We start from the raw sequence: 212,165 nt of genomic DNA, 5'->3' as shown, positions 1-212,165 counted from the left end.
GGTCTTGCGGTCGGCCAGCGCGGCGAGCTGGCCGACCGCGATGAACTGCCTGACCTGGAAGAACATCACCAGCACGGTGACCATGCCGGCGATCGCGATCCCGGCGCGCAAGCGGTCGTGATAGCTGGCAAGGGCCGCATCGCTGCTGATGCCTGCCAGCACCGCGAGATTGCGCCCGGGCAAGCGCTGGATAGCGTAGATACGGCGAACGCCATCCAACCCGCCAACGGCTGTGATGAGGCTGTCCTGCGCGCTGGCCAGCACCCCGCGCAACGCGGAGCCGGGCATCAGCACCTGACCCGGCTGGCTGCTTTCCTGGCTCCAGCGCGCGCGCACCACGAAGTCGTCCGTGCCCGCCAGCAGCACGGTGCCGGACTCCCCCAGGCCCGCCTTGGCGTAGACCCTCGACAGGTAGCCGGGGTCGAGCGACACCACCACCACGCCCGAGAAGCGGCCATCCTTGGCGCCCACGATGCCCCGGGACAATGGCATGGACCAGTGGCCGCTGACACGCCCGACAAGGGGCATGCCGACATACAGCGACGGCAGCGCGCGGCTCTCGTGCACGCGGAAATACTGGCGGTCGCTCAGGTCCGCCGACTCGAAGCCCGCGCTGGTGGATGCGCGCAGCCTGCCGGCGCGGTCGAGCACGGATACTTCGAGAAAGGGGGCGACGGCAAGGTAGCCGCCACGCTTCCATTGCGCCAGCGGCAGCGCGGGCCCGCGCTCCACCACGGCGCCACCAACGAGCGATGCGATCTGGTCGGCCTCGGCCAGCGTGCGCTCGGCGTGCTCGCCGAGCAGCCCGGCCACGCGGGCCAGGCCGGCATGCACGTGCCGCAATTCGGCCGCGCGGTCCCATAGCCCCAAGCCGGCGAGCGCGCACCAGATGCAGGCCACGATGACAATGCCTGACCAGAACGGGCGTCTCGCGGAGCGATGCGCACCTGCCAATACCTGTCGGTAGATTTCCAGCCTCATGGGAAAGCTACCAAAAAACGAATATATTGTTCATCACAGCCGTGAATCGCAGCCTTCGATACTAGTCAGCGCGTGCGTGCGCCCCGCGCACCCCCCGGGTGCCGCTGCCTGAAGGCAGCCTGCTTGCGGCAAAACTTCACAGTATGATCTATTCGGCTGCGCCAGTCCGCTCGCACTGGCCCATCGCCCCGGGATATCCGGCGTAGCCGGCCAGGTGCATCGCGAAGCGTTAACTTCAACGGTTCAGCGAGGCTTTATCATAATTGCGTGTTTTCCTGGCATTAAGTTGCGCTTAGGCAGCTTTCCGAAGAATAATGAAAACAATACGATACGTAACGCCGCAGCCTCGCCCGGCGCGCGTTGCGTCAGTTGAAGAGGCCATATGACCGATCTGCGCTTTTATTCCACCAGGACCGCTGCCGAGATGCTGGGCGTCTCCCTGCGCACGGTCCAGCTCTGGGTCGAAAATGGCCGGCTGCCCGCGTGGAAGACTGACGGCGGACATCGCAGGATCCCGGCCGATTCGGTCGACCGCATGGTGGCCGACCAGCGCAGCCAGACCGCCGCACCCACGACAGCGGCAGCCGCCCCGGCGGGAAGGGCGTTTCGCGTACTGCTGGTGGAAGACGACGAGCACCTGCTGCAGATTTACCGCATGGCGCTGGAAACCCTCAACCCGTCGGTCGAAATACTCGAGGCCACGAACGGATACGACGGCCTGCTGCTCATTGGCAGCAGCAAACCCGACCTTGTCCTCCTGGATCTGATCATGCCTGGCATCGATGGCTTCCGCCTGTGCAGGACCATCGACGCGCAGCAGGAGTTTGCCGCCACACGCATCGTCGTGGTGACCTCGCTGGACAAGCATGCCATTGCGGACCGCGGCGGTATTCCCGGGCATATCCGTGTCTTTTCCAAGCCAATCCCGATGTCCGTGCTGCAGTCGCTGGTGGTGACCTTGCAGGTCGGCCCTGGCACGCCAGCCTAGGATTTGGGCAGGCGCAATGGCGGGATTCAGCGTCGCCATTGTATATCATTTTTTTCAAATACCATGATGCACCGGGTTTCATATTTACGCGCATCGCGTGCGGTAAAGGGCGGTCTGCTTCTGCCCTAGCCACACTCCCCCTCCCGGAGATCCCCCATGTCTATGCATGAACAACACCTGCGGGAAGCTGTACGCCTGGCACACGCCAATCGCGCACGCGGCGGCCGCCCCTTTGGCGCGGTGCTCACGCTCGATGGCGAGCAGGTGGCGACCGGCGTCAACGACATCGTGCACAGCTTCGACCCCACCACGCACGCGGAGATGCAGGCCATCCGCGCCGCGTGCCGCAAGCTCGGCCGGCCGAGCCTCAAGGGTGCCGTGGTGTACGCCAGCGGCCATCCGTGCCCGATGTGCCTGGCCGCGTTGATCATGACCGGCGTGCAGGCGGTGTACTACGCCTTCGACAATGCCGACGCCGCGCCCTACGGGCTTTCGAGCGAGGCCGCCTACCAGGCGCTGCGCCTGCCGCTGGATCCGCCGCCGCTGCCGCTCACCCGCCTGCCGGCAGGGATGACAGCAGCGCAACTGTATGGGGCATAGGGCGAAAGCCATGCGCAAAAACGGGCCGCAAATGCAAAGCGTACCCGTTTCTGCGTGATCCACAGAACCCGCTCCGTACCCGTTTCTGCGTGATTTTCAGCAGGCCGGAACAGGGGGCGTACCCGTTTCTGCGTGGTGCAAAGCGCCTGGGTGCCAGCCCCGGTCAGTAGGTTTTGTAGGGCAGGAACTTGCCCGACATCTCGATCTTCACGCGATCGCCATTCGGATCGGCCTCGCGCTGCAGGTCCATGCGGAAATCGATCGCGCTCATGATGCCGTCTCCAAACTCTTCATGGATCAGCGCCTTGAAGGTCGTCCCGTAGATGCTGACCAGTTCATAGAAGCGGTAGATCAGCGGATCGCTCGGCACGGGAGTGGGCAGCGAGCCCTTGTATGGCACGGTGCGCAGCCACGGCTCGGCCTCCGGCGGCAAGCCGAAGATCTCCATCACGGCCTGCGCGCCGGGCGCGTCGAAGGCCATCTGGCCCAGGCACGCGGCGGTCGTCCACTCCTTGCTCTTGCCGACCTTCTCGGCCACATCGGACCACCTGATGCCTTTGGTGACCTTGGCTTCGATGATCAGGTCGGTGATATCGCTGCGATTCATTTGTGCTCCTCTGGTTTCTGGATTGGCTTTGGGGGGACTTTTGGGGGGACGGATGCCAAGACGGGGCGGCACTAGCGCCGGACGATGTCAGGGAAGCCCGTCCAGCCGCGTGCAAACCGCGGTGCGCGCGTTGTCGTATCGCACCAGCGCGGCAAAGGACGTAGCACCCGGCACGAGGGCCTGCAGCGCCAACACGACAAGAAGGATCGGCATCGCACCTCCGCAGGTTCACGCGCACTAGATGGTGACGCGTCCGGCACGCCTCAGGCACACATCAGGCAATGTCACCGCGTGCCAGTGTGGATCGGTGCGCGCATCACCAGAATGACCACGCGTGCGCCCTCCGTGACAAAGCGCTCCGCGCAAGGTTCATGCCACTGCGCGGGACACTGGACGCCTCGCCAGGTGGTGCCTGCAAGCGCAGGCGCTACGCACAGGCGCACCAAGGCCGCTGCGGCGCACGCACTGCCGCGGTGAATCACGCCGCGCGTGCGCACCTGGCATTGCACCCTCGCCCCCAAGCGGTGCAGCGCGGCGGGTGGAATCCTGCCGCACGCCGTGCATCGCGTCGCGCCGCACGTGGCACAGCCATTGCTTGCATACAAGATCGCATACAAGCAGGGCACAACGGCCGCAGCCTGAGACCCGCGAATTCCCGGAGAAACGCCATGACCCAATTTTGCGACGAGACGCTGGCGCACTACGCCCGCAGCGCGCTCAAGCTGCACGGGCTGGAGCTGCCCAAGGACGCCGAGACGCGCGTGATCGAACAATTCCTGCGCGTGGCCGCGATAGCAGCGCCCATGCTGGCGCACCCGCTGGATGCGCACGATGAGCCAGCTCCGGTGTACCGGCCATGAGCGCGCGCGATCCCGTGTTCGAATCCGCGCTGGCGATCCGCAGTGACATCGACACCGGCGCGCGCAGCGCGCTGGATGTGGCCACCGCCACGCTCGCGCGCATCGAGGCCTGCGACCCGCTGCTGCACGCCTTCACCGCCGTGACGCGCGAGCGCGCGCTGGGCGAGGCGCGCCGCGTCGATGCGCTGCGCGCCCAGGGCGCGCGGCTGCCGCCGCTGGCGGGCGTGCCCTATGCAGTGAAGAATCTGTTCGACGTGGCGGACCTCACCACGCTGGCGGGCTCTCGCGTGCTGGCCGGCACCGCACCGGCCCGGCGCGACGCGGTGCTGGTTTCGCGCATGCGCGAGGCGGGCGCGCTGCTGGTGGGCACGCTCAACATGGACGAGTTCGCCTACGGCTTCACCACCGAGAACGCGCATCGGGGCACCTGCCGCAATCCGCACGACCTGGCCCGCGTGGCGGGCGGCTCCTCCGGCGGCAGCGCGGCGGCGGTGGCCGCGGGCCTGGTGCCGTTGTCGCTCGGCTCGGACACCAATGGCTCGATCCGCGTGCCGGCCGCGCTCACCGGCATCTTCGGGCTCAAGCCCACCTATGGGCGGCTGTCCCGCCGCGGCAGCTATCCGTTCGTGCACAGCCTGGACCACGTCGGCCCCTTCGCGCGCTCGGTGGCGGACCTCGCGGCGGCCTACGATATGCTGCAGTTCGCCGACACCCGGGATCCGGCCTGTGCGCGCCGCCCGCTCGAAGCGGTCAGCGGCCAGGCGCCCAGGCGCGTGCGCGCGGCACGCCTGGGCGGCTACTTCGATGACATGGCCGGCCCCGATGCGCGCGCCGCCGCGCAGCGCGTGGCCGACGCGCTCGAAGCCACGGACGTGATCCATCTGCCGGGCGCGGCGGCCGCGCGCTCGGCCGCCTTCGTCATCACCGGCACCGAGGGCGGGCACCTGCACCGCGAGCATCTGCGGCACCAGTACGCGCAGATGGAGCCGCTCTCGCGCGACCGCCTGGCCGCCGGACTGGTGCTGCCGGCCGCGTGGTATGTGCGCGCACAGCAAGTGCGCGCGGCCTTTCGCCAGGAACTGCTCGACGCCTTCACGCGCACCGAGCTGCTGATCGCCCCGGCCACGCCGGTGGCTGCGCCGCTGGCCGGGCAGGAGAGCATCGACATCAACGGCCAGGTGCTGCCGGCGCGCGCCAGCCTGGGCCTGCTGACCCAGCCCATCTCGTGCATCGGCCTGCCAGTGCTCACTGTGCCGCTGGCAGGCCCCGCCGGCTTGCCGCTAGGCGTGCAACTGATCGCGCCGCCGTGGCGCGAGGACCTGGCCTTTGCGGCCGCCCAGGCGCTGGAGGCCGTAGGCGTGGCGGCATGCCCGCGGCCATCCGCATTGCTCGCGCGGGCCGCGGCATGAGCGGCGCCGAGGTCCGTGTGGTCTCGCGCGCCGAAGCGGTCTACGCGCAGCTGCGCGACGACATCTTCGAGTTCCGGATGCTTCCCGGCGACCGCTTCACCGAAGGCGAGATCGCCCAGCGCCTGGGCGTGTCGCGCACGCCGGTGCGCGAGGCGCTGCTGCGGCTGCAATCCGACGCGCTGGTGCAGGTGTATTTCCGCAGCGGCTGGGAGGTGGTGCCACTGGATTTCACACGCTTCGACGAGCTCTACGAACTGCGCAAGCTGATCGAGGTCAACGCCGTGCGCATGCTTTGCACGCACGCCACACCCACGGTGGATCACGGCGCGCTGGCCCAGCTTGCGCAGTTCTGGCAGGTGCCGCGGGACGCGCGCCTGGACGACGGCCGCCTGGTGGCGCAACACGATGAGGCCTTTCACGCGGCACTGGTAGCGGCGGCGGGCAATCGCGAAATCGCCAGCGTGCACCGTCAGGTGACCGAGCGCATCCGCATCATCCGCCGGCTCGATTTCACCTACGCCGCGCGCGTGACCGCCACCTACGACGAGCACGCCGCCATCCTGCGCGAGATCCAGCGCCAGCGCACGGAGCAGGCCGTTTTGCTGCTGTCCAGCCATATTGAAGAAAGCCGCGCCGAAGTGCGCAAGATCACGCTGCACCGCTTGCAGACGATACGCACCGACGGCGCGCGCGCACGCGCCTGACATGCACCGAGATAGCACCGCATAGGCGCGGCACTCCCCGGCGTCTCCCGATTTTGTCCCTCCACTCCTTTCGTCGCGAGATCAACATGACCGATTCACGCTTCAACCCACGCCGCCGCCTCGCCCTGCGCCAGAGCCTTGCCGCCGGCGCGATGCTGGCCGCGCCTGCCATCGTGCGCGCGCAGGCGCCGAAGATCCGCCTGGGCTTCTGGCCGATCGCCGGCGGCATCCCGCTGTACGCGGGCATCGAGACGGGGCTGTTCAAGCGGGCCGGCCTGGAGGTGGAGGCCGTGAAGTTCGCCAGCGCGCAGCAGGTGGTGGAAGCCATGATCGCCGGGCGCATCGAGGGCTCGGCCAACGGCACGGCTTCCGCGGCGCTAGGCCTGGGCGAGATCACCTCGCCCGGCCTGTGCAAGATCTTTGCCGCCAACCCGTCCAACGCTACGCTGCTGCTCGATGAAATCCTGGTGGCCAAGGACAGCCCCTTCAAGACCCTGGCCGAGCTCAAGGGCAAGCGCATCGGCTGCGGCCCCGGCATCCAGAACGTGACGCTGGCCAAGGTGATCTTCGAGAAGAACGGCTACGCCGACGTCAAACCCGTCGAGTTGCCGGTAGGCCAGCACGTGGCCGCACTCGCCGCGGGCCAGCTCGACGCGGTCTACACGCTGGAACCCACCGGCACCGTGGGCCGCCTCAACGGCACCTGCCGCGCGCTGGAGTACGGCGTGATCTCGCGCTACGTGCTGGGCAACGCCAGCCTGCCGTGGTTTGGCGGCTCGGCTTCGCTGACCTCGGCCTTCCTCTCGTCCAGCCCTGAGTTGTCGAAACGCTTTATCGCCGCCTACGGCCAGGCCATCGACATGGTGCGCAAGGACCCCGTCAAGGTGCGCCCCTTCCTGAAGGGCTACACCAGCATCGACGACCAGCTGGCCAGGGAAGTGCCGCTGCCCGGCTTCACGCTCTACAACGAGTTCAAGCCGGCCGATATCGAGGCCTTCCAGAAATTCTTCGACGTCTTCCACGACCGCAAGTTGTTTGCCCGCCGGGTGCCGGTGGCGGACATGCTCTACCGGGGCTGACATGCGTGCATCCAACCTGGCGCCGCGGCTGCTGCCGCTGATCGGCCCACTGGCGCTGCTGGCGCTGTGGCAAGCAGCGGTGTCGGCCAAATGGGTCAACCCGGTGCTGCTGCCATCGCCGGCGGCAACGCTCGGGGTACTGTTCACAAGCGTTGCCGACGGGTCCATCAACGCGGACCTGCTGGCCACCGTGTCGCGCACCTTCTACGCCTTTGCGATCGCCGCGGTGATCGGCGTGCCGCTGGGCGTGGCGCTGGGCAGCTCGGTCCCGGCCTATCGCAGCGTGGAATTCCTGATCGACTTCTTCCGCTCCACGCCGTCATCCGCGCTGATCCCGCTGTTCATGCTGCTGTTCGGCCTGTCGGATGCGAACAAGATCGCCATTGCCGCCTTCGCGGCGGTGCTGCTGATCCTGTTCAACAGTGCGTATGGCGTGATGAACGCCAGGAAGACGCGCGTGCTGGCGGTGCAGGCCATGGGCGTATCGAAGTGGCACGTGTTCAAGGACGTGCTGCTGATGGAGAGCCTGCCGCAGACCTTTGTCGGGCTGCGCACCGGCGTGTCGATGTCGCTGGTGATCGTGATCGTGGCGGAGATGTTCATCGGCTCGGACACAGGCCTTGGCCACCGCATCATCGATGCGCAGCAGGTCTTCAATATCCGCAGCATGTACGCCGCCATCCTGGTCACCGGCGCGCTTGGCTACGTGCTCAACCTGGCCTTCTTCATGCTGGAGAAGCGCTTTGTCCACTGGAGCGGCAAATGAGAGTCCTGCAATCGGGCGCCGGCGTGGCCGACGCGCCGCCGCCATCGGCGCTGGTGGCCGCTCCGGCCGGGCGCGAGGTCCATGTCACCATCCGCGGCCTGTCCAAGGCCTTCGGCGGCGTGCCGCTGTACCAGCATCTCGACCTGGACCTGCCGCGCGGCAAGATCGTCTCGATCTTCGGGCCCAATGGCTGCGGCAAGTCGACGCTGATCAACATGGTGGCCGGCCTGCTGCCGTTCGACCGGGGCGAGGTACTGTTCGATGGCAAGACGCTGCGCCAGACCGTGATCGGCTACGTCTTCCAGAACTACCGGGACGCCCTGCTGCCGTGGATCTCCGCGCGCGACAACGTGGCCTACCCGCTGCGCCGCAAAGGCATGCCGGAGGCACAGGCCAAGGCCCGCACCGAGGAGCTGCTGCGCACCTTCGACGTGCGCTTCGACGTCAACCGCTTTCCCTATGAGCTCTCGGGCGGGCAGCAGCAGCTGATCTGCATCATGCGCGCGCTGGCGCCGCGGCCCGAGGTGCTGTTCCTCGACGAACCCTTTTCTGCGTTGGATTTCGAGACCACCCTGTTCATTCGCGACAAGCTCCAGGAGGTGCAACTGGCGGAGGGCACCACCATGGTGATCGTCTCGCACGACCTGGAAGACGCAGTCTTCCTGGCCGACCGCATCCTGCTGCTGACGCGCCGGCCCACGCGCGTGGCCGAGGCGATCGACTTCGACATGCCGCGCCCGCGCGATGCGCAGGCGGTGGCCGATCCGCGCTTCATCGCCACCCGCGCGCATGCGCTGGCAGTGTTCCAGCGCGAGGTGCGGGCACGCTGAGACGCGTGCAAACGGGCCGCTGCACAGGCAAATCTTTGCGAGAGTTATTTCCGATGTAACGCCACATTACGGGACCGGCCACGGTCCCGTTTTCTTTTCGAGGCTGCGGCCGGCCCCGCGCCATCACCCGTGCGCCCAATGCCGGCAAGGCCTGGCGGGTGACGTGCAAGGGCCCGGAAAGCCTCGCCAAAGGTGAAGCCGAGGCCCTTGAAAGTGTGATTGCGCCTTACAAGTGCAAGCACACCGGCGCGGGCCCGATGGCTACAGTGAGGCCATGTTCAACGCGAAGCCAGTCACGGAGTCCCCAACATGAAACGCGCCATCGCCCTCGTTGTCCTGCTCTGCTCCGCAGCGTCCCTGCTGTCCGCCTGCATCGTGGTGCCCCCGCGTGGCGGCCCGCCGCCGTACCGTTACCACGACCGCTATTGAGCGGCTGCAGGTAACACGCACGCGCCGCCCCCGAAATCCAATGCATCGCTCGCACCCCTGGAGTTGAACCATGAAACGCCAACTGCTGCTCGCCCTCACTACCCTTGCCGCCGGCGCCGCGCTTGGCCTGATCTCGCCGGCCCAGGCCCAGGCCTATCCCCCGGGCTACCACGGCAGCCCGCACATGCGCCCCGCGCCGCCCCCGCCGCGCTATGAACCGCGCCCGCCGGGCCGCCCTGGCCAGGCATGGGTGCCGGGACACTGGAACGCCAACGGCGGCAGCTATGCCTGGCGCGGCGGCTACTGGCAGCGCGAACGCCCGGGTCACCGCTATGTGCCCGAGCGCTGGGTGCAAAGCCCGCACGGCGGCTGGGTGATGCGGCCCGGCTACTGGACCCGCTAAACCGGCCGAGCCGTCCCGGCAAGGTAGCCACGTACGCCGTCCCGCCTTGCGCGCGGACGGCGTTTTTTTTGTGCTTGCATAGCGCACCCGTCACGCCGCGCCAGCGCGCCATCGAGTGTGTGCTAGCCAACAGTCCCCCCTGTGGCCCGGCATTACAGTCACTTCACTACCCGTCACCCGGCTCGCCACGAACGCGAGCCAGGCTTCGTGCTGCGTGAAGGAGACATGCCATGGCAGACGACAAGCAGATCGTACCGGTCATCCTGTGTGGCGGAGCGGGCTCGCGGCTGTGGCCGTTGTCGCGCGACGGCTATCCCAAGCAGTTCCTGCGCCTGCTCGGACAAGACTCGCTGCTGCAGGACACCCTGTTGCGGGTGCGGGAGATTCCCGGTGCGCAAGCCCCAATCCTGGTCAGCAACGAAGCGCACCGTTTCGTGGTGGCCGAGCAAGCGCGGGAGGCTGGCTGCGCGTTGTCCGCCATCGTGCTCGAGCCGCATCCGCGCAATACCGCGCCCGCCGCGGCGGTGGCCGCGCTGCAAGCGCGCAGCGGCGGCGCGGACCCGGTGCTGCTGGTGCTGCCTTCCGATCACCTGATCCGCGACCGCGCCGCCTTCACGCAGACCGTGTGCCAGGCCAGCGCCGTGGCCGCAACGGGCGTGGTGGTGACGCTGGGCGTGGTGCCCACGTTTGCCGCCACCGGCTACGGCTATATCAAGGCAGTGCCCAGCAATACGGCCGACTTGCTGTCGGTCGCGCGCTTCGTCGAGAAGCCCTCGCTGGAAATGGCCACCGGCTACCTGCAGGAAGGCAACTGCTTCTGGAACAGCGGCATTTTCCTGTTCCGCGCCTCCGTCTATCTCGCCGCGCTGGAGCGGTTCGCCCCCGACATCCTGCTGGCCGCGCAGGAAGCGATGGTGCGCGGCCACCGCGACCTGGACTTCTTCCGGCTCGACACGGACGCCTTCGCCGCCTGCCGCTCCGACTCGATCGACTACGCCGTGATGGAGCACCTGCGTGACGCGCAAATGGCCCCGCTGTCCGCCGACTGGAGCGACGTGGGCTCCTGGGATGCGGTCTGGAAGGCCGCAGAGAAGACCGCCGATGGCAACGTGGCCATCGGCGACGTGGTCACGCACCACGCGCGGGGCTGCCTCGTCCACGCCTCGCACCGAATGGTGGCGGTCGCCGGCCTGGACGACGTGATGGTGGTGGAAACGCCAGACGTGGTGCTGGTGGTCCACAAGGATCACTGCCAGGACGTGAAGCAACTGGTGGAAACGGTACGCGCCCAGGGCCGCCCCGAGGCCACCCAGCATCGCAAGGTCTACCGGCCCTGGGGCGCCTACGACGCGGTGGACCACGGTACGCGCTACCAGGTCAAGCGCATCACGGTCAAACCCGGCGCCAAGCTCTCGCTGCAACTGCATCACCACCGTGCCGAGCACTGGGTGGTGGTTTCCGGCACGGCGCGCGTGCGCCGCGGAGACGTCGAGTACCTGCTGACCGAAGACCAATCCACCTATATCCCGATCGGCGAGGCGCACAGCCTTGAAAACCCCGGCCGGATCCCGCTCGAACTGATCGAGATCCAGTCCGGCTCTTACCTTGGCGAAGACGACATCATCCGGATGGCAGATATCTATGGGCGCACATGATCTCGAACCCTTCGGCCGGCTTGCGACCACCGAGCTGCAGCCCGAAGCCAGCGGCAACACCGGCAGCGGCGGGGCGCAACGCCCGCGCCGCGCGCTGATCACTGGCATCACCGGCCAGGACGGCGCCTACCTGTGTGAGCTGCTGATTGCCAAAGGCTACGAGGTGCACGGCATCAAGCGCCGCAGTTCGCTGTTCAACACCGAGCGCATCGACCACCTGTACCAGGATCCGCAAGCGTCCAGGCGCAGCCTGATCCTGCATCACGGCGACATGACCGACACCGCCAGCCTGGTGCGGGTGGTACAGCAATCACAACCTGACGAAATCTACAACCTGGCGGCGCAAAGCCACGTGCAGGTGTCGTTCGAGGAACCGGAATACACCGCCAACACGGATGCGCTGGGCACGCTGCGCCTGCTCGAAGCCGTGCGCATCCTTGGCCTGGAGAAGCAAACGCGCTTCTACCAGGCGTCCACATCCGAGCTGTACGGCCTGGTGCAGGCAACACCGCAGAAGGAGACCACGCCGTTCTACCCGCGCAGCCCCTATGCAGCCGCCAAGTTGTACGCCTACTGGATCACGGTGAACTATCGCGAGGCCTACGGCATGTATGCCTGCAACGGCATCCTGTTCAACCACGAGAGCCCGGTGCGCGGCGAGACCTTTGTCACGCGCAAGACCACGCGGGCGATGGCGCGCATCGTGCTGGGGCTGCAGGACACGCTCTATCTCGGCAACCTGTCGGCCCTGCGCGACTGGGGCCACGCGCGCGACTACGTGGAAATGCAGTGGCTGATGCTGCAGCAGGACAAAGCCGAGGACTATGTGATCGCCAGCGGCGAGCAGCACAGCGTGCGCGAGTTCGTGCAGCTGGCCGCCCTGGAGCTCGGCATCGCGGTGCGCTTCGAGGGCGAAGGCGCCGGCGAGGTGGGCGTGGTGGCGCACGTTGATGCCGCCACCTGCCCGGTGGCAGCGCGCTGCAAGCCAGGCGACACGATTGTGCGGGTGGACCCGCGCTACTTCCGACCGACCGAAGTCGAGACGTTGCTGGGCGACGCCAGCAAGGCGCGCGAACAGCTGGGCTGGTCGCCGCGCACGAGCTTCGGGGCGCTGGTGCGGGAAATGATGGAAGCGGACTTTGCCGCGGCGCGGCGCGATGCGTTCGTCAAGCTGGCTGGCTTCCGGGCCTATGACCATCATGAGTGACGCCGGCACCGCAGTGTCAAGCGACCCCACGCCGTCATCCGCATCCTTGCCAGCGCGGCAATCACGGGTGTTCGTGGCGGGCCACCGCGGCATGGTCGGCTCGGCCATCGTGCGTGCGCTGGACGCGCGTGGCCAGGCCGACATCATCACGCGCGGCCACACCGAGCTCGACCTCACCGACCAGCAGCAGGTGCGCGCGTTCTTCGCCACCCAGGGCATCGACACGGTCTACCTGGCAGCCGCGCGCGTAGGCGGCATCCACGCCAACCACACTTTTCCCGCCGAGTTCATCCAGCAGAACCTGATGATCGCGGCCATCGTCATCCACGAAGCCTGGCGCGCGGGCGTGAAGCGCCTGCTATTCCTCGGATCGAGCTGCATCTACCCGAAGTTCGCACCCCAGCCCATCAGCGAGGCCGCGCTGCTTACCGGGCCGCTGGAGCCCACCAACGCCCCCTACGCCCTGGCCAAGATCGCAGGCATTGCGCTGTGCGAGAGCTACAACCGCCAGTACGGCACCGACTACCGCAGCGTGATGCCGACCAACCTCTACGGCCCGGGCGACAACTATCACCCCGACAACAGCCACGTGATACCGGGCCTGCTGCGGCGCTTCCACGAAGCCGGCATGGCCCACGCCCAGCACGTGCCGGTGTGGGGCAGCGGCACGCCGCTGCGCGAGTTCCTCTACGCGGACGACCTGGCCGCGGCATGCCTGCATGTGATGGCGCTGGCCGAGGACGTGTACCGCCAGACCGCGCCGGCCGGATTCCTGAACGTGGGCAGCAGCGAGGAAGTCAGCGTGCGCGAACTGGCGGGGCTGGTGGCGCAGACCGTGGGCTTTCGCGGCGACATCGTCTTCGACAGCGGCAAGCCCGACGGCACACCGCGCAAGCGGCTCGACTGCACGGCCCTTGCCGCCACCGGCTGGCAACCGGCCGTGGCGCTGCGCGACGGCCTGCGCCTGGCCTACCTGGATGCACTGCAGAGCGGAAGGCTGGCACATGGCACAGCACCGGCACAACACGTGGAGACCTGACATGAAACCCCTGCTCCGCCATCCCGACAAGCGCGCGCGGCCTCAGGCCACTGCGTCCGCAACGTCGGCTACCTCGGCAACCTCGGCCGCCAGCGGCGCGGCAGCGAGTCCCGGTGCGCTCTGGCCCGGACAGGTCATCTTTCCCACGGGCAGCGCGGAAGCGGGCCTGTGGCGGCGCTGCCTGCAGCAGATGCGCGCCATCTCGCTCAGTCCCGGCGCGCTGGTGGTGCTGGCGGGCCAGAGCCGGCTGGAGAACTGGGCCATGCTGCTGGCCAGCATGGCGCTGGGGCGGCGACGCGCGGCCTTCTTCCACGGGGCCGCCTTTGCCAGCGTGCCTGGGCGAGTTGGCGCGCTGGCAGACGCGGTATTGCTGCGCCATTGCCAGGGCGTATTCGTCGGCAGCGAGCGCGGCTGCGCGCGCGCCATTGCCGCCGACGTTCCCCCGCGCAAGATCTTTGCCTGCCGCCCGCCAGCCGTGCTGCCGGACGGCTTCGATGCTGCCGCCGAACGGCGCGAGCGGGTCGAGCACGCTGCACCGCCGCATGCGCCGCATTTCCTGCATGTTGGCGCCCTCACGCACGATCCGGCCCTGGTGCTGCTGCTCTATGCCTTTGCCGGCGCGCGGCAGGCGTGGCCGGCGGCCACGCTATCGCTGGTGGGTACGGGCCGCGCTTATGGCCGGCTGCGCACCATGGCCGACGCGCTCGGGCTGGGGCCGTCGGTACGCTTCCTGGGCGCGATGGCGCCGGCCGACTTCGCCGTGGAGTACCGCAAGGCGAGCTGCCTGGTGCTGCCAGATGCCGCGCAGCGCTGGCATCCGCTGGTACGCGAGGCACTGAGCTACGGCTGCCCGGTGGTGGTGAGCGTGAATAACGACGACGCCGGCGAACTGATACGCGACGGCGTCACCGGCCTGTATTTCAAGGCGGGCGACGCCGGTGCGCTGGCCAGGTGCCTGGTGCAGGTGCCCACGCGTTTTGCGGATGCCGCCGCCACCGCCGAGCGCTGCCAGGCCGCCGCGCTGGAGGACTCTCCCGCCTCCGCGGGCAGGGCCATGGCGGCTGGCTGCGTGCGGATCATGGCCGCGGACTAGACGCACGCCGCAGCGGGCGCGACAGCTGCGTACCCCATACAGAGCATCGACGCCACTGACGCTACGGTTGCCATGAAGATACTCATGTACTGCCTGAACTATGCGCCCGAGCTGACCGGCATCGGCAAGTACACCTGCGAGCAGGCCGAGTGGCTGGCCGCGCGCGGCCATGAGGTGCGGGTAGTCACCGCGCCGCCGTACTATCCGGCGTGGCGCGTGGGCGAGGGCTATCGCGCGTGGCAATACAGCCGCGAGCGGCGGCGCTGGGTGGAGGTGTATCGCGCGCCGCTGTGGGTACCGCGCAAGCCGGGCGGCATCACGCGGCTGCTGCACCTGGCGAGCTTTGCCGTATCCAGCCTGCCCAGCCTGATGGCCCAGTTGCGCTGGCGCCCGGATGTGCTGTTCGTGGTGGAGCCTCCCCTGATGTGCGCGCCGGCCGCTTTGCTGTTCGCACACTGGAGCGGCTGCAAGACCTGGCTGCATGTGCAGGACTATGAGGTCGACGCGGCTTTTGCGCTGGGGCTGCTCCGCCGGCCCTGGCTGCGCCGCGTGGCGCGGCGCGTGGAGCATCAGTTGATGACGCGTTTTGACCGGGTCTCGTCGATCTCGCAGGCCATGGTCTCTCTGGCGCGTGGCAAGGGCACGGAGCCTGAGCGCGCGGCCTTGCTGCTCAACTGGGTCAACCTGTGGGAAATCGGCGCCGGCAGCGCCATGCTGGCGCGCCGCACGCTGGGCATTCCAGCTGATGCCGTGGTGGCGCTGTACTCAGGCAATATGGGCGCCAAGCAGGGGCTGGATGTCATGGCCGATGCCGCCCGCCTGCTCGATGGCCATGAACGCCTGCACTTCATCTTCTGCGGCGACGGCGCCGGGCGCCCCGCGCTGGAGGCCGCCTGCGCGGGGCTGCCACAGGTGCGCTTCCTGTCCCTGCAGCCCGCCGCCATGTTTGCCTCGCTGCTGGCCGCGGCCGACATTCACCTGCTGCCACAACGCGCCGGCGCCGCCGACCTGGTCATGCCCTCGAAGCTGACCGGCATGCTGGCCAGCGCTCGCCCGGTGGTCGCCACCGCGGAGCCGGACACGGAGCTTGGCCGCGTGGTTGCGCAATGCGGCGTGCTGGTGCCGCCTGGCGACGCGGCCGCGCTGGCCGCCGCCATCGACATGCTGGCTGCGCAGCCCGCCCTGCGCGCGCACCTGGGCGGCGCCGGCCGGCGCTGGGCCGAGCAGCACCTGGACCTCGACATGGTGCTGGGCGAATTGGAGAAGGCGCTGTTCGCGCTGATCAGGCACCAGCCCGCCGGCGCGCCCAGCACCGCCGGGGTCGGCAGCGAATAGCACACGCCACCGTTCAGGCATTCAGACGTTCAGACGTTCAGGCGTCCACCGACACGCGATCTTCCACCGAAGCCGCCGCCAGCACCGTGAGATAGATGCTCTCGTACTGGTCGATGGCTTTCTCGGCGGAGAAGTTCCCGGCCCACGCGATCGAGCGCGCGGCCACTTCGGCGCGCCGCGCTTGCGGCCATGCGAGCATCCCGGCCAGCACGTCCGCGCCGCGTTGCGCCCAGCCATCCATGTCACCGCTAGCCAACGGCTCGAGCAGCTGCACCTGGTCGCCGCCGATCTCGGTCATCGGCGCGCGGTTGGTGGTGAGCACCGGCGCGCCGCATGCCATGGCTTCGATGATGGGCCAGCCAAAACCTTCCTCCAGGCTCGGAAACAGCATCACGGCGGCTAGCGAATAGGCTGCCTGCACCGCCTCGGTGGGCAGCCCCGTCAGAAAGCGCACGCTGCCGCCAAGGGGGCTCGCCCGTTCGCCCTGCTCGCGCATTTCCGCGGTGGGATCGCCACCGATCATCCACAGCGCCCGCGGCACGCGGCACCGTTGGCAATAGGCCAGGTAGAGCGCCAGCACGCCTTCGCGGTTCTTGTACCACTGGTTGCCGCCGATATGCACCAGCATGCCTTGCGGATCGGCCGGCACGCCAGCGCGCTGCAGGCAGGCCAGCGCTTCGGTGGTGCCCATCCTGTGGAACGGATAGTTCATTCCGTTGTAGACCACCCACGCGGCCTCGGGCGCGCACGGATGCAGCCGCCGCAGGTCGCGCATGGTCTTGTTGGAGACGGCGATAAACGCCCTTCCCTGCAACAGGCCCCAACGGATCAGCGACTGGTAGGTGTGCCCGCTGGCCGAGAGCCCGTGCTCGGGGAACTCGCCGGCGAGCGTGCGCAGGGCAATGAAATCATGGCAATGCACCACGTGCGGACGATGGCGCAGCAGCGGCATCCAGATGCCCAGCGCATGATCGGCCAGCACCAGCAAGGTGTCCTTGTCGACCTTGCGCAGACGCCATAGCGCGAGCATCGGGAACAGGATGTACTGGTCGATGTAGCCCAGCCATTTACGCAGCCCGCCGCGCGCCGGCAGCCGGCACATCACGGCGGCGGGGGTCCATAGTTCAGCCTGGTGGCCGCGCGCGCGCATGCCGTCGATGATCATCGCGGCAAAGCGGTCCATGCTGTGGCTGCCAAAAAAGGCGGGGTGACCCAACAAGATGATTTTCATGGTGATTGAACGCCAGGGTGATACAAGCGTTGGCTCGCTTGCCGCGTGGCCGCCAGCGTTATGCCGGCAAACACGAAGCCAAGCGCGTTGGCTGTCAGCTGCCCGACTACCGGCCAGGAGGTCAGCCCGAAGATGGCAATGGTCCACATCAGGATGAGAAAAGAGTTGCCGGTGCGCCTGGCCACATGCAATGCGCGCCACATGCCGTTGATGAAGATCAGCGCCTTGAGCAAGATGCTCAGATAGCCGACCAGGCCCATCTCGCCGATGACGCGGCCAGTCTCGGTTTCGCTGATCACGAACAGCAGGCCGGTCTGCAGGAAGTAGTTGGCCAGGTTGCTGCCAAGCCCCAGCCCGCTGCCAAGCAGGCTCTGTTCGGCCGAGACATCGTTGACACCGAAGAACATCGACTCCACCCGGTCGGCGAAGCTCTCCGACTCCGCCGCGGAGCTGAAGCGCTCCAAGGTCGCGTCCACCGCCGAGCTGACAAACAGCACGATGACCACGCTCATGAGGATGGAAACAATGCCCCACGACAACGCCGCCCTGCGCCGCTTTCCCTTGCCGTAGCGCAAGCTTGCCAGCAGCGCGATGCCAAATACGATCGGCAAAAGCAGGATGGCCGAACGCGACCCGCTCACCAGCGAGGCGATGAACAGACTGCCGATGACCGCAAGCGAATGCAGCTTGCCCCGGAGCCCCGGCTTCTGCTCGCCCAGCACGGCCTCCAGCGCGAAGGGGCTGACGATCGCCAGGAACAGGGTGTAGCCCAGCGTGAACGAGAAGGTGCCCGTGGTGCGCACCACGTCGGCCGTCACGCGGAAGACCGTATCCGGATCGCCCTCGATCTGACGATTGAGGAAACTCTCCGGCGACTGAAAATGCTGCACCAGTGCCAGCGGAGCCATGAACAGCAGCATGGCAAGCGCGGCCTTGGAGATGGCTTCCAGGTCCTGCTCCTCGAGCAGCTCGGCCGCGGCGTAGGCAAACCAAAGGTACAGCAGCCAGAAGCGCACGCCGATCAGGAAAATGGGCAGCGAGTTGATGCCCGCAACAAGCTGCAGCAAGCCCCAGAAACAAACAATGGCCGACCACCACAGCAGCATGCGCACGGTGCGCCGCGCCGGGGTAAAGCCTGAATAGCGCACCGCGTGGTACAGCGCATACACCACCATCAGGTCGCGCAGCAGGATCAGCGGCATGGTGAGCGAATCCGAGACCCACTTGCGCGCGGCGCCCTCGAACACGGCAATCACGAAGACCGTGATGAAGATCCGCCCGAACACGGTGACGCGCGCCCGGTGGGCCGGCACGGCAGGTTTTGCATAGGGAAGGGAATGGCTCAGCATAGCGCGCCTACCGTTTCGGCTGCACTCAGGCGATACCTCGCCCAGGTGTACTTCTGCCCGGCGATACGGGCATGGGCACGCGCGCGCTCCAGCTGCGCGCGATCTGTCGCCAGGGCCAGCATGCGTTGGTACAGCGCGTCCGCGCAAAGCGGCACCACCCACCCGGCCTGCGGGAATTCATCGATGATTTCTTTCGCACCAACCCGATCCGAGAGCAGCACCGGCGTGCCGCATGCCAGGGCCTCAGCCACCACCATGCCGAAGGAATCGAAGCGCGACGGCAGCACGAAGCAATCGGCATCGGCAAATACCTGGAACAGCGCCGGCTGCGGCAACGCGCCAAGCTGAAGCACGCCCGGCATGGCAGCGATGCGCCCGCCCAGCTCCTGCTCCACGAGCGCGCCGGCAAGCGCCAGCTCCGCCTCCGGCACCCGCTCCCGCAGCCGCGCGAACGCGTCGAGCAGCAGGTCGATGCCTTTGCCCACGCGCACCGCCCCGGCGAACACAAAGCGCGGGCCGCCGGCGAGCCGCTGGCGGCGGACGTCGTCCGGCAGCGTTGCGCCAAGCAGGATCGTCTTTAGCTTGGCGGGGGGCACGCCGGCGTCGATATAGGTACGCGCGGCAAACTCCGAGCAGGTGATGATGATGTCCGCCAGCGCGATCTCCGCATCTTTTTGCGCATTGATCTGCGCAAGGTAGGTGCGGTCCTCGACCGGCACCATGGCTTCGGCCGCACGATGATGCACGGCGGGCGCCTCCAGCACGCAGCGCGCGCCGATGCGCCGCGCCGCCAGGAAGGTCCGCAGCGCAGAATTCTCGTAAGCGACCACGATATCCGGGCGCACCGCCTCCACCCGGGCGGCCACCCATTGGTCGAACAGATGGAAGATCCGGTGCGCGTAAGCTGCCCCGGAGCGGCCGACATAGCGATTGAGGCCAAGCTTGAGCACACCGGGGAAAAACACCGGGTGCCGCCGCAGCGCCTTGGGGATGGCGACCTCGCGCACCTTGGCGTGATATCCGGCCGGCAGCCACCATGGCGGCGCCTCGCCCGGGGCGCGCACCGGCACGCCGGACCAGTATTGCTTGAGCATGTCGTGCTCATAAAGCGCCTGTGCCATCTGGTGCGAATGCTGCAGGCCGGGATGCGTGACGAGGGCTTTCATGCTTCGCTCCCCCGTGGGGGGCCATCGAGCCTCGCTCCGGCGGACACGGCTTGCGCGGGCGGCCCGGCGCAGCGCGTGGGCCGCCCGGGCGGCTGCATGCGCAGCGTGCCCGCCAGGCGCACGCCCTGCACGAAGCCACCCCAGCCACCCAGCAATTGCCCGGGCAGGCTGCGTGGACGCTTGAGCAGGCTGTGCGCCAGGAAGTAAGCGCCCGGGCAACTGCGCGACCCCACCAGCAGCTGGAACAACACCAGCCGCAGGCGCATCGCGGGCGGTGCATATGCCATCGAGATCGCCGTCATGTTGCAGGTCTCTTCGAAGCAGCGCCTGTGCGCATAGCTCTGGCGCTCGTAGTTGTAGCGCGCGGCCGGATAGTGATCAACGATGGCGCCGGGATCGAGCACCAGGCGCCATCCTGCGTGCCGCAGCATCTGGCACATCCACGTCTCGTTGCCGGGCTGCGCGCCCTGCCCCTGCAGCCGCTCGTCAAAGCGCGCCGTGCCCAGCGCCGCCCGGCGCAGGATCCAGTTGCAGCCCTTGAGCGTTTCCACCGCGCGCGGCGCGCCGCACACCCGATGCGTCTCGCCGATGATCCTGCCCCAGCCGTCGCGATAGCCGGCCAGCGGCAGATCCGGCACGGCCAGTGGCGCGCCATCGGCGCTGCGCACGACATCCCGGCCACCGGCACCGCCCACCGTGGCATCGGCAAAGTGGGGCAGCAAGCAGGCCAGCCAGTCCGCGCGCGGCAGCGCGTCGTCGTCCAGGATCGCGAGCAGCTCGCCGGTTGCGTGCAGCAGGCCGGCATTCATGGCAGCCACCACGCCAGGCTCGGTCACCTTGACTACCTGCAACGCCGGATAGCGAACCTGCGCCGTATTTGCCAGCCACGCCGCCGTGTCGGGATCGTCCGCGCCGCGGCAGACCACGATCAGCTGAACCGGCGCCGGCACGAGCGCGGCGGCAGCCTGCAGGCAGCGCTGGAGCATGTCCGGGCGCCGGTAGGTCGGGACCATCAGCGTAACGCTGGGCACATCGCTCATTGCGTGCTTCCTCCATGGGGGGCAAGGCGCTCGTCGCTTGGCAGCAGGCGCCCGGCACGCACGGCCGCGGCGAGTTCGCAGACGATGGCCGCGGCCAGCCCCGACGACAGCCCGAGCTGGAACCACAGCACGCCATCAAGCGTGGTGAGATCGAGAAAGCGCGGCGCGGCCGCGCACCAGGCCAGCACCACCGGCACCTGCACGAAGGCAAAATGATTCAGGCCACGGTTGGCCAGCAACTGCCAGGCGATGCCGACCACGCTGGCAAAGCCCGCGCCAAGGCAGGCGATCACCAGTTCGGCGCCCAACGATGCGTAGTTCGGCCCCACCAGCCACAGCAGCAACCCCGGCCATGTCACGGCCAGAAGCACCAGCGCGGCGGCAGGCAGGCAAGCCAGCGCCACCCAGCCGGCAAAGCGCCGCAGCACGCCGTCGCGCGCTTGCGCGAAGCGCGGAATCACGTACGCGGCCACCACGGCGCCCACCGGCATCAGCAATTGCCCGATGCGTGACAGCGCGCCCAGCGAGGCCGTTTGCCCGACCGCGCCGTGATAGGCGACGATGGCGAACACCAGTTGCCCCTGGACGCAGTAGAACGCCTCCAGCGGCAATTGCCGCCGCATGATGCGGCCGATGTATTGGCTGTCTTCCGCCTTGCCCGCGCTGCCGGCATGCGCCGCCAGCGGTATCTCACGCGCGATCCAGCGCCGCACGAACGGCACGCGCAGTCCCGCGAACAGCACGTTGACGAGGGTCGCGCCCAACACGCCGAGCAGGCCCAGCGCATAGAGCGCGGACGACAGTACCAGGCGCCCCACGGACAAGCCGGTATCCAGCGCCTGCAGCGCGGGCGCGCGGTTGGCAAACAGCAGCACCTGGTCCACGACGCGCGATTGCATGTCGAAGTACCAGGTCGCCAGCAACAGCGCCAGCAGCAGCACGATCAGGATCACGCTGGCATGGTTGCGATACAGCAGCCACGCGGCGATCGCCAGCACCACCGGCAACAGCCAGGCGGAGAGCTTCCAGCGCTGGCCCATGGCCGCGCAGGCCAGTTCCGCGGCACGCTCCCGGTCCGGCCAGGTCTTGCCCAGCAGCGCGTTCAGGCCAAGCTGGATGCCACCCTTGGTGACGATGGCGATGGCGCCCATGATGAGGCCGACCACGGTGTAGATGGCGTAGTCGCCCACCTCAAGCCAACGGGCCAGCAGCAGGCCGGTGATCGCGCCGATCCCCTGCGAAAGCACCGCATAGACGAGGAATCTGAGCAGCTTCACGGCGCTCCCGCTCCCCGCTCAATGACGCTGTGGCATGACGGCGCGACCATGGCCTCTCCTCCTCTATCCCGCCGCCGCGTGGTGGACAGGCTGCGCAGCCTCGGTCGCGCCATGGATGATGTCCAGCAGCCGCTGTGCGGCCTGTCCGGCATGGAAGCGCCGGGCAAAGGACTGCCGCGCGGCAATGCGCATGCGTGCCTGCTCGGCGGGCTCGGCCTGCAGCCATTGCCGCAGGCAGGCAGCGGCGCCCTGCGCGGTGTCCGGGCCCACCAGCCCGGCGCCGTCGGCGACGATCTCGCGCCAGATGTTGACCTTGTCGGAGATCAGCACCGGCACGCCGCAGCCGAGCGCCTCGGCCACCGCCACGCCGAAATTCTCCTGGTGCGAAGGCAGGCAGAACACCTCGGCCGCGTGAAACGCGCCCCACTTGAGCTCGCCCTTGAGCATGCCGGTCCAGCTCACGCGCGCGGACAGCCCATGCGCGGCAATGCGTTGCTCCAGCATCGCGCGCAGCGCGGTGTCGTGCGGTCCGGCCAGCACCAGATGCAGCGCGGGATGCGCCGCGGCCACGCCGGCGAAGGCGTCGACCAGCAGGTCACAACCCTTCTTCTCGTGGATTCGGCCGAGGAACAGCGCGATGCGCTTGCCGCGCACCTCCGGGAAGGCGCCAAGAAAGGCCTCACGCAACGGCGCGCCGTCCTGCGGCGGCTGCGCCGTGCCGTAGCTTGCCACCACCTCCCGGCACCGGTATGGCCAGAACGCACCGCTGGAGCGCTGCTTCTCCTCGCTGCACGTGAACAGCACGCCGCGCGCATGGCGCAAGACCCAATAGTCCCCCACCAGCCAGTAGAGGCTCTTCTTCAGATGCTTGAGCGGATAGTGGTCGCGAAACCAGGGATCCAGCATGCCGTGCGTGAACACAAAATACGGCACCCGCTTGCCACGCAGCGCCAGCCACACGGCCAGCGCGTGGAACTGCCACAGGCCTTCGACAATGACCGCATCGTACGCTTCGCAATGCGCGCGCAGCCAGGCCACCATGCGCCGGTTGAAGCCGTACTTGAGCGATGACGGCCCCAGCGCGATGACGTCGAGCTCGCTATCGCGCACGCAGGGCGCATCGGGCGCGTCGCCGCAGCACACCTGCACCTGTACGCCGCGCTCACGCAAGGGTGCGCGCAGCTGGCGCACACCCTCGATCGGGCCGCCACCACCCGGATCGATCGACGAGATCACGTGCAGGATCTTCATGGCCGGGCTCCGGGGGCCGCCGGTGACGAGTCGCCGGCCGCGGCCTTGCGCGCAATGAAATGAAACCAGTACACGTCGCGCAGGTCCTGGCCTTCGCGCACCGGCTCGCCGTTCAGGTTGCCGAACACCACATCGGTGTGCAGCCCCAGCTCCGCGAGCGCGCGCTTCTGCGCGGCGAACTCGGTATAGACGATCACGATGCCGAACTTGTGGGCGGCGCAAACCCGGATGGCATAGCCATCGAACTCGCGGTTCAGCCGCGAGTGCCGCAGGTAGTTGAAGGTGGCAATCGGCAGGTTGCAGATCACCCGCGCGGTATCGATGCCAACCGCGATAGGGTTGGCCGACAGATGCGGAAGCCGCACGAAGCGCGAGAGAGTCTCGCGATAGCTCGGCCCACGCATGTTGTGCGTGGAGAACAGCATCAGGCCGCCGGGACGCAGCACGCGCGCGAACTCGCGCAGGATGGCGACGCGCCCCGCGTAGTCGACCGCATCGATGCCGTTGAAGCTGAACATCACCAGCGCGAAGCTGTTGTCCGCAAAGCGCGACATGTTGCGCGCATCCATCTGCATCACCCGCACGCCGGGATGATTGCGCTGGCAGATCTCGACCATCTCGGGCATGTAGTCGACTGCCGTATAGTCGTCGCTCAGCGTGCGCAGCAGCGCCACGGTGCGCCCGCCGCCCACGCCAACGTCGAGGATGGGCTGGCCCCGCACTTCGTCCGCCACCCAGGCAATCGCCGCAGCCTCGCCAGGGTCGGTCCAATCGCTGGCGGTGCCGAACCACCGGCGCGCGCCCCAGCTACGCCATGCGTGTTGGTTGATGCGATCCTGCGCCGTGCCTGAAGCCATGACATCCTCGTGAAGATGAGCAACGTTGGACCAAAGCGCAGCCATGCCGCTGGCATGCCTTGCCGGGCGGATGACCGGTCTGCCTGCAGTGAGGATGCCGGCGCGGGATTCAGGTTTCTGTACGTTGCCACACACGGGTCGGGACGCCGGGAACTGGCAGATCGGCGTGCGCTGCGAGGCATCTGCGGGGCCCGCTTCAGGCGCGGCGACGGGGTATCGCCAGCATCGCTTTCCAGCAGCGCAAGGGGGCATCCGGCACCGTGGGCATGCTCGCGTGCCGGCTGCCGCTCTCCCCTCATCCTGATGGCTGAGATAGCTCTCATCCGTTTGTCGCGCGGCGCTCGCCCAAGGCTCATGCCGAAGGCGCAAGTGGATCGCGGACTCCACCTCGGCGCGAGTTTCAAGATTGGTTCGCCACCCGGGCGCGCCACCCGGAAAAGCCATAAATGCGCTAGCAACACCCCTTTTCCGTTGCAGCGGTGAAACTTTATCGACCAATAACTGTTTCAGTCTTGAAACATAATCCCGTCGATTATCCATCACCCGTTCGGGTAACCCGCCATGCGGCCACCATCAAGGCTTTCCGGATGATGAGAACAAACCTCTCCAACCTAATTGGAGCGCCGCCAAAGCAACTTGATTTCGTGCAGATCAGACCATAATATGACCTTAATTCGTTTTAAGACGAATGGCATTTTGGGGTGGGTTCAGGGGGTCAGCCTTCCGGCTCGCGGTCAGTTCCCGGCAATAAGAACGGGCGGTCCGGCTTGGCGGTGGTACGGGGATAAATAGGGGCGGCGCGCGTGGAGCACCACGAGGGTCGCGCAGGTCATTATTCCGCTGCGTTCAACCTGTTTCCTACCGCAATCATACGGGGGGAATAACAACATGAACGCACTGCTCATCGAGGGTCACCCACTGCTGCGTCTCGGGTTGCTGCAAATGCTCGAGCGTATTCATGGCGTCGACCACGTCATCACCGTCGACCCGGCCGACGTCGCCCTGCTGGAAGGCAATCATTGCGACCTGCTCGTGTTCGGCATGCCGGCCGACACCGACGCCGGATGGCATCTGCTCAACAAGGTGCGCTCCGTGCTCTCGGCCGATCGCTTGCTGCTGCTCGCCGATATGATCCCGCTGCAGATTCCGGCGCTCGCCATGGCGCAAGGGATCTGCGGCTGCCTGCCGAAATCCGCTTCGCTGGCGGTGCTGGAAGCTGGCATCCGCCTGGCCATGGTTGGCGGGCAATACGTGCGCGGCCAGAACAACCGCCAAGCTGGCGCGTCAAGCAGCGGATCGCCGGGTCTGTCGGCCGGCAACTATCCAGTAGGTGGACGCATTCCCGTGCTGGCACCGCTGACCGACAGCGCACAGTGCAACCCCGCGGGCATGCGCGTCCACGCCGCGCCATCCTCGCGCGAGTCCCTGGCCGCCGTGTCTCGCCCGGGCGCTGTTCCGGCCGATGCCGGTGGCACCGGCGGGCACAGCGAGACCGCGTACGACGAAGCCGAGATGCTGCAGATCACCCCGAGGCAATATGAGGTCCTGGTGCTGCTGGCGCGCGGACATCCCATCAAGACCGTGAGCCGCATGCTCAATATCTCGGTGGCGACCGTCAAGAGCCATGCCTGCACCCTGTACCAGCGGCTCAAGGTGCGCAACAAGGGCGAGGCGGTCTACGCGGCGCTCCAGCGCGGCGCGTCGCTGGAATGGGTCAGCGGCGACGAGGCCGCGCCGCGCACGGCGGTGCGCAACGCGCCGTCTGCCGGCGCCAGGCCGGCACGCACGGTCGCGGAGTACGGCACGGGCGCTTCCGCCGCGATGCGCTGAGGCGCGCTTGCGGCGCAGCCAACCGGCGGCGGCAGGCGCAAGCCTGCCGCCGTTGTCTTTTATGCGGGGCCGCGGGGCACGCTTTCCCGCATACGTTGTGTGCCTTGCTTGTCCCAAAAGCAAGCCGCCCCCGTTCGCCCTGGCGCCTCGCGCACGCTGGTTCCGGCATCGCAGTGCAATGTGTGAAAGCGCACCGATTGGCCCCCGTCGGCCTCCTAGGATGGGAGCATCGGGGGACTGTCGCAGCGGTTGCGATGTCCCTGTCGCCCAATGCCGGAGGCTGCCGTGAACGAGATCACCGACCATGACGGGCAACACAGGAACGCGCAACGCCAAGGCCGGCCGCTGGCATGCCTTGCCATGCTATGCGCGACCCTGATGCTCGCCGCCTGCGCAAGCTCCCCAGGCATGCACTTCGACCCCAAGGCGCCCGTCGGCGCGGTCGGACCCGATGCCATGCCCAACATCACGCCGATCACGCTGGAGGTGGTGCGCAACCAGCGCACCATGGCGCAACGCGAGGTCGAGAAGCTGGACGAACTCTATGGCAAGCCGCAGCCCTATCTCATCGGCCCGGGCGACATCGTCTCGGTGGTGGTATGGGATCACCCGGAACTGGTCTTCCCCAACCAGACCTACAGCATCGGCGCCGCGTATGAAATCCCCGCGGTGGGCGGCGGCTCCAATGTGCCCGGCTATGTGGTGAGCGCGCAGGGCGATATCCAGTTTCCCTACGCTGGCGTGATGAAGGTCGCCGGCAGGACGGCGAACGACGTGCGCGACCAGATCGCGAAGGTGCTCTCGCGCGTGGTGCGCGATCCCCAGATGACGGTGCGCGTGCTCGCGTTCCGCAGCCAGCGCATCTATGTGGATGGCGAAGTGCGTACGCCTGGCATGCAACCGATCGACGACGCGCCGATGACGCTGATCGAGGCGCTTAACCGTGCGGGTGGCGTGCTCAACCTGACAGGCGACAACAGCCGCATCCGCATCACGCGCGGCGAGCGCAGCTGGCATGTCAACATCCCGGCACTGCTCGCGCGCGGCATCGATCCCTCGCGCATCATGCTCAAGAACGGCGACATCGTGCGCGTGGAACAGCGCGAGGACAGCAAGATCTTCGTCACCGGCGAGGTGGTGCGCCCCACCACCTTGCTGATGCGCAATGGCCGCATGACGCTGAATGAGGCCATTGGCGACGCTGGCGGCGTGAACCCGAACACCGCCAACGCGGAGCAGATCTTCGTGATCCGCAAGGCGGCGGACGGCGAGCCCAAGGTGTATCACCTGGACGGCACGTCGCCCGTGGCGCTGGCCATTGCCGAAGGCTTCGAACTCGAGGCAAAGGACGTGGTGTATGTCGACGCGCGCGAACTGGTGCGCTGGAGCCGCGTGGTCAACCTGCTGCTGCCATCGACGAGCGGTGCGTTCAGCGCCGCCAGCGTGGTCAAGTAAGCGAGGCCGCGATGATCCGCTCGATCCTGGTTGTGTGCATCGGCAATACCTGCCGCAGCCCCATGGCACAGGGCCTGCTGCGCCACGCGCTGCCCGGCTGCACGGTGAGTTCCGCCGGGCTGGCCCCGCTGGAGGGCGCCGCCGCCGATCCGCATACGGTGCGCCTGCTCGAGGAGGACGGCCTCGATCTCTCAGGGCACCGCGCGCGCACCGTGGACGGGGACATGATCAACGGCGCCGACCTGGTGCTGGTGATGGACACGGAACAAAGAGAGGCGCTTGAGCGCCAGTATCCGCAGGCACGCGGCAAGGTCTACCGCCTTTGCGAATTCATGCACGCTGACGTGCCCGACCCCTATGGCTGTTCGCAGAATATGTTCCGGATCGTGCTGGGGCTGATCAAGCAAGGGGTCGATTCATGGTCGGTGCGCATTCGCGCCATTGCACGGGATCAATGTCATGGGGAGGTCGCATGAACACGTTCAATCCAAACGAGGCATTGCCGGTGGGACGCGCTCAGCGGGAAAAATCGATCGACCTGACCGGCTATCTCGACATACTGATGCGCTACCGCTGGACCTTCATCCTGATCGCGGGCACGGTCTTCGCCCTGGGCGCGACCTACGCGTTCTTCACCAAGTCCGTCTACCGTACCGACATCGTGGTGCAAGTGGAGGACACGGGGAGCAGCACCAACAGCAAGCTCGCGGGCAGCGTGGCGCCGGTCTTCGACGTCAAGCCGGCCGCCGCCGCGGAAATCGAGCTGCTGCACTCGCGCATGGTGGTGGGCAAGGCGGTGGAAAGCCTGAAGCTGTTCATTGATGCCAGGCCGAGCTACTTTCCGGTGATCGGCCAGGCGCTGGCACGCTACAACCCTGGCCTGTCGGAACCCGGCCTCTTCGGCTGGGGCGGCTTCGTCTGGGGCGACGAGCGCATTACGGTAGGCCGCCTCGACATGCCAACGCGGCTGGAAGGCACCAGGATGACAGTGACAGCCCTTGACGGCAAACGGTACCGGCTGAAAGTCAAGGGCGAGCAGACCATGGCAACAGGCACCGTCGGCCAGCCGCTGGTCGTGCCAACCTCACGCGGCAACGTCGAGATCCTCGTTACGGAACTGGAAGGCAACCCTGGCGCCAGCTTCAATGTGACGCGGCTGCCTCGGGCCATTGCCATCGCGCAGCTGCAGCAATCGCTGCAGATTGCCGAGCGCGGCAAGTCGAGCGGGGTGATCGGCATCACCCTTGAAGGCCCGGACCCGGACCTGATCGCGGCAACGCTCAACGAGATCGGCAGCGAGTATGTCGACCAGAACGTGCGCCGCAGGGCGGAAGAGGCCGAGAAATCCCTGGCCTTCCTCGACCAGCAGCTTCCGCAGGTCAAGCAGCAGGTGGAAACCGCCGAGACGCGCTATAACGCGCTGCGCAACCAGCGCGGCACGATCGACCTGGGCGAGGAGTCAAAGCTGATCCTCTCGCAATCCGTGCAGATCCAGACACGCCTGCAGGAGCTACGCGCGAAACGCCAGGAACTGGTGACGCGCTTTACCGGCAACCATCCCAGCATCGGCATCATCGACGAGCAGATCGGCAGCCTGAATGCCGCGCTCGCCGGCGTGACCACGCGTATCCAGAAACTGCCCGAAGTGGAGCAAAACGTGCTGCGCCTGCTGCGCGATGTCAAGGTCAGCACCGAGCTTTACCAGTCGCTGCTCAACGACGCCCAGCAACTCAAGCTGACCAAGGCCAGCAAGGTGGGGACCGCGCGCATGGTCGACCCGGCCGAAGTGCCCTTGCAGCCCGTGCGGCCCAACCGGTCGCTGCTGGTGATATTCGCGGCCATGCTTGGCACCGTGGGCGCGCTGATCGTCGTGTGCCTGCGCCACATGCTGGACGGCGGCGTCGCCGAGGCCGACGATATCGAAAACCTGACGGGGTTCACGGTGTACTCCACCATCCCGTTCAGCCCGGAACAGTCGCGCCTGGCCACGCAGGGCAACCCGAAAGCCGCGCTGCTGGCCTGCCGGATGCCTGACGATCCCGCCATGGAGAGCTTGCGCAGCTTCCGCACCGCCTTGCAGTTCTCGCTACTTGGCAACCGCCATCCGGTGGTGCTGGTGACGGGCCCGGCGCCGGGTGTCGGAAAGTCCTTCATCTGCGCCAACTTCGCCGCGGTGCTCGCCGCCGGCGGCAAGCGCGTGGTGCTGATCGACGCCGACCTGCGGCGGGGCAACCTGAACCGGCGCTTCGACACCGACCGTGGCCCCGGCCTGACCGATCTGCTGCAGGGCGCGCCGGTAGAGCCCGCCGTTCGCAGGCAGGTTGTGCCCGGGCTGGATTTCATTCCCACCGGGACGTTGCCCGAGCATCCCGCGGACCTGCTGCTGAGTCCCGCGATGGACGCGCTGCTCAATGCCCTAAAGGCGAACTACGACATCGTGCTGATCGACACGCCGCCAGTGCTGGCCGCCTCGGATACCGGAATCCTCGCTACCAAGGCAGATGCGGTCTTCATGGTGGCCCGTGCGGACTCGACTACCGTGGATGAACTGGAAGCCGCGGGCAGGGCGATCAGGCAGGTGGGTGGGGAAGTAAAGGGCGTGCTGTTCAACGGGTTGAATGTGCAAGGGCGCTGGTATCGGGCGCATTACAACTTCGGCAAGTACCGGTATCTGAACTATCGGTACCAGGACGTGGATACGGTGCAGAGCCGGTAGGGCTGCCGCGCGTAGCGCGCAATCTGAGGCGCCGGGATTCCGGCGCCTCTTTTTTGTCGTGCGCGGCCGGCTTGCCGCCCACGCTCAGGCGCTCGCCGTGCCTGACACCGCATCCGCCAGCGCGCCGGCGCTGTCCTCGTTCGCCTCGCTCGCCTCGCTCACCTCGGCCGGCTCGCCGCGCGCCAGCTGCACCTCGATGTAGCGCACCAGATGCGCCGCCAGCGCGGCGCGGCTGTCAGCAAGAAACAGCGAATGATCGAACGTGGGCAGGGTGCGCACGCGGATGTTGCCCAGGCCCTGCAGCGCTTCGAGGTTGCCGCCAAAGCGGTCCTTGGCTTCTTCCAGCCCGATATCGCTCATCCCGTACAGGAAGTCCGTCTGCACGCCGCGCCGGTCGAGCTCCCGCATGGCGGCCCGCGCGAAGCCGGTCACGGTGGTGGTGTCGCCGCCGCCGCGCCAGCGCGCCATGGAGGCGGCGCCGCGTTGCATCGCGCGCCGCGCGCATCGGCGTGCGAAGCCGGACAGGATCGGCCAGACCTTGACCTGGCCGCGCCACAGCCGCTGCCAGTTCTGCGCGCGGCGCACGGCCGCCACGTAGCCCCGCATGGACTGCACCCGTTCGTTCACGGCGGCGGTGTCGGCATCGTCCCAGCGGAATTTCGCCAGGTTGGCCAGGACCAGGCCGTTGACTCCCGGATTGCGCAACGCCACGTGCAGGCTGATGAACGCGCCCGAGCAAACCCCGGACATGACGATGCGCTTGTACCCCTGCGCGCGCAGCCAGTCGACGGCGGCACTGGCATCGTCGCAGGCGCTCTGCGCGTATACCGCGGGAATGCTCATCTGGCGTGCCGGGGCCGGACTATCGCCCAGCGTAGAGAGATCGAGGCGTAATGCGGTTACGCCGTGCCGAGCCAATTCGCGCGACAAGCTCACAAAGACCCGCCCGTCGCCCACATGGTGGTTGCCGCCGGTATTGGGAAAGAGCACCGCGACATCGCTCGCGCCGCGCCGCGCGGGCTGGCAAAGGATGCCGAACTGGCGCCCGCGATCCAGCCATACCCGTTGCTCGCGCACGCCGTCCACCTCGCATTCCAGCGCAGGACTCTCATTGCCTGGCGCAGGCAGGCCGGGCGCGGCGCCGCGGCGCCTTGCGACGACGGCCGGGCGCACCCAGGCCAGCACCTCTTGCCAGGCGCTCTCAGGCACCTGCGCACACTCGGCGGCTTGCATCATGCCGGGGTACTCGCCAAAGGTGCCCAGCGTGACTTCGGCCCCCGAGCCGCGATAAAGCGTACCCATTTCTGCGACGGGGGAGGTGGCCCCCGGCCAAGCGTCGAGCAGCAGCACGCGCGGCGCGGGGCAGCCCTTGCGGCGGGCCAGGCGCAGGCCTTCGAGCGTCGTCACGGTGTCGGGCTGGAAACGATAGGCCAGCACGTCGAGCGACCCGTTGGTGGGCGGCGTGAGCTCGATGTCGGGGATGACGTTGTTGACCCAACTGGTGTGCAACGCGCGCAGCTCGCGCAGATAGGCGCGCCCGCTCACCACCGGCGCCAGCAGGACCAGGCCGGCCACGGTACCGGGCTCGCGCGCGGCCATTGCCTCGGCGGCGAGCACGGCCAGCGTGGCCCCCAGGCGCAGGCCGCACAGCACGACCCGGCTCACCCCAGCCTGCTCGCGCAGCGTGGTTACCGCGGCCAGGATGCCATGCACACACCAGGCAATATGCTCGCCATCGGCATCGGTGCCGGCGGAGTCACCGGTGCCGGGATAATCGAAGCGCAGCACCGGCAAACCCGCGGCGGCGAGATCTGCGGCCAGGTGGCGAAACGCCCTGTGCGACCACATCGCCTCGTGGCCGTGCGGGTTGCACAGCACCACGCCCGTGGTGCCTGCGGCCTCGTGCAGCCAGCCGGCACAGCCCTCGAACAAGACCGGTTTCATGACCTCTCCCAGCGAGAAATGGGGCGTTGGCCCCAGGCATTGGCGCACGCAGAAACGGGTACGCTTTGCCTTCTGATGTTGTTGGTTCGTGTTCGTGCGCCATGCCCGCCGGCGGCTCCCGGCCTGGCATAACCCATCGAAATCCGTGTCGCGGCCCGCCCAACGGCCCTGATTGGCCACCGCAGGCCGCGATTTTCATGACAACGCGCAACGTGCAGGTTGCGAGGAGGCGTTTCACAAGGCCCGGGCGCACGCAGAAACGGGTACGCTCATGGAGATTTCCCTGGCGTCCCCGGCTATCAGGCGGCTGGCATGGAGCCATGGCCTGCCTGCTGCTCTGCCGAGCCGGCCGGCGCGGGGCGCGACTCCAGCGCCAGCGTTTCAGGCCGCGCGGCCGGCAGCGGCAGCCCCAGGTACGGGCTCATCGCGGCGAAGTCCGCGCGGTTGCTGCGCCGGGGCGTGACGCCGTTAAGCATGCCACCGGCAAGCCGCGCCCCGGCGCGAGCCAGGCGCTTTAGCGCCTCGTCCACTTGCGCGGCGGGCGTGACATCTGCGCGCACCACCAGCAGCGTCGAGCCGGCCAGGTTGGCGACCAGGGTGGCATCGGCCACGGCCAACACCGGCGGCGTGTCGATGATGATCAGGTCGAAGCGCGCCTTGCAGGCCTGCAGCGTCTCGGCCAGCGCCGGCATCATCAGCAGCTCGGAGGGATTGGGGGGCATCGATCCGGCGGTGATCACCGAAAGCCCCGACACCACGGTGGGCCGCATCACCGCCGCGAGCTCTGCATGGCCCGCGAGCAATTCGGCCAGCCCCGGCTCGGCGGCCTGGTCGAACCAGTTGGCGATCTTGCCGCGGCGCAGGTCGGCGTCGATCAGCAGCACGCGCTGGCCAGCCTCGGCGAACAGCACGGCCAGGTTAACGGAGGCAAAGGTCTTGCCGGTGCCCGGCGCCGGGCTGGTCACGGCCAGCACCGCATCGGGCGCGTTGCGCACGGCGAAATGCAAAGCCGCGCGCACGCTGCGCAGGCCCTCCACCGCGAGCGCGTGCGGCGAGCGCCGCGCCAGCAAGAAGCGGTCATGCAGCCCGCACCGCAGCAGCCGCTCGGCCTCGCCGGTGGAGAACCCGCCGGGTTCGGCCAAGGCGCTGCCAGGCGCGGGCGCATACAGGCGCGGGGTGGGCTGGGCGGCGAAGCCCATCATCATGCCCAGGCGGCGATGCACCTCGGACTGGTGTTCGAGCTCGGTCTGCTCGCTGCTGAACGCGATCTCGCCGAGCATGGGCATGCCCAGCCGCGCCTCGGCATCGGCGGCGTCGGCCACCGAAGGCCTGTAGCGCTGGCGCGCGGCCACGCCGGCAAGCCCGAGGCACAGCCCAAGCAGCGCGCCGCCGCCGCTCAGCGGCCACGGGCCAACCCCGTCGGGCCGGGCGGGCGCAAGCGCCGCATCGACGATGCGCATGTTGTTGGAGCGATCCGACTGCACCAGCGAGAGCTGCTGCACCCGGTTGCGCAACGTCATGTACATGTCCTCGGCCACCTTCACGTCGCGCGTGAGCGCCACGGACTCGCGCTCCGTCTCCGACAGGTTCTGCATGCGCGAATCCATGTCGCGGCGCACCTTGCTGAGCTCCTGGATCTGGGTGTCGACCGTGCGCACTTCATTGCTGTCGGTGGTAAAGCGTTGCAGCAGGCGGGTACGCTCCAGCCGCAGCGCGGCGATCTGGCGCTGGTAGTCCATGCTGCCGTTCAGGTACGACTGCGCGTCCTGGGTCGGCGCCATGGTGCCGCTACGGGTACGGTAGCGCGTGAGCGCGGCCTCGGCGCGCTCCAGCTCGCCCTGCACGCGCGGCAGCTCGCCGGTGACAAAGGCAAGGCTGCCGGCCGCATCATCGCGGCGCTGGGTGGTCTGGCTGTCGATATACGCTTGCGCCACGCCATTGACCAGCGCGGCGGCCAGCTTGCGATCGGGGTAGCGCCAGGCGATGCGCACAGTGCCGGCGTCGCGCGTGTGTTCGTCCACCACCAGCTCGCGCGAGATGGCATCCACGGTGGAAAGCGGATCATGGCGGATCAGTTCGAAGCGCGTGCCCGGCCGCGCATCGAGGTTGGCCACCTGCAGTTCCACATCGTTGCCCGCAGCCGGCTCGCCCGCCACGCCCTCGAACAGCAGCGCATTGCCGGCATACAGGCGATAGTGGCCCTGCGGCTGGACCTCCAGCATCAGCGGCACGTTAAGCAGGCGCTCGGGCACCGCCAGGCTGTCGATCTGGATGCGCTCGCCGCCCCAGGCGTAGCCCAGGCTTTCCGGCCAAGGGGCCATGGCTTGCCCGGGCTCGGCAAAGCGCGCCACCAGCGCACCCACCAGCGGCGCGCGCAACGGCACCGCCGAGACGTCCAAGTGCAGCCGCTCCACCACGGGCCCGACCACCGCGCGGCTGGTGAGCATGCCGGCATCGAACGGGGCGGCGGGGCCGGCCTGCGCCGCGCCGCGCGCGCCGGCATTCTGGCCTGCGTCGCGTGGCTCCACCTGCACCAGCGCCTCGACGCGATAGTGCTGCGGCATGGACAACGCAACCAGCGCACCGATGGCGCCACCGGCGAGCGTCAGCGCAACGATCCAGCCAAGGTGATCGACTAGTGCGCGCGAGCCCTGCGCTCGCGGCTGCGCCGGCTCATTTGCAGCCGGCGACGCACCGGCAAAGGTCAACCTTTTCACGGCAATCTCCCTGACCCAACCCCGCTCCCGCCTCAAGCACTGGCAAGCGCCGGCAGCAAACGATCGAACTCGCGCTTGACGAGTTTGTAGCACTCACAGGAATGTGCCTCCAGCCCATGCCGGTCGAGCACCGTGATGTGCCCGCGGCTATGCTGGATCAGGCCCAGGTCCTCCAGCTTGCCGGCGGCCTCCGTCACCCCTTCGCGGCGCACGCCCAGCATGTTGGCGATGACCTGCTGGGTGATCACCAGCTCGTTGGACGCCATGCGATCGAGGGCCAGCAGCAGCCAGCGGCAAAGCTGCTTGTTGAGCGAGTGGTGACGATTGCACACGGCGGTCTGCGCGATCTGGGTGAGCACGGCCTGCACATAGAGCAGGGTGACGCGCTGGATGGCCGGGGAGTGCGTGAATTCCTGCTTGAGCGTGGCGGCGGAAAGGCGGTAGGCAAAGCCCGGCGTGCGTACCTCGACGCGGCAGGGCATGGTGTCGCCGCCGGTCAGCACCGGGATGCCGACGAGGCCTTCATTGCCGATGGCGGCGATCTCGACGGTGGCGCCGTCCTCCAGCAGCGACAGCATCGAGACGATGGCCGTCGTGGGGAAATAGACATGATGGATGCGCTGGCCGGAATCGGTCAGCAACTGCCCGGCGCGCATGCGTACCAGCTCAAGATGCGACGACAGTAATTCCCAATCCTTGCGCGGCAAGGCGCCAAGCACATGATTGACGTGCAGATCCGAACGCTGACTGATCATTACTCTCTCCCCGTGACCAGCCGTACGAATACCTCGACCGAAGCCGGCCCACCTAGCTCCGGAGGACCCGCGCCGACCACCTTTTCTTTGACCCTGGTTCGCACGGCATTTGTGCTTGTATTAAGTGCCATATGTGGCCCTGCCAACAGTAGCCGCACGGCTGAAACCTGATCATCCTTCGGTAGGTGTGAGAGCGCGGCCGGGCCGCATCGCCGGTGCGCGGCAATGACGGCCAGGCGGCGCTTCGCGCCGTCATCGTCTGGCGCTTTTCCGCCTCTTCAGGCGCCTGGCGCGCTGTAGGCAATCGCGCGGCGCGCATTGAGTGCATGGACCTCCCCCATCGGGATGGGATCTGCCTGCGCAAGGCCTACACCCTGCGCGCCTTCGCGGCCTCCACCTTGCTGGCCGTTATCGGGCAAGAGTTTCACGCGCAGCTGGCTGCCGGGCGCAAGATGGAACCAGTCGTGTTCCGCGCGAAAGGCGATATCGTCGATGTGCACCCAGCGCGCAAAGCGCCGGGTCGACACCGTGAGCCACCAATCGCCGTCCTCGCGCGCCACGCCGACCGTCAGCTCCGGCGGCTCGAGCGCGGCCGCGCTGCGCTCGGGCAGGTAGCAGGCCTGGCTCAGCAGGGCGCCGTCGCAGGGATCGAGCAACGCGGCGCGCACCACATCGTGCAGGCGCGGCCCGAAACGATAGGCGTATGTGAAATCAAAAAAGGCACCCGCCAGCGCGGCGCCGCTGATGCGCCGCGTGGAGCGCGGGGCCAGGCACACATCGTGCGCGACATCGAGCAACGCGGTCTCGCCGTCGCGCCAGCATTGCAGTTGCAGGCGCACATTGCGCGGCGTGGCGCGCTCATTGATCAGGTGCAGGTGAATGCCATTGAGGCCTTCGTCAGTGATCAGCACCTGCAGCGGCTGCCACACCTGGCGCAAGGCATGCCAGGCCGACTTGGGCCGGGCCAGCGCATCGACAATGCCCCAGCCCGCGCCGGGCAGCAGGTCCTGCAACTGCCACACCAGGCCGCCCGAGCAGGTAGAGCCCGCTCGCCGCCATTCGCTGAAAACGTCGGTCATCAACTCCGCCACCACGGCGCGGGACAACATCAGGTAGCGCGCTGTGTCCTCGTAGCGCAGGCGCGGCGGGTCCACCTTGAACAATTCGCGCAAATAGAAGTCGCGCACATCTTCGAAGTCCCAACCGCTGCCGGCATCGCGCGGCACACGGGCCTTCCAGCGTGGATCATGCACGGGCGGCACCGCGAGCGCGTCCGACACGGTACGCGCGCAAGGCACGTTGGAAAACGCCAGGCACTCCGAGGTAAACCGCACATTGGCGCGGCGCGCGTCGTCAAGCGAGCGCTGGTAGGCGCCCACGCCGTAGTAGTGCGTCACGCCGCTGTCGGCCTGGAAGGGCCACGCACCGCCGCACGGCGAGTTGCGCACATACACCGCGTCGGGATGCCAGGCTGCAATGCACGCTGGAATGATCTCGTCGAACAAGGGCTGGCGCCAGGTGGCCGCGGGCGTGCCCATCATCGCGGCCTGCTGCTCGACTTCGCTGCCGCCGCACAGCACCGCCACGCTGGGATGATGGCGATGCGCCGCCAGCCACTCGCTGACCTCGCGCGTGGCCTGCGCCATCAGCGGGCGCACGGCCTCGGCGCTGGCCGAGTAATCGAAGTTCGCGAACATGAAATCCTGCCAGACCAGCAGGCCAAGCGCGTCGCACGCGTCGAAGAAGGCCTCCCCCTGGTAGCAGGTAACACCGCTCACGCGCACCATGTTCATGCCCGCGCCGTGCGCCAGCGCGAGCCACTTGCGCACTTCGTCGGGCGCATCGGCGTGGCCGGCAAGGTCGTGGCTGGTCCAGCAGGCCCCGCGGCAAAAGATGCGCTCGCCGTTGATGCGCAGCGCAAACCCCTGGGCGTCCTCTTCGTGGTCCGCCAGGCCGTCGGTGCTGCCATGGATGGTTCGGTCGAGCTCGATGCGGCGAAAGCCGACCTGCCCACACGCGATGCGCTCTTCGCCCAGCCGCAGATGCACCGCATAGCGCTCGGGCGCGCCATGCGTGTGCGGCCACCACAAGCGCGGCTCGGGCACGGCCAGCTCGCCCTCGTAGGCGATGCCGCCGGTGCCGGCGGCGTCCACTGCCTTCATGGGTGCCTCGCGGCCATCGACGCACAGCATGATCGTCATCGCTGGCGGCAGCGGTGCCACGTCGCGCAGGCGCAGCCGGATGACGCCACCCTGCGCCGCATCGGCGGCCAGGCTTGCCTGCAGGTCCAGGCGCGCCGTCAGCAGCGGGCTCGCGTCGGTGGCAAGCGCCAGCAGGTCGATGCCGCGCCAGGGCCCGATCGTATGCACGCTTGGGCACCAGCCGGGCATGTGGCCCAGCAGCGTGGTGCGGACCAGGCGCAATGTGGGCGGCGTGATCATGCGCGGCTTCCAGCGCACCGGGCCGCGCTGCGTGCGCAGCCAGCGGTGCAGCGAGCGAAAGCACAGGCAGAGCACATGCTCGCCATCGAGATGGAGCTCGGCCTCGAACGCCGTAAACATGTTCTGCGCGTCGAGCACGCGCACCTCATCGAGCCAGACCTCGGCCACGGTAGCCAGGCCGTGCAGGCGCAGCCGGTACGCGCCCGTGCCGGACACCGTAACGCGGTACCAGTAGTCGTGATCGTGCAGCGGCCGCGGTGCCGCCGCCTGCCATTGCCCCGCAGCCTGGAGCGCCTGCGCCACCGTCCCGGGCACCTGGGCCGCCATCCACGGGCCGCGCCCGGCCAGCGCCGCGGGCGATGCCACGGCGCCGGCGGGCGTCTCGAGCAAGGCCCAGTCGCCGGCGAGCGGGTGCCGGTGCACGGGTCGCCCAGGGACGGGTGTCAAGCCAGGCGGCGCATGCATGGGAGGCGGCCCTCAGTACTCGGCTTCGCCCACGTAGCCCGCCAGCGCCGGCACCGCCAGCTCGTAGGAGGCCTCGAGCTGGTCCAGGCAATCCTGGCAGCGATCCACGCGGCGGCTGATGATGGAGCGCACCAGGCGGAACTGCATCACCATGGCCTCGGACGCGAGCTTCTGGCACGCGCCCGCAATGCTCTCAGGCATCGGCTGGCCATGCTGCGCCAGCCAGCGCAGGTACTGCCCGAGCAGCTCGAAGTTGGCGCCGAGCTGGCGCAGCACGCTAAAGGCGTAGGGATGGAAGGTTTGCTCGCCACCGGCCATCAGTGCTTCCTGATGCGCGGGAAACGCCGTGCGGAATGCCGTGATGGGATTCTGACGCGGACGGCGCGCCAGGTGCTTGCGCAGGAGCGCCAGCGACGCGCGCACCAGCATCGCCCCTTCCAGCGCGGGGAACCGGCGGCGCGCCACCTCGGCGTAGGGGAACAGCAGGTTCACGTCGTCCGCCAGCGCGGGCAGACGACGGAACAGCCCGGCGTAGTCCTCGCCGGTGGCCACGTGATAGCCCTCGTTATGGTAGTAACCCACGGACTGCGCCTCGGGCATCATCACATCGATGCCGATGGTGGTCTTGGTATGCTCGCGCCGGTACGACGTAGCCCGGTTGTCCGGCAGGTAAAAGCCATCCACCTCGAGCAGTACCACGTGGCCGCGGCAGGTCTGCCCGGCGACGCGGTCTTCCATCGACTCATATAGCGACAGCTCCTGCACCACCACGCCGTAGAGACGTTCGAGATCGTCCGGCGGGTATTTGAAGAAGGTGAACTGATCGCCCTCGAAATCCTGCGACACGGTGAACCCGAGCGCCGCAACCGGGTCCAGCTCCCAGCCGTGCAGCAGTTCGATCCACAAGTCCACATAGCAGTTGGTCTGCGGCCAGACGGGATTGCCATTGTGCAAGGCGTGCGACACGTGCATGCCGCGCTCCAGGGTTCGCGGGTCAACGAGCATTACAGCCCTCCCAGGGTGGCGCGTACGTCCTTGGGCCACAGCGACAGGTCGAAGCCGTGGTGGCGCAGCAGCGCCAGCGTCAGGCGCTCGATGCCAAATCCCACGCAGCCGGTGTGCGCCGGCTCGCCGTCGGCGGTGCGCAGCGCCCACACCTGGCCGAAGTGGTCCATGTGGTAATTGAAACTCATGCACGCCGTGGGCGGGGCGCCCTCGTTGATCGGGATGAGCAACTCGAACTTGAGCTTCAGTTCGCGCTGGCTGTCCGCCACGATCTTGCCGCCGCGCCCGAAGAACGGGTCATTGGCCACGTCCACCTCGTGCGGAAGCTCGAGCATGGTGGCCAGCTGCTGGCCGCGCTCCATCCACAACTGGCGAAAGGCGATGATCTGCCCGGCATCGCCCAGGCGCACATACTCACGCTGGCGGAACATCTGCATGCGCGCCGGATCGATCGAAGGCTCGTGGCGGAAGCAATACGACATCACATCCACCACCAGCCCCTGCGGCGGCATCGGGCCGCGCCGCGCCACCGCCGGATAGATCGGGTAGCACGCGGCCGGCGTTAGCACCACGCGGGTCGGCCGCTGCTCGTCAGCCCATTCCTCGCCCGCCTCCATCCGCGCAAGCAGGCGATGATGGTCGCGATCGCTGCCGCAAAAGCTGTGCACGGTGCCGGCTAGCTGTGGAAAGCTCTTCAGGTAGTCGCTAGCCTCGAAATCCTCGCGCGACATGGCGGGCGGAAAGCGCATCACTTCCGCGCGCTGGTCGGCGCCGAGCGCGGTGACGGCCACGTTCAGGCCGTCCGCGATGGCCTCGAACACCGCGCTGCGGCCATAAACGCCGTCGACCCCGCTCGGGATCAGCAGGCCCGCCTCAATCAATGCCTGCTGGTAGCGCCGCTGGCCTGCCTGCGGATCGCCGTACGAAGGCGTAGCGGCCGAAGCGGCGGCTGCGTCCGCGGGCGCGGAATTGGCGCGATCTTCCACGCTGACGTTGGCATCCATGTCGTGCTCCTTAGCTGGAACGCTCGGCCAGCAGCAAGCTAGCGGTATTGGTCAGGATCCGGTCATTGTTGATCATCAGCGGCGCGGACCAGAGATCGCGCAGGTGACGCCCGAGGCTGTAAGGCGTGCCTTGCTTGTAGCCGGCCATGCCGCAGATCATCATCGCCTGCTGCACCACCTCGATCGCCATCGTGCTCACACTGGTCTTCAGGCCGTTCATCTCCGCGGCGAGCGAGAACAGTGCCGACACCGAGAGGCCCGTGTGACGCTGGCGCTGGTGCTCCAATGCGAGCTCAAGCCGCCCCTCCATCATCTGCACCATCGCCACCGCGTCGGCCACCCGCGTGGCCGAAGGCGGCAGCGAGCCCGGGCGCGCACGCGCCTGCCCCTGGAAGAAGGCCTTGGCGCGCTGCACGGCATCACCGGCGATGCCGGTCCACAAGGCGGCCCACAGGATGTGCGAAACCGGCGTCATGGTGCCGTCCGCGATCTCGCCGAACGCCACCGGAAGGATCTGCTCGCAGGCGCCGCGCGCTTCCAGGCGAAAGCCGTTGCTGCAGGTGCCACGCATGCCAAGGGTGTCCCACGCGCTGAGGCTCTGCAGCGTGAAATCGTCTTTGAGCAGGCACACCATGACCTGGTCCGAGGGCGAGGCATCGGCATGGCGGCGCGCGGTGGCCAGGATGGCGTCGGACTGCGCGCCGTAGGAAATCGTGGGCGCCATCTTGAGCAGATGGAATCGGTCGTTCTCGACATTGACGGCACAGCCGCTGTTGCGCAGGGCACCGCCGATCGCTTCCTCGGAGGTGGCCGAGGCAAGCAGCAATTGCTCTGAGGCAATGCGTTGAAGCAACTGCTCATGCCAGGGGTTGCCCGTTCCGTGCTCGACGATACAGGCCACCTGGATCTGGTGCATGGCGTAGACCATGCCCACCGAGGAGCAGGCCGCGCCCAGCACGCGGCAGATGGCCGCGACCGTGTCGAGCGACGCGCCTGCGCCGCCGTGCGCCGCGGGCACCATGGCGCTAAGCAGCCGGTGCTGCCGGATTGCAGCAAACGCGTCGTGCGGGAACGCCGCATCGCGGTCAACCTGATCGGCGTGCTTGGCCGCTTCGAGCGCCGCAAGCTGCGCCGCCGCCATCAGCTCGGTGGCGGTGGTGTGCTCAGTCATCGGGCGTGCCAGGTCCACGCTGGTTAAGGGGGGGCTCATGCTGCCTCCTGTTGCTGTCTTAGCTGTTCGGCCGCCGCTGCCAGCGAGTTGACGCTGCGAAAGAGCTGCCGGGTCAGCATGGCATCCGGGATCTCGATATTGAATGCGTTTTCGATTGCCAGCATCACATGAACGGTGGCAAGCGATGACAATCCGGCTTCGTAAAGATCGGCCTGGTCATCGAGCGCGTCTACCGACACGTCGAGCCGCGCCACCTCGGCAAGAATCTGTCGAATGGTTGCCTTCATCTCTGGTTCTCCTCTGTGAGGATGCTCGGGTTTCATCATTGGGCCGCAGCTACTGGCCGGCTTCGGTGCGCTGGCCCACCAACTTTGCAAGTCGGCTGGCGGCCCGGGTGTCCTGGGGGGTGAAGAACTCAGAACACCTCGCGTCCCGTCCAGCCATGCAGCGCCGTGCGCAAGATAATGTGCAGGTCCAGGCGGAAGGACCAGTTGCGGATGTAGAAGATGTCAAACTCGATGCGCTGGCGCATCTTCTCTACCGTGTCGGTCTGGCCGCGAAAGCCGTTGATCTGCGCCCAGCCGGTGATGCCGGGCTTGACCCGGTGGCGCAGCATGTAGCGATCGATGACTTCCTTGTAGATCTCGTTGTGCTCGATGGCGTGCGGGCGCGGGCCCACCACCGACATCTCGCCACGCAGCACGTTGACGAACTGCGGCAGCTCGTCCAGGCTGGTGCGGCGCAGGAAGGCACCGATGCGCGTGACGCGTGCATCGCCGCGCACGGCCTGGGTCACGCTGCCCGCGTCCTGGTGCTGCACCATGGTGCGGAACTTGTAGACGTGGAATGGCCGGCCATCCATGCCCAGCCGAGCCTGGCGGAACAGGACAGGGCCGGGAGACGAGTGCTTGACCAGCACCGCGATCAGCAGCAGCAGCGGCGACAGCCCGACCAGCGCCGCCAGCGCGAAAACGCGGTCGAAGCTGCCCTTGAGCAATCCTGTGATGCCCGACTGCGGTGGGCTGTTCAGGTCGATGACCGGCAGGCCGAGGAAGTCGCTGAAGCGATGGCCGAGCAGTTCGACCGCCATGATGTCAGGCACCCAGCGGATGTCGATCAGGTCGTTGCGGAAGTGGGAGACCACGTCATAGAGATCGCGGCACGCAGCCATCGGCAGCGTCAGCCAGATTTCGCGCACGCCATTGTTGCGCACGAACGTGCAAACCTGCTGCAGCGAATCCAGCCGCGTTACGCCCGCGGGCACCGGCTGCTCCGTGCCTTCGTCGTAGATGCCGGCGACATCGTATCCCGCGCCGCGATTGTTCCGTACGCGCTGGTACATCTCGTGGCCAAGCGAGCCGTAGCCCAGGATCACCACACGCTTGGCATTGATGCCGTGCTCGCGCACGCTGCCCAGCATGCCGTAGAGCACCACCCGGGAGGCCAGCAGCATGACGGCCACGCTCAGGACCCAGCCCATCGACCAAAGCCGGGACAGCGCGGCCGACTGGTGCATCAGGTACGCCGTGACCAAGCCCAGCATGCACACCGCGCCCCAGGCCGCGAGCGTGCGCACCGCCAACGCGGCGCGGCTGCGGCCGCGCCAGGAGTTGTACAGGCCACAGGCGGGGAACACCAGCAAGGTGCTGACCGAGCACAACACGGTGATGAAGCCATGGACCGGAGCGGCGCCACGCAGGCCCTGGGGAAACAGCAGTTCGCCAACCACCGCGCCGCAGGCGGCAACGATGGCCGCATCGGCGAAGCGATACAGGATTTGGAGGGCGGCCTGCCTCTCGGCAACGAATGCGCGAACCGTCGACATGATCTGCCTCCATCCGGCGAGCCGGACTTGTTATGCAGATCATGGTTACGCCGCGGCAGCGCTACCGTCTGTTTGCTTGCGCACAGACGGGCTCTGGACGCGTGCTGGCGGGCCGGGCCTCCCGCCTCAGCGCGGCGTGGCGGGGGACAGGCAAGCCAGCACCGCGGATCCCTCGCGCTGGCCAGCCCATTCGCGCCATTGCCCGCGCTGGAACGGCTTGTCACGCCCGGCCAGCCGGGCGGCAAGGATTTCGAGCCAGTGATGCGTGGGCGCGGCGACACCAACCGCCGGCACGCCCAGCATCAGGACGACCACCAGCACGCCTGCCAGGGCCGGTGCCGAGCGGGCCGGCCGCCGGCCCCAGAAGATGAAGCTCAGGCTGACGGCAAATCCGAGCGCAAGCCCGCTCAGCACTTCCGAGCCTGAATGCGCCTGCAGCTTCAGCCGCGAGACGCCCACCAGCAACGCCAGCAACAGGCCGATCCCGCCGGCGCCAACTGCAAGACGAGGATGCCGCGCCGACACGATCAGGTAGAACAGCACCGGCAATACCGACGCCGACATCATGCTATGCCCGGAAAACCCCGTGAAGTTGAGCGCCGCGCAGCCAATGCCCCAGCCCATGAAGGCCAGCTTGGAGGCCAGCACCACTGCTGCGGTCACACCGAAGCTCAGCACCCAGCGGCGTGCGCTGGCAACGGCGCCGGCATGGAACAGCCATGCGGCGATCAACACGGCGCAGGGCAGCAGCAGGGAGGTTTCGCCGAAGCGGGAGATGAGGTGCCAGGGAATCATGATGGCTGTTGGAGGGTCGAGCACGCGAGCAAAGTAACACAGTTGCGCAACAGCTTCTCCGCAGGCTTGCCCGCTGCGCGGGCTTTCGGGCTGGCCTCAACCCAACCAGAAGCATGAGGCGGCCACGGTGCCACCCGCGGGCCATGCGGCAATGCGAAGCACGCACTGGGCTGGCGGGTTTCCCTGGGAACTGGGGGGCCTGCCCTTCAGCCATGTGGCAGATGCATCTTCTGGTCGATACAGCTACCGCGGGTGTTTGGCTATCGTCGGAGAGTGGCCCGCCGAGCGGAATCGAGCTGGCCACTTTAGAGTCCGCATGGTCCCCCGGTCGGCGGACTCTTTTTTTTTGTGCGGCGCCTTTGGATTTCGGCAATTTTGCGGGCAGCCATCTCAGGCAGGAAAAGAAACAGGCCACGGTTTGCCGCCTCTGCCAGCCGGCTCGACCGTGGCCATCAAGATCCGGCGCAGCATGTGCTGCGACCGAAACACGCGTGCGCGCATCCCTGCCGGCATGCGCACCGGAAAATCTCCGGTCCCCCGAACACGCGCTCGTCGTCGCCCCCTCTTGCCTTACTCTCGTTGTCTTGCCGCGGATGAGCAGCCGGTGGCATCCCGCACTGCTGCCGGGATGCCCTGGCTTAGCGGCCGCGGCCTAGCCGGCCGCCGGCTCATGCACGCGCTCCAGCGCCGGTTCGCTCGCCACCACCACGCAGTACTCGTGGCGAGCGAGCAGTCCGGCGCGCACGGATGCCACCTGCCTGCGTGCTTCCTGCTCACCGGCAAAGGTAGCTGCCGCGATCGCAGCAGCCTCGCAGGCGTAGCGCCTGCCATGCAACTCTCCGCGGTACAGCAGCGGCTCGTCGCGCCCGGTAGTCAGCCTGATTTCGTAGCAGCACGCCCACTTGCCCCGGCCCTCCGGCACGGCAAAGCCGCGCACGACCAGGATATCCAGCCCGTTTTCCATATGACCCCCTGTGCAGCGCGCGGCGGCCGGCTTGACATTGAGCGTCCCGGCTTCGTTATCCGCGCACTATCAGCATAGGTAGCCGCATTGGCGCGCGCATCATCCCCTTGCCGTAGACCCACCTGAACCGATGGGGGAGGGCGGTGGCATGGCAAAGGCCCTGCGCGGAAAACACTGGCCCCCGGCACGCACCAGCGCCACCGCGGCCCGCGTTTGCTCGGGCGAGGCTGGCACCGGCAGGCAGCCGCCAGCGCCGAGGCCAGCGGCGTAGCGCGCGAACTCGGGGTCGGGGGTCTCGCTCATGACCAGCCAGCGCCGGGGCGCCAGACGGGAGTGCAGTGCATCGAGCAGACGGAACGGATCGGTATCGGTGCCGCTGCAGTCAAGCAGCGCGAACTCGATGGGACCCGGAGGTAATTCGGCTGGGGTCGCCTCCAGCAGCCATTCGGGGGTCTGCGATAGCACGGGGGCGAGCGCGGCAAGCTCGCGGAGGTGCCGCAGCACACCTCGTCGCAGCATCATGTTGTGGGCAAGCAGGAGCGTTGTCATCGGCTGTGGGCGACAGCGGGTTGCGTTGGTTGCGCGGGGTGCGCTAAGCCAGCGAGTGCCAGGACCGGCTTCCCGCGAGAGCCACTTGTTTGTTGATCAGGGTAGCAAGTAGAGCACTACGCCGCCTCGTGCATTCGGATGAGGCGGCGTGTTGCAGAGGCTGGAGTCACTGGTGCTTTGGGCCGCCGGGCGCCACTGCGCGCGCTCGGAGGGACTAACGATCAGGCCGCCTGGCAGACACCGACCAGCTCGACCGGCGACAGCCCCGCGCCGCGAATCGGCACGGCAGCGGTTGCCGGGCCCGGCCAACTCAGCTTCGCGCCACGCTGCAGCGCTACGTAGACCGCCTCGCCCTTGTTGCGCACGTGCAGGCGCTGGTAAAGGGTGCATGCATGCGTCTTGGCGGTAGCCACCGAGATGTTCAGCAAGCGGCTGACGGTCTTGATCGGATAGCCGCGCGCCAGCAGCGCCAGCACCTCGTACTGGCGCTCGGTGATATTAAGCAGGTGCGATCCGGCCGAAGGCGTTTCCGGCTCTGGGGCATCGGCGCCCGGCAGGTGCTGTGCCGGGTGGGCGGCTGCCTCACGTTCGCCATCGACCTGGGTCGGTCCGGCGTGCATATGCAGCGTGGCCAGCGACGGCCTGGCCGGGACCGAGGGCCACGGCACAGGGCTCGCATCGGCGTGCGCCGCCTGGGCCCGGGCGGGAAAGCACTCGCCGTCGGCAAGGACAAGGCGGATCGCCGCATCCAGCATGTCGGCGCTGCAGGCCTTGGACAACAGGCCGCGCACGCTGTCGGGCATGGGGGTACCGTTCTGCGGCGACAAAATCTGCTCGGACAGCACCAGGACCCGCTTCGGCATCAGTGTCTGGCAAGACTGATCCAGTTCTTGCCAGCTCAACACCGGGTCCGCCGACAATCCGTAGATCATCAGGTCGGCATGGCAGAGCCACTCGGCTGGATATGGCAGGGCACCGGGATCGATATCGACGAGGTCGCCGTGGAGGCCGGCCTGGGTCAACAGATGGCGCAGACCCAGGCGCAGGAGGGGATGAGGCTCGATCAAGAGGATTGTGGCCATGGCCGCTCTCTTTTTTTGTTACGGCATGGCGAGCCCCGCGACAACCCGCACATGCTAACGGAAATGCCCCACTATGCTGCGGTTGCATTTCCATACGATCCGTTTCGCCTCCAGGCCGTGGCTGCGTACCCGCCAAGGTCCCGCTGCCCGACTGACCATCCCGTGGAGTCGCTATCGAATCGCCCCGTTTGCGCTTTTTTTACGCTGTAGATGTTTCTTAACTCAGAGTTAAAGAAATCTAACTCTGGGTCTCAGGATATGCACTGGCGGGGGTGAATGCAAGTCAGGGTTACACCCGGCGAAGCCTGTAGTGCATGACCAACGGCGTTGGACTGCGCAGCCGGATCGGCCCGCCACAGGCGGCTGACCGGCGAAAGCAGGGGGCTTTGCCGGTATAATTATCGGCATTGAATTCCACTATGCATTTACACCCGGATGCATTTAGCGATTGATTAAGTGCCTTATGAATCAAGATCTTAGCGACCAAATCGAACGTTGTCATGCAACCCGGTAAAGCCCCTAGCCTGAGTCTTACCCGCAGCGAATTTGCCGCTGTGCGGGCCTACGTGCAAGGCATGCCGGCCGCCATGGTAGCCGGGCGCTACCTCGTTGACGACAACGACGACGATGACGCCGGTGGCGAATCCGCCTTGCGGCTGTTGCTCGGGCTGCGCGACCGCATGGTGCAGTTGGCGCACCTGCATAGCCGGCAGGATCTGGCTGAACTGCTGGAAGGTGGCCCCGGGCGCTCCAACCGGGGCATGGACCGCCGGGTCGAAGCGCTGGCCGAGCTGGAACGGCTTGGTACTGCCCAGCCCCGCGCTGATCATGGCATCGAGCTCTGGTTTTCCCCCGCCCTTGCAAGGCGCTTGCGGGCACAGAAGATATCCAATCTGCATATTTTGGTGGATCTTGCCAACCGCCATGGCAATGCGTGGTGGCGTTCGGTGCCCCGCATCGGCGCCCTTGCCGGAGCGGCAATCAACCGGTGGCTGGCCGATCATCGTGATGTCGTCCGGGATGAGCGGGGCGAACCTTTGCTGCGGGACCACGTTTTCGCGCGGGGCCGCCTGGCCGAAACCACGCTTGGCCCGCGCTTGCGCCAATTGGTGCCACTTGAGCTGATGCGCGAAGAAGAATCGGGTACGGCGACAGCGATTTCGCCTGATAGTGATCTAAGGATCTCTTATAAAAGCGATCTCGTCGCCGTTCGGGCTTGGCTCGCAGCGAATCAGGCGCAGCAAAGTACCTGGCTGGCCTACCGCAAGGAGGCCGAACGACTTTTGCTCTGGACGGCGATGGAGCGATGCAAGCCGCTGGCCATGCTGGATCGGCAGGATCGCCAGGACTATTTGGCGTTCCTTCGCCATCCTGCTCCCGTGCGATTGTGGGTCGGGCCGCGTGCGCCAAGGGAGTCGGCGGCATGGCGCCCGTTCACCGGCCCGCTGTCGGAGAGCAGCGTGCTCCATGCTTCGCGCATCCTGGGCGCGCTGTTTGAATGGCTGCAAGACCAGGGACATGTGGCGGAGCACGTCTGGCAGCCCGAGAGCCAATCGAAGAGGATGGCGCTGCGCATGGCTGTGCCCGTGGCCGCCGGGACCACCCTCGAGCCCGAATCGCTGGCCAGATTCCTTGCCTGGCTAGCGGCCCAGGGCCGGGATCCCGAAGGCATTCGCTATCGCGCCGCCGAAGCAGCAGTTCGCTTGTTGCAGGAGCAGCCCATCGGATTTGCTAGCCTGGCGACGTTCACGCGCGACAAGCTTGGCGAGCACGAAGAAGTTGGTACGCATGAAGAAGTTGGTACGGCCCCTGCCGGGGATGGGCCCCGCGAGGGGGAGGGTCTTAGCCAAGCTGCTCGCAGCTCACTGGAGCGTCACTGGCACGACCGCGGGCTGGATTGGAGCAGACAGGCTGGCCAGCCGATCGTGCTCGTCGGCCCTCCCCGGCTTCCGCCCACCGGCCGTGCCAGGCGCAAGGCGGAGAGGTCGCCGGGTGCAGGCTACTCAGTCAGGGGATTGCATGCCTTGCTGAGCCAGGTGATCGAACGGTATCGACAGGCCGAGGATGCCGAGTTTGCGGCCCGCTCGCCGCGCGACCTTGCGGGGCGAAGAACCCGGGTGAAACGTATTGAGGCGGGCGGGGCGGGAGTCATGGCCCCTGAGGCTTCCGGGGCCAGCACCGTGGATCATGTTCATGTCGTTCCGGCCCTGGAGTGACCGGGTGGGGTGGGTGATCGCTGCCCTCCCCTCTCAACTATGGCTATGCAAGCTGTCAGCTAGCGGTCTTTTCCAGGCCGAAGCGCGCCTTGAGGGTCTCGACCAGCGCTTCGCGTGCGCCTCGGTCGCTCACTTGCACGTCCAGCACCACGCGCCCGGAATCCCACTCCTTGATCGTGCCCAGCAACTGCCCGGCGTCGCTGCGGATCTTGTACTGGCGGCTGATCTCCTTGATCTTGCGTGCCTTGCCTTCTTGCGCGTGCTTGCGAATCGCCTCGACCTCACGGCTGGACAAGCCCTCTGCCATGATGCGCGTGGCCAGGTCCCGTGTGCGGTCCTCTCCAACGATCTTGCAATAGAGCGTCAGCTCATAGCCGGTTGCAATCCCGATTGCGCTGGGACGCTCACGCATGACGCCCAGGACCGATTCGGGCAGCCTCAGCAGCGCCAGTGTCTTGTTAACCGTGCCAGCTGACATGCCTGTCAGTTCGCAGATGTCTTCCTCTTTCTGGACCTTGCCTTCGTCCAGCAGTTGCCGCCAGGCAATCGCGTTGTCCAGCGCCGACTGGTCGGACCGTTGCTCATTGAGCAGGAACGACAGCCGGTAGAAATCCAGGTCATTCAGGTTGCTCTCGATGAAGCATTCCATCTCGAGCTTGCCCGCGGAGGCCAACGCCCGCTTGCGGTAGTGGCCATCGATCAGGATGTAGTGCCCCGGCCGGGCCGGATCTGGCGTAGCCAGGCCCGGTGTTTTCTGGCCGTGGGTGGCAATCGAAGCCGCGCGTTCCTGCACCACTACAGGGTCGTAGATGCGGCGGGCATTGAACGGATTGTCGTGGAGCTGCGCCAGCGGCACCTTCAACAGGATTCGGCCGCCTTCCTCCTCGGACTCACTTTCAGCGCTGAAAATGGGGCTCGGCTCTCGGGCGCGCACCTGGAGCAATCCGTTGGGGTGCTGTGAAATTGCCGCTTCGGCGCGGGCAAAGCGATCGATCGCGTCCCCTCGTGTTTTTTCTGCCGCCATTCCCGCCAACATGCCTGCCTTGAGGCTTTTCAATTTTGTTGCCATACCTAGTGCTCAATCAAAGACAATACTTCGTCGACCATCATGTCGACTTCCTGCACGGACTCGCGCGCACCGGCCACGCCGTGCACGGTGCATCCAATCGCCTGGCATTCGCGAAACGGCGAGCGCGAACCGATCATCGATTGCATCAGGGGGATCTCCAGATCGTCCCCCAGAATCTCAATCGCCTGGCGCGCAATGGAAACGCGCCGCTGCACCATGTTTGCCATGACGCGGATACGCAGCGTTTCGTTCTGGACCTGAGCGTGTTGGGCCAGGGTCTTCGCGGCCACCGCCGCCCAAAGGTCGGGGGGTGATGGGACGACCGGGATGATTGCCAGATCGGAAATCAGCAGGGCGCTCGATGGTGCAGCCGAATGTACTGCTGGAGGGCAATCGACCACGATGTAATCGTAGTCCTGGATGAATTTCCTGACTTCGCGGTGCATTGCGCCACCGGACGGCGCCAGGCCGATCACGGACGCAGGAAAAGGCCGCTCGTCGCTTGCTTGCGCGGCCCAGCGCGTTGCCGTGCCCTGCTCGTCCATATCGACAAGCATCGACCGCGCGCCGCGCAATCCGAGCGTACCTGCGAGATGCATGCTGACCGTGGTCTTTCCGCACCCGCCCTTTTGGTTGAAGACCGTGATGATTTTAGCTGGCACTACGACCTCTCTTTCAGCGCTGAAAGCGCGATTATCGCTAGCCGCAACTTTAGTCAAAGTGACGTGCTGGCTCAACTGTTTTTTGAATTTATATTTTAAATATAATATTAGAGAGAATATTTCGCGTTATGGAAACGAAAGATTTCCACTTGAAATGCGACACGGAATACGCCTAAAGTAGCGATAGTGCGTCTTTCGGCGCACATGACACAACTAGACAAACTGGTTATGATGCCCGCAACAGTCGAGTCAAGTCGTGTCACCTCGTCGGCGTCCGTTCGGTAACTACGAGAACTTAGCGTGCTTGAACGGTTGTTAGCGTTGTTTGCGTTGTGTACAAGAACTTGCTTCGAAAGGAAATTCACATGACAACCGGTACGGTCAAATGGTTCAATGAGACCAAAGGCTTTGGCTTCATTACCCCGGACGACGGCGGTGCGGATCTGTTCGCGCACTTCTCCGAAATCCAGGGTTCGGGCTTCAAGACGCTCAAGGATGGTCAGCGCGTCACGTTTGAAGTAAAGCAGGGCCCGAAGGGCTTGCAGGCTTCCGCCATCAAGCCGGCCTGATCTCACGAATCACGCCGAAATCGCAGACTACGTCGGGCTCTAGGGCCTGACGTGGTAGGTAAAGCAAAAGGCAAGCGTTTCACGCTTGCCTTTTGTGTCTTTTGCGATGCGACAACGTCTGCTCTGCATCCAGGCCCCTTCGCGCCATTTCCAGGAGGCCCAACGAAAAACCCGCCAGCTCATTCAGCAGGCGGGTTCGGCAATGCATGCGCCCAGGCTCAGGCGAGCTTGCGAACGCTCGTACGGGAAGGTTGCAGGATCAGGGCCTTGGACGAATCCGCATCCACCTTGGCGCCAGGATAGACAACCAGCACATCCTTGAGCGCTTTGCGGAACAGCGCACGGAATTTCCGCTCACTTTCGGTTTCGGTGCCGAACTGCATCTGCAAGGCCTCCCACGGAATCTCGGTACGCCGCTGGATCGTGAAGAAACGGTAGGTCAGCCAAGAGTATACGTCCAGCGCGAACGGCGACTGCTTGAGTGCCTTCAGCGCGCGCATGTCGACCGGAACCGGCCGGTTAACCAGCTCATTGAAAAATGGCTCGGACAGCACCACAAAGCTCTCGAACATCGAGCCCTGCCCCGGCTGCATGGGATCCCACCAGGTCGACAGCTGGTCTGCCAGCAGATAGCCGACGCGATCGATCGAAAGCGGCTCATGGCTCTGGTTCTGATTCTGGCTCGGCGTGGACTTGTTCTGAACGATGGCAATGGTCGCGGAGAACAGGCGGATCATCTGCTGCCGCACCAGCGTCATGGTGCCGCGCTTGCCACCTGTGGCCATTGGAATGCCCAGGTTGTACATGAACTCGGACAGCGAATTGCCCAATGAAATGCGGCGGTCCTCGACCGTCCCGGTAAACTCGCCGCGCTTTTTCTTTGCCATGATCTCCTTGCCGATCCAGGCAAGCATCAGGCGCGGATAGGAGCCATAGGGATAGCCGAGCGAAACCGTTTCGGACACCAGTTTCTGGCGACCGTTGCTGGCCTTTTCTGAACGCTGCTGGGTGAAATACCCGGGCTGGATCATCAACGAAATATTTCCGCTGGTCCGCGTCCATACGGGTGGTGCACCCTTTGGCGCCCGGTAAGGCAAGGTGACCTGCACACTGGCCCGGCTCAAAAAGCCGACTTCGCCACTTTGCCAGGCATCTTCCCGCTCCATGGCCTGGGCTTCGTCGAACAGGCGCTGGAATTTCTCGGACGGAACCAGACTGTTCTCGTCGCCGGGAACGATGATGCGGGAGGGCTCACTGTCCATATCGGCTGGACCGCGGGACCCAAGGATGGTCTGGTTGCGTTTGATGGGCATATTGGCGTGCTTCGGAATACACGACTTTTTACGCGAAGCAATCCGCCTTGTCACGCAGAAACGGGTTCGGTAGACGAATTTCCTGCAATGCCGCGTGTTTTGGGTGTGCTGGGTCTCATGGCTGATTGCATGGTGGGCTACGGTGGGCAATCCCGAAGGGTTGTCCACGGGAGGCCAGCCATCAGCTACCGGTAAACGTTAAGAGTATGGGTTAACTACTTGTAAACCGTATACGGGAGACCCAGGCCCTTGATTCGTATGAGGAAAATCACCCTCTGCGAACCCGATTCTGCGTGAAACCGTACTCGATTCTGCGAAGTGCTGTACCAGATTCTGCGGTATACCGAACCCGTTTCAGCGCAAAGCCCGAACCGGTTTCTGCGTGGATAACTCCCTGTTCCCACAGGCTTTTCCACAGCTGGGGACACCAAAAGCGTACCCGTTTCTGCGCGCGCCGAGCGCCTTTCATCACGTATACCGCGTAAACCGGCATTCCGGAGTAGTTATCCCCGCAGAAATTGGTACGCCCCCAGGTTTACCAAAGCCCTTCCTGCTGCCTTGCGTACCCAATTCTGCGTGGCGAAGGCCCCTTCCGTTCCATTTGCGTACCCAATTCTGCGCTGCGGCATTTGAAAACCGGCTTTCGGGGGTTCGCCGACCCGCAGCGTACCCGTTTCTGCGGCGTACCCAATTCTGCGAACCCGCATTCAGATCCGCGCGGAGCCAAAAACGTACCCGTTTCTGCGTGCTCGTTGCGACCTCGTTTTCCGCCTCGCGTACCCGTTTCTGCGGCCTTAGAACTAGTTATCTGGTGCAGAAAATTCTCTTCTTTCTATTATACACAAGACTTATATCGAAAGCGAGTGCTTGCACTCAAAAAGAGCAAATAAATAAAAGGACTTTTGCAGACGTACCCGTTTCTGCGTAAGCCTCTGATCGGGCTGGCGCCGGCGCGAGCATCTGCGGCGAGCACCGGTCAGGTGTGCGTACCCGTTTCTGCGGCCGTGGCAGGGGCGAAAATGGCGCTATGCGTACCCATTTCTGCGGGAAAAGGGCAAAGTCCTTGCGGGGCGAGGACTTTAGGAGGGGAGGAGACGTGGAATGCGGTCGAGGGGCCGCGTGAAGGGGCCGGCTGAATACCGGAAAACGCGATTCCGGCCATCGCGCGTACCCGTTTCTGCGCGATTTCAGGTGTTTGAGCTACTGGGGCGATGAGAAGAAAAAAAACTTGGCGTACCCGATTCTGCGTTGTGATATTGCGTCACTCAGCCCCTTGCGAGAGGCCCGCGGAGGTGCTCACAGCGCCCGAATGCCGACGCGCGGTGGAATTTCACGCCATGCGTACCCGTTTCTGCGTGCCTGGCTGCTGCCTGACGTCAGGAGAGGCGACTACGGGTTAAAGAAATCACGGTTCCTGGAGGGTGCGTACCCATTTCTGCGCGGGGATTCGGAGGCTTTCTGGAATCGAAATGGTCACAGAGAGCGGGGCGTACCCGTTTCTGCGTGCTTTTTGGGGGGGGAGACGACGTTGCCAGGTGGGATCAGCGGCGCCGTCCCTGCGGCGATTCCGCTGCGATGCAGGATCCGCGCGAGGCCAGGAGGATTGCCGGACAAAAAAAACCCCGCCTCGAGAGGCGGGGTTTTCCTGACTGGGCGCACCCCTAGTGGGGTGCCAGTCTACTGCTTACAGCGGCGTGATGTTCGCAGCTTGCAGGCCCTTCGGGCCGTTCTTGACTTCGAACGACACGCGTTGGTTTTCCTGCAGCGACTTGAAACCGTCGGAGCGGATTTCAGAGAAGTGCGCGAAGAGATCGTCACCGCCAGCGTCCGGCTTGATGAAACCGAAGCCCTTGGCGTCGTTGAACCATTTAACGATACCGGTTTGCATGGTATTGCTTTTCCTGGGAAAAATTTAAAAGAAACGGATAGCTCACGCATATCCGAGCAAAGCAACTCAAGGAAAGGACACCATGGACAACGGAAGTACCATGACGGTGGCTAACGAATGTGCTGTTGCCTCGTCGCTTGAATCTAGCGGGGTTTATACGGCGGATTAGCGTCAGCGTCAAGGTAGGGTCATTCTGGATGTCTGCCTGGATCCACTGCGAGCCATCGTCGGGTCATCACGTTTTTCAGATGATTCCTATTCGCCGCTAGTGCTGCATCGAGGCGGAAATTGCCCGACAGTACGCTCGGCAGGGCCTGTGTGCACGGCACGCAACCCCAGCCGCATGTGCATGCCAGAAACACGGCCGCGACCACGATAACAGGAAACCTCATGCCGACACAGGAACCCATCAGCCAACCCACGCCACCCGCCGCCGCCGGCACTTCGCTGGCGGAACGCTGGTTCAAGCTCAGCGAGCACCAGACCGACGTGCGTACCGAGCTCCTGGCGGGGCTGACCACGTTCCTGACCATGGCGTACATCATCTTCGTCAACCCCAGCATCCTGGGCGATGCCGGCATGCCGAAGGACGCCGTATTCGTCGCTACTTGCGTGGCGGCCGCGATCGGCACGTTCATCATGGGCCTGTATGCCAACTACCCGATCGCGATGGCGCCGGGCATGGGACTGAACGCCTACTTTGCCTACACGGTCGTCAAGGGCATGGGATTTCCCTGGGAGGCCGCGCTGGGCGCCGTCTTTATCTCCGGCTGCCTGTTCCTGCTCGTCACCTTGTTCCGCGTGCGCGAGATGATCGTCAATGGCATCCCGCACTCGATCCGGGTGGCGATTACCGCGGGCATCGGGCTCTTCCTTGCCATCGTCGCGCTCAAGAACGCCGGCATCGTCACCGCAAGCCCCGCTACCCTTGTCACCATTGGCGACCTGCACCGGACCCCTGCCATCCTGGCGATCGTCGGCTTCTTCGTGATCGTCGCGCTCGACCACCTCAAGGTCAAAGGCGCCATCCTGATCGGCATCCTGGTGACCACCCTCCTTAGCTTCGCAGTGGGCGATAACGCCTTCCATGGCGTGTTTTCCGCCCCGCCCTCGATAGCGCCGACCCTGTTCAAGCTGGATATCTCAGCCGCACTGTCGATCGGCATCATCAACGTTGTGCTGGTGTTCTTTCTGGTCGAGCTGTTCGATGCCACCGGCACTCTCATGGGCGTGGCCAACCGCGCCGGGCTGCTCAAGGCGGGCAAGATGGACCGGCTGAACAAAGCGCTGATGGCCGACAGCACGGCGATCATGGCGGGCTCGTTCCTGGGCACTTCCTCCACCACCGCTTACATCGAGAGCGCCTCCGGCGTGCAGGCAGGCGGGCGTACCGGGTTGACCGCCGTCACCGTGGGCGTGCTTTTTCTCGCATGCCTGTTCATTTCGCCGCTCGCGGGGACCGTCCCGGGCTATGCCACGGCGCCGGCCCTGCTTTACGTGTCCTGCTTGATGCTGCGCGAACTGGTGGAACTGGACTGGAGCGATGCGACCGAGGTGGTGCCGGCCGTGCTGACGGCGCTTGGCATGCCTTTCACCTATTCGGTGGCCAACGGCGTGGCCTTCGGCTTCATCACTTATGCAGGGCTCAAGCTCCTGACCGGACGTGCCAGGAGCGTCCCGCTCATGGTCTGGATCATCGCGGCGGTCTTCATCTTCAAGTTCTATTACCTGCCGGGGCATTGAGCCTGGCGCCCGCTTGAGGGACCGCATTGGCGAGCGTCTGCCGGGTGACGAGAAAAGCGTACCCGTTTCTGCGCGTCCAGGCGTGGCCCTCCTGTCCTTCCCTCCGGACGGCGGCGTACCTGTTTCTGCGTAGCCGGCGCACACCGCGGGATAAGACTCGCGTACCCATTTCTGCGCGGAATGTAAGTGACCAATTACCTCGTGTGGCAGAATGTGTGTACCAAGATGCTCATACTAAAGGATGATATTCGGCTGAGTACCCATACTGAGGGCTGGACAAACTGGCCTAAATGCACTGAACTAGAGGCGTGGCAGATTGCGGGGCGCTTCAGGGCGCCCCTTCTTGACTCCGGCACTCCGGGGCCGCGCCAGCTGGCTCAGCGCCTTCAGGCCTGCAATAGCGACAACAACAAGTCCACCTCAAGTAAGAGGGCAGGGACTGAATGAGCAGACCATCGCCAAGATGGCTTCGCCACCACGAAAGGAGCGCGCGGAGACACGCCCGCCCGACAAGAGCAAACAATAAGACTAAACAAAAGTGGTAATCGCGAACGTGTAGTGCCGGGGGTGTTGTTCAACGGGGATCAATCATGACTGCAGGAGAAATCCGGCGACCCGCCATGGGGCCCATCAGCGAGTCCGCCAGTCTTTCCATTCACCGTGCCTGGGCGGCTTTGGGAGAAGCCGCAGCCGAGCCACCGCGCCGAAGCCGCGTCAGCGAGCGCGGCGACCCTGCCGCCACTACCGTCGAAGCGTTCCTGAGCCAGGACCAGGCGTTGCCGGCCTACGTGCGTGCCGCGATCGAACAGTTGCTGCAGCGGCAGCGATCGATGGATGGCGAGCTGTCCCGCCAGCGCGCGCTGCTGCAGGAATGGATTCTCAGCCAGTTGACCTACAAGGCGCTCTATTACCGGTATTCGGGGCAATCGCCCGAAGCGCCACGCACTGAGTTGATGCGCGAAAAAGACCAGGTGCGCCGGCGTATTCGCGACCAGCTCCATGCCGGCAGCGACCACACCGCCATTCTTGGCGAGCAGTCCCGCAGTCTGTCCAAGCCGTAATGCCGACGTTGCGCGTGGGGGAATCCCCCCAACCGACTCAGCTTGACCGCACACAGCGCCCGCACGAGAGCGGGACCGCGGTGCAAGCCGGAATAGTCAAGATGCTCAATGTCAGGGAGAACGTTATGGACCGACTGTGCAAGGCGGCGACACGCACCGCACAGGTGTTGGTCGTATCTCGCCACGAACCCTATGGATTTGATCCGGCCCAGTTCGGCTCCGGCTGGGAGATTCGCCACATCCAGCAGATCCGGGACCTTAGCCGGGTGGTGCGGGGCAGCGCGCCAATGGCTGGCGTGCTCGATCTCGAGACCGAATACAGCGATGCCGAGCTGATGCAGCTCGAGCAGAGCTTGCAGTACCTGCACGTGATGTGGGTGGCGATCACGTCGTCGCGCATGCTGGAGGACGAGCGCGTGAGGCGGCTGATACGCGACTACTGCGTGGACTATGTGCGCACGCCGTTTTCGTTCAGCGAACTGCTCTACACGCTTAAACATGCCCACGGCATGGCCTGCCTGCATGGCGCGCGCAGCCACGAACTGGTCGGCCACGGCCCCATGATCGGCGAGTGCGCGGTGATGCGTAGCATGTTCCGCTCGCTCGCCAAGGTCGCGCACAACGAGGCGCCCGTCTTTATCTCCGGCGAGTCCGGCACCGGCAAGGAGCTGGCGGCGCAAGCCATCCATGAAGCCTCGAGCCGGCGCAAAGGCCCGTTCGTGGCGATCAACTGCGGCGCCATTCCCCCGCACCTGGTGCAATCCGAGCTGTTCGGCTATGAAAAGGGGGCGTTCACCGGGGCCAACCAGCGCAAGATCGGCTGGATCGAGCAGGCGCAGGGTGGTACGTTGTTTCTCGATGAAATCGGCGACCTGCCGCTGGAAAGCCAGGTCGCCCTGTTGCGCTTCTTGCAGCAAGGCACCATCACCCGGCTCGGCGGGCACCAGTCGATTCCGCTGGATCTGCGCATCATCTCGGCGACGCACGTGGACCTGGTGGCGGCGCAATCCGACGGACGCTTCCGTGCCGACCTGTTCCACCGGCTATGCGTTCTGACCCTGTCGATCCCGCCGTTGCGCGAGCGCGGCGAGGACATCCTGCTGCTGGCCAACTCGGTGCTTGCCGAGCATGGCCACGAGGCCCATCGGCGCATTCGCGGATTCTCGCCATGTTCCACGCAGGCCATGATGCAATACGAGTGGCCGGGCAATGTACGTGAGCTGATCAACCGGGTACGGCGCGCGATCGTGATGACCGATAACCGCAAGATCACCGCGGAGGACCTGCAATTGCACGGCGGCAGCGACTCGCCACGCAAGACCCTGGACGCGATCCGCGAGGAGGCGGAACGCGAGGCGATCCGTACCGTGATGGCGAGCCACGGCTTTCACGTGGTACCCGCCGCGCGCGAGCTCAACGTCTCGCGTGTCACCTTGTACCGGCTGATGCACAAGCACAATATCCGGATTGAAGCGCATCCCGGCGCCGGCGAATAGCCGGCCAGCGAAGGACAGGCGGGCTGCGGCCCGCTTTTCTTGTCCGGCCTTGGGGCGCTCAGAACGTATAGGGAAAACGCAGCGTCACCGTGTAGTTCGGCGCATCCGGGGTGAGTCCGAGGCCGATCGCGGTGCTCACAGACAAGCCTTTGGTGATCACGTGATTGAAGCCGAATGTCATGGTGGCTACGTTGGCCCGGCTGCCGATCACAGTCTGCGTGACACCCGCGGTGGTGACTTGCGTGCTCGATGAGATGGCAGCATTGAAGGCCATCGACATCGACGTGCGGTCGTTGAGCGCGAGCGCGAGGCCGCCGCCGAACCCAATGGTGTCGCCCAGTTTCACATCGGCCGGCGTGACTTGTCCCTGCACCGAGGAGATATCGCTCACCGAGCGCTTGATGTTGTAGGTGTAGCTGGCATTGACGAACAACACCACTGGGTCATAGGTCTTGAGCAGCGACAACCCGGCCGTCACGGCCCATACGCCATTGCCCGTGGGCAACTGGTCGGCGATATTCAGGTTGTTGTTATTGGCATTCGCCGACACCAGCTTGATGCCGAACGGCGAGCGCCCGGTGGGCGCGCGCACGCGGATGCTGCCGACCACATCGGGCGCGGCGCCGCTTTCGCGCAGGAACTGGTAGTACAGGCCCATGCTGATATCGCCCGGCGCCGTCGTGCTCAGCGTGGCATCGGACAGGCTCGAAGCGGAGCCGCCCGCACCGCCGGAGATGAAGTTGGTGTTGCGGTACATCACCGGCAGATCGAAGTCCATCGACAGGCGGTCGGACAGGCCGTAGCGTGCGATGGTGTCGTACGTGAGCGTGTGCGACTTGGTCTGGTTGAGGTTGATGGTGCCGAGGAAGATGGCGTCCAGCGCCAGGAAGCCGGACAGCGACAGCGCGCGCCGGTCGTAGTAGCTGTAGATGAAGCCGCTGTCGATGGTCAGGCGCCGCTCGAACAGTGGCGCATGCTCGCTCTGGTAGACCAGGTCTTTGCTCTGCACGCGCGCCTGTTGTTGTGTCTCGCGCGCGTCCGAGCCCACCACCGGCGTGTCGCCGGCGGGCGCTGCGGTGGCCGTGCCGCCCGCGGCAGGGCTTGCGCTTTGTGCCAAGGAGGGAACGCCGGCGGCGGTCATTCCGCCACCGGCGTTCCCGTTGGCACTGCTCCCCGTTCCTGCTACTACCCCCCGCCCGCGCGCCCCGACCATTTCCAGGTCGTTCAGGCGCTGTTCGAGAGCCTTGATGGTCTTGTCTTGTTGCTCGACCAGTTTTGTCAGCCGTTCGATCCGCTCGTCGGCGCTGGGCTGGACGCTGACCTGCGCCCACGCGCCGGCCGAGATCAGCGTACCCGCCAGGGTACCCATCAGAGCGAGTTCGGTCTTCATCTTTCCCCCCGGAAATCTGAATGGGCGCGAAGCGGGTGCGCCAGCCCTGCGTATGCTGGATTATCGTCGCATCGTGGCGATCGCCGCTAGTGCGTCCCGCATGCTGGATTGCGTCAGTTGCCGGATCGTCAGTTGCTGCACCTGCAGCGTAATGTTGGTGAGGTTGAGCACTTGCTGCGCATCGCCCGTGATGCGTGCCGCCTGCATCAGGCTGCCGCCTTGCGCATTCTGCGTGGCGCTGCCCGCGGCCGACTGGATGGCCAGCGACACGCCGCCGCCTGGCGCGACCGTGGCGCTGGCGGTGATGCCGTTGCCGTGAGCCACTTGTGCTGCCGGGTTGCTGCTTGCCACGCTTGCCGTGGGCGCCGCCGCGATGGGTGTGGTCTGGGTCGTGATGGTGCTGACGTTGCTGGCCGAATTGCCATCGCCGGCGATCTGCGCGACCTGGCCCACGCCCGCCACCTGCACCGCGGAGCTGGCAGTGCCGCCATTGCCTTGCACATTGCCCGGGGCAAGGCTCTGGACGCGAGCCGACAGGCTCGCCGTGGCCTGCGCCACCGCACTGTTGGCGGCGAGGTTGGCGGCGGCGACGCGGGCGGTTGCGGTGGCGATCGCCGTATCGTTCTGCCAGCGTGAAACCATCTCCACCACAAAGCCGCTGACCAGGCTCGCGCCCAGGTACTTGCCGCGCACGCCGGCCATCTCCGCGTCGGAGACGAGCTCCGCCATTGCTGGCGAGGCCATCACGTCGCTGGCATCGTCAGCCGCGGTGGATGCTAGCGCAAGCGTTGGCGTGACCAGCGCCATGCTGGCGGTGCAGCTCAGGCAGAGGAGGCGCTGTGCGGTGTCCATGTCAGAAGTAGTCCATCCGTATCAGGCCAAAGTCAAGCGCCGCGGGCACCATGCCCCCGGCCAGCGCGGCGTTGGTCCGGTCGCGCAAGGCGGGCGCGGCGATATCGAGCAGGGGCGAGTTCGGATCGAACGGCCGGCCGACGATGGCGAACACCAGCCCGTTCCAGTTCGCCGCGAAATCCTCCTCCTTGATGATGCGGTTGCCCAGCGCCGGATCGGCTACGAACACGCGCCCGTCGATGGCCTTGCGCACCACCACGAAATGCAGGTAGCCGTTGACGTCGAGCAAGGTGATGACCGGGATCTTGAGTTGCCGCAGGGCGCTGTAGTCCACGCGGAACCCTCGCCCGCGCAAGCCCAGCGTTTCGACGTAATTGCGCATGTCGAGCATGGAGAAGCCGTTCTTGACCACGGTGTCGGCGTCGGAGATGCGCAACATGTCCTCGACGATCCTGGGCTCCGCCAGGTCATAGCCGTAGCCGTAGCGCAACAGCGTGCCGACCGCGGCCGCGCCGCAACTGAAGTCAAGCTGCTGGCGCATCATGTTCTGGTAGCGCATCTCGAGCATGCTCTTGACGGGCTTCCTGAGCATCGGCTGTCCGTCGATGTCGATCGTCATCGTGCTCTGACCATTGGCACTGAATGCCGCTGCCAGCAGCATGCATGCCCCGGTCACGCGGAATAGCGCGCGCATGACACTCCCCCTTGGGCGGGTTGAGCCGGCGACCCCCGGGTCCCGGCTCTCCTGCCGCGTTCGTGCTGTTGCCGCAATGCTCAGTGGGTCGCCGTGGAAATGGCGAGCCCGTTGCTCTGTGCGTTGCCGGCCCCGACGGCGATGTTCACGCCGATGTTGCCGACCGCATTGGCCAGGGCGCCCCCGTTGAGCGTGGCGGCATTGTTCGGCCTGCAGCCGCACATCGACAGGTCATTGCCGTAGGTGGTCTGGTCATTGGAAGCGGTTGCCTTGGCCAGCGCGCCGACGGGCTGCCTGCCGTCGCGGCCGCTGCCCATGTTGACCGAGGCCGCCAGCGCGTTGCTCTGCAGGTTGCCGGCGCCTGCCGCGATGTTCACGCCGACGTTGCCCTTGGCACCGGCCAGCATGTTATCGCCCATGCTGGCGCTGTTTGCGGCGCCGACCATGTGCATGCCGTTATCCCCGGTCTTCTGGCTGGAGAACACCTGCGCCGAGGCGAAGACATCCGACGCATCGATGCTGGCCAGCGCGGCCTGGTTGGACTGGCCGTTGCCCGCGCCCGCGGATATGTTCACGCCGATATTGCCTTGCGCATTGACCAGCGCGTTGCCGCCGCCGAATGCACTGTTGGTGGACGGGCCGATACGCACGCTATTGTCACGCGCGCTTTGCTGGCTGTTGACCACCGCGCCCGATTCGGACCGGAAGTGGATATCTCCCCAGGCAAAGCCGAAGCCACGGACATAGATGTCGTTGCTGATCGCTGTCTGGCTGTAGATATCGGCGTCGTCCGGCCGGTCGAAGTAACTGAAGCCGCCCGCGAATGCGCTGGTTGAAAGCGCAATGCCCGCTGCGATGGCGAGGATTTTCGTTCTCATGATTTTCTCCTTCCCTGCTTAGAAAAAAGTGCCCGCCGGGGGACGGAGCACAAAAACGTTGGACGAGACATTCCCCGATCCTGCCGTCTGGTTCAGCTGCACCAGGCCCGTTGCGTTGCGGTAGGCATCTGGCTGGATGACTGCCTCGCGCGGACCCGTTGCGTGGCCCGCTGAACCCGGGCGACTTCCTCCGGCCGATTCCGCGGCTAGCAAGCCGTCGGAGATGGCTTCGATCTTTACGCTGGCGGCCGGCGCCAGCACTGCCGCATTGATTTGCACGTTGCCGTTGCCGCTGGCCACGTTTGCCGAAAGCAGCCCGCTGCCATTGGCGAAGGCACCGCCGCCGATCTGGCTGACGGCGCCTGTCGCGGGCGCGGTGGCGCCGGCACGCTGCAGCGATTGCACGTCCGCGCTGCCACTCGCGATGGCGGCCTGGTTGCTTTGCGCGTTGCCGCTGCCAGCGGCCAGGTTCACGGCGGCGCGACCGGCAACGCCGGTGAGCGCGCCGGCATCGATGCGGGTGCTGTCGGTGGCCGCACCCTGGACCTGCGCGTGGAGCGGCAGGCAGGCAAGCATCAGGCCGGCAAGCCAGGCAGCGTGATTGCCGCGTGTGGTGTGGACGCATGTCATGGCCGGCCTCCCACCGCGAGCGGCGCCAGTCCGTGCATCAAGGCGCCAGTCATGTTGCCGGTAGCCTGCGCGACCTGGCCGGCGATGCCGCCCGAAACGCTCCCAGCGCCACTGCCACTAGCCAGGCCCTCGATCTGGCTGGGCGCCAGGGCCAGCCGCCCGGTGGCGGACTGGCTGGCACCGGACACGGCGGCGCCGGCCGCGCTGCGGCCTACCGCGGCAGCGAGATCGCTGTCGGTCAGGTCGCTGGCGATGGCGGCGGTGGACTGCTGGAAACGTGCGGACGGAAACGGCTCGACAGCGGCGGCTATCGGCATGTCCCCCTGCGGTATGCCGCGATAGGCAATACGCGGCTCGACGCTGCGCAGAACGACGATATCGCCTGGGTCTGCAATCGCGGGGAAGGAAGCAAGGGCGGCGACAAAAGCTGCAAGACCGATGGCGCAGGCCGCGCCAGTCGATACGAACGCCTCCGTGCCGTCATTCGCGCTGGCGGCTGACGCATGGCTGAACTCACTCCCGCGTTGTAGGACTCGTCGCGTCATTTTTTTATGTCTCCCTGTGGCGAACAGAGCGACAAGCGTGCCAATACCCTGCAATTGAGCGCTGTCAACGGTTTGCGGGTGGTGCGCAAGAGCGCGCGGAAGTTCCCTGATAGAGGAAGAACATTTTGGTTGCAGCGCTGTAACGCGGCATTGCCGATGGCGCTGGATGAAAGCGATCGCCGATTGGGCGCGCGGCCATGCTCAGTCAGGCACGATGACGCGCCATGAGCGCTCGCAAGGGCAGGCCGGTGCTGGTTGCATCGCTGAAACAGGGCAGGGGCCGGCAAGTGTGCCGCCCCGTCTTTGGTATCGGCGGCAAGGCGGGCGGCCCAGGCCGTTTGCGTCTCGTCTGCGCCGCTTTACGCGCGTCGCCCGGCGCGCGGCTCTGTACGCAGAAACGGGTACGCTCCGGGCTTGCAGGAGCGTGATGCCTGGGTCGGCGGCATTGGCCTGGGCGCGCCGTTGCGAAGCTGTTGGCGCTCAGGCCGGCAGCACGGGCAAGGCTGATGGAGCGAGGGGTGCCTGCGCGGTGCCGGAGGCTTGCTCGGCCAGTGCACCGGAGATGGGCTTGGGTCCCGGCTGGCTGCGTTCGCAGCCGGCGGCGGCGAGCAGGCCGAGCGCCAGGAAGACGGCGGTGCCAAGGCGGCGGAGGGATTTCCGGTTCATGGTGCCTCCTTCTGGTTGTCGAAAGGTTGTGTGCGGGAGGACGGTACCTGGACGGCTGGTGCTTGCGGCCAACCGCCCCGGTGGCGCCGGTCACCCGCAGCGAGACGGCGCGTAGCCGTCTTCAGTCTAGCCGGTCACCGCCCGGACAGGGCCGGAACCCGGGGCGCGAGCCGCGCCCGGGCGGCTTGGGAAAAGCGCGGGATGGGCTGTATCATGAACCTTGGAACGGATAACAAAACGGGAGAAGGCTTCATTGGAGTCCCATCATGTTGCGCTACGCCGTGGTTTTCTTCGTCATCGCCTTGATCGCGGCCGTGTTTGGCTTCGGCGGCATCTCCGCCGCGGCGGCGGAGTTCGCCAAGATCCTCTTCATCATCTTCCTCGTGCTGTGCGCGGTGTCGTTGATTTGGGGCCTGAGCAAAGACCGGGGCTAGGGCAGGTCGCCGGACCCTTTAGTCGCCCAGCCAACAACGGGATCCACGCTTGAATCCAGCCGATTCCCCCGACCAGTCCCTGGACCGCACGCCGCCCAAGCAACGCGCTCGCGGCATCGGCCATTGGCTGCCCGATCGCCATACCGCTACGCGCACGGCCAGGGTGGTGCTGGCCGCGGTCAGCGCATGGCTGGCGCACCGAGCCGCCAGCAAGGGCGCGGCGCTGTCCTTCTATATGCTCTTCTCGCTGGCGCCAGTGCTGGTGCTGGTGATCTCGATTGCCGGCATCTTTTTTGGCGCGGAAGCGGCACGGGGCGAGATCTTCGCTCAGATCGACGGCCTCGTCGGTGCCCAGGGCGCGGCTGCCATCCAGGAAATCCTTGCCGCCACGCACCGCTCGGGTGGTGGCGGGCTGGCCGCGGCCATCGCCACCGGTATCTTGTTTGTCGGCGCTACCAGCGCCTTCGCGGAACTCAAAGGCAGCCTCGACGAGATCTGGGAGACACCGGCGCCACAGGGCGCCGGCTGGCAGCAATTGCTGCGCGCCCGCTTGCTCTCGTTCAGCCTGGTGCTGGTGCTGGCCTTCATGTTGCTGGTGTCGCTGATCGTCAATGCCGCGTTGGCGGTAGTCGACCGGTTTTGGGGTCAGATGTGGACGCAATCGTGGTTTGCGCCGGTGGCGGACGTGCTTTCAACAGCATTTTCATTTGGCGTGGTGACCCTGCTGTTCGCCGTGATCTTCAAGATGCTGCCCAATGCCCGCATCGCCTGGCGTGACGTGGTCATGGGCGCCATCATCACCGCCCTGCTGTTTTCGGTGGGCAAGCGGCTGATCGGCCTTTACCTGGGCAATAGCGCTGTGGCTTCGTCCTATGGGGCTGCGGGTTCTGTGGTCGCACTGATGTTATGGGTGTACTATTCGGCACAAATTTTCTTCTTCGGTGCCGAGCTGACCCGCCAATACGCGCTGCAATTCGGCAGCTTGCAAGGGCAAAGCATCAGCCCGCCGCCCGATCCGCGCGCGGCCGGTCCCGCGAACCGGTAAAATACGGCCCGATTCCCTTCGTGCATGCCCGCAGTGCCCGGCCCCCGACCGCAAGCTGATGGTCGCGCCGGCCCCTGGCGCCGGTCCGCTGCGCCCCGGGCCCCTTTTCCATCTTCTGTTTGCCGAATCCACTGCCGTGAGCTCGCTCGTATCCGAAATTGCGCGTCGTCGCACCTTTGCCATCATTTCGCACCCTGACGCGGGTAAGACGACCCTGACCGAAAAACTGCTGTGGTTCGGTGGCGCCATCCAGGTCGCGGGCGAAGTGCGCGCGCGCAAGGCCGACCGCCACGCCACCTCCGACTGGATGGAGCTGGAAAAGCAGCGCGGCATCTCGGTGACCTCGTCGGTGATGCAGTTCCCGTACCGAGAGAACATCATCAACCTGCTCGACACCCCGGGCCACGAGGACTTCTCCGAAGACACCTACCGCACGCTGACCGCGGTGGACTCCGCGGTGATGGTGATCGACTCGGTCAACGGCGTGGAAGCGCAGACCATCAAGCTGCTCAACGTCTGCCGCCTGCGCGATACGCCCATCATCACCTTTATCAACAAGCTCGACCGCGAAGGCCGCTCGCCCATCGAGCTGCTCGACGAAATCGAGGACGTGCTGAAGATGCAGTGCGCGCCGATGACCTGGCCGATCGGCATGGGCAAGGCCTTCCGCGGTGTGTACCACCTGATCGACGACCGCGTGCAGCTGTTCGACCCGCACGGCGAGAAGGGCACCTCGGCCATGGTCCAGGGCCTGGACAACCCGGAGCTGGACCGCGTGCTGGGCACCCAGGCGGAAGAGCTGCGCATCGAGATCGAACTCGTGCGCGGCGCATCGCATGCCTTCGACAAGGACGCGTTCCTCAGCGGCAAGCAGACGCCTGTGTACTTCGGCTCGGCCGTCAACAACTTTGGCGTGCAATCTCTGCTCGACGCCTTGTGCGAGCTGGCGCCGCCGCCGCAGGGCCGCAATGCCGAGTCGCGCGCGGTGGAGCCGCAGGAGCCCAGGTTCACTGGCTTCGTGTTCAAGATCCAGGCCAACATGGACCCGCGCCACCGCGACCGCATCGCGTTCGTGCGCGTCTGCTCGGGCCGCTTCGAGCGCGGCATGAAGGTGCAGCATGTGTCCACCGGCAAGACCATGGCCATCAATAACGCCATCACCTTCATGTCGCAGGACCGCAATACGACCGAAGAGGCTTACGCCGGCGACATCATTGGCGTGCCCAACCACGGCACCATCCGGCTGGGCGATGCGTTCAGCGAGGGCGAGGCGCTCAAGTTCACCGGTATCCCGTCGTTTGCGCCCGAGTTCTTCCGCCGCGCGCGGCTGAACAACCCGCTCAAGGTCAAGCAGTTGCAAAAGGGCCTGCAGCAGCTGGCGGAAGAGGGCGCAACGCAGATGTTCCGCCCGATCGCCTCCAACGACCTGGTGCTGGGCGCCGTCGGCATCCTGCAGTTCGACGTGGTGGCGCACCGCCTGGAGCACGAGTACGGTGTCGACGCGATCTTCGAGTCGCACGACTGCGCCACCGCGCGCTGGCTCAAGGGCGACCCCGCGGAGATCGAGAAGCTGATCGAGAAGGCGGGCCACAATGTGGCGCTCGACGGCGCCGGCGACCACGTCTACCTGGCGCCCAGCATGGTCAACCTGCGCCTGACGCAGGAGCGCTTCCCCAAGCTGCAGTTCATGGAGACGCGCGAAATCGTTTGATTTTCGCGCTGCCGGAGCGATCTGGCGCAAGCGCCGCCCATTAGGGCGGCGCGTTTAATCCAGGCGCAGCAAGTAGTGCAGGACCAGCGCGCCGCCGGAGCACAGCACCACCGCATTGACCATGCGCAGGAACTGCTCGCGCGACAAGCGCAGCGTGATCCTGCGCCCGGCCCACAGGCCCAGCGCCATCGCTGGCGCCAGCAGCAGCGCCAGCTTGATGATGGCCGCACCCGCATAGACTCCCGCCAGGGCAAATAGCACCAGCCGCGTCAGCGTACTCACGCCGATCAGCGTGGACTGCGTCATGCGCATGGCGTCCTTGCCCAGCCGGCCCGACAGGTAGATCGCATAGAGAAAGCCGCCGCTGCCGAACATGGCCGAGCACACGCCGCCGCCCAGGCCAAAGGGCAGCGCCGCGCGTGGCGTAAAGCCGGTGGGTCGCTTGCCGCCAAGCGCCCAGATCGCATACCCCATGGCGAACACCCCAAGCAGCAGCGGCAGCAGGTCCGACTGCAGCTTGAGCAGCAGTGCGGCACCTACCAGGCTGCCGGCCAGCATGCAGGGCAGCAACCGCCCAAGCTCTGCGCGGTCGGCGGCGCGGCCATCGCGCAGCAGGGCAAAGGCTGCGGCTGTGCAGTCCATCAGCGCCAGCAGCGGCACGATCTGGCTCACTGGCATCAGGTAAGCCAGAAGCGGCCCCGCTACCAGCGCGGTGCCGAAGCCCGCCATGCCGAAGATCACATAGGCGCCGGCGATCGCCACGCACATGGCGAGGTAGGCAGGCAGGGAAACATCGGGCAGCAGGGCGGTCAGGTCCACGGGCATTGGCATCAGGGTTGCGTGCCCCACAGCATAGGCACGCGCGCGTGCGCGGACCAATATCAAAGCGCCCCGCGATCCATCGCAAAGCGGCATGGCAGCGCGCTGGGCGCGGCGCGCGCGCCATGGCACACTTGCGCGCACGATCCAGGCCGATGTCAGCCCGTGCGTCCCATGAGCCCGCCCATTCAATGAGTCCGTCCCTCAAGCAGTTGCGCTACTTCGTTGAAATTGTCGATGCCGGCAGCTTCAGCCTGGCCGCGGAGCGGCTCTTTATCGCGCAGTCGGCGCTGAGCCGGCAGATCAAGGAGATGGAGGGCATGCTGCAGGTGGTGCTGCTGGTGCGCAAGCCGCGCCATGTAGAGACCACGCCGGCCGGCCGCGCTTTCCTGGAGGCGGCACGCCGCATCCTGGCCGAGCTGACCGAGGCCTCGGCGCAGGCGCGTCAGGTCGAGCGCGGCGAGCAAGGCACGGTGCGCCTGCTGCATTCCAGCTCGGTGCCGCTGACGCCGGCCTGCACGGCGGTGCTACGCGAGTACCAGGCAGAGCACCCCGGGATCCATTTCGAGATCTCGCAGGCATCCAGCGAACAGCAGGCGATGGAGATCGAGGAGGGCCGCGCCGACCTGGGCCTGGCGCGCGAGCCGCTGCTGCGCCGGCTTCCCGGCGTCGAGGTGGACTCGCTCTATGAAGAGCGCCTGGTGCTGGCGGTATGTAGCGCGCATCCGCTCGCGCACGAGGAAAGCGTGGCGTTGGAGAGGTTGCGGGAAGAGCCCTTCGTGTCGCTGCCGCATCCGGACCGGGGCGGCCTGAGCCATCGCGTGGCGCAGTGCTGCCTGGAGCGCGGTTTCTATCCGCGCGCGGCGGCGGCGATCTCGCGCAAGCTGTCGCAGCTGGCGCTGGTGGAGGCAGGGTTTGGCGTGGCCTTGGTGCCGGCTTCGCTCAGTCGCCTGGCACCGCCGGGCGTGCGGTGCGTACCGCTGGCCGATGCCGGCGGTGATACGCGTTGTGATACGCGCGTGCTGCTGCTATCGCGCCGCGACGCCGCGCCAGCCTCCGCGGCGCTGGCGCAGAGCCTGCGCGCGGCGCTGTCGCCTCGGTAGTCGCCTTGGTCGCCTTAGTGGCCTTAGCAGCCTTAGTGCCCTAGTAGGCCAGCGAGGCCTGGACGTAGAACGTGCGCGGCATGCCCACGTACTTGCCCGCGTTGTTGTCGGTGGAGCGGGTGAAGTAGCGGCGGTCGAACAGGTTCTTCACGCCCACCGCGATCTTCAGGTTTTGCGCCGCCTTGCCGAAGTCGTAGCCCAGGCGCAGGTTCATCAGTGCATAGCCGGGGATATCGCCCAGCGCGCCGTTGGCGCTTTCCGCGGTCTGGTATTGCGCATTGGCGACTGCCGGGTCGCCCGGCGAGCGCTGCTTCGATTGCGCGAAGGCATCCACGTTCAGCATCCAGCGGTTGCGCAGGTAGCGCATGCCTAGCGTGGCGACGTGGCGCGAATAGAACGGCAGGTCGCGCCCGGCGAAGTTGCCCTGGTTATAGGTGGCGTCGGTGAAGGTGTAGGTAGCGTAAGCCGAGAGTCCGGCGAGCGTCGGCGTCAGCTTGGCGAAGTCGTAGCGCAACGAGGATTCGACCCCGCGGTGCGTGGTCGCGCCAAGGTTGGTCCAGGCGTCCGGGCTGCCGCTGGTGCCGCCGCGCAGTTGCAGTTCGTCATCGAAGTCGATGTTGAACAGGGTCAGTTCGCCGCCCCAGCCATTGACGTTGTCGAAGTGCGTGCCGATCTCATAGGTCTTGGCCTTTTCCGGGGTCAGCCCGTTGGTGGTCTGCGCGATCTGGAAATACTGCAGCGGGCCAAAGGACACGCCAGCGTTGGCGAACAGCTTCCACTGGTCGGTCACGTGGTACATCACCGCCAGCGAGGGCAGCGGCTCCTCGGACTTCACGTCGTTGCGCAGCCTGGTGAGGTTGTCCGTGACGTAGGAGCGGATCATTTCGTAGCGCAGGCCCGGGGTGATGGTCCAGTTGCCCACGTTGATCGTGTCGTCGATGTACACCGCATTGGCGGTGGTGCCGCCGGTGCGTGACTGGTACAGCGTGGACGGCGCGTTGGGTGCGTCAAAGCCGGTGCCTGGCCGATAGAAGGCCGTGCGCGAGGCTTGCTCGTCGCTGGCCTCGCGCAGGAAGCGATAGCCCACGCCCACTTCGTGGCTCACGTTCTCGCCCCGGAACAGCTGCGAGTAGCGCGGCTCGACGGCGAAGGTGTGGTAGTTGCGCGGGTACGAGACCAGGCGACGCTGGTTGCCGGATTCGCTTTCGATATTGCTGCCGCGGAAGCTCTCGGTGTAGTAGGTCAGCACCTCGAACTTGCGGTTGTTGTCGTTGTGCGCGTACTTGAGCGTGATGTCCTTGCGGCGTCCGCTGAAGTTGTCGAAGGGGCGCACCGACTGGAATGGGTCGGCCGCGTACTGCGCCGAGGTCAGGCCGCCGGGCATGCCGGCGGTGGCATCGTAGTAGTGCAGGCTGCCGGTGAGCTCGTCCGCCGGCGTGATGCGGTAGGCGCCCTTGAGTATCAGGTCGTCGATGTTGACGTGGTCGTTGCTGGCCCGGTAGCCGTTGCCGTGCACGCCCGAGTACAGCAGCGCGCCGCCCAGCCCCTGCTCGTTGGTGCCGCCGATGAAAGCACTCGGAATGGTCTTCACGCCGCCGCCATGGCTGTAGATGTCGGACTCCACCGAGGCGCTTGCCGCGAAGGTCTTGGGGATCGGCCGCGTGACGAAGTTGATGATCCCACCCACGTTCTGCGGGCCATAGCGCACCGAGCCCGCGCCGCGCACCACGTCCACCGCTTCCAGGTTGCCCAGTGACACCGGGGCCATCGACAACTGCGGCTGGCCATAGGGCGCAACGGCCAGCGGCACGCCATCGAGCAGGATGGTGGAGCGCGGCGACAGGCGCGAGGCCAGCCCGCGCACGCCCACGTTCAGCGAAATGTCGCTGCCACCGGTGCCGTTGCTGTCCTGGACCTGCACGCCAGGTACCCGGCGCAGCACATCGCGCACATTGCTCGCGCCACTTTCCACCATGGTCTCGCGGTCGACGATGGTCCGCGCGCCGGGGTGCTCCAGCACCTTGGCCTCGTTCGGGCTCTCCAGCCAGTTGCCGACCACCGTGACGGCGTTAAGGGTGCTTTCGGCGCTGAAAGCACCTGGGGTTGGCGCGTCAGGGGCGGTTGCCGGCGCGGCCGCGGGCTGCGGGCCGGCCGCATGCACGCACAGGGTCAGGCAAAGCAGGGCAGCGCCGATGGCGGCGCTGGAGAGCTTGAAGGTGGGCTGCAAAATGGAATTCCTGGGAAGCGCTGGCGGGGATCCGTGCGTCCGCCGCATCGAGGGCTCGCATTATAAATGCGAATCATTATCGATTCCACTGTGTATGTCTTGCCTGTTGCGACAATGCATCATTGTTGATACATGGAACGGGGTGGAACGTGATGCATGCGCCTGCATGCACGCCGCGGCTCGGATAGAATTCGTGCCAGCTTTGCCCCGCCGCCCGTCCTGTCATCACCGCCATCCATGTCGACCCCTGCTTCCGTTCCGGCCCCCGAGCCGGACTCAGTCTTTCGCGACCCTTCATTTCGGCTGTTCTGGTTTGCTCGCCTATGCACCACCATCGGCTACCAGATCTTTACTGTGGCGGTAGGCTGGCAGATCTACGATCTCACCCGCGACCCGTTCATGCTTGGCATGGTGGGGCTGGTGCAGTTCCTGCCTTCGGTGATGCTGCTACTGATGTCCGGCCATGTGGCCGACCGCTTCGACCGGCGCCTGATCGTGCGCACCTGCCAGACGCTGGAAGCGCTGATCGCGGTGTCGATGGCGGTGGCGAGCTTGTCGGGCTGGATCACGCGCGATCACATCTTCGTGTTCGTGGCCCTGATCGGCGCCACCCGCGCCTTCGAGACGCCGACGTTGCAGGCGCTGCTGCCCAGCGTGGTCACGCCACGCATGTTTCCGCGCGCGGTGGCGCTGTCCAGCTCCGCCACGCAGACCGCCATCATCATCGGCCCCGCCCTGGGCGGTTTCGCCTACGTGGCCGGCCCGGGCGTCGTCTACGCCATCAGCGCCACGCTGTTCGCCGTGGCCGCTTGCCTGGTCACCGCGCTCAAGCTGCGCCAGGCCGCGCAGCGGCTGACCACGCCGGTCAGCATCGCTACGCTGTTTGCGGGGTTTTCGTATATCCGCGGCCGGCCTGTGCTGCTTGGCGCGATTTCGCTGGATCTCTTTGCCGTGCTGCTGGGCGGCGCCACCGCGTTGCTGCCCATCTACGCGCGCGACATCCTGCATACCGGCCCCTGGGGCCTGGGCCTGCTGCGCTCGTCGCCCGCCATCGGCGCGCTGGCGACCGCGCTGTGGCTCGCCCACCATCCGATGAATCGCCGCGTGGGCCGCGTGATGTTCGGCGCAGTGGCCGTTTTCGGTGTGGCGACGATGGTGTTCGGCATCTCGCACTGGCTGCCGCTGTCGATGGCGGCGCTGGTCATGCTTGGCGCCTCCGACATGATCAGCGTGGTGGTGCGCTCCACGCTGGTCCAGCTCGATACACCCGACGATATGCGCGGGCGCGTGGGCGCGGTCAATTCGGTCTTCATCGGCGCGTCCAACCAGCTTGGCGAGTTCGAGTCCGGCGTGACGGCCGCGCTGTTCGGGCCGGTTGGCGCGGTGCTGCTTGGCGGCATCGGCACGCTGGTGGTGGTGGCGGTATGGATGCGCCTGTTCCCCTCGCTAGCCGCGCGCGACCGCTTGCATGATCACCCCGTCACGGCCTGAAATAAGGTCCAAACCGGCCGGTCCGAGCACCGGCCGGGTGCGGCACCCGTTCTTCCTGCGCACCAAAGCGTACCCAATTCTGCGTGCTCCCACGCAGGGGTGCCGCACGATTCTCCCCTCATAGAAAGTACTCCCAAGCCTACTCGGGCGAAATTTTTTCATTCGGGGCCAGCCCTTGCCCACGCAGGGCTGGCGCCGATTCGCCCAGCTGTTCCCGCGCACCCGGGGGAAACCAATTCCCCTGTCATTTGTCCTGAAAGTATCGTCAATTTCAATCAAATGCCGGCAATCGTGTGACATCAAGTCAGGCCATCGCCGGCTCTGGCAGGCCGGACACCGCCAGTGACAGGAGAGTGACACAAACATGTGCGGCATTGCTGGAGAACTACGCTTTGATCGGGTCATGGCCGACCTGCACGCCGTTGCCGATATGAACCGCGATCAGGCCAGGCGTGGCCCCGACGCAGAGGGCCTGTTCGGCTTGGGCGCGCGCGTGTTCGGCCATCGCCGCACCGTGGCGGAGGTGCCGATGAGCGTGCTGTTGTCGGGCGGCACGGACTCCAGCCTGATCACCGGATTGCTCGCAGAAACGGGTACGCCCGACCTGCGCACCTACGCCTTCGGCTTCGAAACCGTGGGCGGCCACCACTGGTACTCGCCGCTGGCCGCGAACACGGATGCTGGCGGCGCCGTCATCACTCACCGGCGCGGCTTCTTCGACCGCAGCCGACTGCCGAGCGCTTTGTTGACCTGCTGTTCCCGTTCACGGCCTGATGCCACGTGATGCCACGCTCGTGCGTACCAACCTCTTCGCGACCAATAGCGTACCAACCTCTTCCTGAAATTCTTCGAACCGAACCATGAATCCGCCCGCATGCAGACACTGAAGATCGACCCGCTTTACCTCAAGACCACGCCGCAGGCGCCGCGCAAAATCGGCATACAGGTGGGCGATTTCGTCGCCTTCGATGCCAACCCCGAGATCGTCGACAACGGCCTTATCGTCTCGCGCCATCTCGACAACAAGGCGGAGTTGCCGCTGTGCTTGCCGCGCCTGTGCGACAAGCACGGCATTCCCAGCCATCGGGACGTGTTCCGCTTCTATCATTCCGACGCAGGCGCGGCGGTGAGTGCCGAGCACGATGTGCGTACCGCGTTGCTCTGTTTTGGCGCCGACGCCTCGCATGGCTACGAGCGCACACGCATGTCCGTGCCGGCGCCCCTTGCGGAATGGCTCACCGTCTATATTCAGAGCGGGCCGACCTTCCCGGAGGACCGCCAGCGCCGCATCGGCTCGGTGGCCGGCTTCTCGCACCAGCTCGATCCGGGCCAGCTTGCGTGCAGCGAAACGCCGCTGCCGGACGCCGGAGGACCGGCGCACCGCCGCCGCAACGACGATGCATCCTGAGCCGCGCATGTCCAGCTTTTCCACACTGATCGCCGGAGTCGAATCCATGAACCTGAACTTCATCGAGCCCCACAAGCTGGAAGCAGCCTGGGCGTACCTGCTGCAACTGGTGGTGCAGCAAGGCCTGAACTGCATCGCCGCCATGCTGATCCTGATCCTGGGCTGGTGGCTCTCCGGGCGCGCCCGCGCCGCGGTGCTGCGCGCGTTTGACCGCCCGCGCGTGGACGCCACCTTGCGCCCGATGCTGGCCAGCGTCACGCAGTGGATCGTGCGCGTGATCACGGTGGTGCTGGTGCTGTCGCAATTTGGCGTGCAGACCGCCAGCATCATCGCCATGCTCGGCGCCGCCGGCCTGGCCATCGGACTGGCGTTGCAGGGCACGCTGCAGAACATTGCCGCGGGCATCATGCTGGTCCTGCTGCGGCCGTTTCGCGTGGGCCAGTACATCGATGCGCAGGGCGTGGCCGGCACGGTGCGCGAGACGGGTTTGTTCATGACCGAGCTGACCACCTTCGACGGGGTTTGCCTGCGCGTGCCCAACGGCAAGATCTGGGGCAGCGCCATCACCAACTACAGCGAGAATCCCACCCGCCGGCTCGATATCGAAGTCACCATCACCTTTGGCGCCGACATCCAGGCCGCACTCGATGCGCTGCGCGCCATGCTTGCGGCTGAGGCGCGCATCCTGGCGGACCCGGCCTCCGAGGCCATGGTGATCAACTACGCTGCGCAGGGCGTGACGCTCAACGTGCGTTGCTGGGTTGCCGCCGGGGATTACTGGAACGTGCGCTTCGCTTTCTACCACCGCATCAAGCTGGTCCTCGAAGCTGCCGGTTGCGCCATCGCCGTGCCGGTGCAGGAGTGGCGCGTGTCCGAGGACGCGCAAGCGGCCGCGCCCGTCGCGCCAAGTCCCTCGCATCGCCTGAGCTGACGAACCAACCTCTTCAGCTCCCGCCGCCGCAGTGCGCAAGCACCCCGGCGGCGATCCTGTCTGGTGGCGAGCGCTTGCGCCGCCATTGGCCAATCCATTTCTCTCGTCCCTTTGGGTTCTTCACCGGCATCCGCGTTTCGTTGCGCCACGCGGCGGAACACGGCATGCCTTCAATCTCTGGAATTGGATTTGCTGTCTGCACACAAGCTCGAACTGAACCCCATCGCCCGGAAGCCATTCAGCTTGCGCAAAGTCTCTCCCGCAAACAAAGGCGTCTCGCTCTGTGCGCCGCGCGCAAGCCTCGCGCGGTGCCTGCCTGCGCTGGCCTGCGCCGCCGTGCTTGCTCCCGCCGCGCCGGCGGCGCATGCGCAGGGCGGCCTCACGCTGTATGGGTTTGCCGACGTCGGCATCTTCCGCCCCGCGCCCGGCCAGCCCATTCAGCTCGGCACCATGCAGCGCAGCTTCATCGGCCTGCGCGGCAGCGAGACCCTGGCCCCCGGCTGGGCCGCCACCCTGAACCTGCAAACGCGCTTCGACATGGGCAATGGCCGGCTCGAAGCCAGCGGCGCCACGCCGTATTTCCAGGGCGAATCCACTATTGGCATCCAGTCGCCCTACGGCGATCTGCGCGTTGGCCGTGCGCTGACGCCGATGTGGCAATACGACTGGCAGTACGACAGCTGGGACAATTTCAATCGCGTGAGTTCCGTGGCGTGGTACGTGTACCACCCGTCCTATCGCACCGATCCGTATCACAATGGCCCCGCGGGCGAATACTCGCGCCTGAACAACGGCGTGTTCTACGACTCGCCGAAATGGGGCGGGATGCACGTGCACGTATCCGCCGGCGTGGAGAAGAACGAAACGCCGGACGCCGCCGGCAACCGGGACCGCACGCGGCCGCTGGCGGCCTCGCTCAACTACGATGCCGGGCCCTGGTCGGCCATGCTGACGGCGGAGCGCAATTCGGCTGATGACAACACGTGGTTCGCGGGGCTGGCCTACGCGTTCACCAAGGTGCGGCTGATGGCCTCGTACAGCCAGACCCGTCTAAGCGCCGCGAGCCAAGCCTTCCTCGGCGACGCCAGCGCCAGGCGCAGCGCCGCCACGCTTGGCGTGAACTGGCGCGTGGGCGCCTATACGCTGAAGCTCTCGGGCGCGCGCGATTTCCAGGGCTATGGCACGGCGGGCGGGACCGACTACGTCACCAGCGGCGTGGACTATGCGCTATCGAAGCGCACCACGCTGTATGGCGCGGTGTCGTATCGCCACAGTCGCTACGCAGCTGGCGGCACCGGGTTCGGTGCCGGCATCAGCCATGGCTTCTAAGCCGCGCACAAGCTACCTCCCGTCAGCCTTCCTCGGCAAACAGCGAGCAGGCCCCCGCCTCCGCCGTGCTCACATGACGCCGGAAATTGGCGAACAGGTCGCGTCCCACGCCGTGCCGGTTGGCTGAGAGGTCGGGCGGCGTCACCGAGCGCGCGGCCCATTGCGCTTCGGGCACCAGCACCGTGAGCACGCCCGCATGCGCGTCCACGCGCATGGGGTCGCCATCGCGCACACGGGCGATGCCGCCACCACTCAATGCCTCGGGGCACACATGGATGGCGGCAGGCACCTTGCCCGACGCGCCGGACATGCGTCCGTCCGTCACCAGCGCCACGTGGAAGCCGCGGTCTTGCAGCACGGTCAGCGTGGGTGTGAGCTTGTGCAGTTCCGGCATGCCGCAGGCGGCTGGCCCTTGCCATGGCAGCACCGCGATAAAGTCACGCTCCAGCTCGCCGCGCTTGAACGCTTCGATCAGCGCGTCTTGCGTGTGGAACACCATTGCCGGGGCTTGCACGATGTGGTGCTCGGGCTTGACCGCCGAGATCTTCAGCACGGCGCGGCCGATATTGCCGTCGAGCAGCTTGATGCCGCCTTCCGGCGCGAATGGCTGGCCGGCGGCGCGCACGATGGTGTCGTCCAGCGGCGCTTCGGGCCCGTCGATCCAGGTGAGCTGGCCATCGCGCAGCACCGGCTCGCGCGTGTAGTCGGCCAGGCCCTTGCCGACCACGGTGGTCACGTTGTCGTGCAGCAGGCCAAGCTGCAGCAAGCCGCGAATCACCAGCCCGAGTCCGCCGGCGGCCTGGAACTGGTTCACATCCGCGCTGCCGTTCGGATACACGCGCGCCAGCAGCGGTACCACTTCCGATAGCTCGGCAAAATCGTCCCAGCCCAGCACGATGCCCGCAGTGCGCGCCATTGCCACCAGGTGCAACGTATGGTTGGTGGAGCCGCCAGTGGCCAGCAGGCCGACGATGCCATTGACGAAGGCGCGCTCGTCGAGCACGTCCGCCACCGGCGTATAGCGATCGCCGCCATGCACAAGGCGTAGCGCCTGACGCGCGGATTCGCGCGTGAGGGCTTCACGCAGCGGCGTGTTGGGATTGACGAAGGCAGTGCCGGGCAGGTGCAGGCCCATGATCTCCATCAGCATCTGGTTGGAGTTGGCGGTGCCGTAGAAGGTGCAGGTGCCCGGGCCGTGATACGACTGGCTCTCTGCCTCCAGCAACTCCGCGCGGCTGAGCTTGCCCTCGGCATAGCGCTGGCGCACGCGCGCCTTTTCCTCGTTGCCGATGCCGGTGGTCATGGGGCCGCCTGGCACGAAGATGGCGGGCAGGTGGCCGAACGACAGCGCGCCCATCACCAGCCCCGGCACGATCTTGTCGCACACGCCGAGGTACAGCGCGCCGTCGAACATCTGGTGCGACAGCGCCACCGCGGTGGATAGCGCGATCACGTCACGCGAGAACAGCGAGAGATCCATGCCGTCCTGGCCCTGCGTCACGCCATCGCACATGGCGGGCGTGCCGCCGGCGAATTGCGCGGTGCCGCCCGCCTCCAGCGCGGCTTCCTTGAGCCATTGTGGATACTCCGCCAGGGGCTGGTGCGCCGACAGCATGTCGTTGTAGGAGGAGACGATGGCGAGGTTGGGGCGCTCCTGCGCTTTCAGGCGGATCTTGGCCTGCTCAGGCATGGCCGCCACGGCGTGCGCCAGGTTGGTACACGAGAGCTGCGCGCGCTCCACCTTCTGTCCCGCCATGGCGCGGGTGCGATCCATGTAGGTCTGGCGGGTGGCGGCGCTGCGCGCGACGATGCGGGCGGTGACCCGTTCCAGGACTGGGTGACTTGGCATGGGGATCTCCTGCGTGGGTGCCTTTTTTAGCCTAGTGCACTTTGGGGAGGGGCGCACGGTTGGTGCGCGGTTGGTGCGTGCTTGGCGCCAGTATGAGCCGCTGCACGTTTTCTCCACAAGTGCTAGACTCCGCCGCATTCTCTGGAGTTCAAACGACATGAAGCAAGCAGCGCAACGCCCCGCCATCGCAGCGTTTGCCGCGGCACCTCACGGTGAACGCGTGCTGCTGGCTATTCACGTCTAGTCTTCCGAGCGTCCCGCCCGGAAGGCTGCAAGGCCAGTTCCGGGAACGACGAAACCGATCATCGCCAACCCCGGACGGCCCGCAGGCCCGCCGGGGTTTTGTTTTTTTGTTTCGCCACCATCTGACACGCCATGCGTACCTACGACAAGTTGATTGCCACGATTCAAACCGGCCAAGGGAACGGGGGCTTGCGCTCGTCCCTTGGTGCGGTAACGGCGTCGTCTGGCGTAGTCACCGAGACCATTGCGTGCCGCATGCGGCATGCTGGCGCCGCCTCGCAAGCGATCCCATAGCCTCCTGGCTGCACATGCAGTCCGGGAGGCCTCGTAGATCGCCTCCCAGGGACCACAAGCACCCTGGCAGGCACGCACCCGCCAGGGTGTTTGCATTCAGGCAGCCCATCATGGAAAGCAGAAACGAAAGCAGGAAGGAAAGCAGGAATCTCAGGAACATCGGCATCATTGCCCACGTGGACGCGGGCAAGACCACCACGTCGGAACGCATCCTGTTCTACACCGGTGCCAGCCACCGGCTGGGCGAGGTGCATGACGGCGCCGCCACCATGGATTTCGATCCACAGGAGCAGGCGCGCGGCATCACCATCAACAGCGCGGCCACCACCGTGTTCTGGCGCGGACACCAGATCAACCTGATCGATACCCCGGGCCACATCGATTTCAACATCGAGGTGAACCGCTCGCTGCGCGTGCTCGACGGCGCCGTGGTGGTGTTCGACGGCGTGGCCGGCGTGGAGCCGCAGACGGAGACCAACTGGCGCCTGGCGGACCACTACCGCGTGCCGCGCCTGGCCTTCATCAACAAGCTGGATCGCACCGGTGCGGATTTCCTGCGCGTGGTCGCCATGATCGAGGAACGCCTCGGCGTGGTGCCGCTCGTGCTGCAGTTGCCGATCGGCCGCGAAGGCGATTTCCACGGCGTGGTCGATCTCGTCACCATGCAGGCCCTGCTATGGCAAGGCGGCACGGGCTACGTGACCGATGCCGTGCCGCAGGCGCTGGCGGAGCAGGCCGCGGCTTGGCGCCAGCGTTTGCTGGAAACGCTGGCCGAGCAGGACGATACCTTGCTGGAAGACTACCTGGCGGGCCGCGAGCCAGCCAGTGACGCCTTGCGCGCAGCCATCCGGCGCGCGACCATCAGCGGCGCCGTGGTGCCCGTGCTGGCGGGTTCCGCCTTCAAGAACAAGGGCGTGGAGCCTTTGCTCGATGCCGTGACAGCGTACCTGCCTGCACCTGGCGAAGCGGGCCGTCATGCAGTGAGCGCGCACGCGGACCAGCCGCTGGTGGCGCTCGCCTTCAAGGTCGTGCACGACGCGCACGGCACGCTGACGTTCGTGCGCGTGTATCGCGGACGGCTCGCTGCCGGCGACATCGTGCTCAACGCGGGCAATGGCAAGCGCGAGCGGGTGGCAAGGCTGTACGAGATGCACGCGGACCGCAAGCAGGAACTGCGGGTCGCCGTGGCCGGCGATATTGTGGCGATAGCGGGCCTCAAGGCCACCATCACCGGCGACACGCTGACGGATCCCGCGCACCCCATGGTGCTGGAGACGATCGACGCGCCCGAGCCGGTGATCGACGTGGCCATCGAGCCGAAGAGCCAGTCCGACCAGGCCGGCTTGTCGCGCGGCCTGCAAGTGCTGCTGCAGGAAGATCCGAGCCTGCGCCTGCGCCAGGATCCGGAGAGCGGGCAGACGTTGCTGTCCGGCATGGGCGAGCTGCAGCTGGAGGTCACGCTGGAGAAGCTGCGCACGCGCTTTCATGTGGAGGTCACGGTAGGCCGCCCGCAGGTGGCGTATCGCGAAACGCTGACCCGCGCCGCCGACGCGCGCTACCTGCATCGCAAGCAAAGCGGTGGCCCGGGACAGTACGCGGAAGTGGTGCTGCGCTTCGAGCCGCTGGCGCGTGGCGAGGGCGTCCGGTTCGAGAGCCGCATCAGCGGTGGCGCGGTGCCGCGCGAGTTCGTGCCGGCGGTGGAGGCCGGCATCCGGCGCGCGGCCGCGCAGGGCGTGCTCGCGGGCTACCCGGTGGTGGATGTCCAGGCCATCTTGCTGGACGGCAGTTATCACGAGCGCGACTCCTCGGCCCTGGCCTTCGAGACCGCGGCCGCGTCCGCTTTCCGCGAAGCCGCGCGGCAGGCTGCGCCCGTAGTGCTGGAGCCGGTGATGTGCATGGAAGTGGTGACGCCCGCCGATCATGTGGGCGACGTCATCGGCGATATCCACCGGCGCCGGGGCATGGTGCGCGGGCAATCGCAACGCGGTGGCGGCAACACCACGGTGGTGGAGGCGCATGTGCCGCTGGCCAGCCTGTTCGGCTACATCGGCAGCCTGCGCGCGCTGACCTCGGGCCGCGCCAGCTTTGCCATGCAGCTCGATCACTATGCCGCGGCACCAGCCGCGGCGGTGGTGGAGATGGCTGGCTGAGTCTGACGGCAGCTGCAATCGGGCGGGCGCCGCGTGGGTGCCCGCCCCTTGGCCACCGGCGCGGCATCATCCGCCGGGGCGCACAGGCTCGCTCAGATGTCGACGATCACCAGCGTGCCGTGGCTGCCGGGCAGCACGGCATGGGGGATGCCGGCAAGGGCGAGGTACATTTGCCCGGGCTCGACGACAACCGTGCCGGCTTCGCCTTGCACTTGCAACATGAGCCGTCCGCTCACCACGAGCAGGCCTTCGTTGTAGTCGTGCGTCTCCGCTTCATACGCTTGTTCATCCATGCGCAGAACCTTGATGCGGGCGGGGCCGACCTGGCCCAAGACTGTGGACTTCCATGCGCTGGGCAGCGCGGCGGCAAGGTCGTCAAGCTGAATCAGCGGCACTGGTGTGGCTCCGGGTTGGTTTAGACGCGCTTCGGGATATCCAGGCCCTTTGCCACCGCGGGACGCACCAGGAAGGCTTCGAGCGCGCGCGTGACGTGGGGGAAGTCCTGGATGCCGACCAACTCGCCGGCCTCGTAGAACCCGATCAGGTTGCGCACCCAGGGGAAGGTCGCGATGTCGGCAATGGTGTAGGTGTCGCCCATGATCCAGGCGCGGTCCGCGAGGCGTCCGTTGAGCACGGCCAGCAGGCGCTTGGCTTCCGCGACATAGCGGTCGCGCGGGCGCTTGTCCTCGTATTCCTTGCCGGCGAACTTGTTGAAGAATCCCAGTTGCCCGAACATCGGCCCGATGCCCCCCATCTGGAACATCAGCCACTGGATGGTCTCGTAGCGGCCGGCGGGATCTTGCGGGATGAACTTGCCGCTCTTGTCGGCGAGATAGAGCAGGATCGCGCCGGATTCGAACAGGGCCAGCGGCTGGTCGCCGGGGCCGTTCGGGTCGAGGATGGCGGGAATCTTGTTGTTGGGGCTGATCGAGAGGAATTCCGGCGTGTACTGGTCATTGGTGTCGAAGCGCACCAGGTGCGGTTCGTACGGCAGGCCGGTTTCCTCGAGCATGATCGAGACCTTGACGCCATTGGGCGTGGGCAGCGAATAGAGCTGGATTCGCTCCGGGCGCAAGGCGGGCCACTTATTGGTAACGAGGAAGGCGGAAAGATTGGTCATGGAAATCCGTAGGAATGGATGGGCTGGGGCAATGGTTGGCCTTGGCGGCCGAAGAGGATGGCCGTGCCGGGGTTCGCCGCGGGGCCTGCCCGGTCAAGCGCCGGGTCACTTCGGCTTGTCGTCGCCGTCGGGAGGGCTGACGCCGGCGGCGACCAGGCAATCGCGCAGGTGCTTGATCTCCTGCTTGGCGCAGACATTGCCATGGTGCGGGTGATGAAGGTAGAACTCATACTCGTTGAGCACCACCCTGAAGCGGGCGCCCTGGATCGGCTCGACCTTCGCGCCGAGTTGTTGCAGCAGCGACTCCACCTCGCGCCAGTGGATGTTGTTGCTGAGCGGGTGACTGAAGATCGACTGCAGGAGGCTGCGGGATTTGTGGCTCATGGCGCGGTCAGGCTTCTTCGGCGGCAATAGCCGTAGCATACAAGAGCGGGTGGGTTGGCGCTTGCTGCACCCGCGAGAGGCCTTCCGTGCCTGTCGTACCTTAGTCCTTGCCCAGTGCCAGGTAGGCACGCGGCGTGGTGCCGGTGTAACGGCGGAACAGGGCAATGAAGCTGCTGACGCTGGCGTAGCCCAGGCCGAGCGCGACCGTAGTGACGCTTTCGCCTGCCACCAGCCGCTCCATGGCCGCCAGCATGCGCAACTGCTGGCGCCATTGCGCCAGACTCCAGCCGGTGTCGGCCTGAAAGTGGCGGGTGAGCGTGCGGCGGGCCATGCCGATGCGCGCCGCCCAACCATCCAGGCCGGTGTTGTCGTCCGGGCTGGCCAGCAAGGCGGTGGCCATGCGCAGCAGGCGCGGCTCCTGGGGCATGGGCAGGAACAGTGTTTGCGCCGGCTGGCGGATGAAGTCATCGGCAAAGACCGCCAGGTAGTGCTCGCGCACCGGCCCGGACGGCGGCTCGGCTTGCGCCAGCGTGTCGAGCAGCGCGGCCAGCAGCGGCGACAGGCGTACCACTTTGAGGGTTTCCGGCATGGCGGCGCGGCTCCATGCCTCGTTGAAATACAGGCTCATTCCGGTCATCGCGCCATGGATGCGCGCACCGTGCGATGTATACGGCGGCACCCAGCCGATGCAGCCGGTTGGCATCAGCCAGCGCCCGCCACCGGCCTCGATGCTGACCACGCCGGACTTCACGGTGAACAGCTGGCCCTCGGCATGCGCATGCGGCACCTGTTCCCGGGCGGCTTCATGCGCGATCGGCCGGATTTCTCGTAGCGACATCGGTTTGGCCCGTCTCGAATATAAGTTGGCATTCTATCGTTAGATGGCAACGCGGCAACTGCCTAGACTGGCTGCTCCAACCCAGCCAGGAGCGATGCATCGTGAATGCCAACGTCAACACCAACATCAACACTCAGCCCCTTTCCGAACGTCTCGGCCAGCCCGTGGTGGCTGTGCTCGATAGCCTGAGCACCTTGCTTGCCCAGCAAGGCCGGCGGCTGCGCACGCAGCAGCCACGCAGCGCCCCCGCTGACTTCCAGGCCCTGCGGGCGGCGTTCGACCAGCACAGCGGCGCCGTCGGCTCGGCGCTGAAAAGGGCCTTGCTGGAGCGCTGGCCGCAGATCCCGTTCTCCGACCAGGAACTGGAGAGCGGCGAGCAGCAGGCACCGGAGCATGCCGACGCTTACTGGGTTTGCGACCCCATCGATGGTGTCCTGCACTACTTGAGCGGCATGCCGGGCTGGACCATTGCGCTGTGCCTGGTGGTAGAGGGGGTGCCTGCACTGGCGCTGGTGCATGACCCGGCCACCGGGCGGACGTATCGGGCGGTGGCCGGCCAGGGCGCTGATTGCGACGGGGCGCCATTGCGGGCCAATGCGCGTGGAGATCCGGCCTCGGCGCTGATCTCCACGGCGCATCCCAACTGGCCAGGGCAGGTGCGTAGCGATACCGCGGCCTTTCTGGATCGCTTTGGCCGTTTGTTGCCGCAGGTGTTTGGGCAGCGCGTATACGGTCCCACATCGTTGTTGCTGGCGCTGGTTGCCGGTGGCGCGTTAGATGGCTACTGGGAGTGCGGGCAGGACTACTACGACTGGTTGCCAGGCGCGTTGCTGGTAACCGAGGCGGGTGGTGTGGTGACCGCGCTGGATGGCAAGCCGTTTACCTGGGGGTGCCAGGGGATCGTGGCTGCCGGGCCGGCCATGCATGGTGGGCTGCGTTCGGCGCTGGCGGCACAGGGCTGATTCCATGGCCATTGCGTCCCGGTTCAGCTACGCAGAAACGGGTACGCTTTGTCGAGCCGGGGCGTGTTTGGCCCGTTCCCGTCCCCGTCCCCGTTCCCGATGCCTGCCTAGCCGGAGAAATTGCCGTGGCGGCCGGCACCCCCGACAAAGCGGGCGGCGCCCGGGATGCCCTCCTCGAACACGATCGGCGTGCCGTTGGCGCCTTCGGCCCGCAGTGCGTCGGCTAGCGGCAGGTCCCATTGCCCGTAGGCGGAGGCCCGGTCCGCCAGCATGCAGCGCTGCGGGAAGGCGGCGAGCGCATGCGCCAGCGCCTCGGCCGCGGCGCGGGCCTGGCCTGGCTCGACCACGCGGTTGGCCAGCCCCATGGCGAGCGCTTCCTCGGCGGGCACCGGGCGGCCGGTCAGGATCATGTCGAGCGCGCGGCCCATGCCGACGATGCGCGGCAAGCGCACCGTGCCGCCGTCGATCAGCGGTACGCCCCAGCGCCGGCAGAACACGCCGAAGACCGCATCGCGCTCCGCCACGCGCAGGTCCGCCAGCAGCGCCAGCTCGAGCCCGCCCGCTACCGCATAGCCGCTGACCGCGGCCACCAGCGGCTTGGACAGCGCCATCCGGCTCGGGCCCATCGGGCCCGAGCCACCGCCTTGCGGATCCAGTTCGTGACGGCGCGCCGGGTCGCTCACCGCCGACAGGTCGGCGCCGCCGCAGAAATGGCCGCCCGCGCCCCACAGCACGGCCACGCGCAGCGCCGGGTCGGATTCGAACCGGGTGAATGCCTCGCGCAGCGCCAGCGCCATCGGGCCGTCCACGGCGTTGCGCTTGTCGGCGCGGTCCAGAATGATGGTGAGGACCGGGCCGGACGTTTCGGTCCTGACATACTGGTTGGGCTGACTGGGCTTACTATCCATGCTCGTATCCTCGGTGCCTGCGCCTGGCAAGGGTGAATTGTACGAATCGGGTACTTTCTAGGTGTTTTTCCACATGCATAAATATTTCGCCGAATGATATATTTATGCCAAGAAAAGAAATATTTCTGGTTTACCCTTCGCGGCATCCTTTACCGCCCACGTTGCTCCCGCTTTCGACCCATGCATGAAATAGAAATCCGCGAGCCCTCGGCGACCGACCTGGTCCTGGACCTGCTCTACGGCCATCCGGAGCGTACCCTGCCGGTGCAGGCGCTGGCGCGCGGCGCTGAGGTGATGGGCATCGGCACGCCTAGCGTGCGGGTGGCGCTGACGCGCCTGCAGCGCCAGGGCCGCATCGTCAAGACGGAGCGCGGCTGCTACGCGGTGTTGCCGGAAGGCAACCCGGTCTACGATGAGGTCGAGCACTGGTTTGAAAAAGAGAGCCGGCTGGGGCACTGGGCCGGCGACTGGCTGGTGGTGCAGGACGCCGCCGTGGCGCGCAGCGAGAAGACCGCCTGGCGCCACCATGCGCGCGCGCTGTCGTTGTCCGGCTTTCGGGTGCTGGCCGCCGGCATCAACGTGCGCCCGGACAATCTCGCGGGCGGTGCCCCGGCCATGCGCGCCGCGCTGTCCCGCCTCGGGATGGCCAGCGCCGGCCTGCTATTCGTGGGCCGCGAGTTCGATGCCGATGCCGCCGCGCGCATGCCCCAGTTGTGGGACGTGCCGGCACTGCAATCCGCCTATCGCCGCGCGCTGGCGCAACTTGAGCGCAGCCGGGCCAAGCTGGCGCGCATGGCGCCGGATGCCGGCGCGCGCGAAGCCATGCTGGTAGGCCGTGCCATCATCCGCGCCATCGTGCGCGATCCGCTATTGCCCGAGGCCATCATGGACCCGGCGCCCCGCCGCGCCCTGATCGAGGCCACGCGCGCCTACCAGCTCCAGGCTCGCGGCCTGTGGGTGGATCTGCTGGCCGGCTAGTGCGCGCAGGCGGCAAATCTCGGGTTCCGCGCCGGATGGCGCAAGCGTTCCACGCCTCGCCAAGCGGCAGCGACTCAACTAAACTGGCCGGAACTTATGCGGCGCACCGCGGCACTCAGTAAAGTGACGCGCGCTGGTGTTCCTGGAACCCCGCAGGCCCCGCCGGGCTCTTGCGCCGCACCCACGTTGGCCAAGACAAGGAGTACAGGGTGAGCATGCCCGATTTCGACATGGTGCTGTTCGGCGGCACCGGGGACCTGGCGCGGCGCAAGCTGCTGCCGGCGCTGTTCGATGCACACCGCGCGGGTTTGCTTCATCCCAACGCCCGCATTCTTGCCACCGGCAGCCATCCCCTTTCCACCGAAGACTACGTCGGCTCGCTGGAGCAGAGCGTGCGGCCGGGTCTTGAGCATGCACCGCCCGAAGCCTGGGCCACCTTCCTTGCGCGCATCAGCTATGTGCAGGCCGACGCCCGCGTGCCCGAGCACTTCGACGCGCTGGCGGCCAAGGTGCTGCAGCGCTCGCCAGAGGTGGTGGTGTGCTATCTCGCCACCGGGCCGCATATCTTTGTCCCCATCTGCGAGCAGCTCGCGCGCACCGGGCTCAATCATCCCAATGTCCGCATCGTCCTGGAGAAGCCGCTCGGGCACGACCTGCATTCGTCCGATGCGATCAACTCGGCCGTGGCGCAGTACTTCGCCGAAGACCAGATCTACCGGATCGACCACTACCTGGGCAAGGAGTCGGTGCAGAACCTGATGGCGATCCGTTTCGGCAACGCGCTGTTCGAGCCGCTGTGGCGCCGCGAATGGGTGCAGGACGTGCAGATCACCATCGCCGAGGAGCTTGGCGTGGAAACGCGCGGCGAGTTCTACGACAACACCGGCGCGCTGCGCGACATGGTGCAGAACCACCTGCTGCAACTGCTGTGCATGGTGGCGATGGAGCCGCCCTCCAGCCTGTCCGAGGATGCGATCCGCGACGAAAAGATCAAGATCCTCAAGGCGCTCAAGCCCATCACGCCGCAGGACGTGGCCGAGAAAACCGTGCGCGGGCAGTACCGGGCCGGCGCCGTGGGCGGCAAGCCGGTGGTGGGCTACCTCGACGAGAAGGGCATCGCGCCCGACAGCCATACCGAGACCTTTGTCGCCATCAAGGCCGAGATCGCCAACTGGCGCTGGTCCGGCGTGCCGTTCTACCTGCGCACCGGCAAGCGCATGCAGTCGCGCGTGGCGGAGATCGTCATCCACTTCCGCGATGTGCCACATGCCATCTTCCCGCGCCCGCTGACCTTGTCGCCGCAAAACCGGCTGGTGATCCGGCTGCAACCGGAGGAAAGCATCCGCCTGTATTTCCTGGTCAAGCAGCCCGGCGATACGGTGGCGCTCACGGGCACCTCGCTCGACCTGGACTTCGCCAACTCCTTCAAGGTGCGCCGCGCGGGCGCCTACGAGCGCTTGCTGCTCGATGTCATTCGCGGCCGCCTCGGATTGTTCGTGCGGCGCGACGAACAGGCGCAGGCCTGGCGCTGGGTCGAGCCCATCATCGATACGTGGGCAGGCAGCACCGTGCCGCCCAAGGCGTATACCGCCGGCACGTGGGGCCCGGCTTCCTCGTCCGCACTGATGTCGCGCGACGGCTCGCTCTGGCACGAAGAGGTGTGAGCCGCGCCCGCTGATCATTGATAGACCCTCATTCGAACAGGAGACACTGCCCATGCGACGCTACGAACATACCTCCGAGGCGGACCTGGCCGAAGCAATGGCGATCTCGGTAGCCCACGCGCTGGAGATCGCCATCGGCGTGAACGGCTGGGCGGTGCTGGCGGTGTCCGGCGGCCGCTCGCCGGTGGCGATGTTCGAGCGCCTGCGCCATCGCACCATCCGCTGGGACGCGGTCACCATCACGCTGGTCGACGAGCGCGTGGTGCCGCCCGACCATGACGACAGCAATGGCGCGCTGGTGCGCCGCCACCTGCTGCGCGAGGCGGCTGGCAAGGCGGCCTTCGTGCCGCTGGTGGCCGACGCCGCCGAAGCGGCCGACCCGGCCAGCGCGGTGGCCCGGCTGAACGCGGCCTGGCGCCAGCCCGACGTGATCGTGCTGGGCATGGGTGAGGATGGCCACACCGCCTCGCTGTTTCCCGAGGCGCCCGAGTTGCAGCAGGCTCTTGCCGAGCCGCAGCCGGGCTATATGGTGACGCATCCGCGCGAGGCGCCGCACGCGCGCATCACGCTGAACCTGGCGGCGCTACTGGCCGCCGAGCGCGTCTTCCTGTCGTTCGCGGGACCCGTCAAGACAGCCGTGTTCGCACGCGCCTGCAAGGGACCCATCCCGGCGCTGCCCATCAGCCTGGTGCTGAGCCGGCACCGGCATGGCACCGATGTCTTCTCGGCTTGATGCCATGCAGAACTTTCCACGCCTGCTGGGCGATGTCGGCGGCACCAATGTGCGCTTTGCGCTGGAAACCGCGCCGCAGCGCATCGGCCCGGTGACCGCGCTCAAAGTGGCCGATTTCCCCTCGCTCGAGGCTGCCATGCAGCATTACCTCGGCGGCTTGCCGACCGGTAGCGCCAGGCCGCGCCACGCGGCCGTTGGCCTCGCCAACCCGGTGACCGGCGATCGCGTCAAGCTGACCAATCACGCCTGGGCGTTTTCCATCTCGCAGATGCAGCGCTCGCTGGGCCTGGACCTGCTGCTGGCCATCAACGATTTCACCGCGTTGGCACTGGGTTTGCCACACCTTGGCGCGCAGGACCTGACGCTGATGCGCCAGGGCGTGGCCGTGGCCGGTGCGCCGCTCGCGCTGGTGGGCCCGGGCACCGGGCTGGGCGTGTCCGGGCTGGTGCCCGCGCGCTCCGGGCCGGCCGTGGCGCTGGCCGGCGAGGGCGGCCATATCGAGCTGATGCCGGAGACCGAAGACGAATGGACCGCGTGGCGCGCGGCCCGCCAGGCCTTCGGCCGTGTCTCCGCCGAGCGTCTTTTGTCGGGCATGGGGCTGTCGCTGATACATGCCGCGTTGCACGCAGAAACGGGTACGCCCCTGGCGCGCCAGCTCGAGCCGGCAGAGGTAACCGAAGGCGCGATCCACCGGCACGACCCGCTCTGCGAGCGCGCGCTTGCCGTGTTTTGCGGCTTGCTGGGTTCCGTGGCGGCTGATATTGCGCTGGTACTGGGTGCGCGTGGCGGTGTTTACCTGGGTGGCGGCATCGTGCCGCGCTTCGTGCCCGCGCTGCGCAACTCCGCGTTCAACGCGCGCTTTACCGCCAAGGGGCGGCTGAGCGCGTACCTGGAAAGCCTGCCGGTTTACGTCATCAACGCGCAATACCCGGCGCTGCCCGGACTGGCGCAGGCGCTGGACGAAGCGATCACGCATGGCGTCGACGGCGATGGCGATGGTGCCAGCCAAGCCAACCCGGCCAACCAACCTAACCCTGCCTGATCCGGACCTGACCATGCGAGTGTTGCTGGTGGAAGACGACGCCATGATCGGCGATAGCGTGAAGCTGGCACTGCGCCAGGAAGGCTTCGCGGTGGACTGGGTGCAGGACGGCGAGGCCGGCCTGGCCGCGGCCACCCAGTCGGGCGGCCCCGAGGGCGAGGCCTGCTATGCGCTGATCCTGCTCGACCTGGGCCTGCCGCGCCGCTCCGGGCTGGAGGTGCTCGCCGCGCTGCGCGCGCGTGGCGTGAATACGCCGGTGCTGATCCTGACCGCGCGCGACGCCGTGGCCGATCGCGTGGCGGGGCTGAACGCCGGCGCCGACGACTACCTCGTCAAGCCCTTCGACCTGCAGGAACTGGCCGCGCGCATGCACGCGCTGGTGCGCCGCGCCGAAGGCCGGGCGGAGCCGCTGCTGCGCTACGGCGGCATCGTGATCAATCCCGTGACCCGCGAGGCCACCCTTGACGGTGAGGCGGTGCGTTTGTCGGCGCGCGAGTTCGGCTTGCTCTCGGCGCTGCTGGCGCGGCCCGGCAAGGTGTGGTCGGTGGCGCAGCTGGAGGAGCGCTTGTACGGCTGGGGCGATGAAGTGGGCAGCAACACGGTGGAAGTCTACATCCACGCGCTGCGCAAGAAATTCGGCGCGGGGCTGATCCGCAATATCCGTGGCGTGGGCTATGTGGTGCCCAAGCTCGAAGCCGGGGGCGCGGGCTGATGCGTTCCATCCAGAGAACCCTGCTGTGGTGGCTTGCCCTGGGCCTGCTGGCCGGCATCGCCATTGCCACTGCGCTGATCTACGGGCAGGCCCGGCAGGAAGCCAACGCACTGTTCGACTACCAGATGAAGCAGGTGGCCGCCGCGCTGCCCAGCCAGTTTGCCGATCCGGTGATGCCGCCGTTCGTTGCGCAGCAGTCGCCCGGCGCGCCGGGCTCGCCTAGCGACAGCCTGTTCCATGCCGATGAAGACGTCGTGATCCATATCTGGGATGGCTCCGGCCGCAGCCTGTATCTGTCGCACGCGCATCCCGCGTTGCCGCCGCGCGCCGAGCTGGGATTTTCCAACGTCAAGACCGCGCAGGGCGAATGGCGGATCTACAGCGTGCAGCTCGGGCTCGGCGTGGTGCAGATTGCCCAGCCGATGTCGGCGCGCAGCGAGGTAGCCGCGCGCATGGCGCTGCGCACCGTGGCGCCCCTGCTATTGCTGCTGCCGCTGATCGGCTGGCTGGTGTGGGTGGCCGTGGGACGTGGCCTGCGGCCCTTGCGCGAGATCGCCGCCGGGGTGCGCCAGCGTGACGCCAACGCCCTGGCCCCGCTGGCGGTCAGCAGCATGCCGGACGAGATCGCGCCGTTGACCGAGGCGCTCAACCAGCTACTGGCGCGGTTGTCCCACGCCATCGATACCCAGCGCGCCTTCGTGGCTGACGCCGCGCACGCGCTGCGCACGCCGCTGGCCGCGCTGCAGTTGCAGGCCCAGCTGGTGGAGCGCGCCGATACGGCCGAGGAGCGGCAGGAGGCCGTGGGCAAGCTGCGCCAGGGGCTGGAGCGGCTCACGCACATGGTGGCCCAGTTGCTCACGCTGGCGCGCCAGGAGCCCGGCGCGGCAGCGCCCCCGCATGAGCCGGTGGACCTGCGCGCGCTGGCGCAAAGCGTGGTGGCGGAGATGACCCAGGCCGCGCTCGACCGCCACATCGACCTGGGGCTCGACGCCGCGGCCGGGCCGGCCATGGTGCGCGGCGACGTCGATGCGCTGCGCATCCTGTTGACCAACCTGGTCGACAATGCGCTGCGCTATGTGCCGGCAGGCGGCAGGGTCGATGTGCTGGTTGGCCGGGGACGGGCCATGACGGGCGGAGGAGAATCGGATACGCAGAGCGCGGAACTGATCGTGCAGGACGACGGGCCGGGAATTCCCGCCGCCGAGCGCGCGCGCGTGTTCGACCGCTTCTACCGGGTGCCGGAAGCGCCCACCGGGGGCAGCGGGCTGGGCCTGGCCATCGTGGCGGAGATCGCGCAATCGCACGGCGCGCGGGTCTCGCTGGAAGACGCTGCGCCCGGGCTGCGCGTGCGGGTGGCGTTTCCCGTCGCCTGAGCGCGCGGCGGGGCCTCTCGTCAGCCGACCGGTGTAAGCACAGGCTCGCCGGCAAAATGCAGCCGGCTGTTCTCCTGGAACTGCCGCACTGAAGCGTCGATGGCTTCCGGCGACCTGCCTGCCACGTGCGGGGTCAGGACCACATTGGGGCAGTCGAACAGCTCGGCGGGTGGCTCGGGCTCGGTCTCGTACACGTCAAGTCCGGCGCCGCCGAGCTTGCCGGCGCGCAGGGCATCCGCCAGCGCCGCGGTGTCAAGCACGCTGCCGCGCGCGATATTGACCACGAAGCCGCCCGGGCCCAGCTGGGCCAGCACCTTGGCGTCGACCAGGTGGCGGGTGCCCGCGCCGCCGGGCGTGGCGATGATCAGGTAGTCGGCCCATTCGGCCAGCGCGCCAAGGCTGTCGAAATAGCGATACGGCGCGTCGTCGCGCGGGGCTCGGTTGTGATACCCCACCTCCAGGTCGAAGCCCAGGCCGCGCTGCGCAATGCGCTGGCCGATGGTGCCGAGGCCGAGAATCCCCATGCGCTTGCCCGACACATTGGGCTGCAGCGGCAGCGCGGTGCGCCACTTGCCGGCGCGCGTGGCCTGGTCCAGCGCCGGGATGGCGCGCACGGTGGCTAGCAGCAGCGCCATGGCGTGGTCCGCCACGCAGCTGTCGTTGGTGCCGGCACCGTTGGCCACGACGATGCCGCGCGCGCGGGCGTGGGCCACGGCAATGTTCTCGTACCCCGCGCCCAGCGCGCACACCAGCTCCAGCGCGGGCATGGCGTCGATCTCCGCGGCGGTGAGGCCGACCGTGCCGATCGTCAGCACCGCGCGCACGCGGGCGCCGGCCTCCCGGACCTGCGTGGCACGGGCCGCGCTGTCGGGCGCGTAGAGCACCTCGTATTGTTCGGCAATCGAGGACAGATGCTGTGCGCTGACGTGGCTGAGGACGAGCAGGAGCGGCTTCATGATGGGCAGGAGATTGTTTCGGGGCCGTTGGCGACGGCTGGGAGGAGGGTGAGCGGCCCCGGGACGAGGCCTAAGCTGCACCGCAGCATTGTAGCGGCGGCGCGCCGGGCTTGCTGGCGTGCTCCGGCGCGCCATCGATTATCAAATGCTTGCCAAGAGTGCTTCCAATCCTGGGTGGATGATCCGCCGGCGCGCCGTGACCATAATGGCTGGCAAGCATGCGGCCTTCCTTCCTGCCGCATGGATTGGCCATTGAAGGAAATTCAAGGAGTCTTGCCATGTTTCCCGATTTCAAGAACGCCAGGGTGCTGGTGGTTGGCGGCAGTTCCGGCATCGGCCTGGCCACCGCGGCTGCCTTTGCCGAGCGCGGCGCCAGCGTCACGATCGCCTCGCGCTCGCAGGAAAAAGTCGATGCCGCTGTACGCACGCTGGCCAGCGCCGGCACGGTCAGCGGCGCCACGGTCGATATCACCGACGACGCCAGCGTGGCGCAGTTCATGGACGGCGCCACCCCGTGGGACCACGTTGTGATCTCCGCCGCGCAGACGCCCACCGGCCCGGTGCGCCAGTTGCCGTTGGCCGATGCTTACGCCGCGATGAACAGCAAGTTCTGGGGCGCCTATCGCGTGGCGCGCCTGGTGCCGATCAGCGCGCATGGCTCGCTGACGCTGGTTTCGGGCTTCCTGGGCGTGCGGCCGAGCAAGGCATCCGTGCTGCAGGGCGCCATCAATGCCGCGCTGGACGCGCTCAGCCGCGGGCTGGCGCTGGAACTGTCGCCGGTGCGCGTCAACACCGTCTCTCCGGGCCTGATCGCCACGCCGCTGTGGGACAAGCTGGACGGCGCCGCGCGCAAGGCCATGTTCGAAAACGTGGCCGCGCGGCTCCCGGCGCAGCGCATCGGCCAGCCAGAAGACGTGGCGCAGGCCATCCTTTACCTGGCCGGGACGGACTTTGCCACGGGTTCGACGGTGCTGCTCGATGGCGGCGGCGCGATCGGCTGACGCTCCGGATTGCTACGCAGAAACGGGTACGCTTTGCCGCGCCGGCAGTTGGTTCCGCCCGCGCGGCGGGCGCTCTGGTCGCTTGTCAAGCCTTGAACCGGAGCGGGAATACCGCTCTAATGCAGCGGATGCGACTTATCGACTCCGTGAAAATGAAGCCTGCCTTCCTGTCCGTCCTGCTGCTAGCCACTGCGCTGGCGGCCCCCATGGCCCCCGCCGCCGCCGCGCCACCGCCCGCCGCCACGCAGGCCGAGGTCACCCATCTCTTTGGCTACCTGGCGGGCTCGAATTGCCAGTTCAACCGCAATGGCAGCTGGTATTCGGCGCCAGATGCGGCCGCCCACCTCAAGAAGAAGTACGACTACCTGGCCGACAAGGGCGTCATCAGCACCAGCGAGAGCTTTATCGAACTGGGCGCGAGCAAGAGCAGCGTCAGCGGCAAGCCTTACCTGGTCAAGTGCGGCCAGGCCCAGCCGGTGCAGAGCGCACCGTGGCTAGGCGCCGAACTGGCGCGCTATCGGCAGAAGGCTGTGGGCAAGTAGGCGCGAGCCCCTTCCTGGCCGTTGCAGGTGGGTTTGACGGCACGCAGAAACGGGTACGCTTTTGCCTTTCGGCAACAAAAGCCGGCCCGGACACCTTGTCAGACGGCCACCGATAGGCAACCGGCTTTCGCCGAACCATACTCAGTCCGGGCGGCACTCTGGCGGCACTCACGCTGATTGTCGAATGCGGCCCAATGCGTCCTCATAGCTCCGTGCGCGCCTCGCCGCGCTGGGCTCTTCTTAGGCGCATACGATGCGGGCCCCGGCGTTTTCTGCCAAGGCCGCAAGGCTTGGCTAAGGAGAATCCGGATGCAGACTGTCATATCCGATAACGAAAGCGCTCCCGCTCCTGCTGCCTCCTGGCGCCGGTTGACGCACCGTGCCTGTGCAACCCTGGCGGTCTGCAGTGCCATCGCGGCGCTGGGATGGATCGCCTGGATCTGCTGGCGGCTGGTCAGCGTGATTGCGCCGGGCAGCATGAGCTTTGTCGACGCCTTGATGGTGCTGGTGATGCTGGTCTTCACCTGTGGTGCGGCCGTTACCGTCTGCGCCGTGTGCGAGATGGGCCAGCGCTAAGCGGCGCCTCATATTTCCTTGGTCATTCCCTTCAGGTCGATCCATGCATCGAACTGGGCCGCCGTGACATGTCCGGAGGCAAGCGCCGCCTCGCGCAGCGGCAGGCCTCGCGTGACCGCCAGCTTGGCGATTTCGGCGGCGCGGTCGTAGCCGATGTACGGGTTGAGCGCCGTCACGGGCATCAGCGAGCGCCCGAGCATCTCGGCGATGCGCTCGCGATCCGCCTGTACCCCTTGCACCATGCGTTCGGCAAAGCTCGCGGCGGCATCGGCAAGCAGCGTGACCGATTGCAGCAGGCTGTAGATGATCACGGGCTTGTACGCGTTGAGCTCGAGCGTGCCGAGACCATTGGCCAGCGTGACGGTGGTGTGGTTGCCGATCACCCGGCAGCACACCATGGCCAGCGCCTCGGCCTGGGTGGGATTGACCTTGCCCGGCATGATCGAAGAGCCAGGTTCGTTGGCCGGCAGGATCAGTTCGGCAAGGCCCGCGCGCGGGCCGGAGCCGAGCAGCATGAAATCGCGCGCTATTTTCAGGAAGGACGATGCCGTGGTATTGAGCGCGCCCGACAGGTCGGCCAGCGCATCGTGCGAGGCTTGCAGCGCATAGCGGTTCGGCGCGGGCTCGAACGGCAGGCCCGTGTAGTCCGACAGCGCGCGCGCGAAGGCCGCGGCAAAACCATGCGGCGCATTCAGCCCGGTGCCCACCGCGGTGCCGCCCTGCGGCACCGGCATGGCGCGCAGCATGGCCTGGCGCAGGCGCGACTGGGCATCTCCCACCTGGGCTTCGTAGCCGGAGAACTCCTGGCCGAGCGTCAGCGGCACGGCGTCCTGCAAGTGCGTGCGGCCCACCTTGACGATGTCGCTGAACGCGTCCACCTTGCGCCCGAGCGCCTGCTGAAAGCGCTCCAGCGCGGGCAGCAGTTGCAGCTGGATCGCCCGGGTGGCGGCGATATGCATCGCCGTGGGAAAGCTGTCGTTTGAAGACTGGCTGGCGTTGACGTGATCGTTGGGATGCACCGGCTGCTTCGCGCCCGGCTCGCCGCCCAGCAGTTGGATCGCGCGGTTGGCAATTACCTCGTTCAGGTTCATATTGGTCTGCGTGCCCGAGCCGGTCTGCCAGACCGAGAGCGGGAACTCCCCGGGCCACTTGCCGGCGATGATCTCCTGCGCCGCCGCCTCGATGGCGTGGGCCAGTTCCGGCGTGAGCACGCGCAACTCTCGGTTGGCACGCGCGGCACAGAGCTTGAGGATGGCGAATGCTTCGATCAGCGCGGGCGGCATCGTCTCGCTGCCGATGCGGAAGTTCTGGCGCGAGCGCTCGGTCTGCGCGCCCCACAGGTGCCGGGCTGATACTGGTATGTCGCCCAGGCTGTCGGTCTCGATCCGGGTGGCGTCCTGCTTGCGCTCGGGCATGGCATTCTCCTGTTCGGTCGAAAGCGGCGTGGCAACAGATCCCCGCGCCTTAGAATACGCCCCCGGCCGCAACGGCGTCATCCCTGGCGCCGGGCGCGGCCACCGAGGCCCAGCGCCCGATTCACCTGCGCTATCACCACGCGTCTCCAGCATGCTCATTGCCCAGCTCAAGTCCTTCTTCATGGTCGCCCGCATCGGCAGCGTGACCCAGGCTGCCAAGCGGCTCGGCCTGTCGCAGCCGACCATCACCGCCCAGATCCGTGCGCTGGAGGAGGCCTACGGCGTCGGGCGGGCGTGGTGCCTGCCACGCCGATGGAAATCGGCAGCCGGGAATCGATCCGGGAGGCGGTCATTCGCGGACTCGGCGTATCCGTCATTGCCCGCCACGAGGTGCCAAGCCATCCACACTTGAAAATGCTGGATTTTGAGGATAGTAGCGAGGAAATGAGTGAGTATCTTTATTTTTTGCGCGAACGGCGCGGCGCGCGCCTGATCGATGCATTCGTCGCCGCGGCCCGCCCTGGCGCGCAGGTCATGCCGGACTAGTCCGCAGCCGCCTGCTTTACTGCCTCGGGCCCTGTCCTATCGTTTCTCGCCCTAAGCCGCGCGATATCCCCGCTGGGAGAACATGCACTGGTCTGCAATTTATCGAGCCAGAATGGCACTGCGAGCGGTCATCGCTGCCCGGCAACAGCGCCTTACCGGATAATGTAGAGACATTTGGCTGGCAATGTGAAGTGTTCCCCGCTTCAGAAGGGGGTGGGTTCCCTCATGACGTGGAAACTGTCAGGCTTGGGCTGCCCGCGAAAGGCCGTGGCGCCTACCCGCGCGGGAAATCCTCCGGATCGGGGCATGGGGGCTGCCGTTGTGGATGTTGCGAGGATGGGACATAGCCATTGTCGCTCGCAAAGCATTTGCCCAGATCGCCGGGTTGGTAAGAAAATGGCGCTCCAACAATAAGAAGAGTATTGACTGTAAGCAATTAAAACAGGATCTCGGGGTGAATCAAGCAATTCTGCAATATCTTACTGAGCGGCATTGCTCGTCGCAATGGCGTGATGTACTGTCGGCGCTCGCCGAAGAACTATCCGAGTCCATGGACGTGGCCGGCCTGCGCGCCGTGATGTGGCGCGTTGGCGCGCGTTTTGCCAAGCGTTTCGATCCTGGCGCCTGCGCGACGCTTGCCGAGCTGGAGCGCGCCGTCGCCCAGATCTGGCTGGATGTGGACTGGGGCTGGACCAGCATCGAGGATGTGGGGGGGGCCCTGGTGGTCCGGCATTTCTGCGCGCCGCTGAACGCGGCGCTTGGAGACGGAGCCGACACCTGGTCGCCGGCATTTCTGGAGGGGGCGTACCAGCACTGGTTCCGTATGCTCGGCTCGTCCGAGACCCTGCGGGTCAGCCAAAGTACACCGATCGATGCTACCGGATGCGTGGAGTTCCGGTTCGGGCGTTGAAGTGCCGTCCGCCGTTTGCGGCAGTTTTCGCGCCGGCGTACTGCCTTGCGTGAGTGAGATCCCATGAGTCAATCCGACGATTTGTCCAAGCTGTTCCAGCGTTTCGGCGGCAAGGCGGAGTCATATAAAGAGATCGTGCGCGAAGACGCGGCGACGCAGGCGCGCGAGCGCTGGCCGCTGCTGACGTCCGTGCGGGTCGACCGCGCTGCCGTGGTGCCACCTGTGCAGCCCGCCGCGCCGCCTGCGCATGACGTTGCCGGCGCGGCAGCGGCGCCGGCCGCGCCGCCTGCGCCATTGTGGCGCGCGGCCCTGCCGGCAGGCGAGCTTCCACCTGCCGCGGAGCCGGCTCGCGCCGCCGAGGCTCCTGCCGCTCAGGTTGCTCCCCCGGCCGCACCGGCGGCAACGGGCGCGGCCGCCTCGGCGATGATGCCGCGTTTCCGCACGCCGGAAGGCATGGCGCCGGTGGCGTCGGCCTCGATGCCGCGATCAACGCCGGAAGTTGCCGCAGCGTCGCCCCAACCCGCAGCCGTAGCGAACCCGGTCGCTGCCCCCGAGCCCGAGCCGGCCCGCATTTGGTCCCCGGCAGCGCCCGCGGTGTCGGCGGCTGAGCCAGCCCGCGCCGCCGACACCGAATTATCCAAGGTGTTCGCCCGCCTCGAAGGCCGCCAGGAGCCGGCCACCACCAGCGAGCGCGCACCCGCGCGCCGCTCCTTTCTAGATCGGCTGAATCGCTCGTGAAGATCATTGCTGTTGTCTCGGCCAAAGGCGGCGTGGGCAAGACCACGCTGTCGGCCAACCTGGCTGAAGCGCTGGCGGTTGCCGGCGAGAACGTACTCGCCGTGGACCTGGATCCGCAGAATGCGCTGCGCCTGCATTTCGGCATGCCGCCGCAGGAAGTTGCCGGGCATGCGCGCGCCACGCTGGCCGGAGAAGCATGGCAGCAGAGCATGTACAAGGGCCGCTCCCGTGTGCTGGTCATGCCGTTCGGCTCGCTCAACGAGACGGACCGCTCTGCGTTTGAAGCGCACCTCTCTACCCATCCGGGATGGCTGCGCGCCCAGCTTGCCGGACTTGGCCTGGGCCGCGACGATGTCGTTGTGATTGATACGCCGCCGGGCCCGTCGCCATACATGCGCCAGGCACTGTCATGCGCGCTGCTGTGCCTGATGGTGTCGCTGCCGGACGCCGCGTCCTACGCCACCATGCCCCTGATGGAAGACCTGATCCGCACCTATTGCGAGGGCCGGCCCGATTACCTGGGCCATATGCTGGTGATCAACCAGGTCGACGTGAGCCGTCAGCTCGGCAAGGACGTGGTGCAGGTGCTGCGCGCCCAGCTGGGCGAGCGCGTGCTGGGCGTGATCCACCAGGACCAGGCGGTGGCAGAGGCGCTGGCCTACGACCGCAGCGTGCTCGAGTACAACCCTCACAGCCAGGCCACGCACGACCTGCAGCGCTGCGCTGCATGGGTGCGCCAGGCGCTGGCCGCTCACGGAGAAGCCGCGTGAAGCCAGCCAAGGCAAAAGCCGCCGCGGCGCCCAAGGGCGCGCGGGCCAAGGGCAAGAACAAGGACAAGGTCAAAAGCAAGGGCAACGACAAGCCCAATGCGCTGTCGGCCGCGTTGCAGCGTTTCGGCAACACCTTCGTCGAGCTTCCCTTTTGGGATAGCGCTGTGGCGCGGGGGCTGGCGTTGCTGGCCGGGCTGTTCATGTTTGCGCTGGTCATCACGGTGCCGCTGGATTTCTGGCAGCAGGTCGGGTTTGCCGCGGTGTGCTTCGGGCTGGCGGTCTGGCTGAACCGGGTCAAGGGCCACCTCGCCACGCTGATGATGGTGATCCTGTCGATCGCGGCCTCCAGCCGTTACATGTACTGGCGCCTGACGGAAACGGTGGGGCTGGGCGGCTGGTTCGACTCCGCTTTTGGCATTGGCCTGGTGCTGGCAGAGATCTACGCGTTCGTGGTGCTGATGCTGGGCTACTTCCAGACCGCGTGGCCGCTCAAGCGCCGTCCGGTGGCCATGCCCGCGGACACCGCGAGCTGGCCGACCGTGGATATCTTCATCCCGACCTACAACGAGCCGCTGTCGGTGGTCAAGCCGACGGTATTCGCGGCGATGGCGCTGGACTGGCCGCGCGACAAGATCAACGTCTACGTGCTGGACGACGGCCGGCGCGAGGAATTCCGCGAGTTCTGCGAGAAGGTCGGCGTCACCCACGTGACGCGTAACCACAATCGCCACGCCAAGGCAGGCAACATCAACGAAGCGCTCAAGGGCACGCACGGCGAGTACGTGGCGATCTTCGATTGCGACCACATTCCCACGCGCTCCTTCCTGCAGATCAGCATGGGCTGGTTCCTCAAGGACCCCAAGCTGGCCATGCTGCAGACGCCGCACTATTTCTTCTCACCCGATCCGTTCGAGAAGAACCTGCGCACCTTCCAGGAAGTCCCCAACGAGGGCGAGTTGTTCTACGGCCTGGTGCAAGACGGCAACGACCTGTGGGACGCTACCTTCTTCTGCGGCTCGTGCGCCGTGATCCGCCGCGCGCCGCTGCTGGAAGTGGGCGGCATCGCGGTGGAAACCGTGACCGAGGACGCGCACACCGCGCTCAAGCTGCACCGCAAGGGCTACGGCACCGCCTACCTGGCGATCCCCCAGGCCGCGGGGCTGGCCACGGAAAGCCTCTCCGGCCACGTCGGGCAGCGCATTCGCTGGGCCCGGGGCATGGCGCAGATCTGCCGGGTGGACAACCCGCTGTTCGGGCCGGGCCTGTCGATCCCGCAGCGGCTGTGCTACCTCAATGCCATGCTGCACTTCTTCTACGGCTTGCCGCGGCTGGTGTTCCTGACGGCGCCGCTGGCGTACCTGCTGTTCGGCGCCCACGTGATCCAGGCCCCGGCGCTGACCATTGCCACCTTCGCGCTGCCGCACCTGTTGCACGCGAACATGACCAACTCACGCATCCAGGGCAAGTTCCGCCATTCGTTCTGGAACGAAGTCTACGAATCCGTGCTGGCGTGGTACATCATGCGGCCTGTGCTGGTGGCGTTCGTCAACCCCGCGGCCGGCAAGTTCAACGTGACGCCCAAGGGCGGCGTGATCGAGGAAGCCTACTTCGACTGGGTGATCTCGCGGCCTTACCTGGTGCTGCTGCTGTTCAACTTGCTGGGCGTGGTGGTGGGCTTCCTGCGGCTGTTCCTGTGGAACCAGTTCGAGGCCACCACGGTGGTGCTCAACCTGATCTGGACGTTCTACAACCTGATCATCCTCGGCGCCTCGATTGCGGTCGCCAGCGAGACGCGCCAGATCCGCGTGGCGCACCGCGTGGCGATGAAGCTGCCCGCCACGCTGCACTTTCCCGATGGCCGCACGCTGGTGTGCGAGACCATCGACTTCGCCGAGGGCGGCATCGGCATGCGGCTGCCGCCGGGCATGAAGGCCGCCGTGGGCGAGCAGGTGCAGATCTCGCTCTACCTGCAGAACGACGAGCACATGTTCCCCGCCAAGGTGGTGTTCCAGGGCGACACGCACACCGGCCTGGAGCTGGCGGAAATGAGCCCGCGCGAGGAGATGGCTTTCGTGCAGTGCACCTTTGCGCGAGCCGACGCGTGGATCGATTCGTGGGGCCGCAAGCGGCCGGATGCCCCGGGGCTGGCCGCCGGCCAGATCCTGCGCATTGGCCTGCTTGGCTTCCATAACGTGATGTTCCACCTTGGGCGCGAGATGCGCCAATTGTTGCGCCGTCCAGAACCTGGCGCTTCCACCCGTTGATCGGCCTCGTCGGCCCAGCGCCGCGTCCCGCAACGGTTCGGGTCGCGGCTTGAACACGCACCGGACCACTGGCAAAAAGACAGAGAATGCGTTTGACCAAGACACCACGCCTGACCGATCGCACGCCTGCGCGCTCAACCGCGCACCGCACCGCGCGCCTGCCCGCCGCGACCCGCCTTAGCGCATTGCTCGCGCTCGCCATGCTGACGGTGACCCCGGCCGGCGCCCAGCGCGCCGGCGTGCCCGACACCACGCGCGACGCGGTCGCCGCGCAGTCGCCCGCCGGGGTGGCGGCGCAGGCCGCCGCCGCAGCGCCCCGCAGCGGCGCGCGCACCGTGCAGCTCACGCTCAAGCAGCTGGGTGCCACCGCGCCGTTCCAGTTGCGCGGCGTGGACGCCATCAACGGCGTGCCGTTCTCGATCCGCGCCGACGAGGTCGTGACTGGCGCGCGCCTGAAATTGCGTTACACGTATTCGCCCGCGCTGATACCGGCGCTGTCGCATATCAACGTGATGGTCAACGGCGAGGTTGCCGGCGCCGTGCCGGTGCCCAAGGACACCGCGGGCACCAGCCTGGAGCGCGATGTGCCGATCGAGCCGCGGCTGATCACCGAGTTCAACCGCCTCAACCTGCAGCTGATCGGCCACTACACCACCGATTGCGAAGATCCCTTCCACTCCAGCCTATGGGCCACCGTTGGCAACAGCAGCGTGCTGGAGCTCACGCTTACGCCGGTGGCGCTGGCCAACGACCTGGCGCTGCTGCCGCTGCCGTTCTTCGATCGCCGTGACGTTAGCCGCCTCAGGCTGCCCTTTGTGTTCGCTGGTGCGCCGTCGACGGCTACGCTGGAAGCCGCGGGCACGGTCTCGTCATGGTTCGGCGCGCTGGCCGGCTATCGCGGTGCGTCGTTTGCCGCCACGCTCAACCAGGTACCGGCTACCGGCAATGCGGTGGTGTTCGTCACCAACGAGGAAAAGCCCGCCGGCGTGCAGGTGCCCGCCATCGGCGGGCCGTCGATCGCGGTGGTGCCGAATCCGGGCGATGCGAACGGCAAGCTGCTGCTGGTGATGGGCCGCGACAGCGCCGAGCTCAAGACCGCGGCGCAGGCGCTCACGCTCGGCGCGCGCGCGTTGTCCGGGCAGAGCGCCACCATCAACAAGCTCGACGACGTGGCGCCGCGCGTGCCCTACGACGCGCCCAACTGGATCCGCAGCGACCGCCCGGTGCGCTTCGGCGAGCTAGCCGAAGTGCGCGACCTCAATGTCTCGGGCTACAACCCGGACCTGGTGCGGGTGAATTTCCGGCTGCCGCCCGACCTGTTCGGCTGGCGCAGCAAGGGCATCCCGATCGACCTGAAGTACCGCTATACGCCGCGCCCGGTGGTGGACAAGTCCACCCTCAACATCAGCGTGAGCAACCAGTTCCTGCGCGCCTACGCGCTGCGCTCGGTCAAGAACCAGGAGGGCCGTGCCAGCCAGTTGCTGGCCAAGGTGCTGCCGGATGGCTCGGTGCCGGTCGACGAGCGCATCGCGCTGCCGCTGTTCATGCTGCCCGCGCAGTCGCAGCTGCAGTTCCATTTCTACTACGACTACCTCAAGCAGGGCGCGTGCAAGGACGTGATGCTGGACAACGTCAAGGGCGCGATCGACCCGGACTCGACCATCAACATCACCGGCCTGCCGCACTTTATCGCGCTGCCTGACCTGGCGGTGTTTGGCAACAGTGGCTTCCCCTTCACGCGCATGGCCGACCTCTCCGAGACCGCGGTCATCCTGCCGGACAAGCCCGCTGCCGAGGACTACTCGACTTACCTCACGCTGATGGGGCGCATGGGCGAGTCCACCGGCTATCCCGCCACCGGAGTGGCCGTGAGCGGCGCCGCGCAGGTCGACAAGCAGGCCGCGCGCGACCTGCTGGTGATCGGTACCACGCAGAGCCAGCCGCTCTTCACGCAATGGGCCGAGCGCATGCCGGTCACGCTGGCCGGCAATGAAAAGCGCTTTGCGCTGACCGATCTGGTCTCCGCCGTGACGGGCTGGTGGAACGGCGCGGATGGCACGCGCAACCACCCGGTCGAGACGCGCATGTCGATCAGCAGCGCCAGCACCGATGCCGCGCTAAGCGCCTTCGAGTCGCCACTGGCGTCCGGGCGCAGTGTGGTGGCCGTCACCAGCAACGCGCCGCAGGGCCTGCAGACCGTGACCGAGGTGCTGCTCGATCCCGACCGGGTCACGAAGGTGCAAGGCAGCCTGGCGCTGGTGCGCGGCAAAGAGATCGACAGCCTGGCGGCACAGCAGAACTACCACGTGGGCAAGCTGCCGCCCTGGACCTATGTGCAGTGGTGGCTATCGCAGCGCCCCCTTGTCATGGTGCTGATGATCGGCGGCGCTGCGCTGCTGCTGGCGGTGTTGATGTATCTGTCGCTGCGGGCGCGCGCCGCGCGCCGCAAGCTGGGGGAACACAAGTGAGCGTGAACCGCACACGCCGCCGATGGATCGCGGGCTTGCCCGGCCTGGGCGCGCTCGGGGTGCTGGGTGGCTGGCCCGCGCTGGCGCATGCCGCAGCGCCGAAGGCATCGCCGCAGGCTGCCTGTGCGTGGCCGCTGTACCAGCAGTTCCTGTCCCGCTTCGTGCAGGCCGACGGCCGCGTGCTCGACCCGTCCACCAAGGAGCAGCAAAGCACCTCCGAGGGCCAGTCCTACGGCATGGTGTTCGCCCTGATGGCCAACGACCGCGCTACCTTCGACCGCCTGTGGCAATGGAGCGTTGCCAACCTCGGCGCGGGCAACCTGCAGGACAAGCTGCCCGCCTGGCAGTGGGGCCACCGGGCCGACGGCTCGTGGGGCGTGATCGATGCCAACCCGGCATCGGATGCCGACCTGTGGTTCGCCTTCGCGCTGCTTGAAGCTGCACGGTTGTGGAAGCAGCCGCGTTATGGCGAGCAGGCGCGCGCGCTGCTCAAGCTGGTGGCCAAGCAAGAGGTGGTGTCGCTGCCCGGCTTTGGCACCATGCTGTTGCCGGCGCCGCAGGGCTTTGTCCAAGGCAATGCCGATGGCCCGCGCCAGTGGCGCCTCAACGCCAGCTACCTGCCGGTGCCGTTGCTGCGCCGCCTGGCCGCTGTCGAGCCGTCCGGCCCGTGGGGCACGCTCGCCACGCAGGCCGGCAAGCTGGTCGACGCAGTGGCCAAACAGGGCATCGTGCCCGACTGGTCGGCCTACCGCAGCGACGCGGCCGGCACCGGTTTTCTCACCGACCCGGACAAGGGCGACGTCAGCAGCTATGACGCCATCCGCGTCTACCTGTGGGCCGGCGTGACACCGCGCGGTGACGCCGCTGGCCGCATGCTGATGAAGGCACTGGCGCCGCAGGCGCAGCGCATGGCGGGACGCGCCGCGCCGCCCGAGCGCATGCACGCCGACAGCGGCGCAGTGGACGGCGACGGCCCGGCGGGCTTCTCCGCCGCACTGGTGCCGTTCCTGCAGGCGGCTGGATCGCCGGCGGCCGCGGTGCAGCGCACCCGGGCGGAGACGATGATCGACTCAGCCACGGGCAAATCCGCCGCCACGTACTACGACACCGTATTGGGATTATTCGGCCTCGGCTTTGCCGAAGGCCGCTACCGGTTCGCGCCTTCGGGGCAACTGGAGCTGGAGTGGGAGAAGACATGTCGAACCGCAAGCGCCCGGCCATGAACGGACGCGCGAACACCCCCCGCTCGGCGAGCGGGCAGCACATTGTTGCGGACACCGCGCGCGGCAAGGGCCTGCGTGCCAAGACGCTGGTGCTGAGCCTGCTGACGGCGTTCGCCGCGGCCGCCACGGCGCAGGAAGACCCGGTCAAGCTGTTGGTGGACCAGGGCAAGTACTGGCAGGAACGCGGCCGCAGCGACCGCGCTGCCGAAGCGTGGCAGAAGATCCTGCGCCTGAATCCGGCCCAGCCGGAAGCCCTGTATGGCATGGGCGTGGCCGAAGCCGAGGCGGGCCGCCCCGATGGCGCGCGCACCTACCTGGAGCGCCTGAAGAAGGCCCAGCCCAACTCCCCGCTGGTGGCGCGCCTCACGCAGGTGATCAGCAGCGGCGGCGCGACCCGGCAGGTCGAGCAGGCGCGCCAGCTGGCGCGCAGCGGCCAGAGCGAGGAAGCGGTCAAGCGCTATCAGCAAGCCGCGGGCGGCGCGGTGCCGCAAGGCAACCTGGCGCTGGAGTACTACCAGACGCTGGGCGGCACGGCGCAGGGCTGGGATGAAGCCCGCAAGGGCCTGGAGCAACTGGCCCGTGCCAATCCGTCGGACAACCGCGCGCAGCTCGCGCTGGCGCAGCACCTGACCTATCGCGAGTCCACGCGCCGCGACGGCATTCGCCAGCTGGAGGCGCTGTCTAAAAGCAGTGACGTAGCTGCTCAGGCCAGCGAGAGCTGGCGGCGGGCGCTGACCTGGCTGGGCGGCCGCCCGGCGGATGCGCCGCTGTACCAGGCCTGGCTGGCAAGCCATCCCGACGACGCCACCATCCGCGCCAAGCTTGATGCGGTCAAGGCCCAGCAGCAACAGCAGCAGCAAGCCACGCAAGCGGCAGGCGCCGCTGGCAACCCCGTGCGCCAGATCGTGCAACAAGGCTTCGATGCCATGGATGCCGGCGACCTCGAACGCGCCGGCGACCGGTTCCAGGCCGCGCTGCAGGAGCGCCCCGGCGACGCAGACGCGCTCGGCGGCATGGGCGTGCTGCGCCTCAAGCAGGAGAAGTTTGCCGAGGCCCTGGATTTCCTCGACCAGGCCGCCAAGCGTGGTGCCGGCGGCCGCTACCGCAGCGCGCAGAACAGCGCCACGTACTGGCTGCTGTCCGAGCAGGCCAGCACCGCGCGCGGCGCGGGCAACCGCGCCGAGGCGCGCAGCCTGCTGGAGCGAGCGGTCAAGCTCGACCCGCGCGAGCCTTCCGCCCAGGTGGCGCTGGCCGACGTGATGGCCGAGGAAGGCCAGTACGCCCCGGCCGAAGCCGCGTATCGTCGCGTGCTCAAGCAGCAGCCCGACAACCCCGACGCTACGCGCGGCCTGGTTGGCGTGCTGGCGGCGCAGAACAAGAGCGCGGAAGCGCTCGCCATCGTGCAGAACCTGACGCCCGCCCAGCAGGACAAGGTCGGCTCGCTGGGCAAGCTGCGCGCCGAGGAGGCGCGTGGCCAGGCCCGCGCCGCCTTGCAGCGCGGTGATGCCGCCGGCGCGCGCCGCGCGCTGGAAGACGCGATGGCGGCTGACCCGACCAACCCTTGGGTGCGCCTGGATGTAGCGCGCGCCTATGCGTCGATGGGCTTGAAGGAGCAGGCGCGCAGCGTCATGGACGGCCTGCTGCTGTCCAACCCCAATATGCCGGACGCGCTGTATGCCAGCGCGTTGCTGTCCGCCGAAACCGGCGACTGGCAAAGCGGGCTTGAAGCGCTGGAGCGCATTCCCCCGCAGAACCGCACCCGCGACATGGGCACCCTGCAACGCCGCCTGTGGGTGCACGCCGAAGCCGAGCGAGCCAGCGGGCTCGCCGCCGCCGGCCAGCAGGCCGCGGCGCTGGGCGTGCTGCAGCAAGCGGAACGTTACGCCCAGCAGGACCCCGACCAGCTCGGCGCGCTGGCGCTGGCTTACGCCGATGCGGGCGACGAGGCGCGTGCGCTCTCGCTGATGCGCAACGTCATGGGCCGCACGGTGCGCCCGGACGTCGGCATGCAACTGCAGTACGCCGCCATTCTGCTCAAGACCAAGCAGGACGTGGAACTGGCCGGTGTGCTGCGCCAGCTCGCCAACGCCATCCTGAGTAGTTCGCAGCGCCGTGACTATGACGATCTGCGGGTCGCCTACATCGTGCGCCAGGCCGATGCGCTGACCGAGAGCGGCGACCTCGTGGCTGCCTACGACATGCTGGCGCCGGCGCTCTCCGAGCGCCCCGGCAACAGCGCCGTGCGCGCCAGCCTGGCGCGCATGTACGCGCAGGCGGGCGAGAACAAGAAGGCTCTGACGCTGTACGAGAGCGTGCTGGAGAAGGATCCGCGCAACCTTGACCTGATGCTGGCGGCGATCGGCACCGCCACCGCCGCCAAGGAGTACAGCTGGGCCGAAGGCACGCTGCAGATGGCGCTGGGGCAGGCGCCCAGATCGCCCAAGGTGCTGACCGCCGCCGGGCGGCTCTACCGCGCCCAAGGCAAGACCTCGCGCGCCGCCGAGTACTTCCGCGCAGCAGTGGCGGCAGAGAATGCCGCGGGCATAGCCTCGGCCGGCGCGCGCCCGGATGGCGCGGGCTTCGACCGCGTGCCGTCCAACCCGTTTGTCGGCCTGCCCGGCCAGCGCGGCAGTTCGCAGTTGCCGCCGCCCGGGTCGCAGGCGCCGTACCTGATCGTGCCCGGTCCCACGCGTGCCGTGGCCGCGCCCCAGCCGGCAATGGCGCCCGCGCCGGTGATGATGAACGCCGGCGCACAGGCCTCGCAACCCTACATCCCGGCGCCGGTGTCCGCCGCCGGGCAGGGCATGGCACCGGAGATCCAGCAGCCGCAGGCCTACTATGCGCAGCAGGTGCAAGCGCCGATGCCGATGCAGGCGCCCGCCAGCGCGCGCGGCAAGAATACGCGCGCGGCCAAGGCGTTGGCGCAGGCTTATCCAGCCAATCAGGCTTATCAGACTGGTCAGGCTGGCCAGGCCTACCCCGCCTATCCAGCCAACGCGCAGGTCGCCCAGCAACCGGGTGTGCCCTATCCCGTGCCGCAGCAGGCCATGGCACCTCAGTATCCCGCTGCGCAGTACACCGCGCCGGCGGCCGGCGGCTACGCGGCGGCACCCGTGCCCGCCGCGACCGCGCGCCAGCCGATTGGCGCGCAGTCGCGCGCGCCCTGGCTGGCCGAAGCCGATTCGCAGGCCAACCCGACCGGCCCCAAGACTGCGCAGCAGGAACTCAACGAGATCGAATCGCAGCGCACCAGCACGCTCGCCGGTGGCCCTGTGCTACGCGGGCGCAATGGCGACTCCGGCATGAGCCAGCTCACCGAGATGCAGGTGGTGGCCGAAGCCAAGATAGCCGTCGGCAACGGCAAGCTGGTGGCGCGCGTGACACCGGTCGCGCTGGACGCGGGCTCCGTCGGCAGCGACTTCAACAGCGCCTCGCGCTTTGGCGGCGGCCCGCTGGCGGTCCCGGTGGGCGGCGCGCCCGTCAACTCGGCCGGCACGCCGCTGCGGTCCACTTCCGCCGGCCAGCAGAATGCCTTTGGTGTGGCGCTGGGCGTGGCCTATGAATCGGACCGCATCAAGGCTGACATTGGCAGCACGCCGCTGGGCTTCCGCTACACCGACGTCAATACCGGCGTGCGCTTCAACCTGCCGCTGACGCAACGTACCACGCTGTCGCTTGGCGCATCGCGCCGCCCTGTCACCGACAGCTTGCTGTCGTACGCGGGCGCGCGCGATGACCGCACCGGCCTGCAGTGGGGGGGCGTGATGAATAGCAGCGGGCGCGTCGACCTGGGTTGGGACGATGGCTTCTTCGGCATCTACGGCTACGGCGGCTATGGCTTGCTGACCGGCCACGATGTGAAGCGCAACACGCGTTGGGAAGGCGGTGGCGGGTTCTACCTGCGCCTGATCGACAGCACCGAGCAGCGCCTGATGAGCGGGGTGAACTTCACCTCGATGGGGTACGCGGATAACCTGCGCTACTTCACCTTCGGCCAAGGCGGTTACTTCAGCCCGCAGACCTACTTCGCCGTGACCGTGCCGCTCTCGCTGGCAGGGCGCAGCGGCCGGCTGGCCTACAATGTGCGCGGCGCGTTAGGCATGCAGGCGTTCCGCGAGGATGCGTCGGACTATTTCCCGACCGATCGAGCGGCCCAGTCGGCGGCCGGCAATACCGTCTATCCTGGCCAGTCCAAGACCGGCCTGGCCTACAATCTGGTTGGCTCGATGGAGTACCAGGCGGCCCAGCAGCTGTTTGTCGGCGGCATGCTTGGCATCGACAACGCGCGCGACTATCGCCAGTGGTATGCCGGCGTCTATGTGCGCTACGCGTTGCAGCGCCAGACCGGGCTGATCGCGTTCCCGCCGGTGGCGCCGCAGTCGGCCGTGGGCCCCGCGCCGTTCTGAGGGGCGCGCAACGGATGAATCAATCAAGTGAAGCGCAGCCAGGCGGCTGCGCAAAGGAAGTCCATCATGGGTGAAGCAAAACAACGGGGCAGCCAGGCAGAGCGTGCCGGCCAGGCCCGCGCGCGGCTCGAAGGCATGCGGCCCGCGCAACTGGTGTGCGGCGCGTGCAAGACGGCGTTCAGTACCTTCGATGCCATCGACGCCCCCAACCTGCGCGGCATCGATGCCGTGTTTGGCGGGCAGTGCCCGAATTGCGGCAATGACGTGCTGGTGTTCAAGGGCGAGCCTCAAGCCGTGGCGGATGCCATGGTGGCATGGGAGCGGATGATGGGCGCGGACACCAAGCTGGGCTATCAGTCGCGCGACGGTAAGCATGTGCCGTTCGAAGAAGGCAAGTAAGTCAGCCAGGCGAGCTAAGTCAGCTGTCCAGTAGTTCCGGCGGTCCCATCTCGAAGCGGCCCCGGCCTGCCGCCTTGGCGCGGTAGAGCAGGGCATCGGCCTGGCGCATCAGCTCCTGGTCCGGCATGGGTGCGCCCTTGTAGAGCGCCACGCCGATGCTCACATCCACATCGGCAAACACCCCGTCGATGAAAAAGCGCCGGCTCACCGAGTGCACGATGGCCTGCGCAATGCGCTGGGCATTGGCCGCGCCGCCGATATCCTCCAGCACTACCGCGAACTCGTCGCCGCCCAGGCGCGCCACCGTGTCGCGCTCGCGCACGCAGCGCTGCAGGCGCCGCCCGAAGGCCTGCAGCAGCAGGTCGCCGGTGATGTGGCCGTGGAAGTCGTTGACCGCCTTGAAGCGATCCATGTCCAGGTAGAGCAGCGCCATGAGCCGGCCGTCTTCGCGGCTGCGCGCCATGGCGGCCTGCAGCAGCGCCTCGAAGGCGTTGCGGTTGAGCAACTGGGTCAGGTGGTCGAGCCGGGAGATGCGCGATAGCCGCAGGGTCTCCAGCTTGCGCTGGGTCACGTCCTGCACATGCACATGCACGCCCACCACATGGCTGCCATCCGCGCTCCATTCGGGGCGCAGGCTGGTCTCCATGCAGCGGTAATCCGGATCGCTTTCTTCCGTCTCGAACGTCACCGCGTTGCCCGCCAGCGCTTTTTGCAGGAACGGCCGGGCGCGGGCATAGCGGGTGTCGCCGATCACCTCGCGCACGGTCATGCCGCGCAGCGCCTGCACCGTGATGCCGAAAGTCCGCTCGTAGGCGAGATTGTTGAAGACATAGCGCTCGTCGGGCCCGATAAACGCCAGCAGCGCAGGCAGCGTATCGGTGACCGCGCGCAACTGGCGCTCGCTCAGGTCGAGCTGCTCGCGCCGCTCGCGCACGTCATGCATCAACTGCCCGAAGGCGCGCGCCAGATCGCCGATCTCGTCACGCTGCTGCGCTGGCAGTTTCTCGTAGGCCGCGAGGTCGTGCGCGCTATCGCTTACCACCTGGTGCAGGCGGGTGAGCGGCGTCAGCAGATGCCGCACCGTCAGCCAGATCAGCAGGGCCACCACCGCCAGCGACAGCAGCGCCAGCGCGAGGAAGCGCACCTGCATGGCGTGCAGCGGCGCGAACGCCTCCTGCGCTGGCAGCACCGCCACCAGCTCCCATCCGGTGCTCTCCATCAGGTAGCGCGAGATCAGCGGCCTGGCGGGCGAGAGAAACTCGACGCGCCCGCTGCGGTCGTCGATGCCGCAGGTGTCTCCCAGCGCGCGGGCCGGCTGCGTGGCCTTGGCCGGATCGGGGTGCCGCACATAGACCGGCATCCGCCCTCCCGATACCAGGCAATAGAAGCCGGTGGTGCCGAGCCGGTTGTGGGTGATCTCCACCAGGAAGTTGGCGCTCGACAGGTCGAGCCAGCCCCCCAGCAGGCCAAGGAATTCGCCCTGCTTCGAGACGATGGGCACCGCCACCAGCACGCCGGTCGCGCCATTGATACGGGCGCGGATAGGCGGGGTGATCACAGGCTCAAGGGTGCGCGCGGCTTCGCGGAAGTAGTCGCGGTCGGCAATGCTGACCTGCACGCCATCCCGGGCCAGCACGCGGCCCTGGGCATCGGCCAGCATGAACGCATTGAAGGTGCCGGGCACGGGAATCCGCCGCTCCAGCAGCAGGCGCAGCTCGGCGCCCGGGCGGGAGAGCTCGCCGGCCAGTTGCGGCGCTACATGGGACAGCAGGGTGATGCGGTCTTCCATGGCAGTGTCGAGCTGGTCCGAGGCTAGCTTGACGATGGAGTCCTGCTGGTCTTGCAGCGCGGCGCGCAGGTCGTCGTGTGCGTAATAAAGCGATGCCAGCACGATGCCGGTACCAAGCACGGCGGCAAGCGCTGTGGTAATCAGCGCGAGACGCGCCTTCAGGGAAAGCGAAACTTGGGGCATGCGAGCCGGCGGAGTCGGGGGACGGCGCGCGCCTTCTGGACGGCCGGCCCGCATGGTTGCCGGGAGTCGGGCTTCGGCAGGCTTGCAGGCCCGCCAACCCTACCACAAGCGCCAGCCCCGCGCGAGTCTGGCATGGGCGCACGCGGGCCGCGCCCGCCAGCGTGTGGCGCCGCACGTTACAGTGGCGCGCCGGGGGTGGGCGAGCCATTGCCGCCACGGTATAGTGGACCGTCGCCCTGCGGCGGCTGGGCGAGGCCACCGAGGGCTCCCATCCGCACTCCCAAGTCATGAAACTGCCCTCAATTTCGCCAGTCCTGCTGTCCCTGCTGGTCGCCGCGGCCGGCGCCCTGGCGACTGGCGGCGCCTGGCGTGGCATGCATACGCTCGAGCGCGAGGTGGCGCGGGGCGATTTCGAGGCGGTGTTCTCGCCGGTCTTCTCCGCCTTGCAACGGCGCCTGCTGGACAACGAGCAGCTGCTGCGCGGCACCACCGGGCTGTTCGCCGCCGATCCCGCCCTCACCCGCGAGCAGTGGCGCAACTACCTGTACACCACCCAGCTGGATGACCTGCCGCCCGGCACGCATTCGATCGGTTATGCGCGCCTGACCCCGCCACGGGAGCTCGACTGGCTGGTGGAGACGATGCGCCGCGAGGGCCAGCCCGGATTCGAGGTCTACCCGCTGGGCCCGCGCGACGTGTACGCGCCGGTTGTGTATGTCGAGCCCTTCGCCGGGCGCATCACGCGGGCGCTTGGCTTTGACATCATGTCCGATCCCGTGCGCCGCGCTGCCGCCGAGGCTGCCCGCGATAGCGGCGAGGCGCGCCTGAGCGGCGGCGTGGAACTCACGCGGGAGAGCGAAACGCAGGCGCCGCAGCGTGGCGCGGTGCTGTACCTGCCGGTGTACGGCAGTGGCCTGCCGCTGAACACCCCTACCCAGCGGCAGCTGGCCGTGACCGGCTATGTCTATACCTCGCTGCGCCTGGAAGACCTGCTGCGCGGGGTCAGCCTGCCCGCGGCCGGCACCTTGTCGCTGCTGCTTTATGAAGGACGCGACATCAAGCCCGGCGCGCTCCTGGCCGGTGACGCCGAGCCCTTGCCGGCTGGCGCGCCGGTCCTCGCGCCATTGCTGCAGGCCGAACGCGAGCTGACCTATGGCGGCAGGGTCTGGACCTTGCGCGCCACCACCACGCCGGCCTTCGAATCGGCGCATCGCCCGCGACGCTCCATGCTGGTACTGGCGCTCGGCACGGCAGGCACGCTGCTGCTAGCCTGGATTGTGTTTGGCCTGGCACGCCAGCGGCGCAGGGCGTGGCAGCTCGCGGCGCGGGCGCGCCAGAGCCGGCAGGCGGATGGCGCCCTGCAGCGCGCGGGCCTGGCCAGCGCCAGCGATGCCTTCCTGGTATGCGATGCCGGCGGCCGTGTCCAGATCGCCAGCGCGGCGGCCACAGGGCTGTTCGGCAAGGCGCCGGACCAGTTCCCCGGCACCATCATCGCTACCTTGCTGCCCGATGCCGCCACGCTGGCCGCGACGGCGCTGGAGGGGCGGCTGGAGAGCCACGCCCGCAGGTCCGACGGCACCATCATCCCCGTGCGCGTGGCGGTGGCGCCGGTGCCTGCTGCCGGGCCCGGCCGGGTGCTGTGGGTAGTGACCGACCTGAGCGCCATCCGCCGCGCCGAACTGGCGGCCGCCGATGCGGCAGAGCGCAGCGCGCGCGTGCTCGATCACACCGCGCTGTGCGTCATCACTTTCGACCGCAACGGCACGGTGACCGGCATCAACCGCGCCGGCCAGCGCATGCTGTGGTACCAGGCCAGCGAGGTGGCCGCAGGCATGCGCTATCTGGACTTCCTCGATCCCAAGGAGGTTGCGGCGCGCGCTGCCGTGCTCACCAACGAGCTGGGCGAGCCGGTGGCGCCGGGCCTGGCCGCCGTGGTCGGCAAGGCCCGGCACGGGCTGACCGACGAACAGGAGTGGACCTATGTCCGCAAGGGCGGCTCGCGCCTGCCGGTGCAACTGACGCTGACCGCGCTGCCCGAGGCGCACCTGCCCGGCGGCACGGGGAACCCGCCGGCCCCGGCCTTTGCTGGCGAGGCCGGCAACGGTGGCCTGGATGCCGGCGGCTATCTCGCCATCGCGCATGACCTGACGGAGCGCAAGCGTGCGGACGAATACATCCGGCACCTGGCGCATCACGACGCGCTTACGGGCCTGCCCAACCGCGCCCAACTGCATGCGCGCACGGAACTGGTGCTGCAGCGCGCGCTGCGCAAGGGCGAGCGCATCGCGCTGCTGTTGCTCGATCTCGACCAGTTCAAGCGCATCAACGAATCGCTCGGCCACCACATCGGCGATGAGGTGCTGCGTATCGTGGCCGATCGCCTCAAGGCCGCGGTGCGCCACGCCGACCTGGTTGCCCGCATGGGCGGCGACGAGTTCGTGGTGGTGCTCGACCCGTTGAGCCAGGACAGCGAGGCCGAGCTGGTCGCCGCCAAGATCCTGGCCCGCCTGTCGGAAGACCTGCAGCTAGGCAACCAGCGCCTGCGCGTGACGCCCTCGATCGGCATGGTGCTGTGCCCCGACGACGGCGACAACCTGGCCGACCTGCTCAGGAACGCCGATGCCGCCATGTACGCGGCCAAGCGCCGCGGCGGTGCGCAGCTCAGCCGCTTCTCCAGCGAGATGGCCGAGGCATCCATGGCGCGTTTCACCATCGAGGGGCTGCTGCGGCGCGCGCTGGCCACGCAGGCGTTCAAGCTGCGCTACCAGCCCATCGTCGACACGGCCACCTTGCGCATTGCCGGCGTGGAAGCGCTCATTCAATGGGAAACGCCCGAGCGCGGCGTGATCCCGCCAACCGAGTTCATCCCGATTGCCGAGCAAAGCGGCCTGATCATGCCGCTGGGCGAGTGGATCCTGGCCACGGCCTGCCGCGAGATCCAGCACCTGCGCAGCGAGCTTGGCGTGGAGCTGGATGTGGCGGTGAATATCTCGCCGCTGCAACTGCGCCAGGAAGGGTTTCCCGCTATGGTCACGCAATGCCTGGCGGCCGCCGGGCTGCCGGCTTCGAGCCTCACCATCGAGGTGACGGAGGGCATCCTGATCGAGGGCGGGAGCAAGACCATCGACACCTTCGAGCGCGTGCGCGCGCTCGGCGTGGGATTGTCGATCGACGATTTCGGCACGGGCTATTCGGGCTTGAGCTACCTGACGCGGCTGCCGATCGACAAGCTGAAGATCGACAAAGCCTTCGTCGACGACGTCGCGCACGATGAACATCACCAGGCCGTGGCGGCCGCCATCATCACCCTTGGCCACCAGCTCCACCTGCAGGTGGTGGCCGAAGGCGTGGAGTCGCCCGCGCAGTTCGCCTTCCTGCGCGAACACGGCTGCGATGCCGTGCAGGGCTACCTGTTCTGCCAGGCGGTGCCGCTGGCCGGCCTGATGGAGATCTGCGCGGCAGGCGGTGAAGCGACCATGCAGGCCTGGGCGCAACGGGTGCCGGCCGCGGATTGAGCCGCATCCCCAAAATCCGCCGATACCTGCATCGGGATTCTTTGCCCAACTGCCACACGGCTGGCATGCGCCGCTCCTATGCTGCCCGCTGTTATCAAAGCGCAGAGGGTTGTCCATGCAAGCAGGTGAGTCCGCGCCGGGCCGCGCGTTCCTGGCGGTCGAGCAGGTAGGCAAGCGTTTCGGAGGGGCGGGAGGGTTCCAGGCGCTGGACGGCGTTTCGCTGTCGGTGGCGCAGGGGGAACTGCTGTGCCTGCTGGGCCCTTCGGGTTGCGGCAAGACCACTTTGCTGCGCATCATCGCGGGGCTGGAGCGCGAGGACACGGGCCGTATCCACGCCGGCGGGCGCGAGCTGACAGGCTTGCCACCGCAGGCGCGCGACTACGGCATCCTGTTCCAGTCCTATGCGCTGTTTCCCAATCTGCCGGTAGCCCAGAACGTGGCCTACGGCTTGCAGGGCCGGGGCATGGGACGTGCGCATCGCGAAGCCCGCGTCGCGGAAATGCTGTCGCTGGTAGGCCTGGCGGGCAGCGAGCGCAAGTTCCCCGGCCAGCTCTCGGGCGGCCAGCAGCAGCGCGTGGCACTGGCGCGCGCGCTGGCGCCGGCACCGTCGCTGCTGCTGCTCGATGAGCCGATGTCGGCACTCGATGCGAGGGTGCGCGAGCATCTGAGGCTGGAGTTGCGCCAGTTGCAGCGGCGCTTGAACGTCACTACCGTCATGGTCACGCACGACCAGGATGAAGCCATGGCGATGGCGGACCGCATCGCCGTGATGGAGGGCGGGCGCATCGCGCAGGTCGGCACGCCCGGCGAGATCTACGAGCGCCCGGCCTCGGCCTTCGTGGCCGAATTCATCGGTCAGGCCAACTGGCTGGATGGCCGGCTCAGCGGGCGCGATACCTTCAGCGTGGGCGAGCTCGACCTGGCCGTGTCCCCGGCCCGCGCCGGCGAGGTGGCCGAAGGCGCAGCCCGGCTGTGCTGCCGCCCGGAAGCCATCCGGCTGCACCCCGTGGAAGGCGAGCCCAACCGCCTGCTGGCGCGCATTGTCGACCAGACCTATCTGGGCAGCCGCTATCGCCTGATGCTGGAGGCCGACCGCCTGCCGGGCCACACGCTGTTTGCCGACGTACTGCGCGAGGAGCGCCACCTGCTGCCGGCGCCGGGCAGCCACAAGTTCTGGGTGTCGCTGCCCAGCCAGGCGCTGCAGGTGTTCGCATGACGCGCGCATTGCCCGTGGCCGGGGCGAAGGCCGATCGCGATGCCACTGTCAGGCGCGGGCGTGGCGCCGGCAGCGCGGCGGACCGCATCGCGCATGCCGCGCCCGCTGCGATGAAGTGGCTCTGGCTTGCCGGGCTGGCCGTGGCGCTGGTACTGCCGCTGCTGGCGCTGTTTGGCCAGGCATGGTTCGATGAAGCCGGGCGCTGGGCCTTGCCTGCGCGCGTGGCCGAGATGGTCGCCAACGCGAATTTCCTGCCGCTGCTGGGCCGCAGCGTGGCCGTCTCGCTGACCGTGGCCGCGCTGGTGGTGCCGCTGGCCTTTGGCTTTGCCTACGCGCTGCAACGCTCCCGTATCGCGTTCAAGCCGCTCTGGCGGGGCATTGCGCTGCTGCCGCTGTTCGCCCCTTCGCTGCTGCCGGGCATCGCGCTGGTTTACCTGTTCGGCAACCAGGGCGTCTTCAAGGGGGCATTCGGCGCAGGCGGCATCTATGGTTTCTGGGGCATCGTGCTGGGCGAGGCCTTCTATACGTTTCCCCATGCGCTGATGGTGCTGATGGCCGCGCTCTCGCTGGCCGACGCGCGCCTGTACGAGGCCGCGCGCGCCATGGGGGCCTCCGCCTGGCGCACCTTCCTCACGGTGACGCTTCCGGGTGCGCGGCACGGCCTGTTTGGCGCGGCGTGCCTGGTGTTTACGCTGGTGGTGACGGATTTCGGCGTGCCCAAGGTGGTGGGCGGCGGCTATCCGGTGCTGGCGCTGGAAGCCTACAAGGCCGTGGTGGGGCAACAGCAGTTCGCGCGCGGCGCGCTGATCGGCATGCTGCTGCTGTTGCCGGCGCTGCTGACGTTCGGCGTGGACATCGCCATGCAGCGCCGGCAACGCGCGCAGATGTCGAGCCGTGCCCAGGTCTATGTGCCGGGCCGCGACGGGCTGCGCGACACGTGTTGCACGCTGGTGGTGACGGTGATCGGCGCCGCCTTGCTGATCATGCTGGCGGCGGCGGTGGGCGCTTCGCTGGTCAAGCTGTGGCCGTACAACCTGCAGCTCACGCTGGCGCATTACGACTTCGACAATATGGATGGCGGCGGCTGGCTGGCCTACCGCAACAGCTTGCGCCTGGCCGCGCTGAGCGCACTGGCCGGCACGCTGGCGATCTTCTTCGGCGCGTGGCTGACCGAGCGCACGCGCGGGCCGGCGTGGTTGCATGGCGTGCTGCGCGCCGGCTTTGTGTTGCCGATGGCGGTGCCCGGGCTGGTACTCGGGCTGGGCTATGTGTTCTTCTTCAACGCGCCCTCCAATCCGCTGCACGGGCTCTACGGCACCATGACGCTGCTGGTGATCTGCAACGTGGCCCACTTCTACACCACCGGCCACCTTACCGCCGCCGCCGCGCTGCGCCAGCTCGATGCCGAGTTCGAGGCCGCCGCGCTGTCGCTGGGCGTGGCGCCGCTGGTCACCTGCTGGCGGGTGACGGTGCCGATCTGCCTGCCCGCGCTGATCGATATCTTCCGCTACCTGTTTGTCTCGGCCATGACCACGGTATCCGCGGTGATCTTCCTCTATAGCCCCGATACCGTGCTGGCCGCGATCTCGGTGCTGAACATGGATGATGCCGGCGACACCGCGCCAGCCGCGGCCATGTCCACGCTGATCCTGCTGACCTCGGCGCTGGCCTGCCTGCTGCTGATGGGCGCCGCGCGCGGCTGGCTGCGCCGCACGCAAGCCTGGCGCGCGCCGGCGCCTTGATTTGCCGTCGCTAACCAGCGCCGGCGCCGCGATACGCATTTCACGACCCGAACTTCACGACACGCCTTCCACCAAGGAGAAACCATGACTCACCTGTTCCGCACCGCCACCGCCGTGGCCGCCTTCGCGCTGCTGGCCGGCGCCGCCCATGCCAATACCGTGCTGACGGTTTACACCGCGCTGGAGGCTGACCAGATCGCCGCCTACAAGGCCGCGTTCGAGAAGGCCAACCCGGACATCGAGATCAAGTGGGTGCGCGATTCCACCGGCATCGTGACCGCCAAGCTGCTGGCCGAGAAGGCCGCGCCGCGCGCGGACGCGGTGTGGGGCCTGGCCGGTTCCAGCCTCGCCATCCTCGACAAGGAAGGCATGCTGCAGCCGTACGCGCCGAAGAACCTGGCGGCGGTGGACGCGCAATACCGCAGCGCCGCCAATCCGCCGGCATGGGTTGGCATGGACGTATGGGGCGCGGCAATCTGCTTTAACACCATCGAGGCGCAAAAGCAGGGCTTGCCCAAGCCCACGTCGTGGGCCGACCTGGCCAAGCCGGTATACGCGGGCAAGATCGTCATGCCGCATCCTGCGTCGTCGGGCACCGGCTACCTGGACGTGAGCGCCTGGCTGCAGATGATGGGCGAGCAAAAGGGCTGGTCCTACATGGACGCCCTGCACAAGAACATCGGCCTGTATACGCACTCCGGCTCCAAGCCCTGCAAGATGGCGGCGCAAGGCGAGTTCCCGATCGGCATCGCGTTTGAATACCGTGCGATGAAGTCCAAGAAGGAAGGCGCGCCGATCGACATCGTGCTGCCGTCCGAAGGGCTGGGCTGGGACATCGAGGCCACCGCGATCATCAAGGGCACCAAGAACCTGGATGCGGCGCGCAAGCTGGCCGACTTCTCCGCTTCGTCCGACGCCATGGCGCTGTACGAGAAGAACTTCGCGGTGCTGGCCATCCCGGGCATCGCCAAGCCGGATCCGCTGCTGCCGGCCGACTACGAGAAGCGCCTGATCAAGAATGACTTCACGTGGGCCAGCGCCAACCGGGACCGCATTCTCGCCGAGTGGAGCAAGCGCTACGAAGGCAAGGCCGAGAAGAAGTAAATCAGTAAAGAAGCAAAGAAGTAAAACCTGGCGATCAGCGTCAGCCGGTAAGCCCGGGCAAGCGGTGCGCAATCCAGCGCGTACGGCTTGCCCGGGCGCTTTCATTGATGCAAAGCATGGTGGTCCACGCAGAAACGGGTACGTTATTCGTCGCATGACGAGTTGCGGCAAAACGACCCCGTTTGGACGTTTTGGGTGGGCAGCGTGCGGGGGATTGTGAGGAGAGGCGAGGGCGTGAGTGTGGACTCACGCTGCCCCGGCGCGAGCGCCGCCGGGGCGCTGCGCAAAAGCGGCCAAGCCTGGCCGCCCGTGCTGGCAATCAACCGTGGGACGCTTCCGAGGGATCGTTGCGCGAGTGCAGCCGGCGATACAAGTCGTCAACATGGCTGCGGCTGCTGCGCAGCTCTTCCCGGCCACGTTCCGTGATCAGGTAGACACGCCCGATGCCGTCACGCAGGACGCTTTCCATGTAGCCTTCCATCTGCAAGGCGCGCAGCAAGGGACGGACGGTGCCAATATCCACCTGGAACCCGTACTCCATCAGCATTTCGGCGAGCATGGCCACGGTGGCCGGCACCTCGACGGCAAATTGGAGGACGTAAATGCGGGCTAGCAAGCCAAGGAACTGTCGTTTCATGACGCTGCAAACGCGTCATCTCCCATTGCGGTTGACGTTGATTTATAGTTGTGAACCGTGCGCCGCAAAAAAAAGAAGCCGCCACGTAAGTGGCGGCTTGTCGGGAATGCGTCGGAGGGGTCAATTAACTCTGGCGCAGATCAGATTTTAAAATAACTAAACACGACTTGTCACGCAACTCATGTGACTGCCCCCTCGTCAGTAGGGTGTCAGTGTGGCGATTCCTCCAAAAAGCGAATTAAAACGCACTTTTCAGCGGTAATCTGGGACAGGGAGATCTCCGAAACCAGCTTGCGGCCACACTGGCACCGGGGTTTAATCCGGGCACGCCATCCTCGTTTTCTCTCCCCACCATGAAACCCACCGACCTGATCCGCCTGCTCAGCCTTGCCGCCATCTGGGGCGCCAGTTTCCTGTTCCTGCGGATCAGCGCGCCGGTGCTTGGTCCCCTGACCGCCGCCTTTCTGCGGGTACTGATCGGGGCGCTGACGCTCGTGGCCTGCCTGGCGATGATGCGCGTGCGCTGGAACATGCGCGGCAAGTGGCGGCAGGTCATGGTGCTGGGCGTGATCAACTCCGGCATCCCATTCGCCATGTACTCGTTCGCCGCGCTGTGGCTACCGGCCGGCTACTCCGCCGTGTTCAACGCCATGACGCCGCTGATGGGCGTGTTGATCGGCGCGCTGTGCTTTAGCGAGCGCCTGACGCTGGCCAAGGCCGGCGGCGTCGTCCTCGGCGTTGCCGGTGTCGCGGTGCTGACCCGCACCGGGCCGGTAGCGTTCTCGCCCCAGGTGCTGCTCGGCGCCGCCGCCTGCCTGGTGGCGACCGCATGCTACGGTCTGGCGGGCTTCCTCGCGCGGCGCTGGATCACCGCGCAGGGCGGTCTGGACGCGCGCCTGGTGGCAACGGGCAGCATGGTTGGCGCCACCCTGTTCCTGCTGCCGTTCAGCGCGGTTGCACTGATGCGCGAAAACACGCTGCCGGCCGCCGGCCCAGGCGTATGGATGGCGATGCTGGGGGTGGGGATGCTTTGCACGGCGATTGCGTACATCCTGTACTACCGGCTGATTGCCGACCTGGGCCCGGTTCGCTCGCTGACCGTGACCTTCCTGATCCCGCCGTTCGGCATCGTCTGGGGCGCCATCTTCCTTGGCGAGCAATTGTCGTGGGCACACGCCGCCGGCGGAGCGCTGATCGGGATGGCCGTCTGGCTGGTGCTGCGGCCCGCGGCCCCGGCTGCCAGCGCGAATGTGGTGGCGCCGGGGCCGGGCCGGCCCTGACGGCGAAAGGCTCGGCCATCCCGCTCATCTAGCCCACCTCGCGCCACCTGTGCTCCCCGCGCTTAGCGGAACCGGTAGGTCACGGCCCCCATGGTGGTCCATTGCTGGCGCCGCTCGGTGATCGGGCTGCTGGCCGCATCGCCCTGCAGCCGGGCAAAGGTCACGGAGGCCAGCGCGGACCAGTTGCGCGAGATCTCGTAGGTGACGATGCCATTCGCATGCCACTCGCGCAGGCCAGCACCCACGGCATGCGTCTGCAGGCCGGAACGCGCGCTTTGCTCCGCCGTGACGCCGAAGAACGTCTGCATGTACTTGCTGTTGGTCCAGGTCACCCCTGGCCCCAATGTGAATAGCCACTTACCGGCTGGCAGGCTGAACAGCACATCGCCATTCGCAATCAAGCCCTGGCCCTGGCCAGCGATATCCTGCGCCACATCCGCCGAGAACGTTACGAACGACACCTGCGCCTGCGCGAATGCGCGCGCCCGCATGGTCATGTTGACGTCGCCCAGGCCCCTGAGCCGGCTGTCATTCTTGCTTTTGCGCCAGGTCGGGTCGAACTGGAAGTCGGCGCCGATCTGCCAGATATCGTTGTTGACCGCGTAGACCCCTAGCAGGTCGAAGCCGCGCGAGAAGAAGCGGCCGCCGTAGTCGATGTCCTGGTAGATGATCGGATAAACAAGCGTGCTGCGGGAGCCGGGGAAATCCGGCGCGGCGTACACGCCCGGGCCGGCCGAGATCTTCCAGTTACTGGCGGGCGCGGTGGTGGCCGGCGCGTCAGGCGCTGCCCAGGCGGCTGTGGCGCCCAGGGTGAGGGCTAGAGCCAGAAGTGCGCGGCGGGGCGCGAAGGGGATGGGCATTTGGACGCGGAGCGGGTTTGAGTGGGGCCGCGCTGCGCGCGGGGGCTAGCGGGGGATTTTAACTGGAGGGGGAGGGGGTGGGGGGATTTGGCAGGGTGGAAAACGCTCACCCATGTGCCTGCACTCAAGTGCCACCTGCTTGTGTGAACTGTGCCGGGGGCTCAAGCCAGGCTCAAGCCCGGTTCGCCCATGTTCATCCGCTCCACATTGAAGCGCTCCCTGACCATCACGACTACCCGGCGTGCCAGTGGCAAGCTCCGCATCGCTTCTTCGTCGCTCGTCCCGGGGAAATCGACCTCCGCGCTCCAGTTGCACCCGGTGTGGTCCGGCCGGTGCACGCACACGGCGTGCAGCTGGCAGCCCTGGCAGCCGGGTTGCGCATGCAGGCAATCGTTCAGCAGGCGCTTGAGTTCGGTCAGGGGCTTGGTCTGGCGATCCATGATGGACTCCGGTTGCGCACCCGTGCCCGCGACGGGCGGGGACGGGCGAGGCCGTGGTTCCGACAATGGGGGGCGGTGGAACGAGGGCCGTATCAGTTGATGGATTTGTCGGCTCGGCATCCTGGGCAAAGGCCGTATAGCACCAGCATGTGCTCGCGCAGCACGAAGGCATTGGCGCTTGCCACTTCGCGCTGGCGGATTTCGATGGCTTCGTCGCGGAATTCTTCCACGCGGCCGCAGGCCACGCAGATCAGGTGGTCGTGGTGGCCACCTTCGTTGAGTTCGAACACTGCGTGATCGGCTTCGAAGCTGTGGCGCAGCAGGATGTTGGCCTGCACCAGCTGGTTGAGCACGCGGTAGATCGTCGACAAGCCGGCATCGACTTCCTGTGCCAGCAGGATGCGGTAGACGTCTTCGGCGCTGAGGTGGCGCCGTGGGCTGGCACGGAAAACTTCCAGCACGCGAACGCGCGGTGACGTTGCCTTGAGTCCGGCACGCTTGAGGTCAATGGGTTCGGTACTGTTGGGAGGCATCAGCATGCTGCGGCTTAGCGCCCGCACGGGGCGCATCAATCGGAAATGAAGGTGTCTGGGCCGGCTGCGCCATCACGCGCATTGGGCGGACGTTCGCGATTCCAACCGTAGGCGTGCAGCGGGCGGCGTCCTGCAAGGAAGGCCGCCCGCTGCTGCGAGCCGTGGCGCACGGCTCGCGGAATAAAAAAATGGCTTGGCTTGTCGGCCGAAGAGGCGATCGGGAAAGCGGGGTCTGGTTGCTTTCCCGATCCTCCGGTGACTGGCTACTGCCAAACGCTCCGCGGTACGGAGCGGTCCCCACAAAAGACGGTGATGGATGCCGCGTTGCGACATCTCAAAATTCTTGTTGCCGCGGACTTGCCGCTGGCCTTGCTGTGTTCTGGTGCCTGGCGCCAGGCCAAGCTTGTCTTGCTTCCTTGCTTCCTTGCTTCCTTGCTCGCCTGCGTCAGTCAGTGAGGCAATAGTAAATGGGAATTAATCTCATTACAAGGAAAATTTTCAACTTATTTCGGAAGGGCTTTGCGGATGGCGCGGCCACCAGTTGCGCGCAAGCGCGGGAGGAAACGCAGGGAGGAGCGCGGAAAAAGAAAACGTGCGCCGGGCAAGCGGGGAAAGTCCCCGGCGCACGCGAAGCGCGCAGTCAAGCGCGCGATGGCGGCGCCCGGCGTGCCGAGCCCGGGGCGCCGCTGGTTACCGCCCTATGCGGATCTCACGCGCCCGCCAGCCGGAACGTGCCAACGGCGCGGTGCAGCGCATCGGCCTGGTCTTCGAGGGAGGCGGCCGCGGCGGCTGCCTGCTCCACCAGCGCGGCGTTCTGCTGCGCCATCTGGTCCATCTGCGTCACGGCCTGGTTGACCTGCTCGATGCCGCCGGTCTGCTCTTCGGTGGCGGCGCGCATCTCGCCCATCAGGTCGGTCACGCGCTTGACCGCTTCCACGATCTCGTCCATCGCTTGCCCGGCGGTTTCCACCAGCGCCGAGCCATCATCCACCCGCTGCGCGGAGTTGCCGATCAAGGCCTTGATCTCCTTGGCGGCGGTAGCGCTGCGCTGCGCCAGGCTGCGTACCTCGCCGGCCACCACCGCGAAGCCGCGGCCCTGGTCGCCCGCGCGGGCGGCTTCCACCGCCGCGTTGAGCGCCAGGATATTGGTCTGGAAGGCGATGCCTTCGATTACGCCGATGATGTCGACCACCTTGCCCGAGGCGGCCTTGATCTCGCCCATGGTGTTGACCACCTTGCCCACGATGACGCCGCCGCGCACCGCGATCTCCGATGCGCCCTCGGCCAGGCGGCTGGCCTGGCGCGCGTTGTCGGCGCTCTGGCGCACGGTGCCGGTGAGCTGCTCCATGCTGGCCGCCGTTTGCTCCAGCGACGCCGCTTGCTCTTCGCTGCGGCGCGACAGGTCGGCGTTGCCGGTGGCGATCTCCCTGGCCGCTCCGGCGATCGAATCCGCCGAGCCGCGGATGCTGCCGATGGCGCCGGTCAGGCGGGTTTGCATCTGCTGCATGGCGAACAGCACGCTGTGGTTGTCACCGGGCGCGGTGTGCACTTCGCTGGCCAGGTCGCCTTCGGCGATGCGCGCGGCGATGCGCGAAGTCAGCGCCGGCTCTCCGCCCAGCTGTTTATGCAGGCCGTTGGCGATGCGCAGCACCACCACAGTCATCACCGTGCCGATGCCCAGCAGCAAGGCCAGCGACTTGAGCAGCGCCTGGCGGAACGCCGCGTCGATATCGTCCAGGTAGACCCCGGCGATGAAGTTCCAGTCCCACGGCTTGAAGTTCGCCACGTAGCTCAGTTTGGGCTGCGGCGCCTCGGCGCCAGGCTTGGCCCACAGGTACTGCACGTAACCCTGTCCCGCGCCTTTGCCGATCGCGGCAATATCGCGGAACAGATAAGTGCCCTTCGGGTCCTTGGTGTCTTCCATGTTCTTGCCGTTCATCTCCGGTTTGAACGGATGCATCACCACAACCGCGTTGGAATGCATCAGGGTGAAGTAGCCGTCCTCGCCAAAGCGGATGGCGCGCACGCGCTCCAGGGCCTGCTGCTTGGCCTCTTCCATCGGCATCTTGCCGCTGCGCCCCAGTGCCTCGTACGACTGGACCATGGACAGCGCGGTTTCGGTGACGTGCGCCAGGTCGAGCTTTCTCTCCGCCAGGCGCAGCTCGCGCATCTGCCAGGCGTCCCATAGCGTCAGCCCGAGCAGGCAGACCCAGCTCAGCAGCAATGGCAACAGCAATTTTTTCCTCAGGCTCAGGCGCTCCAGCATTCTCTCTCCCCTTTTTCTAGCTATGGATTTACGGCACTGCTGAGGCGATAACGGCGGCCCGGAGGACAAACTTGACGACCGCTCGCTAGGGGATTTCCTCAGGTGCAGCAAGGCTCGCAGGGGAATTTGGCAGTGGCATGCACGCAACCACACAAATGATCTTTTGGCTGCGGATGACGCTGCACTTTAAGGGGCGTTCCGAGTGTGGAGCGTGTAATGGAACGTAATGCCTGATCGCCAGCGCAAGCATTGCGATTTCAAATGAGAACCATTATCCTTTCGCTTTGCTTGCCTGGGCCGTCACCTGGCATGGGGCGCGGCACCTTCGCGCGGACGCGGCAAGCTGACCAGTGAGGCACCGGAGAAGCAGGTTGCCGGGCGCCGGAAGATCAACAGACATGACTGAAACATCGCTAGCGGCAGGCCAGCAGCGCCGGGCATTCTGGCTCAAACACCTGCATCAGTGGCACTGGATCAGTTCGGCAATGTGCCTGATCGGCATGCTGCTATTTGCCGTCACCGGCTTCACGCTCAACCACGCTGGCCAGATCGAGGCTCGCCCGCAAGTGGTCACACGCACGGCGAGCGCGCCGGCCAGCCTCACGGCGGCCTTGCGCCGGGCCACGCACGCAGACAAGGGCCCGGTGCCAGCGGCGCTGGCCAACTGGCTGTCGCAGGAACTCGATATCAACGCCCATGGCCGTGAAGCCGAGTGGCAGGCCGATGAGATCTATGTCGCATTGCCGCGCCCGGGTGGCGATGCCTGGGTCAGCGTGGCACTGGACAGCGGCGATGTGCAGTACGAGAAGACCACGCGGGGCTGGATCTCCTACCTGAACGACCTGCACAAGGGCCGCAACACCGGCCGCGCATGGAGCCTGTTCCTGGATGTGTTCGCCGCAGCCTGCCTGATCTTCAGCGTGACCGGCTTGTTCCTGCTCAAGCTGCACGCCGGAGGCCGCATGGCGACCTGGCCGCTGGTCGGGCTGGGCGTGGTGGTGCCGCTGCTGCTGGCGCTGCTGTTCATCCACTAACGATCACTAGCGATTACTAACGATCACCTGATCCCATTTACCGTTCAAAGACGAGGTCCCGTTATGCGCCGATTGCTTACCGTCACCCTTACCGGCCTGGCCGCGGCTCCATTCGCCAGCCCGGCCGTGGCGGCCGAAATGAACGTCAAGGTAGAGATCCCGCGCCTGAACGTCGCGGAATACCACCGGCCCTATGTCTCGATGTGGATCGAGCGCGCCGACCAGAGCCCGGCCGCCACGCTGGCCGTCTGGTATGACGTCAAGCACAAGGACGGCGAAGGCACCAAGTGGCTCAAGGACATGCGCCAGTGGTGGCGCAAGGCCGGGCGCGACATGCAGATGCCCGCCGACGGCATCTCCGGCGCCACGCGCGCGGCCGGAGAGCACACGCTCACTTTCACGGATGCCAAGGCGCCGCTGGGCAAGCTGCCCGCCGGCGAGTATCAGCTCGTCGTGGAAGCCGCCCGCGAGGTCGGCGGCCGCGAACTGCTGCGCGTGCCCTTTGCCTGGCCGCCGAAGGCAGCCGCTTCGGCCAAGGCCAAGGGCGAGCATGAGCTTGGCGGCGTCTCGGTCGACCTGAAGCCCTGAAGCCCTGAGCCCCGAACCGATCAACCAGCCCTGCATTCAATAGCAAGAGGAATAGGAGCATGACGATGAAGACCTTCGCCACCAAACTGTCCGTCCAGGCCGCCGCGCTGGCCCTGGCCGCGCTGATGCCGCTGGCCGCCCACGCACACCGCCAGTGGCTGCTGCCGTCGGCGACCGTGCTGTCGGGCAGCGACCCGTGGGTGACCGTCGACGCCGCCGTGTCGAACGACCTGTTCTACTTCGAGCACGTGCCGCTGCGCCTCGATAACCTCGCCGTGACCGCGCCGGACGGCGCCGCGGCCAAGGTCGAGAACGCCAGCACCGGCCGCTATCGCAGCACCTTCGACGTTCACCTGACCCAGCCCGGCACCTACAAGGTGGCCATGGTCAACCACGGCCTGTTTGCCAGCTACAAGGTGGACGGCCAGGCCAAGCGCTGGCGCGGTTCGCCCGAAGCCTTCGCCAAGGAGGTGCCGGCCGGCGCGCAGGACCTGCAGGTGACGCAGGCCGACAGCCGCCTGGAAGCCTTCGTGACGGCGGGCAAGCCCACCGCCAAGGTGCTGCAGACCACTGGCCGGGGCCTGGAGCTGGCGCCCGTGACCCACCCGAACGACCTGGTCGCCGGCGACGCCGCCAGCTTCCGCCTGTTGCTGGACGGCAAGCCCGCCGCCAACGTCAAGGTAGCCGTGGTGCCGGGCGGTATCCGCTATCGCGACCAGTTGCAGGAAATGGCGTTCACCACCGACGCCGACGGCAAGTTCAGCGTCAAGTGGCCGGCCCCGGGCATGTACTGGCTGGAAGCCGAGGTGCGCGACGACAAGGTTGCCGTCAAGGAAGCCAAGACGCGCCGCGCCAGCTATGCGGCCACGGTGGAAGTGCTGCCGCAGTAAGCGCAATGCCACGCCGGCAGGCGGCGGGGCGTGAGTCCCGTCGCCTGCGCAAGCCCTAAGCCCCCAGCGGGCTTTTTGTGTTTTCGTCATTTCCGTCTCCTGTCCGTCTCCCGTCCGTCTCATATGCAGCGTGTCCTGGTTCCCCTTTCGCTTGGTGCCGTTCCGCCCGTGCCTGCCGCGGCGTCATGCCTGTGCTGGCGGCAAGGCGAGACCATGGGCACCACATGGTCGGTGGCGTGGGCCGCATCGCCCGTGGCAGTCGATCAAGACACGCTCGACGCCGGCATCCGCGCCGTGCTGGCCGAGGTCGTCGCGCAGATGAGCAACTGGGACGAAGCCTCGGACGTGAGCCGCTTCAACCGCGCCGCGGCCGGCAGCTGGCAGGTGCTGCCAGCCGACTGCTTCACCGTGCTGAAGGCGGCGCTGCAAGTGGCGCGCGACAGTGGCGGCGCCTTTGACCCCAGCGCGGGGCCGCTGGTCGACCTGTGGGGCTTCGGCCCGGCGCCGCAGCGTGCCCAAGCGCCCGCGCTGGCGGCGCTGGAGCAGGCGCGCGCGCAATGCGCATGGCAGCGCATCGCCATCGACGAGGCCGGTAGCCGCGTGCAGCAGCCCGGCGGCATCCGGCTGGATTTCTGTGCCATCGCCAAGGGCTTTGGCGTGGATGCGGTGTCGCGCTACCTGAGCGGGCAGGGCATCGACAACCACCTGGTGGAAATCGGCGGCGAGCTGCGCGGCCATGGCGTCAAGCCCGACGGCATGCCGTGGTGGGTCGCGCTGGAAACGCCGCCGGGCGGTGGCGCGGCGGGGCACGAGACGCGGGTCGCGCTGCATGGCTTGTCGGTGGCCACCTCGGGCGACTACCGGCGTTACTTCGATAGTGGCGGTCGCCGCTATGCGCACACGCTGGACCCGCGCACGGGCTATCCGGCCAGCCACGCGCTGGCCTCCGTCACGGTGCTGCACCCGCAATGCATGATGGCCGATGCGCTGTCCACCGCGCTGACCGTGCTGGGCCCCGAGGCGGGCATGGTATTCGCCCGCCGCCATGCGCTGGCCGCGCGCTTCCTGATCCGCCGCAGCGACGGCTTCGACGAACGCTTGTCGCCGGCCTTCGAGGCCATGCTGTCATGACCACGCCTGATACCGCCTCCTCCCTGCCTATGGACCCGCCGGCCGCGGCTAGCTCGCGCCGGCAGGGCCACGAAGGCCATGCCGGCAATTCCCGCAAGCGCTTCCGCGTCATCGACGCCGTGATCCTGCTGGGCGCGCTGGCTGGCGTGGCCGGCACCGCTCTGGGCTTTCTCGCACCCAGCCGCGCGGGCATGGCCGCCGGCGTGGTAATAGCCTATGCCGGGTTCTGTGCCGCCGTGATCGGCCGGCATCGCCGGCGGCGTCCGCGCGCCGGCCAGCTATCGGAAGCCAAGGACGGCGCCACGGTCGTGGCCTACGCGAGCCAGAGCGGCTTTGCCGAGCAGCTTGCGCTGCAGACCGCGCAGGCGCTGCAGGATGCCGGCGTGCCCGCGCAGTTGCTATCGTTCGACCAGCTGGTGGCCGGGCGTCTTGCCCATTGCCGTCAGGCGCTGTTCGTGGTCAGTACCACGGGCGAGGGCGATGCGCCAGACAGCGCCTCGGGCTTTGCACGCCGCCTGACGGCCGCCGCCGGCGCAGGTGGCCTGCGCGCGCTGCGCTACGGCATCCTCGCGCTTGGCGACCGCAGCTACGCGAACTACTGCGCCTTCGGCCACGCGCTGTCGGCATGGATGCAGCGCCAGCATGCGCAGGCGCTCTTCGACATGGTGGAAGTGGACAATGGCGATGCCGGGGCCCTGCGCCACTGGCAGAACCATCTCAGCGCACTCGCCGGCGGCGCCGAAATCGCCGACTGGGAAATGCCCCGCTACGCCGACTGGCGCCTGCACGAGCGCAGACTGCTCAATCCGGGCAGCCCGGGCGCACCAGCCTTCCACCTTGCGCTGGTGCCGGCCACAGTGGGCGGGGGCGCGCCGTCGTGGCAGGCCGGCGACATCGCCGAGATCGGCCCGTGTCTTGCGCCGTCCGAGGTGGCGCGTGTGCTGGCAAAGCTCTCGCTGGACGGCGACACCGCTGTGCGCTGCGATGGCGCATCCACCACGCTGGCGCAGGCGCTCGCCACGCGCATCGTCCTGCCCGATCCGCATCTGGCAGCACTGGCCGGCGTCACGCCGCAACGGCTGGTGGATACGCTGCCGCTGTTGCCGCACCGCGAGTATTCGATTGCCTCGCTGCCGGGCGACGGGCAACTGGATTTGCTGGTGCGCCAGACGCGCCATGACGATGGCCGGCTCGGCCTGGCATCCGGCTGGCTCACCGCGCATGCGGAGCCAGGCGCGGGCATCGCCCTGCGCATCCGCACCAATCGCGGCTTTCATCCGCCTGCGGATGATCGCCCGCTGATCCTGATCGGCAACGGCACCGGCCTGGCCGGCCTGCGCGCGCACCTGAAAGCCCGCGCCGCGGCCGGGCATCATCGCAACTGGCTGCTGTTTGGTGAGCGCACCGCGGAGCACGACGCGTTCCACCACTCTGAGCTCACCGCATGGCAGGCCAATGGCGTGCTGCAGCGGCTGGACCTGGTCTACTCGCGCGATGGCGGCTCGCTCCATTACGTGCAGGACGCCGTGCGCGCATCGGCCGACGCATTGCGAGAATGGATCGAAGCTGGCGCGGCCATCTACGTTTGCGGCAGCCTCAAAGGCATGGCCGGTGGCGTCAACGCGGCGCTGTCGGAGGTGCTGGGCGAAGAGGCCCTGCTGCGCCTTGGTGAGCAGGGCCGGTATCGGCGCGATGTCTACTGAGCCTGGCTGGAAAGCGATCAGGCTGGCGTAGCGTCCCCTGCCACCTCCATCAGCGCATCCACCACCACCGCCCCGCCCGCACTCACCATCACCGGGTTGAGGTCAATCGAGCGGATCGCACCGTTGGCGTCAAGCATCAGCTGGCCCACGCGCACGGCGATCCGGCATAGCGCCGCCACATCGACAGCCGGCTCGCCGCGCACGCCCGCCAGCAGTGGCGCAATGCGCAGGCCGGCCACGGCGCGCGCCACCGCGGCCTCGCTGCACGGCGCCAGCAGCACGGCCGTGTCGCGCAGCACCTCCACATATTTGCCGCCGTCTCCCACCAGCACCACCGGCCCGAACACCGGGTCCCAGTGCGCGCCCACCATGCATTCGCGCTGGCCGCGTTCCATGCGCGCCACCACCACGCCCTCGCAGGCCGCGCCGAGCTTGTCCAGGATGTCGGTCTGCGTGAGGAAGGCCTGCGCCACGGCGTGTTCATCGTTGCAGTTCAACGCGACAAGGCCGTGCTCGCTCTTGTGCGGCACTTGCGGCGAGCTGGCCTTGACTGCGACGGGCCCTTTCAACTCGCGCCACGCCGCGACCGCTTCATCCACGCTCTGGCACAGCTTGTGCGCTACCACCGGGATGCCCGCCAACGCCAGGCGCGCGAGGCTCGCCGCCTCGCTCAGCGTGTGGCCGGTAGCGCTCGACGCAGCGCCTGCTGCATCGCTTGCCGCGGGCCGATGCGCGGCGACGGCCGTGTCTTGCGCGGCCACATCGCGCAGTTGCTGCTGGTGCGTGACCAGTTGCGCGAACGCAGCCAGCGCCTCGGCGCCGCTGGCATAGGTGGGCACGTTGGCCGCGCGGAACGCAGCTGCCACCGGCGCCTGCCAGGCCGCCACGGCAATCGGCTTGCCGGCGCTGTCTGCAAAGCTGGCGGCGTCGCGTGCAAAGCGCGGCAGGTCGTAGCCCATGCCCGCCACCGGGATATCCAGCAGCAACAGGTCGGCGGCCGGGTCGGCGGCCACCACCGGCAGCACGTCGCCAAACAGCCCGCTGTTGGTCAGCAGCGCGGCGGTGACATCGACCGGGTTTGCGGTTGAGGCGAATCCGGGCAGGCGCTGCGCCAGCGCCGCTTGCGTGGCCTGCGACAGCGGCGCCAGCGCAAGCCCGAGCGGCTCCGCCGCGTCGGCCGCCATCACGCAGCTCGCGCCGGAATTGCTCACCACCACCAGTTGCCGCCCGCTGGCCTGCCAGCCGCGCAGGTAAAGCGGTGCACAGCGCGCCAGCGCGTGCGCATCATCCACGCGGCAGATGCCGTGCCGCGCCAGGAAGGCACCCACCGCGCGGTCTTCATTGGCAATGGCGCCGGTGTGCGACGCTGCCGCGCGCTGGCCCGCGCTGGAGCGGCCCGCCTTGACGGCAACGATGGGCACGCCACGGCGGCGCGCCACCGCGGCGGCTCGCGCAAGCATGGCCGGATCGGTCAGGCTCTCCAGGTACAGCAGGATCAGTTGCACATCGGGATCGTGCGCCACGGCCAGCGCCAGCTCGCTCACTGTGATGTCGGCTTCGTTGCCGGTGGCGTGCATATGGCGCACGCCGATGCCCTGGCCGCGCAGCAGGCCGTAGACCATGGCGCTGACGCCGCCGCTCTGGCTCACCACCGCCACCGGGCCATCCTGCGGCGGCACTTCGATAAACATGGTGGAGAAGCTGGCAATGGTGCCGGTGCCGAAGTTGGCCAGGCCCTGGCTGTTCGGGCCAACCAGGCGCAGCCCCGCGCCCGCGGCAATCCGCACCATCTCGTCCTGCTGGCGGCGGCCTTCCTCGCCCGCTTCGCCGAAGCCCGAGGCGATCACGATCGCGGCCGCCACGCCCAGCCGCGCGCAATCGCGCACCGCCGACACGGCTGCGTCGCCGCCCACCACGATGATGGCCAGCTCCGGCACCTCGGGCAGCGCATCGAGCGAGGCAAAGGCGGGCAGGCCCTGGATGGTGTCGCGCTGCGGGTTCACCGGGAAGAGCTTGCCGGCGTAGCCATGCTCGCGCATGTAGTAGATGGGCCGGCCACCGATCTTGTGGATATGGTCGGAGGCGCCGATCACCGCGATCGAGCGAGGCGCCAGCAAGGCTTGCAAGGTCTGGTTCATGATGAGTGCGATCCGGAATCAAAGGCCGGCATGTCCGGCTTCAGGGAACAGCGTGAATGGCTCAATCGATGGTGGCGCCGGAGGCCTTGACCACCTTGCCCCATTTGTCGATCTCCCGGGTCAGGAACTGCGCCGTGGCGCCAGGCGCCGTCCATTCCGCGGCGAAGCCCTGCGTAGCGAACTTGGCGCGTACATCCTCCTGTTCAAGCACGGTCTTCAGCGCGCTGCTCAAGGTGGCGATCACGGCCTGTGGTGTCGCCGCCGGCGCGAGCAGAGCGTTCCACGCGGTGGCTTCGTAGCCGGGCAGGCCAGCCTGCGCCATGGTGGGCACATCGGGCGCGGCGGGCGAGCGGGCCGCGCCGGTGATCGCCAGCGCGCGCAGCCGGCCCTCGCGCACGAAGGGCATGGCGGAGAGCATGGTGTCGAACATCACTGTGGCCTGCCCGCCCATCACATCGGTGAGCGCGGGCGCGCTGCCTTTGTACGGCACGTGGGTCATGTGCGTGCCCGCCATGCTGTTGAACAGTTCGGCGGCGAGGTGCGTGGACTGGCCGTTGCCGGAGCTGGCAAAGCTGACTTGTCCCGGCTTGGCCTTGGCCAGCGCGATCAGCTCCGCGACATTGGCCGCCGGTGTGGCGGGCGCCGTGACCAGCACCAGCGGGCCGCGCGTCAGCAGCGAGACCGGGGCGAAGTCCTTCTGCGTGTTGTAGCCGGGCTTGGTGAACAGCGTCATGTTGATGGCGTGCGCCGTGGTCGCCACCAGCAGCGTGTAGCCATCCGGCGCGGCCTTCGCGGTGGCCTCAGCACCGATATTTCCGCCCGCGCCGGGCCGGTTCTCGATCACCACGGGCTGCTTGAGCTGCTCCGACAATTTCTGCCCGACCACGCGCGCCACGATGTCGGTGGGGCCGCCGGGCGGGTAAGGCACAACCAGCCGCACCGGACGCGTTGGCCAGTCCTGCGCGCGTGCGCCGGGCGCGGCCAGCAGCACGGCGGTCATTGCCATCGCGCCCACCAGCAAGGCGCGCGCGGGCCGCCGAAGCGGCAAGGTTCGGACCATGTCGGTCTCCAGGGTGTCGATGTATGTTGCTGTGTCGTGCTGTGTCGTGCTGCGTCGTGCTACGCCGGGCCATGCGGCTTACTCGCGCTGGAAACGCAGCAGCGTGCGCTCGCCATGGCGCATGAACCCCGCGCGCACGCGCTCGCCGATCGTCACGCCGGGCTCGGCATGCCCCATCACGCGCGGGCCTTCGTCAAGCGTGGCCAGCACCAGCGTGTAAGGCGCCAGCGCGCGGAAATCGGTGGGCGCGCGCGCGACTTCGGTGACGCTGTGCACGGTAGCGCGACCCGTGGCGTCGCGCCACGTCAGCCGCGTGCTGCCGCAAGCGCGGCATGCATGGCGCTGCAGCGGTTGCCACGCGGCGCAGTCCTCGCACGCCTGATAGCGCACCACGCCTGCGTCGAGGCCGGCTTGATAGGGATGGTCATTGCTCATGGCGATGTCCTTGGCGAAGCGGTGGGTATTGCAAGCGTTCCCGCCTCCAGCACCAGGCTGACATGCGAAGACAGCACCCCGCCATCCGCGTGAAACAGCGCGCGCTTGCGCGGCGGCAACTGGCGCGCGCCAGCCTTGCCCGCAAGCTGCCGCGTGGCTTCCGCCAGATGCATCAGCCCGCCGGCCACGCCCGAGTGCCCGAAGGCAAGCAGGCCGCCGTGCGTGTTGAGCGGCAGCGCGCCGTCGCGCGCAAAGTCGCCTGCCGCAAGCCGCTGCGGCGAGCCGCCGCGCGGGGCTATGCCAAGCTCTTCCAGCAGCATGGCCAGCGTGATCGTGAACGAGTCGTAGATCGCCAGGTAGTCGATCTGCCCGATCGTGTTGCCCGCTTGCGCGAGCGCGCGCCGCGCGGCGTCTGCAGCGCCGGTAGCCAGCACGCTGTCGAGCGCGCACAGATGCTGGTGGCGATGTGCCTGCCCCGCGCCCGTGATGCGCACGGGTGTGCCGCCACCCGGCTCGGCGGACACCACCAGCGCCACCGCGCCATCGGAGATCGGGCAGCAGTCCGACAGCCGCAGCGGCGTGGCGATGGGCTTGGCGGCGCGTGCCGCATCCAGCGTGAGCGGCTCACGCAGGTGCGCATCGGGGTGCCCCGCCGCGTGCTCGCGCATCAGCACCGCGAAGCCGCTGAGAGCGTCGGCGTGCATGCCGGTCTCGGCCAGATAGCGCGAGGCCAGCAGCGCGTAGTAAGCCGGCACGGAAGCGCCGTTGGGCACTTCCATGTCCGGCTCGCCAACCTGGGCCAGCGTCTGGATGGACTGGTCACGGCTCTGGCCGGAGAGGCGGTTCTCGCCGGCTACCACCAGCACGTTGCGGCAGCGCCCTGCGCCCACCAGCTCGCGCGCCAGCATGGCCATCACGCCGCCGGTGGCGCCGCCGGAGGCCACGCCGTGCGCGTAGGCCGGATCGAGCGAGGCGTACTCGCAAAAGCGCGTGGCCAGCATCAGGTGCGGCAGCGTGGTGGCGTAGCCGCACAGCACGCCGTCGATGTCGGCGCGGGCCAGGCCCGCGTCGGCCAGCGCGGCGTCGGTGGCCTGCGCCATCAGCGTCAGCGGCGTGCTGCCCTCGACGCGGCCAAAGCGCGTATTGCCCGCGCCGCGCAGGTAAGCTGCGTGTGGCATGTCGTCTCGCTTCACCGTCACCGCTTCACCGTTTCAGCAGCGGGCACTGCGACTTGGCCACCGGCATGAAGGCCTGGTCGCCTGGCACCGTGGCCAGCAGCTTGTAGTAGTCCCATGGGTACTTCGATTCCGCCGGCGTCTTGACCTCGAACAGGTACATGTCGTGAATCATGCGGCCGTCTTCGCGGATACGGCCGTTCTTGGCGAAGAAGTCGTTGATCGGCATCGCCTTCATCTGCTTCATGACGGCAGCGGTTTCGTCGGTGCCCGCGGCCTGGATCGCCTTGAGGTAATGCATCACCGACGAATAGGTGCCGGCCTGGCTCATGTTCGGCATCTTCTTGAGCTTCTCGAAGTACCGGCGCGACCACGCGCGCGTGGCGTCGTTCATGTCCCAGTAGAAGCCCTCGGTCAGCAGCAGCCCGGATGCGGTCTTCAGGCCGATGGCGTGGATGTCGTTGATGTACAGCAGCAGCCCCGCCATGCGCTGGTTGCCACCTTTGGTCAGGCCGAATTCGCTGGCCGCCTTGATGGCGTTGACGGCATCGCCGCCGGCATTGGCCAGGCCCACCACCTGCGCCTTGCTGGCCTGCGCCTGCAGCAGGTAGGAAGCAAAATCGCTGGCGCCAATGGGATGGCGCGCCGCGCCGAGCACCTTGCCGCCGGTCTCGTTGATCACGGCGGTGGCGGACTCCTGCAGCGTGTGGCCGAAGGCGTAGTCGGCGGTCAGGAAGAACCATGTCTTGCCGCCGCGCTGCACTACCGCGCGCGCTGTGGAATTGGCCAGCGCGTAGGTGTCATAGGCGTAATGCACCGAAACCGGCGTGCACAGGTCGTTGGTGATGCGCTCGGTGCCGGGGCCGGAGAACACCACGATCTTGTTCTTCTGCTTGGCGACCTCCAGCACCGCCAGCGCCGGTGCCGAGGCGGCCACGTCCAGGATGGCGTCGACGTGGCCCGTATCGAACCACTCGCGCGCCTTGCTGGCGGCGATGTCGGCCTTGTTCTGGTGATCGGCCACCACCAGCTCGATCTTCTTGCCCAGCACCTTGCCGCCAAAATCGTCGATGGCCATCTGCGCGGCGGTGGCGCTGCCGCGCCCGGTCACGTCGGCGTACAGGCCGCTCATGTCGAGGATCAGGCCGATCTTGACCTCGTCATCGGAAATGCCGGCCTTGGCCGGCTGCGCATTGGCCTGTCCTGCGCCGCACAGCAACGCGGCGGCGATGGCGAGCGCGCCCAGCGGGCGGCGCAGCAGCGATTGGTTTCGGTTCATGGTGGTCTCCTCCAGCTTTGGTCTTGTTGACTTGCTTTCTTGTGGGTGCCTAGACGGTAGCGATCGGCGTGGTGGGCGAGCCCACCGCGCCCGGCAGCCGCAGCGGCGGCGCGGTCAGCATGAAGCGCGAGCGCTGGTTGGCGCGCAGCCACTGCGCGAGCTCCTTCAGGTACCAGAGTTCGCCCAGCGGCAGGCCGAGCTTGAACAGGCAGTGATGGTGCAGCGGCAGCAGCGGATGATTCGGCTGGTCGGCCGGCGCGGGCCGCGCCGGATAGCGCTCCACCGCGTAGTTGTCGGCGATCAGCGCGGCGATGCCCGCATCGGTGATCCAGTTCAGCAGGCGGTCGTCGCGGCCGTCCAGCGCGCAACAGCTGTGATGCAGCACGGCTTCATCCGGCTCGCGCTGCATCGACAGCACCACTTCGGCAAAGCCCGTGCGCAGCAACAGCATGTCGCCGGGTTCCACCTCCACCCGGTCGGCCTCCAGCACGTGCATCAGGTCGTCGTAGCCCACGTTGCGCAAATCCTGGCCAAACGCATTGGCCAGGTCCACCAGCACGCCGCGCCCCTGCATGCCCTTGACGGCGAAGTTCTCGATGCCGAGCGCGCGCGCCTCGCTGTGGTCGTGGCCGCAGGCGTGCGCGGCAAAATGATCGTCCTCCGCGTAGTCCACCGGGCCCACGATGTGCTCGTTGGCCCGGTAGCCGTTGTAGTAGACCCGCTCCGGGCGGCCATCGCCATCCGCATCGAACAGCGCGCCCACGTGGGCGAGCGAGTCCCACTGCGTGGAGTACTGCAGCGACAGCAGCACCTGGTCGTCGCTGATCACGTCGGTGGCGCTTGGGTCGACCTTGGCCAGCGGGAAGTTCACATAGGGTATGTCGTCGCGGAAGGTGGGGCGCAGCACTGGCGGATGGCGGCGCGGGTTGAGCTTGTTGCCGCCGGGATAATCCAGCGGCAGCGACAGGCAGAACGACAGCCCGGCCTGTATCTCGCGCGCGCCCTTGCGCACCTGCTCTGCGCCGATCAGGTTGACGCGGCCAAGCTGGTCGTCGGGGCCGAAGTCGCCCCAGTTGGAACCTTGCGGTCGTTGCTTCCAGCGCATGCTGTCTGTCTCCGGTTACAGGTCGGTCGTGATGGTTCGCCGCGTCTTGCGCGCAGTCGGGGTCTTGGTCGTTGGCGTGGCGCTGGCCATGGTGGCGTTGCGCCGGCGTGCCGCCGCCGAGTTGGGCGCCGGCGGTGTCCAGGCAGCGCAAACGGTTTCGGCTTCGCGGCGCAGCGCGCGCGCGAGCGCCGGCTCGCGCTCACTGATGCGCTCATTGAGCGCGGCAATGCTGATGGCGCCAAGCGGGTAGCCATCCGGGTCCGGCAGCGCGATGGCGATGCCGCCCATGCGTTCCACCACCACATCCAGCAGCACCGCGTAGCCGCGCGCGCGGGTGGCCTCCACCTCGCGCAGCAGCATCGCCGCGCTGATGCGCGGATAGCGCTTGAGCGCGGGTGCGATGGCGTGCAAGGTGGCTTCCACCTCCGCATCGGGCAGTGCCGCCAGCAGCGCCAGGCTGCCCGCGCCGACCCCAAGCGGGCGCCGGCTGCCCACGTCAAGGTAGTTGGCGCGGATCGGGAAAGTGCCGGGGCGCAGTTCCAGGCAGACGGATTCCCAGCCGCTTGGCACTGACAGGATGGTGGTGTCCTCGAAGGCTTGGGCAAGCCGGATCAGCGCCGGCCGCACGCTGGCGCGCGGGTCGATGCGGCGCACGCTGGCCGCGCGCAGCGCCAGCCATTCGGGGCCCAGCGTGAACGCCTTGGTGTCGGGGTCACGCTCGATAAAGCCTTCGGCCGCCAGCGTGTCCAGCAGGCGCAGCGCCGAGGCCTTGTCGACGCCGGCCGCCACGGCCAGGTCGGTCAGGCGCGTATTGCGCGCGTCCGACAGCACGCGCAGCAGCCTGCAGGCCTTCTGGAGGGAGGTAGTCGGTACCGTCACGCGAGCGCACTCCGGAGTCGGCCGGTTTCGAAGAGTGAAACCGGTTTTGGGATTATAGGCTTCCACGTGTGCCCCGTCATTCTGCACTGCATCAAAGTTTTGCCCGATGAAATTCATGGAAAGCCGCGCCAGTTGGGTGTTCGCGGCGGTTCCCGGAGCGTGAGCCGGGTTGCAATCCGGCAAAAATGGGCAGCCCGATTAGGCTCGCCCGCGCGACTTCCGCTATCCTTGGCGGCGATTCGCCGCGCCAGCACGGCTCGCGACACCCGATTTTTACCTGATGCGATCCCCACGTCCCCAAGGAAACACCATGGTTTGCCGAGCCCGCCGCCTTGCCGCGCTGCTCATCCTGAGCACTGCCGCCGCCCAGGCCGTGCCACCGGCCGCCACAACCGCAGCAACCGCCGCGGCCCCCGCCAACGAACGCTTCCAGGTGGCGGGCCTGGAGAAGCCCGCCAGCATCCTGATCGACCGCTGGGGCGTGCCGCATATCTACGCCAACACGCTCTACGACGCCTTCTATGTACAAGGCTTCATGGCCGCGCGCGACCGCCTGTGGCAGATCGACTTGTGGCGCAAGCGTGGCCTGGGCGAGATGGCCAAGGACTTTGGGCCGGCCTATGTAGAAGGGGACCGCATGGCGCGCGCCGTGCTGTTCCGCGGCGACATGTACCGCGAGTGGCTGGCCTATGGCTCGGATGCCAAGCGCGTGGCGGAGGCGTTCGTGGCCGGCGTGAACGCCTATGTGGCGCAGACGGAGAGCAGGCCGGACTTGCTGCCGCCGGAGTTTCGCGTGCTGAACTACAAGCCCGCGCGCTGGCGTGCGGAAGATATCGTGCGCATCCGCCATCACGGGCTCACGCTCAATTTCATGGGCGAGGTCAATCGCGCGCAGGTCTACTGCCAGGTCAAGCCCGACGCCGCCCGCACCGACTGGGTGCAGCGCGAGCTGGATCCGCCGATCCAGCCCAAGCTGCCGGACGGCCTCGACCCCTGCGCGCTGCCGACCGTGGAGCTGCGCCGCGCCTATGAACTCGCCACCGCCGCGCCGCGCTTTCCGAAAGAGTGGTGGGCTTCGGCCAAGGCGGAGGGCATCCCGCACGAAGCGTTGTATGCGGTGCTTGACACCAACAGCGACACCGCGCGCAGCCTCGGCTCCAACAACTGGGTGATCTCGGGCTCGCGCACCAGCACCGGCCGGCCCATCCTTGCCAATGACCCGCACCGCGCGCACGGCGCGCCCAGCCTGCGCTACATCAGCCACCTGAACGCGCCGGGGATGTCGGTGATCGGAGCCGGGGAGCCGTTCCTGCCGGGGATCTCGATCGGGCACAACGACAACATTGGTTTTGGACTGACCCGCTTCTATATGGACCAGGAGGATCTCTACGTCTACGAGACCAACCCGGCGCAGCCGCATGAATACAAGTACCGCGGCCGTTGGGAACCGATGGAAACCGTGACTGAGGAGATCGCTGTCAAGGGCGAAGCCGCGCCGCGCAAGATCAGCCTGGAATTCACCCGCCACGGCCCGGTGCTGGTCACCGATGCCAAGGGCAATCGCGCCTACGCGCTGCGCGCGGCCTGGCTGGATCTGGGCATGGCGCCGTACTTCGGCTCCATGGACTACATGCGCTCCCAGAACTGGGACCAGTTCCGCGCCGCGATGAACCGCTGGGGCGCCCCGGGCGAGAACCAGGTCTACGCCGACCGCGAAGGCAACATTGGCTGGATCCCCGGCGGCCTGACCGTCATCCGCCCCAACTGGGATGGCCTCACGCCAGTGCCGGGCGACGGCCGCTACGAGTGGGCGGGCTACCGCAACATGGACGAGCTGCCGTGGGCCTACAACCCGGCCGCCGGCTATGTGGTGACCGCCAACGAGAACAACATCCCGCCCAACCACCCTGCAGCCAAGATGGGCGTGGGCTACGAATGGAGCGACACGGCGCGCGCGCGGCGGCTCAAGAGCCTGGTGGCGGCGAACCCGCATTCCTCGGTGGCGGACAGCATGGCGTGGCAGAACGACACCACCTCGCTGCCGGCGCTGCGCGCGGTAGCGTTGCTGGCCAACGTACGCACCGAGGACGCCCAGGCGCGGCGGGGACTCGACCTGCTGCGCGGCTGGGACGGCAACGAGCGCGCCGACAGCGCGCCGGCGGCGTTGTTCGAAGTCTGGTTCAGCAAGTACCTGCGCCCGGCGGTGGTGCGCGCGGCGCTGTCGCCGGAAGGCGCCAAGCTTGCGGGCTACGGCGACGCCAGCCGCGTGCTGGCGGTGCTGGAAAAGCCCGAGCCGTGGATGCCGGTGGAGCGCCGCAACGAAGTCATCGTGGCCTCGCTCAAGAGCGCCATGGCGGAGGTGGAGCGCAAGCTCGGCCCGGACCCCAAAGCCTGGCAATGGGGCAGGCTGCACACCGCGGTGTTCAATCATCCGCTCGACCCGCTGCTGGACAACGCGGCGCGCCAGCGCTACGACGTCAACGCCGGGCCGATCGGCGGGTCTTCCTTCACGCCGATGAACACGAGCTACCGCAACAGCGACTACCAGCTCACCGCGGGCGCGTCGTTCCGCATGGTGCTGGACGTGGGCAACTGGGATGCCTCGCGCGTGGTCAACGCACCCGGGCAATCCGGCAATCCCACCAGCCCGCACTATCGCGATCTGGCGCAGATGTGGGCCAGGGGCGATTACTTCCCGCTGCTCTACACGCGCAAGGCGGTGGAGAAGGAGACGCGGGAGAAGGTGGAACTGGTGCCGCAGTAAGCCCGCGACGGGCTCGTTCAGCTCGGGCCTGGCTGCAGGCATGTGGCGCGCCGGCCCGCGCTATGACAAACTGGATGGCTATCATCAGCCCGAGCCACCATGGAAACGTTGGTCATTCGCCGAGCCGGCACCGAAGACGCTGCCGCCATCAGCGCGCTTGCCATGAGCGTCGCGCACTATTTCACGATCGAGGCGTCCGGGGCCGGCGCGGAGGACTTTCTCGCCAGCCTCTCGCCGGATGCGATTGCCGGTTATGTCACCAGTCCGCGCTTCCACTATCTGGTTGCCTACCGCGGCGAGCAGCTGGCCGGCATCCTTGCGATGCGGGACGTCAGCCACCTCTTTCACCTGTTCGTCGCTCCACAGATGCATCGGAGCGGCGTTGCCGGATCCCTCTGGCAAGCCGCCAGCCAGGCCGCGATCGCCAGCGGCGAGGTGCGTGAATTCACCGTCAATTCGAGCCCGTTCGCAACCGTGGTGTACGAGCGCTTCGGCTTCCAGGCCATCGGCCCTCGCGCACAGACGAAAGGCATCGCCTATGTGCCGATGCGCCTGGCGCTCGAGGACGCCAGGGGCTAGCCCACGTACCAGAGAATGCTGACAAACTGGCAGGCGCTGCCGGCCAGCACGAACAGGTGCCAGATGCCGTGGAAGTGCCGCACCTTCTCGTCGAACAGGAAGAACCCGATGCCGGCCGTATAGAGCGCACCGCCCGCCACCAGCCAGTACAGGCCGGCAGCCGGTAGCGCCGCCACCAGCGGGCCAAAGGCAAACAGCACCAGCCAGCCCATCAGTACATAGATCAGCAGCGAGAACACGCGGGTGCGGTGGCCAATCAACAGCTCCTGCGCGATGCCGATCACCGCCAGTCCCCAGTTCACCCCGAACAGCGTCCAGCCCCAGGGCCCGCGCAGCGTGACCAGCGCGAAGGGCGTGTAGCTGCCGGCGATCAGCAGGTAGATGGCGCAGTAATCGAGCCGCCGCAGGATGTCCTTGGGGCGGCCGCGCAGGCTGTGATAGAGCGTGGAGATGGTGTAGAGGAAGACCAGCGTGGCGCCGTAGACGATGGAGCTGACGACCTTCCAGGCGTCGTGGTAAAGGGCAGAGCTGGTGATAAGGACTGCTGTGCCGGCCGCGGCCAGGACGGCGCCCGCCAGATGGCTGTAGCCGTTGAAACGTTCTCCACGGTACATGTTGTTCATTCTCCTGTAGTGGTCGCTGGTAGGGGCGATTGCAGGGGGCTTTGTTGCGGTGCGTTATCGGGGTATTTTTGCATGGAATTCGAAGGGGCGTGGAAAGTGGGCCGTCGGGGCCTGCCGATGGGGCTCCCCGGGATGGCATAACCATCTGCAAAACCATTCGTTCCCGGCCTGGGTTCCCACCGCTATCGTCTCGCCATCCAACCCTTAGCGAGACTCCCCATGCGTATCCCTTCGCCGCTGTTCAAGGCTGCCCTGACGCTGCTCACCGGCCTAACAGTCCTCGCTTCGAGCCCCGCCATGGCGGACCGCCTGGATGACATCAAGAAGGCCGGCGTGCTGCGCGTGGGCGTGTTCGACGCGAACCCGCCGTTCGGCTTTGTCGAGGCCGGCAGTACCACCCCTGTTGGCCTCGACGTGGACTACGCGGCCGAGATTGCCAGGCGGCTGGGCGTCAAGCCTGAGTTCCGCGCGACCAACCCGGCTAACCGCATCGCCCTGCTGGCATCGCAGAAGGTAGACATCGTTGCCGCCAATTTCACCATCACCGATGAGCGCCGCCAGCAGATCGGCTTCTCCACGCCGTACTTCGCCAGCGGCTTGCAGTTCATCGCCAGGAAGGGCGCGCTTAAGCAGCCGGACGACCTGAAGGCCTGGCGCCTCGGCGTGGACAAGGGCACCACGCAGGAGACCACGCTGCGGCAGAAGTATCCGGACGCGCGCGTGATTGCGTATGACGATTCCCCGCTGGCGCTGACCGCGCTGCGCAGCGGCGCGATCCAGGCGTTTGCGCAGGATGGCGCCAAGCTGGGTGCGTTGCTGGCGACGTTGCCCAACAAGGATCAGTTCGAGATTTCGTCGTTCACGCTGACGCGTGAGTACATGGGCGTGGGTGTTCCCAAGGGCGAGGACCGGCTGACCGCGGAGATCGATCGCATCCTGGCGGAGCTGGAGAAGAACGGCACGGCGGCGCGCATCTACGACAAGTGGTTCGGGCCGAAGAGCACGGCGCCGCTGGCGCGGGATTTCACGATTGGCAGCGCGCTGAAGTGAGGATGGCTTTCTTCTTTCCCGGCAAGGGCTAGCCATGCAGGGACCAGCGATCCTGCTGCAGTCGCTGCCGGCAAAGTACGTCGGCTGGATCGCCGCCGGCTTTGGCCTGACCGTGGCATTGTCGGTGACGGTGTTTGTGCTTGGCTGCGCGATTGCCGCCGGCTGGCTGGTGCTCGCGCGTAGCCCGATCATGCCGCTGCGCCTGGCGGCGCGCGGCGCCGTTGGTTTCCTGCGCCGCACGCCGTTGCTGGTGCAGTTGTTCTTCTGGTATTTCGGCGCGGCGCAGCTGCTGGGCGAGGGCGCCATCGGCGCGCTGTATGACTGGCAGGGATGGCGCATCGGCGGCTTGCACGTGCCCGCGCCTTCGCTGGAGGCGCTTGCGAGCCTGGCCGGCATCGGCCTTTACGCCAGCGCATTTTATGCGCGCGAGTTCGAGGCGGGCCTCGCCAACGTGCCGGCGGGCCAGGGCGCGGCGGCGCTGGCGCTGGGCTTTACGCCCGCCGCCGCATTCTGGCGCGTGGTGCTGCCGCAGGCGCTGCGCGTTGCCGCGCGGCCGATGGTGGGGCAGTTCTGCCAGACCATCAAGAACACATCGCTGGCGATGGCGATCGGCTTTGCGGAGATGTCCTACACCGCCCGGCAAGTGGAAACCGACAGCCTGATGACCTTCCAGGCCTTCGGCCTGGCCACGCTGCTTTACGTCGCGCTGATCCTGTTGTTGCAGGTGGCGGCGCCGGTGCTGCTGCGCCGCCTGGGATGGACGGAGGCAGCGCGTGCCTGATGCCGATCTCTCCGGCTGGGCCGTCGTGCTCAAGCAGTTGCCCTATCTGTTGGCTGGCACGTTCCCCAACGGTCCCCTGGCGGGCGCCGCGCTGACCTTGTGGATGGCGCTGCTGGCCTGCGCGGGTGCCACCGTGCTGGGCATTGGCGTTGCCGTGCTGCTTGACCTGGCGCCGGCACCGCTGGCGCGTGCCGTGCGTGCGTTGCTGGCCTGCCTGCGCGCGATTCCCGTGTTGATGCTGATCTTCTGGGCTTACTTCCTGTTGCCGATGCTGGCGGGCGTTCACGTGGGTGAGGTGCAGACCGTGGTGCTGGCGCTCGCGCTGATCGGCGCAGCCTACATCGCGCAGGTCATGGCGGCGGGCTTCGACGCGATTGGGCGCGGCCAGCGCAATGCGGCGCTGGCGCTCGGCATGACGCCGTTGCAGGCACTCTGGCAGGTGGTGTTGCCGCAGACGCTGCGCGCCATGCTGCCGTCGCTGGGCAATGTGTGGGTGTCGCTGGCCAAGGATACGTCGCTGGCCTATATCGTGGGCGTGGTGGAGTTGTCGACCGCGGCAACGCAGGTCAACGGGCGCAGCGTGGGCTATGCGGCGCAGGTGTTCCTTGCCGTCGCGTTGCTCTACTTCCTGATTTGCCTGGCGATCGAGAGCGTGGCGGCGCTGGCCTGCCGTATGACGCAGCGGCAGGCCGCCGTCTCCGCGCGGCGAGGCCTGCCCGAGGCGCATGCGCTTCCACCTGTCCGGCCAAGGCCCGGGGCCGGCATGTAGCGATCGGGCCCCGCTAGCGGCGGTGCGCTTCATCGTGCCGGTGTTACGTCCGCGCTTTGCGCCACGGCGGCCGTGTGCTCCGACCATCCTCCGCCAAGCGCCTTGTACAGTGCGACACGGCTGGTCAGGCGGGCCAGCCGGATGGTGGCCAGGGTTTGCTGCGCGGTATAGAGCTGGCGCTGGGCATCGAAGACGGCAAAATAGTCGTCCACGCCATTCTTGAACCGCATCTCCGACAGGCGCTGGGTTTCGCTGGCTTCCTTGACCAGGGTTTCCTGCGCGGCGGCCTCCCGGTCATAGGTCCCGCGCGCGGCCAGGCCGTCTGCCACTTCGCGAAAGGCCGTCTGGATAGTCTTTTCGTAGGCGGCAATATTGATGTCCTTCTGCACCTTGGAGGCATCGAGCCTGGCCTGGTTGTTGCCGGCATTGAAGATCGGCAGGGTGATCTGCGGCGCGAAGGTCCACGCGCCCATGCCTGCGGAGAACAGCCCTGCCAGATTGGTGCTGGCCGAGCCAACCGCGCCGGTCAGCGAGATGGTCGGGAAGAAGGCCGCCCGCGCGGCGCCGATGTCGGCGTTGGAGGCTTTCAGGCGGTGCTCGGCGGCCATGATGTCGGGCCTTTGCTGCAGCAACGCCGAAGGTAGGCCGGCAGGCAGCTCGGCAACGAGGCTTGTCGACTCGAAGGGCTCGGGCGGTGGCAGGTCTTGCGGCAGCGGGCCGCCGATCAGCAGGCTGATGGCATTCTCGTCCTGCGCGACCTGCCGCGTGTATTGCTCCACGCCCACGCGCGCGGTCTGCACCTGGGTCTCGGCGCGGTGCAGGTCCAGCTGTGCCATGGCGCCCGCGCGCTTGCCGCGCCCGATCATCTCGGCGGCAGCTTGCTGGCTCTTCAGCGTGTCCTCCGAGATTTGCAGCAGCACCTGGTCGGCGCGCCAGGTCAGGTAGGCGCTGGCGACTTCGGCGACCAGGCTGATATGGGCGCTGCGGCGCGCTTCCTCCGTGGCGAGATATTGTTCGAGTGCCTCGTGCTTGAGGCTGCGCACGCGTCCGAAGAAGTCCAGCTCGAACGCGTTGAATCCCACGCCCGCGCTGTACTGCGTGATGACCGCCGGCTGCCCGGGCGCGCGCAGTTCGCTGGGCACGCGCTGGCTGAGCACGCCCGCGCTGGCACCGATTACGGGGAACTGCGCGGCGCGCTGGATACGGTACTGGGCGCGTGCCTGTTCAATGGCGAGCGTGGCCACGCGCAGATCGCGGTTGTTGGCCAGCGCCAGTTCGATCAGGCGCCGCAGGCGCGCATCGACGAAAAAGTCCTGCCAGCCCAGGTCGGCCGCCGCTGTGCTGGTTTCGGCCGCTGCCGGCGTGCCGGCAGCGTAGGCCGGGCCGGTGGGCCAGGCCTCTGGCACTGGCTGCGCGGGGCGCTGGTATGTTGGCTCGAGGGTGCATGCGGCCAGCGCAAGCGGCAGGGCCATGCCGAGAATGCGCAGCATAGGGGCGAGAGTCTTGTGCATGGGATTCATCCGGAAAAGGCGCGCCACACGAGCCGCGAAATGGCCAGCCGGGGATTGCCCTGGCTGGCGACGTTGTGGGTGGGCTCGCTGAAGAGCAACCGTATCAAACGGTGGCGCGTCGCCATGTCCAGATGCAGGGCGAGCCCAAGCAGCTTGCCCTGGCGGCGCGCGATCCGGCATGGCACCCAGCCGGTCGCCTCCATCCAGACCGCGCCCTCGGCGCCGACCGGAATCGCCGCCGCCATCGCGCTGGTAATGGCGACGCCATTGCAGGACAGGTTCACGGTAGTGGCGGTGTACTCGTGCCCGCCGCAAGCTGCCTTGCCGTTGATCCGCAGCAGGGCTCGCTCCCGGTAGGGGAAGCGTTCCTCCTTGCGCGGCCGTGGCAGTTCCACGCAGACCAGCAGCGAGGTAAGGTAGAGCACCATCGACACGGCGGTCCACGCGATGTTGAAGACGAGTCCCGAGGCTGCCGCGTCGGCGGCCACCGCGCGCGCCAGGCCCATGCCCGAGAGCAAGATCAGGCAGCCGTAGAGCGTGGCGAACTTCCCGTGGATCACCAGCTTGCTGCGATCCAGCCCCTTGTTGGTGACCTTGAACGGACGCCCGAACGGCTTGAAGAACGCGCTGACCAGCGTCGCGCTGACCGCCAGCGCGGATACGATCTGCGTGACTTCAGTAAAGATGGGCAGTGCGCGCGAGCCGGTTACCCAGATGCTGTAGGCCCAGTAAAGCAGCAGCGCCGGCACGCCATAGGCAAGGAACTGCATCGGTTCGCCGTACAGCGTCGGCACGTCGAAGTACCAATACAACAGTGGCCCGGCCAGCAGCATGAGCGTGAAAGGGCGGCTCAGCCAGTGCAGCAGGCCGTGCACGTAATGCACGCGCTGGCCCAGCGTGTAGCCGCGTCCGCGCAGCGGCCCGTCGGCCGTGAGCGCCACCTGGATCGTGCCCAGTCCCCACCGGCTGCGCTGGCTGATGTACTCGGGCAGGCCTTCGGCGGACAGGCCCACGCTCAAGCGTTCGTTGAGCCAGCGCGTGACATAGCCGTGGGGCATCAGGCGATACGTCAGGTGGATATCCTCCGTGACCGTGCCGGTCGGGAAGCCGCCGATCAAGCCTAGTGCCTCGCGCCGGACCACGAACGACGTACCGATGCAAAAGGCGGTGCCCCAGGCGTCCTTGGCGGGCTGCATCACATCGAAGAAGGCCCGCTGCTCGTCGACCCAGCATTCGGTCGAGCGCAGGTTGTACTGGATCGGGTCCGCGTTGTAGTAGAACTGCGGCGTCTGCACTACGCCGACCTTGGGGTCGGCGAACAGGCCGATAGTACGCATGAGGATGTTCTTGTTCGGGGCGAAGTCGGCGTCGAGCACCATGATGTAGGGTGCGCCGCCGCCACGCTCCGCACGGGCGCTATGCTGCAGGCCATTGTTGAGGTTGCCCGCCTTGGCATGCGTGTTGTCGGGACGCGTGACGTAGTTGGCGCCGACCTGCGCGCAGAACGCCTTCAGCCAGTCGCGCCGGGTGTCGTCGAGTACCCACACGCGAAAATCCGGATAGTCGATCGCCAGCGCGGCAACAATGGTCTTCTCCAGAATTTCCAGTCCTTCGTTGTAGGTTGCGATGAAGATATCGACGCGGGGCACCGAGCGGCTGCGCCGCAGCGCTGCCTCGCCTGCATCGGCCGCTGGCGCGTGGTTGCTGCCGCGCGTCAGCGTGACGATGGAGATCACGGTGTACGCGATCGTCATGATCTCGAACCCGAAGAAGGCATGTGCCCACAGGCTCGGGAAGGTCATTTGCCATTCGGGCAGCGTCTGGGTCCAGCGCCAGGCGAGGTAGACGAGCAGCAGGGTCGCGGTGATGGCACCGAACACGCAACGGTCAGAGTCCCGGGCGCGGTCTGCCCGCATGCAAAGCCAGGCGAGCAGCAGTGTGGCGGCGTTGATGAGGAGCAGCGCCCTGCCATCGAGGAAGAATGCAAACATCGTTACTCCTTGGACGGAGAGGCGGAAATGGCGCTGGTGCAAGCGGCATCGACACATCCGGAAGGACGGAAGGGGTTCCAGCCTGCGGCGGCCAGCACCGCCCATGCGGTCGCGCCGAGGTGGGGCAGGTGGTAGTAGTAGAAGTCCTCCGTGGTGGAGGTCGGCCCGATCGAGAGGCCGGTGCGGATGCGTTGTTCCGGCGTGGCGTAAAGCAGGCCGGAGGGCGCGCGCTGTGACAGCAGCAGTGGCCAGAGCGATGAGGCATCCTGCACGCGGCTGCTGGCGCGCAGCACCAGCGCGGCCTGCCCCGTGCCTTCGGTCCAGACGCCGTCGGGGTTGCCGTTGAAGCCGTAGCCGCCCTTGACGCCATGACGCTCGCGGGTCCAGTCCAGGCCCCTGCGCCAGTCCGCGGGCGCGTCTGGCACGGCGATCAGCGGCCATAACACCGCATCGAGAGCGGAGGGGCCGCTATTGAGCGAGCGGCCATCGTCGCGCGTGCCGATCACGAAGCGGCCTTCGCGCGGCTGCCACATCGCCTCGACGAAGCCGCGCGCGCGCCGCGCCGCCACCGGCCAGCGCGGATCGTTGCTGAGGCGGGCCAGCCAGCTGAACGCGGCATAGGCATCGACGTTGTGCTCGGTGGATTTCCAGGACTGGCGGGTGGGGCTGGGTTCCTCGCCGAAGTAGCCGCCGATGAAGCCGCCCGGGGGACCGGCATCGAAGAGCGTGGCGTCGACCCAGCCCATCAGCGCCGCGGCACTGTCGAGATAGCGGCGTTCGTGGGTGCTGTCGTAGACGGCCAGCAGCATCAGCGCGGCCCACGCCACATTGCCCGTGGCTGTGCCGGCCTGGTACGCGTCCTCGAACCAGCGCTGGCTCGGCGCGTCCCACCAGCCGGGCAGGGGCGCGGGGCCCGCCGGCAGGGCGCCGGCGCGGTAGGCATTGCGCAGCCGGTTATCGTGGTAGTGACGATCGCGCGCGCTGGCAGCAACCATGGCGTCCGCTATGCGGCGCGCATCGCCAACGCGGCGGCAGGCCACCAGCGCGATGCCGGCGAGCGCGTTGTCATAGACGAACGCCGCTTGCTGCAAGGCGGGTGCGAGCGGACCCTGCCCCGGTGCAGGCTCGTAGCTGCCGAGCATCACCGGGCCCTGGCCTGGCACCGCCGCGACCCGCGCGGCAATGGCCTGGCAGGCGCCTGCCAGCAACTGCTCGCGCGCTTGCGCTGGGGGCGCCTGGGCGGCAGCGGGCGGCGCCAGGATCGTGGCCAGGCCGGTCATGCCGGCCAGCAGCGGCGGCAGCATTCGGCGGCGTAAGGTGAGTAAAGTGGATAAGGTGGGTAAGGTCCGGTTCATGGCGATCTCCTGCCTTGCGTCGGATTCGCTGCCGTCAGATCAGCGCGCGCATATGGCCCCACCAGGGCTGGTCGAGGCTGACCTTGGCCCAGCGGCCCAGCGCACAGCGATCCGCCGCCGCGCCGGCGCTCTGCTGGGGCAACGCCGGCAAGCGCTTGTCCAGTTTGGCGATCAGGTAGATCTCGTTTTTCTCGATGGGCGGGAACGGCACGAAGTAGCGCGCCTGCTCGCCATCTGGAGCGCGCGGCAGGATTTCAGCAACCTTGCCGGCCAACGGCGCGGCCACGCCATCCACGCGCACCGTCACCTTGGTGCCGGGCAACAGGTCGTTGCTGAGGCTGCGGGGGAACACGGCCACCACCCGGGGTTGCGCGCAATTGGTACTGCGCAGCAAAGTCGCGCCGGCCGCGACGCGCGTGCCGGGTGGTGCCAGCACGTCCTGGACCATGCCGGAATCGTAGGCTTTGATATCCAGGTTGGACATGCGTTGGACGCGCTGCTCTTCCTGCGCGATCAGGGAGTCAACCGACTTGCCATACTGCTCAAGCTGGGTCAGCTCCGCTTTGAGCTGGGTGATCTCCGCGCTCAGTTCGTCGTGCCGCTGCGCCAGCGTGGAGACCGCGCCATCGGTGCTGGAGAGGTACACCTTGCCCTTGGCTGCCTGGCTGTTGCTAAGCGCGTTGTCGAGCTCGGCGCGGATCGCTTCCTTGGAGTTCGACAGGATCGACAACTGGTATCGGGAGGCGTTTGTGTAGGCCTCGCTGACCGCGCCCGCCCATTGCATGGCCTGGTTGCGGTTCACCACGTCTTCCTGCTGGTCCACCTGTTCCTTGGCCATTGCCATGCGGGCCTGGATGCCGCGGATCTTGGCGGCGTGCTCGGCTTGTGCGGCTGCCTGGTATTTCTTGGTCTCCTGGTCGGTTGCATCAAGGCGGGCCTGATCGCCTTCGAGCTTGGCTTTGGCCGCATCGTAGCGCTGCTGGTTGTCCAGCTTCTTGCCCGTCAGTTCCACCAGCAAGGCGCGGTCGATATTCTGGTTCTGCACGCTCATCAGCGTGTCTCCCGGTGCAAATGAGGCGCCCACCGAAATCCGCTGGCCTGCCACCACGCCTTCGACCGGCGTGGTGACCAGGTTGACCGGTCCATCGACCACGGCGCGTTCCGACGAGCGCGTAAACACGGGGGGGAACATCACGGCCAAGATCACCCAGACGATAAAGGCGGCTACGCCGTAACTGGTCAGGCGAGGCACCACATGCCAGAGGGGGCGTTTGCTCAGCTCGCGGCTGCCTCTCGCAGGCGCCAGATGGTCTGTGCGCAAGTCCGGCAGGTGCGTGGCCGGGGGACGGCTTTGTTCGATTTTGTCGCTCATGGCATCCTCACTGGCAAGTTTGCGCGATCGGGTTCGCAAAACGAGCGGCAAGCCGTTGGCACCGGGCGTGTCGGCAAGACGCACGTTCCCTGTAAAGCAAGTCCCCCAATTTTTCTTCCGCGATGCGTTGTTTCACGGCCCAGCCGGGCCGCTTGCGCATCTGTGTGTGGACCAGGACATGCCGGGTCCGTTGATCTGCCCGCGCTCCGGCTGAGCACAGGAGCGGGGCGAATGCGTATGGCCCGAGGGCCATCGACGATACTCGCGGATGTGCAGGACTCGGGTTCGCTGCACGGTGGCGAGTAAATGAAGGCTAGCCAAGAAGCGGCGCTAGTGCTGTAAGAATGTGTAAGAGCAGGATGTCACACCGTTGAAATCAACGGCATCCGATACCCCCATTTCCCACGCGGGCAGAGACCTGGCTTTCACATGCGCATGGGCACATTTTCGGAGGGTGAGGCATTCCCCGCGGCCTCTGCAGACATTGTTTCTTCTCATCGCGCGATGGCCTGTGCGCCATGCTCGCCACTTGATCGCTTGCCGCCCGGCGGGGCGGGCAATGGGTGTTTTCTGTCTTCTGTTTGCAACACGCACTGTGAAGAAGCAGCGCGCATGAAAAAAGGCCGGCGCAGGGCCGGCCTCTCGATCATGCCACGGCGACGAATACACGCCATGGCACTCGGCAATTCAGCACATCAACATCAACGTGCGCTTGCGTCCGCGTACACGCGCTCACCTGCCACCCACGTCTGCGTCACACGGGTCTTCCAGATCTCGGCCGGCGCCACCTTGAACAGGTCCTGGTCGATCAGGATGAAGTCGGCCCACTTGCCCGGCTCCAGCGAGCCCAGCGTCTTCTCCTGGTGCTCCGCGTAAGCAGCGTCCAGCGTGAAGGCGCGGAAGGCCTGGGTCAGGGTCATGGCTTCCTCCGGATGCCAGCCCTTGATCGGGCGGCCTTCGTGGTCGGTACGCGTGACCGCCGCATGCAGGCCGTAGAAGGGGTTGGCGGATTCCACCGGGAAGTCCGAGCCGCCGGCAATCACGGTGCCTTGCTTGAGCATGGTCTGCCAGGCGTAGGCGCCCTTGATGCGTTCCTTGCCGATGCGGTCCTCAGCCATGTTCATGTCGCTGGTGGCATGGGTGGGTTGCATCGAAGCGATCAGGTCGAGCTGCTTGAAGCGCGGGATGTCCGGCAGCGCAACCACCTGGGCGTGCTCGATGCGGTTGCGCAGTTCGCGGCCGCCGACTTCCTTGTAGGCGACCTCAATCGCGTCCAGCACCTGGTGGTTGGTGGCGTCGCCGATGGCGTGCACGTTGACCTGGTAGCCGGCCTTGATCGCCATCTTGACGCTCGCCTGCATGGCCGCGTCGCTCATGAACAGCAGGCCGCTGTGCACGTGGTCATCCGAGTACGGCGCCATCAGCGCCGCGCCACGGCTGCCGAGTGCGCCGTCGCCGTACAGCTTGACCGCGCGCAGGTAGTAGCGGTCGTTGCCGTAGCCGGAGAGCGGGCCCTTGGCGCAGAGCGCCTTGAAGTCGTCGCCGGTGTCGCGGATCATGCCGTAGATGCGCGTGGTCAGCTTGCCCTGGTCGGCGAACTCGCGGTAGATGCGGTCTTCCTGCGCGGTCACGCCGGCGTCGCCCGCGGCGGTCAGGCCGAGCGCGTTCATGTGCGCCAGCGCGGCGGCCAGCGCGGCGCGGCGGTCGTCGTCCGAGTACGGCGGGATCACGTTGTTGACCAGCGCCATGGCCTTGTCGACCAGCACGCCGGTGGGGTTGCCGTTGGCGTCGCGCTCGATGCGCCCGCCCGCCGGGTCCTTGGTGTCGCGCGTGATGCCGGCGGCTTGCATGGCCTTGGTGTTCAGCCAGGCGGCGTGGCCGTCCACGCGCACCAGGCGCACCGGGCGGTCCGATACGGCGGCGTCCAGCTCGGCGGCGGTGGGGAAGCGGCCCAGCTTCCAGTTGACCTGGTTCCAGCCGTAGCCCAGCAGCCATTTGCGCTGCGGGTTCTTGTCGCCGTAGGCGCGGATCATGCCCTGCGCTTCGGCCAGGTCCTTGGTGCCCGACAGCGAGATCTCGGTGGTCTTGAAGCCCAGGCGGAACACGTGGCCGTGGGCGTCGATCAGGCCCGGAAGCAGGGTCTTGCCCTGGCCGTCGATGCGCCTGGCATCGGGGTATTGCGCGCGCAGCGCGGTGGCGTCGCCGGTGGCCAGCACCTTGCCCTGGTCGAACACCAGGCCGGAAAAGCTGGCGACCTGGTCGTTCTTCAAGGTGTAGCCCTGCACGGATTCGATCAGCGTAGGCGCGGCGTGGGCCGACATCGTGAAGCCGACGGCCACTGCCAGCAGGCTCTTGTGGATCGCGTGTTTCAAGTCAACTCTCCTTGTTGTTGTCGTACTGCGGCTGTAGTACAGCGCTTTGGTTTTCTTATGTGTTCTCAGGATGCTTACTGCTTACTGCTCTTTATTCGCCGGTCGCCGTGGCGGGAAAGACGGAACCGGTTGCCTGCGTGCCGCGGGCCGGCGGCAGCGGCGGAAATTGCATGTCCGCGTAGCGCACGAAGCGCGTCTTGCGTACGAGGCGGTAGCCTAGCCAGATGGCGAGGAAGATCGGGATGCCGATATAGGTGGCGGTCACTGCCACCCAGTCGATCTTGCCGTCCATGAAGGCCTGGTAGTTCTGGCCCAGCGTGACGATCAGGCACAGCGCAAAGGCAAAGATCGGGCCGTACGGGAAGAAAGGCGAGCGATACGGCAGGCGGGAAAGGTCCAGCCCTTGCGCGACAAAGCCGTGGCGGAAGCGGTAATGGCTGATGGCGATGCCGAGCCAGGCGATGAAGCCGGTCATGCCCGACAGGTTCAGCAGCCACAGGTAGACGGACTTGCTCTCGAACATGGAGGTCAGGAAGCACAGCGCGCCCACCGCGGTGGTGGCCAGCAGTGCCGCCAGCGGCACGCCGTTGCGCGTGAGGCGTGCGAAGATGCGCGGGGCGCGGCCTTCGGTCGCCAGGTTGTAGAGCATGCGGGTGGAGGCGTACATGCCGGAGTTGCCGGCCGACAGCACGGCGGTCAGGATCACCGCGTTCATCACTCCGGCGGCAAATGCCAGTCCCGCATGGCGGAACACCAGCGTGAACGGGCTCACGCCCACCGTTTCCACATCGCTCTTGAGCAGGCTGGAATCGGTGTAGGGAATCAGGATGCCGATGATCAGGATCGCCAGCACGTAGAACAGCAGGATGCGCCAGAACACCTGGCGCACGGCGCGCGGGATGTTCTTGGCGGGATCGGCCGATTCACCGGCGGCCACGCCGATCAGCTCGGTGCCCTGGAAGGAAAAGCCCGCGATCATGGCCACGCCGATCATCGCCGGCAGGCCGCCGACGAAGGGCGCGTCGCCTGCCGTCAGGTTCACCAGCCCGGCCGGCACGCCGCCCGTATCGCCGCGCAGGATGCCGAAGATCATCAGCACGCCGATGACGATAAACGCGATCACCGTCACCACCTTGACCAGCGCGAACCAGTATTCGGCCTCGCCAAAGCCGCGCACGGAGATGGCATTGAGCAGGAACATCAGCGTGAGGAACAAGGCGCTCCACAGCAGCCCGGGCGTATCCGGAAACCAGTACTGCATCACCAGCTGCGCCGCAGCCAGTTCCACGGCGATGGTCACCGCCCAGTTGTACCAGTAGTTCCAGCCCAGCGCGAAGCCGAAGCCTTCCTCCACGTAGAGCGCGCCGTAGGTGGCGAACGATCCCGACACCGGCATGTACGCCGCCAGCTCGCCCAGGCTGGTCATCAGGAAGTACACCATGGCGCCGATCAGGATGTAGGCCGCCAGCGCGCCGCCCGGGCCGGCCTGCGCGATGGTGGCGCCGGAGGCCACGAACAGCCCGGTGCCGATCGAGCCGCCGATGGCGATCATGGTGAGATGGCGCGCGCGCAAGGTGCGGCGCAGGGCGGGTGGTGGAGGGTGGGGTGCGGGTTGCTGGCTGGTCATGGATAAGAGGAATTGGAGCGCGGAAGCAGGATGTGCCGGCGTGGCCCGCATTGACTGGCGCTGCCGGCATCCGACCGGGCCCGGCCAGCACAAGGCAGGATGCACGGCAGTACATTTACCGGCTGGTACATTGGGCGGCATCATAAGAGAAAACGCCGCCTGGGGAAAGGCGCGGGGCGGGGCTGCGGCGGGTTTTGCCCTGGTTGCGGTGCGGCATGGCTAAAATCTGGGGTTTGCATCCTCGCGGTATCCGGACCGATCCTCATGAACCTGCCCTTCAACGACAGCTATCTTCTACACATCGCGCTTAGCGTCGGCATCGTGCTGGCCGGCATGCTGGCAGTGAAGTTCATCAACCGCTTTTTCCAGGCCCGCCAGCAGGGGGACAAGGACAACCGCGGCAGCTATCGCACCTGGACCGTGGCCTCGCGCAATGCGGTTGCCGCGGTGGTGTTCCTGCTGCTGCTGGGCATCTGGGTGTCCGAGCTCAAGAGCGTGGCGATCTCGCTGACCGCCTTCGCGGTGGCCCTGGTGATCGGCGGCAAGGAACTGGTGATGTGTTTCCTTGGCGCCTTCCTGCGCATGATGGCGCGCCCCTTCCAGCTTGGCGATATCGTCGAGATTGGCCCGCATTCCGGCGAGGTGGTGGACATGGACGCGCTCACCACCACGCTGGTGGAAATTGCCGGGGCGCGCCAGTTCACTGGTTCCACGGTGCAGATTCCCAACAGCATGTTGCTGACAGTCGCCGTGCGCAACCACTCCCAGGCGGGCAAGTACACCCTGGACACGCTGCGCATTCCGTTGCCGGAGAAGAGCGACCCGGACCGCGTCGAGGCCGACCTGATCGCGATCACGGAAGAGGTGTGCGCCGGCTTCCTGGCCGAGGCCCGGCACAGCCTGGAGGAATACGGCGGCTCGCGCTTTCTCGATCTCTCGCAGTTCGAGCCGCGCGTGATGTTCGAAGCCATGGCGGCGGACCGGCTCGATGCGCTGGTGCGGTTCCCGGTGCCGGTGGGCTCGCGCCTGTCGATCGCGCAGCAGATCCTGCGCAAGTACCACCAGCGGCGCAATGCGGAACCGGCCGCTGCTGCTGCTGCGGAGCCGGCGCCCGCGCCCGCGCAACAGGACAAGGCGGCGTCGCATTCCTGATCCTCGGGCGCGTGGCCGGGCGGCAGGCCGGGGGCGGGCGCTGTTTTATGGCTTCACTGAACGGCGTTTCGGTTGTATGGTAGCCGTGCCGCCGCCGTTGCCGGGGACGGGAATCTTAGCGAATTGTGCCGAACAAGATCGAACAACGAGGAGACCCATGAAAGCCGCTGTCCTGCATCAACCCAAGACCCCGCTGGTGATCGAAGACGTCGCCATTGGCAAGCCGGGCCCGCACGAGGTGCTGCTGCGCACGGCGGCGGTGGGCGTTTGCCACTCGGACCTGCATTTTCTAGATGGCGCCTATCCCTTCCCGATGCCGGTGGTGCTTGGGCACGAGGCGGCCGGCGTGGTCGAGCAGGTGGGTTCCGAAGTGCGCACGGTCAAGCCCGGCGATCACGTGATCACTTGCCTGTCGGCCTATTGCGGCCATTGCGAGCACTGCCTGACCGGCCACCTGTCGCTGTGCGTGGAGCCGGACACCAAGCGCCGCGAGGGCGAGGAGCCGCGCCTGCTGGCGGGCAAGGGCGGGCCGATGAACCAGTTCCTGAACCTGTCGGCCTTTGCCGAGCAGATGCTGATCCACGAGCACGCGCTGGTGGCCATCCGCCGCGATATGCCGCTGGACCGCGCCGCGCTGATCGGCTGCGCGGTGACCACCGGCATGGGCGCGGTCATCCACACCGCGCGCGTGAGCCCGGGCGAGACCGTGGCGGTGATCGGCTGCGGCGGCATCGGGCTGGCCACCATCAACAGCGCGGCCATCGCCGGCGCGGGCCGCATCATCGCGATCGACCGGGTGCCTGGCAAGCTGGAGCTTGCCAGGCAATTCGGCGCGACCGATGTGATCAACGCGGCTGACGTGGATGCGGTGGAAGCCGTGCGGGAGCTGACCCGTGGCGGCGTGCACCATGCGTTCGAAGCCATCGGCCTGAAGCAGACCGCCGAGCAAGCCTTCTCCATGCTGCGTCGCGGCGGCACCGCCACGGTGATCGGCATGATCGCGCCAGGCGTGAAGATCGAGATCAAGGGCACGGACTTCCTGGCCGAGAAGCGCATCCAAGGCTCAATGATGGGCTCCAACCGCTTCCCGGTGGACATGCCGCGGCTGGTCGATTTCTACCTGTCGGGCAAGCTCAAGCTGGACGAGCTGATCTCGCGCCGCATGCCGCTGGAGAACATCAACGAGGCCTTTGACGAACTGCGCCGCGGTGAACTGGCGCGCTCAGTGATCCTGTTCGAGCACTGAAGCCCTGCGGCGGCCTGGGCCGCCGTTTTCCCCGCCACGCCAGCGCGCGCTCGCAACAGGCCGGCACTGGTGCTTGGCTTCATGGCAAAAGCTCCTCCCGCTCTCCGTGCGGGAAATTCGCCACAGATCGGGGACAAACGCACCAGAAGCCTGTGGGGCCGGGTGGCTATCCGGCTATGCCAGCGGCCGGCCCGGCGTGGCCGACGCCGCTGCCTCGGCCGCCCGCCGCACAGCTTCCGGGTAGCGCACCGTGAAGATGACGGCGCCGGCGAACGCAGCCACCGTCGCCGCCACGTCGACCCACAACGGGATGGTGCTGACATATTCCGCCGCCGCGTCGGCGGCTACCATCACCGCCAGCGCGGCGGCCCACGCCAGCGTGATATGTCGGTTCACCGCCAGGAAGCGCGGCGATTCCCAGTATTCCTTGGGCACCTGTTCGCGGGCATATTGCAGCGTGAACGGGCGTCCGATCGCCAGCGAGACCAGCACGATCGCCAGCAGGCCTGCATCCACCGCGAGCCGCACCGTGGCCACCGTCCATTGCGGCGCGGCGCTGACCGTATAGAGCAACAGCAGCGCGAACAGGGCCAGGCTGCCCAGCTCCAGCACCTTGAGCGATTCGCCGCGCCGCCACATGCGCAGGCACAGCAACAGCGAGACCACGAAGGCCGCGGCCAGGCCGGCCAGCGGCGAGATGCACCGCATGGCGATAAAAAAGGCGACGAACGGGGCAAAGCCAATCAGTATTCCCATGCTGCTCTCCTTGGGTTGGTTGCGGCCCGGACCAAGCCCGGCCGCCAGGCAGTGGATGTCGATGCGTGTCTTGTTGCGGGATCAGTCCGCGCCGCACCAGTTGCCATGAAAGCCGAACGGCACGCGGTGCGAAAGCTGTACCGTGGCAACCGGCCCATCGGCAACCGCGCCGGCATCCAGCACGACCAGGTCGCTGCGCGCTTGCGCGCCCCGGTAGACGGTGGCCAGCAGCCAGCCATCGCCTTCGGCGCTGTCGGCTGCGCGCGGCACAAACACCGGCTCGGAGAAGGCATCGCCCTCGGGCAACTGGCAGGTGGCGCGCTTGCCGCTGCGCAGGTCCAGGTGGGCCAGGCTGTCGTAGCTGCCACGCTCGCTGCTCTCGTACTGGCGGAACGCGTAGTAGCCATGGTGATAAGGCAGCGTGGAGAAGCGCTCGTCGAAGCGTGGGAACTCGCCCGCCGTGTCGTCCAGGTATTCGCGCGTGAACGTGTCCGACTTGCCGGCCATGTCGAAGGTCCAGCGGCACAGCCGCGCGCCGGTGCCGTTGCCGTCGGGATTGAAGATGGGGGAGGATTCATACTGCATCACGTCGGCGATGACCTTGTTGCCGGCGTCCCAGGCATTCATCACGTGGAACACGTAGCAGGCGTCGCCGCGGAACCAGCGCATCTGCACGGTGCCGCCATTGCGCGGCATGATGCCGATGTGCGAGCCCTTTTGCGGCTCCCACGCGTAAGCCGGCTCGCCGCGCATGGCGCGCTCCATGCTGCCGGCCAGCGGCAGGATGGGAAACAGCACATGCTTCTGCGTGACCAGGAAATCGTGGACCATGCTGGGAAACGGCGCTTCGAAGTGTTCGACGCGCTGCAACTGCCCGTTGCGATCCACCACGCCGTAGCGCATGCCGGGAGTAAAGGGGCCATCGGTCGAGTAAGCGAAGAACACCATCTCGCCGGTCACCGGGTCCACCTTGGGGTGCGCGGTCATTGCGCCGGTGAGCTTGCCGCCGTAGTCGACATCGCCGCGCGTGGCCAGGGTCTGGGCGTCCAGCTCCACCGGCAGGTCGGCTTCTTCCAGCGCCAGCAGGCGGCCGGCGTGGCTGAGGATATTGGTGTTGGCCACGCCGCCGTTTTGCCCGAGCACTGACGGATCGGTGGTGGCCGGGTTGCCCCAGCTGCCGAACAGCGCCTGCCCCGCGGCCTGCTCGCGCTGGAACTTGTTGGTGCGTACCCAGCGATTGCGGTAGCGCACGCGGCCGTCTTCAATGTGGAAGGCGTGCACCATGCCATCGCCGATGAACCAGTGGTAATGCGCATCGCGCGGGGCGTATTGCGGGTTTGGCCCGTTGCGGTAGAGCGTGCCGCGCAGCGCGCGCGGCAGCTCGCCAAGTACCGGCAGGTCGGGCGCATCGCATTCCATCAGGATGGGGGCGAAGTTGCCGCTGAGATAGGGCGTGGACGGGAACGGCTGGCTCATTGGGAGCTCCTTTTGCGTTGCTGCCGGATTGGCGTTGGCGTAGCTGGGGGGACGGGTTCGCTAACGGCTTTGCGATCTACTTCATGACCTGGTTCATGACCTGCTTCCAGGCTGGCGTCGGGCATGGGCGCGCGCATGCCCGCAGCCAGCAGCCGCAACATCTCGGCGTGGATGACGCGGAAATCGGGGTCGCCGGGCAGCTTGCCTGCCAAGCGCAGCATCACCAGCCCGTGGATCGAGGCCCAGATCACATAGCTCAGCACCTGCGGGTCGCCATGGATCAGGCCGCGCTGCGCCATGGTCTCCAGATGCGCGCTCATGGTGCGGCGCGCACGCGAGCCGGCGCGCTCCAGGTCGGGGTAGCGGTCGTCGTCCGGCTGGGTCATGTCGAACATCAGCCGGTAAGCATTGGGCTCGGCAAAGGCAAAGGCGAGATAGGCCTCGCCCACCGCGCGCGCGCGTTCGCGCGGCTCGGCAACGCTGGCGCCGGCGGCTTCAAGGGTGGCGGCGAAACGGTCGAACGCGGCGGTGCGCACCGTGGCCAGGATGTCGTCCTTGTCCTTGAAGTAACGGTAGGGCGTCATCGGGCTGCAGCCCAGTTCCTCGGCGAGCTGGCGCATGCTCACGCTGGCTACGCCGCCTTCTGCGAAGCGCCGCTCCGCTACCGCGCACAGGCGGGCCTTGAACGCGTCGATCTCTTCCTGGGTGAGGTTTCTTGCCATGTCTGGTGGGGTGAGGCGATCAGTGTGTGTGCTGATTGAAGCATGTCGCCTTCTGCTGCGATGCTGCTTCGGCAACGATAATTTACAGTGTAGATTTACGATGTAAATAGTCAAGGAAAGAATTGAAGGCAACTCTGCCCGCTAGTCGCCCGCGCGTCATTGTTCGCCGCATGGGACAATCCCCAACATTGACGCGCACGACTCACGAGGCGCGCCACGTGGCACGGGGATGGCGAATGAAGACGATCGAATGGAAGGACTGGGAGATTTTCTGCCGGGTGGTGGAGGGCGCCAGTTTCACCAAGGGGGCGGATCTGGCCGACGTGCCGAAGTCATCCGCCAGCGCGGCGGTGTCGCGGCTGGAAGTGCAGCTGGGCGTGCGCCTGTTCGAGCGCACCACGCGCCGCGTGCGGGTGACCGAGCGGGGCCAGCAACTCTACGACCGGGTCGCGCCCCTCTTTAACGAGCTGCGCGAAATCAGCGCCGAGGCGGTGTCGGTCAGTGAGCAAGTCAGTGGAACGCTGCGCATTTCCACACCCTACGAGGTCGGCTCCCTGCACATCTCGCCCATCCTCACGCAGTTGCTGCGGCTGCATCCCGAGCTGCGCGTGCAGGTCGACGTGAGCTGGGAGCAGCCCGACCTGGTCGAGCAAGGATACGACCTGGCCTTTGTGATGACGACTACCGGCCTGCACGACAGTTCTTTTGCCAGCAAGCGGGTGGTGCGCATCGAGCGTGCCTTTTTTGCCGCGCCATCGCTGATCCGCGCGCGAGGCTTGCCGCGCACGCCACAGGAGCTGGCCGGCTGGCCCATGCTGGGCGACGCCGAGGACCGGCGCTGGGAGTTCCAGCGCGATGGCGTGGAGGTGGCCAGCATGGCGGTGGAGCCGCGCATGCGCACGCAGAGCGCGGAGATCCGCCTGAAAGCCGCCACCGATGGCCTTGGCGTGGCCCGGCTCTCGCCACGCTACGCGCAGGATGAGCTGGATCAGGGGCGCCTTGTGCGGGTGCTGCCGGCGTATACGTCGTCGCCGCTGAAGGTGTTTGTGCTGATGCCCGCGCGCAAGCTGATGCCGGCCAGCGTCAGGGCATTTCTCGATGTGCTGGAACGCACCTTGGGCGCCACGGATCGGCAGGGCGCGGTTGGCGTGGGAATCGCCGGCTGAGGCCGCGGTGCGACCGGGGCCAGCTCCGCAGCCTCAATACGCCTGGTCGCCGGTCCTGATCTCCAGCCCCAGCGTTTCGGCCACGGTCGTCATTTCTTCATCATCCTCGCTGCGGGCGATCCAGCCTGCATAGGCATCGCCATCGGTGTTCCAGTTCCAGAGCGTGATGCCGGCCAGCCGCAACTGCTCATGAGCCAGTTCCATCAGCTCCGGCACGCTGGCTTTCTCCAGGAACTCCTCGTCCTGCGGATCCTCCACGCCCCAGTCCAGCTCGATATCGACCCTGGCGCACAGCTCGTCCATGCAGCTGATGAAGGACGTGGTGTCTTTCCAGTCCACGTAGAAGCCCGCTTCCCAGTCGATCACGTCTTTCAGGATCCAGAGCAGTTCCTGGCCTTCGACCACATCCGCGTCGTCCGAGTTGGCGAGGGCTTCGTCGAACAGCATCTGGTGCTTCTCCACCATGGCTGCGTCGTCGAAGTCGATCAGCTCAATCAGGCGCCAGAGCGCTTCGCGCGCCTCGTTACTCAGTTCGTCGCTCATTGCATCAGTCCTCCATCAGTGCGGCGCCGGCTCGGCGCATTGAAATCGGAAATGGTGTTGTCCACGGATGAGCCTGCGCTCAGCCGGCAATGCGCAGGATCTCGCGTTGCCCGCGCGGCGTCACGCGCAGCGCGCGCGATGTGGTCGTGGGCTCGATCCAGCTGTTGGCCATCATGCTATCGAGCAGCGCCGCGCCAAGCGCGCCGCCAAGGTGCGGCTTGCGCTCGCTCCAGTCAGGGCAAGTGCAGGCAAACTGCCGCCGCTTGCGGCGCGCGAGATCCAGGTCCACGCCAAGCTGCACCATGCCCGCACTGCCGCCGTCGGTGAGGTCCACAGACGTGCCGTCCACCACGATCCAGTTGGCATGCGACATGCGCTCGAACAGGGAAACCGCAAGCTCGCCCGCCAGGTGGTCGTAGCAGGTGCGCGCCTGGCGCAAGGCCGCCGGCGCGGTACGCGACGCGGGCACCGCGCGCACGCGCGGCGGCTGGCTGGCCAGCGATGCACTGGCGAGCGCCTCGATGGCGACGCCGATCTCCGGCGTGGCGAGCCGGTAGTATCGATTGCGCCCGCGCGTCTGCACGGCGAGCAGGCCGCCTTCACTGAGCCGCGCCAGGTGGCCGCTGGTGGACGATGCCGACAAGCCGGCGATGGCCGCAAGCTCGCCGGCCGGGCGGGCGCTGCCGTCCATCAGCGCCCACAACATGGCGGCGCGTCCCGGGTCGGCAAGCAGGCCAGCCATCTGGCTGATGCTGGGAGCGTATTCCATAGTTCATTCCGCAGTGAAGCAACGAATGCAGTATAGACTGTCGGTGGGCGACGGGTGGACCTTGGACTTCAATGTGCTTGCAAGACATTAAAACCCTTCCAGCGACATTAAAGCGCTTGCAGAAACATCAAAGAACTTCCGGAATGTCTTTTGTACAGGTTCCATCGAAGACAAAGTGCTTTATTCGTGCCATTTTGTGACGGTCACGACGACTCCACGACCGCTCGCCTAGGGTCGCTATATAGGGTTAGCTCCGCCTAGGGTTAGCTCCGCCGAGCTCGCGCGCGCCCTTGATGTCTCACGCCACCCACTCGAAATTCAAAAGATGGCAGAAATGTTACGGCAACGACGAGGGCCGACCCGGCGGCGCACTCTGCCATAGAGTTCGATGGAGTTTCAATCAGAACTGCAAACAAGGAAGCCGTGAGAGCCAATCGCTGGACTATCTTTGCGATTGGGGACCTCCCCTCACTCCCGGCCGATGGGGTTCCTTCTCGCACCTACATCGTGCCTGCCTCACCAGCATTGCCAGCCTGCATACTAGAGCCCCCGGTTGAGACGAAGCCGGATAGAAGGTAGCGAATTGCAGAATTCTTGGATGCGGAGCAAAAGGAGACCAGGCTGGACGTAGAAGAGACACCGAGGGCCCCTGGGAGGAAGCGGTACCAGCGAAAGTACGTGATTCCAGAGAGGCAACCGGGAGAAAGCACATGAGCGCAAGCACAATCATTGAAGAGCCGGCGCCAGCAATCCATCTCGTGACCAAAGCGTATTCACATTTTTTGGTTGTCGGCTTTGCACTGCTCCCAGCTTACCTTATTGCCACTCACCGGAGCGGCGAACCGCCGCTCGTTCATCGAGCGTGTCGACGCCGAAATTGCGCGTGCCAAGCGAGAGGGGGCACCGTTTTCTCTCCTCGCGCTCGACCTGGATAATTTCAAGCAGATAAACGACTACTATGGACATCAGGTCGGCGACAAAGTCCTGCAGGGGTTCGTGCAGCAATGCCTCGATGCAATCCAGCCGTATGACGGCGTAGCCCGTGTGGGCGGAGAGGAATTCATGGTGTTGCTACCTCAAGTTGCCCTGGGGTTCGCTTGTTCGATTGGCGAGCGCATTAGGTCAGCCATAGAATGCGCCGTGTTCGAAAGCGCGATTGGGCGCAAGGTCGGGGTCACGCTCACTGTCAGCATCGGTGTTTCCCAGTTCGGGCGCGACGGTAGCACAATCGACGCGATTCTGCGCGCCGCTGACGAGCGTCTCTATCGCGCGAAGGCTGGAGGCCGCAACCGCGTAGTCGCAATGTAACGCGGCTTTCGGTCAGCCTCAAGCTGTACCAAGATTTGACGGGAATGGAGCCCGTTGTGTTTGAGCGTGTCAGTCCGAGGGGGCGAAGGCGGTAGTGGACAGTGCGACGCTAGCCAAGAAGGGCGAGAACCAGACCGCAACACGAAATTAGCGGCGGCAGAACGGAAGCGGATTTGAAGGCCGTCGTGCTGAACCAGAGCACAAAGGCGGAAATCAACTCGATTCACAAGAAGTGCAACAAGTTCATCTCGGGCACAAGTTCGTCCTTCAAGAAATAAAAAGACTACCTCTTATGCCTGCCTGGCTAATACCGCGCGGGCTTTTTTTCGGTCTGGTGAGCAGTGTCAGCTTTCGTTTTCGTGTTGGCTGCGTTCCTCACGGCTGCGATGGCCTTGGTCGCTATGCTCTTCCTGTTCGCGCCACCTCCGTTCACTCCAGTATTCCTCCCGTTGTTCGCTTTCACCCCTATAGGGTGAGTATCGCGAGCTTGGAACAACAACATAGACAGGCCGGGGCGCAACATAGACTGGGGTGGGTTCCGCATGTGCAACACCAGGAACGTCAACGCCAATGTCGACATTCGCTGCGGCAAAGGCCGACGAGACGACGACGAACAGCGTACCGACAATGGCCCTACCGATTGCACGGCGCTTCATTCCCGATTTCTCCTGGCTATTCGCGGTCGCCATTCTATGGATGCAACCTCGTCCCTTGGATGACGATTGCTAACTCGCTCTTTCGAGGCGAGCATTTGGGCGTGGCTCAATCCTCCTCCCCATCATGCCAGCGACGCCACTCCCGATGGTGAATGCGCCACTCACGCTCGCGCCAACGCCTTTCTCGCCACTGCCGCTCTTGCCACGCACGAGCGCGCCAATCGCCGTAATAGCCGGGTGCAACAATAATCGGCTGCGGTTCGACATAAACGGGGGCCGGCTCATAGTAGACGGGAGGCGGCGGGTAATAAACGGGAGGCGGTGGAACCACGTACGCTGGCCCGGGAAGGCCAATCCCAATGCCCACATCCACACGCGCGTCAGCGACGCCGGAGGTAAGGGCGGCACCTGCAGCCAGCAAGCAGATGGCCAAGGCCTTTTGCATGATAATGCTCCTTACGTTTCTACCGGCACTCTATACCGCCACTGGGCGCGAGGGTACTTGTGAACTAATACAGGGGTTACGACCTGTAACAAGGCGGGGGTGCCGGAAGTCGATGAGGCCGCAGCTACACACGCCGCCATCGTGCAGGATGAGGTAACGGGGCCGCCAATCTGGCCGTCTCCGCGCTAGCGCAATTCGCACCGCATGCAGAGTGCGGACGTTTGAATAGCACGTCGAAATGCTCTTGAGGCCGTGACTTCCGGTGGCGCTTCTTCGGCAGGGATAAGGGAGAATCCCCAACGCGCGAAATAGGCTGGGGCCGCAGTGGAGAGGAGATAGGCGTCTCGTACTTCATTGCCGCGTGCACGTATCAAGAGCGCCTCAACCAATCGGCTGGCGATGCCTCTTTCGCGATATGCGGGTTCAACTGCTACGGAGCGGAAGAGGATGGCCTGTCCATGGGGCTCTGTCGCTGCGCAGCCAACGACGCGGCCATCAGACAGGGCGACGTGGAAGTTCTCGATAATTTCGACAACATCTGCGGCAGGTAGCCTGCAGCGCTCAAGCAATGCAACGATTTGCTGCAAGTCCGAGTGAGAGGCCGAGCGTAGGTGAACGTCGGTCAACATGATGAAGTGACTCCAATTTGCGTTTCCTTAGGCTAGGAGAAGCCTGCGGCACGCTCGCGTATTACTAAAGGCATATGTTTGTTTTCTTTGTCACCTAACAGCGCTAACGGCGCTAACAGCGCGATGGTCATGCGCCACCGTCGACAGTCATGGTGCTAAACCTAGCATCGAACATGCAATCGACTTGTAAGCGATTGTGAGGCTACTCGCGGTGCGGTTTTTTCCACGCAAGCTCCGGCTACCTGCTGATGACAATCGTGTTCTCGCCGAACTCGCCCCACCGTTCGCCGGGGTATGCAACCAACGCAGGAACGGGGGGACTATGACGCCCAACGATGGGGCGCAGACAGGTGCCGGAGCGTAGCGGCTACCTCTCAGCACTGGCTTCCGGTCAACGTGATTCTCGAACAGGCTGTAGTGCCCATTGGGCTGTGGAGGCGCTTCCGTCCACGCTCGCGACTTCGGCTTACCTGTTTCAGAACTTACGGATTGTCACGAGTTTTGAGTCAACTCGGGTCGGGACAGTACCGTTTCTACCGGTAAGCACGGCGCATTGCCGAGCCGCTCAAAAATCCTCAGGAGTTCACGTCATGAAGAAGCTGTTCGCTGCTCTCGCCTCTGCAGCCCTCGTCGGTACCGTTTTCGCTCAGGCTGGTGTGCCAGCTTCCGCGACTCAGCCGCAAGCAAGGGCGATGAAAGACCAGGTAAAGGTCGTCAAGGAGAAGAGCGCCACGCAGGCAAATGCCGACAAGGACAAGAAGGGTGTCAGCGCGCAGGGCGATGTAGCAAAGGCCCAGGCCAGCGCCGGCAAGGAGAAGGCTGATGTAAAAGCTGACGCCAATAAGTCCGCCGCCAAGGGCAGCCACCACAAGGCGAGCAAGATGGGGGCCGCCAATACCGAGGGTGGTAAGGCGAAGGTTGAAGTAAAGAATGATGTCGACAAGGTGAAGGCCAAGGTAGATATTCCGAAGCCGGAGGCGCAGGCCGACGCAGCGAAGGCTGCAACCAGCGCCAACGTAGACAAGACGAAGAAGCAGTAAGCTGCTCCCATCGAGCGGACGGGGGTACGTCGCCAAGGCAAAGGCCAGCGCGACGAAGCTCGAGTGCAGGAGCTTTTTGGAGAGCGCCAGTTTGCTGGAAGGCCCAGCCTGGCCTCTCCGCGCTTGTTCAAGATGAGGGAAGCGTCATGAAAGCCTTTCTCGCATTACTAATTGTCGCATCCACACTGCCCGGTGGTTGCGTCGTGGTGCCATACGATGGCGGGTACTATGGTGGATACGGGTATTGGGGCCACGGGCACCACGGATACCATGGACACGACTAACACGGAATTTGACGCTTTCGTTGCAACCGAAACTCTAGCCATTCATCCTCGGCATTCGATAGAACGGCATCGGCCTGCGCGTGTCGCCAGTTATGGGAGCATAGGTCGCAATAGCTCCGTTGTGCCCTTGACTTAGGAACTCAGCAGAAATTCCGGCTTCATGTAGCCAGACTGCCCAGCATGGGTGATAGGTCGACGAGGTGCTGCGCAATGAGATGTCGAACCTCTCCGTCACACTGCCATTTGCCATTTGCCATTTGCCATTTGCCATATGCGCCGACGAGCGTGGCGGTCAGTACTTCACGGCGTTGCCTCTCAAGGACCGATGGCCAAGCGATGACATCAATGGGTTCGGTCTCATCTTCCAGGGTCAGAAAGACGACGCCTTTGGCCGTGCCAGGGTTTTGAATCGGAATGGCCATCGCACAGCCGCGTGCGTGGAAAGAAAGGTGATCTCCGGTATTCCTCGCTAAACGGCGGCCTCAGGCCTTAGCCTGTCTTCATGCAAGGACGCAAGAGAGATGGCGCGGCTAACGCAGGTTCATCGCGCCTTCAGCTTCATCTTGCCCGCCAGCCGCATACCGTCACGAAAGCTCATGCCAAGCAGGGTCAGCTGCAAGGCACCCATTGCCAGTTCGATGGCCTGGACGACGTAGAACAACGTGTCGAACTCGCCGGCCTGCGCCTTGGCGCTCAGGAAGAGCGCGCAGGGCAACAGGATCAGCAGGCCGTTCGCGGCGATCAGGGGCATGCGTTTCTTCTTGCCGTGCACGATGCGGCCCCGCCTGTGCCGGGAGAGGGCAAAGCCGGACGCGCCGGTGGCGGCCATGGCCGTAATCAGCAGCACCAGCCCGTACACCACACATTGCTTGACCAGCGCCACGGCAGCGTGGTCGAAGAACGCCTCGGAGATGACCGTCGACATCCAGAAGGTGGCTACGGTCAGCATTGCCACGCTGCCGGCGATGCCATGCACGATCGGTTTCATGGATCTCCTCCTTCTGCTTTCAAGTATTGACAACTAGTTTCCATAAATGGAAACTAGTTGTCAATATAGGGTTCGGCAGAAGAATGCAAGGAGGCGCGACGCCACCAGCATGCCAGGCGCCTGCTGCTGTCGCCCCCCTATGATCGTGCTTTCCCAGGCGCGTGTGCGCTATGCGCCGGCGTCCACTTCGGCGTCGACCTCGGCATGCATCGCAGCAAGCCCCTCGACCACCCTGGCGGCGGCCTCCAGATCGGCCGCGCTGAACGCGGTGGCAAGCTTGGCCGTGTGCTCCCGCCACTGCTGGTCCACCGTGCGGTAGGTGCGTTGGCCGCGCTCGGTGAGCACGTATAGTGGCGAGCGCTTGTGCAGGGGGTTGGGACGCGCTTTGATGAAGCCCTCATCGGCAAGCAGATTGAGCTGCTTCAGGGCGCCTTGCCGGGTCACGCCCATCTTGGCCGCGATCTGCGGCGCGGTCAGTGATTTGCCGGCAAGCGCAAGCGCGCCGAGCATTTGCCAGCGCGCGCTGGTCAATCCCAGTGGGGCCACGAAGCTGTCGCCCCAGGCCAGGAGCCTGCCGTTGAGCTGAAACACCGACAGGACGATGCTGGTTAATTGTTCGCTCTTCTGAATTCGCATGAAGGTCCTCGTAATTGACAACCAGTTTACGATGATGGGGTGAATTGTCAAACGCCCGTACCGCTTGGCGCGGGCGCATGGCGGGCATGGTGGACGTGACATCCCCCGCCTTTGCTGCCCCTGTCCGCATTCCACATTTCACATCGTCATGAAACGTCGCGCGGCGCGCGACGGCATACTGCTTGTGTGCTCTCGATCCGCCTCCCCATGCCCTTGCCGACCGCCATGCCGATGCCGTCCGACCCGCTTTGCGCCGTGACGCACCCCGATCCGGCGCCGTATTACCGCACCCTTGCCGCGCAGCGGCCGTTCTATCGCGATGAAACGCTCGGGCTATGGGTTGCCGCCGGCGCCGCCGAGGTGCAGGCCGTGCTGACCCATCCCGCTTGCCGCGTGCGGCCGCCCGCGCAAGCCGTGCCGCCAGCGCTGGAGGGCAGCCCGGCCGGCGCACTGTTCGGCGGGCTGATCCGCATGAACGATGGGGACTGGCATGCGCCACTCAAGGGCGTGCTGCGCAAACGCATGGCGTGCCTGGCGTTTGCCGGCATGGGCGCGCGGGTATTGGCGCTGGCGCGGGATCTGCCGTTCGACGCCGTCCGGCCCGGTGCCGCCGTGAACCACTGGATGTTCACCTTGCCGGTGCTGACGGTGGCTGATGCACTTGGACTGCCGGTGGCCGGCAAGCCCGGCGTAGCGGGCCAGGTGGCAGCCTTCGCGCGGGCCATGTCGCCGCTGGCGACAGCGCAGGAGATTGCCGCAGGGAGCGAGGCCGCCACATGGCTCCAGGCCTGGATGCGCACGAGCCTGTCATCCGCGCCGCCGCTGGACGCACTGGTGCAGGAAGCGCTTGCCGCCGGCGTGGCGCCGGAGATCATCGCAACCAATGCGATCGGCCTGCTGATCCAGGCATGCGAGGCCACCGCCGGCCTGGTCGGCAACATGCTGCTGCGCCTGGGCCGGGATACGTCCCATGGGCGAGAGCTGCCCGCGTTGGACTGCGTGGCCGCACGCGTGCTGCGGGAGGATCCGCCGGTGCAGAACACCCGGCGCTTCCTGGCCGCCGATGTCCGCCTGTGCGGTGCGCAACTGATGGCGGGCGATACGGTGCTGGTCGTGCTGGCGGCCGCCTCGCTCGAACAGAGTGAGGCGGCGACGCCTGCGCCCTGGACCTTCGGGCGCGGCCACCACGCCTGCCCCGGCGACGCGCTGGCGTCCACGGTGGCGCAGGCCGTGGTGGCCGCGCTGCTGGCGCGCGGTGCGGATCCGGCGCCGCTGGCGCGCGCATTCCGCTATCGGCCCTCGGTCAACGCGCGCATTCCGCATTTTCTGTGAAGCAAGTCAAATCAATAGGACCCCACCATGATCGCAGTCATCTTCGAAGTCGAACCGGCCGAGGGCCGCAAGGACACTTACATGCAGATCGCCGCGCAACTGCGGCCCACGCTGGAGGCCATCGACGGCTTTATCTCGGTGGAGCGCTTCCAGAGCCTGACCAATCCGGGCAAGCTGCTGTCGCTGTCTTTCTTCCGCGACGAGGCCGCGGTCATGGCGTGGCGCAATACCGAGGAGCACCGGCTGGCGCAGTCGGCCGGGCGGGGCGGCGTGTTCGCGGGCTATCGGCTGCGCGTGGCGCATGTGCTGCGCGACTACGGCCTGAAAGAACGCGACGAGGCGCCGGCGGACAGCCGCGCCGTGCACGCACCCATTGCGGCGCCCGCGTCGCCGGCCCGGTGAGGGCGGCATGGAGTCGACTTTCCTGAATGGGCAGGCCACGCTGATCGGCTTTACCTTCTTGCTTGCCGGCCTGGTCAAGGGCGTGGTGGGGCTTGGGCTGCCTACCGTGGCGGTAGGGCTGTTGGGCCTGGCGATGCCGCCTGCGCAGGCCGCCGCGCTGCTGGTCGCGCCTTCCATGGTAACCAACGTCGTTCAGCTCTACACCGGGCCGCGGCTTGGGGAGCTGGCGCGGCGGATGTGGCCCTTGCTGGCCGCGATCTGCGTGGGCACGTGGCTGGCCGCCGCGCTGCTGCCGCCCAGCCTGATGGTGCATGCCACCGCATGGCTGGGCGCGGCGCTGGTGCTGTACGCGGTGCTGGGGCTGGTGGCTTTCCACCCCAAGGTGCCGCCGGCCGCCGAGGGCTGGCTGGCGCCGCTGATCGGTGTGGTCACCGGTGCGATCACGGCGGTCACGGGCGTGTTCGTGATTCCGGCGGTGCCGTATATCCAGGGGCTGGGCCTGGAGCGCGAGACGCTGGTGCAGGCGCTTGGCTTGTCGTTCACGGTGTCCACCATCGCGCTCGCGGTGAGCCTGGCGATGCATGGCGCGCTGTTGCACACGCCGGTGCTGGGGGCGTCGCTGCTGGCGCTGGTGCCGGCGCTGGCCGGCATGTTCATCGGCCAGTGGCTGCGCCATCGCATCAGCGCGGCGCGTTTTCGCAAGCTGTTTTTTTGCGGGCTGCTGCTGCTCGGGGCCGAGCTGGCGCTGCGCGGGTTGTTCTGATCGGGATGGAGGCGAAGGCGCATTCTCTCGGGGTTGCGCGCGACGCGCCGGTGCCGCTGCCGGATGCGTGCCGCGTCGTGCTGTAGGAATGCGCCCACGTGGCGCGGTTTGCACGCAATCGGGCTGACAGCACGTCCTTGCGCGCGGCATACTGGCTGCTGCGCCGCGGCGAAACACTGCGCATCCAAGCCGGATGCGCACCGCAGGCCGCGCATTCCCGCAACCCCGCGCTGGAGATGCCGCCAATGGCATATCGCCGATGACACGACGCAATCGCAGCGGCACCAAGCTCTGGAATACCCTGAGCAAGATCGCCACCCGCAATGTCCGGCGTGCGCAGCGCACGGTCACGAAGTCCGCGATCCGTTCAGCGGTCAGGCAGGGCGAGGCGATGAGCAAGGCGGCGCAGCGCGTGCTGACCGGCGTTGCCTCGCCGGTGCCAACGCCGGTCAGCCGTGGCGGCGGACGCTGGGAGGAAGGCAGCTGGGGGCTGGGGCCGCTCGTGCAGCGCCGTTACCGGCTGTTTATCCCACCGGGCGTGAGCGCGTCGCGTCCCGCGCCCTTGCTGGTGTTGCTGCACGGCTGTGGCCAGGACACGGCCAGCTTTGCCGCTTGCACCCGCGCGGCTACGCTGGCGCGCAGCGCGGGCTGCGTGGTGCTGATGCCGGAGCAATCGTCGCAGGCCAACGCCCAGCGCTGCTGGAACTGGTTCCGCTCCGCGGCGCGCGTGGTGGCAGAGGCCAGCCTGTTGATGTCAATCGTCGAGCATGTCTGCCAGCAGCAGCCGGTTCGGCGCGAACGCGTCTTCGCGCTCGGCTTGTCGGCGGGCGGGGCCATGGCGGTGATACTGGGGCTGCGCTACCCGGACCGTTTTGTCGCGGTCGGCTCGCATTCCGGGGCGGTGCCGCTCAGCGCGTCCAACGCCGCGCAGGCGGCGCGCGTGATGCACGGCAAGGGCCAGCCGGATGTGGACGCGGCGCGGTTTCAACTAGCGGGGCGCCGCCCGCCGCCGTTGTTGCTGCTGCACGGCGATGCCGATCATGTGGTGCACTTCGATAACGCGCTGGCCAGCGCTGCCCTCTGGCAGCAACTGTTGCCGCAGCCGCCCGTGCTGGCCAAGCCGCGCCGGGTCCAGCGTGGGCAGCGCCGTGCCTACAGCATCTTTCCCTGGTCGAGCGAGGGCGAGCCCTACATCCGGCTGGTGCGCATCGAAGGGCTGGGGCACGCGTGGAGCGGCGGCCCGTCCAGCCAGGCCTTTGCCGATCCGTCCGGCCCGGATGCACTGCGGATCGCGTGGCAGTTCTTCATGCAGTGCCTGGCGGCGCGCCAGCGTGCCGCGCCAAGGCGGGTGCGCAAGGTGGCCGCCTGACGCCTGTGCCTGGCTAGGGCAATTGCGGCGCTTCTATCACCACGTCGCTCTCGGGGTACGCCACGCACGGCAGGATGAACCCCTCGTCGCGCTCGTCGTAGCTCACGCCCGGCCACTCGATGCGGTAGCCGATCCGCCCGGCGGCCAGCCGGCACAGGCAGGTGCGGCAGGTGCCGTTGCGGCAGGAACTGGGGAATTTCAGGCCGGCCTGCAACGCGGCTTCGAGCAGCGTCTGCGTGGGCAGGGCGGGAAAGGTGCTGCCCTGCGGCTCCAGGCGGGCGACAAACGCTGCCGGGACCACCGGGGCTGCGGTGATGTCGCGGCTCATGACTGCGCTTGCCCCTCGTCCGCTTCGGGAAAGCGCGCACGGCCATGGGTGGCGTCGCGCAGCGCGGCCCGGGCCGGTGCCAGCAGGCTGGCCGGCAGCCGAATGGTCAGCCGGGCGGCAGCACTGTGTTCGGCATGCGCCAGCTCGTGGCTCTCCTGCTCGATCCAGCGGCGCACGCGGGCTTCGTCGGCGTAGTCCACCTCCACAACCAGCTCCGCATAGGCGATGCGCTCGATGCGCTGCGCATCCTTGAGCGCCACCGCAATCGCGTCCGTATAGGCGCGTACCAGCCCGCCCGCCCCCAGCTTGACGCCGCCGTAATAACGCACCACGGCCGCCAGCACGCCTTCCAGCTCATGGTGGCGCAGCACTTCCAGCATGGGCCGGCCGGCGGTGCCGGATGGCTCGCCGTCGTCAGACATGCCCGACTGGCCCCCCGCGAGCAGCGCCCAGCAGACATGGGTGGCGGTGGCGTGGTCGGCGCGCAGGCGCGCCACTTCGGCCATGGCCGCGGCGCGGTCGGGCACGGGCAGTGCAAAACCGATGAAGCGGCTCTTGCGGATTTCCAGGTCTGACTGGACGGGAGAAGCGAGGGTGTAGGTCGGCACGGGTTGGGCCGCGTCACGGCGCGCGATGCGCGGCGCCGGCGGGCTGAAAGCTAAAGGAATCGGGGCACCGGATTGGGGCCTGCGCCAGTGTACCGCAGCCGGCCCGGCCGCCCGGATTGTGCGAGAGGCCTCCTGGATGTCTGCAAGTTCAGTCAGTTTAAACAAGCTGTAACAAATCATTCATAGGATACGCATCGGCCTGAACGCCGCGCGGTTGTCCCCACGAGCGCGCTGCATGGCAGCGCGCATGGCGCGCCGCCTAATCCTTCACATAACGAAACGGGAAAGAAGAATGCTCGACAAACCGGACGCATCCCGCCGCAAGGCGCTTAAATTCCTGGCTGGCGCCCCCATGCTGCCGCTGGGCCTTGGCGCTACCGCCTTTCTGGTCGGTTGCGGTGGCGATGGCGACGCAGTAGCCGCAACGGCTCCGGCGCCGACGCCCGTCACGCCTGCCGGCGCTACGTTTACGACCGCCGAATTCACCGGCATGGCCGCGCCCGCGCTGACGAACGCGGCCGCGATGGCTACCACCACGGTGGGTTCCAGCCTGAAGGTATCGTTCAGCGACGGCAGCAGCCAAACCTACAAGCTGGCCTACCAGCCCTTCTTCATCACCGGCGACATGGTCCCGGATGGCAAGGGCGGCAGCATCCTCGCCGGCGGCTACTTCGACATCAACAACCAGCCGATCATCGACAAATCGGTGGCCGGCAAGGAACGCCAGTTCTACTCCGATTCGCCCGACGGCACCTCGCTGCTCAAGATCGACGGCGCCAAGGTGGCCGGCGTGAAGGGCAACACGGTCTTCGCCGTGGTCCAGTTCGAGTACACCACGCGTGACCAGGCCGGCGCGAGCGCCTACGGCCGCCTGCCGTCCCCGATCGGCGTGCTGACGCTGGACCAGGACCCCGCCACCGGCAAGCTGACGCTGGTCAAGTACCACAACGTCGATACTTCGTCGGTCAATGGCCTGTGGATTACCTGCGGCGCCAGCCTGTCGCCGTGGAACACCCACCTGTCGAGCGAGGAGTACGAGCCGGACGCCTTCACGGCCAGCACCAACGCGCAGTTCCTGGCGTTCAGCAAGAACCTGCTCGGCACCGCAAGCGTCGTGGCCAACCCGTACTTCTATGGCCACATGCCTGAAGTCACGGTCAATGCCGACGGCACCGCCAGCATCAAGAAGCACTTCTGCATGGGCCGCATCTCGCACGAGCTGGTGCATGTGATGCCGGACAACCGCACGGTGCTGATGGGCGACGACGCCACCAACAGCGGCCTGTTCATGTTCGTGGCCGACAAGGAGAAGGACCTGTCCGCCGGCACGCTGTACGTGGCCAAGGTGGGTGCGGGCTTCTCCATCGACCCGGCCGCCCCCGGTGCCGACCTGACGTGGGTCAACCTGGGACACGCCACCAGCGCCGAAGTCGAGGCCATGGCCAAGTCCAACCTGCCCACCGACATCATGGACGTGCGCACGGTCGACCCCTCGGACCCCACTTTCACCAAGATCTTCGTTGGCGGCACCGCCAACTGGATCAAGGTCAACCCGGGCAAGGAGAAGGCCGCGGCCTTCCTGGAAACCCATCGCTACGCCTACCTCAAGGGCGGCAGCATGGGCTTCACCAAGATGGAAGGCACCACCGTCAATATCAAGGACAAGGTGGCCTACTCCGCGCTGCAGAACATGATCGACTCGATGGTCGTCAACAACGCCAAGGGCTGGAACGCACAGAGCAACATCACGATCCCCGCGCCGCTCAACGCCGGCGGCGTGATGCAGCACAATCTTGCCGGCGGCCAGAAGGATCTGGGCGGCGCCGCCATCAACAGCGAATGGGTGCCGGTGCATACCAAGGCGCTGATCGTGGGCAAGGACATCAGCGCGGACGCACTCGGCAACACCGCCGATCCGGACCAGATCGCCAACCCGGACAACCTCAAATTCTCGGAAAAGCTGCGCACCCTGTTCATCGGCGAGGACAGCGGCCAGCACGTCAACAACTTCCTGTGGGCCTACAACGTAGACACCAAGAGGCTGTCGCGCGTGCTCTCGACCCCGGCTGGCGCGGAATCCACCGGCCTGCATGCGGTGGACGAGCTCAACGGCTGGACCTACATCATGAACAACTTCCAGCACGCGGGCGACTGGAGCGGCCTGCACGCCAAGGTCCAGGCTACGCTGGATCCGCTGGTGCGCGCCAACTACAAGGACCGCTTTGGCGCCGCCGTCGGGTACCTGACGGCCGATACCACGAGCGTCAAGACCACTAAGGCGTAAGCGCGGGACAGCTGTTACCCCGGCGCTTTGTTGGGCCCCCGATGACTTTGTCATCGGGGGCCTTTTTTTTCATTCGCGCGGGAGCTGGCTAGCGCGGGCGGGGATACTCCAGTTGCAGGGCGACGAATTGCGCGGTGGCGTGGCCGTAGCGGTCCTGGATTCCGGCCAAGGCAGCATCCAGCGCCGCCGCCGGCAAACCAGCGTATGGCGGCAAGTCATGGCGGCTGGTTGTTGGCTTGTCGTCCGCGCGCGTGGTGATGGTGTCAGCCTCAAGCCAGAGTCCGTGGCGCGAGCGCAGCATTGCCGCCGTGCCAAGTGTCAGCGCCGCGGAGCGATAGGTCCGTGACCAGGCATCTGCCTGCAGCGCCAGCGCGATCTCGTCAAAGCCCGCTGCCACGGCGATACCGATGGCCTCGTGCCGCCACCAGGCGAGGCGGTTCGAGAGTGCGATGCCGATGCTCGCGGCGCCTAGCTTGAAGGGGGCTGAATCGTGACGTGGGCTCCACTCCGTCACGCCGAGGCGCGCTGCGGTTGCCGCCGCCACTTGTTGGCCGGCAATCGCTTCGACCAACGCTAGCGACAGCGGCAGCGAGGCAGTCACGCCGCTCGAGGTGACAACGTTGCCATCGGCCAGATAGCGCCTGTTGCCCACCCAGTGGGTGGCTGGAAATTTTGCGGCGACACGGCTCATCGCATACCAATGTGTCGTGGCCGAGCGGCCATCGAGCAGTCCGGCGCTCGCGACCACGCGCGCGCCTTCGCAGACCGCCACGATGATCGCTCCCCGTCCTGCCTGCGCGCGCAGCCACGCTAGCGTGGCCGGCGTGTCCTCATGATGCATCGCCGGCACGATCACGATATCGGCGCCTTCAGGAAAGGCGGCGTCGAAGGCCGCCACTGTCAGGTCGGCCCGCACGCGCAGGGCCGGCATCAAGGTGACGGTGCCGGGGCCGGTCGATACTGCATGCACGTCAGCCACGCCTGCCTCTCGCAGCACGCCAACCGGAATCACGAAATCGGTGACTTCGGTGCCGGCGTTGTCGGCCAGTATGGCTACCAGCGGTCGCGCGTGGCCGGCCTTCGGCGCGGGCAGCGTGAGCGTCGCCGGCACGCCGGTAGACGCCGCGGATGCGGCGTGGCGTGCTTCTTCGGGTTCAGTCGAAGCGGGGTTTTGCGCGGCGGGCTTGAGGCAGCCGCACAGCGAGCAAGTGCACAGCGCGAGCGCGGCAAGGCGGGTCATGATGGCGTACTGCATGGTGTCCTCGGTTGGTGCGTTTCGTACCAGATGCACATGGATCGAATTTACCCTCCGCCGGGACTGGCAAAAAGGACAGAATTACCGCATTCTTTGCCATGGCTTATCTACAGCAAACAACACGAAAGGTGGTAGTGCTCGGCTTCGAGGGCGTGCAGTCGCTCGACGTCGTGGGGCCGATGGAGGTCTTCGCGGTGGCGAACTTGCATAGCCCCGCGGGCCGCCGCAAGCCCTATGAGGTCAGGCTCGCCACGCAAGCCGGTGGCGAGCTTGGGACACATGCCGGCCTGCGCCTGGCCGGCGCGGTTGCGCTTGCCGACTTGCCGGAGCGCATCGACACGCTGGTGGTCGGTGGCGGCGGCGAGGAGAGCCTGCGCCGCGCCGCCACAGACCCGGACCTGCTAGCCTGGTTGCAGGCGCGCGCCCGGCGTACGCGTCGAATCGCCAGCGTTTGCACGGGGGCGTTTGTTCTAGCCGCGGCCGGCTTGCTCGACGGGCGCCGTGCCACCACGCACTGGAACGCTTGTGGCTTGCTGAAGACATTGCGCCCCGCGATTCAGGTGGAGCCGGACGCGATCTTCGTCGCCGATCCCCCCTTCTATACATCGGCCGGCGTTTCCACCGGCATTGACCTGTGCCTCTCGCTGGTCGAGGCCGATTGCGGTCCCGAGGTGGCGCTGGCGGTCGCGCGCGAGCTGGTGCTGTTCCTGCGGCGCCCCGGCGGGCAGTCGCAGTTCAGTACCGGCCTGCGCCTGCAGTGCAGTGCCACGCCCAGGTTGCGCGCATTGCTGGCCGCCATTATCGACGACCCAAGGGGCGACCTGAGAGGGCCGGTGCTGGCCGCCCGCGCAGGCATGAGCGAGCGCACCTTCGCGCGTGCATTCGCCAGGGAGACCGGCGAGCCGCCTGCCCGCTTCGTCGAGTGCGCGCGCGTGGAGCGTGCCAAAGCCCTGCTGGAGGGCTCGGATTGGCGGCTGGAGCGTATCGCCGAGCGCGCGGGCTTTGGTAGTGTGGACGCTTTGCATCGTGCCTTTCTCAAGCGCATCGGCGTCACCCCAGGCGAATACCGGGAACGTTTCGGGCCACCGGCGCGGATTGGCTGAGGCAACATGGGCGCGGGACCGGTCATGCCTGCTACGCTTGCGGTATTGAGCGGTCGCCGGGCCAACGCGCCACCGCGGCCCAGACCCATGCCCAGACCCACAGCCCAACAGGAGCAAAAAGATGCCGAACCAAGACGGCCAACACGACGCGCGCCGCATGGCGCCGGCCACCGACCGCAACCGCGACGCCATCCTGGCCGTGCTGCGGCGGGTCTTGCCGCAGAGCGGCCTGGTGCTGGAAATCGCCAGTGGCACCGGTCAGCACGCCGCATATTTCTCCGCCGCGCTGGCGGGGCTGACCTGGCAGCCGAGCGACCCCGACGCTGCGGCGCGCGAGTCGATCGCGGGCTGGGCCGAGCATGCCGGGCTGGCCAATGTGCTCGCGCCGCTGGTGCTGGACGTGCGCCAGCAGCCCTGGGGCATCGAGGCGGCGCAGGCGGTGGTCTGCATCAACATGATCCACATCGCGCCATGGTCTGCGGCCGAGGCGCTGTTCGCCGGGGCCGGGCGTTTGCTGCCAGCCGGCGGCGTGCTCTACCTGTATGGCCCGTATCGGCGCAACGGCGAACATACCGCGCCGAGCAATGCCGCCTTTGATGCGCAGTTGCGCAGCGCGAACGCCGATTGGGGCGTGCGCAATACGGAAGATGTGGCGGCGCTGGGCGAGGCCGAGGGCTTTCGCATGGACGAGCCAATCCCGATGCCGGCCAATAATTTCAGCCTGGTATTCCGAAAATAGGAACTTCATCGCCGAACGCAAGCGGATTGGGCCGCGTGCAATGCGTGGCCGAAATTCGACAAAGCGCGATTGAGGGCTGGCGCGGAGTGGGGCTAAGTCTTCGCCGCATTGTCTTTGCGCATGTAGCGTTAAGCGTTGGCTTAAGACGCGGCGAACGTCCTGGCGGGCAATGCGTGGAACGTGGAAATGCGGAAAATGTGGGAAATGACAGGCGAAGCCGGGCGGCGCTAATCGGGAAATGCCGATCGGCCAGGGCGTCTTGAATAACCGGGGATATTGTCTGGATCTGTCTGGCTGGCCCTGCAGAGCGCCAGCCAGTTCGCACAAAAGTGGTGCGCGGCGGGGACCGGAGCACGGCGCGGATTACCGCGCGCATGTCCGGGCCGCCTGCCGCGCTGGCCCTTGCGCGATTTACTTCGCGGCGACAGGCGCTTCTGCCTCGACCTTGACGGCCACGGCCTTCTTCGGTGCTGCCGGCTTGCGGGCTGCCTTCACGACGGCCTTCTTCGGTGCTGCTGCCTTCGGAGCAGCTGCCTTCGGGGCTGCGGCCTTCGGTGCTGCTGCCTTGGGAGCTGCTGCCTTCTTGGCGGCGGCCGGCTTTGCGGCCTTCTTTGCCACGGCAGCCTTCACCACCGGCTTCTTCGCAGCCGGCTTGGCCTTGGCCTTTTGTGCAGCCAGCTTTTCCTTGGCGGCTTGCTTCTCAGCCAGCACGGCCTTCTTGGCGGCTTCAGCTGCGACCTTGATTTCGCGCTTAGCAGTTTCGATCGCCTTCTTTGCATCAGCGCGCAGCTTCAGCAGGCCCTTCTTTGCAGCGGCCAGTTCGCGAGCCAGCACGCTGGCCTTCTTCGCGGGAACTGCTGCCTTCTTGGCGGCTGCCGGCTTGGTCTTTGCTGCTGCGCTGGTTGCGACTTTCTTTGCTACGGCCATTTGTATTTACCCGTTAGTTGTGGAGCGCGGAGTATAACCGGTCGAGCGACATTGCTCGCGCGGCGTGAATTAACTGCGCAAATTTCTGGTATGAATGCGTGCGCGGATACAACATGTTTTGCACGGCGACGGCATCGGCATTGGATACGAATAGGGGGTACGTATTGCGTTTAACGCGTATTGACCTGGACTTTGATGCCGTCGGCCAGCACGGTAATGGCGCCCGGCTCGACGTCTTTGCCGGCAACGTGCAATTCTTCCGGCTTGAACGTGTAGAGCGGGTAATCGCGCAGCAGTTGCTGCGCCACGACGGCGCCGATGGCGTTCAGTTGCTCGCCATATTGCGCCGGCATGCCGGCAACCTGGACGCGTTCGACGGAAGGATTGTCGAGCAGCACGGCGCGTTTGGCCGGGTCGTACCTGAGCCCGCTGCTCAGCGAAAGCGTGCCGTTGATCGGTGGCGCGGGCAGCAAGGTGTTGCTGACCTGTGCATCCATCTGCGTGGTCACGCGGTTGTTGGCTTCGTCGAGCAGCAGGCGCGGATGCGTCAGCTGGACGTCGAGCACCTGGGCGTAGCGCAGCCTTGCCGGGAAACGTTTGTCGACGGCGTCCTGCAATTCCTGGCGGGAGAATGTGTAGTCGCCGGTCCAGACGTTATAGCCGGCCCAGGCGCTGGCGGCGACCAGCATGGCAAGCGCGCCGGCGGCGGCTTTGCGTGTTGTCAGGGATTTGCGGGGCCGGGTGCGGCGTTGCGTCGTCGGCATGCTGCGGTGCCTCCAGGTTGGCGTCTTGCGCGTTATCCCTTCTGACCGCGCCTGCGCCGGCTTTGTTCAATTGTCCAGTCTGGCCGCCGGCCATGCGCACTATCAATAGTGCGGCGGGAGTTCGTGCTGGGGGCCGTTTTCGCCGCCGCCCGTGCCGCTGGAGCGCATTTGCTGGTAAAGCGCCTGGAGCTGTTCCTGCAGCAGGTCGATCTGCCGCTGCTGGCGTGCCACGGCGAGATTGAGCGTGTCGAGCAGGTCGTCCTGGAAGGCGACCTTGATTTCTAGTTCGGTCAGGCGGGATTCCATTTTGTGTTCTCCATTGGGCCGCGCATTGTAAGGCAGGTGCGGCGCGGCCTTTACTGCATAGTCAGCCTGGCCAGCCGGCCTAGCGTGGCGAGCGCGGCGTCGGTCCGGTCGTCGAAGTCGTGGCCGCAGTTGATGCGCAAGCAATGCCGGAAGCCGCCATGCGCGGAAAAAATCGGGCCGGGCGCGATGCTGATGCCATGCGAGAGCGCATAGCGGTGCAGTGCAAGGCTGTCGGTGCCGGCCGGCATCTCGATCCACAGGAAGTAACCGCCGGCCGGCCGCGTGGCCCGCGTGCCCGGCGGGAAGTGCCGCGCGATGGCCTGCGCGAAGGCGTCCTGCCGCTGCATCAGCGCCTGGCGCAACTGCCGCAGGTGCCGGTCGTAGCCGCCCTTCTCCAGGTAGTGAAGGATAGCGGCTTGCGTTGGCGCCGCCACTGTCAGCGTGCTGGTGAGCTTGGCGCGCGCCACTTCGCGCGCGAAGCGTCCGGGCGCGGCCCAGCCGATCCGGTAGCCCGGCGCCAGGCATTTGGAGAAGGACCCGCAGTGCATCACCAGCCCCTGCGTGTCGAACGCCTTGGCCGGGGTGGGGCGCTTGTTGCCGAAGTACAGCTCGCCGTAGACGTCGTCCTCGATCAGCGGCACTTCGAAGCGCGCCAGCAACCGCACCAGTTCGCGCTTCTTGTCGTCGGGCATCAGGCTGCCCAGCGGGTTCTGGAAATTGGTCATCAGCCAGCACGCGCTCGGGCGGTGGCGTTCCAGCGCGCGGGCGAGGGCGTCGAGCTCGATGCCTTCGCGCGGATGCGTGGGCACCTCGATGGCGCGCAGCCCGTGGCGCTCCAGCGCCTGCAGCGCGCCGTAGAAGGTGGGCGACTCGATGATGACCGCGTCACCCGGGCGCGTGACGGCCGCCAGGCACAGGTTCAGCGCCTCCAGCGCGCCGTTGGTGATGACGATCTCGTCGGTGTGCACGGTAAGCCCGTCGATCAGGTAGCGCAGGGCAATCTGGCGGCGCAGGCCGGCGTTGCCCGGCGTCATGTCGTCCACCGAACTCCAAGGGTCCAGTTGCTGGACGACTGCCGCCATGGACTTGGCGAGGCGCGGTAGCGGAAACAGCAGCGGACTGGGAAACGCGGAGCCGAGTGGCACCAGCTCCCGCTGCTTGGCCGACGCCAGCACGTCGAAGACCAGTTCGCTGACATTCAGCGTGGTGGATTCGTCCGCCGGTTGCGACGCGGCCTCGGGCTCGGGCGGCAGCACGCGGCTGGTGCTGGCCACGAAGTAGCCCGAGCGCTGGCGCGCGATGATCAGCCCGCGCGCTTCCAGCAGGTAGTAAGCCTGGAACACCGTGGAGGGGCTGAGCCCGCGGCTGGCGCTGGCCTGGCGCACGGAGGGCAGGCGGTCGCCGGGCCGCAGCGTGCCGGCCTGGATCGAGTGCGCGATATCGTCGGCCAGCGTTTCGTAGAGCGTGCCGGGCGTGGCTTCCCCGTCTTTTAGCTGGGGGGTGTCTGGCTTGCTGGGCGGCATTGGCGATCCACTGTTTGGCGTATGTCCGATTTCCGGCAACTGTATCGTATCGGCGCGATGCACGACACAGCGCATGGGGATATTCCAATGTGGCAGATTTGCTGCGGCAACATGTCACGCCGGAATCCCTCTGATCCGGTTGTATCGATCCGATCTGATCCTGTTCGGGCCGGCCTTGTCTCCTTAGCATTCAGCGCTGTCCTTAAGAGGCTGTTTCAAAATGAAGCGAAGCGGTTCTGGCTAGGCGCGCGGCCGCAGGCAGTACAAGTGGTACGGCAAGGCCGCGCAACGACGCCAGAATCGTTTTGAAATGGCCTCTAAGCCGCGGCCGCCACGGCGCCGTCATGGGAAGTGCAAGGAAATCCATGGATCCCACGAGTCTGTTGTTAGCTACCTTCCTGCTGTCGGTTGGTGGCCTGTTTGCTTTCATCTGGTCGTTGCGCAAGGGTTTGTTCGATCTCGAAGCCGCCGGTGCGCGCACCATCTTTGCGCCCGGCGAGGTCGGCCAGCCCGAGGAGCCGTCGAGCGATGCGGCGCAGCGCCAGGCGCTCTGGGTGGGCGCCGCGTCCAGCCGGGAGGCGCCTGCCGCGACCGCCGCCGCGCGCGCCGATCTCGAGGCGGAGCTGGCGGCGCGGCATGAGGCCGATCGCTCCAGCGCCCTGCCGGCCCTGCTGATGCTGAGTTGTGCCGTGGCCTGGCTGGTGGTGGCGTCCGCCGCCGGCCTGCTTAGTTCGCTCAAGCTGCATATGCCCGACCTGCTGACCGGGCAGGCGTGGCTTTCCTTCGGCCGCTTGCGCACGCTGCACCTGAACGCGGTGGCGTACGGCTGGGCGCCGATGGGGCTGCTCGGGCTGACGCTGTGGATGCTGCCTCGCCTGCTGCGCACGCCGCTGCTGGGCGGGCGCTTTGCCATGATCGGCGCGCTGGTCTGGAATGCGGGGCTGGTGGCGGGGCTCGGCAGCATTGCCGTGGGCATCAACGCCGGCCTGGAGTGGCTGGAGATCCCCTGGCAGGTGGGCCTGCTGTTCGCGCTGGGCGGGATGATGATCGGCCTGCCGCTGGCATTCATGCTGCAAAAGCGCCGCGTACATCATCTGTACGTGTCGGTCTGGTACATCGGCGCGGCCCTGTTCTGGTTCCCGGTGCTGTACGTCGTGGCCAAGATCCCGGGCGTGCATTTCGGCGTGGAACAGGCCACCATGAACTGGTGGTTCGGGCACAACGTGCTGGGCCTGTTCTATACGCCGCTGTCGCTCGCCTCGGTCTATTACTTCCTGCCCAAGGTGATCGGGCGGCCGGTGCGCTCGTATAACCTGTCGCTGCTGGGCTTCTGGACGCTGGCGTTCTTCTACGGCCAGGTCGGCGCGCACCACCTGATCGGCGGCCCGATTCCGCCGTGGCTGATCACGCTGTCGATCGTGCAGAGCGTGATGATGATCATCCCGGTGACCGCGTTCTCGGTGAACCAGCACCTGACGCTCAAGGGCAATTTTGGCGCGCTGCGCCACTCGGCCACGCTGCGCTTCATCGTGTTCGGCGCCATCATGTACACGCTGGCGTCGGTGCAGGGCTCGTTCGAGGCGCTGCGCTCGCTCAACGCGGTGACGCACTTCACGCATTTCACGGTGGCGCACGCGCACCTGGGCATGTACGGCTTCGTGTCGATGGTGATCTTCGGCGGCATCTACTTCGCGCTGCCGCGCATCGTCGACGCGCCGTGGCCCCGGCCCGCGCTGATCTCGCTGCATTTCTGGCTGGTGGTGGCGGGCTTCTCCACCTACCTCATCACGCTGAGCATCGGCGGCGTGCTGCAGGGCCTGGCGCTGCTGGACCCGGCACGTCCCTTCATGGAATCGGTGACGGTCACGCTGCCTTGGCTGCAGGGGCGCTCGCTGGGCGGCGCGCTGATGACGCTCGGCCATCTGGTCTTTGCCTTTCACTTTGCCTTGATGGTCTTGCGTCCTTCGGCGCTGGCGCAGACCGATCGCATGGTTTCCCAAGCGGCTGCCTGAACATGGAAAACGAACTCAAACTTGTGGGCGGGGCCATGGTCACGCTCTCGCTCGCCACCTCGGCCATGATCGTGGTGCCCTTCCTGCAGCTCAAGGATGTGCCCGCGCCGGCGGCGCTCGCTCCCTACACCAGCGAGCAGCTGCGCGGGCGCGAGGTCTATCTCGCCAACGGCTGCATCGCCTGCCATACGCAGCAGCCCAGCTCCACCGGCGCGGGCCGCGCCGACGGCGCGCGTGGCTGGGGCCGCCCGTCCGTGGCGGCGGACTACCACTATGACAGCCCGCCTTTGCTTGGCACCATGCGCACCGGCCCCGACCTGTTCAATATCGGCGTGCGCCAGCCGAGCGCCGACTGGCACCTGGGCCATCTCTACCAGCCGCGCGCCTACGTGGCGGACAGCATCATGCCGGGCTATCCGTTCCTGTTCGAGCTCAAGCCGGAAGGCGCCGTTGGCAAGAGCGACAAGGTGGTCGCGCTGCCCGGCGGCACGGTGCAGCCGGGCAAGGTGGTGGTGGCCACGCCCCAGGCGCTGGACCTGGTCGCCTACCTGATTGGCCTGCGCCACACCTACCCGGTGGTGGAGCAGGCCGCAGCGGCGGGCGCAACCAGCCAGCCGCCGCAGCGCGCCACGCTGGCATCCGTTTCGAGCGCGCCGTCCAACCCGTTCGGTGCGATCGCTTCTTCTCAATCCACCTCCAGCCCGCCGGCGCCACGCGCGCCCGGTGCGCAAGCCAGCCACGATGACCCGCTCGCAAGCCCATAAGACAGAGAACGCCGATCCCGTTGAGCAGCACAACCCGGTGCCCAAGATCGTGCTGGCGCTGGTGTGCGGCCTGCTGGTCTGGGCCATCAGCTACATCCTGATCGAGCGCGCCGACGGCAGCGCCGCGCTGGGCGACCGGCGCGACCTGGCCGCGCTGGCAGCGCCGGCCGGGCAGGGCCGCGTCGCCGACGGCAAGCTATTGTTCGCCGCCAATTGCCAGGCTTGCCACCAGGCCAGCGGGCAAGGCATTCCCGCCGTGTTCCCGCCGCTGGCAGGCTCCCCCTGGGTCAACGACGATCCGGACCGCCTCGCGCAGATCCTGCTGCATGGCATGACCGGCCCGCTGGAGGTGCTCGGCACCACCTACAACGGCGCCATGCCGGCCTTTGGCGAGCAGTTTTCCGACCAGGAGATCGCGGCGCTGGCCACGCATATCCGCAGCCAGTGGGGCAATGGCGCTGCGCCGGTCGAGGCCGCGCAGATCGCGGCGGCGCGCGCGGCTTCCGTCGCGCAAAAGGCGCCCTGGCACGGCGGCGACGCGCTGCAGGCATTCATGGCCACGGGAGGTGTCCCCAAGCCATGACGCGTGCGTGGAGCAAGACGCTGGCGATGGTTGCGCTCGTGCTGGTGTTGGCCGGTGCGGCGGTGTTCGCCACGACGCGCGGCTTGCGCACGGTCAGCGCCGATGGCGCCCGGCGCCTGGACCTGGCGCGCGCCCCGCGCGTGCTGCCGGCGCTGGCCTTGTTCGACCAGGCGGGCCGGCAGCTCGCTTTTGGCGGCCCCATGCCGCAGGGCGAGGGCGCTGGCAAGCGCGACAGGCCCGTCACGCTGGTGACTTTCGTCTATACCCGATGCCTGGCAATCTGCCGCACCAGCGCGTCGGGGCAGGCCTGGCTGCAGCAGCAATTGCGCGAGCGCGGCCTGCAGGACCGCGTGCATCTGCTGACGCTCTCCTTCGACCCGGCACGCGATACGCCGGGCGTGCTGCGGGCCTATGCGCGCACGCTGCGCGCCGATCCTGCCATCTGGACCTTCGCCACCGTGGCCGAGCCCGCGCGCTTGCGCGGCCTGCTCGACGCCTTCGGCATCGTCGTGCTGCCCGATGGGCTGGGCGGCTACTCGCACAATGCCGCGCTGTTCCTGGTCGACGCGCAAGGCCGGCTGGCTGCTGCCTATGACGTGGAGCGGCCGGACCTGGCGCTGGCCGACGTGCTGCGCAGCCGGCTGTGAAGGTGCGGCTTGCATCCGGCTGGCAAGCCTGCCTGCCCGGCTTGATGCTGGCCGTGGCCGCGCTGTTACGCCCATGGCTGGAGGCGACCATGGCCAGGCATATGGGCCTGGAACTGCCGCTGCTGGCACTTGCCGGCTGGTGGGCGGCGCGCTGTGCCGGGCCACGGCTGGCGGCCTGGCTGGCGCCATGGAACGCGGCGGGGCTGCCGGGCCTGCTGGCGGCGTGGTGCATCGTCAGCTACTGGATGCTGCCGGTGGCGCTGGACGCAGCCACGCTGGCGGGCCCCATGGGCATGGCCAAGGTGGCGAGCATGGTGCTGGCGGGGCTGCTGGCGCGCGCCTCGTGGCAAGCGGCCGGCCCCGTGGTGCAGGGCTTCTTTGTCATCAACGGCGCCTGGATGATGCTGAGCGTCGGGTTGCTGTACCAGGAGGCGGAGTCGCAACTGTGCAGCACCTACCTGGTCGATGAGCAACTGGCGGCAGGCCGGGTGCTGGTGCTGTGGGGGCTGGCCTTGCTGGCGATGTGGCTGTTTGCCGTCGCCAGCCGGCTAGCGGTGGATCGTGAGCCGGTCACCTAGGCCCGCAAGACCACCCGCGGACCGGACAGCATTGCCATGCGAATTGACGTGGTGTAACGTTATGCGGTCCTCCGGGACCCGGGTGCTTGTTTGTTTCTCCGCCCCAGCCTGCTTACGGATTCCCATGCATCAAGTTGCGCACAACGCCTTTGCCGCCATCGCGACCCGTCCGGGCGCGGCGCGGCCGTGCGCCGCCTTTGTACCGTTCGTACCGCTCGCACCGCCTGTCACTGCTGCGCCGCGCACGCGGGCCGGCCTTGCGCCGCCGCCCCCAGCCGTGCTGGGCTGATCGTCAGCCCGTCTTTTTTCGGCTTCTTCCTTCTTCGGCTGGTTCCCGCCTGACGCCAGGGCGCGTTCGCGTCCGCGCGGCGTCAGTGTGCCGGGGCGCGCCGGAGTTTTACGGATTACCGTGACAGGTGAAACCCATGGATTCGAACAAACACGCACTGAGCGCGCATGGCTCGACCACGCTCTTCGTGCTGCTATGGAGCAGCGGCGCCATCTTTGCGCGCCTCGGGCTTGAATACGCTTCTGCCTTTGCCTTGCTGGCCGCGCGCTTTGCGCTGGCGCTGGCCGTGCTGCTGGTGCTCGCGGCCTGGCGGCGGCGCTGGTTGCCGCAGCCAGGCACGCGCGTGCAGGTGGTCTGCTCCGGGCTGCTGCTGACCGGCGCGTATTCGATCTTTTACCTGCTGGCGCTGGCGCGCGGCATGACGCCGGGCGTGCTGGCCACGCTGCTGGGCGTGCAGCCGATCCTGACCTTGCTGCTGGTGGAGCGGCGCTTTTCCGCGCGCCGGCTGGCAGGCCTGGCGGTGGCGTTGGGTGGGCTGGTGCTGGTGGTCTACCAGGGGATAGCGGTGGCGCGGATCTCGCTGCCGGGCATGGGCTTTGCGCTCTGCGCGCTGGCGTGCATGACGATCGGCGCCATCCTGCAAAAGCGCATCCGGCAAGCACCGCTCGACGTGATGCCGTTGCAATACGGCGCGGGCCTGGCGCTGTGCCTGTTGTTCGTGCCGTTCCAGCCGATGGCGGTGGTGCCCTCGGCGGGCTTCGCGCTGTCGCTTGGTTGGCTCGCGCTGGTGATTTCGGTGGGCGCCACGTTGCTGCTCTACCGGCTGATCCAGGCGGGCAACCTGGTCAACGTCACCAGCCTGTTCTACCTGGTGCCGGCCGTGACCGCGCTGATGGATTACCTCTTCCTGGGCAATCGCCTTGCCGCGCTGAGCTTGGCAGGCATGGTGGCGATCGTGCTTGGGTTGGTGCTGGTGTTCAGCCAGAAGGCAGACAGCCCGGGGTAGCCCGGTCGCCTGAAAGCCAAGCCGGCCCCGGTCGCTACGCGCCGAAGAGGCGCGCCGCGGCCGGGGCCGGCTTGCATCGGCGTGCAGCGTATCAGGCGTGTGCGAGCAGCTTTTCCGTGCGCCGCGCCGGCAGCGCGAGCGTTGGCACGGCTTGCAGCAAGGGCGCGGCAACGGTGCCCACCTCGAAACGCGCGGGCGCTTCCTTGGCCAGGCGGCGCAGCCGCTCCAGCCGGGCTTCCACGCGCGCGTCGGGCTGCGTGTCGAGGCACAGGGTAGACGGGCACGCCACGCCAAGCATATCCAGCGCTTGCTTGAAGTTGGCGGGCGTCAGGCCCTCGGCCGGATTCACACTGACCACGTGCGGCAGCAGGTGCGCGTATTGCGGGTCTTGCATCGATGCCGTGTCGCAGGTCAGGATGGCAAAGGCCTGCGGTGCCGGGCGGTGCGCAAAATAGGCCGCGATACGGGCTGCGTGGCCGCCGGGTATGTCGGGGGTCATGCCTTCCACCTGCAGGTCGAGCTGCTGCAGGATGGCGGCGGGCACGCCGCGGCGCCATGCCTCGGATACCACCACGCGCGCACCGGCCAGGCCGAACAGGCGCCGCACGAATCCGAGCGCGACGGGATCGAAGAAGCGGACGTCGCGCAAGGTGCCGGTATCGGGGATTCCGCCCAGCCGAGCCTCGGAGCGGCTCGAATAGAGGACACCGGGGACGTCAAGCATGATGAGGCGTTCGGACATGATTTCCTATTGGGTTGCAGCGCCGGTTGGCACGTTTGAAGATTACGACGCATCCGGGGAAATCTGGAGAGGCGAGAAGTGCTTAAGTTGCAACATATTTGTAACTTGAGATGCGACTTCGTAAAAATCAGCGATTCGCCCGGGCTAGTTGTTTCGGCGCGAAACAATTAGCCCGGGCGATTCCGGTTTTCATCAACCCGACAAGCGGCGCCAGCGCGGCTCTACAGCATGCCGGTAACGGTTGCCAGCCGCTCGATGCTCCAGCCTTTGCCCAGCAGGATCATGCGCGTGTGCAGGTCGTCATGCACTTCGCGGCTGACGTCCTGCCCGAGATAGGTCAGGGTCTTGTAGCGTAGGTCCACATAACCCAGCACATGGTCCTTCGACAGCGAGTGCCACAAGGCATTGGCGCCGGCGGACTGCCGCGCGCCCGTTATCAGGCACAGGCCGGCGTCCAGGCCCCAGCGGTAGATCGCAGTGGCCAGCCCGCGGCGCTGGTAGGTCGTCTCGTACTTGGAGTGCGGCGCGCGCAGGTAGAGGTCGGCGCGCCGCCCCACCTCGATCAAGCGGTTGAAGACCGTGTAGCCCGCCAGGCGCTTGCGCGCCACGTCCTCCACATAGACGTAGTACTCGCCATCCGCCTCGCGGTAGCGGATCACCAGCTCCGGCGCGTCGGTGGCGATTGCCGGGATGCCGTGGAGGCGGTCGCCCGGCCGGTGCAGGCGGCCGTAGATGGAACCGAACTCCTGGTCGAGCTCGGCGGGGCGGTGGCTGACATCGATGCGCAGCTCTAGCCTGCGCGCAAACCACGGAAGCGCCATGGCCGGCGCCATGATGGACATGTCGTTCTTTCTCCTGGAGGCGCGGCGGTTAGACCGGCATGTGCTGGAAGCCCCGTGCCAGGGCAAACACCACGACCATGAAGAAGGCCAGGACCAGCAAGACTTTGTAGAACATTGCTTATCTCCCAAGTGAAGGGTGAGAATGATGAGAACGCGAGAACGGTGAAGGAACAAGGGCAAGGCGTGCGGTGGCATATCAGCACATGGCAGGTTCCTCCCACCACCCGCTCACCAGGCCTTCGGGCTTGCGCACCGCCAGCACCTTCGCGCAAGCCGGCCACGCATCGACCCTGACATCCAGGCCGGCGTACACGCCATAGCCAATGCCCGCGCGGATCTCGTCGCCCGCCTGCAAGCCTTCGCCCGCCTTGATGGCGCATTCGGCAACGATGGCCTCGAGCGCCTTGATGCCCCAGCCGGCCTCCAGATGCATGCCGCAGCGAATGGAAGCGCCGCACTCGATGCCGTGGCCGGCGCGCACGGTGTGGCGCGCATCGATGACACCGCCGGCGCGGATGCTCTTGCCGCAGTGAATGGCCGCTTGCCCGATCAGGTCCTGCCCGGCCACCGCGCTGCCGGCGAGCGCGATCTTGCCGCCGCACAGCACATCCCAGCCGGCCTTGAGGTTGCCGCCGCCGGTGATCGCGTCCTGCACGTCGATGCCCCATGCGGCCTTGATATCGCCGCCCGCTTCGAGCACGCCGCCACTATGGATGCCGCCGGCCGCCGCGAGACTGTCACCGGCCACGATGGCCCGGCCCGCGCGTATGCCGCCGCCGGCCTGGATGCTGCCCCCGGCGCGCAGCGTGGTCCCGACGTCGATGCAGCCGCGCACCACCAGCGAGCCGGCAAAGACCACGGCATCGGCGTCGATGCTGTCCACGGCGAGTACGGCATCGGTGGGGCCGAACTGTGTGAGCAGCCAGCAGGCGTCGTCAACGCGGCCGTCATCGACGAGGGCGTCGAGCAGGTGCTGGTAGTCGCTGCCGCCCTGGCGATTGCGGACGAACCAGCGGTAGCCATCGGCGCAGGGGCGCTTGGCTTTGACAAAATTCTTGGTGAGCTCCATGGCGATGAAGGCGTGCGAAGTGAATGCCGCGAACGCGCCGCGGCAGGAAAAAGGCGTGCAGGGCCATGACGGGGCGACGGCTAAGCCGTGGCCCCGTGCTCAATCAGAGATTGATGAGAAAGTAGACGACGGCGACGGTGCCGATCGCACAGAGGGTCTTGTGATAGATCGAAGACGAAGACATGGCTTTTCTCCCAGGTTGCACATTGGACAAGGGGCGCGATGCGCGCCCTCAGGCAAAGTGCCGTGCGGGGAAAGTCAGGACCTGGCTGGTGTGTCCTGGTTTCCCCGCACGGCCTGGAAAAGCACGGCGGCGAAACCATAGGTGTTGACCGCGGCCGTTGTGGCGCGGAGCGAGCGCACGCCGCCCTTGGCCGCGCACGCACGCGTTGCCACCGCATGCATGGCATGGCGGCGGACTGCGTTGCGGTGCGAGGCGAGGAGCATGGGGTCTCGAATGAAAGGTGGAAAATCCTGGCAAGCGTGCTGCCGTTTTTTAAGGCAGCACATACCCTTATGCCATATCGGGCAGGGATTGTCCAGCCAGCCCCCTCGCGGGAGGACGCGAGGGGGGGCATCCTGGCCGGGCACCTCGGCTAGAATCGTGTGTCTTCACGAGAGGGGGCGCCACATGCTCGAAGCCATCGGCCTGGGCAAATCGTATGGCACGCGGGCGGTGGTGAAGGACGTTGCCTTCACCGTCGCTGGCGGCGAGATCACGGGCCTGCTGGGGCCCAACGGGGCCGGCAAGAGCACCACGGTAGCGATGCTGTGCGGCCTGGTGGCCCCCGATGCCGGGCGCGTCCTTATCGGTGGCAGCGCGCTGCAGGATGCCGGCGCGCGCGCGGTGGGCCTGCTCAAGCGCCGCATCGGGCTGGTGCCCCAGGAGCTGTCGCTCTACGAGGAACTGCCGGCGCGCGCCAACCTGGAATTGTTCGGCGCGCTCTATGGCTTGTCGGGTGCCTTGCTGCGTGAGCGCACGGCCCAGGCACTTGCGCTGGTGGGTTTGTGCGAGCGCGCGCGGGACAAGCCTGCGCATTTCAGCGGCGGCATGAAGCGCCGCCTGAACATTGCCTGCGCGCTGGTCCACGATCCCGACATCCTGATCTTCGACGAACCCACCACCGGGGGCCGGGTGCTAATGGACTCGTGCCGTAACCGGTTCAGAACACCACGACCCAGCCAATGCCCAGGGATTCGTGGTGGTCCCCCCGGTAGCGGCCACCACGAACTTCAAGCCGTCTGTCGCTCGCGGAGTGACTGGCCACGAAGTTGCAAGCGTCCCGTTTTCGTCGTGGGCGCGGTGGCACCGAATTGAAAGGCCGAAGAGTTCTTCCACTGCGCCCACCCCACCACGAAACCATCACGGCGTGATATATCGTGACACTTTGCGCCGGTACCGGCAGATGGATGAATGAGCAGGGATGCCGCTACCGAGCAGCCTCACCACGAAACCAGCGCCATCTGCAGGATCGTGGCCACTCATTCCGGTAACGGCATGAGGCCATTAGAACCCAGGGCCTGACGACGAAACCACCGGGCTACGCAACCCCGACACGCCAGCCTCCTGCAAGGATCGCTTTCTCTTGGTTACTTCTCTTTACGAGTAAAGAGAAGTGACATCTCACACGTTCTAAAACGGCCAACCCCGTACAGCCGCGACAGCAGTTAGAAGCAAGAAAACCCCGCCCCAAAACGCCCCCCCAGTCAGCGGGCTACAAGCAATGCAAATCGCATACGTGCATACATACCCAACCCCGCACGGCCCGTCCGCGCTGCCATATGCACTTTACGCCGACCTACAATTCCTTCTCCAAGCACAACAGACTTTGCGAACGAATCAGCGGAACGGGACACTAGAGTCCCGTCCTCAAGGGAGATCCCATGCATCTCGAAGGTTCCTGCCATTGCGGCGCGGTCAGCTTCAGCCTGGAGTCCGGCTCGCCTTATCCGTTCATGCATTGCTACTGCTCGATCTGCCGCAAGACGGCAGGCGGCGGTGGCTATGCCATCAACCTCGGCGGTGACGCCGCCACGCTGAAGGTTCGCGGCAAAAGGCATGTCGGCATCTATCACGCGGTGATGCGGGAGCCGGGCAAGCGCGCGGGCCGCTCGCCGGCGGAGCGGCATTTCTGCCTGAAATGCGGCAGCGCGTTATGGCTCTGGGATCCGCGCTGGCCGGAGTTGGTGCATCCGCAGGCGTCCGCGATCGATACGCCGCTGCCCAAGCCGCCGGAGGTGGTGGAGGCCGCGCTGGATTTCGCCGCGCCCTGGGTTGATGTGCCCAAGGGGCGGGGCCATGTGCACTGCGGCACCTGGCCCTCCGAGTCGCTTGCCGAGTGGCACAGGCGCCGCGGCCTGCAAGGTTAGCCGCGCGCCAACATGATCCCCGCGGTGGCGATCAGGCACAGGGCAAACGCGGCGCGCAGCCGCCGCTCCGGCATGCGGTGGGCGAGCGCCACGCCCCACGAGATGGTCAGCATGCCGCCGAGTGACAGCGGGATGCCGCTGGCCCAGTCGACATGGCCGGCATGGGCATAGGTGGCCAGCGCCACCACCGCGCCGGGCGTGACCAGCGCCAGCGCCAGGCCTTGCGCCGCCGCCTGCCGGAACCCGAACAGCCCGACCAAGGCCGGCGCCGCCACCACGCCGCCGCCTACGCTGAAAAAGCCCGAGAACGCGCCGCCGACCACGCCCAGCGCCGGAATCCAGCGCGATGACAGGCGCGCCTGCTGCGCCGTGGCGGCGCGCCCTGGCAGCAGCCGCCAGAGGAAATAGAGCGCCAGGCCGATCATGAAGCAGGCAAAGATGCGGCGCAGCAACACGGCGTCGATGGCGGTGGCGAGGCGTGCCGAGGCATAAGTCGCCAGCACCGCTGACAGCCCGAGCACGACCGCCGTGCGCAGCGCGATGTCGGCGCGCCGGCGGTATTGCCAGAAGCCGATCAGCACATTGGGCGCAATCATCACCAGCGCGGTGCCCTGCGCCAGTTGCTGGTCCATGCCATAGAGCAGGCCCAGCGCGGGAATGGCAATCAGCCCGCCGCCGATGCCGAACAGCCCGCCCACGGCGCCCAGCGCGCTGCCCAGGCCAAAGATCAACAGGGCGGACAGCAAGGACGGCAGCAGGGAATGGTCAAGCATGGAATACGGGTGGCGGCTCTAACGGCAACAGCGTGGCGATGGCGTGGCAACAACGTGCACTGCGAGGTGAGTGATAACGCCCCGGGCCGGGCTTCCGGAGGGGGCAAAAGGCGCAAAGCGCGTAATGATACGCGGCTTTGGCGACCCGCCTGCTGGCCACTTCGTTTTGTCATGAAAGCAGCGTATTTGTCAGGGTTTTCCCTCGAAACTGGGGTGTTCGAGGGGTATTTCCCACATTTGTTGGCAGTGTGAAAGGCGTTTGTAATGCAGTTCGGTTTGAATGCGCTCGGGAGATCGTTCGCCGTTGCCGGATACCGGCAAGAACACGTCGGGTTCCACGGAGATGCGTGAATATTCGCTAACTCGGTGCACCGATGGGCGGGTATGGTCGTTTACCGCACACTTAAGTCGAACCGAGCCAGATTGATCGTGTCTTTTTCCATTCCTCGTTTCCTGCTGCTAAGCCTTCTCGGCGCCGTTGCGGGCGCTGCCGCGGCCGGCTCGAATGTGCCGCAAAGCGCACCCTTGCCGATGGATGGCCCCTGTGTGGCGCCGCCGTCCAAGGCTACCCTGACCCTCGCCCAGGTGCGCGTCGATGCCGTGCGCTGCAACCGTGACATCATCGCGGCGCGGCGCAATGTGGAGGCCAGCCAGGCCGATATCCAGATTGCGTCGCAACGGCCCAACCCCGTGCTCAGCCTGGGCGTGGCCAATATCAACCCGCATGCCGGCTTCAACTCGGGCGGCCCGCGCAGCAAGACGGTGGATTCCACCCTGCGTGTGGACCAGGTGATCGAGACCGCCAACAAGGCAGGCTTGCGGGTGGATACCGCGCAAGCCTCCAGCCGCGCCGCCGGCGAAGTGCTGCAGGCGGTGATTACCCAGCAGGCGAGCCTGGTGGACCAGGCGTTCTATGAGGCACTCGTGAGTCAGGAGCGGGTTGCCGTGCTCAACGAGACGCTGGCGCTCTACGGTCGCACCCAGCAGGCCAACGAGGCTCGCCTGAAGGCTGGCGATGTGTCGCGCGCCGATGTGGCCAAGCTGCAGCTCGATGTGCTGCGCGCGCAAGCCGACCTGCGCAGCGCCATGGCCGACCATGCCAGCGACAAGGCCGCGCTGGCGCAAGCCATCGGCGTGCCCGGCACGCTGGCCGACAATCGCCTGACGCCCGACTGGCCCGCCCTGGACGTGCCGGTACCCCAGCCCGACGCCGACACCGTGCAGCGCCGCGCGGACGTGGCGGCGGCGCAAGCCCGCCTGGCTGCGGCCGCCAGCGCGCGCGACCTGGCCCGCGCGGGGCGCGTTCCGGATGTCACCGTGGGCGCGCAGGCGGAGCACTACCCTGTCTCGGCCGCCAACCAGACCGGCAGCGGCAACAGCTTCGGCGTGTTCGTGTCGATCCCGCTCTACGTGCGCCACAGCTTTGGCGGCGAAGCCCGCCGCGCCGAGGTGGATTACTACGCCGCGCTGGATGATCGCAACCGCGTGCTGCTCGAGGCGCAGAACGAGCTGGAGCGCTCGCGCAACCAGCTTGAAGCCGCGCGCCTGTCGCTCAAGCAGATGGTCGAAGGCGTGGTGCCGACCGCCGAGAGCGTCGCCGGCAGCGCCGAGTTTGCCTATGCCAAGGGCGCCAGCAGCGTGCTGGACCTGCTCGATGCGCGCCGGGCCTTGCGCCAGACGCGCCTGGACGCTGTCAACGCGCAAGGCGATTTCGCCAAATCCCTGTCGGCTTACCGCGCCGCCCTGCAGTCCTCACCCAATTCCCAGGCTCGCCCCGATGTACCGCGTCCTTAATTCCGTGTCTGCTCCGATGTCCGTCCCGATGACTGCTAAGCCTGCTTCGATGTCCCCCGTACGTGCCGCGGCCCGCCATGGCGTCGCCGCCCGGCTGGTCGCGTTTTCGCTGGTCGCGCTGGCGCTCGCCGCCTGCGGCAAGAAGGAAGCCCCGCCCCCCAGCGACGAACCCAAGGTCAGCGGTAACACCGTTGAGTTTCCGGCCACGGTCAGGACGCTGCCTGGCATCTTGGGCGAGACCGTCAAGAGCGGCGGCGAGCGCATGCTGAGCCTGCCAGGCCGCCTGGTCTGGAATGAAGACCGTACCGTGCGCGTGACGACGCCGTTTGCCGGGCGCGTGACCGAGGTGTTGGTGCAGCCGGGGACCAACGTCAAGGCGGGGCAGGCGCTGGCCATGCTGACCTCGACCGATTTCGGCGTGGCCCAGGCCGACGCCCGCAAGGCCGCGGCCGACGCCGCCTATGCCGGCAAGGCGCTGGCCCGCCAGCGCGAGTTGTACGGTGCTGGCGTCGTGGCGCAAAAGGACCTGGAGCAGACCCAGGCCGATGCCGCCCGGGCCAATGCCGACCTGCAGCGCACCCAGGCTGCCTTGCGCCAGTACGGCGCCGGCGCGCAGGGCGAGGGCGCGAGCAACCGCTTTGCCTTGCGTACGCCGATCGATGGCCTGGTGGTGGAGCGCAATATCAATAACGGCATGGAACTGCGCCCCGACCAGCCGCCCACCGCGCCGCTGTTCCTGGTGACCGATCCCGGCGAACTGTGGGCGCAGGTCGACGCGGCCGAGGCCGATATCGCCCTGTTCAAGCCCGGCGTGACCGTGCAACTGGTGTCGGCCGCCTATCCCGGCGAGACCTTCGCCGGCAAGGTGGTCAAGGTGGCCGATTACGTGGATCCTGCGGCGCGCAGCATCAAGGTGCGCTTGTCGGTGCCCAACCCGGACCGTCGCCTGAAGGCCGAGATGTTCGTCACCGCCAAGCTGCAGGCCGCCTCCTTCCAGGGGATCGCGGTGCCGTCCAAGGCGGTGTTCCTGGCCGAGAACCACCACTTTGTGTTTGTGCGCACGGCCCAGAACCGCTTTGAGCGCAAGCAGATCAAGCTGGGCGTGTCGTTGCCCGGCATGACCGAGGCGGTCGAAGGGCTCAAGGATGGCGACGTGGTGGTGACCGACGGCAACCTGTACCTGCAGGACATCCTGCGAGACGCCACCGCGGTCAACGCGGCGCGCGCCAGCGAAGCCAGCAGCGCCAGCGCGAAGCAGTGAGGAAGACCGCCACATGATTTCGCGCATCGTCCATTTTGCCCTGCACCAGAAGCTGTTCGTCTGGCTCGGCCTTGCCATCTTCATCGGGGGTGGCCTTGCGGCCTTCAAGAACCTGCCGATCGAAGCCTTCCCGGATGTCTCCGACATCCAGGTCAACGTCATTACGCTGTACCCGGGCCGCGCCGCCGAGGAAGTCGAGCGCCAGGTCACGATCCCGATCGAAACCGCGCTGGCCGGCACGCCGAACTCCGTGCGGGTGTTCTCGCACACCCAGTTCGGCCTGTCCTTCCTGATGGTCACCTTCAATGACAAGGCCACCGACGTGGTGGCCCGCCAGCAGGTGATCGAGCGCCTGCGCGGGGTGGACCTGCCCGACGGCGTGCAGCCGGAGCTGGCGCCGCTGTCCACCGCCATCGGCGAGATCTTCCGCTTTCGCCTGACCGGCAAGGGCTACAGCGCGCAGGAACTGCGCACGCTGCAGGACTGGGTGGTGGAGAAGAACCTGCGCCAGGTCCCGGGCGTGGCCGACCTTGTCACCATTGGCGGCACCATCAAGCAGTACGAGGTGAACCCCAACCTGGCGAAGATGCGCGACGCCAAGATCTCGCTCTCGCAACTCTTTACCGCCCTGCAACGCGCCAACTCCAACGCCGGCGGCGGCGCCGTGGCCAACGGGCGCCAGCAATTCCTGCTGCGCTCGCTGGGCAGCTTCCGTACCTCGGCCGATATCGCCGATGTGGTGGTGTCGGAAGTCAATGGCACGCCAATCCTGGTCAAGGACATCGCCGAGATCAGGACCGGTTCCGCGCCGCCCCAGGGCCTGATGGGCCAGGACGACGAGGACGATATCGTCTCGGGCATCGTGGTGATGCGCAAGGGCGAGAACCCCTCGCTGGTGCTCGAAGCGCTCAAGAAGAGGATCGACCTGCTGGACAACTCGATCCTGCCCAAGGGCGTGAAGATCGTGCCCTACTACGACCGCTCCACGCTGATCGACAAGACCCTGCACACGGTGTTCGGCAACCTGGTCGAGGGCGCGCTGCTGGTGATGGCCGTACTGTACCTGTTCCTGGCCAATGTGCGGGCCGCGGCCATCGTGGCAATCGTGATTCCGCTGGCGCTGCTGTCCACGTTCATCGGCCTGACCTGGGTGGGCATTCCCGCCAACCTGCTGTCGCTGGGCGCGATGGACTTCGGCATCATCGTGGACGGCGCGGTGATCGTGGTGGAGAACATCTTCAAGCGGCTGGGCGAGCTGAAGGAAGCCCAGATCAAGGACAGCCGCGCGCGCATGCACGCCATCCTGCAGGCCACCACCGAAGTGGGCCGCCCGACCGTGTTCTCGATGATCATCATCATCGCCGCGCACATCCCGATCTTTACGCTGCAGCGCCACGAGGGCAAGATCTTCGCGCCCATGGCCTACACCGTGACGGGTGCGCTGGTCGGCTCGCTGATCATCTCGCTGACGCTGGTGCCGCTGCTGTGCCACCTGCTGCTGACCAAGAACATCGCGCATGAAGACAACTTCATGGTGCGCCATAGCAAGCGCCTCTACGAGCCGATGCTGGCCTGGGCGCTGGACCACAAGCGTACCGTGGTGGGCATCGCCGTTGGCCTGCTGGTGGCAACGGTTGGCGTGGGCAAGTTCCTCGGCAGCGAGTTCCTGCCGGAGCTGGATGAAGGCTCGATGTGGGTCAGCTTCGACCTGCCGGCGTCGGTGTCCATCGACGAAGCGCGCGACCAGGCCCGCCGCCTGCGTGGCGTGATTCGCAAGACGCCCGAGGTCAATACCACCATCTCCAAGGTGGGCCGCCCGGACGACGGCACCGATCCAAAGCTGATCAACACCGTCGAAATCCTGGTCGACCTGAAGAACGACAAGCAATGGCGCGCGGGCTACGACAAGCGCAAGATCATCAACGAGATCAACGCCAACCTGCGCCAGCTACCCGGCATCGAGCCGAATTTCTCGCAGCCGGTGCGCGACAACATTCTTGAGAGCATCTCCCAGATCAAGGGCCAGATCGTGATCAAGGTGCAGAGCGACAGCTTGCAGCAGAACAAGCGCGTGGCCGACCAGATCCTCGCCAACGTGCAATCGGTACAGGGCGTGATGCGCGCCTTTATCGACCGCGACGGCGAGCTGCCGCAGTACGTGCTGGACTTCGACCGCGCCCAGGCCGCCCGCTACGGCATCAACGTGGGAGACGTGCAGGACCTGATGGAGACCGCGCTTGCCGGCAAGGCAGCCACCGAGCTGTGGGAGGGCGAGAAGCACTTCAGCGTGGCGGTGCGCCTCAAGCCTAACGAGCGCCAGCTGCCAAACCTGCCGAATATCTTCCTGCAAACGGCGGACGGCGCGCAGGTGCCGCTGTCGCAACTGGTGCACTTCCGCGCGGCTTCCGGCGCGATGAACATCAGCCGCGAGAACGGCCAGCGCACCACGTCCATCGGCATCTTCATCCATGACCGCGACATGGGCAGCGTGGTGAAGGACATGCAGGAACTGGTCGCCAAGAACGTCAAGGCCGATGACGTCAAGATCAGCTGGTCGGGCGAGTTCGAGAACCAGGAGCGCGCCATGGCGCGGCTGTCGATCGTGGTGCCGCTGTCGGTGCTGGTGATCTTCCTGCTGCTGTTCAATGCCTTCAAGTCGTTCAAGAGCGCGACCCTGATCATCTCGAACATTCCGTTCGCGCTGATCGGCGGCGTGTTCGCGCTGTTCATCACCGGCATTCCGCTGTCGGTGTCGGCTGCGATCGGCTTTATCGCGCTGTTCGGCCAGGCCGTGCTCAACGGCGTGGTGATGGTGACCTACTTCAACCAGCTGCGCGACGAAGGCATGCCGGTGCGCCAGGCCGTGCTGACCGGCTCGATGGACCGCCTGCGCACGGTGCTGATGACCGCGCTGCTGGCCATGCTGGGCCTGTTCCCGATGGCCATCTCGCGCGCCATCGGCTCGGAGACGCAGCGCCCGCTGGCCATCGTTATCATCGGCGGCCTGATCACCGCCACCATGCTCACGCTGATCGTGCTGCCCACGCTGTATGAGTGGATGGTCGGCCGCAACTGGCCGGACGAAGAGAACGGCAACGGCAACGGCAACGGCAATGGCAATGGCAAGGAGAACCGCTTGTCGGATTCGCTGCCGGCCTGATCTTCCCGTAGTCGCCTGCCTCGAAAGCCCGTCACCTTGGTGGCGGGCTTTTTTTCATCGGAGGTTGCGCAGCGCACGGGCGCAGATGCGGCGGGTGGCGGCGGGCGGGTCGCCTCGCTGCCAGCGTTCGCACAGGCTGCGCACCCAGTCGGGACTGTCCTTGGCCGCATCGTTGAGCCAGTTGGCCACCGAGTCCTGCACATAGGCCGAGGGGTCGGCCTTCAGCGCGTCCAGCAGCGGCAGGGCTTGCGCGGGCTGCTTCTTCAGCGCGGCGATATGCGCGCACCATACTCCACGCGGGCGCAGTGCTTCGGTGGCAAAGCGGCGCAGCCGCTCGGATGGCGATGCCGTCCAGGCGGCAAGCAGCGCGATGCTGGTTTCCAGGTCCGCCGCGAGATGCGGCCGCACTGCCATCCAGGCCCATTCGCGCACGCCGAAATGCGGGTCGTCTGCCAGCGCCCGGATGGCCGCGAGGCGCTGGCTCAGGTCCAGGCCCGGCCGCATGCCGGCCGTGAAGCAGGCCCAGCCGCGCACGGTATCCGATGGATGCGCCTGGCAACGTGCGATGCCCGCGGCGCCAAGATGCTCGATGAGGATGGCGCCGATGCTGGCCATGCGCTTGAGGATGCCAAGCTGGCTGGCGGCTTCGGCTTGCTGCATGGCGGCTGGCGGGAGTTTGGGAAACACGGCGCGCAGCAGCGTGACTTGGTTCAACGCCAGGCATTCGGTGAGCGTGGCGCTTTGCAGTTCGCCGCGCTCCAGCGCGGCGAGGATGTCGGCGGGAATGTCCGCCGCCCGGCTCGCGCCTTTGCGTGCTGCCGGCTGGGCCGCTGACTGGTTCATGCCGGATCCCCCGGCACGCCATTGCGCTTGGCCATGCCCGCGGAAACCTTGCTTAGCAGGCCGTCGAGCAAGGCGCGCTCCTGTGCGGATAAGTCACGGAACAGGCTTGCGATCCAGCGGCCATGCTCGTCAAACACCTTTTTGGCGACCTGCTTGCCCTTGCGGGTGAGCCGGATGGTCAAGGCACGCCGGTCTGTGGTGTCGGCATGGCGCTCGATCAGCGCCTCGCGCTCCAGCCCGTCCAGCAGGCCGGTGACGGTGGCGCGCGTGACGCCGGCTTGCTCCGCGAGCGTATTGGGCGCCAGCCCGTCCTTGGCCGCGTTCAGCAGGAACAACAGCACGAAACGGCCTTCGGACAGGCCATGCGGAGCCAGCAGCGCAGCGCAGTCGCGGTCGATCGCGGACGCTAGCGACAGTGCCCGGAAGCACAGCTGGATGCTGTCCAGGTCGGGCAACTGGCGTCGTTCGGCTTCGTTGAGCAGGGCGAGGTACTTCTGTTCGAGTGCTTGCATAGTGGTGCCATATTATATGGCACCTAACTAGTTGGCAAGCGCGCCGCCGGCTGCCTTCATGGCAATCCGGTCGACCAGCAACACGATGACGGCACCGATCGCCGTCGCGGCCACGCGGTCTATCAGCATGCCGCCGTCGGCCGGCCCATTTGCGCTCATGATCATCACCATCAGCGGCGTCATGACTGCCGAGTAGGCCAGGTAGTTGCGCAGGCGCAGCAGTGGCCGGATGCCGGCCAGCCATCCCGCGTTGAATGCCACCAGCCAGTATGGGAGCTGATGGCCAAGCAGCAAGCTCGCGCCAAGCACGCCGAGGAGGGTGCCGGCCATGCGTTGCGTGGCCTTGACGGCAAAGCCTTCTGGCTGCCGCTGGAGCAGGATTGCCACGGTCAGCGTGATCCATTCGAAGTGATGGTTCGGGAACAGCCAGCGCAGGATGCCGGCGCAGCCCAGGCCGAGCACCAGCCGCAGCGTGTACTGCCACCCGGCCCGCTGCGACAGCGTGCGCCGCCATCGCCGCAGGCGCTGCGCGGTGGTGGGCAACGGCAAGGGCGTGCCCGCTTGCGGCAGCGCTTTGGCCCTTGGCGCGAGGAGCTGGCACAGCAGACAGGTCCAGAGCGCGCCGGCCAGCGTGAGCAGGAGAAAGCCTGCCCGATGCGGCGCAGCGCTTGCCGCACCTGTGGCAATGATCAGGAACAGGATGAAGCGCGTGGCCGCGATCGCGAGCGGGCGGCTGTAGCCGCCGATGCAGGCCGCCGCACCGGCCAGCAAGAGGACGATGACATCGGTCAGGACGCCGTGGCCCGCCAGGGCGGCCGCGATGGCCGCGGCAGCCGCAACCGGTGCAAGCAGGGCCGCCAGCGGCCCGATGCGGGATTGGTCGCGCGCGTCGATGCCCGAACCGGCGACCGCCCCGGCGCCGATCGCCAGGCTGCCGAGCGCGGCGGCCTGGCCAAGCGCGATCTGCCCCGTGGCGCCGGCAAGCAGCAGTGGCATGCCCATGCCCAGGGCTGCCGCGAGCATCTCGCGAGGATGCACTTGCGCGCCGGCGGGCCAGTGGATGGCTTTGGCAAGATGGGTCTTTGCGCTCAATGTCCCCTCCCGTGATTGCGGGACTCCGCCGCCAGAAAATCGCGCGGCGCCTGTCCCAGCGCGCGCCGGAACATGGTGGAGAAGGCGCCGGCATTGGCATAGCCGGTTTCGGCCGCCACGTGCGCGAGCGGCTTGCCGCGGCTCATCAGGTCCACGGCGTGCGCCAGCCGCAATTGCTGGCGCCAGGCGGCAAAGCTGGTGCGCAGCTCGGTGCGGAACAGCCGCGCCAGGGTGCGCTCACTGGCGCCCGTCAGCTCGGCCCATTGCGCCAGGCTCAGCGCCGACCCTGGCTGCTCCATCAAGGCGTCACACAACGCTTTAAGGCGGCGGTCGGTGGGCAAGGCCAGCCCAGGCCAAAGCGTGGGCGCGGTGCGCAACTCCTCGAGCAGCAGGGCCGCGCTTAGCTGGCGCCGTGGCGCGGACAGGCTGGCGGCGTCGGTCAGCGCCACCATCAGGTTGCGCATCAACGCCGACACTTCCACGACCGCGCAGGCGGTGAGCGACAGCGGTGCCGCTTGCGGCAGCACATAGCAGGCGTGCAGCGCTGCGTCGCCCAGCGTGACCACCTCGTGTTCCACATCCGGCGGAATCCACACCGCGCGCATGGTCGGCACCACCCAGGTGGTGCCTGCCGCGGTCACCCGCATGCTGCCGCGCAGGGGGCACGAGATCTGCCCCCAAGCATGCCGATGGCGGCGAATGATGGCGTTGGGCGGCGGCAAGCGCAGATGCACGATGACCGGTTGCTCGGCGGTGGGCTGGGTCAGCGGGACGGGCTGGTAGGTGGTGCGTGGCATCTGGCTCGGCGCGGCTTTGGCGCAGGTTTTTGGGTGTGGCTGGCATTCGTAAGAAATTGCCCGAGAAGTGTAACCCGGCCAGATTGGCGCGTCCTACGATGGCGCTCATCGCATGGCACCACGGAGTTCCCTCGCATGAGCAATACCAGTCAGCCCGGCTTGCCGCCCCCGGCCAGCCTTCCCGGCAATCCCGCCGCTTCCAAGGCGCCACCCGCCGCAGGCCCCGCGCCCGCGGGCAAGCTGTCGGACAGCGCGCGTGCCGCCATCGTCATCGCCCTGTGCGTGGCGGCGGTATGGCTGGTGGGGCGCGCCACCGGCGCACCCGGCGGCCTGGTGCTGGCGGGGGCGCTGGTGGCGTCCACCGTGTGCTGCTGGGCGCTGGGCGTGCTGCCCGAGCCGGCTACGACGTTGCTGTTCTTCCTGTGCGCCGTCGTGCTGCACGTGGCGCCGGCCCCCGTGGTGTTCTCGGGCTTTGCCTCTACCGCGTGGTGGCTCATGTTCGGCGGCGCGGTAACCGGCGTGGCCTTGCGCCAGACCGGGCTGGCGCAGCGCCTGGCGGCCATCATCTTCCGTGGCCGGGTGGGCAGCTACCGCCAGGTGATCGGCACCGTGGCGGTGAGCGCCGTGGGGCTGGCGTTCCTGATGCCGTCGACCACCGGGCGCGTGCTGCTGCTGATGCCGATCGTGCTGGCGCTGGCCGACCGGCTAGGTTTCGCGCCGGGCTCCAACGGCCGCATCGGCATGGTGCTGACGGTGGCCGCCGCCAGCTACATGCCGCCCACCACCATCCTGCCAGCCAATATCCCCAACAGCGTGTTGCTCGGCGCGGCTAGCTCCCTGTACGGCGTCAACCTGAGCTATGGCAGCTATCTCCTGCTGCATTTCCCCATCCTCGGCCTGCTCAAGACCGTGATGCTGGTCTGGCTGGTATGCCGGCTGTTTCCCGAGCACGGGCCGATCGCGGCACTCCCGCGCGAGCAAGCGAGCGCGCCGAGCCGGCAGGAGAAGTTGCTGGCGGTGATCCTGGTGCTGGCCGTGGCCGGTTTTGCCACCGACGCGCTGCACGGCATCTCGCCGGCCTGGATCTCGCTGGCGGCATGCATCGTCTGCCTGCTGCCGGGCGTGGGCCTGGTTTCCTCGCGCATGCTGGCCGAGCAGGTGCACCTCACGCCGCTGATCTATGTGGCCGGCTTTCTCGGCCTGGGCGCCGTGGTGGAATCCACCGGGCTGGGGACCGCCATCACCACGGCACTGCTGCGCTGGCTGCCCCTTTCGCCGGGGCACACCGCCGCCAATGTGGCCGCGCTTGGCGCGGTCGGGGCGAGCCTGGGGCTCATGACGACGCTGCCCGGACTGCCGGCCGTGCTGACGCCGCTGGCCAAACAGCTGGCGCAGGCCACGGGTTTGTCGCTGGAAGCCGTGCTGATGCTGCAGGTTCCCGTGTTCTCCACGGTGTTCTTCCCTTACCAGTCGCCACCCATCGTGATCGCCATGCAGCTCGGTGGCGTGGGGCTGCGCGACGGAACCCGCATGTGCCTGGCGCTGGCCGCGCTGACCTTGCTGGTGCTGCTGCCGCTGGATTACTTCTGGTGGCGTTTGCTGGGCTACCTGCCTTGAGCGCGCTGTCAGCAAGCTTGCGCTAACTGAGGCATGATCTCGGCCTTCGACTTCTGGTTAACCCCAGCCCCGGGTGGGCTGGCATGCGGGTAAGCCGAGCTCCACTGTAGAAGGCAACCATGACGACAAGAGCGCACTGCGCGCCGCAAGCGCAAGCCGGCCCCGTGGGCGGCGCAAGCTGGATGACCCTGCTGCTGGCCACCGCCTGCGGCCTGATCGTGGCCAACCTGTATTACGCGCAGCCGTTGATCGGCCCGATCGGCCACGCGCTGGGGCTGTCGCCGCAGGCGGCGGGCCTGATCGTGACCCTGATCCAGGCCGGTTACGGCGCGGGCCTGCTGCTGATCGTGCCGCTGGGCGACATCATCGAGAACCGCCGGCTGATCTGCAGCCTGCTGGCCGCGAGCGCCCTGGCACTGGCCGGCGCGGCGCTGGCCGGCCATGCCGGGGTGTTTCTGCTGGCGGCCGTCTGCATCGGGCTGAGCTCCGTGGCGGCGCAGGTCCTGGTGCCGTTTGCCGCGCACCTGGCGCCTGAGCACGCGCGCGGCCGTGTCGTCGGCAATGTCATGAGTGGCCTGATGCTGGGCATCATGCTGGCCCGCCCGGCCGCCAGCCTGGTCACCGACCTGTGGGGCTGGCATGCCATCTTCGCGGGCTCGGCCGTGGGCATGGCCTTGCTCGCCGCTGTGCTCATGCGGCTGCTCCCGGATCGCCGCCCGGCGCCCGCGGTGCGATATGGCGTGTTGCTGGTGTCCATGTGGCAGTTGCTGCGCTCGCAGCCCGTACTGCGCCGGCGTGCGGCCTACCAGGCATGCATGTTTGGGGCGTTCAGCCTGTTCTGGACTACCGTGCCCCTGTGGCTCGCCGGCCCCGAGTTCGGCCTGAGCCAGAAGGGCATCGCCCTGTTCGCGCTGGCTGGCGTGGCGGGAGCGGTGGCCGCGCCCATCGCAGGGCGCCAGGCCGATCGCGGCCGTGGCCGGGGCATGACCCTGCTCGCCATGTTGCTCGCGGCCGGCGCCTTTGTGCTGGGCCAGGCTGGCATGCCCGGCTCGCCCTTGGCCCTGGCGGCGCTGACGATTGCCGCCATCGTGCTGGATTTTGGCGTGGCGGCCAGCCTGGTCGTCGGCCAGCGCGCCATCTTTGCGCTGGGCGCTGCCTATCGCAGCCGCCTGAACGGGCTCTTCATGGCGATTTTCTTCACCGGCGGCGCCGTGGCATCGGCCGTCGGGGCATGGGCCTTTGCCCAAGGCGGCTGGACGCTCACCAGCTGGATCGGCTTCGGCCTGCCGGCCATGGCGGGCCTGTACTTCGCGACGGAGCCACGACTCGCAAGCGCGCCGCCGCGCTGATCCCGGATCGCCGGGGCCAAGGCGCGCGTCCTGCGCGCTTGATCCAGGCAGCGACCTGATCTATCGATGTTCCCGGGCGCCCCGCCGAAATTTTTTTTCGGTCCAAGGGAAATGACTGCATTTCCTGTCAACCGGACGTATTACTATTCGTTACGAAATATTACGGGGCTGAAACACTTGGCCCGGTGGCCCCCCACGCTGCCAGCCTTGCCCCGTGATCCAGGCTACGCCTGGCCGCCTGCCCCGTCGCCGTCGTGGCGGGCGCGGCGATTTTGAATCGTAAGCGCAGCACCACAAGACCGGATACCGGCTTTGCTGCATTGGGAACAGGGGAGCGTCAAGTGGTGCAAGGACCAATCTCGAGCCTTCAATGGCTGTCGGGGCTGAATGCCAGGGGATTTTTTCACGATCTCGGGCCTTTTTTCTATTTTCGCTATCTGGCGGCGCTCACTGCGTTGTCGGCGTTTTGCCACCCGCCGGGCGGCAAGAAGTGGGTTTTCAAGCGTTTCAAGCTGATCTGCCGGTCCGCATTCCGCTTTGCCGCGGTGCGCAGCTGGTTGCAGGCGGTCGACTCCTGCGCGCTGATGCGGTGCGTGGCCATGGCCAAGCCTTCGCTGCTCGAACGCCCGTATCGCCCGCTTGGCGCATTTGGGCTGAGCTTTCGCGAGCGCATGCGTACGGTGCTGGATCACTACCGTGCGATGAGCACGCTGGTGCCGCTGGCGCTGAGCGAACGCGTCTACGTGGGCGGCGGGCTCGAATGGGCGACGGGCGATGGCCGCTATAGGCTGCGCCTGGCGGATTCGGGGCCGAATCCCAAGGAAGGCGAACTGGCCTTTTATTGGCTGGACACGGCCAGCGGCGTGTGCCTGAGCCAGCTCAGCTTCTACTTGGCGCAACGCAAGGGCGGCACGGAGATCTTCGTCGGGGGCCTGCAAGGCCCCATGGGCGAGAGCAGCCGCGACCTGATCCGCGAAGCCACCAAGGCATGCGAAGGCCTGCGTCCCAAGGACGCGGTCATGGAAGCGCTGCTCGGCTTTGCCGCCTTACTTGGGGTGCAACGCATCGTAGGCGTCAGCAAGAAAAATCACGTGGGCCGCCAACGCCATACCCCGCGCGAGATCCGCTGCGACTACGAGGGCTTCTGGATGGAGTCCGCGGGCCAGCCAATGCCTTGCGGCAATGTCGAGGTGCCGGTCAACCAGCCGCGCCGCGATGTGATGGCGCTGCCGTCCAAGAAGCGCTCCGCGTACCGGCGCAAGCTGGCCCAGGTAGAGGCCATCCACGCGGCCGTGCACGGCTGGTTCGCGGCGCCCGCCGTGCCGCAGGCAACCACCCCGGCGCCCACCCTGACGCAGGTCATTGCGCCGGGCAGCGCGGAGCCGCTTGCAGCGTGAGGCAGGGCGGCGACAAGCCGCGACGGACACACAAAGAAAAGCGCGGGCTTCGGCCTGCGCTTTTTTTTTGCGCCAGTGACGGGGCTGCAGTAAACCCTAGTAGTCTAGGTTTATAGACCTTATTAAAGTAGGCCACTTCTGTAAGCCACTTCTGTAAGCCACTTCCAGCCGGCGATAACACGCTGGCGCCCCCGGCTTTCGCAGTTGCTGCGTTGCTTCCGCCATCGATGTCGAATCCAGCTTTCACCGCCTTGCCCGCTTCCAGCGACCTCTTGTCCCGCAGCCGCCAGCCGGTCTACCTCCAGCTCGCCACGATCTTCCGCCGCCATATCGAGAGTGGCGAGTGGCGCCAAGGCGAGCGCATTCCGTCGCTCGAGCAGCTTTGCCGCGAGTTCGGCGTGGCGCGCATGACCATGCATCACGCGCTCTCCCTGCTTGACGAAGAAGGCCTGCTGATCCGCGAGCGCGGGCGCGGCACGTTCGTCAAGGCAAGCTGCCGCGAGCGCCGCGCCATGAGGCTGCCGGTGAGCTGGGACCAGGTGGTGGCCGTCGGCGAGCAGCTCGACACCGAGGCGCTGTCCGAGTCCGACGGCACCGTCACCTTGCCGGACGAACTGGGCATGCCTTGCGCCGCCGCGCGCGCGCCGGGCTATCACTTCCTGCGCCGTCTGCACACGATCGAGCTGCGCCCGTTCGCGCTGGGCGAGGTCTTTATCGAGGCCAGCGTGTTTGCCCGGGAGCCGGAAGCGTTCCGCCACGGGGCTTCGGTGCCGGTGCTCGACCGTTTCCCCCAGCTGAAGGTCACCGCTGCCAGGCAGCGCCTGTCGATCATTGCGGCGGGCGCGGAATCGGCCGCCCGGCTGGCCTTGCCCGTTGGCGCGCCGGTGGCCGAGTTGCGGCGCTATGCGTGCGTAGACGGCGTGATCGTCTATTACGCGCGCATCGAATTCCCGAGCGAGTTCGTCTGCCTGGATTTCGACCTGCTCGCGCACGGCGCGGGCGCCACGCCGGCACGCCGCTCACGCAGTCCTGACTAGCCTATCCCCGAACCCATCCCCGAACTCATCCCCCAACGCGCCAAATGGAAAAGAACAAGATGCCGAATACCGATCGCAACCCAGGAACCCCCGCCAGCCATGGAGACAACGGGCGGGGCGAGATGAACGGCGCCGAGAGCCTGGTCAAGACGCTGCTGGCTTGCGGCGTGGACACCTGCTTTGCCAACCCCGGCACCAGCGAGATGCACTTCGTGGCCGCGCTCGACCGCATTCCCGGCATGCGTTGCGTGCTCGGCCTGTTTGAGGGCGTGGTGACCGGCGCGGCCGATGGCTACGCGCGCATGGCTGACAAGCCGGCAGCCACGCTGCTGCACTGCGGCCCGGGCCTGGCCAATGGCCTGGCCAACCTGCATAACGCGCGCCGCGCGCAGACGCCGGTGATCAACATCGTGGGCGACCAGGCTACCTATCACCGTCCGTTCGACGCACCGCTGACGGCCGATACCGAAGGCTGGGCGCGCCCCGTCTCGGTCTGGACCCGCACCGCCACGGATGCCGCATCGGTCGGCGCCGATGCCGCCACGGCCGTGCAGGCCGCGTGCGCCGCCCCCGGTGGGGTCGCCAGCCTGATCCTGCCCTCGGATGTCTGCTGGGATGCCGGCGGCAAGGTAGGCGCGCCGCTGGCGCCGCTGCCGGTGCCCAAGGTCTCGCCCGATGCCGTCCAGCAAGCTGCACGCCTGCTGCGTTCGGGCCAGCCCACGCTGATCGTGCTGGCCGGCACCGCGCTGCGCGAGGCGCCGCTGGCCGATGCACACCGCATCGCCGCTGCCACCGATGCGCGCCTGATCACGCCGATGTCCAACGCCCGCGTGTCGCGCGGCCGTGGCCGTTTCAACGTGGATCGGGTGCCCTATTCCGGCGACGTGGCGCGTGACAAGCTGGCGGGCATCCGCAACGTCATCCTGGTGGGCGCGCCGCCGCCGGTGACGTTCTTCGCCTATCCGGGCAAGTCGCCGCGCCCATATCCGGAAGACGCTGAGATCCATGTGCTGGCACGTCCGGAACAAGATCTGGCCGAAGCCCTGGCGCGTCTTGCCGACGAGCTTGGCGCCCCCTCGGTGTCGGTGCCGGCTTCGGTCGCGCCGCGTGGGATCGCCAAGGGCGCGGTAACCTCCGAGGCGGTCGCGCAAACGCTGACCGCACTGCTGCCGGAGCAGGCCATCGTGGTGGAAGAGAGCGTGAGCTTTGGGCGTGCGTTTTATCCGGGGACCGTGCATGCCGCGCCGCATGACTGGCTGCAACTGACTGGTGGCGCTATCGGCGATGGGCTGCCGCTGGCGACTGGCGCCGCGGTCGCCGCGCCGGGGCGCCGGGTGGTCGCGTTGCAGGCCGATGGCTCGGGGATGTACACGCTGCAATCGCTGTGGACGATGGCGCGCGAGAAGCTCGACGTTACCGTGGTGATTCTGGCCAATCGCAAGTACGCGATTTTGCTGGGTGAGCTGGCTGGGGTTGGGGCCAATCCGGGCAAGACTGCGCTTGATATGCTGGATATCGGCAATCCGGATCTCAACTGGGTGCAGTTGGCCAATGGGATGGGGGTGGAGGCTGCGCGGGCTGAGGATATGGAGCGGTTTGCTGAGTTGTTTGGTATGGCTAATGCTCGGCGGGGGCCGTTTGTTATTGAGTTGGTGATTTGAGGTTGGAGGTGGGTTGATGGTCCCAGCTGCAGCTGCTTAACTTCAACGTCAAGAGCTTAAAGTCAAAGGCAGTTTCACCACGCCTGCGGCGCGGCGACCTACTTTCTTGTCTTGCCAAGAAAGTAGGCAAAGAAGGCGCGCCGGATGGGGCGACTACCCCCTCGGGC

183 protein-coding genes and 4 pseudogenes are annotated in these 212,165 nt (G+C 66.9%); 96 read left to right on the top strand and 91 right to left on the bottom strand.

What is annotated here, in order from left to right; translation table 11 throughout:
- A pseudogene (locus tag AC1RQK_RS22235) lies at positions 1-981 on the bottom strand (ATP-binding protein); the annotation flags it as partial.
- A 382-nt stretch (positions 982-1,363) separates the two neighbouring features.
- On the opposite strand from AC1RQK_RS22235, the gene AC1RQK_RS22230 reads away from it, so the two are divergent.
- Both AC1RQK_RS22230 and AC1RQK_RS22225 read left to right on the top strand, forming a co-directional pair.
- Positions 1,364-1,969 (top strand): response regulator, encoded by a 606-nt coding sequence (locus AC1RQK_RS22230; RefSeq protein WP_174425785.1) that lies wholly within the window; start codon positions 1,364-1,366, stop codon positions 1,967-1,969.
- A 156-nt stretch (positions 1,970-2,125) separates the two neighbouring features.
- Positions 2,126-2,569, top strand: coding sequence for a nucleoside deaminase (locus AC1RQK_RS22225; protein WP_492371870.1), 444 nt, complete (start codon positions 2,126-2,128; stop codon positions 2,567-2,569).
- Positions 2,570-2,732: 163 nt separating this feature from the next.
- Here AC1RQK_RS22225 and cynS read toward each other — a convergent pair whose 3' ends face one another.
- Together cynS and AC1RQK_RS22215 are read right to left on the bottom strand one after the other, a co-directional pair.
- The gene (gene cynS, locus AC1RQK_RS22220; protein WP_492371871.1) at positions 2,733-3,176 is read right to left on the bottom strand and encodes a cyanase; all 444 of its coding nucleotides are present in this window, start codon (positions 3,174-3,176) and stop codon (positions 2,733-2,735) included.
- Positions 3,177-3,263: 87 nt separating this feature from the next.
- Complete coding sequence (locus AC1RQK_RS22215) at positions 3,264-3,389, bottom strand: hypothetical protein (protein WP_492371872.1); 126 nt, start codon at positions 3,387-3,389, stop codon at positions 3,264-3,266.
- Between the two features lie 455 nt (positions 3,390-3,844).
- Here AC1RQK_RS22215 and AC1RQK_RS22210 point away from each other — a divergent pair, with 455 nt between their 5' ends.
- The 12 genes from AC1RQK_RS22210 (at position 3,845) to AC1RQK_RS22155 (ending at position 15,985) form a co-directional block, all read left to right on the top strand.
- On the top strand, positions 3,845-4,036 hold the full coding sequence (locus tag AC1RQK_RS22210) for a DUF4089 domain-containing protein (protein WP_492371873.1): 192 nt from the start codon (positions 3,845-3,847) through the stop codon (positions 4,034-4,036).
- Complete coding sequence (locus AC1RQK_RS22205; protein WP_492811170.1) at positions 4,033-5,445, top strand: AtzE family amidohydrolase; 1,413 nt, start codon at positions 4,033-4,035, stop codon at positions 5,443-5,445. Before AC1RQK_RS22210 ends, AC1RQK_RS22205 begins: the two co-directional genes overlap by 4 nt.
- Positions 5,403-6,149 (top strand): GntR family transcriptional regulator, encoded by a 747-nt coding sequence (locus AC1RQK_RS22200; protein WP_492811168.1) that lies wholly within the window; start codon positions 5,403-5,405, stop codon positions 6,147-6,149. The genes AC1RQK_RS22205 and AC1RQK_RS22200 overlap by 43 nt, the downstream gene beginning before the upstream one ends.
- A gap of 86 nt (positions 6,150-6,235) precedes the next feature.
- Positions 6,236-7,228, top strand: a complete 993-nt coding sequence (locus AC1RQK_RS22195; protein WP_492371875.1) for an ABC transporter substrate-binding protein — start codon at positions 6,236-6,238, stop codon at positions 7,226-7,228.
- A 1-nt stretch (position 7,229) separates the two neighbouring features.
- The gene (locus AC1RQK_RS22190; RefSeq protein WP_492371876.1) at positions 7,230-7,994 is read left to right on the top strand and encodes an ABC transporter permease; all 765 of its coding nucleotides are present in this window, start codon (positions 7,230-7,232) and stop codon (positions 7,992-7,994) included.
- Positions 7,991-8,824 (top strand): ABC transporter ATP-binding protein, encoded by an 834-nt coding sequence (locus AC1RQK_RS22185; protein WP_492371877.1) that lies wholly within the window; start codon positions 7,991-7,993, stop codon positions 8,822-8,824. The genes AC1RQK_RS22190 and AC1RQK_RS22185 overlap by 4 nt, the downstream gene beginning before the upstream one ends.
- 499 nt (positions 8,825-9,323) lie before the next feature.
- Positions 9,324-9,656, top strand: coding sequence for a hypothetical protein (locus AC1RQK_RS22180; RefSeq protein WP_492371878.1), 333 nt, complete (start codon positions 9,324-9,326; stop codon positions 9,654-9,656).
- A gap of 230 nt (positions 9,657-9,886) precedes the next feature.
- Positions 9,887-11,311 carry a mannose-1-phosphate guanylyltransferase/mannose-6-phosphate isomerase gene (locus tag AC1RQK_RS22175; RefSeq protein ID WP_492371879.1) on the top strand — a complete coding sequence of 475 codons (1,425 nt, stop codon included), beginning with the start codon at positions 9,887-9,889 and terminating at the stop codon, positions 11,309-11,311.
- Positions 11,298-12,518, top strand: coding sequence for a GDP-mannose 4,6-dehydratase (gmd, locus tag AC1RQK_RS22170; protein ID WP_492371880.1), 1,221 nt, complete (start codon positions 11,298-11,300; stop codon positions 12,516-12,518). The genes AC1RQK_RS22175 and gmd overlap by 14 nt, the downstream gene beginning before the upstream one ends.
- A complete protein-coding gene (locus AC1RQK_RS22165) occupies positions 12,511-13,557 on the top strand; it encodes a GDP-L-fucose synthase family protein (protein WP_492811186.1) in 1,047 nt (348 codons plus the stop codon). Before gmd ends, AC1RQK_RS22165 begins: the two co-directional genes overlap by 8 nt.
- 1 nt (position 13,558) lies before the next feature.
- Positions 13,559-14,650 (top strand): glycosyltransferase, encoded by a 1,092-nt coding sequence (locus tag AC1RQK_RS22160; RefSeq protein ID WP_492811164.1) that lies wholly within the window; start codon positions 13,559-13,561, stop codon positions 14,648-14,650.
- 72 nt (positions 14,651-14,722) lie between these two features.
- Positions 14,723-15,985, top strand: a complete 1,263-nt coding sequence (locus AC1RQK_RS22155; protein ID WP_492811162.1) for a glycosyltransferase WbuB — start codon at positions 14,723-14,725, stop codon at positions 15,983-15,985.
- Positions 15,986-16,022: 37 nt separating this feature from the next.
- On the opposite strand, the gene AC1RQK_RS22150 is transcribed toward AC1RQK_RS22155, so the two are convergent.
- From AC1RQK_RS22150 to AC1RQK_RS22120, 7 genes are all read right to left on the bottom strand, one after another.
- Positions 16,023-17,216: a glycosyltransferase gene (locus tag AC1RQK_RS22150; protein WP_492811160.1), complete on the bottom strand. Its 1,194-nt coding sequence runs from the start codon at positions 17,214-17,216 to the stop codon at positions 16,023-16,025.
- Complete coding sequence (locus AC1RQK_RS22145; RefSeq protein ID WP_492811158.1) at positions 17,213-18,565, bottom strand: hypothetical protein; 1,353 nt, start codon at positions 18,563-18,565, stop codon at positions 17,213-17,215. Before AC1RQK_RS22145 ends, AC1RQK_RS22150 begins: the two co-directional genes overlap by 4 nt.
- Positions 18,559-19,731: a glycosyltransferase family 4 protein gene (locus tag AC1RQK_RS22140; RefSeq protein ID WP_492371885.1), complete on the bottom strand. Its 1,173-nt coding sequence runs from the start codon at positions 19,729-19,731 to the stop codon at positions 18,559-18,561. The genes AC1RQK_RS22145 and AC1RQK_RS22140 overlap by 7 nt, the downstream gene beginning before the upstream one ends.
- Positions 19,728-20,771: a glycosyltransferase family 2 protein gene (locus tag AC1RQK_RS22135; protein ID WP_492811155.1), complete on the bottom strand. Its 1,044-nt coding sequence runs from the start codon at positions 20,769-20,771 to the stop codon at positions 19,728-19,730. The genes AC1RQK_RS22140 and AC1RQK_RS22135 overlap by 4 nt, the downstream gene beginning before the upstream one ends.
- Positions 20,768-22,048, bottom strand: a complete 1,281-nt coding sequence (locus AC1RQK_RS22130) for a hypothetical protein (protein WP_492371887.1) — start codon at positions 22,046-22,048, stop codon at positions 20,768-20,770. The genes AC1RQK_RS22135 and AC1RQK_RS22130 overlap by 4 nt, the downstream gene beginning before the upstream one ends.
- A 63-nt stretch (positions 22,049-22,111) precedes the next feature.
- A complete protein-coding gene (locus AC1RQK_RS22125; RefSeq protein WP_492811153.1) occupies positions 22,112-23,299 on the bottom strand; it encodes a glycosyltransferase in 1,188 nt (395 codons plus the stop codon).
- The gene (locus tag AC1RQK_RS22120; RefSeq protein WP_492371889.1) at positions 23,296-24,156 is read right to left on the bottom strand and encodes a class I SAM-dependent methyltransferase; all 861 of its coding nucleotides are present in this window, start codon (positions 24,154-24,156) and stop codon (positions 23,296-23,298) included. Before AC1RQK_RS22120 ends, AC1RQK_RS22125 begins: the two co-directional genes overlap by 4 nt.
- 888 nt (positions 24,157-25,044) lie before the next feature.
- Between AC1RQK_RS22120 and AC1RQK_RS22115 the strand changes: the two genes are divergently transcribed.
- The 4 genes from AC1RQK_RS22115 to AC1RQK_RS22100 all read left to right on the top strand — a co-directional run bounded on the left by AC1RQK_RS22115 (position 25,045) and on the right by AC1RQK_RS22100 (position 30,157).
- Complete coding sequence (locus AC1RQK_RS22115) at positions 25,045-25,986, top strand: response regulator transcription factor (protein WP_492811151.1); 942 nt, start codon at positions 25,045-25,047, stop codon at positions 25,984-25,986.
- Positions 25,987-26,346: 360 nt separating this feature from the next.
- Entirely contained in the window at positions 26,347-27,441 is a 1,095-nt protein-coding gene (locus AC1RQK_RS22110) for a polysaccharide biosynthesis/export family protein (protein ID WP_492371954.1), read from the top strand.
- An 11-nt stretch (positions 27,442-27,452) separates the two neighbouring features.
- Complete coding sequence (locus AC1RQK_RS22105) at positions 27,453-27,917, top strand: arsenate reductase/protein-tyrosine-phosphatase family protein (protein WP_492371891.1); 465 nt, start codon at positions 27,453-27,455, stop codon at positions 27,915-27,917.
- Entirely contained in the window at positions 27,914-30,157 is a 2,244-nt protein-coding gene (locus tag AC1RQK_RS22100; RefSeq protein WP_492371892.1) for a polysaccharide biosynthesis tyrosine autokinase, read from the top strand. The genes AC1RQK_RS22105 and AC1RQK_RS22100 overlap by 4 nt, the downstream gene beginning before the upstream one ends.
- Before the next feature lie 84 nt (positions 30,158-30,241).
- On the opposite strand, the gene AC1RQK_RS22095 is transcribed toward AC1RQK_RS22100, so the two are convergent.
- The 13 genes from AC1RQK_RS22095 to AC1RQK_RS22035 form a co-directional block, all read right to left on the bottom strand.
- On the bottom strand, positions 30,242-32,101 hold the full coding sequence (locus AC1RQK_RS22095) for an alpha/beta fold hydrolase (RefSeq protein WP_492811148.1): 1,860 nt from the start codon (positions 32,099-32,101) through the stop codon (positions 30,242-30,244).
- A gap of 299 nt (positions 32,102-32,400) precedes the next feature.
- A complete protein-coding gene (locus AC1RQK_RS22090) occupies positions 32,401-34,809 on the bottom strand; it encodes a polysaccharide biosynthesis tyrosine autokinase (protein ID WP_492811184.1) in 2,409 nt (802 codons plus the stop codon).
- Positions 34,810-34,850: 41 nt separating this feature from the next.
- A complete protein-coding gene (locus AC1RQK_RS22085) occupies positions 34,851-35,573 on the bottom strand; it encodes a Crp/Fnr family transcriptional regulator (protein WP_492371894.1) in 723 nt (240 codons plus the stop codon).
- Positions 35,574-35,851: 278 nt separating this feature from the next.
- On the bottom strand, positions 35,852-38,437 hold the full coding sequence (locus AC1RQK_RS22080; RefSeq protein ID WP_492811145.1) for a glycoside hydrolase family 2 protein: 2,586 nt from the start codon (positions 38,435-38,437) through the stop codon (positions 35,852-35,854).
- Positions 38,438-38,491: 54 nt separating this feature from the next.
- Positions 38,492-39,484: a DUF1839 family protein gene (locus tag AC1RQK_RS22075; protein ID WP_492371896.1), complete on the bottom strand. Its 993-nt coding sequence runs from the start codon at positions 39,482-39,484 to the stop codon at positions 38,492-38,494.
- Complete coding sequence (locus AC1RQK_RS22070; RefSeq protein ID WP_492371897.1) at positions 39,484-40,488, bottom strand: amino acid--[acyl-carrier-protein] ligase; 1,005 nt, start codon at positions 40,486-40,488, stop codon at positions 39,484-39,486. The genes AC1RQK_RS22075 and AC1RQK_RS22070 overlap by 1 nt, the downstream gene beginning before the upstream one ends.
- Positions 40,489-40,498: 10 nt before the next feature.
- Entirely contained in the window at positions 40,499-41,698 is a 1,200-nt protein-coding gene (locus AC1RQK_RS22065) for an acyl-CoA dehydrogenase family protein (RefSeq protein ID WP_492371898.1), read from the bottom strand.
- Positions 41,695-41,946 carry an acyl carrier protein gene (locus AC1RQK_RS22060; protein ID WP_017225097.1) on the bottom strand — a complete coding sequence of 84 codons (252 nt, stop codon included), beginning with the start codon at positions 41,944-41,946 and terminating at the stop codon, positions 41,695-41,697. Before AC1RQK_RS22060 ends, AC1RQK_RS22065 begins: the two co-directional genes overlap by 4 nt.
- A gap of 128 nt (positions 41,947-42,074) precedes the next feature.
- A complete protein-coding gene (locus tag AC1RQK_RS22055; RefSeq protein WP_492811142.1) occupies positions 42,075-43,484 on the bottom strand; it encodes an undecaprenyl-phosphate glucose phosphotransferase in 1,410 nt (469 codons plus the stop codon).
- 126 nt (positions 43,485-43,610) lie between these two features.
- Positions 43,611-44,279 (bottom strand): phosphatase PAP2 family protein, encoded by a 669-nt coding sequence (locus AC1RQK_RS22050; protein WP_492371900.1) that lies wholly within the window; start codon positions 44,277-44,279, stop codon positions 43,611-43,613.
- 652 nt (positions 44,280-44,931) lie between these two features.
- Positions 44,932-45,243 carry a hypothetical protein gene (locus tag AC1RQK_RS22045; RefSeq protein ID WP_492371901.1) on the bottom strand — a complete coding sequence of 104 codons (312 nt, stop codon included), beginning with the start codon at positions 45,241-45,243 and terminating at the stop codon, positions 44,932-44,934.
- Positions 45,244-45,342: 99 nt separating this feature from the next.
- On the bottom strand, positions 45,343-45,792 hold the full coding sequence (locus tag AC1RQK_RS22040) for a DNA-binding response regulator (protein WP_492371902.1): 450 nt from the start codon (positions 45,790-45,792) through the stop codon (positions 45,343-45,345).
- A gap of 221 nt (positions 45,793-46,013) precedes the next feature.
- Positions 46,014-46,874 carry a response regulator transcription factor gene (locus tag AC1RQK_RS22035; RefSeq protein WP_492811139.1) on the bottom strand — a complete coding sequence of 287 codons (861 nt, stop codon included), beginning with the start codon at positions 46,872-46,874 and terminating at the stop codon, positions 46,014-46,016.
- A 500-nt stretch (positions 46,875-47,374) separates the two neighbouring features.
- Between AC1RQK_RS22035 and AC1RQK_RS22030 the strand changes: the two genes are divergently transcribed.
- On the top strand, positions 47,375-49,090 hold the full coding sequence (locus AC1RQK_RS22030; RefSeq protein WP_492811137.1) for a phage integrase family protein: 1,716 nt from the start codon (positions 47,375-47,377) through the stop codon (positions 49,088-49,090).
- Between the two features lie 55 nt (positions 49,091-49,145).
- On the opposite strand, the gene AC1RQK_RS22025 is transcribed toward AC1RQK_RS22030, so the two are convergent.
- On the bottom strand, positions 49,146-50,159 hold the full coding sequence (locus AC1RQK_RS22025; RefSeq protein WP_492811135.1) for a ParB/RepB/Spo0J family partition protein: 1,014 nt from the start codon (positions 50,157-50,159) through the stop codon (positions 49,146-49,148).
- 2 nt (positions 50,160-50,161) lie between these two features.
- On the bottom strand, positions 50,162-50,821 hold the full coding sequence (locus AC1RQK_RS22020) for an AAA family ATPase (RefSeq protein WP_006159055.1): 660 nt from the start codon (positions 50,819-50,821) through the stop codon (positions 50,162-50,164).
- 365 nt (positions 50,822-51,186) lie between these two features.
- Here AC1RQK_RS22020 and AC1RQK_RS22015 point away from each other — a divergent pair, with 365 nt between their 5' ends.
- Complete coding sequence (locus AC1RQK_RS22015; RefSeq protein WP_043352637.1) at positions 51,187-51,390, top strand: cold-shock protein; 204 nt, start codon at positions 51,187-51,189, stop codon at positions 51,388-51,390.
- 218 nt (positions 51,391-51,608) lie between these two features.
- Here AC1RQK_RS22015 and AC1RQK_RS22010 read toward each other — a convergent pair whose 3' ends face one another.
- Positions 51,609-52,703 carry a replication protein RepA gene (locus tag AC1RQK_RS22010; protein WP_174425750.1) on the bottom strand — a complete coding sequence of 365 codons (1,095 nt, stop codon included), beginning with the start codon at positions 52,701-52,703 and terminating at the stop codon, positions 51,609-51,611.
- A gap of 1,684 nt (positions 52,704-54,387) precedes the next feature.
- The gene (locus AC1RQK_RS22005) at positions 54,388-54,591 is read right to left on the bottom strand and encodes a cold-shock protein (RefSeq protein WP_006159057.1); all 204 of its coding nucleotides are present in this window, start codon (positions 54,589-54,591) and stop codon (positions 54,388-54,390) included.
- 390 nt (positions 54,592-54,981) lie between these two features.
- On the opposite strand from AC1RQK_RS22005, the gene AC1RQK_RS22000 reads away from it, so the two are divergent.
- From AC1RQK_RS22000 to AC1RQK_RS21990, 3 genes are all read left to right on the top strand, one after another.
- Positions 54,982-56,334 carry an NCS2 family permease gene (locus tag AC1RQK_RS22000; protein ID WP_492811132.1) on the top strand — a complete coding sequence of 451 codons (1,353 nt, stop codon included), beginning with the start codon at positions 54,982-54,984 and terminating at the stop codon, positions 56,332-56,334.
- Between the two features lie 590 nt (positions 56,335-56,924).
- Positions 56,925-57,395, top strand: coding sequence for a hypothetical protein (locus AC1RQK_RS21995; RefSeq protein WP_492371907.1), 471 nt, complete (start codon positions 56,925-56,927; stop codon positions 57,393-57,395).
- Positions 57,396-57,520: 125 nt separating this feature from the next.
- Positions 57,521-58,891 carry a sigma 54-interacting transcriptional regulator gene (locus AC1RQK_RS21990; RefSeq protein ID WP_441632568.1) on the top strand — a complete coding sequence of 457 codons (1,371 nt, stop codon included), beginning with the start codon at positions 57,521-57,523 and terminating at the stop codon, positions 58,889-58,891.
- A 58-nt stretch (positions 58,892-58,949) separates the two neighbouring features.
- Here AC1RQK_RS21990 and AC1RQK_RS21985 read toward each other — a convergent pair whose 3' ends face one another.
- From AC1RQK_RS21985 to AC1RQK_RS21955, 7 genes are all read right to left on the bottom strand, one after another.
- Entirely contained in the window at positions 58,950-60,281 is a 1,332-nt protein-coding gene (locus tag AC1RQK_RS21985; RefSeq protein ID WP_492811129.1) for a transporter, read from the bottom strand.
- A gap of 60 nt (positions 60,282-60,341) precedes the next feature.
- Positions 60,342-61,133, bottom strand: a complete 792-nt coding sequence (locus tag AC1RQK_RS21980; protein ID WP_492811127.1) for a hypothetical protein — start codon at positions 61,131-61,133, stop codon at positions 60,342-60,344.
- A 1-nt stretch (position 61,134) separates the two neighbouring features.
- Positions 61,135-61,827, bottom strand: coding sequence for a C39 family peptidase (locus AC1RQK_RS21975; RefSeq protein ID WP_492371910.1), 693 nt, complete (start codon positions 61,825-61,827; stop codon positions 61,135-61,137).
- A gap of 80 nt (positions 61,828-61,907) precedes the next feature.
- Entirely contained in the window at positions 61,908-62,705 is a 798-nt protein-coding gene (locus AC1RQK_RS21970; protein ID WP_492811125.1) for a FapB/FapC family functional amyloid domain-containing protein, read from the bottom strand.
- An 18-nt stretch (positions 62,706-62,723) separates the two neighbouring features.
- Positions 62,724-63,335 carry a FapB/FapC family functional amyloid domain-containing protein gene (locus AC1RQK_RS21965; RefSeq protein ID WP_492371912.1) on the bottom strand — a complete coding sequence of 204 codons (612 nt, stop codon included), beginning with the start codon at positions 63,333-63,335 and terminating at the stop codon, positions 62,724-62,726.
- A complete protein-coding gene (locus AC1RQK_RS21960) occupies positions 63,332-63,880 on the bottom strand; it encodes a FapA family amyloid fibril periplasmic chaperone (protein WP_492371913.1) in 549 nt (182 codons plus the stop codon). The genes AC1RQK_RS21965 and AC1RQK_RS21960 overlap by 4 nt, the downstream gene beginning before the upstream one ends.
- Positions 63,881-64,360: 480 nt before the next feature.
- Entirely contained in the window at positions 64,361-64,546 is a 186-nt protein-coding gene (locus AC1RQK_RS21955) for a hypothetical protein (RefSeq protein WP_492371914.1), read from the bottom strand.
- A 266-nt stretch (positions 64,547-64,812) separates the two neighbouring features.
- Here AC1RQK_RS21955 and AC1RQK_RS21950 point away from each other — a divergent pair, with 266 nt between their 5' ends.
- The 3 genes from AC1RQK_RS21950 (at position 64,813) to AC1RQK_RS21940 (ending at position 67,736) form a co-directional block, all read left to right on the top strand.
- On the top strand, positions 64,813-64,980 hold the full coding sequence (locus AC1RQK_RS21950) for a DUF1328 domain-containing protein (protein ID WP_492371915.1): 168 nt from the start codon (positions 64,813-64,815) through the stop codon (positions 64,978-64,980).
- 79 nt (positions 64,981-65,059) lie between these two features.
- Positions 65,060-66,025 carry a YihY/virulence factor BrkB family protein gene (locus tag AC1RQK_RS21945; RefSeq protein ID WP_492811182.1) on the top strand — a complete coding sequence of 322 codons (966 nt, stop codon included), beginning with the start codon at positions 65,060-65,062 and terminating at the stop codon, positions 66,023-66,025.
- A 136-nt stretch (positions 66,026-66,161) separates the two neighbouring features.
- Positions 66,162-67,736, top strand: a complete 1,575-nt coding sequence (locus AC1RQK_RS21940; protein ID WP_492371916.1) for a peptide chain release factor 3 — start codon at positions 66,162-66,164, stop codon at positions 67,734-67,736.
- A gap of 54 nt (positions 67,737-67,790) precedes the next feature.
- Here AC1RQK_RS21940 and AC1RQK_RS21935 read toward each other — a convergent pair whose 3' ends face one another.
- Positions 67,791-68,567, bottom strand: a complete 777-nt coding sequence (locus tag AC1RQK_RS21935) for a sulfite exporter TauE/SafE family protein (protein WP_492811121.1) — start codon at positions 68,565-68,567, stop codon at positions 67,791-67,793.
- Positions 68,568-68,746: 179 nt separating this feature from the next.
- On the opposite strand from AC1RQK_RS21935, the gene AC1RQK_RS21930 reads away from it, so the two are divergent.
- Positions 68,747-69,658: a LysR substrate-binding domain-containing protein gene (locus AC1RQK_RS21930; RefSeq protein ID WP_492811119.1), complete on the top strand. Its 912-nt coding sequence runs from the start codon at positions 68,747-68,749 to the stop codon at positions 69,656-69,658.
- A 40-nt stretch (positions 69,659-69,698) separates the two neighbouring features.
- Here the strand turns inward: AC1RQK_RS21930 and AC1RQK_RS21925 are convergent, their stop codons facing one another.
- Entirely contained in the window at positions 69,699-71,885 is a 2,187-nt protein-coding gene (locus tag AC1RQK_RS21925) for a TonB-dependent receptor family protein (protein WP_492371919.1), read from the bottom strand.
- Between the two features lie 237 nt (positions 71,886-72,122).
- Here AC1RQK_RS21925 and AC1RQK_RS21920 point away from each other — a divergent pair, with 237 nt between their 5' ends.
- The 5 genes from AC1RQK_RS21920 (at position 72,123) to AC1RQK_RS21900 (ending at position 77,044) form a co-directional block, all read left to right on the top strand.
- A complete protein-coding gene (locus AC1RQK_RS21920; protein WP_492371920.1) occupies positions 72,123-73,376 on the top strand; it encodes an MFS transporter in 1,254 nt (417 codons plus the stop codon).
- A gap of 403 nt (positions 73,377-73,779) precedes the next feature.
- Positions 73,780-74,160, top strand: a complete 381-nt coding sequence (locus AC1RQK_RS21915; protein ID WP_492371921.1) for an asparagine synthase-related protein — start codon at positions 73,780-73,782, stop codon at positions 74,158-74,160.
- 90 nt (positions 74,161-74,250) lie between these two features.
- Positions 74,251-74,784, top strand: coding sequence for a hypothetical protein (locus AC1RQK_RS21910; RefSeq protein WP_492811116.1), 534 nt, complete (start codon positions 74,251-74,253; stop codon positions 74,782-74,784).
- Positions 74,785-74,830: 46 nt separating this feature from the next.
- The gene (locus AC1RQK_RS21905; RefSeq protein ID WP_492371956.1) at positions 74,831-75,715 is read left to right on the top strand and encodes a mechanosensitive ion channel family protein; all 885 of its coding nucleotides are present in this window, start codon (positions 74,831-74,833) and stop codon (positions 75,713-75,715) included.
- 189 nt (positions 75,716-75,904) lie between these two features.
- Entirely contained in the window at positions 75,905-77,044 is a 1,140-nt protein-coding gene (locus AC1RQK_RS21900) for a porin (RefSeq protein ID WP_492371923.1), read from the top strand.
- 22 nt (positions 77,045-77,066) lie between these two features.
- Here AC1RQK_RS21900 and edd read toward each other — a convergent pair whose 3' ends face one another.
- The gene (edd, locus tag AC1RQK_RS21895) at positions 77,067-78,893 is read right to left on the bottom strand and encodes a phosphogluconate dehydratase (RefSeq protein WP_492811114.1); all 1,827 of its coding nucleotides are present in this window, start codon (positions 78,891-78,893) and stop codon (positions 77,067-77,069) included.
- 647 nt (positions 78,894-79,540) lie between these two features.
- Here edd and fusA point away from each other — a divergent pair.
- A complete protein-coding gene (fusA, locus tag AC1RQK_RS21890; RefSeq protein ID WP_492811112.1) occupies positions 79,541-81,580 on the top strand; it encodes an elongation factor G in 2,040 nt (679 codons plus the stop codon).
- 92 nt (positions 81,581-81,672) lie between these two features.
- On the opposite strand, the gene AC1RQK_RS21885 is transcribed toward fusA, so the two are convergent.
- The 4 genes from AC1RQK_RS21885 to AC1RQK_RS21870 all read right to left on the bottom strand — a co-directional run bounded on the left by AC1RQK_RS21885 (position 81,673) and on the right by AC1RQK_RS21870 (position 83,922).
- A complete protein-coding gene (locus tag AC1RQK_RS21885; RefSeq protein WP_492371926.1) occupies positions 81,673-81,975 on the bottom strand; it encodes a cupin domain-containing protein in 303 nt (100 codons plus the stop codon).
- Positions 81,976-81,995: 20 nt separating this feature from the next.
- Entirely contained in the window at positions 81,996-82,700 is a 705-nt protein-coding gene (locus AC1RQK_RS21880) for a glutathione S-transferase N-terminal domain-containing protein (RefSeq protein WP_492811110.1), read from the bottom strand.
- A gap of 105 nt (positions 82,701-82,805) precedes the next feature.
- The gene (locus AC1RQK_RS21875; protein WP_174425730.1) at positions 82,806-83,084 is read right to left on the bottom strand and encodes a type II toxin-antitoxin system HicA family toxin; all 279 of its coding nucleotides are present in this window, start codon (positions 83,082-83,084) and stop codon (positions 82,806-82,808) included.
- 100 nt (positions 83,085-83,184) lie between these two features.
- A complete protein-coding gene (locus AC1RQK_RS21870; protein ID WP_492371927.1) occupies positions 83,185-83,922 on the bottom strand; it encodes a helix-turn-helix domain-containing protein in 738 nt (245 codons plus the stop codon).
- Between the two features lie 101 nt (positions 83,923-84,023).
- On the opposite strand from AC1RQK_RS21870, the gene AC1RQK_RS21865 reads away from it, so the two are divergent.
- Entirely contained in the window at positions 84,024-84,884 is an 861-nt protein-coding gene (locus AC1RQK_RS21865) for an inositol monophosphatase family protein (RefSeq protein WP_492811107.1), read from the top strand.
- A 107-nt stretch (positions 84,885-84,991) separates the two neighbouring features.
- On the opposite strand, the gene AC1RQK_RS21860 is transcribed toward AC1RQK_RS21865, so the two are convergent.
- On the bottom strand, positions 84,992-85,792 hold the full coding sequence (locus tag AC1RQK_RS21860) for a crotonase/enoyl-CoA hydratase family protein (protein ID WP_492371929.1): 801 nt from the start codon (positions 85,790-85,792) through the stop codon (positions 84,992-84,994).
- A gap of 180 nt (positions 85,793-85,972) precedes the next feature.
- On the opposite strand from AC1RQK_RS21860, the gene AC1RQK_RS21855 reads away from it, so the two are divergent.
- The 6 genes from AC1RQK_RS21855 to AC1RQK_RS21830 all read left to right on the top strand — a co-directional run bounded on the left by AC1RQK_RS21855 (position 85,973) and on the right by AC1RQK_RS21830 (position 92,294).
- Positions 85,973-86,770, top strand: a complete 798-nt coding sequence (locus tag AC1RQK_RS21855) for a PaaX family transcriptional regulator (RefSeq protein ID WP_492811105.1) — start codon at positions 85,973-85,975, stop codon at positions 86,768-86,770.
- Between the two features lie 215 nt (positions 86,771-86,985).
- Positions 86,986-88,434: a glucose-6-phosphate dehydrogenase gene (zwf, locus tag AC1RQK_RS21850; protein WP_492371957.1), complete on the top strand. Its 1,449-nt coding sequence runs from the start codon at positions 86,986-86,988 to the stop codon at positions 88,432-88,434.
- A 52-nt stretch (positions 88,435-88,486) separates the two neighbouring features.
- Positions 88,487-89,167, top strand: a complete 681-nt coding sequence (pgl, locus tag AC1RQK_RS21845; RefSeq protein WP_492371931.1) for a 6-phosphogluconolactonase — start codon at positions 88,487-88,489, stop codon at positions 89,165-89,167.
- Positions 89,151-90,209, top strand: coding sequence for a glucokinase (locus AC1RQK_RS21840; protein WP_492811102.1), 1,059 nt, complete (start codon positions 89,151-89,153; stop codon positions 90,207-90,209). Before pgl ends, AC1RQK_RS21840 begins: the two co-directional genes overlap by 17 nt.
- Positions 90,210-90,222: 13 nt before the next feature.
- On the top strand, positions 90,223-90,921 hold the full coding sequence (locus tag AC1RQK_RS21835; RefSeq protein ID WP_174425788.1) for a response regulator transcription factor: 699 nt from the start codon (positions 90,223-90,225) through the stop codon (positions 90,919-90,921).
- The gene (locus tag AC1RQK_RS21830) at positions 90,921-92,294 is read left to right on the top strand and encodes an ATP-binding protein (protein WP_492371933.1); all 1,374 of its coding nucleotides are present in this window, start codon (positions 90,921-90,923) and stop codon (positions 92,292-92,294) included. Before AC1RQK_RS21835 ends, AC1RQK_RS21830 begins: the two co-directional genes overlap by 1 nt.
- Positions 92,295-92,314: 20 nt before the next feature.
- On the opposite strand, the gene AC1RQK_RS21825 is transcribed toward AC1RQK_RS21830, so the two are convergent.
- Entirely contained in the window at positions 92,315-93,250 is a 936-nt protein-coding gene (locus AC1RQK_RS21825) for a 2-hydroxyacid dehydrogenase (RefSeq protein WP_492371934.1), read from the bottom strand.
- Positions 93,251-93,528: 278 nt separating this feature from the next.
- Between AC1RQK_RS21825 and AC1RQK_RS21820 the strand changes: the two genes are divergently transcribed.
- The 3 genes from AC1RQK_RS21820 (at position 93,529) to AC1RQK_RS21810 (ending at position 95,369) form a co-directional block, all read left to right on the top strand.
- The gene (locus AC1RQK_RS21820; RefSeq protein ID WP_492811099.1) at positions 93,529-94,251 is read left to right on the top strand and encodes an SDR family oxidoreductase; all 723 of its coding nucleotides are present in this window, start codon (positions 93,529-93,531) and stop codon (positions 94,249-94,251) included.
- Between the two features lie 152 nt (positions 94,252-94,403).
- Positions 94,404-94,793 (top strand): YfeK family protein, encoded by a 390-nt coding sequence (locus AC1RQK_RS21815; protein ID WP_492811097.1) that lies wholly within the window; start codon positions 94,404-94,406, stop codon positions 94,791-94,793.
- 309 nt (positions 94,794-95,102) lie between these two features.
- Positions 95,103-95,369: a hypothetical protein gene (locus AC1RQK_RS21810; protein ID WP_492371937.1), complete on the top strand. Its 267-nt coding sequence runs from the start codon at positions 95,103-95,105 to the stop codon at positions 95,367-95,369.
- Between the two features lie 8 nt (positions 95,370-95,377).
- On the opposite strand, the gene AC1RQK_RS21805 is transcribed toward AC1RQK_RS21810, so the two are convergent.
- A complete protein-coding gene (locus AC1RQK_RS21805; protein ID WP_492811095.1) occupies positions 95,378-96,784 on the bottom strand; it encodes a class II fumarate hydratase in 1,407 nt (468 codons plus the stop codon).
- Here AC1RQK_RS21805 and AC1RQK_RS21800 point away from each other — a divergent pair.
- The 10 genes from AC1RQK_RS21800 (at position 96,666) to AC1RQK_RS21755 (ending at position 110,508) form a co-directional block, all read left to right on the top strand.
- Entirely contained in the window at positions 96,666-97,196 is a 531-nt protein-coding gene (locus tag AC1RQK_RS21800; RefSeq protein ID WP_492811093.1) for a LysR family transcriptional regulator, read from the top strand. The two genes, AC1RQK_RS21805 and AC1RQK_RS21800, sit on opposite strands and share 119 nt — an antisense overlap.
- Positions 97,097-97,330 (top strand): LysR substrate-binding domain-containing protein, encoded by a 234-nt coding sequence (locus AC1RQK_RS21795; RefSeq protein WP_492811091.1) that lies wholly within the window; start codon positions 97,097-97,099, stop codon positions 97,328-97,330. Before AC1RQK_RS21800 ends, AC1RQK_RS21795 begins: the two co-directional genes overlap by 100 nt.
- 325 nt (positions 97,331-97,655) lie before the next feature.
- Positions 97,656-98,240, top strand: coding sequence for a cellulose biosynthesis protein BcsD (gene bcsD / locus AC1RQK_RS21790; protein ID WP_492371939.1), 585 nt, complete (start codon positions 97,656-97,658; stop codon positions 98,238-98,240).
- Between the two features lie 63 nt (positions 98,241-98,303).
- Complete coding sequence (bcsP, locus tag AC1RQK_RS21785) at positions 98,304-98,978, top strand: cellulose biosynthesis protein BcsP (protein ID WP_492811089.1); 675 nt, start codon at positions 98,304-98,306, stop codon at positions 98,976-98,978.
- Positions 98,975-99,748 carry a cellulose biosynthesis protein BcsQ gene (gene bcsQ, locus AC1RQK_RS21780; protein WP_492371941.1) on the top strand — a complete coding sequence of 258 codons (774 nt, stop codon included), beginning with the start codon at positions 98,975-98,977 and terminating at the stop codon, positions 99,746-99,748. Before bcsP ends, bcsQ begins: the two co-directional genes overlap by 4 nt.
- Positions 99,745-102,012 (top strand): UDP-forming cellulose synthase catalytic subunit, encoded by a 2,268-nt coding sequence (bcsA, locus tag AC1RQK_RS21775; protein WP_492371942.1) that lies wholly within the window; start codon positions 99,745-99,747, stop codon positions 102,010-102,012. Before bcsQ ends, bcsA begins: the two co-directional genes overlap by 4 nt.
- A gap of 200 nt (positions 102,013-102,212) precedes the next feature.
- The gene (bcsB, locus tag AC1RQK_RS21770) at positions 102,213-104,480 is read left to right on the top strand and encodes a cellulose biosynthesis cyclic di-GMP-binding regulatory protein BcsB (RefSeq protein WP_492371958.1); all 2,268 of its coding nucleotides are present in this window, start codon (positions 102,213-102,215) and stop codon (positions 104,478-104,480) included.
- On the top strand, positions 104,477-105,703 hold the full coding sequence (gene bcsZ / locus AC1RQK_RS21765) for a cellulose synthase complex periplasmic endoglucanase BcsZ (RefSeq protein WP_492371943.1): 1,227 nt from the start codon (positions 104,477-104,479) through the stop codon (positions 105,701-105,703). The genes bcsB and bcsZ overlap by 4 nt, the downstream gene beginning before the upstream one ends.
- Positions 105,676-110,109 carry a cellulose synthase subunit BcsC-related outer membrane protein gene (locus tag AC1RQK_RS21760; protein WP_492811085.1) on the top strand — a complete coding sequence of 1,478 codons (4,434 nt, stop codon included), beginning with the start codon at positions 105,676-105,678 and terminating at the stop codon, positions 110,107-110,109. Before bcsZ ends, AC1RQK_RS21760 begins: the two co-directional genes overlap by 28 nt.
- A gap of 66 nt (positions 110,110-110,175) precedes the next feature.
- Positions 110,176-110,508 carry a hypothetical protein gene (locus AC1RQK_RS21755; RefSeq protein WP_441632494.1) on the top strand — a complete coding sequence of 111 codons (333 nt, stop codon included), beginning with the start codon at positions 110,176-110,178 and terminating at the stop codon, positions 110,506-110,508.
- A 19-nt stretch (positions 110,509-110,527) separates the two neighbouring features.
- Here the strand turns inward: AC1RQK_RS21755 and AC1RQK_RS21750 are convergent, their stop codons facing one another.
- Positions 110,528-112,480 (bottom strand): sensor domain-containing diguanylate cyclase, encoded by a 1,953-nt coding sequence (locus AC1RQK_RS21750; RefSeq protein WP_492811083.1) that lies wholly within the window; start codon positions 112,478-112,480, stop codon positions 110,528-110,530.
- Positions 112,481-112,767: 287 nt separating this feature from the next.
- Between AC1RQK_RS21750 and AC1RQK_RS21745 the strand changes: the two genes are divergently transcribed.
- The 4 genes from AC1RQK_RS21745 to AC1RQK_RS21730 all read left to right on the top strand — a co-directional run bounded on the left by AC1RQK_RS21745 (position 112,768) and on the right by AC1RQK_RS21730 (position 120,057).
- Entirely contained in the window at positions 112,768-115,995 is a 3,228-nt protein-coding gene (locus tag AC1RQK_RS21745; protein ID WP_492811081.1) for a bifunctional diguanylate cyclase/phosphodiesterase, read from the top strand.
- Between the two features lie 115 nt (positions 115,996-116,110).
- Positions 116,111-117,211: a putative 2-aminoethylphosphonate ABC transporter ATP-binding protein gene (locus tag AC1RQK_RS21740; RefSeq protein WP_492371947.1), complete on the top strand. Its 1,101-nt coding sequence runs from the start codon at positions 116,111-116,113 to the stop codon at positions 117,209-117,211.
- Positions 117,208-118,953, top strand: coding sequence for a putative 2-aminoethylphosphonate ABC transporter permease subunit (locus AC1RQK_RS21735; protein WP_492811078.1), 1,746 nt, complete (start codon positions 117,208-117,210; stop codon positions 118,951-118,953). The genes AC1RQK_RS21740 and AC1RQK_RS21735 overlap by 4 nt, the downstream gene beginning before the upstream one ends.
- An 84-nt stretch (positions 118,954-119,037) precedes the next feature.
- Entirely contained in the window at positions 119,038-120,057 is a 1,020-nt protein-coding gene (locus AC1RQK_RS21730; RefSeq protein ID WP_492371949.1) for a putative 2-aminoethylphosphonate ABC transporter substrate-binding protein, read from the top strand.
- Positions 120,058-120,376: 319 nt separating this feature from the next.
- Here the strand turns inward: AC1RQK_RS21730 and AC1RQK_RS21725 are convergent, their stop codons facing one another.
- Positions 120,377-120,694: a PadR family transcriptional regulator gene (locus AC1RQK_RS21725; RefSeq protein ID WP_150985106.1), complete on the bottom strand. Its 318-nt coding sequence runs from the start codon at positions 120,692-120,694 to the stop codon at positions 120,377-120,379.
- Between the two features lie 353 nt (positions 120,695-121,047).
- Between AC1RQK_RS21725 and AC1RQK_RS21720 the strand changes: the two genes are divergently transcribed.
- Positions 121,048-121,974 carry a DMT family transporter gene (locus AC1RQK_RS21720; RefSeq protein ID WP_492371950.1) on the top strand — a complete coding sequence of 309 codons (927 nt, stop codon included), beginning with the start codon at positions 121,048-121,050 and terminating at the stop codon, positions 121,972-121,974.
- A 62-nt stretch (positions 121,975-122,036) separates the two neighbouring features.
- Here the strand turns inward: AC1RQK_RS21720 and AC1RQK_RS21715 are convergent, their stop codons facing one another.
- The 4 genes from AC1RQK_RS21715 to AC1RQK_RS21700 form a co-directional block, all read right to left on the bottom strand.
- Entirely contained in the window at positions 122,037-122,834 is a 798-nt protein-coding gene (locus tag AC1RQK_RS21715) for a MipA/OmpV family protein (RefSeq protein WP_492371951.1), read from the bottom strand.
- 161 nt (positions 122,835-122,995) lie between these two features.
- On the bottom strand, positions 122,996-123,274 hold the full coding sequence (locus AC1RQK_RS21710) for a hypothetical protein (RefSeq protein ID WP_492375640.1): 279 nt from the start codon (positions 123,272-123,274) through the stop codon (positions 122,996-122,998).
- A gap of 92 nt (positions 123,275-123,366) precedes the next feature.
- Positions 123,367-123,813 carry a ferric iron uptake transcriptional regulator gene (fur, locus tag AC1RQK_RS21705; RefSeq protein ID WP_492811074.1) on the bottom strand — a complete coding sequence of 149 codons (447 nt, stop codon included), beginning with the start codon at positions 123,811-123,813 and terminating at the stop codon, positions 123,367-123,369.
- A 703-nt stretch (positions 123,814-124,516) separates the two neighbouring features.
- On the bottom strand, positions 124,517-126,073 hold the full coding sequence (locus AC1RQK_RS21700; RefSeq protein WP_492375638.1) for a methyl-accepting chemotaxis protein: 1,557 nt from the start codon (positions 126,071-126,073) through the stop codon (positions 124,517-124,519).
- Positions 126,074-126,471: 398 nt separating this feature from the next.
- Here AC1RQK_RS21700 and AC1RQK_RS21695 point away from each other — a divergent pair, with 398 nt between their 5' ends.
- From AC1RQK_RS21695 to AC1RQK_RS21675, 5 genes are all read left to right on the top strand, one after another.
- Complete coding sequence (locus AC1RQK_RS21695; protein ID WP_492375637.1) at positions 126,472-127,107, top strand: PepSY-associated TM helix domain-containing protein; 636 nt, start codon at positions 126,472-126,474, stop codon at positions 127,105-127,107.
- A 63-nt stretch (positions 127,108-127,170) separates the two neighbouring features.
- Positions 127,171-127,695: a DUF2271 domain-containing protein gene (locus AC1RQK_RS21690; protein WP_150985118.1), complete on the top strand. Its 525-nt coding sequence runs from the start codon at positions 127,171-127,173 to the stop codon at positions 127,693-127,695.
- Between the two features lie 65 nt (positions 127,696-127,760).
- Positions 127,761-128,585 (top strand): DUF4198 domain-containing protein, encoded by an 825-nt coding sequence (locus AC1RQK_RS21685; protein WP_492811179.1) that lies wholly within the window; start codon positions 127,761-127,763, stop codon positions 128,583-128,585.
- Between the two features lie 123 nt (positions 128,586-128,708).
- The gene (locus AC1RQK_RS21680; protein ID WP_492811070.1) at positions 128,709-129,716 is read left to right on the top strand and encodes an FAD:protein FMN transferase; all 1,008 of its coding nucleotides are present in this window, start codon (positions 128,709-128,711) and stop codon (positions 129,714-129,716) included.
- Positions 129,717-129,907: 191 nt separating this feature from the next.
- Positions 129,908-131,419 carry a sulfite reductase subunit alpha gene (locus AC1RQK_RS21675; protein ID WP_492811177.1) on the top strand — a complete coding sequence of 504 codons (1,512 nt, stop codon included), beginning with the start codon at positions 129,908-129,910 and terminating at the stop codon, positions 131,417-131,419.
- A gap of 17 nt (positions 131,420-131,436) precedes the next feature.
- Here AC1RQK_RS21675 and AC1RQK_RS21670 read toward each other — a convergent pair whose 3' ends face one another.
- The 7 genes from AC1RQK_RS21670 to AC1RQK_RS21640 all read right to left on the bottom strand — a co-directional run bounded on the left by AC1RQK_RS21670 (position 131,437) and on the right by AC1RQK_RS21640 (position 139,490).
- Positions 131,437-133,557 (bottom strand): acetate--CoA ligase family protein, encoded by a 2,121-nt coding sequence (locus AC1RQK_RS21670; protein WP_492811068.1) that lies wholly within the window; start codon positions 133,555-133,557, stop codon positions 131,437-131,439.
- 61 nt (positions 133,558-133,618) lie between these two features.
- Positions 133,619-134,617 (bottom strand): tripartite tricarboxylate transporter substrate binding protein, encoded by a 999-nt coding sequence (locus AC1RQK_RS21665; protein ID WP_492811066.1) that lies wholly within the window; start codon positions 134,615-134,617, stop codon positions 133,619-133,621.
- 78 nt (positions 134,618-134,695) lie between these two features.
- The gene (locus AC1RQK_RS21660; protein ID WP_492811064.1) at positions 134,696-135,052 is read right to left on the bottom strand and encodes a Zn-ribbon domain-containing OB-fold protein; all 357 of its coding nucleotides are present in this window, start codon (positions 135,050-135,052) and stop codon (positions 134,696-134,698) included.
- Entirely contained in the window at positions 135,049-136,230 is a 1,182-nt protein-coding gene (locus tag AC1RQK_RS21655) for a thiolase family protein (RefSeq protein WP_492811062.1), read from the bottom strand. The genes AC1RQK_RS21660 and AC1RQK_RS21655 overlap by 4 nt, the downstream gene beginning before the upstream one ends.
- A gap of 25 nt (positions 136,231-136,255) precedes the next feature.
- On the bottom strand, positions 136,256-137,506 hold the full coding sequence (locus AC1RQK_RS21650; protein ID WP_492375631.1) for an ABC transporter substrate-binding protein: 1,251 nt from the start codon (positions 137,504-137,506) through the stop codon (positions 136,256-136,258).
- 49 nt (positions 137,507-137,555) lie between these two features.
- On the bottom strand, positions 137,556-138,611 hold the full coding sequence (locus tag AC1RQK_RS21645) for a cyclase family protein (protein WP_492375630.1): 1,056 nt from the start codon (positions 138,609-138,611) through the stop codon (positions 137,556-137,558).
- A 15-nt stretch (positions 138,612-138,626) separates the two neighbouring features.
- On the bottom strand, positions 138,627-139,490 hold the full coding sequence (locus AC1RQK_RS21640; protein ID WP_492375629.1) for an IclR family transcriptional regulator: 864 nt from the start codon (positions 139,488-139,490) through the stop codon (positions 138,627-138,629).
- A 310-nt stretch (positions 139,491-139,800) separates the two neighbouring features.
- Between AC1RQK_RS21640 and AC1RQK_RS21635 the strand changes: the two genes are divergently transcribed.
- A complete protein-coding gene (locus tag AC1RQK_RS21635; protein ID WP_492375628.1) occupies positions 139,801-142,254 on the top strand; it encodes a penicillin acylase family protein in 2,454 nt (817 codons plus the stop codon).
- A 99-nt stretch (positions 142,255-142,353) separates the two neighbouring features.
- Positions 142,354-142,833, top strand: coding sequence for a GNAT family N-acetyltransferase (locus AC1RQK_RS21630; protein WP_492375627.1), 480 nt, complete (start codon positions 142,354-142,356; stop codon positions 142,831-142,833).
- Here the strand turns inward: AC1RQK_RS21630 and trhA are convergent.
- Positions 142,830-143,447 (bottom strand): PAQR family membrane homeostasis protein TrhA, encoded by a 618-nt coding sequence (gene trhA / locus AC1RQK_RS21625; RefSeq protein WP_253929680.1) that lies wholly within the window; start codon positions 143,445-143,447, stop codon positions 142,830-142,832. The genes AC1RQK_RS21630 and trhA overlap by 4 nt on opposite strands.
- Before the next feature lie 228 nt (positions 143,448-143,675).
- On the opposite strand from trhA, the gene AC1RQK_RS21620 reads away from it, so the two are divergent.
- Genes AC1RQK_RS21620 through AC1RQK_RS21610 form a run of 3 tightly spaced genes read left to right on the top strand, consistent with a single transcriptional unit; the run spans position 143,676 to position 146,056 of the window.
- Complete coding sequence (locus AC1RQK_RS21620) at positions 143,676-144,506, top strand: ABC transporter substrate-binding protein (RefSeq protein ID WP_492375626.1); 831 nt, start codon at positions 143,676-143,678, stop codon at positions 144,504-144,506.
- A 34-nt stretch (positions 144,507-144,540) separates the two neighbouring features.
- Positions 144,541-145,287: an ABC transporter permease subunit gene (locus AC1RQK_RS21615; protein ID WP_492375625.1), complete on the top strand. Its 747-nt coding sequence runs from the start codon at positions 144,541-144,543 to the stop codon at positions 145,285-145,287.
- The gene (locus tag AC1RQK_RS21610) at positions 145,280-146,056 is read left to right on the top strand and encodes an amino acid ABC transporter permease (protein ID WP_492375624.1); all 777 of its coding nucleotides are present in this window, start codon (positions 145,280-145,282) and stop codon (positions 146,054-146,056) included. The genes AC1RQK_RS21615 and AC1RQK_RS21610 overlap by 8 nt, the downstream gene beginning before the upstream one ends.
- Positions 146,057-146,085: 29 nt before the next feature.
- Here AC1RQK_RS21610 and AC1RQK_RS21605 read toward each other — a convergent pair whose 3' ends face one another.
- The 6 genes from AC1RQK_RS21605 to AC1RQK_RS21580 all read right to left on the bottom strand — a co-directional run bounded on the left by AC1RQK_RS21605 (position 146,086) and on the right by AC1RQK_RS21580 (position 156,284).
- Positions 146,086-147,567 carry an efflux transporter outer membrane subunit gene (locus AC1RQK_RS21605; RefSeq protein ID WP_492811057.1) on the bottom strand — a complete coding sequence of 494 codons (1,482 nt, stop codon included), beginning with the start codon at positions 147,565-147,567 and terminating at the stop codon, positions 146,086-146,088.
- 5 nt (positions 147,568-147,572) lie between these two features.
- Complete coding sequence (locus AC1RQK_RS21600) at positions 147,573-149,558, bottom strand: glycosyltransferase family 2 protein (RefSeq protein WP_492811055.1); 1,986 nt, start codon at positions 149,556-149,558, stop codon at positions 147,573-147,575.
- 2 nt (positions 149,559-149,560) lie between these two features.
- Positions 149,561-150,913 (bottom strand): hypothetical protein, encoded by a 1,353-nt coding sequence (locus AC1RQK_RS21595; RefSeq protein WP_492375621.1) that lies wholly within the window; start codon positions 150,911-150,913, stop codon positions 149,561-149,563.
- A 34-nt stretch (positions 150,914-150,947) separates the two neighbouring features.
- Complete coding sequence (locus AC1RQK_RS21590) at positions 150,948-152,285, bottom strand: HlyD family secretion protein (protein ID WP_492375620.1); 1,338 nt, start codon at positions 152,283-152,285, stop codon at positions 150,948-150,950.
- A 701-nt stretch (positions 152,286-152,986) separates the two neighbouring features.
- Positions 152,987-154,657, bottom strand: a complete 1,671-nt coding sequence (locus AC1RQK_RS21585) for an amidohydrolase (RefSeq protein ID WP_492375619.1) — start codon at positions 154,655-154,657, stop codon at positions 152,987-152,989.
- A 91-nt stretch (positions 154,658-154,748) separates the two neighbouring features.
- Positions 154,749-156,284 (bottom strand): amino acid permease, encoded by a 1,536-nt coding sequence (locus tag AC1RQK_RS21580; RefSeq protein ID WP_492811052.1) that lies wholly within the window; start codon positions 156,282-156,284, stop codon positions 154,749-154,751.
- A 264-nt stretch (positions 156,285-156,548) separates the two neighbouring features.
- Here AC1RQK_RS21580 and AC1RQK_RS21575 point away from each other — a divergent pair, with 264 nt between their 5' ends.
- Both AC1RQK_RS21575 and AC1RQK_RS21570 read left to right on the top strand, forming a co-directional pair.
- Positions 156,549-157,436 carry a mechanosensitive ion channel family protein gene (locus tag AC1RQK_RS21575; RefSeq protein WP_492811050.1) on the top strand — a complete coding sequence of 296 codons (888 nt, stop codon included), beginning with the start codon at positions 156,549-156,551 and terminating at the stop codon, positions 157,434-157,436.
- A 157-nt stretch (positions 157,437-157,593) separates the two neighbouring features.
- Positions 157,594-158,682, top strand: coding sequence for a Zn-dependent alcohol dehydrogenase (locus AC1RQK_RS21570; RefSeq protein WP_492374467.1), 1,089 nt, complete (start codon positions 157,594-157,596; stop codon positions 158,680-158,682).
- A 174-nt stretch (positions 158,683-158,856) separates the two neighbouring features.
- On the opposite strand, the gene AC1RQK_RS21565 is transcribed toward AC1RQK_RS21570, so the two are convergent.
- From AC1RQK_RS21565 to AC1RQK_RS21555, 3 genes are all read right to left on the bottom strand, one after another.
- Positions 158,857-159,438 carry a hypothetical protein gene (locus AC1RQK_RS21565; protein WP_492374468.1) on the bottom strand — a complete coding sequence of 194 codons (582 nt, stop codon included), beginning with the start codon at positions 159,436-159,438 and terminating at the stop codon, positions 158,857-158,859.
- 81 nt (positions 159,439-159,519) lie between these two features.
- A complete protein-coding gene (locus AC1RQK_RS21560) occupies positions 159,520-160,914 on the bottom strand; it encodes a carotenoid oxygenase family protein (protein WP_492811047.1) in 1,395 nt (464 codons plus the stop codon).
- Positions 160,911-161,636 carry a TetR/AcrR family transcriptional regulator gene (locus AC1RQK_RS21555; protein ID WP_492811045.1) on the bottom strand — a complete coding sequence of 242 codons (726 nt, stop codon included), beginning with the start codon at positions 161,634-161,636 and terminating at the stop codon, positions 160,911-160,913. Before AC1RQK_RS21555 ends, AC1RQK_RS21560 begins: the two co-directional genes overlap by 4 nt.
- Before the next feature lie 236 nt (positions 161,637-161,872).
- Here AC1RQK_RS21555 and AC1RQK_RS21550 point away from each other — a divergent pair, with 236 nt between their 5' ends.
- Entirely contained in the window at positions 161,873-162,802 is a 930-nt protein-coding gene (locus tag AC1RQK_RS21550) for a LysR family transcriptional regulator (RefSeq protein ID WP_492811044.1), read from the top strand.
- Positions 162,803-162,835: 33 nt separating this feature from the next.
- Here AC1RQK_RS21550 and AC1RQK_RS21545 read toward each other — a convergent pair whose 3' ends face one another.
- Positions 162,836-163,345: a DUF6630 family protein gene (locus AC1RQK_RS21545; RefSeq protein WP_492811042.1), complete on the bottom strand. Its 510-nt coding sequence runs from the start codon at positions 163,343-163,345 to the stop codon at positions 162,836-162,838.
- Positions 163,346-163,424: 79 nt separating this feature from the next.
- Positions 163,425-164,114, bottom strand: a complete 690-nt coding sequence (locus tag AC1RQK_RS21540; RefSeq protein ID WP_492811040.1) for an ArsR/SmtB family transcription factor — start codon at positions 164,112-164,114, stop codon at positions 163,425-163,427.
- An 822-nt stretch (positions 164,115-164,936) separates the two neighbouring features.
- Here AC1RQK_RS21540 and AC1RQK_RS21535 point away from each other — a divergent pair.
- A pseudogene (locus AC1RQK_RS21535) lies at positions 164,937-165,422 on the top strand (GGDEF domain-containing protein); the annotation flags it as partial.
- A gap of 344 nt (positions 165,423-165,766) precedes the next feature.
- Here AC1RQK_RS21535 and AC1RQK_RS21530 read toward each other — a convergent pair.
- The 3 genes from AC1RQK_RS21530 to AC1RQK_RS21520 form a co-directional block, all read right to left on the bottom strand.
- On the bottom strand, positions 165,767-166,078 hold the full coding sequence (locus AC1RQK_RS21530) for a PXPV repeat protein (protein WP_492374473.1): 312 nt from the start codon (positions 166,076-166,078) through the stop codon (positions 165,767-165,769).
- 106 nt (positions 166,079-166,184) lie between these two features.
- Positions 166,185-166,523 (bottom strand): hypothetical protein, encoded by a 339-nt coding sequence (locus AC1RQK_RS21525; protein WP_492811038.1) that lies wholly within the window; start codon positions 166,521-166,523, stop codon positions 166,185-166,187.
- Between the two features lie 185 nt (positions 166,524-166,708).
- Positions 166,709-167,152: a GNAT family N-acetyltransferase gene (locus AC1RQK_RS21520; RefSeq protein WP_492811036.1), complete on the bottom strand. Its 444-nt coding sequence runs from the start codon at positions 167,150-167,152 to the stop codon at positions 166,709-166,711.
- A gap of 590 nt (positions 167,153-167,742) precedes the next feature.
- Between AC1RQK_RS21520 and AC1RQK_RS21515 the strand changes: the two genes are divergently transcribed.
- Positions 167,743-168,192 carry a hypothetical protein gene (locus AC1RQK_RS21515; RefSeq protein WP_492811035.1) on the top strand — a complete coding sequence of 150 codons (450 nt, stop codon included), beginning with the start codon at positions 167,743-167,745 and terminating at the stop codon, positions 168,190-168,192.
- A 442-nt stretch (positions 168,193-168,634) separates the two neighbouring features.
- Here the strand turns inward: AC1RQK_RS21515 and AC1RQK_RS21510 are convergent.
- The 3 genes and pseudogenes from AC1RQK_RS21510 to AC1RQK_RS21500 all read right to left on the bottom strand — a co-directional run.
- Positions 168,635-168,913: pseudogene (locus AC1RQK_RS21510) on the bottom strand (OB-fold nucleic acid binding domain-containing protein); the annotation flags it as partial.
- Positions 168,914-169,017: 104 nt separating this feature from the next.
- Positions 169,018-169,464, bottom strand: a complete 447-nt coding sequence (locus tag AC1RQK_RS21505; protein WP_492811033.1) for a hypothetical protein — start codon at positions 169,462-169,464, stop codon at positions 169,018-169,020.
- 168 nt (positions 169,465-169,632) lie between these two features.
- On the bottom strand, positions 169,633-170,100 hold the full coding sequence (locus AC1RQK_RS21500) for a MarR family winged helix-turn-helix transcriptional regulator (RefSeq protein ID WP_492811031.1): 468 nt from the start codon (positions 170,098-170,100) through the stop codon (positions 169,633-169,635).
- 207 nt (positions 170,101-170,307) lie between these two features.
- On the opposite strand from AC1RQK_RS21500, the gene AC1RQK_RS21495 reads away from it, so the two are divergent.
- From AC1RQK_RS21495 to AC1RQK_RS21480, 4 genes are all read left to right on the top strand, one after another.
- A complete protein-coding gene (locus tag AC1RQK_RS21495) occupies positions 170,308-171,432 on the top strand; it encodes a cytochrome P450 (protein WP_492811029.1) in 1,125 nt (374 codons plus the stop codon).
- 27 nt (positions 171,433-171,459) lie between these two features.
- Complete coding sequence (locus tag AC1RQK_RS21490) at positions 171,460-171,834, top strand: antibiotic biosynthesis monooxygenase family protein (RefSeq protein WP_492374480.1); 375 nt, start codon at positions 171,460-171,462, stop codon at positions 171,832-171,834.
- 7 nt (positions 171,835-171,841) lie between these two features.
- The gene (locus tag AC1RQK_RS21485; RefSeq protein WP_492374481.1) at positions 171,842-172,597 is read left to right on the top strand and encodes a sulfite exporter TauE/SafE family protein; all 756 of its coding nucleotides are present in this window, start codon (positions 171,842-171,844) and stop codon (positions 172,595-172,597) included.
- A 259-nt stretch (positions 172,598-172,856) separates the two neighbouring features.
- Entirely contained in the window at positions 172,857-173,966 is a 1,110-nt protein-coding gene (locus AC1RQK_RS21480; RefSeq protein ID WP_492374482.1) for an extracellular catalytic domain type 1 short-chain-length polyhydroxyalkanoate depolymerase, read from the top strand.
- Between the two features lie 13 nt (positions 173,967-173,979).
- Here AC1RQK_RS21480 and AC1RQK_RS21475 read toward each other — a convergent pair whose 3' ends face one another.
- A complete protein-coding gene (locus AC1RQK_RS21475; RefSeq protein WP_492374483.1) occupies positions 173,980-174,294 on the bottom strand; it encodes a 2Fe-2S iron-sulfur cluster-binding protein in 315 nt (104 codons plus the stop codon).
- The gene (locus tag AC1RQK_RS21470) at positions 174,291-174,902 is read right to left on the bottom strand and encodes an IMPACT family protein (protein ID WP_492374484.1); all 612 of its coding nucleotides are present in this window, start codon (positions 174,900-174,902) and stop codon (positions 174,291-174,293) included. The genes AC1RQK_RS21475 and AC1RQK_RS21470 overlap by 4 nt, the downstream gene beginning before the upstream one ends.
- Positions 174,903-175,194: 292 nt before the next feature.
- On the opposite strand from AC1RQK_RS21470, the gene AC1RQK_RS21465 reads away from it, so the two are divergent.
- On the top strand, positions 175,195-177,186 hold the full coding sequence (locus AC1RQK_RS21465) for a PhoX family protein (protein WP_492374485.1): 1,992 nt from the start codon (positions 175,195-175,197) through the stop codon (positions 177,184-177,186).
- 88 nt (positions 177,187-177,274) lie between these two features.
- Here the strand turns inward: AC1RQK_RS21465 and AC1RQK_RS21460 are convergent, their stop codons facing one another.
- Positions 177,275-178,441 (bottom strand): DJ-1/PfpI family protein, encoded by a 1,167-nt coding sequence (locus tag AC1RQK_RS21460; protein ID WP_492811025.1) that lies wholly within the window; start codon positions 178,439-178,441, stop codon positions 177,275-177,277.
- 98 nt (positions 178,442-178,539) lie between these two features.
- Here AC1RQK_RS21460 and AC1RQK_RS21455 point away from each other — a divergent pair, with 98 nt between their 5' ends.
- Both AC1RQK_RS21455 and AC1RQK_RS21450 read left to right on the top strand, forming a co-directional pair.
- Positions 178,540-179,544 carry a GlxA family transcriptional regulator gene (locus tag AC1RQK_RS21455; RefSeq protein ID WP_492811023.1) on the top strand — a complete coding sequence of 335 codons (1,005 nt, stop codon included), beginning with the start codon at positions 178,540-178,542 and terminating at the stop codon, positions 179,542-179,544.
- A 121-nt stretch (positions 179,545-179,665) separates the two neighbouring features.
- On the top strand, positions 179,666-180,283 hold the full coding sequence (locus AC1RQK_RS21450) for a DUF938 domain-containing protein (protein ID WP_492811021.1): 618 nt from the start codon (positions 179,666-179,668) through the stop codon (positions 180,281-180,283).
- 411 nt (positions 180,284-180,694) lie between these two features.
- Here the strand turns inward: AC1RQK_RS21450 and AC1RQK_RS21445 are convergent, their stop codons facing one another.
- From AC1RQK_RS21445 to AC1RQK_RS21430, 4 genes are all read right to left on the bottom strand, one after another.
- On the bottom strand, positions 180,695-181,117 hold the full coding sequence (locus AC1RQK_RS21445) for a fumarate hydratase (protein ID WP_370563575.1): 423 nt from the start codon (positions 181,115-181,117) through the stop codon (positions 180,695-180,697).
- 263 nt (positions 181,118-181,380) lie between these two features.
- Positions 181,381-181,899 carry a DUF1439 domain-containing protein gene (locus AC1RQK_RS21440; RefSeq protein ID WP_254615466.1) on the bottom strand — a complete coding sequence of 173 codons (519 nt, stop codon included), beginning with the start codon at positions 181,897-181,899 and terminating at the stop codon, positions 181,381-181,383.
- A 177-nt stretch (positions 181,900-182,076) separates the two neighbouring features.
- Entirely contained in the window at positions 182,077-182,280 is a 204-nt protein-coding gene (locus AC1RQK_RS21435; protein ID WP_043357297.1) for a SlyX family protein, read from the bottom strand.
- A 50-nt stretch (positions 182,281-182,330) separates the two neighbouring features.
- On the bottom strand, positions 182,331-183,803 hold the full coding sequence (locus AC1RQK_RS21430; protein WP_193692215.1) for an aminotransferase-like domain-containing protein: 1,473 nt from the start codon (positions 183,801-183,803) through the stop codon (positions 182,331-182,333).
- Positions 183,804-184,168: 365 nt separating this feature from the next.
- Between AC1RQK_RS21430 and AC1RQK_RS21425 the strand changes: the two genes are divergently transcribed.
- The 6 genes and pseudogenes from AC1RQK_RS21425 to AC1RQK_RS21400 all read left to right on the top strand — a co-directional run bounded on the left by AC1RQK_RS21425 (position 184,169) and on the right by AC1RQK_RS21400 (position 189,682).
- Positions 184,169-185,815, top strand: a complete 1,647-nt coding sequence (locus AC1RQK_RS21425) for a cbb3-type cytochrome c oxidase subunit I (protein WP_492811018.1) — start codon at positions 184,169-184,171, stop codon at positions 185,813-185,815.
- A 2-nt stretch (positions 185,816-185,817) separates the two neighbouring features.
- Positions 185,818-186,420 (top strand): annotated as a pseudogene (locus AC1RQK_RS21420) (cbb3-type cytochrome c oxidase subunit II); the annotation flags it as partial.
- A 136-nt stretch (positions 186,421-186,556) separates the two neighbouring features.
- Positions 186,557-187,162, top strand: coding sequence for a c-type cytochrome (locus AC1RQK_RS21415; protein ID WP_492811016.1), 606 nt, complete (start codon positions 186,557-186,559; stop codon positions 187,160-187,162).
- Entirely contained in the window at positions 187,159-187,809 is a 651-nt protein-coding gene (locus tag AC1RQK_RS21410) for an SCO family protein (protein ID WP_492811014.1), read from the top strand. The genes AC1RQK_RS21415 and AC1RQK_RS21410 overlap by 4 nt, the downstream gene beginning before the upstream one ends.
- On the top strand, positions 187,806-188,387 hold the full coding sequence (locus tag AC1RQK_RS21405; RefSeq protein WP_492811012.1) for a hypothetical protein: 582 nt from the start codon (positions 187,806-187,808) through the stop codon (positions 188,385-188,387). Before AC1RQK_RS21410 ends, AC1RQK_RS21405 begins: the two co-directional genes overlap by 4 nt.
- Positions 188,388-188,812: 425 nt before the next feature.
- Positions 188,813-189,682, top strand: a complete 870-nt coding sequence (locus tag AC1RQK_RS21400; protein ID WP_492811010.1) for a DMT family transporter — start codon at positions 188,813-188,815, stop codon at positions 189,680-189,682.
- Between the two features lie 91 nt (positions 189,683-189,773).
- Here AC1RQK_RS21400 and AC1RQK_RS21395 read toward each other — a convergent pair whose 3' ends face one another.
- The 4 genes from AC1RQK_RS21395 to AC1RQK_RS21380 all read right to left on the bottom strand — a co-directional run bounded on the left by AC1RQK_RS21395 (position 189,774) and on the right by AC1RQK_RS21380 (position 192,782).
- Positions 189,774-190,424 carry an HAD domain-containing protein gene (locus AC1RQK_RS21395; protein ID WP_492374493.1) on the bottom strand — a complete coding sequence of 217 codons (651 nt, stop codon included), beginning with the start codon at positions 190,422-190,424 and terminating at the stop codon, positions 189,774-189,776.
- Positions 190,425-190,645: 221 nt separating this feature from the next.
- Positions 190,646-191,266, bottom strand: a complete 621-nt coding sequence (locus tag AC1RQK_RS21390) for an N-acetyltransferase (RefSeq protein ID WP_492811008.1) — start codon at positions 191,264-191,266, stop codon at positions 190,646-190,648.
- A gap of 196 nt (positions 191,267-191,462) precedes the next feature.
- Positions 191,463-192,335 (bottom strand): hypothetical protein, encoded by an 873-nt coding sequence (locus AC1RQK_RS21385; protein ID WP_492374495.1) that lies wholly within the window; start codon positions 192,333-192,335, stop codon positions 191,463-191,465.
- Between the two features lie 258 nt (positions 192,336-192,593).
- Positions 192,594-192,782: a hypothetical protein gene (locus AC1RQK_RS21380; protein WP_492374496.1), complete on the bottom strand. Its 189-nt coding sequence runs from the start codon at positions 192,780-192,782 to the stop codon at positions 192,594-192,596.
- Positions 192,783-192,966: 184 nt separating this feature from the next.
- Here AC1RQK_RS21380 and AC1RQK_RS21375 point away from each other — a divergent pair, with 184 nt between their 5' ends.
- Together AC1RQK_RS21375 and AC1RQK_RS21370 are read left to right on the top strand one after the other, a co-directional pair.
- The gene (locus tag AC1RQK_RS21375; protein ID WP_492811005.1) at positions 192,967-193,653 is read left to right on the top strand and encodes an ABC transporter ATP-binding protein; all 687 of its coding nucleotides are present in this window, start codon (positions 192,967-192,969) and stop codon (positions 193,651-193,653) included.
- 566 nt (positions 193,654-194,219) lie between these two features.
- Positions 194,220-194,705, top strand: a complete 486-nt coding sequence (locus AC1RQK_RS21370) for a GFA family protein (protein WP_492374499.1) — start codon at positions 194,220-194,222, stop codon at positions 194,703-194,705.
- Here the strand turns inward: AC1RQK_RS21370 and AC1RQK_RS21365 are convergent.
- Positions 194,702-195,478, bottom strand: a complete 777-nt coding sequence (locus tag AC1RQK_RS21365; protein ID WP_492374500.1) for a sulfite exporter TauE/SafE family protein — start codon at positions 195,476-195,478, stop codon at positions 194,702-194,704. The two genes, AC1RQK_RS21370 and AC1RQK_RS21365, sit on opposite strands and share 4 nt — an antisense overlap.
- Positions 195,479-196,009: 531 nt before the next feature.
- Here AC1RQK_RS21365 and AC1RQK_RS21360 point away from each other — a divergent pair.
- Genes AC1RQK_RS21360 through AC1RQK_RS21350 form a run of 3 tightly spaced genes read left to right on the top strand, consistent with a single transcriptional unit; the run spans position 196,010 to position 201,693 of the window.
- Positions 196,010-197,272, top strand: a complete 1,263-nt coding sequence (locus AC1RQK_RS21360) for a TolC family protein (RefSeq protein WP_492374510.1) — start codon at positions 196,010-196,012, stop codon at positions 197,270-197,272.
- 49 nt (positions 197,273-197,321) lie between these two features.
- Positions 197,322-198,533 (top strand): efflux RND transporter periplasmic adaptor subunit, encoded by a 1,212-nt coding sequence (locus AC1RQK_RS21355; RefSeq protein WP_492811002.1) that lies wholly within the window; start codon positions 197,322-197,324, stop codon positions 198,531-198,533.
- 13 nt (positions 198,534-198,546) lie between these two features.
- Positions 198,547-201,693: an efflux RND transporter permease subunit gene (locus AC1RQK_RS21350; protein ID WP_492374502.1), complete on the top strand. Its 3,147-nt coding sequence runs from the start codon at positions 198,547-198,549 to the stop codon at positions 201,691-201,693.
- Between the two features lie 54 nt (positions 201,694-201,747).
- On the opposite strand, the gene AC1RQK_RS21345 is transcribed toward AC1RQK_RS21350, so the two are convergent.
- From AC1RQK_RS21345 to AC1RQK_RS21330, 4 genes are read right to left on the bottom strand one after another with little or no spacing between them, the layout of a single operon-like run.
- Complete coding sequence (locus tag AC1RQK_RS21345; protein ID WP_492811000.1) at positions 201,748-202,536, bottom strand: DNA alkylation repair protein; 789 nt, start codon at positions 202,534-202,536, stop codon at positions 201,748-201,750.
- Positions 202,533-203,048, bottom strand: coding sequence for a MarR family winged helix-turn-helix transcriptional regulator (locus AC1RQK_RS21340; RefSeq protein ID WP_492810998.1), 516 nt, complete (start codon positions 203,046-203,048; stop codon positions 202,533-202,535). Before AC1RQK_RS21340 ends, AC1RQK_RS21345 begins: the two co-directional genes overlap by 4 nt.
- Before the next feature lie 27 nt (positions 203,049-203,075).
- Positions 203,076-204,140, bottom strand: coding sequence for an FUSC family protein (locus AC1RQK_RS21335; RefSeq protein WP_492810996.1), 1,065 nt, complete (start codon positions 204,138-204,140; stop codon positions 203,076-203,078).
- Entirely contained in the window at positions 204,137-204,937 is an 801-nt protein-coding gene (locus AC1RQK_RS21330) for an AraC family transcriptional regulator (protein ID WP_416051405.1), read from the bottom strand. The genes AC1RQK_RS21335 and AC1RQK_RS21330 overlap by 4 nt, the downstream gene beginning before the upstream one ends.
- A 135-nt stretch (positions 204,938-205,072) precedes the next feature.
- Between AC1RQK_RS21330 and AC1RQK_RS21325 the strand changes: the two genes are divergently transcribed.
- The 5 genes from AC1RQK_RS21325 (at position 205,073) to AC1RQK_RS21305 (ending at position 211,998) form a co-directional block, all read left to right on the top strand.
- Positions 205,073-206,554, top strand: a complete 1,482-nt coding sequence (locus AC1RQK_RS21325) for an SLC13 family permease (protein WP_492374506.1) — start codon at positions 205,073-205,075, stop codon at positions 206,552-206,554.
- Positions 206,555-206,673: 119 nt separating this feature from the next.
- Positions 206,674-207,903 (top strand): MFS transporter, encoded by a 1,230-nt coding sequence (locus tag AC1RQK_RS21320; RefSeq protein ID WP_492810993.1) that lies wholly within the window; start codon positions 206,674-206,676, stop codon positions 207,901-207,903.
- Positions 207,904-208,247: 344 nt separating this feature from the next.
- Positions 208,248-209,300 carry a DUF535 family protein gene (locus AC1RQK_RS21315; protein WP_492374508.1) on the top strand — a complete coding sequence of 351 codons (1,053 nt, stop codon included), beginning with the start codon at positions 208,248-208,250 and terminating at the stop codon, positions 209,298-209,300.
- Between the two features lie 227 nt (positions 209,301-209,527).
- Entirely contained in the window at positions 209,528-210,337 is an 810-nt protein-coding gene (locus tag AC1RQK_RS21310; protein WP_492374509.1) for a GntR family transcriptional regulator, read from the top strand.
- Positions 210,338-210,459: 122 nt separating this feature from the next.
- Entirely contained in the window at positions 210,460-211,998 is a 1,539-nt protein-coding gene (locus AC1RQK_RS21305) for an acetolactate synthase large subunit (RefSeq protein WP_492811174.1), read from the top strand.
- Positions 211,999-212,165 lie beyond the last annotated feature (167 nt).

It is taken from the genome of Cupriavidus sp. GW822-FHT02D05, from assembly GCF_058802485.1.
Note: the sequence above shows the minus strand (reverse complement) of the source record. Positions and strands in the feature narration are given on the sequence as shown.

What these genes read in the sequence shown, in the direction of transcription:
- AC1RQK_RS22160 (WP_492811164.1), top strand. Translation starts at nt 13,559, where the DNA reads ATGAAACCCCTGCTCCGCCATCCCGACAAGCGCGCGCGGCCTCAGGCC.
- AC1RQK_RS21715 (WP_492371951.1), bottom strand. Translation starts at nt 122,834, where the DNA reads ATGCCCATCCCCTTCGCGCCCCGCCGCGCACTTCTGGCTCTAGCCCTC.
- AC1RQK_RS21725 (WP_150985106.1), bottom strand. Translation starts at nt 120,694, where the DNA reads ATGAAACGACAGTTCCTTGGCTTGCTAGCCCGCATTTACGTCCTCCAA.
- AC1RQK_RS22110 (WP_492371954.1), top strand. Translation starts at nt 26,347, where the DNA reads ATGCTATGCGCGACCCTGATGCTCGCCGCCTGCGCAAGCTCCCCAGGC.
- AC1RQK_RS22215 (WP_492371872.1), bottom strand. Translation starts at nt 3,389, where the DNA reads ATGCCGATCCTTCTTGTCGTGTTGGCGCTGCAGGCCCTCGTGCCGGGT.
- AC1RQK_RS22175 (WP_492371879.1), top strand. Translation starts at nt 9,887, where the DNA reads ATGGCAGACGACAAGCAGATCGTACCGGTCATCCTGTGTGGCGGAGCG.
- AC1RQK_RS21985 (WP_492811129.1), bottom strand. Translation starts at nt 60,281, where the DNA reads ATGAAGACCGAACTCGCTCTGATGGGTACCCTGGCGGGTACGCTGATC.
- AC1RQK_RS21385 (WP_492374495.1), bottom strand. Translation starts at nt 192,335, where the DNA reads ATGGAGCTCACCAAGAATTTTGTCAAAGCCAAGCGCCCCTGCGCCGAT.
- AC1RQK_RS22010 (WP_174425750.1), bottom strand. Translation starts at nt 52,703, where the DNA reads ATGCCCATCAAACGCAACCAGACCATCCTTGGGTCCCGCGGTCCAGCC.
- AC1RQK_RS21490 (WP_492374480.1), top strand. Translation starts at nt 171,460, where the DNA reads ATGATCGCAGTCATCTTCGAAGTCGAACCGGCCGAGGGCCGCAAGGAC.
- AC1RQK_RS21995 (WP_492371907.1), top strand. Translation starts at nt 56,925, where the DNA reads ATGACTGCAGGAGAAATCCGGCGACCCGCCATGGGGCCCATCAGCGAG.
- AC1RQK_RS21675 (WP_492811177.1), top strand. Translation starts at nt 129,908, where the DNA reads ATGGCCGCCGGCGTGGTAATAGCCTATGCCGGGTTCTGTGCCGCCGTG.
- AC1RQK_RS21955 (WP_492371914.1), bottom strand. Translation starts at nt 64,546, where the DNA reads ATGAACCGGAAATCCCTCCGCCGCCTTGGCACCGCCGTCTTCCTGGCG.
- AC1RQK_RS21310 (WP_492374509.1), top strand. Translation starts at nt 209,528, where the DNA reads ATGTCGAATCCAGCTTTCACCGCCTTGCCCGCTTCCAGCGACCTCTTG.
- AC1RQK_RS21530 (WP_492374473.1), bottom strand. Translation starts at nt 166,078, where the DNA reads ATGAAGCGCCGTGCAATCGGTAGGGCCATTGTCGGTACGCTGTTCGTC.
- AC1RQK_RS21380 (WP_492374496.1), bottom strand. Translation starts at nt 192,782, where the DNA reads ATGCTCCTCGCCTCGCACCGCAACGCAGTCCGCCGCCATGCCATGCAT.
- AC1RQK_RS21365 (WP_492374500.1), bottom strand. Translation starts at nt 195,478, where the DNA reads ATGCTTGACCATTCCCTGCTGCCGTCCTTGCTGTCCGCCCTGTTGATC.
- AC1RQK_RS22145 (WP_492811158.1), bottom strand. Translation starts at nt 18,565, where the DNA reads ATGCTGAGCCATTCCCTTCCCTATGCAAAACCTGCCGTGCCGGCCCAC.
- AC1RQK_RS21325 (WP_492374506.1), top strand. Translation starts at nt 205,073, where the DNA reads ATGAGCAATACCAGTCAGCCCGGCTTGCCGCCCCCGGCCAGCCTTCCC.
- AC1RQK_RS21840 (WP_492811102.1), top strand. Translation starts at nt 89,151, where the DNA reads ATGTCTTCTCGGCTTGATGCCATGCAGAACTTTCCACGCCTGCTGGGC.
- AC1RQK_RS21540 (WP_492811040.1), bottom strand. Translation starts at nt 164,114, where the DNA reads ATGGAATACGCTCCCAGCATCAGCCAGATGGCTGGCCTGCTTGCCGAC.
- AC1RQK_RS22120 (WP_492371889.1), bottom strand. Translation starts at nt 24,156, where the DNA reads ATGGCTTCAGGCACGGCGCAGGATCGCATCAACCAACACGCATGGCGT.
- AC1RQK_RS22115 (WP_492811151.1), top strand. Translation starts at nt 25,045, where the DNA reads ATGAACGCACTGCTCATCGAGGGTCACCCACTGCTGCGTCTCGGGTTG.
- AC1RQK_RS22050 (WP_492371900.1), bottom strand. Translation starts at nt 44,279, where the DNA reads ATGATTCCCTGGCACCTCATCTCCCGCTTCGGCGAAACCTCCCTGCTG.
- AC1RQK_RS22125 (WP_492811153.1), bottom strand. Translation starts at nt 23,299, where the DNA reads ATGAAGATCCTGCACGTGATCTCGTCGATCGATCCGGGTGGTGGCGGC.
- AC1RQK_RS21740 (WP_492371947.1), top strand. Translation starts at nt 116,111, where the DNA reads ATGCAAGCAGGTGAGTCCGCGCCGGGCCGCGCGTTCCTGGCGGTCGAG.
- AC1RQK_RS21720 (WP_492371950.1), top strand. Translation starts at nt 121,048, where the DNA reads ATGAAACCCACCGACCTGATCCGCCTGCTCAGCCTTGCCGCCATCTGG.
- AC1RQK_RS21755 (WP_441632494.1), top strand. Translation starts at nt 110,176, where the DNA reads ATGGGTGAAGCAAAACAACGGGGCAGCCAGGCAGAGCGTGCCGGCCAG.
- AC1RQK_RS22155 (WP_492811162.1), top strand. Translation starts at nt 14,723, where the DNA reads ATGAAGATACTCATGTACTGCCTGAACTATGCGCCCGAGCTGACCGGC.
- AC1RQK_RS22150 (WP_492811160.1), bottom strand. Translation starts at nt 17,216, where the DNA reads ATGAAAATCATCTTGTTGGGTCACCCCGCCTTTTTTGGCAGCCACAGC.
- bcsP (WP_492811089.1), top strand. Translation starts at nt 98,304, where the DNA reads ATGAGTCAATCCGACGATTTGTCCAAGCTGTTCCAGCGTTTCGGCGGC.
- AC1RQK_RS21930 (WP_492811119.1), top strand. Translation starts at nt 68,747, where the DNA reads ATGAGTCCGTCCCTCAAGCAGTTGCGCTACTTCGTTGAAATTGTCGAT.
- AC1RQK_RS21685 (WP_492811179.1), top strand. Translation starts at nt 127,761, where the DNA reads ATGAAGACCTTCGCCACCAAACTGTCCGTCCAGGCCGCCGCGCTGGCC.
- bcsD (WP_492371939.1), top strand. Translation starts at nt 97,656, where the DNA reads ATGTTGCGAGGATGGGACATAGCCATTGTCGCTCGCAAAGCATTTGCC.
- AC1RQK_RS22200 (WP_492811168.1), top strand. Translation starts at nt 5,403, where the DNA reads ATGCCCGCGGCCATCCGCATTGCTCGCGCGGGCCGCGGCATGAGCGGC.
- AC1RQK_RS22055 (WP_492811142.1), bottom strand. Translation starts at nt 43,484, where the DNA reads ATGTCGACGGTTCGCGCATTCGTTGCCGAGAGGCAGGCCGCCCTCCAA.
- AC1RQK_RS21975 (WP_492371910.1), bottom strand. Translation starts at nt 61,827, where the DNA reads ATGCGCGCGCTATTCCGCGTGACCGGGGCATGCATGCTGCTGGCAGCG.
- bcsB (WP_492371958.1), top strand. Translation starts at nt 102,213, where the DNA reads ATGCTGACGGTGACCCCGGCCGGCGCCCAGCGCGCCGGCGTGCCCGAC.
- AC1RQK_RS21320 (WP_492810993.1), top strand. Translation starts at nt 206,674, where the DNA reads ATGACGACAAGAGCGCACTGCGCGCCGCAAGCGCAAGCCGGCCCCGTG.
- AC1RQK_RS22225 (WP_492371870.1), top strand. Translation starts at nt 2,126, where the DNA reads ATGTCTATGCATGAACAACACCTGCGGGAAGCTGTACGCCTGGCACAC.
- AC1RQK_RS22205 (WP_492811170.1), top strand. Translation starts at nt 4,033, where the DNA reads ATGAGCGCGCGCGATCCCGTGTTCGAATCCGCGCTGGCGATCCGCAGT.
- AC1RQK_RS21505 (WP_492811033.1), bottom strand. Translation starts at nt 169,464, where the DNA reads ATGAAACCGATCGTGCATGGCATCGCCGGCAGCGTGGCAATGCTGACC.
- AC1RQK_RS21710 (WP_492375640.1), bottom strand. Translation starts at nt 123,274, where the DNA reads ATGGATCGCCAGACCAAGCCCCTGACCGAACTCAAGCGCCTGCTGAAC.
- AC1RQK_RS21495 (WP_492811029.1), top strand. Translation starts at nt 170,308, where the DNA reads ATGCCCTTGCCGACCGCCATGCCGATGCCGTCCGACCCGCTTTGCGCC.
- AC1RQK_RS22075 (WP_492371896.1), bottom strand. Translation starts at nt 39,484, where the DNA reads ATGCTCGTTGACCCGCGAACCCTGGAGCGCGGCATGCACGTGTCGCAC.
- AC1RQK_RS21475 (WP_492374483.1), bottom strand. Translation starts at nt 174,294, where the DNA reads ATGAGCCGCGACATCACCGCAGCCCCGGTGGTCCCGGCAGCGTTTGTC.
- fusA (WP_492811112.1), top strand. Translation starts at nt 79,541, where the DNA reads ATGGAAAGCAGAAACGAAAGCAGGAAGGAAAGCAGGAATCTCAGGAAC.
- AC1RQK_RS21635 (WP_492375628.1), top strand. Translation starts at nt 139,801, where the DNA reads ATGGTTTGCCGAGCCCGCCGCCTTGCCGCGCTGCTCATCCTGAGCACT.
- zwf (WP_492371957.1), top strand. Translation starts at nt 86,986, where the DNA reads ATGCCCGATTTCGACATGGTGCTGTTCGGCGGCACCGGGGACCTGGCG.
- AC1RQK_RS22070 (WP_492371897.1), bottom strand. Translation starts at nt 40,488, where the DNA reads ATGGATGCCAACGTCAGCGTGGAAGATCGCGCCAATTCCGCGCCCGCG.
- AC1RQK_RS22165 (WP_492811186.1), top strand. Translation starts at nt 12,511, where the DNA reads ATGAGTGACGCCGGCACCGCAGTGTCAAGCGACCCCACGCCGTCATCC.
- AC1RQK_RS21360 (WP_492374510.1), top strand. Translation starts at nt 196,010, where the DNA reads ATGGATGGCCCCTGTGTGGCGCCGCCGTCCAAGGCTACCCTGACCCTC.
- AC1RQK_RS21730 (WP_492371949.1), top strand. Translation starts at nt 119,038, where the DNA reads ATGACTCACCTGTTCCGCACCGCCACCGCCGTGGCCGCCTTCGCGCTG.
- AC1RQK_RS21580 (WP_492811052.1), bottom strand. Translation starts at nt 156,284, where the DNA reads ATGACCAGCCAGCAACCCGCACCCCACCCTCCACCACCCGCCCTGCGC.
- AC1RQK_RS21350 (WP_492374502.1), top strand. Translation starts at nt 198,547, where the DNA reads ATGATTTCGCGCATCGTCCATTTTGCCCTGCACCAGAAGCTGTTCGTC.
- AC1RQK_RS21345 (WP_492811000.1), bottom strand. Translation starts at nt 202,536, where the DNA reads ATGAACCAGTCAGCGGCCCAGCCGGCAGCACGCAAAGGCGCGAGCCGG.
- AC1RQK_RS22025 (WP_492811135.1), bottom strand. Translation starts at nt 50,159, where the DNA reads ATGGCAACAAAATTGAAAAGCCTCAAGGCAGGCATGTTGGCGGGAATG.
- AC1RQK_RS21455 (WP_492811023.1), top strand. Translation starts at nt 178,540, where the DNA reads ATGGCTTATCTACAGCAAACAACACGAAAGGTGGTAGTGCTCGGCTTC.
- fur (WP_492811074.1), bottom strand. Translation starts at nt 123,813, where the DNA reads ATGCTGATGCCTCCCAACAGTACCGAACCCATTGACCTCAAGCGTGCC.
- AC1RQK_RS21600 (WP_492811055.1), bottom strand. Translation starts at nt 149,558, where the DNA reads ATGTTTGCATTCTTCCTCGATGGCAGGGCGCTGCTCCTCATCAACGCC.
- AC1RQK_RS21800 (WP_492811093.1), top strand. Translation starts at nt 96,666, where the DNA reads ATGCGGAAGTTCTGGCGCGAGCGCTCGGTCTGCGCGCCCCACAGGTGC.
- AC1RQK_RS21855 (WP_492811105.1), top strand. Translation starts at nt 85,973, where the DNA reads ATGCATGAAATAGAAATCCGCGAGCCCTCGGCGACCGACCTGGTCCTG.
- AC1RQK_RS21570 (WP_492374467.1), top strand. Translation starts at nt 157,594, where the DNA reads ATGAAAGCCGCTGTCCTGCATCAACCCAAGACCCCGCTGGTGATCGAA.
- AC1RQK_RS22105 (WP_492371891.1), top strand. Translation starts at nt 27,453, where the DNA reads ATGATCCGCTCGATCCTGGTTGTGTGCATCGGCAATACCTGCCGCAGC.
- AC1RQK_RS21435 (WP_043357297.1), bottom strand. Translation starts at nt 182,280, where the DNA reads ATGGAATCCCGCCTGACCGAACTAGAAATCAAGGTCGCCTTCCAGGAC.
- AC1RQK_RS21460 (WP_492811025.1), bottom strand. Translation starts at nt 178,441, where the DNA reads ATGCAGTACGCCATCATGACCCGCCTTGCCGCGCTCGCGCTGTGCACT.
- AC1RQK_RS21990 (WP_441632568.1), top strand. Translation starts at nt 57,521, where the DNA reads ATGGACCGACTGTGCAAGGCGGCGACACGCACCGCACAGGTGTTGGTC.
- AC1RQK_RS22030 (WP_492811137.1), top strand. Translation starts at nt 47,375, where the DNA reads ATGCAACCCGGTAAAGCCCCTAGCCTGAGTCTTACCCGCAGCGAATTT.
- AC1RQK_RS22210 (WP_492371873.1), top strand. Translation starts at nt 3,845, where the DNA reads ATGACCCAATTTTGCGACGAGACGCTGGCGCACTACGCCCGCAGCGCG.
- AC1RQK_RS21735 (WP_492811078.1), top strand. Translation starts at nt 117,208, where the DNA reads ATGACGCGCGCATTGCCCGTGGCCGGGGCGAAGGCCGATCGCGATGCC.
- AC1RQK_RS21870 (WP_492371927.1), bottom strand. Translation starts at nt 83,922, where the DNA reads ATGTCGCTACGAGAAATCCGGCCGATCGCGCATGAAGCCGCCCGGGAA.
- AC1RQK_RS22035 (WP_492811139.1), bottom strand. Translation starts at nt 46,874, where the DNA reads ATGGCCACAATCCTCTTGATCGAGCCTCATCCCCTCCTGCGCCTGGGT.
- AC1RQK_RS21430 (WP_193692215.1), bottom strand. Translation starts at nt 183,803, where the DNA reads ATGCCGCCCAGCAAGCCAGACACCCCCCAGCTAAAAGACGGGGAAGCC.
- AC1RQK_RS21565 (WP_492374468.1), bottom strand. Translation starts at nt 159,438, where the DNA reads ATGGGAATACTGATTGGCTTTGCCCCGTTCGTCGCCTTTTTTATCGCC.
- AC1RQK_RS21795 (WP_492811091.1), top strand. Translation starts at nt 97,097, where the DNA reads ATGGAAATCGGCAGCCGGGAATCGATCCGGGAGGCGGTCATTCGCGGA.
- AC1RQK_RS22140 (WP_492371885.1), bottom strand. Translation starts at nt 19,731, where the DNA reads ATGAAAGCCCTCGTCACGCATCCCGGCCTGCAGCATTCGCACCAGATG.
- AC1RQK_RS21395 (WP_492374493.1), bottom strand. Translation starts at nt 190,424, where the DNA reads ATGTCCGAACGCCTCATCATGCTTGACGTCCCCGGTGTCCTCTATTCG.
- AC1RQK_RS21375 (WP_492811005.1), top strand. Translation starts at nt 192,967, where the DNA reads ATGCTCGAAGCCATCGGCCTGGGCAAATCGTATGGCACGCGGGCGGTG.
- edd (WP_492811114.1), bottom strand. Translation starts at nt 78,893, where the DNA reads ATGCCAAGTCACCCAGTCCTGGAACGGGTCACCGCCCGCATCGTCGCG.
- AC1RQK_RS22195 (WP_492371875.1), top strand. Translation starts at nt 6,236, where the DNA reads ATGACCGATTCACGCTTCAACCCACGCCGCCGCCTCGCCCTGCGCCAG.
- AC1RQK_RS21965 (WP_492371912.1), bottom strand. Translation starts at nt 63,335, where the DNA reads ATGACATGCGTCCACACCACACGCGGCAATCACGCTGCCTGGCTTGCC.
- AC1RQK_RS21760 (WP_492811085.1), top strand. Translation starts at nt 105,676, where the DNA reads ATGTCGAACCGCAAGCGCCCGGCCATGAACGGACGCGCGAACACCCCC.
- AC1RQK_RS21665 (WP_492811066.1), bottom strand. Translation starts at nt 134,617, where the DNA reads ATGGTCCGAACCTTGCCGCTTCGGCGGCCCGCGCGCGCCTTGCTGGTG.
- AC1RQK_RS22230 (WP_174425785.1), top strand. Translation starts at nt 1,364, where the DNA reads ATGACCGATCTGCGCTTTTATTCCACCAGGACCGCTGCCGAGATGCTG.
- gmd (WP_492371880.1), top strand. Translation starts at nt 11,298, where the DNA reads ATGGGCGCACATGATCTCGAACCCTTCGGCCGGCTTGCGACCACCGAG.
- AC1RQK_RS22190 (WP_492371876.1), top strand. Translation starts at nt 7,230, where the DNA reads ATGCGTGCATCCAACCTGGCGCCGCGGCTGCTGCCGCTGATCGGCCCA.
- AC1RQK_RS21620 (WP_492375626.1), top strand. Translation starts at nt 143,676, where the DNA reads ATGCGTATCCCTTCGCCGCTGTTCAAGGCTGCCCTGACGCTGCTCACC.
- AC1RQK_RS21805 (WP_492811095.1), bottom strand. Translation starts at nt 96,784, where the DNA reads ATGCCCGAGCGCAAGCAGGACGCCACCCGGATCGAGACCGACAGCCTG.
- AC1RQK_RS21520 (WP_492811036.1), bottom strand. Translation starts at nt 167,152, where the DNA reads ATGTTGACCGACGTTCACCTACGCTCGGCCTCTCACTCGGACTTGCAG.
- AC1RQK_RS21695 (WP_492375637.1), top strand. Translation starts at nt 126,472, where the DNA reads ATGACTGAAACATCGCTAGCGGCAGGCCAGCAGCGCCGGGCATTCTGG.
- AC1RQK_RS21700 (WP_492375638.1), bottom strand. Translation starts at nt 126,073, where the DNA reads ATGCTGGAGCGCCTGAGCCTGAGGAAAAAATTGCTGTTGCCATTGCTG.
- AC1RQK_RS21500 (WP_492811031.1), bottom strand. Translation starts at nt 170,100, where the DNA reads ATGCGAATTCAGAAGAGCGAACAATTAACCAGCATCGTCCTGTCGGTG.
- pgl (WP_492371931.1), top strand. Translation starts at nt 88,487, where the DNA reads ATGCGACGCTACGAACATACCTCCGAGGCGGACCTGGCCGAAGCAATG.
- AC1RQK_RS21615 (WP_492375625.1), top strand. Translation starts at nt 144,541, where the DNA reads ATGCAGGGACCAGCGATCCTGCTGCAGTCGCTGCCGGCAAAGTACGTC.
- AC1RQK_RS21560 (WP_492811047.1), bottom strand. Translation starts at nt 160,914, where the DNA reads ATGAGCCAGCCGTTCCCGTCCACGCCCTATCTCAGCGGCAACTTCGCC.
- AC1RQK_RS21595 (WP_492375621.1), bottom strand. Translation starts at nt 150,913, where the DNA reads ATGAACCGGACCTTACCCACCTTATCCACTTTACTCACCTTACGCCGC.
- AC1RQK_RS21525 (WP_492811038.1), bottom strand. Translation starts at nt 166,523, where the DNA reads ATGCAAAAGGCCTTGGCCATCTGCTTGCTGGCTGCAGGTGCCGCCCTT.
- AC1RQK_RS21390 (WP_492811008.1), bottom strand. Translation starts at nt 191,266, where the DNA reads ATGTCCATCATGGCGCCGGCCATGGCGCTTCCGTGGTTTGCGCGCAGG.
- cynS (WP_492371871.1), bottom strand. Translation starts at nt 3,176, where the DNA reads ATGAATCGCAGCGATATCACCGACCTGATCATCGAAGCCAAGGTCACC.
- AC1RQK_RS21935 (WP_492811121.1), bottom strand. Translation starts at nt 68,567, where the DNA reads ATGCCAATGCCCGTGGACCTGACCGCCCTGCTGCCCGATGTTTCCCTG.
- AC1RQK_RS21660 (WP_492811064.1), bottom strand. Translation starts at nt 135,052, where the DNA reads ATGAGCAATGACCATCCCTATCAAGCCGGCCTCGACGCAGGCGTGGTG.
- AC1RQK_RS21970 (WP_492811125.1), bottom strand. Translation starts at nt 62,705, where the DNA reads ATGAGAACGAAAATCCTCGCCATCGCAGCGGGCATTGCGCTTTCAACC.
- AC1RQK_RS21880 (WP_492811110.1), bottom strand. Translation starts at nt 82,700, where the DNA reads ATGACCAATCTTTCCGCCTTCCTCGTTACCAATAAGTGGCCCGCCTTG.
- AC1RQK_RS21830 (WP_492371933.1), top strand. Translation starts at nt 90,921, where the DNA reads ATGCGTTCCATCCAGAGAACCCTGCTGTGGTGGCTTGCCCTGGGCCTG.
- AC1RQK_RS22095 (WP_492811148.1), bottom strand. Translation starts at nt 32,101, where the DNA reads ATGAAACCGGTCTTGTTCGAGGGCTGTGCCGGCTGGCTGCACGAGGCC.
- AC1RQK_RS21750 (WP_492811083.1), bottom strand. Translation starts at nt 112,480, where the DNA reads ATGCCCCAAGTTTCGCTTTCCCTGAAGGCGCGTCTCGCGCTGATTACC.
- AC1RQK_RS21515 (WP_492811035.1), top strand. Translation starts at nt 167,743, where the DNA reads ATGAAGAAGCTGTTCGCTGCTCTCGCCTCTGCAGCCCTCGTCGGTACC.
- AC1RQK_RS22000 (WP_492811132.1), top strand. Translation starts at nt 54,982, where the DNA reads ATGCCGACACAGGAACCCATCAGCCAACCCACGCCACCCGCCGCCGCC.
- AC1RQK_RS21950 (WP_492371915.1), top strand. Translation starts at nt 64,813, where the DNA reads ATGTTGCGCTACGCCGTGGTTTTCTTCGTCATCGCCTTGATCGCGGCC.
- AC1RQK_RS21575 (WP_492811050.1), top strand. Translation starts at nt 156,549, where the DNA reads ATGAACCTGCCCTTCAACGACAGCTATCTTCTACACATCGCGCTTAGC.
- AC1RQK_RS21440 (WP_254615466.1), bottom strand. Translation starts at nt 181,899, where the DNA reads ATGCTGGTCGCCGCCAGCGCCTGGGCCGGCTATAACGTCTGGACCGGC.
- AC1RQK_RS22180 (WP_492371878.1), top strand. Translation starts at nt 9,324, where the DNA reads ATGAAACGCCAACTGCTGCTCGCCCTCACTACCCTTGCCGCCGGCGCC.
- AC1RQK_RS21480 (WP_492374482.1), top strand. Translation starts at nt 172,857, where the DNA reads ATGACACGACGCAATCGCAGCGGCACCAAGCTCTGGAATACCCTGAGC.
- AC1RQK_RS22065 (WP_492371898.1), bottom strand. Translation starts at nt 41,698, where the DNA reads ATGAGCCCCCCCTTAACCAGCGTGGACCTGGCACGCCCGATGACTGAG.
- AC1RQK_RS22040 (WP_492371902.1), bottom strand. Translation starts at nt 45,792, where the DNA reads ATGACAACGCTCCTGCTTGCCCACAACATGATGCTGCGACGAGGTGTG.
- AC1RQK_RS21330 (WP_416051405.1), bottom strand. Translation starts at nt 204,937, where the DNA reads ATGCCACGCACCACCTACCAGCCCGTCCCGCTGACCCAGCCCACCGCC.
- trhA (WP_253929680.1), bottom strand. Translation starts at nt 143,447, where the DNA reads ATGTACCGTGGAGAACGTTTCAACGGCTACAGCCATCTGGCGGGCGCC.
- AC1RQK_RS21835 (WP_174425788.1), top strand. Translation starts at nt 90,223, where the DNA reads ATGCGAGTGTTGCTGGTGGAAGACGACGCCATGATCGGCGATAGCGTG.
- AC1RQK_RS21340 (WP_492810998.1), bottom strand. Translation starts at nt 203,048, where the DNA reads ATGCAAGCACTCGAACAGAAGTACCTCGCCCTGCTCAACGAAGCCGAA.
- AC1RQK_RS21415 (WP_492811016.1), top strand. Translation starts at nt 186,557, where the DNA reads ATGACCCGCTCGCAAGCCCATAAGACAGAGAACGCCGATCCCGTTGAG.
- AC1RQK_RS22060 (WP_017225097.1), bottom strand. Translation starts at nt 41,946, where the DNA reads ATGAAGGCAACCATTCGACAGATTCTTGCCGAGGTGGCGCGGCTCGAC.
- AC1RQK_RS21485 (WP_492374481.1), top strand. Translation starts at nt 171,842, where the DNA reads ATGGAGTCGACTTTCCTGAATGGGCAGGCCACGCTGATCGGCTTTACC.
- AC1RQK_RS22100 (WP_492371892.1), top strand. Translation starts at nt 27,914, where the DNA reads ATGAACACGTTCAATCCAAACGAGGCATTGCCGGTGGGACGCGCTCAG.
- AC1RQK_RS22015 (WP_043352637.1), top strand. Translation starts at nt 51,187, where the DNA reads ATGACAACCGGTACGGTCAAATGGTTCAATGAGACCAAAGGCTTTGGC.
- AC1RQK_RS21825 (WP_492371934.1), bottom strand. Translation starts at nt 93,250, where the DNA reads ATGAAGCCGCTCCTGCTCGTCCTCAGCCACGTCAGCGCACAGCATCTG.
- AC1RQK_RS21370 (WP_492374499.1), top strand. Translation starts at nt 194,220, where the DNA reads ATGCATCTCGAAGGTTCCTGCCATTGCGGCGCGGTCAGCTTCAGCCTG.
- AC1RQK_RS21980 (WP_492811127.1), bottom strand. Translation starts at nt 61,133, where the DNA reads ATGGACACCGCACAGCGCCTCCTCTGCCTGAGCTGCACCGCCAGCATG.
- AC1RQK_RS21645 (WP_492375630.1), bottom strand. Translation starts at nt 138,611, where the DNA reads ATGCGCTGGAAGCAACGACCGCAAGGTTCCAACTGGGGCGACTTCGGC.
- AC1RQK_RS21425 (WP_492811018.1), top strand. Translation starts at nt 184,169, where the DNA reads ATGGATCCCACGAGTCTGTTGTTAGCTACCTTCCTGCTGTCGGTTGGT.
- AC1RQK_RS21545 (WP_492811042.1), bottom strand. Translation starts at nt 163,345, where the DNA reads ATGAGCGACGAACTGAGTAACGAGGCGCGCGAAGCGCTCTGGCGCCTG.
- AC1RQK_RS22185 (WP_492371877.1), top strand. Translation starts at nt 7,991, where the DNA reads ATGAGAGTCCTGCAATCGGGCGCCGGCGTGGCCGACGCGCCGCCGCCA.
- AC1RQK_RS21630 (WP_492375627.1), top strand. Translation starts at nt 142,354, where the DNA reads ATGGAAACGTTGGTCATTCGCCGAGCCGGCACCGAAGACGCTGCCGCC.
- AC1RQK_RS21605 (WP_492811057.1), bottom strand. Translation starts at nt 147,567, where the DNA reads ATGCACAAGACTCTCGCCCCTATGCTGCGCATTCTCGGCATGGCCCTG.
- AC1RQK_RS21905 (WP_492371956.1), top strand. Translation starts at nt 74,831, where the DNA reads ATGAACCTGAACTTCATCGAGCCCCACAAGCTGGAAGCAGCCTGGGCG.
- AC1RQK_RS21910 (WP_492811116.1), top strand. Translation starts at nt 74,251, where the DNA reads ATGCAGACACTGAAGATCGACCCGCTTTACCTCAAGACCACGCCGCAG.
- AC1RQK_RS21650 (WP_492375631.1), bottom strand. Translation starts at nt 137,506, where the DNA reads ATGAACCGAAACCAATCGCTGCTGCGCCGCCCGCTGGGCGCGCTCGCC.
- AC1RQK_RS21690 (WP_150985118.1), top strand. Translation starts at nt 127,171, where the DNA reads ATGCGCCGATTGCTTACCGTCACCCTTACCGGCCTGGCCGCGGCTCCA.
- AC1RQK_RS21400 (WP_492811010.1), top strand. Translation starts at nt 188,813, where the DNA reads ATGGATTCGAACAAACACGCACTGAGCGCGCATGGCTCGACCACGCTC.
- AC1RQK_RS21670 (WP_492811068.1), bottom strand. Translation starts at nt 133,557, where the DNA reads ATGAACCAGACCTTGCAAGCCTTGCTGGCGCCTCGCTCGATCGCGGTG.
- AC1RQK_RS21410 (WP_492811014.1), top strand. Translation starts at nt 187,159, where the DNA reads ATGACGCGTGCGTGGAGCAAGACGCTGGCGATGGTTGCGCTCGTGCTG.
- AC1RQK_RS21920 (WP_492371920.1), top strand. Translation starts at nt 72,123, where the DNA reads ATGTCGACCCCTGCTTCCGTTCCGGCCCCCGAGCCGGACTCAGTCTTT.
- AC1RQK_RS22045 (WP_492371901.1), bottom strand. Translation starts at nt 45,243, where the DNA reads ATGGAAAACGGGCTGGATATCCTGGTCGTGCGCGGCTTTGCCGTGCCG.
- AC1RQK_RS22005 (WP_006159057.1), bottom strand. Translation starts at nt 54,591, where the DNA reads ATGCAAACCGGTATCGTTAAATGGTTCAACGACGCCAAGGGCTTCGGT.
- AC1RQK_RS22085 (WP_492371894.1), bottom strand. Translation starts at nt 35,573, where the DNA reads ATGATCAGTCAGCGTTCGGATCTGCACGTCAATCATGTGCTTGGCGCC.
- AC1RQK_RS21305 (WP_492811174.1), top strand. Translation starts at nt 210,460, where the DNA reads ATGAACGGCGCCGAGAGCCTGGTCAAGACGCTGCTGGCTTGCGGCGTG.
- AC1RQK_RS21860 (WP_492371929.1), bottom strand. Translation starts at nt 85,792, where the DNA reads ATGGATAGTAAGCCCAGTCAGCCCAACCAGTATGTCAGGACCGAAACG.
- AC1RQK_RS21550 (WP_492811044.1), top strand. Translation starts at nt 161,873, where the DNA reads ATGAAGACGATCGAATGGAAGGACTGGGAGATTTTCTGCCGGGTGGTG.
- AC1RQK_RS21960 (WP_492371913.1), bottom strand. Translation starts at nt 63,880, where the DNA reads ATGACGCGACGAGTCCTACAACGCGGGAGTGAGTTCAGCCATGCGTCA.
- AC1RQK_RS21875 (WP_174425730.1), bottom strand. Translation starts at nt 83,084, where the DNA reads ATGAGCCACAAATCCCGCAGCCTCCTGCAGTCGATCTTCAGTCACCCG.
- AC1RQK_RS21355 (WP_492811002.1), top strand. Translation starts at nt 197,322, where the DNA reads ATGTCCCCCGTACGTGCCGCGGCCCGCCATGGCGTCGCCGCCCGGCTG.
- AC1RQK_RS21465 (WP_492374485.1), top strand. Translation starts at nt 175,195, where the DNA reads ATGCTCGACAAACCGGACGCATCCCGCCGCAAGGCGCTTAAATTCCTG.
- AC1RQK_RS21655 (WP_492811062.1), bottom strand. Translation starts at nt 136,230, where the DNA reads ATGCCACACGCAGCTTACCTGCGCGGCGCGGGCAATACGCGCTTTGGC.
- AC1RQK_RS22135 (WP_492811155.1), bottom strand. Translation starts at nt 20,771, where the DNA reads ATGAGCGATGTGCCCAGCGTTACGCTGATGGTCCCGACCTACCGGCGC.
- AC1RQK_RS21915 (WP_492371921.1), top strand. Translation starts at nt 73,780, where the DNA reads ATGGCCGACCTGCACGCCGTTGCCGATATGAACCGCGATCAGGCCAGG.
- AC1RQK_RS21745 (WP_492811081.1), top strand. Translation starts at nt 112,768, where the DNA reads ATGAAACTGCCCTCAATTTCGCCAGTCCTGCTGTCCCTGCTGGTCGCC.
- AC1RQK_RS21450 (WP_492811021.1), top strand. Translation starts at nt 179,666, where the DNA reads ATGCCGAACCAAGACGGCCAACACGACGCGCGCCGCATGGCGCCGGCC.
- AC1RQK_RS21590 (WP_492375620.1), bottom strand. Translation starts at nt 152,285, where the DNA reads ATGAGCGACAAAATCGAACAAAGCCGTCCCCCGGCCACGCACCTGCCG.
- AC1RQK_RS21820 (WP_492811099.1), top strand. Translation starts at nt 93,529, where the DNA reads ATGTTTCCCGATTTCAAGAACGCCAGGGTGCTGGTGGTTGGCGGCAGT.
- AC1RQK_RS21555 (WP_492811045.1), bottom strand. Translation starts at nt 161,636, where the DNA reads ATGGCAAGAAACCTCACCCAGGAAGAGATCGACGCGTTCAAGGCCCGC.
- AC1RQK_RS21810 (WP_492371937.1), top strand. Translation starts at nt 95,103, where the DNA reads ATGCAGACTGTCATATCCGATAACGAAAGCGCTCCCGCTCCTGCTGCC.
- AC1RQK_RS21680 (WP_492811070.1), top strand. Translation starts at nt 128,709, where the DNA reads ATGCAGCGTGTCCTGGTTCCCCTTTCGCTTGGTGCCGTTCCGCCCGTG.
- AC1RQK_RS21815 (WP_492811097.1), top strand. Translation starts at nt 94,404, where the DNA reads ATGAAGCCTGCCTTCCTGTCCGTCCTGCTGCTAGCCACTGCGCTGGCG.